206 protein-coding genes, 7 tRNA genes, 3 rRNA genes, 1 other RNA gene and 1 pseudogene (2 of these 218 only partly in view) are annotated in these 230,686 nt (G+C 68.8%); 78 read left to right on the top strand and 140 right to left on the bottom strand.

Features of this window, described 5'->3' with window-relative positions; genetic code table 11:
• Together BJY20_RS11300 and BJY20_RS11295 are read left to right on the top strand one after the other, a co-directional pair.
• On the top strand, positions 1-57 hold the 3' portion of the coding sequence (locus BJY20_RS11300; protein ID WP_185991621.1) for a hypothetical protein. Its footprint begins 246 nt before the window's first position; 57 of the gene's 303 nt are visible here — the last part of the coding sequence; its start codon lies off the left edge, out of view; its stop codon occupies positions 55-57.
• Entirely contained in the window at positions 54-941 is an 888-nt protein-coding gene (locus BJY20_RS11295) for an A/G-specific adenine glycosylase (protein WP_185991620.1), read from the top strand. Before BJY20_RS11300 ends, BJY20_RS11295 begins: the two co-directional genes overlap by 4 nt.
• Here BJY20_RS11295 and BJY20_RS11290 read toward each other — a convergent pair.
• Complete coding sequence (locus tag BJY20_RS11290) at positions 923-1,441, bottom strand: amino-acid N-acetyltransferase (RefSeq protein WP_185991619.1); 519 nt, start codon at positions 1,439-1,441, stop codon at positions 923-925. The two genes, BJY20_RS11295 and BJY20_RS11290, sit on opposite strands and share 19 nt — an antisense overlap.
• A gap of 211 nt (positions 1,442-1,652) precedes the next feature.
• On the opposite strand from BJY20_RS11290, the gene BJY20_RS11285 reads away from it, so the two are divergent.
• From BJY20_RS11285 to BJY20_RS11275, 3 genes are read left to right on the top strand one after another with little or no spacing between them, the layout of a single operon-like run.
• Positions 1,653-2,009: an ArsR/SmtB family transcription factor gene (locus tag BJY20_RS11285; protein WP_185991618.1), complete on the top strand. Its 357-nt coding sequence runs from the start codon at positions 1,653-1,655 to the stop codon at positions 2,007-2,009.
• Positions 2,006-2,506 (top strand): SRPBCC domain-containing protein, encoded by a 501-nt coding sequence (locus BJY20_RS11280; protein ID WP_185991617.1) that lies wholly within the window; start codon positions 2,006-2,008, stop codon positions 2,504-2,506. Before BJY20_RS11285 ends, BJY20_RS11280 begins: the two co-directional genes overlap by 4 nt.
• Entirely contained in the window at positions 2,503-3,084 is a 582-nt protein-coding gene (locus tag BJY20_RS11275) for a TIGR03086 family metal-binding protein (protein ID WP_185991616.1), read from the top strand. Before BJY20_RS11280 ends, BJY20_RS11275 begins: the two co-directional genes overlap by 4 nt.
• A 215-nt stretch (positions 3,085-3,299) precedes the next feature.
• Here the strand turns inward: BJY20_RS11275 and BJY20_RS11270 are convergent, their stop codons facing one another.
• Both BJY20_RS11270 and BJY20_RS11265 read right to left on the bottom strand, forming a co-directional pair.
• A complete protein-coding gene (locus BJY20_RS11270; RefSeq protein ID WP_185991615.1) occupies positions 3,300-5,825 on the bottom strand; it encodes an ATP-dependent Clp protease ATP-binding subunit in 2,526 nt (841 codons plus the stop codon).
• Positions 5,826-5,982: 157 nt separating this feature from the next.
• Entirely contained in the window at positions 5,983-6,297 is a 315-nt protein-coding gene (locus tag BJY20_RS11265) for an antibiotic biosynthesis monooxygenase family protein (RefSeq protein WP_185991614.1), read from the bottom strand.
• 237 nt (positions 6,298-6,534) lie between these two features.
• On the opposite strand from BJY20_RS11265, the gene BJY20_RS11260 reads away from it, so the two are divergent.
• Positions 6,535-8,136 (top strand): alpha/beta hydrolase, encoded by a 1,602-nt coding sequence (locus BJY20_RS11260; RefSeq protein ID WP_185991613.1) that lies wholly within the window; start codon positions 6,535-6,537, stop codon positions 8,134-8,136.
• Between the two features lie 45 nt (positions 8,137-8,181).
• Here the strand turns inward: BJY20_RS11260 and BJY20_RS11255 are convergent, their stop codons facing one another.
• From BJY20_RS11255 to BJY20_RS11230, 6 genes are all read right to left on the bottom strand, one after another.
• Positions 8,182-9,006: an Fpg/Nei family DNA glycosylase gene (locus BJY20_RS11255; RefSeq protein ID WP_185991612.1), complete on the bottom strand. Its 825-nt coding sequence runs from the start codon at positions 9,004-9,006 to the stop codon at positions 8,182-8,184.
• Between the two features lie 12 nt (positions 9,007-9,018).
• Complete coding sequence (ku, locus tag BJY20_RS11250) at positions 9,019-10,002, bottom strand: non-homologous end joining protein Ku (protein ID WP_185991611.1); 984 nt, start codon at positions 10,000-10,002, stop codon at positions 9,019-9,021.
• A gap of 106 nt (positions 10,003-10,108) precedes the next feature.
• Positions 10,109-11,029, bottom strand: coding sequence for a formylglycine-generating enzyme family protein (locus BJY20_RS11245; protein ID WP_185991610.1), 921 nt, complete (start codon positions 11,027-11,029; stop codon positions 10,109-10,111).
• The gene (locus BJY20_RS11240) at positions 11,026-12,843 is read right to left on the bottom strand and encodes a sulfatase (protein ID WP_185991609.1); all 1,818 of its coding nucleotides are present in this window, start codon (positions 12,841-12,843) and stop codon (positions 11,026-11,028) included. Before BJY20_RS11240 ends, BJY20_RS11245 begins: the two co-directional genes overlap by 4 nt.
• A 41-nt stretch (positions 12,844-12,884) precedes the next feature.
• Entirely contained in the window at positions 12,885-14,093 is a 1,209-nt protein-coding gene (locus BJY20_RS11235; protein WP_221935310.1) for an MFS transporter, read from the bottom strand.
• Positions 14,090-15,433 (bottom strand): GH1 family beta-glucosidase, encoded by a 1,344-nt coding sequence (locus BJY20_RS11230; RefSeq protein WP_185991608.1) that lies wholly within the window; start codon positions 15,431-15,433, stop codon positions 14,090-14,092. The genes BJY20_RS11235 and BJY20_RS11230 overlap by 4 nt, the downstream gene beginning before the upstream one ends.
• 89 nt (positions 15,434-15,522) lie before the next feature.
• Between BJY20_RS11230 and BJY20_RS11225 the strand changes: the two genes are divergently transcribed.
• From BJY20_RS11225 to BJY20_RS11210, 4 genes are read left to right on the top strand one after another with little or no spacing between them, the layout of a single operon-like run.
• A complete protein-coding gene (locus BJY20_RS11225; RefSeq protein WP_185991607.1) occupies positions 15,523-16,158 on the top strand; it encodes a TetR/AcrR family transcriptional regulator in 636 nt (211 codons plus the stop codon).
• Positions 16,159-16,204: 46 nt separating this feature from the next.
• On the top strand, positions 16,205-17,137 hold the full coding sequence (ligD, locus tag BJY20_RS11220) for a non-homologous end-joining DNA ligase (protein ID WP_185991606.1): 933 nt from the start codon (positions 16,205-16,207) through the stop codon (positions 17,135-17,137).
• Complete coding sequence (ligD, locus tag BJY20_RS11215; RefSeq protein WP_185991605.1) at positions 17,130-18,020, top strand: non-homologous end-joining DNA ligase; 891 nt, start codon at positions 17,130-17,132, stop codon at positions 18,018-18,020. Before ligD (BJY20_RS11220) ends, ligD (BJY20_RS11215) begins: the two co-directional genes overlap by 8 nt.
• A 53-nt stretch (positions 18,021-18,073) precedes the next feature.
• Positions 18,074-18,448 (top strand): VOC family protein, encoded by a 375-nt coding sequence (locus tag BJY20_RS11210; protein WP_185991604.1) that lies wholly within the window; start codon positions 18,074-18,076, stop codon positions 18,446-18,448.
• A gap of 22 nt (positions 18,449-18,470) precedes the next feature.
• On the opposite strand, the gene BJY20_RS16480 is transcribed toward BJY20_RS11210, so the two are convergent.
• From BJY20_RS16480 to panD, 9 genes are all read right to left on the bottom strand, one after another.
• On the bottom strand, positions 18,471-19,088 hold the full coding sequence (locus BJY20_RS16480; RefSeq protein ID WP_185991603.1) for a (2Fe-2S)-binding protein: 618 nt from the start codon (positions 19,086-19,088) through the stop codon (positions 18,471-18,473).
• A gap of 5 nt (positions 19,089-19,093) precedes the next feature.
• Positions 19,094-19,420: a histone-like nucleoid-structuring protein Lsr2 gene (locus BJY20_RS11200; protein ID WP_185991602.1), complete on the bottom strand. Its 327-nt coding sequence runs from the start codon at positions 19,418-19,420 to the stop codon at positions 19,094-19,096.
• Between the two features lie 50 nt (positions 19,421-19,470).
• On the bottom strand, positions 19,471-19,707 hold the full coding sequence (locus BJY20_RS11195; protein WP_185992663.1) for a hypothetical protein: 237 nt from the start codon (positions 19,705-19,707) through the stop codon (positions 19,471-19,473).
• Between the two features lie 2 nt (positions 19,708-19,709).
• The gene (lysS, locus tag BJY20_RS11190; RefSeq protein WP_185992575.1) at positions 19,710-21,167 is read right to left on the bottom strand and encodes a lysine--tRNA ligase; all 1,458 of its coding nucleotides are present in this window, start codon (positions 21,165-21,167) and stop codon (positions 19,710-19,712) included.
• Positions 21,168-21,261: 94 nt separating this feature from the next.
• Positions 21,262-22,596 (bottom strand): hypothetical protein, encoded by a 1,335-nt coding sequence (locus tag BJY20_RS11185; RefSeq protein ID WP_185991601.1) that lies wholly within the window; start codon positions 22,594-22,596, stop codon positions 21,262-21,264.
• Positions 22,589-23,212 carry an ATP-binding cassette domain-containing protein gene (locus BJY20_RS11180; RefSeq protein ID WP_185991600.1) on the bottom strand — a complete coding sequence of 208 codons (624 nt, stop codon included), beginning with the start codon at positions 23,210-23,212 and terminating at the stop codon, positions 22,589-22,591. The genes BJY20_RS11185 and BJY20_RS11180 overlap by 8 nt, the downstream gene beginning before the upstream one ends.
• A 2-nt stretch (positions 23,213-23,214) precedes the next feature.
• Entirely contained in the window at positions 23,215-24,117 is a 903-nt protein-coding gene (gene nadC, locus BJY20_RS11175) for a carboxylating nicotinate-nucleotide diphosphorylase (protein ID WP_185992574.1), read from the bottom strand.
• Between the two features lie 34 nt (positions 24,118-24,151).
• Positions 24,152-25,861 carry an L-aspartate oxidase gene (locus tag BJY20_RS11170; RefSeq protein WP_343062862.1) on the bottom strand — a complete coding sequence of 570 codons (1,710 nt, stop codon included), beginning with the start codon at positions 25,859-25,861 and terminating at the stop codon, positions 24,152-24,154.
• Positions 25,854-26,300 (bottom strand): aspartate 1-decarboxylase, encoded by a 447-nt coding sequence (panD, locus tag BJY20_RS11165; protein WP_185991599.1) that lies wholly within the window; start codon positions 26,298-26,300, stop codon positions 25,854-25,856. Before panD ends, BJY20_RS11170 begins: the two co-directional genes overlap by 8 nt.
• A 266-nt stretch (positions 26,301-26,566) precedes the next feature.
• Here panD and BJY20_RS11160 point away from each other — a divergent pair, with 266 nt between their 5' ends.
• Complete coding sequence (locus BJY20_RS11160) at positions 26,567-26,962, top strand: VOC family protein (RefSeq protein WP_185991598.1); 396 nt, start codon at positions 26,567-26,569, stop codon at positions 26,960-26,962.
• Positions 26,963-27,179: 217 nt separating this feature from the next.
• The gene (locus BJY20_RS11155) at positions 27,180-27,833 is read left to right on the top strand and encodes a GPP34 family phosphoprotein (protein WP_185991597.1); all 654 of its coding nucleotides are present in this window, start codon (positions 27,180-27,182) and stop codon (positions 27,831-27,833) included.
• A 444-nt stretch (positions 27,834-28,277) separates the two neighbouring features.
• Here the strand turns inward: BJY20_RS11155 and BJY20_RS11150 are convergent, their stop codons facing one another.
• Entirely contained in the window at positions 28,278-30,548 is a 2,271-nt protein-coding gene (locus BJY20_RS11150) for an alpha-glucosidase (RefSeq protein ID WP_185991596.1), read from the bottom strand.
• A gap of 307 nt (positions 30,549-30,855) precedes the next feature.
• Between BJY20_RS11150 and BJY20_RS11145 the strand changes: the two genes are divergently transcribed.
• Positions 30,856-31,473: a histidine phosphatase family protein gene (locus BJY20_RS11145; RefSeq protein ID WP_185991595.1), complete on the top strand. Its 618-nt coding sequence runs from the start codon at positions 30,856-30,858 to the stop codon at positions 31,471-31,473.
• Positions 31,474-31,676: 203 nt separating this feature from the next.
• Here the strand turns inward: BJY20_RS11145 and BJY20_RS16080 are convergent, their stop codons facing one another.
• On the bottom strand, positions 31,677-31,919 hold the full coding sequence (locus BJY20_RS16080; RefSeq protein WP_185991594.1) for a toxin: 243 nt from the start codon (positions 31,917-31,919) through the stop codon (positions 31,677-31,679).
• Positions 31,916-32,149 carry a ribbon-helix-helix protein, CopG family gene (locus tag BJY20_RS11135; RefSeq protein WP_185991593.1) on the bottom strand — a complete coding sequence of 78 codons (234 nt, stop codon included), beginning with the start codon at positions 32,147-32,149 and terminating at the stop codon, positions 31,916-31,918. The genes BJY20_RS16080 and BJY20_RS11135 overlap by 4 nt, the downstream gene beginning before the upstream one ends.
• Before the next feature lie 345 nt (positions 32,150-32,494).
• On the opposite strand from BJY20_RS11135, the gene BJY20_RS11130 reads away from it, so the two are divergent.
• Positions 32,495-33,109, top strand: coding sequence for a recombinase family protein (locus tag BJY20_RS11130; protein ID WP_185991592.1), 615 nt, complete (start codon positions 32,495-32,497; stop codon positions 33,107-33,109).
• A 153-nt stretch (positions 33,110-33,262) separates the two neighbouring features.
• Positions 33,263-33,550 carry a type II toxin-antitoxin system ParD family antitoxin gene (locus BJY20_RS11125; RefSeq protein WP_185991591.1) on the top strand — a complete coding sequence of 96 codons (288 nt, stop codon included), beginning with the start codon at positions 33,263-33,265 and terminating at the stop codon, positions 33,548-33,550.
• Positions 33,551-33,609: 59 nt separating this feature from the next.
• On the opposite strand, the gene BJY20_RS16075 is transcribed toward BJY20_RS11125, so the two are convergent.
• The 3 genes from BJY20_RS16075 to BJY20_RS11110 form a co-directional block, all read right to left on the bottom strand.
• A complete protein-coding gene (locus BJY20_RS16075; protein WP_246297144.1) occupies positions 33,610-33,858 on the bottom strand; it encodes a hypothetical protein in 249 nt (82 codons plus the stop codon).
• Positions 33,859-33,927: 69 nt separating this feature from the next.
• Positions 33,928-34,122, bottom strand: coding sequence for a DUF4177 domain-containing protein (locus tag BJY20_RS11115; RefSeq protein ID WP_185991589.1), 195 nt, complete (start codon positions 34,120-34,122; stop codon positions 33,928-33,930).
• Positions 34,123-34,358: 236 nt separating this feature from the next.
• Complete coding sequence (locus BJY20_RS11110) at positions 34,359-34,694, bottom strand: VOC family protein (RefSeq protein WP_343062861.1); 336 nt, start codon at positions 34,692-34,694, stop codon at positions 34,359-34,361.
• A gap of 340 nt (positions 34,695-35,034) precedes the next feature.
• Here BJY20_RS11110 and BJY20_RS11105 point away from each other — a divergent pair, with 340 nt between their 5' ends.
• Together BJY20_RS11105 and BJY20_RS11100 are read left to right on the top strand one after the other, a co-directional pair.
• Complete coding sequence (locus BJY20_RS11105) at positions 35,035-35,529, top strand: DinB family protein (RefSeq protein WP_185991587.1); 495 nt, start codon at positions 35,035-35,037, stop codon at positions 35,527-35,529.
• Between the two features lie 78 nt (positions 35,530-35,607).
• Entirely contained in the window at positions 35,608-36,114 is a 507-nt protein-coding gene (locus BJY20_RS11100; RefSeq protein ID WP_185991586.1) for an SRPBCC domain-containing protein, read from the top strand.
• Between the two features lie 100 nt (positions 36,115-36,214).
• On the opposite strand, the gene BJY20_RS11095 is transcribed toward BJY20_RS11100, so the two are convergent.
• From BJY20_RS11095 to BJY20_RS11080, 4 genes are all read right to left on the bottom strand, one after another.
• Positions 36,215-36,514 carry a putative quinol monooxygenase gene (locus tag BJY20_RS11095; protein ID WP_185991585.1) on the bottom strand — a complete coding sequence of 100 codons (300 nt, stop codon included), beginning with the start codon at positions 36,512-36,514 and terminating at the stop codon, positions 36,215-36,217.
• A 265-nt stretch (positions 36,515-36,779) separates the two neighbouring features.
• Complete coding sequence (locus tag BJY20_RS11090) at positions 36,780-37,241, bottom strand: GNAT family N-acetyltransferase (protein ID WP_185991584.1); 462 nt, start codon at positions 37,239-37,241, stop codon at positions 36,780-36,782.
• Positions 37,242-37,955: 714 nt separating this feature from the next.
• The gene (panC, locus tag BJY20_RS11085) at positions 37,956-38,864 is read right to left on the bottom strand and encodes a pantoate--beta-alanine ligase (protein ID WP_185991583.1); all 909 of its coding nucleotides are present in this window, start codon (positions 38,862-38,864) and stop codon (positions 37,956-37,958) included.
• Complete coding sequence (locus BJY20_RS11080; RefSeq protein WP_343062860.1) at positions 38,861-39,754, bottom strand: Rossmann-like and DUF2520 domain-containing protein; 894 nt, start codon at positions 39,752-39,754, stop codon at positions 38,861-38,863. Before BJY20_RS11080 ends, panC begins: the two co-directional genes overlap by 4 nt.
• Between BJY20_RS11080 and BJY20_RS11075 the strand changes: the two genes are divergently transcribed.
• Positions 39,747-40,763 (top strand): SAM-dependent methyltransferase, encoded by a 1,017-nt coding sequence (locus tag BJY20_RS11075; RefSeq protein WP_185991581.1) that lies wholly within the window; start codon positions 39,747-39,749, stop codon positions 40,761-40,763. The two genes, BJY20_RS11080 and BJY20_RS11075, sit on opposite strands and share 8 nt — an antisense overlap.
• Here BJY20_RS11075 and BJY20_RS11070 read toward each other — a convergent pair whose 3' ends face one another.
• Positions 40,764-42,026 carry a GDSL-type esterase/lipase family protein gene (locus tag BJY20_RS11070; protein ID WP_185991580.1) on the bottom strand — a complete coding sequence of 421 codons (1,263 nt, stop codon included), beginning with the start codon at positions 42,024-42,026 and terminating at the stop codon, positions 40,764-40,766.
• A 32-nt stretch (positions 42,027-42,058) separates the two neighbouring features.
• Here BJY20_RS11070 and BJY20_RS11065 point away from each other — a divergent pair, with 32 nt between their 5' ends.
• The 4 genes from BJY20_RS11065 (at position 42,059) to BJY20_RS11050 (ending at position 46,667) form a co-directional block, all read left to right on the top strand.
• Positions 42,059-43,237 (top strand): NADH-quinone oxidoreductase subunit D, encoded by a 1,179-nt coding sequence (locus tag BJY20_RS11065; protein ID WP_185991579.1) that lies wholly within the window; start codon positions 42,059-42,061, stop codon positions 43,235-43,237.
• A gap of 150 nt (positions 43,238-43,387) precedes the next feature.
• Positions 43,388-44,644 carry a DUF6801 domain-containing protein gene (locus BJY20_RS11060; protein WP_185991578.1) on the top strand — a complete coding sequence of 419 codons (1,257 nt, stop codon included), beginning with the start codon at positions 43,388-43,390 and terminating at the stop codon, positions 44,642-44,644.
• 247 nt (positions 44,645-44,891) lie between these two features.
• Entirely contained in the window at positions 44,892-45,743 is an 852-nt protein-coding gene (locus BJY20_RS11055; protein WP_185991577.1) for a hypothetical protein, read from the top strand.
• Positions 45,744-45,899: 156 nt separating this feature from the next.
• On the top strand, positions 45,900-46,667 hold the full coding sequence (locus BJY20_RS11050) for a sortase domain-containing protein (RefSeq protein WP_185991576.1): 768 nt from the start codon (positions 45,900-45,902) through the stop codon (positions 46,665-46,667).
• Positions 46,668-46,670: 3 nt separating this feature from the next.
• Here BJY20_RS11050 and BJY20_RS11045 read toward each other — a convergent pair whose 3' ends face one another.
• The 9 genes from BJY20_RS11045 to dacB all read right to left on the bottom strand — a co-directional run bounded on the left by BJY20_RS11045 (position 46,671) and on the right by dacB (position 55,762).
• Positions 46,671-47,135 carry a DUF3180 family protein gene (locus BJY20_RS11045; RefSeq protein ID WP_185991575.1) on the bottom strand — a complete coding sequence of 155 codons (465 nt, stop codon included), beginning with the start codon at positions 47,133-47,135 and terminating at the stop codon, positions 46,671-46,673.
• Positions 47,129-48,007 carry a 2-amino-4-hydroxy-6-hydroxymethyldihydropteridine diphosphokinase gene (gene folK, locus BJY20_RS11040; RefSeq protein WP_185991574.1) on the bottom strand — a complete coding sequence of 293 codons (879 nt, stop codon included), beginning with the start codon at positions 48,005-48,007 and terminating at the stop codon, positions 47,129-47,131. Before folK ends, BJY20_RS11045 begins: the two co-directional genes overlap by 7 nt.
• Positions 48,004-48,861, bottom strand: coding sequence for a dihydropteroate synthase (gene folP, locus BJY20_RS11035; protein ID WP_343062859.1), 858 nt, complete (start codon positions 48,859-48,861; stop codon positions 48,004-48,006). The genes folK and folP overlap by 4 nt, the downstream gene beginning before the upstream one ends.
• On the bottom strand, positions 48,858-49,436 hold the full coding sequence (gene folE, locus BJY20_RS11030; protein ID WP_185991573.1) for a GTP cyclohydrolase I FolE: 579 nt from the start codon (positions 49,434-49,436) through the stop codon (positions 48,858-48,860). The genes folP and folE overlap by 4 nt, the downstream gene beginning before the upstream one ends.
• Positions 49,437-49,439: 3 nt before the next feature.
• Entirely contained in the window at positions 49,440-51,563 is a 2,124-nt protein-coding gene (gene ftsH / locus BJY20_RS11025; protein ID WP_185991572.1) for an ATP-dependent zinc metalloprotease FtsH, read from the bottom strand.
• Between the two features lie 160 nt (positions 51,564-51,723).
• Positions 51,724-52,275 carry a hypoxanthine phosphoribosyltransferase gene (gene hpt / locus BJY20_RS11020; protein WP_185991571.1) on the bottom strand — a complete coding sequence of 184 codons (552 nt, stop codon included), beginning with the start codon at positions 52,273-52,275 and terminating at the stop codon, positions 51,724-51,726.
• A gap of 24 nt (positions 52,276-52,299) precedes the next feature.
• Positions 52,300-53,304 (bottom strand): tRNA lysidine(34) synthetase TilS, encoded by a 1,005-nt coding sequence (gene tilS, locus BJY20_RS11015; protein ID WP_185991570.1) that lies wholly within the window; start codon positions 53,302-53,304, stop codon positions 52,300-52,302.
• Positions 53,304-54,347 (bottom strand): zinc-dependent metalloprotease, encoded by a 1,044-nt coding sequence (locus BJY20_RS11010; RefSeq protein ID WP_185991569.1) that lies wholly within the window; start codon positions 54,345-54,347, stop codon positions 53,304-53,306. Before BJY20_RS11010 ends, tilS begins: the two co-directional genes overlap by 1 nt.
• A gap of 35 nt (positions 54,348-54,382) precedes the next feature.
• Positions 54,383-55,762, bottom strand: a complete 1,380-nt coding sequence (gene dacB / locus BJY20_RS11005) for a D-alanyl-D-alanine carboxypeptidase/D-alanyl-D-alanine endopeptidase (protein WP_185991568.1) — start codon at positions 55,760-55,762, stop codon at positions 54,383-54,385.
• A 120-nt stretch (positions 55,763-55,882) separates the two neighbouring features.
• Between dacB and BJY20_RS11000 the strand changes: the two genes are divergently transcribed.
• Positions 55,883-56,515: an inorganic diphosphatase gene (locus tag BJY20_RS11000; protein ID WP_185991567.1), complete on the top strand. Its 633-nt coding sequence runs from the start codon at positions 55,883-55,885 to the stop codon at positions 56,513-56,515.
• Here the strand turns inward: BJY20_RS11000 and BJY20_RS10995 are convergent.
• On the bottom strand, positions 56,499-56,942 hold the full coding sequence (locus tag BJY20_RS10995; protein WP_185991566.1) for an SRPBCC family protein: 444 nt from the start codon (positions 56,940-56,942) through the stop codon (positions 56,499-56,501). The genes BJY20_RS11000 and BJY20_RS10995 overlap by 17 nt on opposite strands.
• A 122-nt stretch (positions 56,943-57,064) precedes the next feature.
• Here BJY20_RS10995 and BJY20_RS10990 point away from each other — a divergent pair, with 122 nt between their 5' ends.
• Entirely contained in the window at positions 57,065-57,961 is an 897-nt protein-coding gene (locus tag BJY20_RS10990; protein WP_185991565.1) for an alpha/beta fold hydrolase, read from the top strand.
• Positions 57,962-58,000: 39 nt separating this feature from the next.
• Here BJY20_RS10990 and BJY20_RS10985 read toward each other — a convergent pair whose 3' ends face one another.
• From BJY20_RS10985 to BJY20_RS10890, 20 genes are all read right to left on the bottom strand, one after another.
• On the bottom strand, positions 58,001-58,384 hold the full coding sequence (locus BJY20_RS10985) for a homing endonuclease associated repeat-containing protein (RefSeq protein WP_185991564.1): 384 nt from the start codon (positions 58,382-58,384) through the stop codon (positions 58,001-58,003).
• 359 nt (positions 58,385-58,743) lie between these two features.
• Positions 58,744-59,379 carry a protein TPRXL gene (locus BJY20_RS10980; RefSeq protein ID WP_185991563.1) on the bottom strand — a complete coding sequence of 212 codons (636 nt, stop codon included), beginning with the start codon at positions 59,377-59,379 and terminating at the stop codon, positions 58,744-58,746.
• Positions 59,366-60,133: a hypothetical protein gene (locus BJY20_RS10975; protein ID WP_185991562.1), complete on the bottom strand. Its 768-nt coding sequence runs from the start codon at positions 60,131-60,133 to the stop codon at positions 59,366-59,368. The genes BJY20_RS10980 and BJY20_RS10975 overlap by 14 nt, the downstream gene beginning before the upstream one ends.
• Entirely contained in the window at positions 60,123-60,746 is a 624-nt protein-coding gene (locus BJY20_RS10970; protein ID WP_185991561.1) for a hypothetical protein, read from the bottom strand. Before BJY20_RS10970 ends, BJY20_RS10975 begins: the two co-directional genes overlap by 11 nt.
• Positions 60,747-60,764: 18 nt before the next feature.
• Positions 60,765-62,135 carry a hypothetical protein gene (locus tag BJY20_RS10965; RefSeq protein ID WP_185991560.1) on the bottom strand — a complete coding sequence of 457 codons (1,371 nt, stop codon included), beginning with the start codon at positions 62,133-62,135 and terminating at the stop codon, positions 60,765-60,767.
• A gap of 12 nt (positions 62,136-62,147) precedes the next feature.
• Entirely contained in the window at positions 62,148-62,495 is a 348-nt protein-coding gene (locus tag BJY20_RS10960; RefSeq protein ID WP_185991559.1) for a flagellar protein FlgN, read from the bottom strand.
• Between the two features lie 115 nt (positions 62,496-62,610).
• Positions 62,611-62,898: a WXG100 family type VII secretion target gene (locus BJY20_RS10955; protein WP_185991558.1), complete on the bottom strand. Its 288-nt coding sequence runs from the start codon at positions 62,896-62,898 to the stop codon at positions 62,611-62,613.
• 101 nt (positions 62,899-62,999) lie between these two features.
• Positions 63,000-67,496 (bottom strand): type VII secretion EssC family protein, encoded by a 4,497-nt coding sequence (locus tag BJY20_RS10950; RefSeq protein ID WP_185991557.1) that lies wholly within the window; start codon positions 67,494-67,496, stop codon positions 63,000-63,002.
• 31 nt (positions 67,497-67,527) lie between these two features.
• On the bottom strand, positions 67,528-68,868 hold the full coding sequence (locus tag BJY20_RS10945; protein ID WP_185991556.1) for an RDD family protein: 1,341 nt from the start codon (positions 68,866-68,868) through the stop codon (positions 67,528-67,530).
• Entirely contained in the window at positions 68,865-69,965 is a 1,101-nt protein-coding gene (locus BJY20_RS10940; protein ID WP_185991555.1) for an RDD family protein, read from the bottom strand. The genes BJY20_RS10945 and BJY20_RS10940 overlap by 4 nt, the downstream gene beginning before the upstream one ends.
• A gap of 28 nt (positions 69,966-69,993) precedes the next feature.
• Entirely contained in the window at positions 69,994-72,288 is a 2,295-nt protein-coding gene (locus tag BJY20_RS10935) for a transglutaminase TgpA family protein (protein WP_185991554.1), read from the bottom strand.
• Positions 72,281-73,573, bottom strand: coding sequence for a DUF58 domain-containing protein (locus BJY20_RS10930; protein WP_185991553.1), 1,293 nt, complete (start codon positions 73,571-73,573; stop codon positions 72,281-72,283). Before BJY20_RS10930 ends, BJY20_RS10935 begins: the two co-directional genes overlap by 8 nt.
• Complete coding sequence (locus BJY20_RS10925) at positions 73,570-74,541, bottom strand: AAA family ATPase (RefSeq protein WP_185991552.1); 972 nt, start codon at positions 74,539-74,541, stop codon at positions 73,570-73,572. The genes BJY20_RS10930 and BJY20_RS10925 overlap by 4 nt, the downstream gene beginning before the upstream one ends.
• 28 nt (positions 74,542-74,569) lie before the next feature.
• Positions 74,570-80,779 (bottom strand): Ig-like domain-containing protein, encoded by a 6,210-nt coding sequence (locus BJY20_RS10920; protein ID WP_185991551.1) that lies wholly within the window; start codon positions 80,777-80,779, stop codon positions 74,570-74,572.
• A gap of 80 nt (positions 80,780-80,859) precedes the next feature.
• Complete coding sequence (locus BJY20_RS10915) at positions 80,860-81,567, bottom strand: FHA domain-containing protein (RefSeq protein ID WP_343062858.1); 708 nt, start codon at positions 81,565-81,567, stop codon at positions 80,860-80,862.
• Positions 81,568-81,693: 126 nt separating this feature from the next.
• Positions 81,694-83,238 carry a protein kinase domain-containing protein gene (locus BJY20_RS10910; RefSeq protein WP_185991549.1) on the bottom strand — a complete coding sequence of 515 codons (1,545 nt, stop codon included), beginning with the start codon at positions 83,236-83,238 and terminating at the stop codon, positions 81,694-81,696.
• The gene (locus tag BJY20_RS10905; protein ID WP_185991548.1) at positions 83,235-84,281 is read right to left on the bottom strand and encodes an FHA domain-containing protein; all 1,047 of its coding nucleotides are present in this window, start codon (positions 84,279-84,281) and stop codon (positions 83,235-83,237) included. The genes BJY20_RS10910 and BJY20_RS10905 overlap by 4 nt, the downstream gene beginning before the upstream one ends.
• Positions 84,278-85,102: a PP2C family protein-serine/threonine phosphatase gene (locus tag BJY20_RS10900; RefSeq protein WP_185991547.1), complete on the bottom strand. Its 825-nt coding sequence runs from the start codon at positions 85,100-85,102 to the stop codon at positions 84,278-84,280. The genes BJY20_RS10905 and BJY20_RS10900 overlap by 4 nt, the downstream gene beginning before the upstream one ends.
• A gap of 59 nt (positions 85,103-85,161) precedes the next feature.
• Positions 85,162-86,085, bottom strand: coding sequence for a spermidine synthase (locus tag BJY20_RS10895; protein ID WP_185991546.1), 924 nt, complete (start codon positions 86,083-86,085; stop codon positions 85,162-85,164).
• A complete protein-coding gene (locus tag BJY20_RS10890; protein WP_185991545.1) occupies positions 86,078-87,706 on the bottom strand; it encodes an ABC transporter substrate-binding protein in 1,629 nt (542 codons plus the stop codon). Before BJY20_RS10890 ends, BJY20_RS10895 begins: the two co-directional genes overlap by 8 nt.
• Before the next feature lie 501 nt (positions 87,707-88,207).
• Here BJY20_RS10890 and BJY20_RS10885 point away from each other — a divergent pair.
• Positions 88,208-88,603: a hypothetical protein gene (locus tag BJY20_RS10885; protein ID WP_185991544.1), complete on the top strand. Its 396-nt coding sequence runs from the start codon at positions 88,208-88,210 to the stop codon at positions 88,601-88,603.
• A 261-nt stretch (positions 88,604-88,864) separates the two neighbouring features.
• On the opposite strand, the gene BJY20_RS10880 is transcribed toward BJY20_RS10885, so the two are convergent.
• The 8 genes from BJY20_RS10880 to tmk all read right to left on the bottom strand — a co-directional run bounded on the left by BJY20_RS10880 (position 88,865) and on the right by tmk (position 98,490).
• Positions 88,865-88,938, bottom strand: a tRNA-Thr gene (locus BJY20_RS10880).
• A 102-nt stretch (positions 88,939-89,040) separates the two neighbouring features.
• On the bottom strand, positions 89,041-90,669 hold the full coding sequence (locus tag BJY20_RS10875) for a helix-turn-helix transcriptional regulator (RefSeq protein WP_185991543.1): 1,629 nt from the start codon (positions 90,667-90,669) through the stop codon (positions 89,041-89,043).
• 80 nt (positions 90,670-90,749) lie between these two features.
• Positions 90,750-91,856, bottom strand: coding sequence for a flavin-containing monooxygenase (locus tag BJY20_RS10870; protein ID WP_185991542.1), 1,107 nt, complete (start codon positions 91,854-91,856; stop codon positions 90,750-90,752).
• Between the two features lie 258 nt (positions 91,857-92,114).
• On the bottom strand, positions 92,115-93,383 hold the full coding sequence (locus tag BJY20_RS10865; protein WP_185991541.1) for a cation:proton antiporter: 1,269 nt from the start codon (positions 93,381-93,383) through the stop codon (positions 92,115-92,117).
• Positions 93,384-93,479: 96 nt separating this feature from the next.
• Positions 93,480-94,949 carry a DUF1254 domain-containing protein gene (locus tag BJY20_RS10860; RefSeq protein ID WP_185991540.1) on the bottom strand — a complete coding sequence of 490 codons (1,470 nt, stop codon included), beginning with the start codon at positions 94,947-94,949 and terminating at the stop codon, positions 93,480-93,482.
• A 163-nt stretch (positions 94,950-95,112) separates the two neighbouring features.
• Complete coding sequence (locus BJY20_RS10855) at positions 95,113-96,702, bottom strand: alpha/beta hydrolase (protein ID WP_185991539.1); 1,590 nt, start codon at positions 96,700-96,702, stop codon at positions 95,113-95,115.
• Between the two features lie 10 nt (positions 96,703-96,712).
• Positions 96,713-97,873 (bottom strand): DNA polymerase III subunit delta', encoded by a 1,161-nt coding sequence (locus BJY20_RS10850; protein ID WP_185991538.1) that lies wholly within the window; start codon positions 97,871-97,873, stop codon positions 96,713-96,715.
• A complete protein-coding gene (tmk, locus tag BJY20_RS10845; protein WP_185991537.1) occupies positions 97,870-98,490 on the bottom strand; it encodes a dTMP kinase in 621 nt (206 codons plus the stop codon). The genes BJY20_RS10850 and tmk overlap by 4 nt, the downstream gene beginning before the upstream one ends.
• Positions 98,491-98,652: 162 nt before the next feature.
• Here tmk and BJY20_RS10840 point away from each other — a divergent pair, with 162 nt between their 5' ends.
• The 5 genes from BJY20_RS10840 to BJY20_RS10820 are packed head-to-tail and all read left to right on the top strand — an operon-like array spanning position 98,653 to position 103,677.
• Positions 98,653-99,294, top strand: a complete 642-nt coding sequence (locus tag BJY20_RS10840) for an ABC transporter permease (RefSeq protein ID WP_185991536.1) — start codon at positions 98,653-98,655, stop codon at positions 99,292-99,294.
• Positions 99,294-100,484, top strand: a complete 1,191-nt coding sequence (locus BJY20_RS10835; RefSeq protein WP_185991535.1) for an ABC transporter ATP-binding protein — start codon at positions 99,294-99,296, stop codon at positions 100,482-100,484. Before BJY20_RS10840 ends, BJY20_RS10835 begins: the two co-directional genes overlap by 1 nt.
• Complete coding sequence (locus tag BJY20_RS10830) at positions 100,481-101,272, top strand: ABC transporter permease (RefSeq protein ID WP_185991534.1); 792 nt, start codon at positions 100,481-100,483, stop codon at positions 101,270-101,272. The genes BJY20_RS10835 and BJY20_RS10830 overlap by 4 nt, the downstream gene beginning before the upstream one ends.
• Positions 101,269-102,282 carry a glycine betaine ABC transporter substrate-binding protein gene (locus BJY20_RS10825; protein WP_185991533.1) on the top strand — a complete coding sequence of 338 codons (1,014 nt, stop codon included), beginning with the start codon at positions 101,269-101,271 and terminating at the stop codon, positions 102,280-102,282. Before BJY20_RS10830 ends, BJY20_RS10825 begins: the two co-directional genes overlap by 4 nt.
• Positions 102,283-102,336: 54 nt before the next feature.
• Complete coding sequence (locus BJY20_RS10820) at positions 102,337-103,677, top strand: serine hydrolase domain-containing protein (protein WP_185991532.1); 1,341 nt, start codon at positions 102,337-102,339, stop codon at positions 103,675-103,677.
• A 6-nt stretch (positions 103,678-103,683) separates the two neighbouring features.
• Here BJY20_RS10820 and BJY20_RS10815 read toward each other — a convergent pair whose 3' ends face one another.
• Together BJY20_RS10815 and BJY20_RS10810 are read right to left on the bottom strand one after the other, a co-directional pair.
• Complete coding sequence (locus BJY20_RS10815) at positions 103,684-104,118, bottom strand: pyrimidine dimer DNA glycosylase/endonuclease V (RefSeq protein WP_185991531.1); 435 nt, start codon at positions 104,116-104,118, stop codon at positions 103,684-103,686.
• A 25-nt stretch (positions 104,119-104,143) separates the two neighbouring features.
• Positions 104,144-105,721 (bottom strand): AMP-binding protein, encoded by a 1,578-nt coding sequence (locus BJY20_RS10810; RefSeq protein WP_185991530.1) that lies wholly within the window; start codon positions 105,719-105,721, stop codon positions 104,144-104,146.
• Positions 105,722-105,934: 213 nt separating this feature from the next.
• Here BJY20_RS10810 and BJY20_RS10805 point away from each other — a divergent pair, with 213 nt between their 5' ends.
• Complete coding sequence (locus BJY20_RS10805; protein WP_185991529.1) at positions 105,935-106,768, top strand: SDR family oxidoreductase; 834 nt, start codon at positions 105,935-105,937, stop codon at positions 106,766-106,768.
• Here the strand turns inward: BJY20_RS10805 and BJY20_RS10800 are convergent.
• The 3 genes from BJY20_RS10800 to topA all read right to left on the bottom strand — a co-directional run bounded on the left by BJY20_RS10800 (position 106,710) and on the right by topA (position 111,087).
• The gene (locus BJY20_RS10800; protein ID WP_185991528.1) at positions 106,710-107,423 is read right to left on the bottom strand and encodes a hypothetical protein; all 714 of its coding nucleotides are present in this window, start codon (positions 107,421-107,423) and stop codon (positions 106,710-106,712) included. The two genes, BJY20_RS10805 and BJY20_RS10800, sit on opposite strands and share 59 nt — an antisense overlap.
• Before the next feature lie 7 nt (positions 107,424-107,430).
• Entirely contained in the window at positions 107,431-108,201 is a 771-nt protein-coding gene (locus tag BJY20_RS10795; RefSeq protein WP_185991527.1) for a hypothetical protein, read from the bottom strand.
• 102 nt (positions 108,202-108,303) lie between these two features.
• Positions 108,304-111,087 carry a type I DNA topoisomerase gene (gene topA / locus BJY20_RS10790; RefSeq protein WP_185991526.1) on the bottom strand — a complete coding sequence of 928 codons (2,784 nt, stop codon included), beginning with the start codon at positions 111,085-111,087 and terminating at the stop codon, positions 108,304-108,306.
• Positions 111,088-111,265: 178 nt separating this feature from the next.
• On the opposite strand from topA, the gene BJY20_RS10785 reads away from it, so the two are divergent.
• Positions 111,266-111,682: a DUF4878 domain-containing protein gene (locus BJY20_RS10785; protein ID WP_185991525.1), complete on the top strand. Its 417-nt coding sequence runs from the start codon at positions 111,266-111,268 to the stop codon at positions 111,680-111,682.
• An 11-nt stretch (positions 111,683-111,693) separates the two neighbouring features.
• Here the strand turns inward: BJY20_RS10785 and BJY20_RS10780 are convergent, their stop codons facing one another.
• The 6 genes from BJY20_RS10780 to BJY20_RS10755 form a co-directional block, all read right to left on the bottom strand.
• Complete coding sequence (locus BJY20_RS10780; protein WP_185991524.1) at positions 111,694-113,709, bottom strand: ABC transporter ATP-binding protein; 2,016 nt, start codon at positions 113,707-113,709, stop codon at positions 111,694-111,696.
• Positions 113,706-115,433: an ABC transporter transmembrane domain-containing protein gene (locus BJY20_RS10775; protein ID WP_185991523.1), complete on the bottom strand. Its 1,728-nt coding sequence runs from the start codon at positions 115,431-115,433 to the stop codon at positions 113,706-113,708. The genes BJY20_RS10780 and BJY20_RS10775 overlap by 4 nt, the downstream gene beginning before the upstream one ends.
• Complete coding sequence (locus BJY20_RS10770) at positions 115,427-116,038, bottom strand: TetR family transcriptional regulator (protein WP_185991522.1); 612 nt, start codon at positions 116,036-116,038, stop codon at positions 115,427-115,429. Before BJY20_RS10770 ends, BJY20_RS10775 begins: the two co-directional genes overlap by 7 nt.
• 149 nt (positions 116,039-116,187) lie before the next feature.
• On the bottom strand, positions 116,188-117,699 hold the full coding sequence (locus BJY20_RS10765) for a DUF7059 domain-containing protein (RefSeq protein ID WP_185991521.1): 1,512 nt from the start codon (positions 117,697-117,699) through the stop codon (positions 116,188-116,190).
• A gap of 9 nt (positions 117,700-117,708) precedes the next feature.
• A complete protein-coding gene (locus BJY20_RS10760; protein WP_185991520.1) occupies positions 117,709-120,045 on the bottom strand; it encodes a sodium-translocating pyrophosphatase in 2,337 nt (778 codons plus the stop codon).
• Between the two features lie 178 nt (positions 120,046-120,223).
• Positions 120,224-120,577, bottom strand: a complete 354-nt coding sequence (locus BJY20_RS10755; RefSeq protein ID WP_185991519.1) for an anti-sigma factor antagonist — start codon at positions 120,575-120,577, stop codon at positions 120,224-120,226.
• A gap of 18 nt (positions 120,578-120,595) precedes the next feature.
• Here BJY20_RS10755 and BJY20_RS10750 point away from each other — a divergent pair, with 18 nt between their 5' ends.
• Both BJY20_RS10750 and BJY20_RS10745 read left to right on the top strand, forming a co-directional pair.
• Positions 120,596-122,941, top strand: a complete 2,346-nt coding sequence (locus tag BJY20_RS10750) for a DEAD/DEAH box helicase (RefSeq protein ID WP_185991518.1) — start codon at positions 120,596-120,598, stop codon at positions 122,939-122,941.
• Positions 122,941-123,504: a hypothetical protein gene (locus BJY20_RS10745; RefSeq protein ID WP_185991517.1), complete on the top strand. Its 564-nt coding sequence runs from the start codon at positions 122,941-122,943 to the stop codon at positions 123,502-123,504. Before BJY20_RS10750 ends, BJY20_RS10745 begins: the two co-directional genes overlap by 1 nt.
• A 13-nt stretch (positions 123,505-123,517) precedes the next feature.
• Here the strand turns inward: BJY20_RS10745 and BJY20_RS10740 are convergent, their stop codons facing one another.
• From BJY20_RS10740 to BJY20_RS10730, 3 genes are read right to left on the bottom strand one after another with little or no spacing between them, the layout of a single operon-like run.
• On the bottom strand, positions 123,518-123,895 hold the full coding sequence (locus BJY20_RS10740) for an Rv3654c family TadE-like protein (protein ID WP_185991516.1): 378 nt from the start codon (positions 123,893-123,895) through the stop codon (positions 123,518-123,520).
• A gap of 16 nt (positions 123,896-123,911) precedes the next feature.
• The gene (locus tag BJY20_RS10735; RefSeq protein WP_185991515.1) at positions 123,912-124,244 is read right to left on the bottom strand and encodes a TadE family type IV pilus minor pilin; all 333 of its coding nucleotides are present in this window, start codon (positions 124,242-124,244) and stop codon (positions 123,912-123,914) included.
• Positions 124,245-124,263: 19 nt separating this feature from the next.
• On the bottom strand, positions 124,264-124,455 hold the full coding sequence (locus BJY20_RS10730) for a DUF4244 domain-containing protein (RefSeq protein ID WP_185991514.1): 192 nt from the start codon (positions 124,453-124,455) through the stop codon (positions 124,264-124,266).
• A 177-nt stretch (positions 124,456-124,632) separates the two neighbouring features.
• On the opposite strand from BJY20_RS10730, the gene BJY20_RS10725 reads away from it, so the two are divergent.
• On the top strand, positions 124,633-126,084 hold the full coding sequence (locus BJY20_RS10725; protein WP_185991513.1) for an alanine/glycine:cation symporter family protein: 1,452 nt from the start codon (positions 124,633-124,635) through the stop codon (positions 126,082-126,084).
• A gap of 21 nt (positions 126,085-126,105) precedes the next feature.
• Here the strand turns inward: BJY20_RS10725 and BJY20_RS10720 are convergent, their stop codons facing one another.
• The 5 genes from BJY20_RS10720 to BJY20_RS10700 all read right to left on the bottom strand — a co-directional run bounded on the left by BJY20_RS10720 (position 126,106) and on the right by BJY20_RS10700 (position 130,284).
• Positions 126,106-126,657 (bottom strand): type II secretion system F family protein, encoded by a 552-nt coding sequence (locus tag BJY20_RS10720; RefSeq protein WP_185991512.1) that lies wholly within the window; start codon positions 126,655-126,657, stop codon positions 126,106-126,108.
• On the bottom strand, positions 126,654-127,331 hold the full coding sequence (locus tag BJY20_RS10715) for a type II secretion system F family protein (RefSeq protein WP_185991511.1): 678 nt from the start codon (positions 127,329-127,331) through the stop codon (positions 126,654-126,656). Before BJY20_RS10715 ends, BJY20_RS10720 begins: the two co-directional genes overlap by 4 nt.
• Positions 127,328-128,368: a TadA family conjugal transfer-associated ATPase gene (locus BJY20_RS10710; protein WP_185991510.1), complete on the bottom strand. Its 1,041-nt coding sequence runs from the start codon at positions 128,366-128,368 to the stop codon at positions 127,328-127,330. Before BJY20_RS10710 ends, BJY20_RS10715 begins: the two co-directional genes overlap by 4 nt.
• Positions 128,365-129,090: a CpaE-like family protein gene (locus BJY20_RS10705; RefSeq protein ID WP_185991509.1), complete on the bottom strand. Its 726-nt coding sequence runs from the start codon at positions 129,088-129,090 to the stop codon at positions 128,365-128,367. Before BJY20_RS10705 ends, BJY20_RS10710 begins: the two co-directional genes overlap by 4 nt.
• A gap of 339 nt (positions 129,091-129,429) precedes the next feature.
• Positions 129,430-130,284, bottom strand: coding sequence for a Fic family protein (locus BJY20_RS10700; RefSeq protein ID WP_185991508.1), 855 nt, complete (start codon positions 130,282-130,284; stop codon positions 129,430-129,432).
• A 32-nt stretch (positions 130,285-130,316) separates the two neighbouring features.
• Here BJY20_RS10700 and BJY20_RS10695 point away from each other — a divergent pair, with 32 nt between their 5' ends.
• The 6 genes from BJY20_RS10695 to BJY20_RS10670 all read left to right on the top strand — a co-directional run bounded on the left by BJY20_RS10695 (position 130,317) and on the right by BJY20_RS10670 (position 136,315).
• Positions 130,317-131,516 carry a sensor histidine kinase gene (locus tag BJY20_RS10695; RefSeq protein WP_185991507.1) on the top strand — a complete coding sequence of 400 codons (1,200 nt, stop codon included), beginning with the start codon at positions 130,317-130,319 and terminating at the stop codon, positions 131,514-131,516.
• A gap of 10 nt (positions 131,517-131,526) precedes the next feature.
• Positions 131,527-132,288 carry a LytR/AlgR family response regulator transcription factor gene (locus tag BJY20_RS10690; protein WP_185991506.1) on the top strand — a complete coding sequence of 254 codons (762 nt, stop codon included), beginning with the start codon at positions 131,527-131,529 and terminating at the stop codon, positions 132,286-132,288.
• Complete coding sequence (locus BJY20_RS10685; protein ID WP_185991505.1) at positions 132,285-132,656, top strand: hypothetical protein; 372 nt, start codon at positions 132,285-132,287, stop codon at positions 132,654-132,656. Before BJY20_RS10690 ends, BJY20_RS10685 begins: the two co-directional genes overlap by 4 nt.
• On the top strand, positions 132,653-134,176 hold the full coding sequence (locus BJY20_RS10680; RefSeq protein ID WP_185991504.1) for a sodium:solute symporter family transporter: 1,524 nt from the start codon (positions 132,653-132,655) through the stop codon (positions 134,174-134,176). The genes BJY20_RS10685 and BJY20_RS10680 overlap by 4 nt, the downstream gene beginning before the upstream one ends.
• 175 nt (positions 134,177-134,351) lie before the next feature.
• A complete protein-coding gene (locus tag BJY20_RS10675; RefSeq protein WP_185991503.1) occupies positions 134,352-134,699 on the top strand; it encodes a DUF485 domain-containing protein in 348 nt (115 codons plus the stop codon).
• The gene (locus tag BJY20_RS10670; RefSeq protein ID WP_185991502.1) at positions 134,699-136,315 is read left to right on the top strand and encodes a solute symporter family protein; all 1,617 of its coding nucleotides are present in this window, start codon (positions 134,699-134,701) and stop codon (positions 136,313-136,315) included. The genes BJY20_RS10675 and BJY20_RS10670 overlap by 1 nt, the downstream gene beginning before the upstream one ends.
• A gap of 83 nt (positions 136,316-136,398) precedes the next feature.
• Here the strand turns inward: BJY20_RS10670 and bioB are convergent.
• Positions 136,399-137,148, bottom strand: a pseudogene (bioB, locus tag BJY20_RS10665) (biotin synthase BioB); the annotation flags it as partial.
• A 196-nt stretch (positions 137,149-137,344) separates the two neighbouring features.
• Here bioB and BJY20_RS10660 point away from each other — a divergent pair.
• Positions 137,345-137,947 (top strand): TetR/AcrR family transcriptional regulator C-terminal domain-containing protein, encoded by a 603-nt coding sequence (locus BJY20_RS10660; protein WP_185991500.1) that lies wholly within the window; start codon positions 137,345-137,347, stop codon positions 137,945-137,947.
• 27 nt (positions 137,948-137,974) lie between these two features.
• Here the strand turns inward: BJY20_RS10660 and BJY20_RS10655 are convergent, their stop codons facing one another.
• Positions 137,975-138,901 carry a phenylalanine 4-monooxygenase gene (locus BJY20_RS10655; protein ID WP_221935308.1) on the bottom strand — a complete coding sequence of 309 codons (927 nt, stop codon included), beginning with the start codon at positions 138,899-138,901 and terminating at the stop codon, positions 137,975-137,977.
• 261 nt (positions 138,902-139,162) lie between these two features.
• On the opposite strand from BJY20_RS10655, the gene acs reads away from it, so the two are divergent.
• A complete protein-coding gene (gene acs, locus BJY20_RS10650; protein WP_185991499.1) occupies positions 139,163-141,109 on the top strand; it encodes an acetate--CoA ligase in 1,947 nt (648 codons plus the stop codon).
• A gap of 183 nt (positions 141,110-141,292) precedes the next feature.
• On the opposite strand, the gene rrf is transcribed toward acs, so the two are convergent.
• From rrf to BJY20_RS10635, 3 genes are all read right to left on the bottom strand, one after another.
• Positions 141,293-141,409 (bottom strand): 5S ribosomal RNA (gene rrf, locus BJY20_RS10645).
• Between the two features lie 120 nt (positions 141,410-141,529).
• Positions 141,530-144,642, bottom strand: a 23S ribosomal RNA gene (locus BJY20_RS10640).
• Positions 144,643-145,062: 420 nt separating this feature from the next.
• Positions 145,063-146,587, bottom strand: a 16S ribosomal RNA gene (locus BJY20_RS10635).
• Together the 16S, 23S and 5S rRNA genes form the textbook arrangement of a ribosomal RNA operon.
• Before the next feature lie 820 nt (positions 146,588-147,407).
• Between BJY20_RS10635 and BJY20_RS10630 the strand changes: the two genes are divergently transcribed.
• Entirely contained in the window at positions 147,408-147,866 is a 459-nt protein-coding gene (locus BJY20_RS10630; RefSeq protein ID WP_185991498.1) for a phage holin family protein, read from the top strand.
• A gap of 89 nt (positions 147,867-147,955) precedes the next feature.
• Positions 147,956-148,774, top strand: a complete 819-nt coding sequence (locus BJY20_RS10625; RefSeq protein WP_185991497.1) for an alpha/beta fold hydrolase — start codon at positions 147,956-147,958, stop codon at positions 148,772-148,774.
• On the opposite strand, the gene BJY20_RS10620 is transcribed toward BJY20_RS10625, so the two are convergent.
• Together BJY20_RS10620 and nth are read right to left on the bottom strand one after the other, a co-directional pair.
• The gene (locus BJY20_RS10620; RefSeq protein WP_185991496.1) at positions 148,737-149,426 is read right to left on the bottom strand and encodes an NUDIX hydrolase; all 690 of its coding nucleotides are present in this window, start codon (positions 149,424-149,426) and stop codon (positions 148,737-148,739) included. The genes BJY20_RS10625 and BJY20_RS10620 overlap by 38 nt on opposite strands.
• Entirely contained in the window at positions 149,423-150,100 is a 678-nt protein-coding gene (gene nth / locus BJY20_RS10615) for an endonuclease III (RefSeq protein WP_185992570.1), read from the bottom strand. Before nth ends, BJY20_RS10620 begins: the two co-directional genes overlap by 4 nt.
• 104 nt (positions 150,101-150,204) lie before the next feature.
• On the opposite strand from nth, the gene BJY20_RS10610 reads away from it, so the two are divergent.
• Positions 150,205-150,882, top strand: coding sequence for a cyclic nucleotide-binding domain-containing protein (locus tag BJY20_RS10610; protein ID WP_185991495.1), 678 nt, complete (start codon positions 150,205-150,207; stop codon positions 150,880-150,882).
• A gap of 238 nt (positions 150,883-151,120) precedes the next feature.
• Here BJY20_RS10610 and BJY20_RS10605 read toward each other — a convergent pair whose 3' ends face one another.
• From BJY20_RS10605 to sp36, 4 genes are read right to left on the bottom strand one after another with little or no spacing between them, the layout of a single operon-like run.
• The gene (locus tag BJY20_RS10605; RefSeq protein WP_343062855.1) at positions 151,121-151,951 is read right to left on the bottom strand and encodes an MBL fold metallo-hydrolase; all 831 of its coding nucleotides are present in this window, start codon (positions 151,949-151,951) and stop codon (positions 151,121-151,123) included.
• Positions 151,948-152,781 carry an NUDIX hydrolase gene (locus BJY20_RS10600; protein ID WP_185991494.1) on the bottom strand — a complete coding sequence of 278 codons (834 nt, stop codon included), beginning with the start codon at positions 152,779-152,781 and terminating at the stop codon, positions 151,948-151,950. Before BJY20_RS10600 ends, BJY20_RS10605 begins: the two co-directional genes overlap by 4 nt.
• Positions 152,781-153,245, bottom strand: coding sequence for a RidA family protein (locus tag BJY20_RS10595; RefSeq protein WP_185991493.1), 465 nt, complete (start codon positions 153,243-153,245; stop codon positions 152,781-152,783). Before BJY20_RS10595 ends, BJY20_RS10600 begins: the two co-directional genes overlap by 1 nt.
• Positions 153,245-153,403, bottom strand: a complete 159-nt coding sequence (gene sp36 / locus BJY20_RS10590) for a Sp36 family protein (RefSeq protein ID WP_185991492.1) — start codon at positions 153,401-153,403, stop codon at positions 153,245-153,247. The genes BJY20_RS10595 and sp36 overlap by 1 nt, the downstream gene beginning before the upstream one ends.
• A 29-nt stretch (positions 153,404-153,432) precedes the next feature.
• Here sp36 and bagA point away from each other — a divergent pair, with 29 nt between their 5' ends.
• The 3 genes from bagA to BJY20_RS10575 all read left to right on the top strand — a co-directional run bounded on the left by bagA (position 153,433) and on the right by BJY20_RS10575 (position 158,166).
• The gene (gene bagA, locus BJY20_RS10585; RefSeq protein ID WP_343062854.1) at positions 153,433-154,428 is read left to right on the top strand and encodes an ATPase BagA; all 996 of its coding nucleotides are present in this window, start codon (positions 153,433-153,435) and stop codon (positions 154,426-154,428) included.
• The gene (gene bagB / locus BJY20_RS10580; RefSeq protein WP_185991491.1) at positions 154,428-155,585 is read left to right on the top strand and encodes an ArsA family ATPase; all 1,158 of its coding nucleotides are present in this window, start codon (positions 154,428-154,430) and stop codon (positions 155,583-155,585) included. The genes bagA and bagB overlap by 1 nt, the downstream gene beginning before the upstream one ends.
• Before the next feature lie 64 nt (positions 155,586-155,649).
• Entirely contained in the window at positions 155,650-158,166 is a 2,517-nt protein-coding gene (locus BJY20_RS10575; RefSeq protein ID WP_185991490.1) for a penicillin-binding protein, read from the top strand.
• A 100-nt stretch (positions 158,167-158,266) separates the two neighbouring features.
• Here BJY20_RS10575 and BJY20_RS10570 read toward each other — a convergent pair whose 3' ends face one another.
• A complete protein-coding gene (locus BJY20_RS10570; RefSeq protein ID WP_185991489.1) occupies positions 158,267-158,725 on the bottom strand; it encodes a GatB/YqeY domain-containing protein in 459 nt (152 codons plus the stop codon).
• A gap of 56 nt (positions 158,726-158,781) precedes the next feature.
• Here BJY20_RS10570 and BJY20_RS10565 point away from each other — a divergent pair, with 56 nt between their 5' ends.
• From BJY20_RS10565 to BJY20_RS10540, 6 genes are all read left to right on the top strand, one after another.
• Positions 158,782-159,723 carry a metallophosphoesterase gene (locus BJY20_RS10565; RefSeq protein WP_343062853.1) on the top strand — a complete coding sequence of 314 codons (942 nt, stop codon included), beginning with the start codon at positions 158,782-158,784 and terminating at the stop codon, positions 159,721-159,723.
• A gap of 96 nt (positions 159,724-159,819) precedes the next feature.
• Positions 159,820-159,896: transfer RNA gene (locus tag BJY20_RS10560), tRNA-Pro, on the top strand.
• A 118-nt stretch (positions 159,897-160,014) separates the two neighbouring features.
• The gene (locus BJY20_RS10555) at positions 160,015-160,440 is read left to right on the top strand and encodes a VOC family protein (protein WP_185991488.1); all 426 of its coding nucleotides are present in this window, start codon (positions 160,015-160,017) and stop codon (positions 160,438-160,440) included.
• Positions 160,441-160,447: 7 nt separating this feature from the next.
• A complete protein-coding gene (locus BJY20_RS10550) occupies positions 160,448-161,215 on the top strand; it encodes a YoaK family protein (RefSeq protein WP_185991487.1) in 768 nt (255 codons plus the stop codon).
• Between the two features lie 13 nt (positions 161,216-161,228).
• The gene (locus BJY20_RS10545) at positions 161,229-161,591 is read left to right on the top strand and encodes a YchJ family protein (protein ID WP_185991486.1); all 363 of its coding nucleotides are present in this window, start codon (positions 161,229-161,231) and stop codon (positions 161,589-161,591) included.
• Positions 161,591-162,328, top strand: coding sequence for an enoyl-CoA hydratase-related protein (locus BJY20_RS10540; RefSeq protein ID WP_185991485.1), 738 nt, complete (start codon positions 161,591-161,593; stop codon positions 162,326-162,328). The genes BJY20_RS10545 and BJY20_RS10540 overlap by 1 nt, the downstream gene beginning before the upstream one ends.
• 11 nt (positions 162,329-162,339) lie before the next feature.
• Here the strand turns inward: BJY20_RS10540 and BJY20_RS10535 are convergent, their stop codons facing one another.
• The 10 genes from BJY20_RS10535 to BJY20_RS10490 form a co-directional block, all read right to left on the bottom strand.
• Complete coding sequence (locus BJY20_RS10535) at positions 162,340-163,539, bottom strand: pyrophosphate--fructose-6-phosphate 1-phosphotransferase (RefSeq protein ID WP_185991484.1); 1,200 nt, start codon at positions 163,537-163,539, stop codon at positions 162,340-162,342.
• Positions 163,536-164,414, bottom strand: coding sequence for a LytR C-terminal domain-containing protein (locus BJY20_RS10530; protein ID WP_185991483.1), 879 nt, complete (start codon positions 164,412-164,414; stop codon positions 163,536-163,538). Before BJY20_RS10530 ends, BJY20_RS10535 begins: the two co-directional genes overlap by 4 nt.
• Positions 164,415-164,641: 227 nt before the next feature.
• The gene (locus BJY20_RS10525) at positions 164,642-165,739 is read right to left on the bottom strand and encodes an aspartate-semialdehyde dehydrogenase (protein ID WP_185991482.1); all 1,098 of its coding nucleotides are present in this window, start codon (positions 165,737-165,739) and stop codon (positions 164,642-164,644) included.
• Positions 165,736-167,010 (bottom strand): aspartate kinase, encoded by a 1,275-nt coding sequence (locus BJY20_RS10520; RefSeq protein WP_185991481.1) that lies wholly within the window; start codon positions 167,008-167,010, stop codon positions 165,736-165,738. Before BJY20_RS10520 ends, BJY20_RS10525 begins: the two co-directional genes overlap by 4 nt.
• Before the next feature lie 201 nt (positions 167,011-167,211).
• Complete coding sequence (locus BJY20_RS10515) at positions 167,212-167,766, bottom strand: DUF5063 domain-containing protein (protein ID WP_185991480.1); 555 nt, start codon at positions 167,764-167,766, stop codon at positions 167,212-167,214.
• Complete coding sequence (gene recR / locus BJY20_RS10510; protein WP_185991479.1) at positions 167,759-168,358, bottom strand: recombination mediator RecR; 600 nt, start codon at positions 168,356-168,358, stop codon at positions 167,759-167,761. The genes BJY20_RS10515 and recR overlap by 8 nt, the downstream gene beginning before the upstream one ends.
• Positions 168,359-168,416: 58 nt before the next feature.
• Entirely contained in the window at positions 168,417-170,678 is a 2,262-nt protein-coding gene (locus BJY20_RS10505; protein ID WP_185991478.1) for a DNA polymerase III subunit gamma and tau, read from the bottom strand.
• Positions 170,679-170,967: 289 nt separating this feature from the next.
• Positions 170,968-171,855 carry a hypothetical protein gene (locus BJY20_RS10500; RefSeq protein WP_185991477.1) on the bottom strand — a complete coding sequence of 296 codons (888 nt, stop codon included), beginning with the start codon at positions 171,853-171,855 and terminating at the stop codon, positions 170,968-170,970.
• Positions 171,856-171,988: 133 nt separating this feature from the next.
• An RNA gene (ffs, locus tag BJY20_RS10495) (signal recognition particle sRNA small type) lies at positions 171,989-172,085 on the bottom strand.
• Positions 172,086-172,247: 162 nt separating this feature from the next.
• Positions 172,248-172,335: transfer RNA gene (locus tag BJY20_RS10490), tRNA-Ser, on the bottom strand.
• Positions 172,336-172,418: 83 nt separating this feature from the next.
• Here BJY20_RS10490 and BJY20_RS10485 point away from each other — a divergent pair.
• Entirely contained in the window at positions 172,419-172,883 is a 465-nt protein-coding gene (locus BJY20_RS10485) for a DUF3817 domain-containing protein (RefSeq protein WP_185991476.1), read from the top strand.
• Positions 172,884-173,093: 210 nt separating this feature from the next.
• Positions 173,094-173,594: a LytR C-terminal domain-containing protein gene (locus BJY20_RS10480; RefSeq protein ID WP_185991475.1), complete on the top strand. Its 501-nt coding sequence runs from the start codon at positions 173,094-173,096 to the stop codon at positions 173,592-173,594.
• A gap of 135 nt (positions 173,595-173,729) precedes the next feature.
• Here the strand turns inward: BJY20_RS10480 and BJY20_RS10475 are convergent.
• Both BJY20_RS10475 and BJY20_RS10470 read right to left on the bottom strand, forming a co-directional pair.
• Positions 173,730-173,816: transfer RNA gene (locus tag BJY20_RS10475), tRNA-Ser, on the bottom strand.
• Positions 173,817-173,872: 56 nt separating this feature from the next.
• Positions 173,873-176,188 (bottom strand): arylsulfatase, encoded by a 2,316-nt coding sequence (locus BJY20_RS10470; protein WP_221935307.1) that lies wholly within the window; start codon positions 176,186-176,188, stop codon positions 173,873-173,875.
• A gap of 241 nt (positions 176,189-176,429) precedes the next feature.
• Here BJY20_RS10470 and BJY20_RS10465 point away from each other — a divergent pair, with 241 nt between their 5' ends.
• On the top strand, positions 176,430-176,807 hold the full coding sequence (locus tag BJY20_RS10465) for an SHOCT domain-containing protein (protein WP_185991473.1): 378 nt from the start codon (positions 176,430-176,432) through the stop codon (positions 176,805-176,807).
• A gap of 80 nt (positions 176,808-176,887) precedes the next feature.
• On the opposite strand, the gene BJY20_RS10460 is transcribed toward BJY20_RS10465, so the two are convergent.
• On the bottom strand, positions 176,888-177,796 hold the full coding sequence (locus BJY20_RS10460) for a formylglycine-generating enzyme family protein (RefSeq protein ID WP_185991472.1): 909 nt from the start codon (positions 177,794-177,796) through the stop codon (positions 176,888-176,890).
• 117 nt (positions 177,797-177,913) lie between these two features.
• Positions 177,914-178,402, bottom strand: a complete 489-nt coding sequence (gene tadA, locus BJY20_RS10455) for a tRNA adenosine(34) deaminase TadA (RefSeq protein ID WP_343062852.1) — start codon at positions 178,400-178,402, stop codon at positions 177,914-177,916.
• 32 nt (positions 178,403-178,434) lie between these two features.
• On the opposite strand from tadA, the gene upp reads away from it, so the two are divergent.
• The 3 genes from upp (at position 178,435) to BJY20_RS10440 (ending at position 180,053) form a co-directional block, all read left to right on the top strand.
• The gene (gene upp, locus BJY20_RS10450) at positions 178,435-179,073 is read left to right on the top strand and encodes a uracil phosphoribosyltransferase (protein WP_185991471.1); all 639 of its coding nucleotides are present in this window, start codon (positions 178,435-178,437) and stop codon (positions 179,071-179,073) included.
• Positions 179,074-179,182: 109 nt separating this feature from the next.
• The gene (locus BJY20_RS10445) at positions 179,183-179,356 is read left to right on the top strand and encodes a hypothetical protein (protein WP_185991470.1); all 174 of its coding nucleotides are present in this window, start codon (positions 179,183-179,185) and stop codon (positions 179,354-179,356) included.
• Positions 179,357-179,360: 4 nt separating this feature from the next.
• Positions 179,361-180,053, top strand: coding sequence for a PH domain-containing protein (locus tag BJY20_RS10440; RefSeq protein WP_185991469.1), 693 nt, complete (start codon positions 179,361-179,363; stop codon positions 180,051-180,053).
• Here BJY20_RS10440 and BJY20_RS10435 read toward each other — a convergent pair.
• The 5 genes from BJY20_RS10435 to BJY20_RS10415 all read right to left on the bottom strand — a co-directional run bounded on the left by BJY20_RS10435 (position 180,047) and on the right by BJY20_RS10415 (position 184,913).
• On the bottom strand, positions 180,047-181,036 hold the full coding sequence (locus BJY20_RS10435) for a permease prefix domain 1-containing protein (RefSeq protein ID WP_185991468.1): 990 nt from the start codon (positions 181,034-181,036) through the stop codon (positions 180,047-180,049). The two genes, BJY20_RS10440 and BJY20_RS10435, sit on opposite strands and share 7 nt — an antisense overlap.
• Positions 181,033-181,368: a PadR family transcriptional regulator gene (locus BJY20_RS10430; RefSeq protein WP_185991467.1), complete on the bottom strand. Its 336-nt coding sequence runs from the start codon at positions 181,366-181,368 to the stop codon at positions 181,033-181,035. The genes BJY20_RS10435 and BJY20_RS10430 overlap by 4 nt, the downstream gene beginning before the upstream one ends.
• 171 nt (positions 181,369-181,539) lie before the next feature.
• Positions 181,540-182,991, bottom strand: a complete 1,452-nt coding sequence (gene pntB / locus BJY20_RS10425; RefSeq protein ID WP_185991466.1) for a Re/Si-specific NAD(P)(+) transhydrogenase subunit beta — start codon at positions 182,989-182,991, stop codon at positions 181,540-181,542.
• 3 nt (positions 182,992-182,994) lie between these two features.
• On the bottom strand, positions 182,995-184,527 hold the full coding sequence (locus BJY20_RS10420) for a Re/Si-specific NAD(P)(+) transhydrogenase subunit alpha (RefSeq protein WP_185992565.1): 1,533 nt from the start codon (positions 184,525-184,527) through the stop codon (positions 182,995-182,997).
• A 164-nt stretch (positions 184,528-184,691) separates the two neighbouring features.
• Positions 184,692-184,913 carry a hypothetical protein gene (locus tag BJY20_RS10415; RefSeq protein WP_185991465.1) on the bottom strand — a complete coding sequence of 74 codons (222 nt, stop codon included), beginning with the start codon at positions 184,911-184,913 and terminating at the stop codon, positions 184,692-184,694.
• Between the two features lie 105 nt (positions 184,914-185,018).
• Here BJY20_RS10415 and BJY20_RS10410 point away from each other — a divergent pair, with 105 nt between their 5' ends.
• Positions 185,019-185,546 carry a DUF421 domain-containing protein gene (locus BJY20_RS10410; protein WP_185991464.1) on the top strand — a complete coding sequence of 176 codons (528 nt, stop codon included), beginning with the start codon at positions 185,019-185,021 and terminating at the stop codon, positions 185,544-185,546.
• Between the two features lie 67 nt (positions 185,547-185,613).
• On the opposite strand, the gene BJY20_RS10405 is transcribed toward BJY20_RS10410, so the two are convergent.
• Positions 185,614-187,068 carry a pyridoxal phosphate-dependent decarboxylase family protein gene (locus BJY20_RS10405; RefSeq protein ID WP_185991463.1) on the bottom strand — a complete coding sequence of 485 codons (1,455 nt, stop codon included), beginning with the start codon at positions 187,066-187,068 and terminating at the stop codon, positions 185,614-185,616.
• A complete protein-coding gene (locus BJY20_RS10400) occupies positions 187,065-188,405 on the bottom strand; it encodes an MFS transporter (protein WP_185991462.1) in 1,341 nt (446 codons plus the stop codon). Before BJY20_RS10400 ends, BJY20_RS10405 begins: the two co-directional genes overlap by 4 nt.
• Before the next feature lie 79 nt (positions 188,406-188,484).
• Between BJY20_RS10400 and BJY20_RS10395 the strand changes: the two genes are divergently transcribed.
• From BJY20_RS10395 to BJY20_RS10360, 8 genes are all read left to right on the top strand, one after another.
• Positions 188,485-189,702 (top strand): pyridoxal phosphate-dependent aminotransferase, encoded by a 1,218-nt coding sequence (locus BJY20_RS10395; protein ID WP_185991461.1) that lies wholly within the window; start codon positions 188,485-188,487, stop codon positions 189,700-189,702.
• 18 nt (positions 189,703-189,720) lie between these two features.
• The gene (locus BJY20_RS10390; protein WP_185991460.1) at positions 189,721-190,155 is read left to right on the top strand and encodes a fluoride efflux transporter FluC; all 435 of its coding nucleotides are present in this window, start codon (positions 189,721-189,723) and stop codon (positions 190,153-190,155) included.
• A complete protein-coding gene (locus tag BJY20_RS10385; RefSeq protein ID WP_185991459.1) occupies positions 190,152-190,508 on the top strand; it encodes a CrcB family protein in 357 nt (118 codons plus the stop codon). The genes BJY20_RS10390 and BJY20_RS10385 overlap by 4 nt, the downstream gene beginning before the upstream one ends.
• A gap of 49 nt (positions 190,509-190,557) precedes the next feature.
• Complete coding sequence (locus BJY20_RS10380) at positions 190,558-191,103, top strand: MarR family winged helix-turn-helix transcriptional regulator (protein ID WP_185991458.1); 546 nt, start codon at positions 190,558-190,560, stop codon at positions 191,101-191,103.
• A 119-nt stretch (positions 191,104-191,222) separates the two neighbouring features.
• Positions 191,223-194,492: a fused isobutyryl-CoA mutase/GTPase IcmF gene (icmF, locus tag BJY20_RS10375; protein ID WP_185991457.1), complete on the top strand. Its 3,270-nt coding sequence runs from the start codon at positions 191,223-191,225 to the stop codon at positions 194,490-194,492.
• Between the two features lie 21 nt (positions 194,493-194,513).
• Entirely contained in the window at positions 194,514-194,879 is a 366-nt protein-coding gene (locus BJY20_RS10370; protein ID WP_185991456.1) for a DUF202 domain-containing protein, read from the top strand.
• A 16-nt stretch (positions 194,880-194,895) separates the two neighbouring features.
• Positions 194,896-195,222 carry a DUF202 domain-containing protein gene (locus tag BJY20_RS15720; protein ID WP_221935306.1) on the top strand — a complete coding sequence of 109 codons (327 nt, stop codon included), beginning with the start codon at positions 194,896-194,898 and terminating at the stop codon, positions 195,220-195,222.
• A 1-nt stretch (position 195,223) separates the two neighbouring features.
• Positions 195,224-195,982 (top strand): helical backbone metal receptor, encoded by a 759-nt coding sequence (locus BJY20_RS10360; protein WP_185991455.1) that lies wholly within the window; start codon positions 195,224-195,226, stop codon positions 195,980-195,982.
• A gap of 174 nt (positions 195,983-196,156) precedes the next feature.
• Here the strand turns inward: BJY20_RS10360 and BJY20_RS10355 are convergent, their stop codons facing one another.
• The 3 genes from BJY20_RS10355 to BJY20_RS10345 form a co-directional block, all read right to left on the bottom strand.
• Positions 196,157-197,947, bottom strand: a complete 1,791-nt coding sequence (locus tag BJY20_RS10355; RefSeq protein ID WP_221935305.1) for a S8 family serine peptidase — start codon at positions 197,945-197,947, stop codon at positions 196,157-196,159.
• A gap of 128 nt (positions 197,948-198,075) precedes the next feature.
• Positions 198,076-199,386 carry an acyl-CoA dehydrogenase family protein gene (locus tag BJY20_RS10350; protein WP_185991454.1) on the bottom strand — a complete coding sequence of 437 codons (1,311 nt, stop codon included), beginning with the start codon at positions 199,384-199,386 and terminating at the stop codon, positions 198,076-198,078.
• Between the two features lie 92 nt (positions 199,387-199,478).
• Positions 199,479-200,804, bottom strand: a complete 1,326-nt coding sequence (locus BJY20_RS10345; protein ID WP_185991453.1) for an acyl-CoA dehydrogenase family protein — start codon at positions 200,802-200,804, stop codon at positions 199,479-199,481.
• A 268-nt stretch (positions 200,805-201,072) separates the two neighbouring features.
• Between BJY20_RS10345 and BJY20_RS10340 the strand changes: the two genes are divergently transcribed.
• Positions 201,073-202,911 (top strand): phosphoenolpyruvate carboxykinase (GTP), encoded by a 1,839-nt coding sequence (locus tag BJY20_RS10340; protein ID WP_185991452.1) that lies wholly within the window; start codon positions 201,073-201,075, stop codon positions 202,909-202,911.
• 87 nt (positions 202,912-202,998) lie between these two features.
• Here BJY20_RS10340 and BJY20_RS10335 read toward each other — a convergent pair whose 3' ends face one another.
• The 3 genes from BJY20_RS10335 to BJY20_RS10325 form a co-directional block, all read right to left on the bottom strand.
• The gene (locus BJY20_RS10335; RefSeq protein WP_185991451.1) at positions 202,999-204,324 is read right to left on the bottom strand and encodes a glycosyltransferase; all 1,326 of its coding nucleotides are present in this window, start codon (positions 204,322-204,324) and stop codon (positions 202,999-203,001) included.
• Positions 204,321-205,619 carry a non-hydrolyzing UDP-N-acetylglucosamine 2-epimerase gene (wecB, locus tag BJY20_RS10330; protein ID WP_343062954.1) on the bottom strand — a complete coding sequence of 433 codons (1,299 nt, stop codon included), beginning with the start codon at positions 205,617-205,619 and terminating at the stop codon, positions 204,321-204,323. The genes BJY20_RS10335 and wecB overlap by 4 nt, the downstream gene beginning before the upstream one ends.
• Before the next feature lie 172 nt (positions 205,620-205,791).
• Positions 205,792-205,864, bottom strand: a tRNA-Arg gene (locus BJY20_RS10325).
• A gap of 680 nt (positions 205,865-206,544) precedes the next feature.
• Here BJY20_RS10325 and BJY20_RS10320 point away from each other — a divergent pair.
• The 4 genes from BJY20_RS10320 to BJY20_RS10305 all read left to right on the top strand — a co-directional run bounded on the left by BJY20_RS10320 (position 206,545) and on the right by BJY20_RS10305 (position 211,926).
• Positions 206,545-207,288, top strand: a complete 744-nt coding sequence (locus BJY20_RS10320; protein WP_185991450.1) for a response regulator transcription factor — start codon at positions 206,545-206,547, stop codon at positions 207,286-207,288.
• Positions 207,285-208,745: a sensor histidine kinase gene (locus BJY20_RS10315; protein ID WP_185991449.1), complete on the top strand. Its 1,461-nt coding sequence runs from the start codon at positions 207,285-207,287 to the stop codon at positions 208,743-208,745. Before BJY20_RS10320 ends, BJY20_RS10315 begins: the two co-directional genes overlap by 4 nt.
• Before the next feature lie 87 nt (positions 208,746-208,832).
• Positions 208,833-210,731: an ArnT family glycosyltransferase gene (locus tag BJY20_RS10310; protein WP_185991448.1), complete on the top strand. Its 1,899-nt coding sequence runs from the start codon at positions 208,833-208,835 to the stop codon at positions 210,729-210,731.
• On the top strand, positions 210,724-211,926 hold the full coding sequence (locus BJY20_RS10305; RefSeq protein ID WP_185991447.1) for a bifunctional glycosyltransferase family 2/GtrA family protein: 1,203 nt from the start codon (positions 210,724-210,726) through the stop codon (positions 211,924-211,926). The genes BJY20_RS10310 and BJY20_RS10305 overlap by 8 nt, the downstream gene beginning before the upstream one ends.
• Before the next feature lie 128 nt (positions 211,927-212,054).
• On the opposite strand, the gene BJY20_RS10300 is transcribed toward BJY20_RS10305, so the two are convergent.
• From BJY20_RS10300 to cysK, 7 genes are all read right to left on the bottom strand, one after another.
• Positions 212,055-212,143: transfer RNA gene (locus tag BJY20_RS10300), tRNA-Ser, on the bottom strand.
• A gap of 64 nt (positions 212,144-212,207) precedes the next feature.
• Positions 212,208-213,677, bottom strand: coding sequence for an LCP family protein (locus BJY20_RS10295; protein WP_185991446.1), 1,470 nt, complete (start codon positions 213,675-213,677; stop codon positions 212,208-212,210).
• 112 nt (positions 213,678-213,789) lie between these two features.
• Complete coding sequence (locus BJY20_RS10290) at positions 213,790-213,993, bottom strand: cold-shock protein (RefSeq protein WP_185991445.1); 204 nt, start codon at positions 213,991-213,993, stop codon at positions 213,790-213,792.
• Between the two features lie 201 nt (positions 213,994-214,194).
• Positions 214,195-214,629: a type II 3-dehydroquinate dehydratase gene (gene aroQ / locus BJY20_RS10285; RefSeq protein ID WP_185991444.1), complete on the bottom strand. Its 435-nt coding sequence runs from the start codon at positions 214,627-214,629 to the stop codon at positions 214,195-214,197.
• A gap of 38 nt (positions 214,630-214,667) precedes the next feature.
• Positions 214,668-214,754, bottom strand: a tRNA-Ser gene (locus tag BJY20_RS10280).
• 177 nt (positions 214,755-214,931) lie between these two features.
• Positions 214,932-215,531 (bottom strand): serine O-acetyltransferase, encoded by a 600-nt coding sequence (gene cysE, locus BJY20_RS10275; protein ID WP_185991443.1) that lies wholly within the window; start codon positions 215,529-215,531, stop codon positions 214,932-214,934.
• Between the two features lies 1 nt (position 215,532).
• Complete coding sequence (gene cysK, locus BJY20_RS10270) at positions 215,533-216,459, bottom strand: cysteine synthase A (RefSeq protein WP_185991442.1); 927 nt, start codon at positions 216,457-216,459, stop codon at positions 215,533-215,535.
• Positions 216,460-216,701: 242 nt separating this feature from the next.
• Between cysK and BJY20_RS16475 the strand changes: the two genes are divergently transcribed.
• From BJY20_RS16475 to BJY20_RS10255, 3 genes are all read left to right on the top strand, one after another.
• A complete protein-coding gene (locus BJY20_RS16475) occupies positions 216,702-220,769 on the top strand; it encodes a heterodisulfide reductase-related iron-sulfur binding cluster (RefSeq protein ID WP_185991441.1) in 4,068 nt (1,355 codons plus the stop codon).
• A gap of 253 nt (positions 220,770-221,022) precedes the next feature.
• Entirely contained in the window at positions 221,023-221,385 is a 363-nt protein-coding gene (locus BJY20_RS10260; RefSeq protein ID WP_185991440.1) for an SPW repeat protein, read from the top strand.
• A gap of 8 nt (positions 221,386-221,393) precedes the next feature.
• Positions 221,394-221,969, top strand: a complete 576-nt coding sequence (locus tag BJY20_RS10255) for a TetR family transcriptional regulator (protein ID WP_185991439.1) — start codon at positions 221,394-221,396, stop codon at positions 221,967-221,969.
• A 12-nt stretch (positions 221,970-221,981) separates the two neighbouring features.
• Here BJY20_RS10255 and BJY20_RS10250 read toward each other — a convergent pair whose 3' ends face one another.
• The 8 genes from BJY20_RS10250 to BJY20_RS10215 form a co-directional block, all read right to left on the bottom strand.
• A complete protein-coding gene (locus BJY20_RS10250; RefSeq protein ID WP_185991438.1) occupies positions 221,982-222,908 on the bottom strand; it encodes an ABC transporter substrate-binding protein in 927 nt (308 codons plus the stop codon).
• Positions 222,905-223,636, bottom strand: a complete 732-nt coding sequence (locus tag BJY20_RS10245) for an ABC transporter permease (RefSeq protein WP_185991437.1) — start codon at positions 223,634-223,636, stop codon at positions 222,905-222,907. The genes BJY20_RS10250 and BJY20_RS10245 overlap by 4 nt, the downstream gene beginning before the upstream one ends.
• On the bottom strand, positions 223,633-224,283 hold the full coding sequence (locus BJY20_RS10240; protein ID WP_185991436.1) for an ABC transporter permease: 651 nt from the start codon (positions 224,281-224,283) through the stop codon (positions 223,633-223,635). The genes BJY20_RS10245 and BJY20_RS10240 overlap by 4 nt, the downstream gene beginning before the upstream one ends.
• Positions 224,283-225,398, bottom strand: coding sequence for an ABC transporter ATP-binding protein (locus tag BJY20_RS10235; RefSeq protein ID WP_185991435.1), 1,116 nt, complete (start codon positions 225,396-225,398; stop codon positions 224,283-224,285). The genes BJY20_RS10240 and BJY20_RS10235 overlap by 1 nt, the downstream gene beginning before the upstream one ends.
• Positions 225,399-225,430: 32 nt before the next feature.
• Entirely contained in the window at positions 225,431-226,549 is a 1,119-nt protein-coding gene (locus BJY20_RS10230) for an enoyl-CoA hydratase/isomerase family protein (RefSeq protein ID WP_185991434.1), read from the bottom strand.
• A 113-nt stretch (positions 226,550-226,662) separates the two neighbouring features.
• Positions 226,663-228,138, bottom strand: coding sequence for an amidase (locus tag BJY20_RS10225; protein WP_185991433.1), 1,476 nt, complete (start codon positions 228,136-228,138; stop codon positions 226,663-226,665).
• A gap of 79 nt (positions 228,139-228,217) precedes the next feature.
• A complete protein-coding gene (locus tag BJY20_RS10220) occupies positions 228,218-229,849 on the bottom strand; it encodes an SLC13 family permease (protein ID WP_185991432.1) in 1,632 nt (543 codons plus the stop codon).
• Positions 229,850-229,880: 31 nt separating this feature from the next.
• Positions 229,881-230,686: the 3' portion of an MFS transporter gene (locus tag BJY20_RS10215; protein ID WP_343062850.1), read on the bottom strand. Its footprint extends 397 nt past the window's final position; only the last 806 of its 1,203 coding nucleotides appear in the window; the start codon falls outside the window, past its right edge — the gene reads right to left on this strand; its stop codon occupies positions 229,881-229,883.

Raw genomic sequence — 230,686 nt, 5'->3', positions numbered from 1 at the left:
TACTACACCAACCCGGAGATGTACCGCCCGCAGTTCGACGAGATCACGTTGCCATGACCGAAGCCGCCGGACCGCTGCTCCACCACGCCGTCGCGTCCTGGTACGCGGACCACGGTCGCGACCTGCCGTGGCGCGAGCCCGAGTGCCCTGCGTGGGGTGTCTACCTGTCCGAGGTGATGTCCCAGCAGACCCCCATCGCGCGGGTGCTGCCCATCTGGCAGCGCTGGATGGAACGCTGGCCGACCCCCTTCGACCTGGCCTCGGACACCCCGGGCGAGGCGGTGCGGATGTGGGACCGACTGGGCTACCCGCGCCGGGCGTTGCGCCTGTGGGAGTCGGCGACGGTGATGGTCGAACGGCACGACGGCGAGGTCCCGAGCGAGCACGCGGACCTGCTCGCGCTGCCGGGAGTGGGCGCCTACACGGCTGCGGCAGTCGCCTCCTTCGCCTTCGGGGACCCGCACACCGTCGTCGACACCAACGTCCGACGGGTCCTCGCCCGCACGATCACGGGTCAGCAGCACGCCGCGGCGTCGCTCACGGTCGCCGAGACCCGGCTCGCCGAGCGCTCGATGCCGGGTGAGGTGGGCGAGGCCAATGCGTGGAACGCCGCGGTCATGGAACTGGGCGCACTGGTGTGCACGGCCCGCTCCCCCGCGTGCGGCGAGTGCCCGGTCGCGCACTTGTGCGCCTGGCAGCTCGCCGGACGCCCCGAGCAGGAGGGACCACCGCGACGAGGCCAGACATGGCACGGCACGGACCGGCAGGTCCGCGGGCGGATCGTCCAGCTGTTGCGGGAGAGCGCGGACCCGGTGACGCGCACGGCGATCGCGGCCACGTGGCCCGACGACGAGTCGAAGGTCGAGCGCTGCCTCGCCGGGCTGCTCGAGGACGGGCTGGCCGAGCAGGGCACGGACGGGCGCTACTCGCTGCCCTCCTGAGCGGGCAGCTGCCGCAGCATGCGGGAGTTGCCGAGGGTGTTGGGCTTGACCCGCTCGAGGTCGAGGAACTCTGCCACACCCTCGTCGTAGGAGTGCAGCAGCTCGACGTAGACCTCGGGGTCGACGGCCTGCCCGTCGATCTCATCGAAGCCGTGGCGGGTGAAGAACTCGGTCTCGAAGGTCAGGCAGAACAGGCGCCGCACACCCAGGGCGATGGCGTCCTCGGTGAGGGCCTGCAGCAGCCGGCCCCCGACCCCACGGCCGAGGTGCGCGTCGGCGACGGCCAGAGTGCGGATCTCGGCGAGGTCCTCCCACATCACGTGCAGGGCGCCGCAGCCGACGACCTCGTCGTCGACCTCGGCCACGTGGAACTCCTGCAGCCCCTCGAAGTAGGCGACGGTGTCCTTGCTGACCAGGACCCGGCGCTCGGCCAGTGGGGCCACGAGGTCGCGGATGGCCCACACGTCCGTGGTGCGGGCTCGACGGATGGTGAGGCTCACTCGGCCCAACCTACGCCCCCGCCCACCGACGGGGGCGCAGGTCGACGCGAAAGGCGATCAGCGCGTCTCGTGCTTCGGCTGGCTCTGCACGTTCAGCGCACGGACCCCTGACGGCGGCCGCACCCTTACTCAACCTGATGGTTGACCACGGAGCCGCGCAGGTCCATTCTTGTATTCAACCTACTGGTTGATTACAGGATGGGAGGGCGACATGGACCAGAGCGCGGACGAGCTGTCCCGGGCGTTCGCCGCACTGGCCGACCCCGTCCGGCGGGACATCGTCGCCCGCCTCACCGTCGGTGACGCCACCGTCTCCGACCTCGCCGCCCCCTACGACATGAGCCTGCAGGCCGTCAGCAAGCACGTGATGGTCCTGCAGGACGCCGGGCTCGTCACCCGCCGTCGTGAGGCGCAACGCCGCCCGGTCCACCTCGAGAGCGAGGTACTGGCCACCATGACCACCTGGATCGAGCGATACCAGCGACAGGCCGAGCTCCGCATGGCCCGTCTCGAGGAGGTCCTGACCGACCTCCCTTCGCCAGACCGCACGAGTGGAGAAGACCAATGACCGAGCACATCACCACCGCCACCATCACAGCCGATCCCGAGCTGCCGGCGATCCGGATCACCCGCGACTTCCGGGCGACACCGGAGCAGCTCCTCCGCGCCCACACCGATCCCGACCTCTACGCCATGTGGGTCGGACCGCACGACCTGTCCACCCGCATCGATCACTGGGACGCGCGGACGGGTGGCAGCTGGCGTTTCACGAACCTTCGCGGCGCGGGGAGCGAGACCGAGGAGTTCCGCTTCTTCGGCAGCTTCCACGAGGTGCGACCCGACCGGATCGTGCAGACCTTCACCTTCGAGGGCTTCGGCGACGCCGTGTCGCTGGAGACCATGACCTTCGAGGACCTCGGCGACGGGTGGACGCGACTGCACGGGCACTCGCTCCTCGACTCCTTCGCCAGTCGCGAGGCGATGCTCGCCTCGGGCATGGACGTCGGCATCAACGAGGGCTACGCGGCCCTTGACTCGATGCTCGGTGCCGGGGAGGTCGCATGACCTCGCTGACCGAGATGTCGGTGGTCGAGCGCTACCGGTCCGCCGCCGCCAGCTTCACCGAACGAGTCCAGGGAACCAGCGACTGGGACGCCCCTTCGCCCGTCCCGGAGTGGCGGGCCCGCGATGTCGTCGGGCACCTGACCACGTGGTTCCCGGCCCTCGTGTCGTCAGGTAGCTCGGTACGCCTCGCCCCGGTCGCCTCGGCGGACGACGACCCGGTGGCCGCGTGGACCGGGACCGACGTCCAGGTACGGGCGCTGCTGGCGGACCCGGCGAGCGGGGAGGTGACGTTCTCGCACGAGTTCATCGGCGAGCTGCCGCTGCCGGCGATGATCGACCAGTTCTTCACCAGCGACGTCGTCTTCCACACCTGGGACCTCGCCCGGGCCACCGGTCAGGACGACCGGCTCGACGAGGAGTTCATCGCGGGGGCGCTGGAAGGGATGTCCGCGCAGGCGGAGCTCATCCGCGGCTCGGGGCAGTTCGGGCAGCAGCAGCCGGTGCCGCCGGATGCGACCATCCAGGACCGGTTCTTCGCCTTCATCGGGCGGGACCCCCGCTGGGCCCCGCCTGCCTGACCGGGACACATCGCCCTGACCTGCTCCGTCGGGCACGGCCGGGACACAACGCGGCCCCGGACAGATATCCCGGCCATTCGCGACCATCCCGGGCATGACGAAGGGGGCCGGTCACCCGATGGTGACCGGCCCCCCGTCGCGCTTGGAGGTGTGCGGTGATGTGGCCTCGAGGCTCAGCCGCGAACGGCCTTGCACCTCGACCACCGTGAGGGCCCTCAGTCGGAGGAAGAGCCGCCGTCGCCCGCCTCGATGAGCGGGATGTCGAGCTCGCCGACGTTGGGCGCGCCGTGGAAGATGAACTTCGCGGACTTGCCCTCGCCCTCGACGTCCACCGCGACGATCTCACCGGCGGACAGCTCGCCGAAGAGGATCTTCTCGGAGAGCACGTCCTCGATCTCGCGCTGGATGGTCCGCTTGAGCGGACGGGCACCCAGCACCGGGTCGTAGCCGCGCTTGGCCAGCAGCTCCTTCGCCGCAGTCGTGAGCTCCATGCCCATGTCCTTGTCCTTCAGGCGCTTGTCGAGCTTGGCGACCTCGAGGTCGACGATCTGGACCAGCTCGTCCTGGCTCAGCTGCGGGAAGACGATCGTGTCGTCGACGCGGTTGAGGAACTCCGGACGGAAGTGGTTCTTCAGCTCGTCGATGACCTTGCCCTTCATCCGCTCGTAGTCGGTGCGGTCGTCCTTGTTGGCGACGAAGCCCATCGACCCCTTGGAGATGTCCCGGGTACCCAGGTTCGTCGTCATCAGGATGATGGTGTTCTTGAAGTCGACCATCCGACCCTGCGAGTCGGTCAGACGGCCGTCCTCGAGCACCTGGAGCAGCGAGTTGAAGATCTCCGGGTGGGCCTTCTCCACCTCGTCGAAGAGGACCACCGAGAAGGGCTTGCGGCGCACCTTCTCCGTCAGCTGGCCACCCTCGTCGTACCCGACGTAGCCGGGAGGCGAGCCGAAGAGACGGCTGACCGTGTGCTTCTCGGAGTACTCCGACATGTCGAGGGTGATCAGGCTGTCCTCGTCGCCGAAGAGGAACTCCGCCAGGGCCTTGGCCAGCTCGGTCTTACCGACACCGGTCGGACCGGCGAAGATGAACGAGCCACCCGGGCGGTGCGGGTCCTTCAGACCGGCACGGGTGCGGCGGATCGCTGCCGAGAGGCCGTTGATCGCGTCGTCGTTGCCGATGACCCGCTTGTGCAGCTCGGCCTCCATGTTGAGCAGTCGCGTCGACTCCTCCTCGGAGAGCTTGAAGACCGGGATACCGGTCGAGGCGGCGAGCACCTCGGCGATCAGCTCCTCGTCGACCTCGGCCACGACGTCCATGTCGCCGGCCTTCCACTCCTCCTCGCGCTTGGCCTTGTCCGCGAGCAGGTGCTTCTCGTCGTCGCGCAGGCTGGCGGCCTTCTCGAAGTCCTGGCCGTCGATGGCCGACTCCTTCTCCAGACGGACCTGGGCGATCTTGTCGTCGAACTCCTTCAGCTCCGGCGGAGCCGTCATCCGGCGGATGCGCAGGCGTGCGCCGGCCTCGTCGATGAGGTCGATCGCCTTGTCCGGCAGGAAGCGGTCGTTGACGTAGCGGTCGGCCATCGTCACCGCGGCGACGATCGCCGGGTCGGTGATGGTCACCTTGTGGTGCGCCTCGTAACGGTCACGCAGGCCCTTGAGCATCTCGATGGCGTGCGCCAGCGAGGGCTCGTCGACCTGGATCGGCTGGAAGCGGCGCTCCAGCGCGGAGTCCTTCTCGATGTGCTTGCGGTACTCCTCGAGCGTGGTCGCACCGATCGTCTGCAGCTCACCGCGGGCGAGCATCGGCTTGAGGATGCTGGCGGCATCTATGGCGCCCTCGGCCGCTCCCGCACCGACGAGGGTGTGGATCTCGTCGATGAAGAGGATGATGTCGCCGCGGGTCTTGATCTCCTTGAGCACCTTCTTCAGACGCTCCTCGAAGTCACCGCGGTAGCGGCTGCCGGCGACGAGCGAGCCGAGGTCGAGCGTGTAGAGCTGCTTGTCCTTCAACGGCTCGGGGACGTTCTCGTCGACGATGTCCTGGGCGAGACCCTCGACGACGGCGGACTTGCCGACGCCGGGCTCACCGATGAGGACCGGGTTGTTCTTCGTGCGGCGCGAGAGGACCTGCATGATGCGCTCGATCTCCTTGGTCCGCCCGATGACCGGGTCGACCTGGCCATCACGCGCGGCCTGGGTGAGATTTCGACCGAACTGGTCGAGCACCAGCGAGCCCGCGGGCTGGCCCTCCTGCGGACCGGAGCCCGCACCGACACCAGCAGCCTGGCCCTCCTTGCCACCCTGGTAGCCGGAGATGAGCTGGATGACGGTCTGGCGCACCCGGCCGAGGTCCGCGCCGAGCTTGACGAGGACCTGGGCGGCCACCCCTTCGCCCTCGCGGATGAGGCCGAGCAGGATGTGCTCGGTGCCGATGTAGTTGTGGCCGAGCTGCAGCGCCTCGCGCAGGGACAGCTCGAGCACCTTCTTGGCGCGCGGGGTGAAGGGGATGTGCCCCGACGGCGCCTGCTGGCCCGGACCGATGATGTCCTGGACCTGCTCACGGACGGCATCGAGGGAGACGCCCAGGGACTCGAGCGCCTTGCTCGCCACCCCTTCGCCCTCGTGGATGAGGCCGAGCAGGATGTGCTCGGTCCCGATGTAGTTGTGGTTGAGGAGGCGCGCCTCCTCCTGGGCCAGGACCACGACCCGGCGGGCCCGGTCGGTAAACCGTTCGAACATGGGATCTACCCCTTCATGTGTCGCTCAGACCACGATGCTACGTGCCCGCCCCGGGTTCTCGAGGTCGAGCCTTCTCATCCGGTGCCAACGCCGCACCCGGCTCGGCTGTTCCACGGCCTCGACGCCGTGTGGAATGTTCGCTCTCAGCGCACAGGCGTCAGCCCGCGGCGGGCTTCGGGACGTCGATGACGACGTCGAAACCCATGAGGTCAGCACCGGATGCGACCGGTTTCTTCCCCTCGCCCGAGTGCGCGTTCCGAGCATCGCCGTCGCGCCACGCCACGAACGACTCCTCGTCCGCCCACCAGGTGATGACGAAGTAACGGTCCTCACCATCTGTGGGCCGCAGCAGTTGGAACCCCTCGAATCCCGGCGATGAGTCCACGGTGCCCTTGCGCTCGGCGAAACGACGCTCGAGCTCCTCGCGCGCCTGCTCGGGGACACTGATGGCGTTGATCTTGACGATGCTCATGAGGCGACCCTAACCCCGGAATCATCCACCGAGGCACGCTCGCAAGCCCATCGCCCGTGCCCGACTCGTGCGTTCCCCACCGATAGACTCCGGAGCGTGTCCGGCGGGGCTACGGCGGGTCTCGGTGGTCATTGCACGAGCCCCTGTCGTATCCCTCGTTGGGCGGTGGCCATGAATCCGAGCGCTTCGCGCGTCGTACGGCAGGTCCGGGCGCCATACGCCCCAACCGTCGGCGCGATGGTGTTCTTCTGGCTGGCCTTCACCCCGGCCCTGCTCCCCCGCAGTGCGATCTTCCAGGCCCTCGTGGCCGCGGTGGCTGCCCTCGGGGGCTACGGTCTCGGCGCCCTGCTGGGGTGGGTGGTACGCAGTTGCGGCGGGCGCCTGACCGGTCATCCGCGCCGTGTGGCGTGGCAGGTCACCGGCCTCATCGCGGTCATCGGGACCGTGCTGACGCTGTGGGCGTACCTGCGCTGGGAGAACCACCTGCGTGACCTCGTCGGCGTGCCCCACCTCGGGGTGGGGGCGGCGCTGCTCACGCTCGTCCTGGCGGCCCTGCTCTTCGTCGTGTTCCTGGCGATCGCTCGCGTCATCAAGACCGCCGGACGCGCGCTCTCACGCGCGCTCTCCCGGGTGCTGCCGGCTCGGGTGGCAGTGGTCGTGGGCGGCGTGGTCGTCGCGCTGCTCGTCAACGTGCTCGTCACTGATGTGGCCGGCAACCGCCTCCTGCGCAGCCTCGACTCCACCTTCATGGTCATCAACGACGAGTTCAGCGCCGACATCGCCGCGCCGACGAGCCGACACCTGTCGGGCGGGCCCCGCTCGACGGAGGCCTGGGACGACCTGGGACGTCAGGGGCGGGTCTTCATCACCAACGCCCCGAGCCGTGAGCAGATCGCGGGGTTCACCGACGGTCCGGCCCGGCAGCCCGTGCGCGCCTATGTCGGGGTCGGCGCCGACCACGAGGTCGACCTGCGGCAGGAGGCCACCCGGGCCGTGCGGGAACTCGAGCTCGCCGGTGGCTTCGACCGAGCGGTCATCAACGTCGCCACGGGTACCGGGCGGGGGTGGATCAACGAGAACCAGACCCAGGCCCTGGAGTACATGTGGGGCGGGGACACGGCGACCGTGAGCATGCAGTACTCCTACCTACCCAGCTGGCTGTCGTTCCTCGTCGACGAGGACAGGTCCCGCGAGGCAGGCCGTCTGCTCTTCAACGCCGTGTACGCGCGCTGGTCCGAGCTCCCTGCCGGAGAACGTCCGAAGCTCGTCGTGAGCGGTGAGAGCCTGGGCTCCTTCGGCGGAGAGTCGGCCTTCAGCGGCCACCAGGACCTGGCCCTGCGCACCGACGGCGCACTGTTCGTCGGCCCGACGAATAACAACACCCTGTGGCGCCGGTACACCGCGGCACGAGATGCCGGCACCCCGGAAGTGCTCCCGGTCTTCGACCGCGGCGAAATGGTGCGGTTCGCCGACCGTCCCGAGGACTGGGACGTCCCGACCGCTGCGTGGCCCGATACCCGGATCGGCTACCTCCAGCACGCCAACGACCCCATCACCTGGTGGGACTGGTCCTTGGCCTGGCACAAGCCCGACTGGCTGCGCGAGCCGCGCGGACGTGCAGTGTCACCATCGATCCGCTGGATCCCCGGCATCACGATGCTGCAGCTGGGTGCGGATCAGATGGTCGCCAACGACGTCCCGCCCGGGCAGGGACACCAGTTCGGGCAGGAGCCGGTGTACGCCTGGGCCAAGATACTGCCTCCGCCCGGGTGGACCACTGCCGACACCACGCGCTTGGCGCCCGTGGTGGAGACATCGGTGGGGTCCAGCCTCGAGTGACCTTCCGAGGCCAGTCATCGAACCCTCTCTACCTCCGCCAACTCATCAGCTGCGCCGCTGGCAGTTCCCGCACCAGTAGAGGTTGCGGCCGGCGACGTCCTTCGCCTTGATGATCGAGCCGCACCGGTCGCAGTCCTGGCCGGTCCGCTTGTACACGTAGCTCGTCCGCTCGTCGAGGTGCACGTCCTCCCCCTTCGCCAGGGCGGACTCGATCTGCGCCACCTCGTCCGCGACGGTCACGATCCGACTCGTCGCGACGCCGAGGGGCAGCAGGCGCCGCAGGTCTGCCCAGATGAGGTCCCACGAGCTGCGCTTGAGCCGCTCACCGGGGGTCATCGGGTTGATCCGGTGCCGGAAGAGGACCTCGCAGCGGTAGACGTTGCCGACGCCGGCAAGCACCTGCTGCTCCATGAGCAGTGCGGCCACCGACTTCCTCGACCGGTGGATCCGCTCCCACGCCGGTTCGCCATCGCTGTCCCGCAGGGGATCCGGGCCGAGCTTGTGGTGCACGGCCGCTTCCTCGTCCGGGGTGATGACCCGGCAGGTCATGGGGCCACGCAGGTCAGCGACGTGCCGGTCGCCGGCGATGCGGCAGCGGACCTGCCCGATGACCGGCCGCTCCCCCACGTATGCCGTCGCGTCGATGGTGAAGCTGCCGATGAGACCGAGATGGACGTGCAGGACCCGCTCGCCGGCGAACTCGACGAAGAGGTGCTTGCCGTGGGCGCGTGCCTCCACGACCTCGTGGTCGGTCAGCAGCGCGGCACCGGCGGCAAACCGCCCCTGTGGGGACGACACGGACACGACCCGACCGGCAAAGGCGGCGCGCAGGTCCCGGGCGATCCGGTGGAGAGTGTGGCCTTCAGGCATGGCGAAGGGAGGTCAGCTCGCCTTCTTCTTGGTTGGCGACTTCTTCGCCGTTGCCTTCTTCGCCGTTGCCTTCTTCGCCGTTGCCTTCTTCGTCGTCGCCTTCTTGGTGGTCGACTTCTTCGCCGGGGACTTCTTGGCGGTGGCCTTCTTCGTTGGGCTCTTCTTGGCGGCGGCCTTCTGCGCCGGGGCCTCATCCGGGGAAGAGTCCGTGCTCTCCCCGCGGGACTTCTTGGCCTTGTCGACCGACTTCGCCAGCGCCGCGAGCAGGTCGACGACCTCGCCGCCCTCGTCCTCCTCCGCCTCGGGGGCGCTGACCTCGCCCCCTTCGATCTTGGCCTTGACGAGGTCCTCCACGGCGATGGCGTAGTCGTCCTCGAACTCGTCGGCGTCGTAGTCTCCGGCGAGCTCGTCGATGAGCAGACGAGCCATCGCCATCTCCTTCTCGCTGGCCTCCCCCGCCTCGTCCACCGCGGCGAAGTCCGCGCTGCGGATCTCGTCGGGCCACAGCATCGTCTGCATGACGATGACGCCCTCACGCACGCGCAGCACCGCCATGGTCATCCGGGTACGGATGGAGACGGTGACGATCGCCATCCGTCCCTGGGCCTCGAGAGCCTCACGCAGCAGGACATAGGGCTTGGTCGCCGACTTGTCCGGCTCGAGGTAGTAGCTCTTGTCCAGCAGCATGGGATCGATCTGGTCCTCGGGGACGAACTTCTCGACGCTGATCTCCTTGCTCGAACGCGTCGGCAGGCCGGCCATGTCCTCATCGGTGAGCACGACCATCTCGCCGTCCTGCGTCTCGTAGCCCTTGGCGATGTCGTCGTAGGCGACCTCCTCGCCGTCGATGCTGCAGAAGCGCTTGTACCGGATCCGACCGCCGTCGGTGCGGTGGACCTGGCGGAACTGCACGTCGTGGTTCTCCGTCGCGGAGTACAGGCGGACGGGGACGTTGACGAGGCCGAAGGAGACGGCCCCCTTCCAGATGGCGCGCATGGACCCAGCATGCCTGCTTCGCACGTCCACGTCAGCCCTGCGTCGCCGAGTGCGGCAACCGGAAGGTCACCCCCTCGAGCGCTGTGGGATGGTCGTCAGCCATCGGTCACCCGGTGGCGTCGGGCGAGGAGGTGGTGGTCCATGCCAGTCGGAATCCACAGTGCCCGCTGCTGGAGTCGCGACCGCTGGCGGTCCGGGCAGCGACGCGGTACCGGTTGCAGTAGGAGTCGTGGCACAGGTAGGAGCCGCCGCGGATGACCTTGCCCCCGCGCCAGTCGTCAGAACACCACTCCCAGACGTTGCCGCTCGTGCAGAACAGACCGAACCCGTTCGGCTCGAAGCTGTCGACCGGCATGGTGCCCACCCAGTCGTCGGCGACATCCGGTCGCTCCGGGAAGTCGCCGCGGAAGATGTTGCACCGGGCCACGGCGTCGTCGTCATCACCCCAGGGGTAGCGCGCCCCGACGAGGCCACCGCGGGCCGCGCACTCCCACTCGGCCTCGGTGGGCAGACGTGCACCGGCCCACCGCGCGAAGACCTCGGCATCCCGGTGCGAGACATGGGTGACCGGGTGCTCGGCCCGCCCGTGCAGCTGACTGCCCGGACCTTCCGGCTGGCGCCAGGTCGCGCCGGTCACGGCGCACCACCAGGGTGCGCTGACCGGCCGGGGGCCGGAGTCGGCGAGCGCTGGGGGCAGGAGCCCGGCGAAGACGTGGCTCCAGCCGAAGAGCTCTGCATCGGTGGTGTGTCCGGTGTCCGCGACGAACAGCGCGAAGTCCGCTGTCGTGACGGCGCACGGATCGATGGCAAAGGCGTCGAGGGCCACCCACCGCTGCGGGCCCTCCCGGTCCGCGGCGAACCCGACCGTCTCGTCCGTGCCCATCAAGAACGTCCGGGCCGGGATCGTGATGCCGCGTCCCCGCAGCCGGTCCACGGTCTCCGGGCGAGCCCGTCGGGTCGCACCGGCGTCTGCGTGGGAGGCGCCACCGGTCTCGCGTCCGGGCACGCAGCACGGGTGACCGGTCATTTCTCCTCCGAAGACTGCAACGGCGCGAGCGCGGCAAGGTCGTCGGCGATGGCGCGCAGCTGGGTGGGGCTGATGACGCCCACCGCGACGGTCGCGAGGTCGAGCAAACTCATCGAGAGAGCCTCGTCGGGGAGTTCCATGTCGGCCAGCTCGCCGAGATGGAGGCGCATCACGTCCGTGCACCGAGCGTCACTTCTGAGTACGCCGACAGCGGTGGTCACCGGTACCCCACCGGAGGGGAAGTCCTCGGGTCGCAGCACCGTCATCCGGGACCTGTCGACCTGGGGCGCGTGCTCACGGCAGGTCAGGTGGCTCTCGTCCAACGGCCCCTCGACGGGTAGGCCCATCCGTGCGAACTGCGAGGCCGGGGCATCGTTGGAGACCATCAGGTCCCGCATCAGGGTGGCCATCCGCAGCTCGGCCGCGTCGTCGATCATCGGGTCCACCTGCTGTGGGTCCGCGGTCAGATCAAAGAGCATGCTGCCGAAGGCGTAGGGGTCGGAGTAGGTGGCCCCGGGCAGCTCGAGCACGGGGACACCCTTGGTGAAGTTGAAAGGAGAGACGAGTCGCGCCTCACGCAGCGTGCTCACCGGCATCCGGCCGCGCATCAGCGTGGGCATCAGGGTGTACTCCTCCAGCCCCGGGTTGCCGGGCCCGACAGGAGCACGCATGTAGACCCACCGACCGTCGGTGACGTTGACGTGTCCGCCAAAGATCCCGAACAGGGCAGCAGGTCGTCTCCTCTCGTCGGCGCGGATGACCTCGCGCAGCGGCCGGCCCTCCATGTCCTCGGTCGGGGCCACGCCGAAGAAGTCGAGCAGCGTCGGGGCCAGGTCGATCGTCTGCACCAGCGCCTCTCGGCGCTCGCCCGCAACCCGGTCGCGGGGGTCCCAGGCGAACATCGGCAGGTGGATCGTCTCGTTGTAGTAGGGAGGCGTGTTCTTCCCCCACCAGTCGTGCTCTCCCAGCAGGAAGCCGTGGTCGGTGCACACAATCAGCATCGTGTCGTCCCACATGTCGTGGCGGTCCATGACCGCCAGGACCCGACCCAGGCTGGCGTCGCACATGGACAGCAGCGATGAATAGAGGCTGCGCACGTGCTCGACGTCCTCGTCGGACTCGGTCACCGGGACGTAGTCGGGCCAGTCGAGGTCCGGCCCCTCACGCCACGCGTGCCGGTCGGCGTAGAGCTTGCGGTAGTCCTCGGGCGCGAAGAAGGGCTCGTGCGGATCGAAGGTCTCGATCTGCACCAGCCAGTTGTCCGCACCGGCGTTGGTCTCGATGAACTCCAGACCGAGGTCGAAGACCCGGGTCTGCGGATGCGTCTCCTCGGTCGCCGTGTAGGCGCGGTTGACCCGGTCCTGTCGCCGCAAGGCGTGGTTGGTGGCCGCCTCGAACCACGGCTGGTCGGCCCACTCCTCGGGGTCGTCGACCACCCCCTTCCACTCGTCACCCTCCTGCCCGCGGACGAACTCGAAGGTGTTGAAACGGGCGTGGTATGTGGCCCCGCCATCACCCCAGTAGTGCTGGTGATCGGTGATCAGGTGCGTGTGGACGCCGGCGTGCTTGAGCATCTCGGGCGCGGAGTCGTCGAAGGGCTCCAGCGGCCCCCACGCGCGGTGCAGGAAGTTGTATCGACCGGTGTGCATCTCCCGGCGAGCCGGCATGCACGGCATCGAACCGCCGTAGGCGTTGTCGAAGGTGACCGCTCGCCGGGCCAGGTCGGTGAAGTTCGGCGCATGGACCCCGGTGGCGCCGTACGGCGGGAGATACCGCCGGTTGAGGGTGTCATACATGACCACGATCGCGCGCATGGCGACCCCTTTCTGTGGACCGATTGCCTGCCGTGTGCCGACTAGGGAACGCCGCGCACCTTCCACACGACCAGTCCGCCCACCATCGTCAGCGCTGCCGCGACGCTGTACAACCCGAAGTAGCCCCCCGCATACATCACCAGCAGCGCGGCCAGGGCCGGAGCTGCGGTGTTCGGGATGTGCACGGCGAGGTTGACGATGCCGATGTGGGCGGCGCGGTCGTCGGCGGAGGGCAGCACATGGTTGATCAGTGCCTGGTCGATGGCCTGGAAGACCCCCCAACTGACTCCGAGCAGGCCCGCGGCCGCCATCACGACGGTGAAGTCGGTGGCGACGGCCATGACCAGGCAGGCGATCGCCACACCGAAGGACGAGAGCGAGACGAACCTGCGCCTCTTGCCGCTGCGGTCACTGGCGCGCCCCGACCAGATCGCGCTGATGATCACGAATACCGCGTAGATCGCCGACAGGATGAGCACTCCGGTCTCCGGGTCCGAGTAGTGCACCTGGTCGCGGAGGAAGTAGAGCAGGTAGAACAAGGCGATGGACTGCGCCAAGGTGACCAGCAGCCGGGCGAGGAAGACCCACCAGAAGTCGCGTGCCTCGTCCAACCGCGGCAGCGCGAACCCCGCTCGGCGTTCGACGCGGGGCGCCTCGGGCTCACGGTAGGTGAACGCGAAGGGCACCAGGCTGACGAGCATCACCGCACCGACGGCGAGGTACGCCGCCCGCGTCGGCAGAGCAGCCCCCAGCGCGGAACCCACGACGACGGCAGCAGTGTAGGTCAGGCCCATCACGCCGGAGACCCTGCCGTACTGGTGCTGCGGCACCCGGTCGGGCGGGATCGACTGGGCACTGGTCTGGCTCGCGGCCAGGGCGACCTGGAAGACGACCCACACGATGAGCAGCGCCACGTAGTCCTGGGTGAGCCCCGCCACGGCGAGCATGCCGGCGGCAACGAGGCTTCCGCCGATCATCCACGGCAACCGACGGCCGAGACGGGTACGCGTCGCATCAGCGAGGTGACCGGCCACCGGCCCTGCGATGACGGCGGCGAGGCCGCCGGCGGCCATCAGCAGCGCCAGCATGCGCTCCTTGTCCTGCGGATAGAGCTCCAGCACCTGGACGGCCAGCAGGATCTGGACCGGCGCTGCCCACGAGAGGTGCTGGCCGAAGTACATCAGCCCGTACCCGGCGACCCACCCCCGGCTGACCGGCGCGCGCTGGTTCGTCTCGACTGCAGTGGTCACTGGTGCGCCCGGATGTGCTCGGCGAACCAGTGGAAGGAGTCGCGTCGCGTGCGGGCCAGGGTGTCGTAGTCGACGTGCACGAGCCCGAATCGCTGGCGGAAGCCCTCCGCCCACTCGAAGTTGTCCAGCAGTGACCAGGTGAAGTAGCCACGCACGTCGACCCCTTGGCAGATCGCCTCACGCAGCGCCGTCAGGTGGGAGTCGAGGTAGTCGATGCGCCGCTCGTCGGCGATCCGGCCGTCGGCGGCGATCGGGTCGTCGTAGGAGCAGCCGTTCTCGGTGATCATCACGGGAGGCATGGCCTCGCCGTACCTGTGCCTCATCGTCATCAGGATCTGGGTGAGCCCCTCCGGCACGACCGGCCAGCCGAAGTCCGTCTGGGGCACGTCCGTGATCGGGGTGAAGGAGAACGGGAGCCCGTCGGGTGTGGACACCCCGTCGACCTCGCTCGACCCGCTGCCGGGAGCACCGACCCGGGTGGGGTTGTAGTAGTTGACCCCGTACCAGTCCAGCGGCTGGCTGATGATCGACATGTCGCCGTCCTGGACGGGCAGCAGTTCATTCCACCCCTCGCCGTAGTCACCACGCACGAGGGCATCGGCGAAGAGCCAGTTGTTGAGGTGGTCGAACAGCTCGGCCGCCTCCCGGTCGGCCGTGCTCTCGCCGGCACTCCAGGTGGGATTGTGGCTGGCCGCGACCCCGATGCTCCTCGCGCCGGTCGCCCGCAGGGACTGCACGGCCAGACCGTGTCCGAGCAGCAGGTGGTGGGCCACCGGCAGCGCCTCGAAGAGACCTGTGCGCCCGGGGGCGTGCACGCCGAGGCCGTAGCCGAGCATGGTCACTTCTCGGGGCTCGTTGATCGTGATCCAGTGCGGCACACGGTCGCCCAGTCGGTCGGCGACCACAGCGGCGTACTCCGCGAACCGGTGGGCGGTGTCCCGCGCCAGCCAGCCCCCTTCGTCCTCCACGGCTTGGGGGGTGTCCCAGTGGAAGAGCGTGGGCACTGGGGCGATGCCTGCCGCGCACAGCTCGTCCACCAGCCGGTCGTAGAAGTCGAGACCCGCCGCGTTGACCGCGCCGCTTCCCGTCGGCAGGACGCGCGGCCAGGCGATCGAGAAGCGATATCCCCCCACCCCCAGCTCGCGCATGAGGGCGACGTCCTCGGCGTAGCGGTGGTAGTGGTCGCAGGCCACCGCGCCGCTGCTGCCGTCGGCGATCACGCCGGGCTGCTCGCAGAAGGTGTCCCAGACCGAACGGCCCCGGCCGTCCTCGTCGACCGCACCCTCGATCTGGTACGCCGCCGTGGAGACTCCCCACAGGAAGCCATCGGGATAGCTCACTGACTCATCACCTCAACCTCGAAGAGAGCCCGACCGTAACACCAAAACCAAACGTGCACTAGGTTTTGGGCGCACCTAGACTCCCGACCATGATCACCCGACCCGGACGACGAGGGGCCTACTCCAAGACGCCTCGCCAGCGCGAGAAGATCCTCGACGCGGCGATGGCGGTCTTCGGCCAGCGGGGCAACCGGGGCTCGAGCCTTCGCGAGATCGCGGAGCGGGTGGGGATGAGCCAGGCCGGGCTGCTGCACCACTTCGGTTCCAAGAACCAGCTGCTGCTCGCCGTCCTGGAGCGCTTCGACCAGGAGGAGCAGCCTGATTCCCCGCCGCGGAGCGTGGCGGAGGGGATCGCCTACGTCCGCGAGGAGCTCATCCGGGGGCTCGACCGGCCCGGCCTCTTCCAGCTCCAGGTCACCATGTCCGCCGAGGCGACCGACCCCGCCCACCCCGCTCACGACCACTTCGTCGCCCACTACCGGAGGGTCAGCACGCAGTTCTGCGAAGCGATCGACGGGGCCGTCCATGCGGGACAGATCCGTGGGGACGTCGACGTCCCCGCGATGGCTCGTCTGATCATGGCCGTCCTCGACGGCCTGCAGCTGCAGAAGCTGCTCAACGAGGACGTCGACGTGCTCACCTCCATCGACCTGATGTTCGACGGGCTCCTCGCCGCCTACGGGGCCGACGATGCGGGGGTGACCGAACGGCCGGCGCACACCTGAGGCGCCAGGACGCAGCAAACCGTGCCCGTGCGGGCACGATGGAGGCATGCGCCCGATGCTCGCCACGCTCACCGAGACCGTCCCGGCGGGACCGGAGTGGGTCCACGAGGTCAAGTGGGACGGCATGCGCGTCCTCGTCGAGGCGAAGGGGGGCGCCCTGACCGTGACGAGTCGCACCGGCCGCGACGTCACGGTCGCCTACCCCGAGCTCGCGCCACTGGCGGACCTGTACGACGACATGGTGCTCGACGGTGAGCTCGTCGCCATGGTCGAGGGGCGGCCCTCCTTCGCCGGGTTGACCGAGCGGATGCACGTCAGCAGCCCCCGCCGCGCGGCGACCCTCGCCGTGAGCCGACCGGTGACGCTCATGGCGTTCGACCTGCTGCGCCTGCTCGGGCAGGACCTCACCTCCCAGCCGTGGTCGGCGCGACGGCAGCTCCTCGAGCAGCTCGAGATCGACGCTCCACGCTGGCAGGTCCCTCCGACCTACGACGACGGCGAGGGCCTGCTCGCCGCGACCGCGGACCAGGGCCTGGAGGGCATCGTCGCCAAGCGCCGCTCCTCTTCCTACGCCGCCGGGCGCCGCTCCCCCGACTGGCTCAAGCTGCCGCACCGCGCGACCGAGTCCGTGGCAATCGGTGGCTGGCGTCCCGAGGTGGGCGGACAGTTGCTCGGTGCCGTCCTCGTCGGTGTGCCCGGACCCGATGGCTGGGACTTCGTCGGCCGGGTGGGGTCCGGCCTCGCCGGCCGTGCGGGAGCCGCCATGCTCCAACGGCTGGGGCCCCTCGAGCGGGGGGACTCCCCCTTCGCCGCCGAGGTGCCCCGCGAAGATGCCCGAGGGACGACCTGGGTCGAGCCGGAGATCGTCATCGACGTGGCCAGCCTCGGCCGGGCCAGTGGCCGGCTGCGCCAACCCTCCTTCGTCCGGGTGCGCTCCGAACTCACGCCGACCGACCTGCAGGAGACGAGCGATGGCTGAGTCGACAGGATCCGTGACGCGGGTGCGGGTCGGGGACCGGACGATGCGCCTGACCTCGTTGGAGAAGGTCATGTACCCCGCGACCGAGACGACAAAAGGGGAGGTCCTCAGCTACTACGCGCGAGCCGGGGAGACGATCCTCGCCCACCTGTCCGGTCGGCCGGTGACCCGCGTGCGCTTTCCCCACGGCGTCGAGGACATGAGCTTCTTCGAGAAGAACCTGCCCTCCGGGGCCCCCAGTTGGCTGCCGCGGGTGCAGGTCGACGACGTCACCTACCCGCTCGTGGAGGACATGGCCCAGCTGACGTACCTGGTCAACCTCAACAGCATCGAGCTGCACGTGCCGCAGTGGCGGGTCGACGACGGCGCGCGACGCAACCCCGACCGGCTCGTCATCGACCTCGACCCGGGCAAGCCGGCCGGGCTGCACGAGTGCGCCACCGTCGCGCTGCTGCTGCGCGAGCGGCTCGGGGGGCTCGGGCTCGACCTGTACCCGGTGACCTCCGGCAGCAAGGGCATGCAGCTCTACGCACCGCTGGGCGGCGACCTCACGAGCGACCAGGTCCGCGACCTCGCCCAGCAGCTCGCGCAGGAGATGACGAAGAAGCACCCCGGCCTCGTGCTGTGGAGGATGACGAAGTCGCTGCGACCGGGCAAGGTCTTCCTCGACTGGAGTCAGAACGTCGCAGCCAAGACGACCGTGTGCCCCTACTCGATGCGCGGTCGTGACGACCCGTGGGTGGCGGCCCCGCGCACCTGGCACGAGGTCGAGGCGGGTGCCGAGGACCCGGAGGCGCTGCGGCAGCTGGACGTCGAGGAGGTGCTCGCCCGGCTGGAGGAGCACGGGGACCTGCTCGCCCCGCTGCTGTCCGCCAATCGCTGACCGCCTCCGAAACGTCCAAGACACCGCTGACGACCGAGGAACACACTGGTGCCATGAACGACATCCAGGTCTCCCCCAAACTCGTCGTGCGCGACGCCACGGCCGCCATCGCCTTCATGGTCGACGTCCTCGACGCCACCGAAGGACCGGTGCACCGCCACGCCGGGACGGTCCAGCACGCCACCGTGCACGTCGCCGGACGCGCGCTCAGCCTCAAGGACGCCGACGAGCACGACCCCGTCCCGTCACCGGGCGCCATCATCGAGGTCGTCTGCGCCGACCCGGACGCCGTCGCCGAGCGTGCGCTCGCCCAGGGGGCCGACGTCGTCTTCCCCGTGGACGACCAGCCCTACGGGGCCCGCGCCGGACGTCTGGTCGACCCGTGGGGCACACAGTGGCTGGTCACGACCCCGGTGGCTCCGACCTGAGCGACGTCCACGCGTGCGCCGCTCACGCCTGCCGCGGGCACCCGGCGCACGCGGTCAGTCCGGGCAGTGCGTACATCAGGCAGCACGACCTGCGGGCCGGTGGCGCAGCACCCAGGATCCGGGACAGGGCGATCTCCCACATGTCCTCGACCATGCCCAAGCGCTGCCGGCTGCTCATCTTCGTGGGCGTCGGCAGGTCCGTCGCGAGTGCGGTACCCGTGGCGCTGTAGCCCGAGAAGGCGGCGTCGTGCCGGTCCACATCGTCGGCGATCCGTCGGTGGTCACCGTGTCGAAGCTGCACCGCCACCGGGTAGAGGTAGGTCGGATCGAGATCGAGCGACCACAGCGCCGGGTCGGCGTCGAGGGCGAAGGGGGTGTGCACCGCCGCGGTCGCGATGACCGTCGCCAGCGGGTCGAGCAGGTACTGCAGGACGAACGCCGCGGGCATCCCGGCCGGCGCGGTGCCGGACTGGGCGATCGTCACCTCGCGGTAGGCCTCGATCCACGGCGGTGCGATCTGTGATGCACGCGCCAGGGGAATGCCACGGTCCGGGTCGCCGTCGTCGACGACCCGGACCGTGAGGAAGGCAAGATGCCGGTCGAGCTCCGCGACGACGGCGCGCAGCTCCTCAGCAGGCACCTCGCTCAGCCGTTGGCCTTGGCGTAGGCCTCGCGGACCTTCTTGCTGATCCGGCCGCGGTCGGACACGTCGTAGCCGTTGGACCGCGCCCACTGGCGGATCTTGGCCAGCTCCCCGCTGTTGGACCGCGAGGAGGAGGAACCACTGCTGCGACGACCGGCCACCCGACGACCGGCCCCGACGTAGCCGGCGAGGGCGTCGCGCAGTGCGGCGGCGTTGCTGTCGTTGAGGTCGATCTCGTAGGTCACGCCGTCGAGGCCGAAGGTGACGGTCTCGGTCGCGTCACCCCCGTCGATGTCGTCCTCGAGGATGATTTCAACTCGCTGGGCCATGGCTGACTCCGTTTCATGAAGAATGTTTTGCTGACCACATTCCACAATAGTCATGAGTCCCGCGAATCACCCAATGAGTTGTCCACAGGACCGTCTTTGGGCGGCAGGGGCTGACGATTACCCTTCACGTTGTCGCCGTGCTCGGCATTCCATTTCGCAATGGCTTTTCGCTCACTTCGGTCTGCCTCGATCATGTACCGGATGACCCAGTAGAAGAGATAAGCGACCCCGACGGTGGGCAGCAACGCCGCCAAATATGGCCAGAAGTCGTTGATGAAGGCACCCATGGTCAGGCTTCGGGCTTGGTGTGCGGGAAGAGAATGGTCTCGCGGATACCGGCACCGGTGAAGAGCATGATCAGGCGATCAATGCCCAGACCCAGACCACCCATCGGCGGGGCACCGAACTCCAGCGCCCGCAGGAAGTCCTCGTCCAGCTGCATTGCCTCGTCGTCACCTGCAGCCGCTCGACGGGACTGGTCCACAAGGACCTCGCGCTGGATCACCGGGTCGATCAGCTCGGAGAACGCCGTGCCGCGCTCGACGCCACCGATGAAGAGGTCCCAGGCCTCGATGAGGCCCTCCTTCCCCTTCTCCCGGTGCGGACGGGCCAGTGGCTGGGCGATGGCCGGGTAGTCGCAGATGAAGGTCGGCTGGACGCAGCTCGGCTCGACGAGCTCGGCGACCAACTCCATGGCGGCCTTGCCGGCGTCCCACGAGGGGTCGAGGTCGACCCCCTTCGCCCGGGCGATCGCACGCAGACGCTCGATCGGGGTGGTGACGTCGACGTCCTCGCCCACGGCCGCGCTCAGTGCCGGGTAGAAGGAGAGCCACTGCCACTGGCCGTCGAGGTCGACATCACCGGCAGCCGTGGTCACCTGTCGGGTCCCGGCGACATCTGCGGCGGCAAGAATGAGCGACTTGATCAGCTCGGCCATCGTGAACTGGTCGCCCCAGGCCTCGTAGACCTCGAGCGAGGTGAATTCCGGGGAGTGCGTGGAGTCCACACCCTCGTTACGGAAAAGGCGGCCCATCTCGTAGACGCGGTCCACGCCACCGACGACGGCCTTCTTCAGCGGCAGCTCGAGGGCAATGCGCAGCGACATCCCCTGGTCGAAGGCATTCATGTGCGTCTGGAAAGGACGTGCCGCGGCACCACCGTGAATGAGCTGCAACACCGGCGTCTCGATCTCGATGAACTCCCGCGCGTGCAACGTCTCCCGAATGGCGCGCACGATCTGAGCGCGCAGGCGGACCATGTCACGGGCCTCCTGGCGCACCACGAGGTCGGCATAGCGCTGGCGCACGCGTGCCTCCTCCGACAGCTCCTTGTGCAGGACGGGAAGGGGGCGCAGCGCCTTCGAGGCCATCGTCCAGGAGGTCGCCATGACCGACAGCTCCCCGCGACGGGAGCGGATCACCCGGCCGGTGACCGCGACGTGGTCGCCCAGGTCGACTTCGTGCTTCCACGCGTCGAGAGCCTCCTGGCCGACCTCGGCGAGGGAGAGCATGATCTGCAGACGTGTGCCGACCCCCTCCTGCAGCGCAGCGAAGGCGAGCTTGCCGGTGTTGCGCACGAACATCACGCGCCCCGCGACGGTGACGACGTCCTGGGTCTCCTCACCGGTCTCGAGGTGGCCCCAGGTGTCGTTGACCTGTGCGAGTGTGTGGGTGCGGGAGGCACCGACCGGGTAGGCCTGCCTGCCGTCGGCGAGGATGCGGTCGCGCTTCTCGCGCCGGATGCGCATCTGCTCCGGGAGCTCGTCGTCGACAGGGGGCTCGTTGGGGGTGTCACTCACGGGTCACCACGATATCCACGAACCTCCTGCCCCCCGAATCCGCTCAGTCCCGCGAGCGCAGGACCTGCCAGGCGAGCAGAGCGACCCCGAGGACGAGAACGAGCGGCCCGGCATCCACGGCATCCGCGATGAGCACGGCGGCGGCACTCGCCAGGGCCAGGTCGGTCCCCAGCACCAGTCCCGCGACGAGCCCCGTCTGCACGGCACCCGCCGGTGTGGACACGACCACCCCAAGGCCGGGAGGCGGGTCCTGGGACCGCAGCGTTCCGGCCGTCGCCCCCAGGGCGAGCAGGACCGGCGCGTACCAAGCCAGCCCCAGACCGAGGAGGGCGATGACGGAGCCGATGAGCGCGACCGCGAAGGGAGGTACGACCAGCACCGCAGTGACCGCGGCGGGATGCGCCGGCAGCGAGCGGCGTAGTCCCGGGCTCCCCACCCACATCCCCACGCCGCCGCCACTCGTGCGCGCGGCGACGAAGACGGCCAGCGCGGCCACGATGACTCCCGCCAGACGTCCCATGAGCAGGCCGACGGCGAGCGCCCCGAGGCACGCAGCGAGCATGACGAGCACCCGTCCGGCCCGCCGGCGCAACGCCCGCAGCTCGTGGACGAGGAGTCCGGACAGGCATCCCCCGGCTCCCGGGCCACTGACATAGCGACCTCGGCGAGCCAAGCGCCGACGCGCCGCGAGGACCTGCAGCGCGGTCCCGCTGAGCATGAGCGTCGACGCGCTCACCGCCTGCACCACCTGACCGGCGCGGGCCAGCTCGGCATCGCCGACCGCGCGGGCGGATCGAGCGGGTAGGACGGAGCCGCCCTGGCCGTGGAGCGAGGCGATGATCAGGACGAGCGTCGCGAGCAGACCGCCACCAGCGACCGACAGCACCACGGGCAGCGCACCGCCCGCGTGACCCGACCCACCGGCGAGAGCGATGCCGACCAAGGCACCCCACAATGACCCGACGACGACGGCGACGAAGGCCGTGGACGTGATGGCACCGCGCAACAGCACTCCGCGATCGGCGGGCGTCGACAGCAGCCAGGTGGCCCGGCCGGGATCGCTCGAGGCCGGGCCGGCGGATCGCAGGCCGGCCCACACCCCGATCACGCCGGCCACGGCCAACCCGGTCGCCAACGCCCGGTACCCGGACCTGCTGAGGCAGGTCACCGTGTCGCAGTCCGGGCTGAGGATGGCCGGGCCGGTCGCGGCGAAAACCATCGTCAGCAGGGTGGCCGCGATGAAGATCCCGACGTACCAGTCCTGGACGATCTGCCCCCAGCTGGCGGCGTCGACCGCGTTCCGCCGGCCACGGAGCACGGCCCGCGCAGCAGCCACGTCACCGACGAAGTGCCCCGAGTCGAGGGACCGCTCAGTCATGTGAATCGAGATGGACGACGCTGGCACCGCTGCGCCGCACCACTTCCGGGTCGTGGCAGGCCACGAGTACGGCCCGGTCGGACGCGGCCTGCTCTGCCAGCCAGTCCCCCAACCACTCCCGGCCGGCGTCGTCGAGACGCTGCTCCGGTTCGTCGGCGATGAGCAGCTCCCACGGCCGGACCATCGCGGTCGCGAGCGCGAAGCGCTGTGCCTGACCCGAGGAGAGCGTGCTGGGCACCTGGTCGGCGACGTGGTCGATGCGTGCCTCCTCGAGCGCCGCCACCACCACCGCTGACGGCGCACCGGCACCGTGTCCGCGGGCGAGGATGTCGAGGTGCTCGGCGACGGTCAGCTCGGGCAGCACGCCGAAGTCACCGAGGACGGCGCACACCTCCCGTCGGGTCTGCGGCACCCGGGTGTCCAGCCGGCGCCCACCGAGAAGGACCTCCCCCGCGTCCGTGCTCTCTCCGCCGAGGATGCACCGCAGTGCCGTGGACTTACCGATGCCGTTCGGCCCGACGAGAGCCACGACCTCACTCGCGCCGACCTCGAGGTCGAGTCCAGCGAGGACGGTCCGCCCGCCGAAGGCCTTGGTCAGTCCCCGTACCGTCAGCACGATCAGTCCAGATCGAGCGCGAGGTCGATGATCGGCGAGGAGTGGGTGAGCCCGCCGACGCTCATGTAGTCGATCCCGGTCGCTGCGTACGCGGCGGCGACGTCGAGGGTCAGTCCACCGGTCGCCTCGATCTCGACGCCCTCACCTCGCTCGGCGACCCAGGACCGGGCGGCGGCGACCGTCGCGCGCAGCAGGTCGATGGACATGTTGTCGCACATGAGGAATCGCGCCCCGGCCTCGAGCGCCTCCAGTGCCTGCTGGGTCGACTCGACCTCCACCTCGATCGCGACATCGGGATGGCGCGTCCGGATCGCGGCGTAGGCGGCAGCCACTCCCCCGGCGGCAACGACGTGGTTGTCCTTGACCATCGCCACGTCGAAGAGACCCATTCGCTTGTTGGTGCCTCCTCCGGCTCGCACGGCGTACTTCTCCAGCTCGCGCAGGCCCGGCGTCGTCTTGCGGGTGTCGAGCACCGTGCATCGGGTCCCGGCGAGGGCATCGGCCCAGCGGCGGGTGTGCGAGGCGACGCCGGACAGGCGAGAGAGGATGTTGAGCATCATGCGCTCGGCCATGAGCACCTGCCGGACGGGACCGTGAAGGACCGCGATGACGTCACCGGCTTCCAGTCGGGTTCCGTCGGCGATCCGCACCTCGAGCGAAGGGGGCGTCCCTCCCGTCATCGAGGCCACGCCGTCGAGGACGGGGGCGATGATCGGCGCGCCGGCGAGGACGCCGGGCTCGCGGGCGACGACGTGACCGGTCGCCGTCTGGTCGGCGGGGATCGTCGCGGAGCTCGTGACGTCGAGACCGTCGGGGCCGAGGTCCTCGGTCAGGGCGGTGCCTACGAGACGCCGCGCTGCCCCGAGTGGGAAGTAGCTCGTGGACGGATCCTTCTCTGACGCGATCACGTGCTGAGGGTACGGCAGCGCCGAAGACCGCTCAGGAACTACTGCGCGGCATCGGCCGGGTCGGATCGACGTCGAGCTTGATGACGACCAGTTCGCCGTCGTCCGGGTCGCGCACGTGGACGAGGTGGGCGGACCAGTCCTCGTCGTCGCTGTCCGGGTGGTCACGACGCACGTGGCCCCCGCGCGTCTCCTCGCGCAGGTGCGCGGCGGTGGCCAACGCCTGCCCGAGGTGGAGCAGGTTGGTGCCCTCCCAGCTGCGCGGTCCCGGCTCGGCGTCGGACAAGGTCCCGGCCAGCTCGTGCAAGGAGGCCAGCACCGAGGACGTGGACTCACCGGAGCGAAGGGGGCCCACCCCCTTCGTCATCATCGCCTGCAGGGCATCACGGTGACCGGCGTCGAGCAGGCTGGTGCTCCCCTCGTCGGATGCGTCGACGAGGGGCAGCTCGCCCCCGGCCAGCCGCGCCACGAGGTCCTCGGCGATGCGGTGGGCGAAGACCAGTCCCTCCAGGAGCGAGTTGCTCGCGAGCCGGTTGGCGCCGTGCACGCCGGTGCAGGAGACCTCGCCGCAGGCGTAGAGGCCCGGCAGGTTGGTGCGCCCGCGCAGGTCGGTGCGCACGCCACCGGAGGCGTAGTGCTGCGCCGGGGCAACGGGGATGGGCTCGGTGACCGGATCGATCCCCAGCTCGCGGCACCGGGCGACGATGGTCGGGAAGCGCCGCTGAAGGAACTCGCCCCCCAGCGCCCGGGCGTCGAGGAACACGTGGTCGGTGCCGGTCACCTCCATCCGGGCCAGGATCGCGCGGGCGACGACGTCACGGGGCGCGAGATCGGCCATCGGGTGCACGTCGGCCATGAAGGCCTCGCCGGTGGAGTCGACGAGCACCGCGCCCTCGCCACGCACCGCCTCGGAGACCAGTGGCTGCTGCCCGCTGGCCCCGGGCCCGAGGTGCATCACGGTCGGATGGAACTGCACGAACTCCAGGTCCGCGAGCGCAGCCCCTGCCCGCAACGCGGCCGCCATGCCGTCGCCAGTGGTCACGGGAGGGTTGGTCGTCGAGGAATAGATCTGGCCCAGACCTCCGGTCGCGAGCACGACGGCCCGGGCGCGGGCCGCCCCGACGCCGTCGATCTCTCCCTCGCCGATGACGTGCACAGTCGCGCCGCACACGCTGCCCTCGGCGGAGGTGAGCAGGTCGACGACGAGGGCGTTCTCGATGATCTCGATGCCGGGATCGGCACGCACGACCTCCAGCTGTGCGATGAGTGCGCGGGAGATCTCGGCGCCGGTGGCGTCGCCACCGGCGTGGGCGATGCGGTCGCGGTGGTGGCCGCCCTCTCGGGTCAGGGTGATCGCGCCGGACTCGTCGGTGTCGAAGCGCGCCCCGAGGGAGATGAGTTCGCGCACCCGCGCCGGCCCCTCGGTGACAAGCACCTCGACGGCCGACTCGTCGCACAGGCCTCCGCCGGCGACGAGGGTGTCGTCGAGGTGCTCCTGCGGTGAGTCCTCGGGGGCGAGTGCCGCGGCGATCCCACCCTGGGCCCATGTGGTCGACCCGGCGGACAGCTCGGTCTTGGTCACCAGCAGAACCCGGTCGACGTGCTCGCGCAGTCGCAGGGCGCAGGTCAGGCCGGCGATGCCGGAGCCGACGACGAGGACGTCGGCCTGCGCCGTCCACCCGGGCGGTGGGGAGGAGAGGAAGCGCGGCAGGACGACCGCAGCCGCCCCCGCCGGGTCAGGCACCGGCCGTTCCGCCACCCGGGTGCTCGCGGTGGGTGACCGCCGAGGTCATCAGGCCGTATCCCTCGGGCACGTCACCGGCGTCGTGGTACTGCTGCACGATCCGGTTGTCCTCGTCGACGAAGACGACCTGCGGCTCGAAGGTCCGTGCCTCGTGGTCGTCCATGGACGCGTAGGCGATGATGATGATCGTGTCGCCGGGCTGCACCAGACGCGCTGCGGCACCGTTGATGCAGATGATCCCGGAGCCGCGCTCGCCCTCGATGGCGTACGTGGTCAACCGGTTGCCGTTGTCGACGTCGACGATGTCGACCTGCTGGCCGGGGAGCATGTCCGCGGCGTCCATGAGGTCGAGGTCGATCGTCAGCGACCCGACGTAGTGCAGATCTGCCTGGGTGACCGTGGCCCGGTGGATCTTGCTGTGGAGCATGTAGCGCTGCACGACCGTTGTCCTTCATCTCGGCGGTTGACCGCCGTCCAGTCTCGCAGAGGCTCCAGCGCACCGTCACCACGCCTACGGCGAGATCTCGCGCACTGTTCTGCCTACTCGTGCGTCACCACCAGCAAGGGCGAAGGGGGTGGCCCCGCGCGAGGAACCACCACCGGCTTCAGCGCCGCAGCCCGCGGCTGACCGGTAGAGGATCGCTCATCGGAGTACCTGCCCATGCTGCATAGAGTGTTTGTGTCGACGATTGGCAAGGAGAATCCATGAGACTGCACCACGTACAGGTTGCGTGCCCTCCGGGGACGGAGGGCACGGCGCGGCGGTTCTACGCAGACGGCCTTGGGCTGAGCGAGGTGGAGAAGCCAGAAGACCTGAAGCCGAAAGGTGGAGTGTGGTTTCGGGCATACGACGAAGGCGGGAGCGTGAGCGCTGAAATTCATGTCGGGGTAGAGGATCCGTTCTATCCCGCACTCAAAGCGCACCCCGCTCTGCAGTTCGCCAGTGTGACTGAACTCGAGGCCGTCGCCGAACGACTGGTCGACTTAGGGTTCGGCGTCGACTGGAGTCAACGGCACAACTTCCCCGGAAACGAGCGCTGCCATACGGCCGATGGACAGGGGAACCGTGTCGAGCTCCTCGCGCCGGTTGCGTCTGGGTGAACGATCCTACTTTCCCGAGCATTGAGGGGCTGCGCGCTGCACATGGTTGCCGTGCCGTGGAAGGATCGACATCTGGAACAAGGGGATCCGAGCTGCGCTCATCTACATCCCAGGGTGTGGGCGGCTGCCTTGAGACTGCTGGTGCAGGTGTAGAAGCGCTGTGATTGCTGATTTGTACCTCTGGAGGGGCTCGTATCGTGGAGCCATGGACACTGCCGTGGAGATCTTCCTGTTGCTGACGACCGACGAGGGGGGCGCGGAGAGTTGGGGCACCCAGACTGGCTGGGCGTTGAGCGCCGCGACGATCGCCGACCTGTTGATCGAGGAGCGCGTGGCTCTGAGCGAGGACAAGGACCCCCGGGTGAGCATCGTCGACGCGTTGCCGACGGGTCGTACGGTGCTGGACAAGGTCCTCTCCCGCGTCGTCGAGAAGGACGGTACGAAGCTCTCGACGCTGGTGCAGGACTCGAAACTCAATCCCGAAGCAGAGGTCGTCGACGTGCTGGTAGGTGATGGCGTCGTCGATGTCGTGCCCAAGAAGTTCCTCGGTCTCATTCCCGAGAAGCGCCCTACTTTGAATCCGGTGCCTGAGCGCGAGATCCGCGAGCGTCTGCGCAACGTCATCGCCGGGGGGCGTCCCACGGCGACGGACGCCACGTTGCTGGCGATCCTCCAGGGCCTTGGTGTCGCCAAGAAGGTTCTTTCCGATGAGGCCGACGGCATGTCGGCACGAGAGCTCAAGCAGCGCGTGGAGCAGGTATCCGACGAGGTCAGCGTTGGCGTGGCCATCAAACGGGCCCTCGATAGCTTGAACTCCGCGATCCTCACCGCGGCCATCGTGCCCGTTGTCATCGGTAGCGGAAGCAACTGAGAGGGCCCTCGTCTCGAGTTCAGCCACATGTCACATCAGCAACCATTGACGCTGCGTGCAGTGCCTCTCACCCTGAGCTCGTCATCCCCGAGGCGATCCACATGCGGCACGCGGACGCGGGGTGCAGAGGACTTCAGACAGTTGTGCACCCGGAGCAGACACGCAGATCCCATCATGCTGCTGTGAACGGATGTCTCAAGAATCCTCTTTGACCATTTCACCTTGATGAGACATCTCGGCGGCCGGATCGCCGCGACCTGCGCCAGTACCTGCAACGTCTCGCTTAGGTGAGGTGCACTGAACCCGATTCCACCAACTGGGCGTGATCGTTTGATCAGATCCCAGTGGCAGCACCACCCACGCGGCTTGCCCGTGCACCACGCCGTCAGCGCATGGGACTACTGTGCGGTACCTGCCAGTGGTGTCGTGCTCGCGTGTATGGCGTCAGCGTGCGAACATGGCATCACGTAGGGGGTCGGCCCAAGAACTGTCGGCGCGGACAAACGCTGCCGGTGTGCCCAAGGGTGCATCGACCGTGCGTGTTGCCTGGCCGCGGTACTCGACGCCGGTCAACAGATGGATCCAGGTGCCGGGTGGGAACGTCACTTCGACGGTGTCCGCCCCCTCCGACAGGACCGGAGCGACCAGGACGTCCGCGCCGAGGAAGAACTGCGAATCCACGGTCGCGGCCGCGCTCTTGGGGGCCACCAGCCAGCCGTGCCGCAGTGCGGGCACACCGGTCTCGACCGCTTCGGCGATCACGTGGCGACGGTAGGGGGCAAGGGCGGCGTAGACGCGTGTCATGGCCGCAAACGCCTCCGCGATGTCCGGCGATTCGTAGACCTGCGTGTTCTGGGCGGGACGGTTTCCCTCGTGGGTACGCATCAGCACCCCGAAGGCTTCCAGTTCGCTCCAGCGTTGCAGCAACTCCGGGGACCGGGTGTAGTCCTTGACGACGGCGTCAATCGAGGTGTACCCGCCGACGTCGGAATGTACGAGTGGCCAGCCGGACACCCCGGCCGACAGCATCGCGGACAGGGCTGACGCCAGTCCGTCCTCCTTCCCCCAGGACGTGAGCTGGTCACCGGCCCAGTACAGCGAGGCATGCTCTTGCTGTCCGAGCGCTCCGCTGCGAAACCAGGTCACGCAATCCGGCTTGCCGGCCCGATGGCAGGCAGTCTCCACGGTCTCTGCCCACAGCCGCGGCCACTCGTTGTGCCGTAGTTCAGCGGGTCCGTGGGCCAGGGCCGCGTCGAATGGCAGACCTTCGCCGAAGTCGGCCATGAAACCCTCGACGCCGTCGGTCAACACCTCCTCGGCGATGACGTCGGCGAACCAGGACCGGGCCTGCGGGTCACTCAGGTCCACCAAAGACGCCTCGTAGCCGCCCTGGTCGAGGAGATACGGCTGCCCGGAGGAGTCGGTGACCAGATACCCGGCTCCTCGTGCCTCGGCCCACAGGTTGCGGATCGTGTCGTCGTTCTTGGCGTCGGCGTCGACGAGGAATGGATTGACGTAGGTCGTGACAGCGAGGTCGCGGGCAGCGAGCTCGGCGACCAACTGGTTCCAGTCCGGGTAGCGTTGCTGATCCAGTTGCCACGTCCACCAGAGCCGCTGACCGAACGAGGTGGTTCGTTGTCCCGTCCAATCCTGCAGCCAGACGCCCGCGATCCTGGCGCCAGCGGTCAGGAGGGTGTCAAGCTTGCGCCGCACCTGCTCGCTACCGCCCTGCAGCCCGACGATGACACCCGCACTGGTCCACCCAGCGATCTCGGGCCGTTCGACTCCGGCTGACTGCTCGGTGATCAGGTCGAGCGGGGTCGCGCCGGAGGTCAGTTCGATGCGCATCGAGGGCGCCCACGACTGCACCGTCACCCGGTCGTCGGCCCGAAGGTCGGCGACGGCGAACGCATGCGACGCCGGTTGGTCAGGATCCAGACGGAACCCGCGTAGGTCCTCGGTCACGAAGGAGGCACGCGCGGCATAAGTGCTGTACTCGCTTCCGGCAGCAGACCGGTTCGTCAGATCGGCCAGCAACGACAGTGGCTGTTCGCCACGCCCCACGCCCTGTTCGCGAACGACGAGTGGGATCAGGTCACCGCCCAAGTCGAATGAGGTGAACTGTGCACCGAGGCCGTGGACGGCGCTGCCGGCGCCGCGCCCCGTGACCCATGCGATCGAGTCGACCGCGTCCGCGGACAGTTCCGCGATCGCTCCGCCCTCGCCCCGCGGGATGATGCGGAGACGGTAGCGCACGCTGCGTCCATCACGGCCGGGATCGCCGGCACTGAGCCGGCCGGTGATCCTCAATGCCTCGCCATCGCGTCGGATGGTCTCGACGCTCTGATTCTCGAACTGAGTCCCGATCTCTACATCAGGCCAGAAGTACCCTCGGTGCTCCTCCCAGGTCGTCTCGCCCGTTGTCGCCATGATGAAGGCCCTACCGGGTGAGGACGACCAGACGGTACGGCCCGCCTCCTGGATTCGCACCCGGGCATCGTCGGCAACGACGGTCAACGCACCGACCGTCCAGGACCCGGTGACCTCGGCGTCCACGTCGAGCGCACCCGGTGAGACGACCTCGAGATGATCATGAGGAAGGCTCGCCTGCCACCCCGCCCCGCCAATGGTGAGCAACACGATCACCGCGAGGGCGGCGATCGCCACCTGGCGTACGAGTCGCCCCGCGCGGCCCCGCTTCTGCGACTTCCCCACCCCCAGAGGCTAGACCACGGGTCGTGCACCAGTCCTTCTCATCGTCGGCGAGCGGCCAGCCAAACGTGTCCCGGGAGAAGTCCGCCACAACTGGCACGTCAGGCACGTTGAGCACAATGCCAACCCAACCAGTCAATCCAGTGATCCCAGCGGTCACTCCCAGGCTGTCATGTGACCGACCTCGCCGAGGCTCTCACGCGGGCAGAAGTCCATCAGCCGGGCTGGGTCTGCAACGGTCACCGTACGTCGATCCACTTGCGAGACAAGGTGACCCTGCCCCACCTTCCGATGCTGAGAGGCTGGGCTCATGCGGGAGATCTACTTGGTGACACACCCCGAGGCGACCCACGTCGTCGAGAAATTGGTCGGCGGGTGGTACGACGCCGACCTCACTGCGAGAGGAACCGAGCAAGCCGAACGGATCGCCACCTCGATTGCTGCCCGTACTCCTCCCCGGGGAACAGCACTTTTCTCCTCAGACGTGCGTCGTACCCGTCACACGGCCGAGGCAATAGCTGCCCACCTCGACGTGGACCCGGTCTTGGATAGCGGATTACGGGAGCAGTCATACGGCGCCGCCGAAGGGCTGCCGGTGGGCATCATCGGCTTCGAGCCCCTGCCGGTAGCGGGCGATCGTCTTCGACATCACGACGGGGTAGAGGGATCCGAGACCAGACTCGACCTCGCCACCAGGGTCTACGCCGCCTTGGAACGTGTCATCGACCACGGCGCGGAGCACTCCGTGGTGGTGGCCCACGGAGGAAGCGCAACATTCGTGATCGCAGCGTGGATCGGAATGCCGCTGGAGTCACTCGGCTCTGTGAAGTTCAAGCTTGCCCCGGGAAGCATCAGCGTCCTGCGTCAACACGACGTTGCCAGCGACCGGCAGGTCATATCGCTCAACGAGGTCGAGCACCTCAACTGACACACGCTGCCACAACCGGCGCGTCCGTTGAGACGAATCCGCTTCCGATCCATGGCCGGTCAGCGATCCCGAGTCGGTGACGGCGACCACCTCGACTGCGACGGAGTCGGAACACCGGGCCGTGACCACGAGCCGTTCCGCGCCTGGTGAGCCTCCGCAACTCGCGTCAGCTTCCCTGACGGCCCTGGCCTGGGCGCCGGGCGTCAGGGCAGGAGCTGCCAGTACTGCTTGCGCGCTGGCATGGCGTGGATCACCAGCTCCTCACCGCCCTCGAAGATCAGCACGACGGTCTCCAGAAACCGCGCTTGCGTGTCGAAGCCGAGCCGCAGCTCACGATGCGGCCAGTCGTCGCCCTGAAGCGGCTCGATCCACTGCGACCAGTCAGCGGCCTGCACCGCGTCCTCGCTCGACACCCCATGTTTGAGCGCGCTGTGGTGAACCTTCACGCGGCGAAGTTACCCAGCGCCCGCCGGATCGCCTCAGAACGTGACAGATGCTCCCGCTCGGCGACCGCATCCAGCGCAGCGACCTCCTCGGCCGTCAGGCGCACCGCCACAACCTGCATCGGCTCGGCGCCACGCCCGGGACGTCCGCGCCCACGACGCTTCAACTCTTCGACGTCGTACCCGGCCTCGGCCTCGTCGGCCCACTGCTGGATCTGCTCCTCGCTCACCATACGAATATCGTATAACGTAAATCAGGATAGGGGTAGACCACTGTTCGGAATCCGACACGACCGCTCGTCTCCGCGGGAACAGGACCCCCCGAAGACGCAGGACGACGTGCGGCAACGCGAGCGTAGGTCCCGGACGACTCCGCGGAGCAGCCTGCGTCACCACGTGCCGACCTGCAGCGGCTCACCGCTTCAGCAGCCGACGCCCATAGGAGGATCGGCTATTGGGGGCGGGTGATCTTGCGGGTGACGGGATCGAGGTGCCTGCTGGTGAGGTCGGGCGTTGTCCGATGTCGGAGTCGGCTGCGTCCTGTGGTCTGGCCTGATCCATCTCATTGGAGGTGCGCCATGAGCGCACTGCTTGTCGGGTACGCCCGATGCTCCACCGATCAACAAGATCTCACCGCTCAACGTGAGGCCCTGGGCAATCTCGGGGTCCAGACCGAGCGGATCTACGTCGACCATGGCCTGACCGGTACCAACCGAGAGCGCCCTGGGCTCCGTGAAGCACTCGCTGCGTGTCGAGCCGGCGATACCTTGGTCGTCACCAAGCTCGACCGCTTGGCCAGGTCCTTACCGGATGCCGGGGCGATCGCTGATGAGCTCACCTCCCGGCAGATCAGCCTTTCGCTTGGTGGGTCGGTCTATGACCCCACCGATGCTGTCGGGCGGCTGCTGTTCAACGTTCTCGCGATGGTCGCTGAGTTCGAGTCCGACCTCATCAGGCTTCGCACCGTCGAGGGCATGAAGGTCGCCAAGGCCAAAGGACGGCTGCGTGGAAAGCAACCGAAGCTCACCCGAAAACAGGAAGCCCACCTGGTGTCCTTGGTGCGCAGCGGCGAGTACAGCACCGCCGAGGTCGCCGACCTGTTCAACGTGGGTCGCTCCACCGTCTACCGGGCCATCGAACGCCAACGGATCGCAGCCAAGGCTCAGATCACGAAGGCGTCTTCGAGGCGTTGAGCCGGCCGTAGCGCCGGTCGTCCCGTATCCGACACCCCACCGGGACGCCGGCGCTGCGGACGTTCCCACCGACTAAGGACCTCCGGCCTGGGTTGCACTATTGGAGGCCGACCGGCGCCCTGATGGCATATACTGCCAACGGAGGTGGTCGCTGTGGCGACAAGAAACGTTGTTCTGAGTCAGCACCAGCACGAGCTCGTTGAGTTGCTGGTGAAATCTGGGCGCTACCAGAACGCTAGCGAGGTACTGCGCGAAGGTCTTCGGCTCGTAGAGCGTGAGCAGGCCGAAGAGTCAGCCAAGATCGCCGTCCTGCGCCAAGCCGCCGAGCTGGGTTGGTCGGATCTCGCCTCGGGACAGTTCGATGATGTCGATGACGAGTCTCTCGACGACTTCGTCGGGCAACTCGGCCTCCGCGCAGCCAAGACTCAGTCAGCGGGCTGATGGCGAGGTACCGCCTCACGCATGCCGCCCAGGCCGACATCGTCTCGATCCTCGCCTGGTCACAGCACCAGTTCGGGGAGGAAGCGCGCCAGCGCTACGAGGCATTGATCGCCGCAGGTATTCGAGACGCGGCCGCGCACGGTGATGATGTAGGGCGGACGGTGCGCCCAGAGTTGGGCGATGGGGTCTTCTCCTGGCATCTGGCACAGAGTCGCAACCACTCGCGCGGTGGAAGTGTCCGCCGTCCGCGGCACTTCTTGATTTGCCGTCGCGACGGCGGCGTCCTGATCGTCGGCCGAGTCCTTCACGACGCAATGGAACTACAACGACACCTCGACCCCCAACAGCCCTGGGAGTAGTCGTCATACGTCGATAGCTCAGCGGTCAGGGGCGGAGCGTTCCAGGACGAACATGATCTCGCTTCCGAACTTCTTGAGGTTCACAGTGCTGAAGCTGTTCACGAGACGCCAACCCTCCGAGGCATGCTCATTGAGGGCGCTTTCGACCGCCTCGGGGTCGAACTTGCCGGCGAACGTGCTGTCCTTCTCGCTGATGACCTTGTACTCGTGCATGGCCGGGAGGCTTCGCGCCGCACACCTGGGCCGCCAGAGTTCCGCCCAGTTGTTGACTTCAGTGCCTGGCATAGGCGTGACGGACGGATCGGGCCGTCACGCAAGAGGATCCCGATATGGCACGCTCCGGACAACCCGCTACACCTCAGCACGCCCGATGGAACGTGCGACACCCATGCTGGTCAAGTTCTCGCGAGCCAGCGAGACCGGACCAACCTCGAGCGTGCGAGGGTGGATCAGAAGAACTGGTCGATGAGCACCGCGTTGCCGTCGGGGTCCGTCAGCGTGATCGACCCCGGGCCGGCCTCCCCCTCGGTGCAGGTCTGCAGCACAGCGCCCTCGGCCTCCAGAGTCGCTTGGATGCTGCGGACGTCCGTGTACGTCTCCAGTCGCTCCATCCGGTTGGTGAGGCCCGGGTTGAAGGTGAGGATGTTGCCCTCGAACATCCCGTGGAACAGGCCGATCGTGGTCTCACCGTTCTTGAGGATCAGGTAGTTGTGCTCGGCCGCACCGCCAGTCACCTCGAAGCCCAGCCTCTCGTAGAACCCACGTGACGAGTCGAGATCAGCCACGCTCAAGGAGACTGAGAAGGCACCGATTTCAAGACGTCCGGGGAGACCGGTGGGGGCGGCAGGCACTGCGGGCAAATCTTCGCTCTCTGACATCCCGATACTGTGTCGACCGCGGTCCGCGCATGTCAACGGCGCCCCGAGTCCTGGTGCGCTCGATCCTGGCCGCGATGAGCGTCCACCCAGGGAACCGCTACCGGATTCGAGCTTCGACCGGTTGGTGGAGGCCGTCGGCATCGCCGCGGGGTTTCCGCAAGGGATGGTCTCGCGGGCAGAATGCGAGTTGGAAGAGTGCCCGGTGTTGGCTAAGTACGTGAGAGGCCCTTCCCCTAGCGTGAGCCACATGGACATTTTCACCGCCGGCGAGAGCGAAATGCTGCACGCGCTGGTCGATGAGCAACGGGCCGCCGTTGCAGCGCTGCTCGACGAGGTGACCGAGGAAGAGGCACGAGTCAGGTTGGTGCCATCCCTCACGACCGTTCTCGGGCTGGTCAAGCACGTGACGTTCGTTGAGCAGGTTTGGTTCGATCACCGAATCGGGGGGCGTACGCGCATGGAGGTCGGCCTCCCCGAGACGGTCGACGAGAGTTTCGTTCTTGAGCCGCAAGACACACTGGAATCGGTTCGATCGAGCCATCGTGCCGCCTGGGCCCGCTCTTGTGAACTCGCTGCTGCGTGTGACCTGGACAGGCTTCTCGACTGGCGCGGGACGCCTGTCACCGTGCGCTGGGTCCTGATGCACATGGTCCGAGAGTTGGCCCGTCACGCTGGGCACGGCGACATCCTTGTCGAGCAGCTGCACGCGCGCCGAGACTCCTGGTCTCGCCGACACGGGTGAGTCTTGGCTTGGCCCAGAGGCTGCGTCCCATTCACCGATCCCTGGCCGGTCCCCGTTCCCCACTGCGACACTGGTCGCATGCCCCTTTCCAGCATCTCTGTCGACGATGACGCAGTTGCCGTTGCTTGGTCTCTCTCCGTTCCGGTTCACGCTGCCTGGGCAGGTCTCAGCGACCCGGCCGTGCTGTCTCTTTGGCTGGGCCAGTGCATCGAGTGTGACGTCAGGTCAGACGGAAGGCTCGTAGTCGACCATGGTGACGGCTACGTGTGCCGCAGCGTCGTGACCGAGGCCGACGAGCCGCATCGGTTGGCCATGACGTGGGAGTTCCCCGATGAGCCTGAGTCTCGGATCGGCATCGAGTTGCGACCTTCGGCTGCCGGGACCGTAGTAGAACTCGCACATCACGGCCTGGGCGATCTCGTCGGCCCCTACGGCCCCGGCTGGATCACGCACCTGACGTTTCTTGAGGCTGCTCTCGCGGACGTGCCGATCCCCGCGCCACAATTCTGGAACCTGCATACCACCTTTGAGTCGTTGCACGCCGGACGCAACAGCGGATCTTCGCCCGCGACGGTATCCCGCTGACTGATCCCGTACCGGACGTGCTCTCCAGGCGGGCGGGCCACGCTGGTCCTACGAGGTGATTCGAGCAGCGTTACGCAGCCGCGCGAGGGATCCGGCGCGGTCAGCCGACGTCGACCGGCTGCAGCGGGTGGATGGCGACCTCGCCGGCGAGCAGGGGCTCGGCCGCGGCGAATGCGGCGGCGAGGTGCGGCGAGGCCATGTGCTCGTCCAGCGCCGCTTGGTCCCTGTAGCGCTCGACCATGACGAAGGTGCCCGGCGTCGAGGCGGACTCGAACAGGTCGTACGACACGACGCCCGCCTCTCGGCGGCTGGCGGCTATGAGGGTGTCGAGCACGGAGCGGGCGTCGTTGACGGCCTCAGGCTTGACGGGGATGGTGGCCACAACGTGCATCTCGCTCATGGATCTGGTCCTCTCGGGTCGGGAGACCACTTTAGGACCGATACACGGAACGGCGCGAGAATCCCGCCGTTGAGACAACGGCAACCCGCGGCCCCTGAGGAGCTGGTAGCACTGCCAGCCTCGCACCAGCGGCCTTCCGGCGAGGGAACTACCACCGGTCACCGATGGGCTCGCGGAGCGAGCCAGTAGCCAATCCTCGATCGAGGCGATGCGGGGGTTTATGCCACGGATTGCGAGGTGTCGATCGGCTATCCCCGGCGTTCGACTATTCGACGTCGAAGCGGTGCGGGATGGCGTCGTTGCCCTCCCGGTACGGCGTGAATCCCATAGCTGCGTAATAGGCCAGGGCAGGCGAGTTGTCGGCGCCGATGGTGGCGTCGATATGTCTCAGTCCGGCGGCTTTGGCCGCTGCCAATGACGTCGTGAAGAGGCGACGACCCAGTCCGCTTCGACCTGTGTCAGGGCTGATGTGCGTCCCGATGATCCCCCACCCTTCAGCCACGTCGTACGGGTTCCCTGGCCACGCCCGCTTGAGCGACTGGAAACCAACAACCTTGCCGTCTTGCTCGGCGACGGTACACACGACTCTGTGTTCCAGGTCGAGGTAACGCTCGCGAACGAGTGCGACGTCGACCGGGTTCGCCCGCAGGCCCGCGCGGTAGATCGCGTTTTGTACCTCGGCCATGTCCTCAGCATCAGTAGGCCGTGCTGGTCGAATCTCGGTCATGCGTCCCATCTTGTCGCACGCCGGAGTCCGGGAAGAGCTCAACCGGCCGTCAGAGTGGAAGTGTGTCGACACGCGGCTATCCGGGAGGCGACCTGCCCAGACCATCTGCTGCCGTGTCGATAGACGAACCCCTTGGGGTGACGGTGCAGGTCAGCGCACCTACGCATCTTCGGGCGTCCCGTAAGACCAGTCCGTGAAAATGTCCGGTGACGACGCCCTGTACGGAACAGTCTCCACCCGGTCTGCTGGGACTCTCAGTGACGGCATGGACCATCAGTTGACGATCGACCGATTCGTTCGAACCAGCCCGCGCCCCGGGGAACCCCTCCTTGGGTAACTCGAACAGAGCACGTGGCACGGAGCCACGGGACTGTCCGGAGCCACGGCAGACGGTCCATCTGTGCGACGTAGGCCGCGTGTCGCGCGCAGTCTTCGCTGCACCTCGACGGCGTCAGCGAGCAGTTACGGGGCGTGTTTGCCCCCGTGTGACCGGGAACGTCGCCGGTGGCCGGTAAAGCCGCGGATGACCGGGTCGTGGTGCGGTCGTTCCAGGGTTTCCCGGCCATATCGAGGTTCCTCGGTCATTCCAGCAGGGGCGAAGGGGGTCCGGACGGGACAGGGATGGTGGCCCGGCTCAGGGAGTGGGGAACGAACGACCAAGGGCCGCCGTGCCTGTTCCTTCCGGGAAACCGAACTCGTCCACTAGCGGGCTGCTCAGCCGTGCAGGGCGGCGTGCGGGACATCGGAGAAGACCTCCAGCCCGCCGCCGCCCGGACCGACGAGGACCGGGAAATTGTCGATGAGGCGGGTGGTGCCGACTCGGGCGGCGACGGCCAGCAGTGCCTCGCCGCGGTACCACTCGGGCACCTCCTCCAGACTCGAGGGGTGGACGAGCACGAGGTAGTCCGAGAGCGCGAGCGGCTCGGTGATGAGCACCTCCCGGGCGGCCCGGCGGATCGCCGAGGGCCCCTCCTCCGCGCGGTCCGCGCCGGCCTGCAGTGCCCGGGAGAGCACCAGCGCGGCCTCCCGGTCGCTCCCGGACAGGTAGGTGTTGCGGCTGCTCATGGCCAGGCCGTCCTCCTCGCGCACCGTCGGCACGGAGACGACCGTCGCGGGGAAGTCGATGTCACGCACCATCCGCCGGATGAGCAGCAGCTGCTGGGCGTCCTTCTGCCCGTAGTAGAAGAAGTCACCGCGGGTGAGGTGCATCAGCTTGGCGACGACGGTGAGCATCCCGTCGAAGTGCCCCGGGCGCGACTGGCCCTCGAGGACGTCCCCGAGCGGGCCGGCCGAGATGCGCACGCCGGGGTCGCCGTCCGGGTAGATCACGTCCGGGGTGGGCGCGAAGACGAGGTCGACCCCCTCTCGCGTGCAGATGTCCACATCGTCGTCGAAGGTGCGCGGGTACTTCGACAGGTCCTCCTTCGGCCCGAACTGCAGCGGGTTGAGGAAGATCGTCACGAGCACGTACCGGGCCCGTGTCCGGGCGGTGCGGATGAGTCGGGCGTGCCCCTCGTGGAGGGCACCCATGGTCATCACGACGGCCACATCGCCGTCGGCGAGCTCGACGCGAGCGGCGGCGAGCTCCTCGCGGCTGCGGGTGACGAGGGGGGTGGCGGTCATCGGGTCTCCTCCCCGAGGGTCGTCAGGATCGTCTCGGCCACGTCCCCGCGCAGTCGACCGGCCCGGGTGGCGCGCAGGGCGGTGGCCCTGGCCTGGGCGCGATAGGCGGGGCGGATGTCCTGCGGAAGGTCTGCCAGCTCGTCCAGGTGCGCGGCAACGGTACCGGCATCGCCGCGGGCGACGGGCCCGGTCAGGGCCGCGTCACCGGAGGCCAGCGCGTTGTCCAGACTGGCCTGCAGCAGTGGGCGCAGCACCCGGTCCGCGGGGTCGATGTCCGCCGAGCGCAGGATCTCCATGGCCTGGGCGACCAGGGTGACCAGGTGGTTGCTGCCGTGCGCCAGGGCCGCGTGGTAGCGACCGCGGGACTCCTCCGGCACCCACACCGGCTCGCCCCCCATCTCGACGACGAGGGTCTCGGCGACGGGACGCATCGCCTCCGGCGCGGTGATCCCGAAGCAGCACTCGTGCAGTCGCGTCAGGTCGAGGCTGGTCCCGGTGAAGGTCATCGCGGGGTGGATCGCTATCGGCAGGACCTCCTCGGCGATCGGGCCGAAGGGGGCCAGCCCGTGCCTGCCCGAGGTGTGGGCGACAAGCTGCCCGGGGCGCCAGGTACCGGTGGCGTGCAGGCCGGCGACGAGGTCGGTCAGGGCGTCATCGGGCACGGCCAGGACCACCAGTTGGGCGGAGGAGACGACCTCCGGCACGGGAACGACCGGGACGCCGGGCAGGAGCAACTCGGCACGGTCACGACTGGCCTGCGACACCGCGGAGACGGCGACGACCTCGTGGCCGGCGCCGCGCAGGGCAGCACCGAGGACGGCACCGACGCGGCCGGATCCGACAACCCCGACGCGCAGGGTGGGCCGCACGGGCACGTGTGGGATGTTCACCGGCCCGACGGTACCCGGGCAGGCTCCCCCTTCGTCCATCTGCCTCACCGGCGACAATGCGGGGGTGCGGACGTGGCAACAGGCGTGGTCGGAGGCCCTCTACGGCGAAGGGGGGTTCTACCGTCGCGTGGAAGGGCCCGCCGGGCACTTCGCGACCTCGACGCACGGCAGAGCCGGCGAACTCCTCGCGGACGCGCTGCTGCGACTGGTGGACCGGGAAGGTCTGCGGCAGGTCGTCGACGTCGGCTGCGGCCGGGGTGAGCTGCTGACCGCCCTCGCTGCGTCGTCCCGGCACACCCACCCCGACCTGGGTCTCCTCGGCGTCGACGTCGTGGACCGCCCCGCCCACCTCGTCCCGCGCATCGACTGGCTGGTCTCCCCCGGCGGCCCCGACCTGCCCGACCTGGGCACCCCGACCGACACCCTGGTCCTCGCGCACGAGTGGCTCGACGTCGTGCCGTGCGGCATCGCCCGCGCGGACGGGACCGGAGTGCTGCGCACGGTCTGCGTCGACGAGGACGGCGGCGAGCACCTCGGCGAGCCGCTCGCGGACGCGGACAGCGCCTGGGTGGCGCGGTGGTGGCCCGGGCCGCACCCTCCGGGCGCGGTGGTCGAGGTCGGCCGCCCCCGTGACGAGGCCTTCGACCGCCTCGTGGCACGGACGGGTTCGGGCCTGGTCGTCGCCGTCGACTACGGCCACCGGGCGGGTACGCGACCGCTGCACGGGACGCTCATGGGCTATCGCACCGGGAGCGCCTGCCCACCGCTGCCGGACGGGTCGTGCGACCTGACCGCCCACGTGGCGATGGACTCCCTTCGCTCCGATGCCGTGCGCACCCAGCGGGAGATGCTGCGGGGCCTGGGTGTCGACGGAGCCCGCCCACCGGTCGAGCAGGCACACGGCGACCCCGCCGGCTACTTGGCCGCCCTGTCCGGCGCCTCCCACGCCGCAGCGCTCACCGGGTCCGGCCCCGGCGACTTCCTGTGGGCGACCCGTCGTGTCCCCTGATCACGGGGTCTCCGGCGCATTCGTCCCCTCCAGGTCGGACCGCGGGGCGAGCGCCTCGATGAGGCTGTCGGCGATGAGCACCTGCCCCCGCGGACCCGGGTGCAGGCGGTCCATGTACACCCCGTCCGGGGCGGTGGCGACCGCAGGCAGCACCGCGGACAGGTCGATGAAGCTGACCCCCTCGTGGTCGGTCCGCTCGGCCATCTGGTCGAGGTACTGGCTCCAGGGCGGGATCTCATCGGTCCAGTCCGGCACGTACCAGCCCACGAGCAGCACCGGGCCGGAGTACCCCTGACCGCGCGTCTGCTCGATGAGCGAGTCGAGGACACGGCCGAACTCCGCCGGCCCCACACCGCGCAACGCGTCGTTGAAGCCGAGCGGCACGAGCAGCAGGTCCGGATCGAGCGAGAGGCTGTCGGCGAGGTAGGTCGGTGTCTGCGAGATGAAGCGCGCCTCGACCCCGGCGCGGGAGGCGTCGAGGACGTGGACGCACCGATCGCGGTCACCGCGGTAGGGCGTGATGTCCGTGACGGTCACGGGCGCCTGGCTGCCCGTCTCGCTGGCATTCGTCACGGTGACCGCGTGCCGCCCCGATCCGAGCCCCTCGGAGGACCACACCCTGCGCTCGCCCGGGCCGCGCGGGAGGGCGCCCTCGGTGGCCGGGGCGCTGGGTCCGCTCGTCCTCGTCCCCGTGGGGATGGCCAGGGCCGGCGTGGAGGCGACGCCGTCGACCTCGACACGCAGGGTGCCGCCGTCGGGGCGGGTGCGGTAGCCGACGTCGACGGAACGGGCGTCGACCTGCCAGGTGATGCTGGCGCCGGGGCCGAGCTGGAGGGCACGCCCCCCGGGGCCGACCTCCGTCAGCGGCGTGACCTCGCCCTGGGTGACCGGGTCGGGCAGGCTGGCGGCGCGGTAGTCGGCGGGCACGACGGACGAGGTGCCGTGGTACCCGGCGGGCCTCGTCGGGCAGTCCGGCGTCCCGACCCGCGTACGCAGGCCGCGCTGCAGTCGGTCGACCCAGCGGTTCTCCACGTGGTCGGCCACGCCCGTGCCCTCGCTGACCGAGTCGCCGAGGACGACGATGTTCGCCGCGTCCTCGCCGGCACCGTGCATGGCCTGCGTCCACGGGTCGAGGACGGGGTAGCCGTCGAAGGTGCGGGTCGAGGTGGGCGGCGGGTCGGTGGGCGCGCAGCCGGCCACCCCCAGCAGGGTGAGACCGACGGCGGCGAGGCAGGCTGCTCTCCAGCGGGTCCGGATCGGCACCGTCCCATGGTGCCTGACGCATACTGGCGGGCATGACGAGCACACCGGGACCGGGCACCCGGACGCTGGACGTCGGCGTCGGGGACGCGACCCTCGCGAGCGCCGACATGGTGCTCAACATCGGTCCCCAGCACCCCGCGACCCACGGCGTCCTGCGCCTGCGGGTGGTCCTCGACGGTGAACGGGTGGTCTCGGCCGACCCGATCGTCGGGTACATGCACCGCGGCGCCGAGAAGCTCTTCGAGGTGCGCGACTACCGGCAGATCACGATGCTGGCCAATCGTCACGACTGGCTCTCGGCCTTCGGCAACGAGCTCGGGGTCGTCCTCGGGGTCGAGGCGATGCTCGGCATGGAGGTCCCGGAGCGCGCGACGTGGGCGCGCACCCTCCTCGCGGAGCTGAACCGGGTGCTCAACCACCTGATGTTCCTGGGTTCCTACCCGCTCGAGCTCGGTGCGATCACGCCGATCTTCTACTCCTTCCGCGAACGTGAGGACATCCAGGCGGTCATGGAGGAGATCTCCGGCGGCCGGATGCACTTCATGTTCAACCGCGTCGGCGGCCTCAAGGAGGACCTGCCGGCGGGGTGGCTGGACCGCGTCGCGCAGGCCGTGGCCGACGTGCGCGCCCGGATGCCACAGCTGGAGGCGCTGATCGTCGGCAACGAGATCCTCGAGGCGAGGACGAAGGGGGTCGGTCCCCTCTCCCACGACCTCGCCTGCGCCTACGGCGTCTCCGGGCCGATCGCCCGGGCCTCGGGGGTCGACGTGGACCTGCGTCGCGACGATCCCTACCTCGCGTACGGGGAGCTCTTCGGCGAAGCGGGGCCCGGCCGGGTAGTCACCCGCACGGCCGGCGACAGCCTGGCGCGGCTGGAGGTGCTGCTGGAGCAGACCCACGTCAGCCTCGACCTCGCCGACGCGTGCGTGGAGCGGATGCGCTCACTGGAGCCTGGTCCGGTCAACCAGCGCCTGCCCAAGGTGCTCAAGGTACCCGAGGGCGACCGGTACACCGCGACGGAGAACCCGCTGGGCTTCAACGGCTACCACCTGGTCTCGCGCGGGGAGAAGACGCCGTGGCGCCTGAAGCTGCGCTCGGCCTCCTTCGGCAACGTCCAGGTGCTCTCGCAGGTGCTGCCCGGGTGTCTCGTGTCGGACCTCGTCGCGGTCTTGGGGTCGATGTTCTTCGTCGTGGGGGACGTCGACAAGTAGGGGCCACCTCGGTCCCGTGACCGATGTCACTTCAGCAGATGCGAGACGGATCTGGGAATCTGTTGAGAACTCGTTCAGGCCCCGGTACGTTTCATGCTGGTGCCTACCGGCCGGTAGGCACCAGAACCGGAACCAAGGGGAGTCACACACATGGCCAAGCGCCTCACGTCCCGCCTGTCCGCGGGCGCCGCCCTCGTCACGGGCCTCGGCATGATGGGCATCGCCACCGCTGTCCCGGCCCAGGCCGACGTGGGCACGACGCTCAACTACACCTGCTCGGTGACAGACCTGGGCATCGACTTCGAGGACCCGTGGTCCGTCAACCTCACCGTGGGCGTCGACGAGCAGTACGACCAGGGCGCCGAGATCGCCGCACCGGAAATCACCGCTGAGGTCACCCCGGGCGAGGACGCTCAGCAGCGACTGCGCGACCTGAGCATCAAAACGCTCGAGGGCACGGCCGACACCACGTACTCCTTCGGCGGCACCGAGCGCACCGCCCAGCTGACCGTTCCGGAGACTGCTGTCTCTGACGACCCGACTGACTTCGTCACCACGAGTGCCACCGGCACGGGCTCCGCAGAGACCGCGCCGAACGAAGACACCACTGTCGGCATCACCGCTGGTGACTTCACCGCGGCGCTCACGACCGACACCGGCTTCGTCCTCAACCTCGGTTGCACCGCCCCTGCTGAGAACGCGATCGGTACGATCACCATCGGCGAGAGCGCACCCGAGCCGGAGGTCGACGACTGGTTCAACGAGCCGGGCAGTCTGCCGCTCGTCGACAACGTCTTCACGGTCTCGGGCAATGCCACGCGCGACGGAGTCCTGTCGATCGAGGTCCTCGCCGGCGCTCAGGACGCGGACGGCAACGCTGTCCCCGGGCACGTCCTGACGAGCTACACGATGGACGCCACCGAAGGCGCCAACGAGCAGGACTTCGACCTCGTCGAGGGCGCCGACTACGTCCGCGTCATCTCCCAGGACTGCATCGATGCCGATGGCAATGACGGGACCGTCGCCGGTGGGTGCAACGTCGTCTACCAGGCACCGTGGGCCGCCGACACCGGCAACGGCGACGACCAGGGCGGCGACACCGGCAACGGCGACGACCAGGGCGGCGACACCGGCAACGGCGACGACCAGGGCGGCGACACCGGCAACGGCGACGACCAGGGCGGCGACACCGGCAACGGCGACGACCAGGGCGGCGACACCGGCAACGGCGACGACCAGGACGCCGGCTCTCCCGAGGTCCCGGCGGTCGTCCAGACCGACGGCCTCACCCCGGCGATGACCTCGCAGGAGGACAACTCCGCCGCGCTCGCGCTCGGCGGCCTGCTCCTCGCGGGTGCCGGCGCCGGCAGCGTCCTGGTGATGCGTCGCCGCGGGCAGCAGCACTGAGATAGCTCCACGCCACCGACCACCCGTCGGTGAGCAGGCCACGGGCCGTCGACCACTCGGTCGGCGGCCCGTCGTCATGTGCCCGGGGCCGGGGCCCGCAGCTCCGAGGCCATTCGCGCCCGGTCACAGCCCATGACGATTCGGTCCCGAGACGGCACCCGGTGTTGAGCGTGTCCACCCACACCGCTATCTTCCTCTGAAGGCATCCGCGGCCAGCGGCTGCCATCCAGATCTGGGGAGATTGACCATGGCTGCACGCCTGAAGGCCCGCATTTCCGCGGGTGCCGCACTCGTCACCGGCCTCGGCATGATGGGCGTCGCCACCGCCCTGCCGGCACAGGCCGCGACGACAGTTACCTACACATGCACGGTCAGTCTCAACGGCGACCCGCTGGCCCAGGGTCCGGCAACCGTCACGATGGACACCAACGCGCCGGAGACGGTGGCTCCCGGGGACACCCTGACGGTCGACTCCGTCACCGCGGACATCACGATCCCCGTGACGGGCATCGACCCGACACAGGTCGACGGCAACGACGTCTCCATGGCGTTCCCCGTCGAGGCCCCCGTGCGCACGAGCACGGGCACCACCGGGACGGTCAGCACCGAGCTGACGTCCGGTGCCGTGCAGGTCGGCGACGGCCAGGTTCAGACATCCGTCTCCAGCACCGAGGCCCACTCGATCATGGTGCCGGTGGAGGCCGCAGGCATGACCCTCGAGGTGCTGGTTCCACCGACACTCGACGGCACACTGTCCCTCCCTCTGGACGAGGTCATCATGGACACCGAGGTGACCTGTGAGACCACCGAGACGGACAACGTCATCGACACGGTCGTCGTCACCTCCCCGGAGATGAACGAGGGTCCCGACGACGCCGAGGACACCGCCGAGGTCCACGACCCGGCCGACGAGCAGCCGCCCGCCGGAGAGGCTCCCGCCGAGGAGCCCGCCGTCCCGCAGGTCGTGCAGACCGACGGCCTGACTCCGCAGATGGTTCCGCAGGAGGACAACTCCCTCGGATACGCCGTCGGTGGCCTGCTCCTGGCCGGAGCCGGCGTCGGGACGGTCCTCGTGGCCCGCCGTCGGGCCCAGAACTGACACCACCCCACCAGTTGACTCATTCAGTGAGCGACGGCACGGGCCGCCGGCACCGGGAGCACCCCCGGCGACGGCGGCCCGTAGTCTTACCCGTGGGGAACTCCAGGACGAGGACATCCGTTCTCCCAGTGACGTCGAGGCGAGCAGGAGGAGCACGTGACGACACCCCCCACGCGTCGGGAGAGGCGCCGCAAGGGCAATCGCTACCGTCGCACGACCGCGATCATGGCGGTCTGCGCCGCGCTTCTCGTCGGCGCCGGTACTGCCGGTATCTGGTGGACGCAGCGTGACGAGACGGCGATGAACGTCGACGTGGACGCCTACGTGCCTCCGAGCGAGATCATGCCGTCGACGCAGAGTCCGTCACCGTCGACGAGCGAGTCGACCACGAAAAAGAAGACGCCGGAGAAGAAGGACAAGCCCACCTCCTCGACGAAGTCCTCTCCCAAGGGCAACGTCGTCCAGGGCAACCCCGCCGGCAACCCGACCCGCGTCCAGGTGACCTCCGGTGGCCGCTCCATCGTCGACGCCACGCTCCAGGCGACGAAGCTCGACTCCGAGAACGTCCTGGCTCCCCCCTTCGGCACTGCCGGCTGGTACGCCGAGCCGGGTTGGCCCAAGCCCGGGTTCCAGGGTGCGAGCATCCTCGTCGGGCACATCAACCACGGCAGCAACCCGGACGTCTTCTGGAACCTCCCACAGGTCGACATCGGTGACGTCGTCACCGTCACCTACAGCTCCGGCGAGCAGACGGAGTTCACCATCACCAAGTCCGAGCCCGCCACGAAGGACGGCGTACCCCAGGACGACTCGATCTGGGACTACGACAACCCCGACCCGGTGCTGCGCCTGATCACCTGCGACCCCCAGACCTCGTTCAGCAACGGGCACTACGACGGCAACTGGGTGGTCTGGGCCGACTGACGCTCAGTCCGACTCGTCGTCGTCCTCGTCGTCGCGGTCGATGCGGCACCAGGACTGCACGAGCAGGCCCGCGACGGCCATCAGCAGGCCACCGAGCGCCGCCAGGCCGTGCTGGAGGGCCAGGACGCCCCGACCACCGAAGTCGTGGTCCGGCAGCAGGACAAGCGCCTGCCCGAGGTAGAACCCACCTGTGATCGCACCGGTGAGGGCGCTGGCCTGGGCCAGGCCGAGCAGGCGGGCGGCGACGACGGGCTCGACGTGGGTGCGACCACGCCGCATCCGCCACATCCGCGAGCCGGCCACGACGACCACGACGGCCATGGCGACGAGCAGCGCACCGGCGATCCAGCCGATCCGCAGGGCGCCGTGACCACCGGTGAGCCACCACCGCCCGAAGGCGCCGCTGGCAACCATCACGACGGCGGCGACGAGGACCACCGTCGATACCCTCAGGCCGGTCCTCAGCACGGGCCGGCCTCGCTGTCGCGCATGTCGGAGGTGTCGATGCCGCCGAGCAGATCGGCCACGGCGACCACCGCGCCCTCGACGCGCAGGAGCGCTTCCGGGTCGATCCGGGCCCACGGGGCGAGCACGAAGCCGCGCTCGTGCGCCCGCGGATGCGGCAGCGTCAGGTGTGGGTCGTTGCTGACGACGTCGCTCGCGGTGGTCGGGTCTCCGTACTGGATGAGGTCGAGGTCGAGGCTGCGCGCACCCCAACGCACCTCGCGCACCCTCCCGTGGCGCGCCTCGACCGCGTGCAGCCGCGCAAGCAGCGCAGCCGGCGAGAGCGCCGTCGTGGCCAGCAGGACGGTGTTGGTGTAGCGCGGCTGGTCGGGGCCACCGACAGGGTCCGTCGTGACGAAGGGGGCTCGACGCACCTGGTCGAGGTCACCGGCGAGGTCGTCGATCGCGGCGTCGAGGCGCCGCTCGGGCTCACCGAGGTTGGCACCCAGCGCGATGACCACGGGCACTGCCCGACGACGCTCGATGGTCACGGCGACGTCCCCGAAGGCAACCCCGACGGGCGCGGCGGGCTTGTGGACGGTCACCTGGACCGTGTGCACGGCCGGGCGAGCGAGTGCGTCGCCGGCGACCTGCTCGGCGAGCGACTCGATGAGGTCGAGCGAGGGCCCCTCGATCCGGGCGACGACATCCGTCCCGATCTCGGCGTAGTTGATCGTGCGGGCGAGGTCGTCGGTGGTCCCGGCCGGCGCCAGGTCGAGGTGCAGGACGACGTCGACGACGAACTCCTGGCCGTCGTGCTTCTCCTGCGCCAGCACTCCGTGGTGGCCACGGGCACGTACGCCCAGCAGGCTGATCCGGTCGCGCGGCACGGTCATGCCGGTAGCTCCCCCATCGCCGCGGTCACGTCGATCGCGTCGACCGTGGCGGTGACGTCGTGGACGCGCACGCTCCACACGCTGGCCCGGGCGGCTCGGGCGCTGGTGATGGCCGTGGCCACGGCCCGGGCGTCGAGCGAGCGCTCGTCACCCTCCCTTCGCCCGACCCTGCCGAGGAATCCCTTGCGGGAGGTCCCGAGCAGTACCGGGTAGCCGAGGTCGACGACCCCTTCCAGTCCTGCGAGGAGCTCCCAGTTGTGCTCGGCGGTCTTGCTGAAGCCGATGCCCGGGTCGAGGACCAGCTGCTCGGCAGTGGCGCCGGCCTCGCGGAGTGCGCTGACGCGCTCCCGCAGCTCGGCGCACACCTCGGCGACGACGTCGTCGTAGACGGCCTTGGACTGCATGTCGTGCGAGTGCCCGCGCCAGTGCATCACGACGAAGGGGGCACCGCTCTCGGCGACGAGGGCCGGCATCTGCGGGTCGGCCAGCCCCCCGCTCACGTCGTTGATGATGGCGCCGCCGGCCTCGAGGGCGGCGCGCGCCACGTCGGTGCGCATCGTGTCGACGGAGACGACGACGCCCTCCTGTGCGAGGGCCGCGACGACGGGCACGACTCGGCGACGCTCCTCCTGCGCCGAGGGGCGCTCGGCGCCGGGGCGGGTGGACTCACCGCCGACGTCGATGACGTCGGCGCCGGCAGCGACGAGTTCGCGGCCGTGGTCGATCGCCGCTTCGGTCTCGATCCACCGTCCACCGTCGCTGAAGGAGTCGGGCGTGACGTTGACGACACCCATGACGAGCGGTCCGGGCCGGGTCGCCCGGGTCGCCAGACGCTCGAGGACGGCGTGGGTCACCGAGCGGCTCCGGACATCAGCGACATGGCCTCGGCGCGCGTGGTCGCGTCCCGCAGCTGGCCACGCACGGCGGAGGTGATGGTCTTGGCACCCGGCTTGCGCACCCCGCGCATCGACATGCACAGGTGCTCCGCCTCGACGACGACGATGGCGCCAGCGACGTCGAGGTGCTCGACGAGGGCGTCGGCGATCTGGCTGGTCAGACGCTCCTGGACCTGCGGGCGCTTGGCGAAGATGTCGACGAGCCGGGCGAGCTTCGACAGGCCGGTGACCTTGCCGCTCCGGCCCGGCAGGTAGCCCAGGTGCGCAACCCCGTGGAAGGGCACGAGGTGGTGCTCGCAGGTGGAGTACAGCTCGATGTCGCGCACGATCACCAGCTCGTCGTGGTCGATGTCGAAGGTCGTCGCGAGCAACTCCTCGGGCTCCGCGTGCAGCCCGGCGAAGAACTCCTCGTAGGAGCGGGCGACGCGGGCAGGGGTATCGATGAGCCCGTCCCGGTCGGGGTCCTCCCCGACCGCGAGCAGGATCTCGCGCACGGCCGCCTCGATGCGATCCAGATCGACGTCGCCGGCCATGGATCAGGCGTGTCCGTCGCCGTCGACGGGCTCGTCCGGCGAGACCTCACGGACCTCACTGGGCGGGTTCTCCTGCGGGTAGCTCGCACCCTCCTCGGCGGCCCGGTCGATCTGCTCGGTGACCGTGGGCTCGTGCTGCCCCTCGGGGGCAGCCGGTGGGGTGTGCGGCTGCTGCTGGGCCGTCTGCTCGCGCTGCTGCCTCGCGGTCTCCTCGGCCGGGGTGAGCACGGGCGGGATGTGGGAGATCGGGCGGTCCTCGCTACTCAGCCACGTCGGTCGGACCGGACGGCGCTGCACGTCGGCGAAGACCACCGCGAGCTCCTTGGTGTTGAGCGTCTCGTGCTCGAGCAGCTCGAGGACCAGGCGGTCCAGGACGTCCCGGTTGTCGTTGAGGGCGTACCAGGCCTCGTCGTGGGCCTCCTCGATGAAGCGGCGCACCTCCCGGTCGACCACGCCCGCGAGGTCCTCGGAGTAGTCCCGCTGGTGACCCATGTCCCGACCGAGGAAGGGCTCGCCCTGCGACTGGCCGAGCTTGACTGCACCGATCTTCTCGCTCATGCCGTACTCGGTGACCATCTTGCGGGCCATCGACGTGGCCTTCTCGATGTCGTTGGCGGCGCCGGTGGAGGGGTCGTGGAAGATGATCTCCTCCGCGACACGACCACCGAGGGCGTAGGCGAGCTGGTCGAGGATCTCGTTGCGCGTGGTCGAGTACTTGTCGTCGGTCGGCATGACCATCGTGTAGCCCAGGGCGCGACCGCGCGGCAGGATCGTGATCTTGGTGACCGGGTCGGTGTGGTTCATCGCCGCAGCGACCAGTGCGTGCCCACCCTCGTGGTACGCGGTGATCTTGCGCTCCTGGGCGCTCATGATCCGGGTGCGCTTCTGCGGTCCGGCGATCACCCGGTCGATGGCCTCGTCGAGGATCGAGTCGTCGATGAACTGCTTGTCCAGACGCGCGGTGAGCAGCGCCGCCTCGTTGAGCACATTGGCCAGGTCGGCACCCGTCATGCCGGGGGTGCGACGGGCGACCGCGAGCAGGTCGACGCCGGGGGCCATCGGCTTGCCGGTGGCGTGCACCTCGAGGATGCGGTGGCGGCCGATCATGTCGGGGTTCTCGACTGAGATCTGCCGGTCGAAGCGGCCGGGGCGCAGCAGCGCCGGGTCGAGGATGTCGGGGCGGTTGGTCGCGGCGATGAGGATGACGTTGGTCTTGACGTCGAAGCCGTCCATCTCGACGAGCAGCTGGTTGAGCGTCTGCTCGCGCTCGTCGTGGCCGCCGCCCATGCCGGCGCCGCGGTGGCGACCGACGGCGTCGATCTCGTCGACGAAGATGATGGCCGGCGCGTTGGTCTTGGCCTGCTCGAAGAGATCCCGGACCCGGGAGGCGCCGACACCGACGAACATCTCGACGAAGTCCGAACCCGAGATCGAGAAGAAGGGCACTCCGGCCTCGCCGGCGACGGCGCGGGCAAGCAGGGTCTTACCGGTACCGGGTTGGCCGTACAGCAGCACACCCTTGGGGATCTTGGCGCCAACCGCGAGGAACTTGCTCGGCTCGCGGAGGAAGTCGACGATCTCGTGGAGCTCGTCGACGGCCTCGTCGGCCCCGGCCACGTCGGTGAAGGTCACCGTCGGGGTGTCCTTCGTCGCGAGCTTCGCCTTGGACTTGCCGAACTTCATCACCTGGGAGCCGCCACCCTGGGCGCGAGAGAGGATGAACCAGAAGAGGGCAACGAGCAGGATCAGCGGCAGGATCGACAGGAGGATGTTGCTCCACACGCTGGGCCGCTCGACCGTGTCGTTCTGCACGCCGCCCACGTTCTTGTCGACGATCGTGACCATGTGGTCGGCGCGGGCGTCGATGAACTCGGTCTCGACCTTGTCCGCGTCCTTGACGTCCTCACCGTCGGAGTAGGTCTCGCCCTTATTCAGCTCCAGCTGCAGGACGTTGTCGGTCGTGAAGTGGGCGCTGTCGACCTTCTTGTCCGTGATCAGCTTCTCGGCTGCCGATGTGTCGACCCGGGCGTACTCCTCGTCGCCCTGCGTGAGGAACATCAGCCCGAAGACCGTGATCAGCAGCAGCGCCCAGAAGGCTGGGGAACGGAAAAACTTCGTGGCGTTCATACGGGTACGGGGCTTCCCGCGCTTCCTGACTCGACGACGTGACGGCCTCCGGGGCAACCCGGGGCGAACAGGACGAAACTACCTGAACACGGGTCGACCACGGCTATGAGGCCAACGAGCATCCTGTCACGGGTGTTCCCGCGCCCGGCAATCGTGGCAGTCAGGAGTACACGTGCGGCGCGAGCGTGGCGACGTCACGCAGGTTGCGGTAGCCCTCGTCGTAGTCGAGGCCGTAGCCGACGACGAACTCGTTGGCGATGTCGAAGCCGACCCAGCGGGTGTCGATCTCGACCTTGGCAGCCTCGGGCTTGCGCAGCAGGGTGAGGATCTCGACGGACGCGGGCGAGCGGGAGTCGAGGTTGGCGCGGATCCACGACAGCGTCAGGCCGGAGTCGATGATGTCCTCGACGATCAGCACGTGCTTGTCGGTGATGTCGGTGTCGAGGTCCTTGAGGATGCGTACGACACCGGAGGACTTGGTGCCGGAGCCGTAGGAGCTGACCGCCATCCAGTCCATCGGGGCGGAGCCGGGCAGGTGGCGCATGAAGTCGGCCATGACCATGACCGCTCCCTTCAGGACGCCGACGAGCAGCACGTCCTTGCCCTCGTAGTGCTCCCAGACCTCGGCGGCCAGCTCGGCCAGCCGAGTCTGGATCTGCTCCTCGGTGATGAGCACCTCGACGAGGTCATCCTGGATGTGGGTGGTGTCCACGGCTCTCCTTGGGGTCGGCGTCAATCATTGTCCACGAACTGCGGGGATCAGGTGCACACGAGCGTCGGCCCGGCTCACGCGCAGGTCGCCCGGCAGATGCAGCGGTCCCTGCCCGTGCCAGTCGGTGACGAGGGCGTCGCAGGCGGCGACGTGGCCGGCGGTCAGGGCCCCGGCCGGCGCGCCGGCGGCCAGGAGCAGTCGGCGCCAGACCCGGGAGCGAAGGGCGGGTGCCAGATCCACCAGGTCCGCCACCAGGACGCCGTCGGGGCCGTGGTCGGGTACCGCGTCGTCGGCGAGTGCGTCGAGGAGGTCGGCGTCGTCGCGCAGCAGGTCCGCGGTGCGGGTGAGCGCCTCATCGATCCCGGGCCCGAGGGCGCTCTCCAGCTCGGCCAGCGCGGTGCGGGCCCGCACCCGGGCGAAGGCCGCGTCATCGTTCATCGGGTCGGCCCACGGTGTCAGGCCCCAGGCGACGCAGGCGTCATGGGTGGTCTGCCGCGGCAGGTGGAGCAGCGGCCGGGCGAAGGGGGTCCCCTCCCGGACGGTGAGCACCGGCATCCCGGCGAGGGATCGGGCGCCGGAGCCGCGGGCGAGCCCGAGGAGGACCTGCTCGGCCTGGTCGTTGCGGGTGTGACCCAGCAGGACCAGGTGCATCGGGTGCTCTTCCGCCATCGCGCCGGCGGTGTTCGCCAGGGCGGTGTAGCGGGCCTCGCGGGCTGCTGCCTCGAGTCCCTCCCCCGTCGCGACGACCTCGGCGGGGACGACCGCCACCGGGGCGAGGCCGACGTCGGCGCACTGCTGGGCGGCCAGCAGTGCGACGTCCGTGGACTCCTCCTGCAGGCCGTGGTCGACGATGATCGCGCCGGCCGTGACGTCGTGGGTCGCTGCCTCGGCGGCCAGGGCGGCCGCGAGCGCGAGGGAGTCCCCGCCACCGCTCACCGCGGCGAGCGCCAGCGAGCCGGCCGGCAATCCCGCCAGGGCTGCGCGGACCCCCCTTCGGCAGTCCGCCTGTGCTGGGTGACCTGCTCCCATCAGCCGTGCACCCGGCGCACCCACGCAGCCGGGTCGGTGATCTCCAGCGGCGTGGGCAGCGTGTCCGGGGAGGTCCACACCGCGTTGAACCCCTCGACGCCGACGCTCTCCTGGACGGCGCGGACGAAGACCGCGCCGTCGCGGTACTGGCGCATCTTCGCCTCGAGGCCGAGCAGACGGCGCAGGAGACGGTCGACGGCACCGGCGCCCTTCCGCCGCTGGGTGAAGCGACGCCGGATCGAGCGGACGGTCGGGACGTGCGCGGGGCCCACGTCGTCCATGACGACGTCCGCGTGCCCCTCCAGCAGGGACATCACCGCGGTGACCTTGGCCATCTGCTCGCGCTGCTCCGGCGTGATGACGAGCTCGGCCAGGCCCTGGCTGTCACCGCTGAAGACCTTCGGCAGCTGCGCAGCGACCTGCTCGACGCGCTCGCGCAGGTCGGTCGTGTCGGGCACGAGGTCGACGGCGAGGGTGCGGGCGGAGTCGATGATGTGCTCACGCAGCCACGGCACGGCGGTGAACTGCACGCGATGGGTCTCCTCGTGCAGGCACACCCACAGGCGGAAGTCGCGTGGGACGGCCGTGATCTGGCGCTCGGTGTGCACGATGTTGGGCGCGACGAGCAGCAACGCCGGGGTACCACCGGGGGCGATGTCGTACTGGCCGAGGACCTTGGTGGACAGGAAGGCGAGCATCCCGCCGGCCTCGGTGCCGGTGATCTTGCTGCCGACCGCCTGGGCCAGACCCGACGGCTCCTTCTCGCGTCGCTTGGCGACGGCCTCGAGCGCCGGGTCGAGCATCGCGGACATCGAGTCGGCGTTGACGTCGATCCAGGTGGGGCGGTCGACGACGAGTGGGGGTGGCGCGTCACCGGGGGCGGTCAGACGGGAGGTGGCCGCGACGGGCTCGACGGCCATGGCCGCCAGCTCGCGGATCTCCTCGACGATCTGGGTGGCCTCCTCCGGCGACACATCGGGTCCGGGGGGCACGAGGCGGGTCCCGGCGCTCTTGGCGAATGTCCAGTCGACGTAGTTCGGCACGCCCCCACCATACGAACTGCTGGCCCTGGCTCGTGTCAGCGGCAGCCGCAGTCGGTGAGGTCGGCGACCATGCGGTCGAGCACCGCGCGGGCGCCGAGCGTGCCGGTGGTCGAGGGCACCCGGTCGGCGAGGAGCACGAAGGTGAGCAGCCTCCCGTCGGCGGTCGTCGTCGTGCCGGCGAGCGCGGAGGTGCCCGTCAGGGTGCCCGTCTTGGCGCGGGCGAGCCCGGCAGCGCTGCGGCTGTCGTCGGTGTCGAAGCGGTCGTGCAGCGTGCCGGTCAGTCCCGCGACGGGAAGCTCGGCCAGGATCGAGGTCATCTCCTTCGCCGAGCCGGTGATGCCCAGCTGCATGACGTCCGAGATCACCCGCGCCGGTACCTTCTGCCCGCTGCTGAGCCCGCTGTTGTCCTTGAGCTTCACGCCGGTGAGATCGATGCCGGCTTCTTCAAGCGTCTGGTGGACCCAGTCCGCGACCTGAGCGGTGGAGGTCCCGGCACCGTGGGTGGCGGCGACCTGACGGGCGACGTTCTCGGTCAGGGCGTTGTCGCTGTCGTCGAGGGCCAGGGCGAGCACGTCCCCGAGCGGTGCGGAGTCGACGGCCCCGAGCACCTCGGCGTCCTCGGGCGCGGGCGTGAGCCACTGCTTCCTGGAGGTGTCGACCTCGGCCTCCACCCCGACTGTCTTCAGCTCCTTGTCGAGTGCCTTGAGCACCTGCCGCTCGGGGAACTTCGGCGAGGCGTCGAAGGGCTTGGGGCGCTGCCCCGCCAGGCCGATCATCGTCACGCCCTGGGTGTAGCCGGCCGCGACGTCCGCCATGTCCCACGTCGGCGGGTACCGCTCACCATGGGCATAGGTCATGTCGAGGCGAAGGGAGTAGTCCCCCTCCCCCTTCGCCTCAAGGGAGGTGGCCACCTGGCGGGCGAGGTCCGCGAGCCCGGCACGGCCCTCGACGGCCTGCGGGTCGCCGTCGCCGCGGGCGAGCATCGTGTCGCCGGCCGCGACGAGGACCAGCTCGTCGGGGTGGTCGCCGGCGGCCACGACCTTCGTCGTCATCACGCGGCTGAGGTCGGCGGTCTCGGCCACCGCAGCGGCGGTGAGCAGCTTCGCGTTCGAAGCCGGGGTGATCGGTGTGTCGCTGTCGTGGGCGTAGAGGGTCTCACCGGTGAGGGCGTCGCGGACGACGACGCCGACACGCTTGCCGAGGGCCTTGGCCTCCGCGTCCTCCTCGAGGGCAGCAGTCAGACCGGTCGTCGTCGGTAGGGGCGCCTGTGTCGACGCTGCGGGCAGGACGGGGTGCGTCGCAGGGGCATCCGGGACCTGCTGGGTGGTCTCCTCGTCGATCGTCAGCACGCCCGGGACACGGTCGTAGGCGTCCGCGGTGCCGTACCCGATGAGCAGTGCTGCGACGGATGTCACGGCGATGAGTGTGCGGCGCACGCGCTGCCCCCTGCGTGAAATGGTCGACGGTGGTGGAACACTGTGGCCGAGACTAGATCACGGTCATCACATCACCGTCACCGAACAAAGGGGCACCTAGTGGAGTTCGACGTCACCATCGAGATCCCGAAGGGTCAGAAGAACAAGTACGAGGTCGACCACGAGACCGGCCGGATCCGCCTGGACCGGATGCTCTTCACGTCCATGGCCTACCCGAGCGACTACGGGTACGTCGAGGACAGCCTCGGCGAGGACGGGGACCCGCTGGACGCGCTCGTCCTGCTCGACGAGCCGACCTGGCCCGGCTGCCTCGTGCGCGCCCGGCCGATCGGCATGTTCCGGATGCGCGACGAGGCCGGCGGGGACGACAAGATCCTGTGCGTGCCGGCCGGCGACCCCCGCAAGGAGGGCATCAAGGAGCTGGAGGACATCAGCGAGTTCTGGCGCCTGGAGATCCAGCACTTCTTCGAGACCTACAAGGACCTCGAGCCTGGTAAGTCCGTCGAGGGAGCCCACTGGGTCGACCGTGAGGAGGCCGAGCAGACCGTGCTCGAGGCTCTCGAGCGCGCGAAGGCCAACGGCATGAGCACCGCTCGTTGGACGATGCCCTCCTCCGGCCACATCCCCGAGCCCGAGGACGTGACGCACTCCGAGGAGGACATCAAGGCGGCGGCCTCCCGTGCCCGTGAGCTGCTGGCCACCGAGGAGAGCCCCCTCAGCGACGACGAGTGAGTTCGCGGGCCAACCCGCGGCAGCCCTGCCGCATCATCCACGCATGGTTGGCCCGCAGCACCACCGAGGCGAGGGTCGCGGCACGTTCCAGACGTGGCGCGACCCTCGCTTGTTGTTCGAAGACGGCCACGGCACCGCCCTCGTGCGGCCGCACCGTCCACCGTGCCCACCCGACGAGGTCGCCGGACAGGCCGACCTGCAGCACGCCCCCTTCGCGATCCTCGACCTCCGGCGCGAGGACGACGTGCAGGGTGAGTGGGATCAGGCTGCGGATCCTCGCCCGGCCGCTCGTGGCGTCGAGCCGCTCCACCGACCGCACCTGGGGCCACCACCGCGGGTAGCCCTCGACGTCGGCGAGCACGCGGATCACCTCCTGCGGTGACTGCGCGAGCATCCAGCGGTGATGGAAGACGAAGACGCGGGGCACTCCCCCATCCAACCCCACACGCCGCTGGTTGAGGCCTCGGCACCACCGCTGGTTGAGGTGTGAGTCCGCTCTGCGGGCGAGCCTCGAAACCACCCGCGACCCACGACGGATACCGTGACACCGTGCGCTACTACTCCCGTGACGGGCTGACCTTCGACGTCGACGACAGCGGACCCCGGGACGGGGAGGTCGTCGTCCTGCTCCACGGCTGGCCCCAGGACCGGACTGCGTGGGACAAGGTGTCCCCGCGGCTCGAGGCCGCCGGGCTGCGCGTGCTCGCCCCGGACCTGCGGGGCTACTCACCCGGCGCCCGCCCGCCGCACCACCTCGACTACGAGATCTCCGAGCTCGTCGGCGACGTCGTCGCCCTGCTCGACGAGGCCGACGCCGCGCAGGCCCACATCGTCGGGCACGACTGGGGCGGCGCCCTCGCCTGGGCCGTGGCCGCCCGCCACCCCGGCCGCGTGCAGACCCTGACCGTCCTGTCGACCCCGAGCCCGTCCGGGATGGCGCACGGCTTCCGTCAGGGCGGCCAGCTCAAGGCCAGCTGGTACATGGCCTTCTTCGCGCTGCCGGTCCTGCCGGTGCTGTTCTTCCGCCTCTTCGCACTGCAGGTCCTGGCGAAGGTCGGGATGCCGACGGAGCGCGCCGCGTACGATGCGAAGCGGCTGAAGGAGAAGAGCTCCGCCCAGGGTTCGCTCAACTGGTACCGCGCGGCACTGTCGCCAACCCTGTTGTGGCGCAAGCGATCCCGCCCGGGACGGCCCCGACGCAGCAAGCACCGGGAGATGCTCCCGACGGCCTTCGTCTGGGGAGCGAAGGACCCGGCCTTCGCGGACGCGTCGACCCGGCACACGGTCAACCGGCTGCGCGAGCGCGCCGGCGAGCAGGTCGACCTCGTCCACACCCTCGAGCTGGACACCGGCCACTGGCTGATGGAGACCCACCCCGAGACGATCGCCGACGTCATCATCGAGCGAGCCGGTCGGGGGGCTCCCGGCGAGCAGCGCGCCGGCTGAGCAGGGCGAAGGGGGTGTCCCCGTCTCCCCTTCGCATCGTCAACTGCCCGCCGCCTCGCGGACAGCCGACCACCCACCGAAGGTGTTGCGCACGGTGTTGGCCGACGGTGCGTCCTCCTGGCCTCGCAGCCACCGGCTGAAGTCCGCGTAGGAGGGCTTCTCTGCCTCCACGAGGTAGCGCCTGACCCAGTCGAGGAGGTCCTGCTCGCTCCACCTGTGGCGATAGGAGGCACGGGAGGGCTTGTTGGACTCGACACCCGCCGCCGCACAGGCTCCACGCCAGGAACCGAGACGTTGGATGATCCGGGCAGACGTCAGCGCGTCGGCGCGTCGGTGCCTGTCGTAGAAGGCCACCGACAGCGGCGACCCTCCGGGCATCGCCGCCACCCGATACATCTCAGCCGCCACCATCGCCTCGTCCACGTCACCCTCCTATCGGCACGTCAGGTAGTGGCCGGAGCCACGGCCGAGCATGCCAGCTTCGATCTCACCCCACCGCAGGGGCGTGGAGAACTGAGCCGGCCTGGCCCACTCCTCCACCGACTGATCTGACTGCATACCTGCCCTTCCCTACGTCGCCCGGCAATGCACCCTCGGTGCTTCACCACTACTCGCCACGAGCACACGTCCAAGGGTTGCGCTGGAAGTTCCGCTGGGCAGTCTCGCTCCACTCATGCCACCAGGCTCACCAGATCGACCCAGTCGTGCAGGGAGACGCCCCGCACCCAATCGATGACGCCGCCCTTTCACTCACCACGCCTACCGACGGTGGAGCGGCACAGTCACGCGTCACTGGTGGGTGGGTGCCAACGCAACGTTGAGACCATGAGGTCGAACAAGGACGTGTACGCCCTACCCCGCTCATCATCGGTCGGAGCCTCGACCGGGCGACCGAACGATGCAGTGAACTGCAGCGCCCGCCGACGTTTCGAACCCGGGATCGGCGTCAGGTAGACGATCGTGGTCTGGGCGATCGTGCCGCCCTCGACCGTGACCTTTTTCTGCTGCTCGAATCGCACGAAACGCGTGTCCCCGAACAATGGCGCCGCGCCGTACTCACGGATCGCGTGCTTGACCAGACCATCAAGGGTCTCCCCGGTCGGTGGACGCCGCAACGACACCACCAACGAACCCGGAACCCACGCCGTGTCCTGCGACTCCCCCGTCGCGGTGTAGAACGCGATCGCCCCCTCACGCCGCATCCCGTCATACGACTCCCGCAACATCTCCCGCACCTGGGCAAACAGGTCCGGACGCTGCATCCTCATGAAGCGCTGCTTCAGCCCCGCCTCGAAGCGCTCACGGTCCGCATCGTCCGGGGACCGCCGCTCCCAGCCAGTCGGCAACTTGATCTCGAAGTCAGGATCCGGAGTCCCACCGAGCTGCTCACGTAACGTCGACCCCTCACCGCTGTGCATGAGCATCCTCCGGCGCAACGTGCAGCTCGCCGAGCGGTCGGTCGGACAACTCTTCCACCGAGCCGCCTTCCAGCAGGCCCCGGTCGGCCAGCACCTGCAACGCTTCACGGCGCACGCCCACCAGCATCGCTCGGTCCTCCTCCGCCAGGAGTGCAACCTTGACCCGGGAACCCACCCTCACCCCTCCGGGGCTCCTGTACTGATACACCAGCGTCGCGACCGACGCGACCAACAGCGCCCACATCGGCGCCACGTACAGCCCGATGCTCCCAGCGAACGACTCAGCATTACCATAGGCCAGTGGCAGGGTCAGCCCCGCGCACACCAGATAGATCCAAGCAAACGTCGTCGCGACCGGATAGCGGACGTGATCCTTGCGCCACACCCAGTAGCAGTACCCGAGCACGACCAAGCCATAGGTGAAGCACAAAGCCGACACCGGATAGGCCCCACTGGCACTGAACTCGCGCTCCATCCCCCGATACGACCCATTGGTGAACCCGACCGGACCGTAGATCGGCGCGATGGCAGCCAACCACAACAGGGGCACCAGAAGCATGAACACCAGCTTGACCAAAGCCCACGGCAGCGGCCCCGCGTTGCGTCTCCAGTTGCTCCGCGTCGCCTCGCTCCACTCGTACCTGTCGTCCGCTGCCGGGGTCAGCAGCTCATCCTCCAGCTCGATCAGACCGTGCGGATCCTCCCGAGAGACCTCCCCCGCCCAACCGAGAACGTCGCCCTTCTCATGCTCCATTAGTCCTCGCAAACCTGTCGTCATCGGACAATGTGTATCCCGAAACCGGCCGCGGGACGAATGGCCGACCGTCCTCCCGGTCCACCTCCACGCTGCATACCACGCTCAACAGCGCCGGCCACACCTGCGCATACAACTCCAGCAGCATGGGTTCGACGGTCAATTGGAGTGTGCGCTCTCCGTCGTCGAAGACGAAATGGACAGTGATCAACGGGTGTCGCGCCTCGTCCCGGGTTTCACCCATCGCGATGCACCGAACCCCGGGGCCGATCTTGGCGCTGTCGAAGGCATCGACCTCGAAGCCGGCGTCGCGCCACGCACTCAGTGGAGTCGACCGGCCCAGGAGCACGCTCATCCGCACCACAAACGGTCGTGGGAAGGGCCAGTACAACAGGTCCAGTACCGCGGCTGGTGCACGCGCCACGGCCGCTGACACCAGTAGCTGACGGACCTCAGCGGCGGACTCATCGTGCCACTGCGAGGCCCACTCCTGACGCAGCCTGCCCATCGCGTCATCAACCCACGCATCAAGGTGTCCGCCAGTCAGTCCAACAGGCACGTCGATCCATCCGGGGTGCCCGGGCATGACCGTCACGCTCCACTCATCGTCCATGAGTGTTCGAGCCTCCCACTACCTGTATTCGTTGACCCAGTCACGTCCGGTGGTGTAACTCTGCCAGACGTCGACGGCGTGCTTCCCCTGGGCGCCGACGATGTCCAGTTGCGAGGCCAGCAAGGCCTTCCCGGGGCTCAACTCATCCAGGTACTTGGCGGCCTGGGTGAAATCGTCGAGTGACTGGCCATGCATGGCCCGCAAGAGGCCATCAGCCACGCTCTTCGGTCTCCCTTCGATGAGCGTCGATCCAGCCTTCGCGGCCGTAGCCCCCCAGTCAACTTTGCCGAACTTCTCCATCCCCTTGTTGACGAACTTTCCGCCATCGTCGAGGAACCCCTTGAAGGCCTTCCCCCCATCGTCGAGGAACCCCTTGAAGGCCTTCCCCCCGTCATCGGCGAAGCCCTTGATGGCCTTCCCGCCATCGTTGATGAACCCCTTGATGGCCTTCCCACTATCGTCGGCGAAGCCCTTGATGGCCTTCCCACTATCGTCGACGAAGCCCTTGATGGCCTTCCCGCCCTTCCCGAGAACGTCATCCATAGCCAAGTACTTGCCGAACTTGCCGAACGGGACGACGCCGAGGGCGGCAAGGCTGACATTGCCGAGGTCGTTCCACCCGAGTTTGCCGTCCTCAAACGTCTGCACCACCGCTACCGCGAGGGCAGCAGCTGCCAAGGCGAGGGCAATTGCAGTGAACGGGCCACCCAGGATCAGCGCCGCAATACCGACGACCAAACCGATCTTACCGAGAATGTCTCCGATGTCGCCTAGCACTTCCCAGAAGCCGTCTTTGATCGAGTCGGACATCTCGTCGCCGATACCATCCGCGGCAGTGGTGAATGCCTCGTCCCACGATTCCCAGTAGTCGTCGAAGTCCTCGGCGCGGGCCTTCCAGTCGTCGTAGGCATCCTTCGCGGCCTTGTTTTCGTCGGCCTCCGCCTGGGCCTCCGGGCTGTCCGCGTCATGACCGCCCCACCCGAGGAAGCCACCGTCTTCGACGGGGATGGTGCTCCCGTCCTTGTCGCCGGGCAGGCTGTCGTAGTGGGACCACAGATCCTCACAATCGTCGACAGCGCTCCTGATCTTCGGCTGAAGATCCTCGAGTGCCTCACCGTAGGTCTTGATGATGGGACCGACCGGCTTGTACAACTCACCCGCCTGCTCGAGCACCCTGTAGGAATCGCCGATGGACTCCCGCAGCACATCGATCGATTTTCCCTGCATGCCATCCATGTCAAACGCCTGCGTCTTGATGCTCTCCAGCACATTGGCACTGTTGAGCATCTGCTCACCGAGGGTCTTGATGCGATCGCCCCGATCGATGATGTCCGACGGCGATCCCTCGACGTACTCGATGACCTGGTTGTTCTTTGGGGACGACTCCATTGCGTTCGTTCCTTACACCCTCGTCGGGCTCGGACCGCTGGACGGCTGAGCCGGGGTCTGCGCCTTTGACGCTTCGATATCGGTTGCGATTTCCGTGTCGAGACTCTTGAAGTTCTCCAGCACGTCGCCGACGTGAGTACGGATCTTGTCGAGTCCCTCCTTGAGCTCGTCGCGCTTGTCGTCCCAGCGCTCCTCGAATTCCTGAGCCTTCTCGCGCAGCCGGCCCCTCCCGAAGGGATCACCGATGTCGGCCTCAAGTGTCTCCGAGTTCGACGTCGCGTTCTCGAACTCAGTGACGATCTCGCCCAACTGGGAATGCACCTTCTCGAGCTCCCCAATGTCGATGTAGACGTCAGGCATGGCTCAGACTCCTGGTTCTCGCGCGGAAGTTGTGTTGGCGGTGTCGCGACGCCACAAGGCGCCTCACGACCTGATGGGGCCGGTCAGAGCCGGCCCCACCATCGAACGTCCTGAATCAGCCGCCTGCGAGCTGGTCGTCCAGGTCGCGGATGGCCTGCGCCATGTCGCGCAGCCCCTGCGCCATCTCCGAGACACCCTCCGCGGCGTCCTTGAGACCCTTGGTCATGTCTTCGTAACCTTCTTGGTACTTGCCCGATGCCTTCTCGGTCTTGAAACCGTCCTGCACCAGGTCGTCGACGTACCCCTGGCACTCCTCCAGGGCGTCCGTGATCGACTCCTTGCCGTCATCCAGCTTGGTCGCGGTGGTTTCCATCTCGTCATAAGTTGCGCCGAAATCGCTCATCGATCCCAACCCTTTCCTGTTCGCTTCTACTTGTCCCTGGAAGTCCAGCAACCAGAAGGTTAGATGAGCAGCCCCTACGCCTCAATGGGGACCACTCCCCATCAGTCCGCCATCGGCATCTGCATGGTCACTGCGCGGCCCGCCTGCACGAAGATCCCCCGGCCCTCGGGGAAGTCTGTGCGCTTGACCCGGCCGAAGGGCACCTTGAAGAGCGTGTCACCATCATGGGCATCGGGCTTGAGCGCTATCCCCTGCCGGCTGGATTTCCACGCGCCCAGTACGCCCGAGCTACTTCCCGCCCGGCTGACATCCGCCTCACCGACCAGCATGTGCTCGCTGTCGGCAATGGCCCCGAGAAGAGCGCGCATCGCGCGGTCTGCCGCACCGTCCGCCAGATGCGGCACGTCCTCGACGACGATCATGAGCCGGTCCGACGTGGATTCCTCGGCCACGATCTCCGCGAGCTCGGCCGCGAGCTCCTTCTCGTCATCAGGACGAGTCGCGCTGCGCACCCAGTCACGGAAGTCGCCGAGCTGGGCCCGCCTGCTGCCGAAGTGGAAGAGCTTGACGTCCGGGTCGTAGCGCTCCACCGCCATGACCAGTGCGCGGAGCGCATTGGTCTTGCCCGACTGCGGCGGCCCGGTGACCACGAACGAACCCGCCGGGTCGAATCCTCGGGGGGCGAGTGTGTCCTCGGCGATGCCGAAGACGGGGAGCCCGCCGACCTGGTCGGGGAGCTCGGCACAGTCGAAGCGCCTGGGCAGGGACCCGACCTCCGGGACCTCGGGCACCCCGCGCTCCAGGAGATCCTTGGTCAGGTCGTCGAGCGCCTTGGACTGGTCGGCAACATTCGCCGTGCCACCCAGCACCGCCACTTGGACCTCGTGCTTGTCCACGACAGCGCGGCCGGGCCCGGACTGATCATCCAGCACGTCCTTGGGAGCGCCGAGCAGGGTGTACTGGTTGACGTCGGCCAAGCGCAGCACGACACGGCGGGAGATGTTTGCCGCTACCGCCGTCGGCACTGCACCGCTGCGATCGGCAGTGATCACTGCGTGCACGCCCAGCGGACGTCCCTCCCCCAGCATGCGCATGAACACCTGGTAGAACGGCGCGCGAGCGGAGCTGATCTCCCACTCCTTCTTGAACTCCGGGTAGTTGTCGATCAGCAGGATGATGCGCGGCATCGTGGCGTCGACCAGCTCCCGGTACTCGGTCAGGTTCGCCGCACTCGCCCCTGCGAATGCCTCGGCCCGCTCGTCCATCTCACGGCCCAGGGTGCGCAACAGGCGTTGCACACGCTCGGCGTCATCGCCATCAATGATCGAACCCACCTGCGGCAGCCGCTCGATCGCGCCGAGCGCGCTCGAGGCGAAGTCGAGGCCGTACACCTGAGTGGTGCCAAGGTCCGGGCGCATCCCGGCCGCGGTCGCCACGGTCTTCAGCAGGGTCGACTTGCCCGAGCCCGACGTGCCGAAGACGAGCAGTGAGCCGTCCCGGTCGGGCACGAAGTACGTCGCGTTCTGCTGCTGGCGTTCCGGGACGTCAGCGAGGCCGAGCAGGATTTGGCCATCGCCTTCCCCCGGGAGGTCCCGCAGGTCCACCACGGTCGAGAGGTCATCGAGCCAAGGCCGCCGGGGCGGTGGCAGTTGGGCGGCGTCGGAGGCTCGAATCAGGGTGGTGACCACGCGCTTCTGGTCGTTCGGCCCCAGATCTCCCTCGTGGGAGTCCGACTCCGGTGGACGCTCCGGCTCCCACTGAACCGTCGAGCCGAAGCGCAACTCGGCGGCCTTCACCTCGGCGGTGACGACCTCGTCGTCGCGGGTCCAGCCACCGGCATAAGCCGACTGGAACGGCGTCAGACGGCCGGGTCCGGTCTTGGCGATCCCTCGCCCGGGGATCGTGGCCGGGAAGGTCGCGGCAACCGGGTCGTCGACGACGTCCTTGGAGTCGGACTCATCAGCCATCCGGAGGGCGACCCGCAGGTTGGTGTTGGCGCGCAGGTTGTCCTTGATGACACCGGCGGGACGTTGGGTGGCCATGATGAGGTGGATGCCCAGGGAACGGCCACGTTGGGCGATGTCCACGACACCGTCGACGAACTCCGGCACCTCACCGGCCAGAGCGGCGAACTCGTCGATCACCAGAACCAGCGCCGGCGGACACTCGGGGTCCTGGCGCTTCTCCAACTCGAGCAGGTCCTTGGCCTTCTTCCGGTTGAACAGGTGCTCGCGGTGGTGCAGCTCAGCGCGGAGGCTGGTGAGCGCACGCCGCACCAGGTGCTGGCTCAGGTCGGTGACCAGCCCGACGCAGTGGGGAAGCTCGACGCAGTCTGCGAAGGCCGACCCACCCTTGTAATCGACGAAGAGGAACGTCACACGATCCGGGCTGTGCGCCGAGGCCATCCCCAGCACCCAGGCCTGGAGGAACTCCGACTTGCCCGCACCCGTCGTCCCGCCCACGAGTGCGTGCGGCCCTTGGGTCCGTAGGTCCAGGGTCATCGCGTCACTGGCGCCCTGGCCGATGATCGCCCGCAGGTTGCCGGCCTTCTTCAGCTGCGGCCGCTCGGCGCTGCTTCGGTCAATGATGGTGTTGTTCTGCCGCCACCGTTCCACCACGCTGTCTGGGTCCTCGGCGACCTCGTTGCCGACCAGGGACAAGAACCCCACGGAGTTCGGGATGTCGGAGGCGTCGTGCACCACGATGCTCGCATCGACCACCGGGGCCATGCGCTTGGCGAAGGTGTGCATGTACGCGTTGGAGACCCCCTCGACCCGGACCTGCTCGTAGAGGTCGCCGTTGCGCACCATGCCCACCGTGGACGCATCCAGGCCGGCGGTGACGTCAACGAAGCTGCGGCACGCCGCGGGAAGCGACTCGACGGTGGGTGACAGGAAGACTGCGTGTACCCCCACGTCTGCGCCTCGTTCGAGCACTTGGGTCAACCGTGCTCGGTCGACCGGCGCATCGTTGCTGATGAGCACGACGACCGAGATCTGCTCGCGCGAGGAGATCTCCGCGCCTGCCTTGTGCACATCGGTGCCGTATCGCATCGGATTCCACGTCTCCGAGAACGGGCCACGGGGCTCTGGAGCCGACCTGGCTCGCAGGACGTACTCCTCCAGAGCGCTCAACAGCGCATTCGCCGCTGGAGCAGAGTCTGCCAAGGGCAGGTCCTTGAAGGGGCTGGTCTCACTCGTGGTGTGCGGGAGCCACTTCATCCACTCCAGCTCACCGGCCCAGTCGTCGTCGGCGAAGGCCACGGTGACCACCTCGTTCGGCGCGTGCAGGCCGAACAGCTGCACCCCCAGGCCCCGCATGGCATCGGACGCCGAGCTCGTGGGGCCGGCGACTCCCACCGAACCGACCGCCCGCAGCGACTCCAGGAGTGGGACGTCGTCGACGTACCGGTAGCGCAGACGAAGGCGGTCCAGCCGCTCGATGTACTCCGGCAGACTGTCCTGGGTGTCCTGCTCCTGGATGGAGTTGCGCGACACCGCCCGGGTAGTACCCAGTCGCAGGGCGAGGTAGTTCCAGTGCTCCGGCCGCCGGGTCCACAGCAGCGGCCCAAGTCGCATGGCGTGCTCGTAGACCTCCGCCACCGGTGGGACCTCGTCGTTGCGTGCCTGCTCCTCCTCCGGTTTGGAGCGGAACAGGGTCTCCTCGAGGTGCTCGAACTGCCGCTCGAAGAGCTCGACCTCGTGGTTCTTCTTGTTCGTGGTCTGGCTGCGCTGGTTGATGAAGTTGCCCATCGCCATCAGCGGCGTCATGAAGATCAGCAGCAGTGCACGCTCACGCCCGGTGATGGCGTAGATGGCGCCCGCCATGATGATGGGGGCCACGAGCATGGTCCACGGGAAGAGCTTGTCGATCATCTCGCTGGGCATGCGGGGCCCCGGATGGGCGATCCCGGGATACCGCACATCAACCCGAGGGCTGCGGTTGAAGTGCAGGCCGCCGCCGCGTTCGAGCACGGGGTCCTCGACACCGTCGAAGTCCCGGGCCAGGTAGAGCACCAGGGTCGTGCCACCGATGACGAAGGGCTTGCCCGGCACGAGGCGGACCCGCTGAACCTGGGCACCGTCGACGGAGACACCGTTGGCGGAGTTGAGGTCCACCAACTCGACGTAGTTGCTGACCTCCAACCGGGCGTGCGTCTTGGAGACCATCGGGTCGTCGAGCACGATGTCGTTGGTGTCGAGGCGTCCGACCGTCGCGTGGCCGGTGGTCAGTGCGAACTCTTGGCCCTGCAAGGGACCTTCGGCGGCCCGCAGCACGCCCACGGTGTCGCCGTGCGCACTGCCCACCGGGGCCGCGTCCCGCCCGGGTGGCCCCAGATTGACCACGGACGCGGCGAAGCCCGATCCGATGGGCGCCTCACCGATGTGGACACCCGGCGCGAGTGGCTCGAGGCGGTCGTCGGTGGGCGGGGCGACGGCCAGGGTCAGCACGTCGTCGGTGTCGGCGATGATCGTGCGCGCCGGATCCGCATCGGCAACGTGCCGAGCGACGTCGGCGGCCGTGGCGGTGGAGTCGGCCGTCACGATCACATCGGCCGGCTCGAAGCCGTCACGGAGCAACGTCAACTTGACCTTCATCGTTCACCTCGTGCGAGAGTCGTCAACTGGATCATGCGGGGACCACTACTGCGCTGCGGTCCCCGAAGCGGATGGTGTCGCCGGGCGCCGCCACGGCTGGTTCGCCGGGGTCCAGCTCTCGTTCGCTACCGCGGTGGACAATCGTGGTGCCGTTCGTCGACCCCTGGTCGGTGACCTCCACGCCGTCCCTGACCGGCCGCAGGGCCGCATGGGTCTTCGACACGGAGAAGGCCTGGTCGGTGATCTGCACGGCGCGTGCTCCCTCGACCGAACCCGGCATCCTGCCGATGACGACGGCGGCGCTGACCTCCACGCGCTCACCGGTGTCCAGCTTCACGATGAACTCCGGGGGCCGCTCAACAGCGTCGCCACCACCGGTCCCGGCGGAGTTGCGTGGGCTCTGTCCGGTCGGCGCGACCTGATCCATGCGCGGCGCTCGTGCCCCACCCGACTCCGGTCGGCCCTCCGCGACGGCTCGCTGCGGCTCGTCACGCGAGGCGAGGTATCCGCCCATCACCGGACGCCCGGGCCCTGCCTCGTCCTCGCCGGCCTCCGGGGTCGCGGACAGCTCGAGACCGCTCAGGCCGATCACGGGACGCGGCCCGGCGCCGTGGGGTCGGGCGACCCCGAGCACGCCGGCACTGGTCCGGGCGGCCGGTCGGTACTCTCCCCGCGGGTCCTCGCCCGGCTTGGTGGCCAGCGACGGCAGCGCCTTCGCCTGGGGTGCCGGGGCGGCGGTCACGGTCTTGCGCGCGATGCGCAGCCGCTTCTTGTCGTAGGGCTGGAGACCGTGGCGGACGTCGATCATCCACGTCCGGGCCATCATGTCGTGCCAGCCCCGGCCGCGCTTCTGCGGATCGAACAGCGGCGAGAGGAAGAACAGGAGCGGACCGATGGCGATCACCGCGGAGCCCCACACCAGCAGCGCCCGTGTCGTGACGCGCCAGAACCCGGGTTTCTCCAGGGTCTTGACGTTCACCGACCGGAGGCCGGTGATGCCCTTGCCCAGCGTGAGCCCGGACCGGCCGTGCATGACCAGCTGGACGATGCAGTACACGAGTGACAGCACGGCGGTGACCGCGACGATCACGATCGCCAGGATGAAGTGGGGGTGGTTGATCAGGCCGTACGAGGTGATGCGTCCTGTCGCGAAGCTGATCAGCAGGGGGAGCGCGAAGATCCAGTAGGGAACCTGCAGCAGGCAGTACACCGCGATGTCGATCACGGCCGCCAAGGCACGGCGACCCAGCGGCGCGGGGACGATGCCGAGTGCCGCTGCGTAGGCCGGGTCGGGTTCGCCGTACTCGTCGAGTCCCTCGATCGGGGCGTCCTCGTCGGGGAGCTCCCAGATCGGTGTGTCCCGTGCGGTCACTCTCCTGCCTCCACGCTCACCAAGCAGGCACCGAGCTCGATGACGTCACCATCGCGCAGCGGGGTGCGTGCGTGTGGTTCGAGCACCAGCTGCGCCTCGCCACGGTGCAACGCGACTCCGTTGGTGGATGCCCAGTCCTCCACCCAGGCCACGCCCTCCTCGATCCCCAGGAGCGCGTGGGTCTTGGACATCGTCAGCTGCGGGTCGTCGATCGACCACACGCGTGCGTCGTGCACCAGCGTCGGATCGGGGTCGCGGCCGAGGAGAACCGGCCCGTCGATCACGTGACGCGCGCCGTCGGGGGCGATGACCGTCCAACCGCGGCCCGCGGACTCGGCCGCGGCGCGCTTCTGCGCCACGGGTCGCATGACGGTCTCCTCGACCGGGCCGGTGTCCGTCTGCGGCTGCGGCGTCGACGACGCCTGCTGCACCGGCGGGGGCGTCACGCCCGGCGGGGGTGCGACCATGCCGGACGGCGGAGGCGCCGTGGTGCCGGAAGTCGTCGCCGCCGACGGCTCGTCGACACTCGGCTCCGGCGCGGGCGGGGCCGAGACGCCGGGCGGCGGCGGGATGGTCGGGGCGTACGGCGTCGATGGGCTCGCCCCGGTGGCTGGCGAAGGGGGTGACGCGGCCTGCCGACCGGACTCACCCCCTTCGCTCCGCTGCTCTCCCGCGCGAACGACCAGTGAGGCGGCTGCCTTGTCGTGCCAGCCCTGCCGGCGTGGGTCCTTGGCCGCCACGACGAGGTTGACGAGCGCGGGGACCAGGCAGATGCCCGCCAACAGCCCGAGGACGAGCTCGCGCGCCAGGGCTCGGCCGATCCCGATGGGCTCCCGGGTCCGCTCGTCCACGACTCGGACCGAGAGCACCATCTTGCCGAGGCTGCCGCCCTGCCTCCCGACCCGGACGACCTGGTTGTACAGGGTGAAGCCGACCGCGAACGCGTAGAGCAGCAGACCGATGGTGGTCCCGACGGCGCCGTCGACGAGGACACTGACCGCCTGCGCGGCCGCGATGATCACCAGCACACAGAGCCAGTCGATGACGCGGGCCACCAACCGCTGGCCCAGGCCAGCCGTCGTCGCCTCGGCGTTCATGGGTGCTCCTTCCATCGGTCTGCGGTGGTCACGTCGAATTGCGTCGGCGGGGTAAGCGGACCTTGCGGACCGTCCCCGCCAGTGCGGAGCCGAGCATACGGGCGCGAGAGCGGATGCGGCGCCCCGTGGCCCGCCACGGCAGCGAGACCGGGGAGAGCGCGGCCCACCAACGCCGCCACCACGGCACCTGCCCACGCATGCGCTTCAGTGCCGAGTCCACGTCCTCCCAGTACGCCGCGACCTCCTCGTCCGTGATGGCCCCCGGCCCGAAGATGTGCCGGTCCGCGGCCACCGCAAGCGCTGTCGGCGCGCTCTCGCCGAAGCGACCGGTCAGCACCGCGCTGTTCTCACTGCGCGTGTGCCCGACCGGAAGCCTCGTGCCGAGGTCACGCGCTCGGTCGGTGACTTCACGCCAACCGCCACTGACCCGGTCCAGCGGATCCGTGGCGCGACGGCGCCGTCGACGGCGGAAGCGCTTGACCAGCAGGATCAGCCACAGCGGCGAGAGCAGCAGCAGGATCTGCACCACGATCCACAGCACGCCAAGGATCATGAAGAACAGGTCCCACGGCCCGTCGGTGAGGTCCTGGCCCGCACCCTCGGGTGGGACGCCCTGGACGTCCTCGGGCTCCTCGGGCAGCACCGGTGGCTGCACCACGTAGGGCTGCGGCACGGGGTTGTTGCTCTCGTCCAGCGGTGGCGGCGTCCGGTCCTCCGGGGGCGTGGGGTCGAACGGCACCCAGCCCCAGTCCTCGAACGGGATCTCGACCCAGGCGGCGATGTCGTCCCCGGTCACCGTGCCGTTGGCGCCGATGTCCTCGAACCCGAGGACGACCCGTGCCGGCATCCCCTGCCGCTGTGCGGCGTAGGCCATGGCTGCTGCGTACTGCTCGTCGTTGCCGACCATCCGCTCGGGTGACTGCACCAGGTCCGCGAGCCGTTTGGTCCCGTGGCCGGACCTGGAGAACCCGAAACGCTTGGGCTCCAGTCCGTCGTTGAAGTAGCCCTTGTCGCGAAAGCCCTTCTCCAGTGCCACGGCCTGCTCGAAGTCAGAGGAAGCCCCGGTCTGGGTGACCCACTTCTGGGCCAGCTGGTCCAGCTGCTCGATCGGCGGTGAGGTCATCTCGGGGGCGGTGACACTGGTGTCGACCTCCCGGGAGAGGAGCGCGTTGGTGCGCTTGGGTCGTGGAGACCAGTCGATGAGGAACTCGTCGCCGGGACGCACCTGGCCGGCGACGGCGAGCCCACCGGTGGCGGTGTTGATCAACAGGTCCCGTGGCTCGTCGGGGGCAGCGTCGTGCTCGAAGGTGGCGGCGGTCGCGGTACCCACCGACGGCAGCCAGGTGCCGGTGTACTTCTCCGACGTCACGCGCAGGGTCCCCCCGCTGTGCGCGTCGGGTGCCGGTCGGTAGGCGCTGCTACCCGAGGACACGTCGGTGGTCGAGACGTTCCAGACCAGTCCGTCGAAGGTGTCCATGGTCGCCAGGCGGACGAGGGGTTGACCGCTCGGCACGTTGTCGAAGGTGAACAGCACATCCGACTCGTGCGCCTTGTAGTAGTACCGGTAGCGCGACAGCGGGCTCTTCAGGTCGAGCTGCGCGAGCGGCGGCTCGACGTGGTCGCGCAGCACCTGACGCTCGGGTCCGGTCGCGGCGGCGGCCAGGCCCCAGCCGGCCAGTCCGGCCACCAGCACGACCGCGGTACCCAGGCCCACTCGTCGCGTCCACGAGGTGCGCAGGTGTCGCAGGGAACGCCACCGGTTCCACAGCACCAGCACCACCACGAGCACCATGCCCCGCACCAGCGGCAACGACGCGTCGTGGGAACCGAAGGCCGCGGCGGCGAGGAAGCACCCGGCGACCGTCACGGGGGCCATCCCGGCGAATCGGGTGCGCCACAGGAAGGTCGTCGCGAGCACACCACCGACGAGCGCGATGACGAACGGCACCACCAGTTCCCCGCGCGTCACGCCCAGGGGGACCGGCAGCGTGATGACCGACCGCCACGACTCGACCAGGCCGACGACGAGCGTGCGTTCGGCATCCAACGTCGGGACGACCCGTGCCAGGGTCTGCGTCGGCGCGGCAGCGGCGGGTCCCACCACGAGGTAGCCGGCTGCGAGCAGCAGGACGCTCAGCAGCGGGCCCAGTCGCAGCCGTTGCGCGAGCAGGGTGACACCGATCGCGAGGGCAAGTCCGAGCGCCACGGTGAGCATCCAGGTGCGATCCACCCAGACGTCGGCGAAGGGGGTGACCGCCACGGCCATGGCGAGTACCAGGCATGCGCTGTCGACGACGCGCAGGCGGAGGCCGGGTTCAGCCATCGGCGAGCCCTCGCATCAGGATCGGCAACTCGTCGAGCGAACCCAGGGTCGCGCTGTCCACGTCGGCCATGCTGCGCAGCTCGATCTCGGCTCCCGGATCGACCCGCACGACGATGGTGCGCACATCCAGTGACAGGTGCCGGCGGGCGCGGCGCAGGTCTGCGTCGGACGCGAGGGAGCCGACCACGATCATGGCGATGCTGGCCCCGGAGATCTCCGACCCGAGGCGGCGCACCGTCTCGGACAGTCGCGGCGCCATCCCCTCGTAGTCGATACCAGCGAGCTGGTCCAGCAGCACCACGGGGTGCTCGGAACGCAGGTGCGTGGTGGAGGTCATCTGCGAGAGCGTGTGGTCGTCCCGCAGCGTCTGCGTACCCAGTGACCCGGCGATGGAGACGGCCAGCTCGAACTCGTCATCGGTGGCGTAGTCGTCCAGGCGTGTGCTCAGGACGAGCATCAGGTGGGCGCGCCGGGTCTCCTCGAACTGGCGCACCATGAGCGTGCCGGTGCGGGCGCTGGTCTTCCAGTGGATGAATCGGCGGTCGTCCCCGGGGACATACTCGCGCAGCGCGTGGAAGGCGACGTCGTGGTCGGAGATCTTGCGGATCGTCTTGCCTTCGAGGTCCCGGATGAACCCCGATGACGAGCTGCCGATCGGGACGGTGCGCGGGTGGACGTGCAGCAGGTCCGCTTCGGTGAGTGTCTGGTCGCGGCGCAACAGCCACAGGGGGTCGGCACGCACTGCCAGTACCGGGCCGAGGTCCAGGACCGCCCGCTTGTTGGTGGGGATCGCGAAGAGCTCCTCGTGGCGTTGCTTGCCGTGCAGGGACGGCAGATCGAAATCGGCCGTCGTGGGACCGACCGGCAGCTGGATCGTCAGCGGGAGGATCCGTTGGCTCGAGGTGTTGGTCACCACCAGGCTGCCGTGGGCCCGTGCTCCCACGACGACGCGGTTGCGGCCCAGGTGGAGCTCGGCTGCGACATGGTGGCCGCCGAGGACGAAGGGAATGGCCAGGAGCAGCACCAGCGCCAGGAAGCCTCCCGCGAACCACACCTCGCCCCACTGCCACAGGACCGCGGCCCACACGCAGAGCACCACGAGACACGCCAGCACCCATGCGGTCGGGGAGATGACCGAGGTGACGGGGCGGACGGCTGCACGCTGCGTCTCGGTGCGTTCCGCCAGCCGGTCCCGGGCCTCGAGGAGCCGTCCCCCCGCGCGCCGTCGAAGACTCGTGGCACGCCGGCGCCACGAGTCCCCGGGCACGCGAAGGGCCAGTTTCATGCCGACACTCGCTCCTGGGGAGCCGCGACGGAGTCGAGGATGCGCCGGATGACCTTCTCGTTGGTCAGTCCCCGGAACTCCTCCTCGGGGTCGAGGACCATGCGGTGGGCGAGTACCGGCTGGGCCAACAGCTTGATGTCATCAGGCAGCACGTAGTTGCGTCCGCACGCGGCCGCCCACACCCTCGCCGCCCGCATCAGTCCCAGCCCCGCGCGGATGCTGCACCCCAGGACCACGTCACCGGCGTCGCGGGTCTCGGCACAGATCGTGGCGACGTACTCCAGCACCGACTCGTCGGCATGCACCTCCTCGGCCAGACCGACCATGCTCACCACGTGCTCGGTGCTGATGATCCCCTCCAGTCCGCGGCCGTGCCGCCCCGCCTTGGGGTTCGACAGGATCGAGACCGAGCTGGCGTGGTCCGGGTACCCGATCGAGGACTTCATCAGGAACCGGTCCAGCTGCGCCTCCGGCAACCGATACGTCCCGGCCTGCTCGATCGGGTTCTGGGTCGCGATCACGATGAAGGGCTGACCCACCTTGTGGGTGACACCGTCGACGGTCACCTGGTGCTCCTCCATCACCTCCAGCAACGCCGACTGCGTCTTGGGCGAGGCGCGGTTGATCTCGTCGGCCAGCACCACGTTCGCGAACACCGGACCGCGACGGAACTCGAAGCGCTGCGAGGCCTGGTCGAAGATGGTCACACCCGTCACGTCGCTGGGCAGCAGGTCCGGTGTGAACTGGATCCGGTGCTGCTCCCCCTGCAGGGTGTCGGCCATCGCGCGCGCCAGGGAGGTCTTTCCCGTGCCCGGGAAGTCCTCCAGCAGCAGGTGCCCCTCGGCGACCAGGCACGTGAAAGCCAACTGCACCACCTCGTGCTTACCCACCACCGCCCGTTCGACGTTCGCCACCAGCTGGGCGAACGTCTGCGAGAACCACTGGGTCTGTTCGGGCGACAAGGTCATGGCCACTCCTCGTGGTCGTCGATGATCATCAGGGAACCTTCACGGAATCGGAGAACGTTCGGGTGCCGCCGCCCCCGGGATAGTTGATGTCGTACTTGACGGTCAGTTTCGTTCCGGAGCAGTACTTGCCGGTGATGACCCACGTCCGCGAGTCGGTCACCCGCCCGTCGGATCCCACTCGCAAGCCCTTGGGCCGGTCGAAGGGACCGGGACAGCCACCTCCCGTGCCGACGCCACTGACGGTGTAGGGGTTGTCCTTGGCCACAAGACCGTCGAGCGAGATCTGGACGCGGTAGCAGGGGTCCTTGCAGTCGCCCGTAGCGCTCCGCTTGTGCACGGAGGCGTTGATCGTCGGGTCGTCGACCCGGACGGAGCCCGAGTCGTGCGATGCCTTGGCGCCCGCAGTGGTGGTGAACGTCGCCTTGGTGCCGATGCGCGAACCGCCCTGGATGGGATCGGGGTTACCCCAGTGCACGACCGCGGACCCGTTGTTGCAGTCCGGCTTCTTCTGTGTGCCGGTGTCGGAGCGGGTGGCCACAAAACTCTTGATGGCTCGGCCGTTGCCTTCGCAGACGTAGGAGAACACCGCATCGCGGTAACCGGCATTCTTGCTGGTGCTCCTGAAGTACGGCTTCGCGTAGGGGTTGAAGGTACCGCCGGCGCTGGAGGCGCCACTGGTGGAACCCTGGCCCTCTGGGTTGGTGACCGGGGTGATCGTCACCGACTGGCCCTGCCCCTTGGAATTGAAGGGAAGGGTGGCGGTGACCCGGACTCCTTCACCGCGATCCAGGCCGGTCCAGGTCCCGGTGGTGCCGTCCGACGTCTTGTAGCGGTATTCGGTCACGGGATAGCCGCCGTTGTCGCTGGGAGTGGTGAACTGCACCTTGCCGCGATAGGAGCTCTTCGACTCCAAGCACTTCACGCAGTCGTCGGCCTTGCTGATGCTGGTCGGTTTCGACGCACGGTCCCACGTCGTCACGGCACCGGACCGGCCCGACCAGCCCGACTTCCCCGCACGGTTGGTGCCGCGTACCACGGCCGTGTAGGAGTGCCCGTTGGGCACGGTGAAACTGGTGCTGTTCCCGGTGACGGGCTTGGCTGCGACCGGCTCCTTGCCTCCACCCCGGTAGACGCGGACCTCGAAGCCCGTGACGTCGTCATGGCCGTCGGCCGGCGACTGTGGCGTGGGCCAGGAGACCTCGAGGTACCCGTCGCCGTCGCCGTCGTCATTGCCGGCCGCACTCAGGCTGGGCGGTGGCATCTGGTTGGGCTTGGTGAACGGTGTCTGCGTATCCGACCACGGCGACCACACACCGGGGCCACGGTCATTGACCGCCCTGACCCGGAATCGGTACGACGTACCGTTGGCCAGACCGTCCCAGACCATCTCCTGTTGCTCCGGCCCCACCGACCTCACGCTGCTGCTCGGGCTCGACTGCAGTTCGTACTTGGTGATGTCCGATCCCTCGTTGGACGCGGTCCCCCAGGACAGCCGCAACTTGCCGTCACGGTTGGTCAGGTCATCACCTTGGACAACCGGCGCGACCATCGTGCCGGGGACCGTGTCGGGCGTGACCGGGGACGAAGGGGGGCTCGGCTCCCCTTCGCCGAGACCGTTGACCGCGGTGACGGTGAACCGGTACTCCTTGCCCGCGTCCAGCCCCTGGATGGTGCACTGCGTCGCCACGCACCGCGTGGAGTCGTCGGAGCCGGCGCGTCGCACGAGGTAGTGCTGGATCGGGCTGCCCTGGTCGTCGGGTGCCCGCCAGGTCAGCTGCACCGAGTCCGGTCCCCCCTCGACCGCCGTCGGAGGCGGAGGTGCCGCGGGCACGTCGGCGACCACGATCACCACCCGACCCTCGGCCTCCCGGGAGGGCTCACCGGAACCGTCATCGAGGCGGTAGGTCACCACGACCTTGCCCGCGCCGGTCGGGGTGACGATGATGTTCGACCCGGATGTGGACGTGTCACCGGCGGGACCCGTGGCCGAGGCGAAGGTCACCTTCTTGCTCTTGCCCGGGAACGGGTCGAACGCGACCGCGTCACTCACGTCCACGGTCACCGGCTCGCCGGCCTCCGCGTCGGCGATCCGCAGTGGAGTCAGTTCCATCGGCGGCGCCACCGTGTCGACCTCGTCCTCGCCCTCGTCGTCCTCGGGAAGTCCGATGACCGTCACCGTCACCTGACCGCTCTGGGGGTCGGCCGATCCGTCCGACGCCGACACCTCCAGGTCGACCTGGCCGCTGGGCGCGCTCTTGTCGGCGGAGACCGCGAGCACGTTGTCCTCGATGTCGACCTCGACGCCGTCGCGAGCACCCTTGACGTCGAAGCTCAACTCGTCCTCGTTGACGTCGGTGGCCAACCGGTCCAGGTCCACGGTCCGCGCCTGGCCACCGGCACGTACGACCACACTGGTCGAACGCACCTGCGGAGGCAGGTTGCCCGAGGGCAGCACCGTGATCGGGATCGTGATCTGCGAGGACAGGCCGGTCGGGTCGTTCAGGTCCTCCCCGTCGATGACATCCAGCGTCACGGAGGCAGGACCGTGGTACGCGGGAGGCGCGCGGAAGGTCAGGTCCTCCAGACCGTCGGACGTGGTGTCACCGTTGCTGGAGGTGATGCGGTCGGTGCGAGCCACCTTCGGCGTACGGCCGTCCCGCACGATCACCACGTCAGCCAACGAGATCGCCGTGTCCTCACCGGCGATGGCCTCGACCGGCACCGCAGCCGTGTTCAGCTGTGGCGGCATCTTCTCCGTACCCGCCACGTAGACGAACCCGAACGAGTACTGATCGGTCTTGTCGGTCACCTTGTACGGGACGGTGCGGCCCTCGGGTCGCAACGTGACCTGCAACTTTCGTCCGTCGACCTGCGCCCCCTTCCCCACCGCCTCCAACTGCAGCTCATCGACCGAACCGTCGAGGTCTCCGTCATTGGCCAACACGTCGACCGTGACGGTGTCCCCGGCCGTCTTGCCGGCCATCTGCTCACTGGTCACCACGTCATCAGACGCCAGCGGCGCGTGATCGGGGGCATCCTCGCGAGCGGTCACCGTGAACAGTGCCGAGGACGAGGTCCCCAAGCCGTCGGTGATCGAGTAGAAGGCTCCCTTGTTCACCTCCGACTGATCTCTCAGCTCCGGAACCTCCATCTCCACGAACTGGTCCACCACGCGTGCCTCGACACCGTCAGGAGCACTGAAGCGGTCCTCCTCGAGGATCAGGGGGTCGCCATCGGGGTCGGAGTCGTTGGCCGTCACCGGGTACTGGACCGTCAGCCCCGGCTTGACGAGCAGGTGGTCGTCCAGCGCCGCCGGCGCCTGGTTGACCGGACTGCGCGGCGCCACCCCGATGCGCACCTCAGCAATCCCCGAGGCCCCGTACGGGTCACTGACCCGGATCTTGAAAGTATCCGTACCGGTGTTCTTCTCCCCCTTGAACGGCTCGTACTCGAACCACCCGGCGCCCGACTTCACGATCCGTCCGAACCGGGGCGGCTCCACCAGGCCCGTGTACACCACCGGATCACCGTCAGGGTCGGCGCCGAAGATGTCCACCGGGACCCGGATCCGCTGACCGGACACGGTCCGGTCCTCGATCGGCCGCGGCTCGGGAGGACGGTTCGTCTCGGGGTCGTCCGGCGTGATGTTGAGCACGAGCCGTGCATCTGCACGCGCCTGCTCCCGGTCACGCACTCCGTACCCGATCTGCATCTGCGTGGTGCCGTCATCAGGCACCATCACCCGGATGCCCTCACCCGTCGCGACGATCGGCACCTCGCCCTCGCCGACCCAGTCGGTGTGCGAGTCGACATCGAACAGATCCTGTTGGTAGACCGAGAGCGAGTCCCCATCCGGGTCCTCGTCGTTGTCCAGCACCGGGATGGTCACCAGGGTCCCGGCCCGCACCGTCACGACATCCTCACGTGCCACCGGTGGACGGTTCTCCAGGGTGTCGGCGAGCACCACCGACACCTCACCCGAGACCTGCTCGCTGCGGCCATCGGAGAGCAGGTATTCGAACGACGGGTTCGTGTCGGCATCCTTCAGATCACCCGACACCTCCACTCGGACGAAGCGCTTGTCGATCAACGACGCCGTCACGGAGTCCTGCCACTTCGGCGGGATCTCGATCCCCTGGACGACCATGACGTCACCATCGGGGTCCACGTCGTTGGCCAACACGTCGACCAGCACGGACCCGTCCGACTGCACCGCCGCCACATCACGGGTCGCGACCGGTGGCCGGTTCTTCGCCGTCCGCGGAACCACGTCGACCCGGATCAGCGCTGTGTCCGAGGCCTGGCCGTTCGCGCTCGCGGCTTCGTACTCGAGGTAGTACGTCCCGTGCCGGTCGGCCTGGAAGGTGACCGTCCCCCGGTCAGGGTCCTCGGACACCTTCGCAGCTCCCCCGGCCACGACCTGCAGCCGCGGCACCGTCATCTGCCCACCCAGCGGGTCGGTGTCGTTGGCCAAGGGCTCCAGCAGGATCGATGAGCCGACCTGCCCTGAGAATCGATCCGCCACCGCCTGCGGTTGTGCCTTCTCCGGATCCACGACCGTGACCGCCACGGTCCCCTTGGCCGTCGCCTCGCCCCCCTGCACCACGAAGTCGATCTTCTTGCGGCCCTCGCTCCCGCCCTTGTCCAGGAAGTCAATCGTCCCGTCGGGGCGGAAGCCGACATCGCCACCGTCGCTGTTGGCATCGACGAGGGCCAACGAGTCGCCCTCCGGGTCGATCCACGCCGGCAGGACGTTCAACGATGCCTCGTGGCCTGCCGCCACCACCAGCTCGTTGTCCTGCCCCTCGATCAGCACCGGCTTCTTGTCGACCTCGTCATCGAAGATCTTCAGCGTCACCGTCGCCTCTGACGGTGGATTCTCCGGCCGACCGTCCGAGATCTCGTACTTGAAGGAGAGGGACCCCTCCACGTCGGGGGCGAGCTGCGCCTGGACCTGTGTGCCGCCACCCGTGACGCTGAAACTGGCCTGCTCGTTCGATGCGGGCGGTTGGGTCAACGTCAGGATGTCCCCGTCGGGGTCGATGTCGTTGAGCGTCACCGGCAACACCACCGTCGTCCCGGGCCTCGCCCCGAACTCGTCATCCACGGCCTGCGGCGGCTTGTTCCGCTTCGTGTCCGCCTTCTCGTCGGAGGCCTCGGCCACCTGCGGGTCCCGAGCATTCGGGTTCACCGACGGCCAGTTGTCGACCTGCGTCAAGCCGTTCTGCTCCACCAGCCATGCACTGCCGGTGGCCACGTCATTGATGACGACCACGTCGCGGTTGGCCCGGAAGACCAGATCGGCAGTCGCGCCCAGCGGCTCGATCTCGGCGACGAAGGGGGCGTCACCGTCCGCGCACGTGCGCTGGTAGTTGTCCTCACCCGGCGCTGCCCAGGCCGCGTGGACGCACTCGGCCACGTTCACCGGTGGCGCAGGCGCGCCGCCGGCCTCGACCACCGACTCCTGGGTCAGGTCGCCGCCGGACAGGTCGGTGCGCCACAGCCCCTCGTCCGAGGCGACCCACACGGTCGGCGACGCAGGGCCCACTGCCTGCAGCACCGGATCCTGACCGCTGACCGCCACCGGATCCGCGCCGGGCCGCAGCAGCTTCCCCTCCTGGAGGGCCACCGGAACGTCCCCGACCGCCGAGAACTCCGCGTCGTCGGTGAACTCCGTCTCGAAGTCGATCGTGTCCTGCTCCACCGGCGTCCCCGAGACGTCCAGTCGGTACTCGGTCACCACACCGGAGCGGCGGTCCGCCACCAAGGCCGTCCCGTCACGGGAGACCACCACGCCACTGCGCGGTGAGATCGTGAAGTCGTGCGGCGAGTCCGTGGTGAACCCCGGCAGCTGGTCGACCCGCCGGATCCACACCCGACCGGACTCGCGGTCGACGAGGCCGACGACACCGCCACCGACCGACACGTCGAACGACCCCGGCACGTCGATGCCCTCGGCGGACCCCGTCACCGGGTCCGCCACCCGCAGCGTCTGCTCCCCGTTGCCGCCCCCGGGGTCGAGGGTCTGAACGCTCGCACCTTGCTGGAAGATCACGTCGCTCGTCGCAGAGGTCAGGATCCCCATCTCGAGTTCCTTGGACTGCGAGTTCAACCGCGCCATCATCTGCAGGTCCTGGTTGGAGACCCACACCCCGCCGGAGTTCAGCTCGACGTCATTGATCGGCGACCCGTCATGGCGGATCGCCAGCACCGCGAGGAGACCGACCACCAGGCTCACGATGACGCCCTGCGCCACCCCTCGTTGCAGCCCTGCGCGCCCCTGGCGACGCGACGACCGCACCGCCGATCGACCCGACCTCACGACGCGCGCTCTCCATCTTCCAGCAGCGGCAGGTGCTCGGGGCGCACGAGGCGCGCCGTGACCGCGTACTCCACCAGTCGTCCCCGACGCTGGGTGGCGTTGTTGCCCCGGCCGCCACGCAGACCCTTCACGCCGGCCCGGTCGAACTTGTCGCAGACGTTGTCCAGCTTGCGGTTGAACTTCGTCAGCGGCCATCCCAGCCGTTCGGCGGCCTGCGCATTCGTGGGTACATCGCTCGGGCCGGTCCCCACCCGACGCAGGACGACCTCCGACAGCGCGAGCACGAGGAGGAACTGGCTCGACGTCAGGGTGACGCCGCCCAGCGTCAGGTCATTCTCGTCCTCTGCTTGTGGTGGCACCACGGCACTGAACTCGGGCGCGTCGCAGCAGACGGTGACCTCGTACGTGGTCTGCCCGGCAGTGAAGAGGAGCGCGATCGAGGGAAGGACGACCGGCACCCGTGCCCCCGGGCCCACCAAAGCGTGCAAGGTGCCGGCATCGCCGCTGACGGTGAGAGAGAGCCGGGAGCCGATGTTGGTCACCCACCAGAGGCCGTCGACGTGGGAGATCTCGACGAGTCGTCGGTGCAGGTAGGCATTGTCGGCATCGACGACAAGGTCCGCTTCGCGTCCGATGGTGAATACGCGGTCCCCCGCCAACGGGTACTCCACCCCGCAGTACTCGACCGTCAGCTCGGCAGCCACCAAGTCCCCTCTCCAAGAAGTGCCTCCGCGGATCATACGCACCTTCAGCGACAAGGGCAGGGCGGGGTGATTCCTCTACGGCCGCAACGCTTCCCCAGGCCCTCACGGCCGGTGGACCCGCCCGGTTCAGGACTGGCTGCCCTTGCCGGACACCACGACGCACTCGGTCAACGGGTCCGACATCGACCCGCTGCGGATGACCGAGATCGCGACGCACTGCTGGCCGCCCGACGGGACAGCCGTCTTCACGCGGCTGCGCTCTCCCCGGTACTCCTCGACCATCTCGCCCAAGGACTGCCCGACCCTGACTCGAAAGGTGTCGCCCGGCTCGGGGTCGGGGTTGCGCCAGGAGAACGTCACGGAGCCCCCCTTCACCCGGTGGTCCAGGTCCACCGGAGTCGAAGGGCCACCCACTGCCACGGCGGGCGAAGGGGGTGGGGTGGACGTCGTCTCGTCCGACGCGGACTCGGAACCGAACACCAAGGCGGCGCCGACGGACACCGCGAGGGCCGTCCCGAGGCCCACTCCCCACAGGGTCCGCGTGCGCGACGGCGTCCGCTGGGTGGCTTCGTCAGGCACGACCCCGGGCCCCACGTCGGGCGCGCCGACGGTCTCGGGCGGACGGCGACGGATCGTGTTCTCGGCCGGCTCGCGGCGACGGGGTGCGCGCGTCCGGTCCTCGACCTGGGACACTTCACGGGGCCGCAGCAACGTGCCCTTCTCGGCGATGTCATCGGGCACGATCACCTGCACGGGCCGCACGAGCGTCCGTTCGTCGGACACCTGCTGCCCGGCGGTCGCCGCCTCGGGTGAGGCATCCATCACCTCCAGCCGCGTGGGCGCGAGCTGCAGCTCGATCTGCACCTCCTGCAGGCCGCGCGCCAGAGCCATCGCCGAGGCCGGACGCTCATCCAGACGTCGGGACAAGGACCGGGCAAGGAGCCCGCCCAGCGAGTCCGGCACGTCGGCCCGCATGATCCGACTCGGGTCCTTGTTCTCGATGCGGTGGATCAACGTCGGAGTGTCGTTGGTGCCACCGGGCACCTCGAAGGGCGATCGTCCTGCCAGCAACGAGTAGATCGTGGCGGCGAGGGCGTACACGTCGCTGCGTGCGTCGAGCGGCGGGTCCTCCCCCAGCACTTCGGGCGGCGACCACGGCACCGACATCCCACCGCTGGCCTGGGTGTCCTCGTTGGCGACGGCCGCGATACCGAAGTCGGTCAGCAGCGGGACACCGAACGGACTGGTGAGGATGTTGTGTGGCTTGATGTCACGGTGCAGGATCCCCACGCGGTGCGCCGTCTCGACGGCGCTGGCGATCCTGACCCCGATGTCGAGGACCTCGGGCAGGGGGACCCGTTCCGTGCGGTACCGCTGCGCGATGTGCGGCGGCGGGCAGTACTCCATCACCAGGAAGGCCCGCCCGTCGACACTGACGTCGGCCTGGTGGATCGAGACGATCGAGGGATGGCTGGAGAGCTGGGCCATCACGTTCGCCTCGGCGTGGAACTGCTCCCGGCCGACCTTGCTGGCCGACTCGCGCAGCACCTTCACCGCCACCTGCCGCGCCGGGAGGCGCTGCCGGTAGAGGAAGACATCGGCGAAGCCGCCGGTGCCGATGGGCTCGACGAAGGTGAAGTCCGGAATCTCCGGGGGTGGAGCAGCGCTCACCCGACCGCCCCGTGCATCATGACCGTGGCGACGACGTCGTCGGACAACCTCAGCACACAGCCGTCGTCGACCACTGTCGGTTCATCCGTCGACAGCCTTTCCGGTTCGCCACCGGGGCGGGTGAGCATCGTGCCGTTCGTGGAGCGGTCGGTGACGACCACGGCGCCGTCCTCGACGGCGACCTCGAGGTGCGTGCCGGACACGTACGGATCATCGACGACCATCATGCGTGGCAGTTGCGCGCCGCTCTTGCGCTCCGCACGCGGCGAGCGCCCGATGATCACCGGCTTGGCCAGGTCGACCGTCTCACCACCCGACACCGCCAGGGTCGCCGTCACCTGCGACGTCGCCGCCGGCGTCTCGGGTTCCTCGCGGGCACGCAGCGCTCGCATCTGCTCCGCGGTGATGGTGCGACCGTCGTGGTCTCCTTCGGCGGGGTCCGGGGCCTGGTCCGGGACCGGGATCTGGGCGGGGTCCGGGACCCGCTGCCCCTGGATGGTGGCACCGACGGTCTCGTCGAACCCGTCATCGACCTCGGCATCGTGATCCGGCACTGCTTCCGGGGCGTCCTCCACCTCGGCCACGGTGATGCCAGGGTCCTGGGTGGCCCGCGGCGGGCACTCGTCCTCCTCCGGCGCCTCCCCCGGGCGCCAGCTGGCCCGGGCCGCCAACACGACTCCCGCGGTCAGCGGCAGCTCCAGGTCGCCCTCTCCCTCATCGTGGTCGATGGACACGTCATCACCTGCCGGCACACGGTGCTCACGCCACGTGGCCACATCGCGGCCCGACCACTGCTGGCCCCCGCAGCGAACCGTGTAGGGGCCACGCACCAGCACGACGAGGTCCGTGCCGTCGAGCACGGCCGCGGCGAAGTCCGGTAGCCGGGCGACATCGCCACCCGACAGGGCTGAGATGACCCCCAGAGGAGTTGGCGCCCCGTCCACCAGCGCGGACACCTCGGCCACTCGATCGGGTGCGGCCATGACCACAGCGCGGCCCGTCAGTGCCACCACACGGTCTCCGGGGACGTACCTGGCGTTCATCGGCTCCTCCGGCCATTGGGAATGGTGTCTTCGGGAATGGTGTCCTCGACAGCTTCCACCTGGGTGGGGGCACCGATGAGATCGGGGTCGAGAGTGTCCTCGACGGCGCGATCACCGACGGACACGACGTCAACGATCACCACGGTGATGTTGTCATGACCGCCGGCCTCCACGGCGCGACGGACCAGCAGGTCCGCCGCTCTGGCAGATCGAACCTCGTCGGCGAGTATCCGGCTGATCGACTTCTCGCTGAGCTCCCCGGTGAGGCCGTCACTGCACAACAGCAGTCGGGCGCCCTCCTCCACCGGCACGAGCGAGAAGTCGGGTCCAGAGCTGGCCGAGCCACCGAGCGCGCGGGTGATGATGTGGCGCTCCGGGTGGGCCTGCGCCTCCTCCTCGGTGATCTGTCCCTCGTCGACGAGCTCCTGCACGATCGAGTGGTCCTTGGTGATCCGCGCCAGGTTCCCGTCGTGCCACTGATAGGCGCGGGAGTCCCCCTCGTGTGCAATCGCCCAGTAGCCACGACCGGATTGCTCGACGTACGCGGCCGCCAGAACCGTTGATCCCGGCGCGGCCTTCTGAGTGGCGAGGTCTTGGATCCGCAACCGCGCGCGCGATATGCAGCTCTCCAGGTCGGAGGGCTCGACAGCGGCGCAGTCCCGGATCGACTCGAACTCCTCGACCACGATGGCCGAGGCGACGTCGCCACGCTCGTAGCCACCCATGCCGTCAGCCACGACGAAGACCGGTGGAGCGGCAAGGAAGGAGTCCTCGTTCACCGACCGCACCTGCCCGACGTCGGTGGCGGCCGAGTACCTCATCTGCGTGAAAGTGCCATCGGCAGAAGGGGACCAGCGCAGATCGGGCATTCGATCGACGGTCACTGTGCAGCGTCCTTCCCGTGCTCCCCCGCCTGTGCGCGCCCCATCGTAGGCGGTCGGTCGGGGCGCAGGGCAGCGCGCACGGACTCGCTCGTGGTACGCACACGGTCCAGCGCCCGGAGCGCGTGGTCGATGTCGGGCAGGTCCGGCGTCGGAGACCACAGCTCGTCCACGTCGTGCACCGGCGGTGCACCGTCGATGATCGGCTCGATGTCGGTCACCAGCGCTCCACGGGAGGGGTCGCCGTCGAGGGCGGCGCGGATTTCCGCGACGTCCAGGCGTGAGTGGGATCCGACGAGGACGGCATTGCCGAAACGCAGCCCCTTCAACGCCGACCCCTGCACAACCATCGCGACGTGGGCGAAGACGGTGCGCAACGTCGCCAGCTCTCGGCGGGTGAAGGTCAGGTCGGGTCCCGCGACGGAGTTCAGCACCAGGATCCCGTCCTCCTGCAACGCTGCACCGGCTCGCTCGAAGCACTCACGTGAGGTGAAGGCGGGCGGGATCCGTCCCCCGGCGAACACGTCGATCACCACGGCGTCCCAGACCGGCCCGGGTCGAGACGCGTCGAGCCAGGCACGCGCGTCACCGACCTCGAGCGTGACTCCGGGCGGTAGCCCGAATCGGGTCCGCGCCACCTCGGCCAGGGCCGGCTCGGACTCCACGACCAGCTGCCGCATGCCGGGCTCGGCTTCGGCGAGTGCTCGGGGGAGTGTGAGCAGACCGCCCCCGAGGTGAGCGCAGGCCCCTCGGTCTCTGCCCACGCAGGCCTGCATCCACCGCACCGTCGCCAGCGCGGGCGGCGCCCCGGACGGGCCGATGTGGGACTGGCGGACGTCGTCGATCTCCAGGAACCATCCGTCGTCTCGTTCGACCAGGTGTGCCGGTGTGCCGTCAGCGAGGGAGATGATGTCGTCACTCATCGGGACTCCAGTCACCGGTTCCGGACAGCAGCGTGGCGGAGGCCCCGGACTCCGGTTGGACGCTTTCGACGGCTCGTGCCGCGACGGTCACGACCGGGTTCACGGCCAGAGGCACGGCGACCGCCTCATCCACGATCTGGGCCTCCAGGGCCACCCGCGACTCGCGCGCGTCGTATTTGTCCGCCGTCCGCGCGTACTTGTCGACGAGCGGGTCGCGCTTCGTGCTCGTGGACCCGCTCAGCAACGGATCTCCCTGGCTCCCCCACTGGGTGGCGAGGTCACGAGCGGTCTCGGGCAGCGGGATCCTGGTCAGGACGGCCTGCCAGCCGGTCCCCTCGCGCACGCTGCGCTGCACGTTGCGGGTGCCGCAGTCACGGACCTGCCACCCGGTCTCGTCCTCGGCCATCGCTGACTGCAACGTGGCGAACGCACCGGCAGCGAACGGCTCGTCGGTGTCGTAGAGGACGCAGATCGGCGTCCCGGTCGGGACCCCTGCCCGCTTGCGTTCGAACGCCGCATCGGCGGCGCCGCCACCGAAGGTCTCGCGCAGGCCGACGTCCTCCACCGCCACGGAATAACCCTCCGCGGTGGGATCGAAGAGCAACGAGTCCGTCGCCTTGAAGGCCTCGCGCCACGGGCCGGACCCGGCCGTGACGAGGTCCGAGCGCGGCACCGCGCGCAGGAAGGCGAGCCGGGCCTCGTGTGCGCTGAACACACCCCGGTCCACTCGCACGACCAGCGCCCACACCGTGCCGTCACCCGAGGTGGAGACCTGGTGGTCCCTGCGCTCGAGGTCTCGCGTCAGCTCACGGTTCTGCGCTGTCGGCAGGAACTGCGCCACCCCGAGGTCATCGCCGATCTCGGCGAGCTGGTCCAGAGGCGTGCCGGTCTCGAGCTCGATGTGCTCGTACGACGGAGGTGGCGTCCCGAGGTACTCGCGGTTCACCACGAGTCGGACCCGATCACCGTCCGAGTCGCCCGGCTCAATGCTCTCCACGCGGTACGGACCGCTGGAGACGAGGAGCTCGTCCGGGATGTCGTCACCATCCGACTCGAGGTCGAAGCCGCCGTTCCACACCTCGGCGATCGCGGCGAGGGCCTCGGGGTCCCCGTCGTCGATGGCGGTGACCACGGCCTGCTTGGCCTCCATCGGGTCCTCGACGCCCAGTGCCAGCATCCCCACCACGTGTGCCGGGACGGCCACATCCAGCGCGGTGTGCCAGTCCCGGACGGGGCGGGTGTACTCGACGTCGATGCGCCGATCGAACTCGTCGAACTCGGGCACCTTCCCGCTGTGCACGAGCGGGCTGGGTACGGAGGCGAACTCACTCCCGGCCACGGCATTCGACCCTGCGGCCCAGGCGAGCAACAGGTCAGCAGCATCGACCGGGATCCCGTCCGACCAACTCGGCTCGGCCAGGTCGTAACGCACAGTGAAGGACGTCGCAGCGGTGTCTGTGATCTCCACCGAGCCGAAACTCTCGTCGACCTCCACGTCACCGCCGGCGACCCGGGCGAACTGCCCACGAGTTGCTGCTGCGATCTCACGGTTGCCCGGCGTGGCTCCGTCAAGGGTGGCTGCGTTGAGGCTGGTGACCGACTTCGACCAGCCGACCGACACGCTCGACCCCTCAACCACCGAGGGAGGCAGGCCGGCTCCACAGCCTGCCACTGTCAGGGCGAGTGCCACGCCGGCCGACACCAACAGGGGGCGCCCGGGCGACGGTCGCGGCACGGTGGACTCCTCGTGTCGTGGCAGTGGAGGCCGTCGACTCAGGCCCACACCTTGATTTCTACCCCTGCCGGGGCGCCGATCATGCTCTCACGCGGAGCCGAGCGCGGCGGTCACCCTCTCGGCCATCCGTGACGACCCTGCGGTGCCGAGGGCCGTTCGAGCCAGAGATGGCATGGCGCAGACGCTAGCACCGTCGGGCCACGCCCGCCGGGCTGCCGCGGTCGGGAGCCACAGGAGGGAAGTTCTCGACAGCCATTGTCCGACAATCAAAATCGCCCCGACCGGAGCCGCTGCCGCCCGTGCCGGAGGTCTCGTCCTGCTGCTCCGCATGCCGCTCGAGCGCACGACCTGATCAGTCGTGGAGCGTGCGTCTCCTACGATCGCGCCATGACTTCGCCCCTCGCCTCCACGACCTACTCGACCGCGCTTGCGCGCAATGAGTTGTACGCCTCTTTCGCCTTGCGGCGCGAAGTGCCCACACTGCTGGATCCGGAGGAGGAAGTGCTGCTGGTCCTTCCCGGGGTCGCCGGGCAGTTCCCCGATGTGTTGATCGTGATCCGACAGCGAGCACTGCTCGCGAAGGTGACCGGCTGGTTCTCCAGGGTGAAGATCAAGCGCGAGGCCCCTCTCGGCCGCATCCGCGGGATCGCCTACAGCGGTTGGCTGTTCGCCCGGGTCAAGCTCGAAGTCGATGGGGGACGCGACCTCACCCTCGTGCCGAATCGGCGCGCCGACGCCTGGCGATTCGTGGAATCCTTCGAGCACCTTCTGCAGACCGGGTGACTGCCGGACTGAGCGGTGCGCGGCATTGAGGGTGATCATGTGGTCGCGGAAGGTGCTGGAGGCCAGGACCGCAGGTCGTGGCCTGCGGGGAGCCAGCCGTGAGCCTTCGTCGCGAACTGATGTACCCAACGTGTGCCCATTCGGGGTCCGGCGACCTGCTCCTCGCAGTATTCGACAGCCCTCTCGCCACGGCTCTTGACTCGGCAGAAGCCGCCCCTGACCAGCAAAAACGCCCCCGACCGTGTCGAGGGCGTTCCGCTGAGCCGCCTATCGGAATCGAACCGATGACCTATTCATTACGAGTGAATCGCTCTAGCCGTCTGAGCTAAGGCGGCGTGCGCCGAGGCGCGGGGCAAGAGTATACGTAAGCGGTGGGGCGGGGTGAAATCGCGGGCGAGCGCGCCAGCCGCGTCGCAACCGGCCGGTGGTCGTGCGACTCAACACAGGCCGTGCCGGTAGGCGAAGGCAGCCGCCTCTGTCCGGGAACCGACGTCGAGCTTGGTGAAGATGTTGGACAGGTGCCGGGCGACGGTCTTGACCGACAGGTGCAGGTCGTGCGCGACCTGGGCGTTGCTGCGGCCTGCCGCCACGAGACACAGCACCTCGACCTCCCGCGCCGTGAGCCCACCGGGGCCGTCGGCATGCCCCAGCTGCGCGGCTGCATCGCGAGCATCCGGAGCCGCACCCTGCGCCACGAAGGCCTCTCGAGCGGCCACCAGCTCGAGTACGGCACCGTCCTGGTCACCCAGCAGCCGCAGCGCCCGCCCGACGAGCACCCGAGCGCGCGCCACCTCGTGCCCGGCGTCCAGTGAGGACCAACGACCCAGTGCCGACCTCGCCGCCGGCAGCGCGGACTCGGGGTCCTCGTGGGCCAGAGCCACCCGCGCGGCGACCGCCTCCGAGCCGGCGTGCACGGCCGTGCAGCCGAAGTCCTCGGCGATCCCGGCGAGCTCGTCGGCGAGGACGGCGGACTCCTCGACGAGTCCCCCGGCAAGGAGAACCTCGACGCAGCCCGGGATGACCCGGTGGCGGAAGATCGCACCGTAGGTCCCGGCCAGGGTCCGTCGGACGGCAGCAACGGCCTGGTCGAGGTCCCCCTTCGCCGCAGCCAGCAGGGCCCGACCGGGCTGCGCGTCACCGCCGTGCTGCAGGGCCATCCCATACGCTCGCTCCGCCCCGTCGAGATCGCCGAGCAGACGCAGGACGTCGCCGCGCTCGTGGTGGGCGAGTGCGACCGCCGGGTGCCCGCCGGCCAGCTCGTACCTCGCCGCGGACCGCTCCAGCTCGGTCACCGCGTCCCGGAGAGCGCCGTGGAGGCGCATCAGCTGCGCCCGGTGCACCGCGCACTGGCCGGTGAAGGCCACGAGCGCGGGCTGGGCATCGCACCACTGGGAGAGCGCGCGCGTCCACTGCGCCGCCCGGCCCAGGTCGCCGACCCACTGGCAGGCCTCGATCATCGAGCAGTAGACCTCGCCCGCGACCAGCGGGTCGACCTCGCCGGCGACGACACCGACCATCGCCTCGTCCAGCAGCCGCAGACCCTCCGACACCTGCCCGAACACGGTCAGCACGCGCCCTTCCTGGTTGAGCCCGAGGGCCACCAGGTTGGGATCCGCGTGTCGACGGCCGCACGCCGTGATCTGCTCCGGCAGTGGGCGCGCGCCCTCCAGGTCGCCGACGCCGACCTTCTCCAACATGCGCCCGACGAGTAGGTACCCCCGCTCCACGACGTCGTCCTCGACGTCCTCGAGCACCCGCTCGCCGCGGGCGAGCCAGCCTCCCGCGACCGCGCTCTCCCCTCTCAGGGCCAACATCGCCCCGAGGCGCGCCGCCGCGCGGGCGGCGAGCAGGGGGTCCGCGGCACCGAGCGCGGCGTGGTGCGCCCTTTGCAGGGCCTGAACCGCGTCGTCCGGACGGCCGAGGAGCTCCGCCGCGTCGGCCAGGGACAGGAAGTCCGAGGCTGCGAGCACCGCGTCGTCGAGCTCCGACAGCGTGCGGTAGGCCGCGAGCCACTCCCGGCGCTCGTACGCGTCACGTGCTCGGTGCAGATCCTCAATCACGCCCATGGTGACTCCCTCACCACTGATGCTATCGGGACGGGCGGCAGCCCGGGATGTCGTCACGGCCCGGGCTGCTTGTCGCGCCGTCAGGCAGCCCGCATGCGGCTCACCTGCCGACGCGCGATGCGATCAGCGACGTAGGCGGCGTCGCGACCGACGCCGATCATCTCCCCGGAGCTGAACGCGTACTGGAAGGCCAGCCCGCAGAAGTACAGACCCGCAACGTCCTCGACGACACCTCGGTACTCGACCGGCCAGCCGTCCTCGGTGGTCACCGGGAGGTCGATCCACGAGTGGTCGTGGTGCCAGCCGGTGGCCCAGACGACACCGGCGACGTCGAAGGTTCGCCCGTCCGCCAGCTGCGGTAGGCCGCCCGCCGAGGCCCCGACGACGTGGTCGTCGACCCACTCGACCCCGGCCTCGGCCAGGTGGTGCGCCTTGATCCGCAACTGCGGTGCACCGTGGTGGCGCATGACACCGAGCATCTTGCGTCCCATCGGCGTCCGTCTGGTCAGCACGTGCTGGAAGGCGAACTCGAGGACGGGGAAGGCTCGCCGCATCCGCCACGTCCCCCACTCGAGCGGGACGTTTCCGTGGACCGGGCCGACCAGCGTCGTGTCACGTCCTGCCCCCAGCTCGAGGGCGATGTCCAGCCCGCTGTGGGAGGCGCCGACAACGAGGACCGGCCCCTCCGGCAGGTGACCGGGACCGTGGTACGCGCTCGAGTGCACCTGGTGGATGGACCGGGCGAGCTCGGTGGCGAAGGGAGGCAGGTTGGGTCGCTCGCCGAAGGTCCCCGTGGCGACGACGACGGCGTCACAGGTGATCGAGCGTTCGGCAGTCTCGTCCAGATCGACGCGGAACCCATCGCCCTCCGCCGCCAGCCGGCGTACCCGGCTGAGCAGGCGCACCGGCAGCTGGTGGGTGAGCGCATACAGCTCGAGGTAGTCGGCCATCTCGTCCTTGGTCGGGAAGGCCCATGGGTCTCCGGGGAAGGGCAGTCCGTCCAGGCCGCTCCTCCCGGCGGGGGTGAACAGGCGGAGGCTGTCGTAGCGTCGTCGCCACTCGTCACCGATCCGGGCGTTCCCGTCCAGGACCAGGCACTCCACCCCCTTGCGCCCCAAGTGGTAGGCGGCCGACAAACCTGCTTGGCCTGCGCCGATGATCACTGTCTCCACGTGTTGTGTCTGCATGATGTCCTCCTGGGTCTCGGTCCGTACCCATCACGCTATGGACGTCGGGACACCGCGGCATCGGCCGCAGTGCCCATTCGCCGGCGGCGGCCTGTGGGTGGTTGTACCCACGGGCTGCGCTCTACTCCTCGCAGGTGAGCTCCCCACCCTCGGGCAGGCTGCCGTGAGCCGGTACCTCTCCACGTCGGAGTCCACGCAGACGAGTCTCGTGGGACCGGCATGACGTGCACGGGGCTGATGGATCCGCTGGCACAGACATCACGCATCGCTGCGCCGGATGTGACCGCGCCGGGTGGGCAGCTCCGGTGCCCATCCCAGTTCGGGTTGGGCCTCGTGGGCGGAGTCCAGCCGTGATGCCAGCCGACCCGCCCACGTCGACGCCGTCAGACCGTGCGCGAAGACGCTGAGGAGCACGGTTGATGTCGCCACCGCGAAGATCGTCTCTCCTGCCTCTCCCCCGACCTCCTCCAGGACGAGGAGTGCGAAGAGGATCGACGCCAGCCCCCGGGGGCCGAACCAGCCGAAGAACATCTGGGTCTCAAGAAGTGTCCTCGACCCGAGCATCGCCGCGAGAACCGGCAGCATCCGCACGACGGTCAGCGAGAGGATCGCGTACAGGGCGATCTGCCAATCCAGATTCCCGAGCAGCGGGCCGACCAGCACGGCCCCGAACACGACGAAAGTCACCGCTGCGAGGAGCTCACCCTCCTCCTCGGCGAACTCCTGGACCCCCGCACAGTGGTCCCGAGCCACGTGCCCGAAGGCGATACCGGCGATGAACGCGGCGATGAAACCGTTGCCGCCGATGAGGGAGGCGGCGCTGTAGGCGAGCACCGCCACCGACAGGGTGGCGAGCTGACGGTAGGTCCCCTGGATCCGTCCGGTCACGACCGCCGAGTCGAGCAATCTGCCGCCCACGATCCCGGCGATCAAGCCCGCCGCAAGGCCGAACCCGACCTCCCGGGCGGCCAAGGACACCCAGTCCCCGGGACTACCGGCCTCCTCGGCGACCACGACGGCGATGAGCACCGTGACCGCAGGCACGGCAATGCCATCATTGAGGCCGCTCTCGACGTTGAGCGTCTGCCGCACCCTGGGCGGCAGACGTGGGTCTCCGACGACGGCCTGGCCGAGCGCCGCGTCGGTAGGAGCCAGCACGGCGGCCAGCAGCGCTGCGCCGGCCCAGCCGAGGTCCGGGAAGGTCCACGCGCCGACCAGAGTCCCGGCGATGACGGTCAGGGGAAGGCCGATGCCCAGCAGCCGCACCGGCAGTGTCAGCTCACGCCGCAACTCCCGCAGGTCGATGCGGACGGCGTCGCTGAACAGCACCAGCACCAGCGTCGCCTCGACGAGGACTGTCACGGCCTCGCCCTCGATGGCCAGATCAAACCACCCCACGCCACCCGTGCCGACGAGCAGACCCACGCTGGTGAAGAACATCGCGGAGGTGAACGCCGACATGGCCAATCGCCTGGAGACCAACGCGTAACCCAGCACCGCAACCGCGACGAGAAGCAACTCCAGCATCGCCTCACCCCGTCACCGTCTCGTGGAGAACCGTCGCACCCGTCGACCGTCGCCATTGTTTCACCATCGCCGCCGACTCCAACGGCCCACGAAGACCTACGTCACGGGCTCGATGTCACCCGGCTTCCACTCTCCGTCGAACCAGGACTCGAGCGGGCCGTAGAGCCTCAAGAGGACCCACCACGACTTGCCGGTCAGGGTCTGGATCCAGTTCTCCGGATGGGACCCGGGTGCCTCGGGGCCGAAGAACAGGTCGACGGAGCCATCCTCGTTGTAGGTCAGGTCGTCGCGCTTGTTGTTGCGGCTCGGGAACGCCTGATCTGTTTGCAGCTCCGAACGACTCTGGGTGTCGTAGACCACCACGGACCAGAAGTCCGCCGCCGGGACATCGGCCGGCACGTTCAGACGGTAGGCGCGTCCGCCGTCCAGCACATCGCCGCGAGCGTCCAGGGCCGCGTACGCGTACTGGGACCCACGCCCCACGAGCTTCATCGCCATCGCGGGAGTGTTGACGGTGGCGACATAGAAGAAGGTGGTGCGGGCGTCACGGTCTCGCCCACCTCGACCGTCTTCATTCAGCCAGCGATGGTCGCCACCGGGAAAGGTATTCATCCACTGCCGGTCCGCGAAGTAGGGAGCACGCGGATCACGATTGCGATAGATGAGGGTGCGGGCCGTGGCGTTTCCGACCGCGGCGGCCTCGGTGAGGATTCTCGTCATGCGCGCATCGGGGGCGAAGGGCTTGTCCTTGTGGATCCCGATGGCGGCGAGCGCGCCACGGGTCTCGAGGTCGATCACGTCCACCGGCTCGCGGGCAATGACTCGAGCGACCTCGTCGTAGAACTCGGCGTCGCTGGCGTGGATGGTGTTCATCACCGCCTCGGAGAAGGAGAGGAACTCCATCTCGGGCGGGCGATCAGCAGCCTGGAGGGGGTACACACGCAGACCGGAGCGAAAGTTCTCCACCGCCGCGTCCGGCTTGCCTTCGACGAGAAAGCCCCGGAGGATGAGCCAGTTGACCAGACTGGGCGACCTCGCCACGTGGTAACCGTCCGGGACGGGTCCGTCGTGGTCCGGGGGCAGGATCAGGTATGAGCCGCCCGCCCCACGGTCCGGGCCCGGGGCACCCATGTCGACCACGAAGCGGAACCACGCATCGTTCACGGTCCCGGGACCGCAGCCGGGCGGGATCTCGACGACGGTCGGCCCGTCCCGACCGAGGTCCAGCACGACCGAGGCGTACACGGTGTCGGTGTTGCCGGTGAGGAAGAGCGGGTTGGCGTCCAGCAGTCGCTCGGTGATCGCGACCTTGTGGCAGGAATCCAGTCCCACGGAGACCATGCCGCTGGTCAGCGCCTCGAGGGAGGCCGCCGGGATGCAGTTGAGGTAGACGTCAACGCCGCGGAGGAAATCGAGGTGGTCGTACACCGTGGCGGCCGTCTCCTCGGTGGGCACGCCATCGAAGAAGTCGAAGGTTCCGACCCGGGTCTCGACGTGGTCCGGCGTGGTGATGTTGGCCGGCACCGCGGTGCGGCCCGTCGGCAGTGCTGTGCTTTCGCGGCTCATCTGGATGCTCCTCGCGGCAGAATCGGGGTCTCGCCAAGGATGTCCCGGCCGCAACGATCAACACATCACTCTCTTCGAACGAGCTTCACCTGCGCCGCGCAGCACCACCGACCGTCCTCGTCTTCTCCCGGCCCGGCGTCCCGTCGTCGACGGCGCCGACCGTTCAGTCGCAGGTCAGCTCCCCGTCTTCGGGCAGCTCACCCGTGAGCCAGTACTCCTCCACGGCGGAGTCCACGCAGTCGTTGCTGCGCATGTACGCCGTGTGCCCGTCGCCCTCGTGGGTGATCATCGCCGAGTTGTCCATCTGCTCGTGCAGCCGCACGGCCCACTCGTAGGGCGTGGCCGGGTCGCGTGTGGTGCCGACGATGAGGACCGGATCGGCTCCCTTCGCCTCGATGCGGCCGAGACCGTCGACCGGTGGGACGGGCCAGGTGGCGCAGACAAGGCCCTCCCAGGCGAGGAAGGTGCCCCAGATGGGCGCCTTCGCCTCGACCTCATCGGCGACCTGCTGCCACTGCTGCGGGTCGGTGTCGACACCGTCGTCGAGGCAACTGACCGCGGGCAGCGCCTCCATGATGTTCGAGGTGTAGGTCCCTGATGGGTCACGTCCGGCGTACGTCATCCCCAGTTGCATCAGCGCACTGCCGTCTCCCTGCTCGACTGCGACGAGTGCGTCGGTGAGCATCGACCACATGCCCTGGTCGTACATCGCCTGGGCGATGCCGACGGACGCCCACCCCTCGGTCAGCTCGGGGCCACTGCTGGTGGGCACCGGGTCCTGGTCCAGGTCCTTCAGCAGTCCCTCGACCGAGGCGAGGACCTGCTCCTGCGTCGTCCCGAGGGGGCAGTCGTTCGCGACGCAGTCTTGCGCCCACCCACGGGTGGCGGTGTCGAAGCCCCTCGCCTGCCCGATCGCGGCCTCCATGCCGGTCAGGTCGGTCGGGAAGACCCCGTCGAGGACCATCCGGCCGACTCGCTCGGGGAAGAGCTGCGCGTAGGTCGCCCCGATGGTGGTCCCGTAGGACTTGCCGAGGTAGGTCAGCTTCCCGTCGTCGAGGGTGGAGCGCAGCACGTCGAGGTCCTTGGCGACGTCCTGGGTGGACACGTGCTCGATGAGCTCACCCGTTCCCTCCTTGCACGCCCGGCCGAAGTCGATCGACCGCTCGACGGCAGCCGCCCGCTCCGCCGCGTCGTCCGGCGACGGATCGCTGCCCATCCACTCGTCGAGCCCGGCGTCGCTGACGCAGTCAACCGGCTCCGAGCGCTGCACACCCCGGGGGTCGAAGCCCACGACGTCGAAGTGCTCCCGGATCGACGATCCGACGATCTGGTCCGCCGCGGCCGCGTAGTCCACCCCCGAGCCACCCGGACCGCCCGGGTTGACCACGAGCGACCCCGAGGCCACCCCCTTCGCCGGGACGCGGTTGACCGCGATCTCGATGGTCCTGTCCTCAGGCGCGGACCAGTCGAGGGGCACCTCGAGGCCGGCGCACTCCCCTGCCGCGCAGTCGCTCCAGGCCAGCTCCTGCTCGTAGAAGCGCTCCAGCCCGTCGGTACCGGGCGGGGGTGACTGGTCCCCACCCGCCAGGCCGGTCGGCTCCGGGCCCGGCGTCAGGAGCGAGCATCCGGTGACCGGCAGCACGAGGGCGGCGAGCGCCGCGGCGAGGCGAAGGCGGTGTCTTGAGGTGCGACGGAGTGGGTCCCACGCACCGCGTGGGCGCCTCGAAAGGGGGGCGCGGCCGGGCGAGAGCATGTCGCCGACGCTATCGCGGTAGTTGCAGCCCGACGGCCATGGCCTCCAGGGCGAGCAGCGGCGCGCCGTTGGCGCCGATGCGCTCTCGTGCAGTGGCGATCTCCTCGATCGCCAGGAGCAGGCCCTCGGCACTGAAGGCACGGGCGACCTCCTCGATGATCGGGCGGGCATCCTCGTTGACCAACGCCACCGGTGTGCCGGCATGCAGGACGAGCGCGTCGCGGTAGACCGACATCAGGTCGACGAGGGCGCGGTCGATCATGTCGCGGGTGAAGCGGGTGGCGCGGGTCTTCTGCTCCTTCTCCAAGGAGTTGATCTGCGCCCGGATGTGCGGCGGTTGGGTGCGTGCGCTCGGGTCGGCGCCGAGCGTCTCCAGCAGGCGCGCCTTCTCTTTCGTTGCCCGGGACTCCAGCGTGCGGTCGCGCTCCTGCTCGGCGATCTGCAGCAGGTCGGCCGCAGCACCCACGGCATCGGAGACGCCACGGATGCGCGAGGCCATCGTGATGGTGTCGCGGCGGCGGATGCGGGCGCCCTCGTCCGTGGCCAGACGCTTGGCCAGGCCGATGTGGCTCTGCGCAGCCCGGGCCGCGTAGGTCGCCATCCCCGGGTCGATGCCGTCCCTGCGCTGCAGCAGCGCGGCGACCTCTGCCACGGGTGGAGTGCGCAGACGCACGTGCCGCGAGCGCGAGCGGACGGTGATCAGCACGTCCTCCAGACTCGGAGCGCACAACAGCCACACTGTGCGCGGGGTGGGCTCCTCGAGGGCCTTGAGCAGGGCGTTGCCGGACTGCTCGGTCAGTCGGTCGGCGTCCTCGACGAGGATCACCCGGTAGCGGCCCACGCTCGGCGCGCGTCCGGCGAGCTGGACGAGCGCCCGGGTCTCGGCGACACCGATGGACAGCGCCTCGGTCGCGAGCACGTCGACGTCGGTGTGCGTGCCGTCCAGGGCGGTGCGGCACTCGCGGCACTGACCGCACCCACCTCTCGGGCACAGCAGCGCGCCGGCGAAGGCCCGTGCCGCAACCGAACGGCCCGACCCGGGCGGCCCGGTGAAGAGCCACGCGTGCGTCATCGACGCGGGCTCGCTCACGGCCCGCTGGAGGGCGGCAACCGTCTGCGGCTGGCCGATGACGTCCCGCCAGATACCGGGGGTGGTGGCGGTGGCCGTCACGCCAGACCCTCCTGTGTCACGCGCTCCCACACCAGCCGGGCGACCTCGTCCGGGGTGGCGGTGCCGTCGACGACGAGGTAGCGGTCGGGCGCCGACTCAGCCAGGGCGAGGAAGTGCCCCCGCACCGCAGCGTGGAAACCGTCTGCCTCCGACTCCATCCGGTCGTGGACAACGCCGCGGCGGCGCCTCCCTTCGCCCGGGTCGATGTCGACCAGCACGGTCAGGTGCGGGACGAGCCCGTCCACCGCCCAGTCCTGCAGCTGCGTGACCTCGGTCGCGCCGAGGTCACGGCCGGCGCCCTGGTAGGCGATGGCGGAGTCGGTGTAGCGATCGGTGATGACCACCGCGCCGTCCTCGAGCGAAGGGAGGATGACCTCCTCGACGTGCTGGGCCTTGTCGGCTGCGAAGATCAGCGCCTCGGCCCGCGGGGTGACCGCCTCGCCGTGCAGGACGAGGTCGCGCAGCGAACCTCCGAGAGCGGTGCCGCCCGGCTGGCGGGTGACCACGACCTCGCGACCGACCCCCTGGAAGGCCTGCGCCAGTCGCCTGGCCTGCGTGGACTTGCCGGCTCCGTCGCCCCCTTCGAAGGCGATGAAGGTCCCCTCCCGTGCAGCCACCCTGCGAGCCTATGACACGGCGAGGACAGCGCACATCGAACCTCCGGGCAGCCACCCGACCAAGATCACGATCGGATCTCGATCCGCGAGTGTGCTTGGACGGGCAGCGTGGATGCGCATATGTGTGGGGCGACCCGGAACGCCCCGGGATGAAAGGACCGCATGGGAGACTTCGTCGCCGATCGTTGGCAGGACATCCTCTACCGAGCTTTCCAACACCTCTCCCTCGTCGTCCAGTCGGTTGCCCTGGCAGCGATCATCGCGATCCTGCTGGCGGTGCTGGTCACGCGCGTGCCGGCCCTGAAGCCGCTCGCGAACTCGATCAGTGCGATCGGGTTGACCATCCCGTCCTTCGCCCTCCTCGGCCTGCTGCTGCCGCTGGTCGGTATCGGCGCGCTCCCCTCGATCATCGCGGTCGCCTTCTACGCGACCCTGCCGATCCTGCGCAATGCGGTCGTCGGTCTCTCCGAGGTCAGCCCCACCCTGCTGGAATCGGCCCGGGGCATGGGAATGAGCTCGATGACGCGCTTCGCCCGGGTCCAGCTGCCCCTGGCGTGGCCGGTGATCATGACCGGCCTGCGAGTCTCTGCGCAGATGTCGATGGGCGTAGCCGCCATCGCCGCCTACGCCCTCGGCCCCGGCCTGGGCGGATACATCTTCACCGGCCTGGCGCAGATCGGGGGCGCCAACGCCCTCAACTACGCGCTCGTCGGGACGCTCGGGGTCGTCGTCCTGGCGCTGGTTCTCGACGCAGCGTTGCTCGTCGTCAGCAAGCTCACCACCTCGAAGGGGATCCGCGCCTGATGTCCACCACCACCAGCGACCACGCCGCACCCCGCGACGACGAGTCCTCGTCCACCGTCAGCGGGGCCGAGATCGTCTTCACCGACGTCGTCAAGACCTACCCCGGAGGCGACGCTCCCGCCGTCGACCACCTCAGCCTGACCGTGCCGGCCGGCGAGATCGCCATGTTCGTCGGCCCCTCCGGGTGTGGCAAGACGACGACCCTGAAGATGATCAACAGGCTCTACGAGCCGACTTCGGGCACGATCACCATCGGCGGCGAGGACATCCGCTCGAAGAACGCCACCGAACTGCGCCGCACCATCGGTTACGTCATCCAGGGTGGGTCCCTCTTCCCGCACATGACCGTTCAGCAGAACATTGCGCTCGTGCCGGGTCTGCTGAAGTGGGACAAGCAGCGCATCGCTCGGCGCGTCGATGACCTGCTCGAGCTGGTCGGACTCGATCCCGATCGCTACCGGGACCGCTTCCCCCGCGAGCTGTCGGGGGGACAGCAACAGCGTGTGGGTGTCGCACGGGGGCTCGCCGCGGACCCGCCGGTGCTGCTCATGGACGAACCCTTCGGGGCGGTCGACCCGATCACCCGTCAGCGTCTTCAGGACGAGCTGATGAGCATCCAGGAGGAGGTGCAGAAGACGATCGTCTTCGTCACCCACGACATCGACGAGGCGATCAAGCTCGGCGACCGGGTCCTCGTGCTGCAGGAGGGGGCGCAGATCGCCCAGTACGACACCCCGACGAACATCCTCTCCGCGCCGGCGAACGAGTTCGTCGAGGACTTCGTCGGCTCGGGCTCCTCGCTCAAACAGCTCAGCCTCGCCCGGGTCGATGAGCTCGAGCTGCTCCACCCGGTGACCGCCTCCGTCGGCGACGACGGAGGCACCGCCGCCGAGGCGGCCCGAGCCGCCGGCCAGAGGGACGTCATCGTGCTCGACTCCCGGCGCCGTCCTGCCGGCTGGTACACCCTCGGTGAGGCCACGCGCCTGGGTCGCCTACCCGCACAGTCCCCACGCGAGGAGCCCACACCCGTCGACCGCCGAGCGACGATCAACGACGCTCTCGACACCATGCTCGCGAGCACCCACGGCGGCGTGCTCGTCACCGGACGCCGTGATGAGTTCGTCGGCGTCCTGACCTTCGGGGCGGTCACCGAGTACATCCAGGCGACCGCGCAGGACGCATCCTCATGAGCCAGGCAGCGGAGGAGACCACGGGTGGGGCACCTGCCCCGGACACTGGTGTCGAGGACCGACGGACGACCATCGGGCTGATCATCGGACTGCCACTCCTGTGCGCCGTCGTCCTGGGCGGCTGGGCGATCTGGCGCTCGACTGCCGACCTGGACGACATCGAGGCACGCCAGCTCGCGTGGGGCACGATCCTCGACCTGACCCGTGAGCACATCGTCCTGACCCTCATCTCCACGGTCGTCGTCCTCGTCACCGCGATCCCGACGGGCATCCTGCTCACCCGCCCCCGACTGCGCCGCTTCGCCAGCCCGATCACCGCCTTCGCCAATGCCGGTCAGGCAGCCCCGGTCATCGGAGTCATCGTCCTCCTGGCGATCTGGCTGGGGTTCGGCACGAGCACCGCAGTACTCGCCCTGGCCATCTACGCCTTCCTCCCGGTACTGCGCAACACCATCGTCGGCCTGGAGCAGGTGGACCAGACCCTCGTCGAGGCTGCTCGAGGGATGGGCATGTCGGGGTTCGACGTGCTGCGCCGGGTCGAGCTGCCTCTGGCGCTGCCGGTGATCATGGTCGGGGCGCGCACCGCTCTGGTGCTCCTCGTCGGGGCCGCGAGCTTCGCCACCTTCATCAACGCCGGTGGGCTCGGCGCCCTCATCGTCACCGGCATCTCACTCTTTCGCTACCCCGTGCTCGTCAGCGGCGCGCTGATCATCGCCGTGCTCGCCCTCCTCATTGACTGGGCCGGCCGCGTGCTCGAGCTCCTGCTCACCCCGAAGGGCACCTCATGACTCCCCGCCCTCCGCGGACACCCGAGCCGAGCCGACCGACACGGCGCGCCCTGCTCCTGACCGGCGCCGGCATCCTCGGCCTCGGTCTGACCGGTTGCGGGCTCGGCACGAGCGGTGGCTTCGTCCCCTCCGGGCAGGCCGCCGGACCCATCGCGGACGTCGACCTGTCCGGAGCGAAGATCGCCGTGGGGTCGAAGGAGTACACGGAGCAGCTCATCCTCGGCAAGCTCGCCGTCATCCTGCTCAGTGCCGCAGGTGCCGACGTCACCGACCTGACGAACATCCCCGGCTCCTCCAGCGCGCGCCAGGCAATGCTCGAGGGGCAGGTGCAGATGCAGTGGGAGTACACGGGCACGGCCTGGATCGCCTACATGGGCGAGAGCGAGCCGATCCCGGACGAGCAGAAGCAGTACGAGGCGGTCCGGGACCGGGATCTGAAGGACAATGACCTCGTCTGGTTGCCCCCCGCTCCGATGAACAACACCTACGGCTTCGCCGGCCCCCGCGAGAAGCTCGAGGAGCTCGGCGTCACCAAGCTCTCCGACCTGGGCAAGGTGCCCAAGGATGAGCTGACCTTCTGCGTGGAGTCGGAGTTCAACAACCGCAACGACGGCTTCGTCCCGATGCTCAAGACCTATGGCCTGACGAAGGGCAAGGACTTTCCCGAGAACAACGTCAAGGTCCTCGGCCAGGGTGCGATCTACCAGGCCACCGACGACGGCCTGTGCACCTTCGGTGAGGTCTTCACCACCGACGGGCGAATCAAGGCCCTCGACCTCCTCGTCCTCAAGGACGACAAGGGTTACTTCCCGAAGTACAACGTCGCGCCGGTGCTGGCGAAGTCGGTTGTCGACCAGTTCCCTCAGGTGGCCGACCTCTTCGCGCCCGTGACCGACAAGCTCACCAGCGACGTGATGATCGATCTCAACGCCAGCGTGGACGTCGACGGCGAGGACGCGGCTGACGTGGCCTTCGCCTGGCTCGAGGACCAGGGTTTCATCACGGGCTGACCTCTCCTCCCTGTCGGCGCAGCTCGAAGTCGCGCCGGGGATAGGTTGGCTGGCATGGCTTTCACCGACGAGACCGCCCGCGCCCTGACCACACGTGCCCTCACGGCACAGACCGACGGGCGGGTGCCCGGACTCGCTGCCGGCGTGGCGCGCAGGGGACGGCTGGAGTGGTTCCGCGGGATCGGAACCATCGACCTCGCCTCCCCCGACGACGCCCCTGACGAGGACACCCAGTACGCCGTCGCGAGCAACTCCAAGACGTTCACCGCCGTCGCGATCATGGCGCTGCGTGACGAGGGGAGGCTCGGTCTCGACGACACCGTCGAGGAGCACCTCGGCGACAGCTCGCACGCGGGCGTGAGGATCCGGCAGCTGCTCTCGCACACCTCCGGGATGCAGCGCGAGCCCGTCGGTGACGTCTTCGACACGATGGTGATGCCCACCCGGGAGGAACTGCTCGCCGGCTGGTCGGGCGCAGAGCGCGTCGGCCGTCCCCACGATCGTTGGCACTACTCGAACCTCGGCTTCGCCCTCCTCGGCGAGATCATCGCGCGCCTCGACGGAGGCACCTGGGAGGAGTCGATCCGTCGCCGCATCCTCGACCCGCTCGAGATGACCCGCACCGGCACCGTCCCCAGCGGCCGTCGGGCGAAGGGGTACTACGTCCCGCCCTTCGCCGACGTCCCGATCGAGGAGCCGGTCTTTCAGGCCCGCGCCATGGACCCCGCCGGTGGCCTGCGTTCCACCCCCGGCGACATGGCCCGCTGGGGCGGCTTCATCGCCGACCCCATCGAGGAGGTCCTCTCCCCCGACACCCTCGAGGAGATGTGCCAGCCGCAGGTCATGGCGGACCCGATCAACTGGGTCAGCGCGTGGGGCCTGGGGCTGCAGCTGGTTCGGCACGAGGGCCGCTTCTGGATCGGTCACACCGGTGGCTGGCCGGGCTCGATCACCGGCGTCTTCACCGAGCGGTCCTCGGCGACGACGGGCCTGATCATGATGAACAACTCCGCCCCCGTCCCGCCGGCCGCCGCTGCCGTCGAGATGGGCACCATCGCGATCGAGCGCGAGCCGGTCGAGCCCGAGCCGTGGGAGCCCGGCACCGAGCTGCCCGCCGACCTCGTCCCGCTCCTGGGCCACTGGTACTCCGAGGGCACCCACTTCGTCCTCTCGGTCAGGCAGGGCGCCCTGGCGGCCCACGTCGCCGGCCAGCCGAAGGAACAGCCGCCGTCGGTCTTCGAGCGCGAGGGTGCCGATCGCTTCCGCACCGTCTCCGGTCGGGAGCAGGGCGAGGTGATGCGCGTGCAGCGGGATGCGAAGAGGGAGGTGAGCCACTTCAACTGGGCCACCTACCGATTCGACCGCCGGCCGATGGCCTTCGGCCAGTGGCTGTGAGCGCACTCAGCTCGCGGCGCGCTCCCAGTCCGCGACCGGTCCGCTGACGACCGCGAAGATCGGGTGGGCGCGTGGGTCCTGTGTCTTCAGGTCCACCGCCCAGCCCGGTGAGCGTCGCTCGCACTTGGCGATCAGGTGTCGCCACTCGAGCTGCAGCTGGTCCTCGGCGACGGTCATCCGCAGGGTGGTGTCAGCCTGCGGAACCACTCGGGAACGGTCGAAGCGGTAGCCGCGCCGGTCGGCCTCGTCGGCGAGCCCGAGGAGCCAGGTGGCCACGCCGACGGCCGGGTCGTCCAGCTCCCGAAAGCGCACGAGCTGGGGGTGCCGGGTGTACCCCTTCGTCCGGCCGAGCAGGACGGCCTGCGCGAGCAGTCCCTCCCGCCATCCGGAGACCAGGGCGGCCCGGTCCAGCTGAGCAGGATCAAGACTCCACAGCCGCATGAAGTGAGCGTAACCGGAGCGCGACTCACGCGAAGTGCTTGCGCAGCTCCCGGTTGAGGATCTTGCCGGTCGCGTTGCGCGGCAGCTCGTCCATGAAGACCACCTCGCGCGGGATGCAGTGGCGGGCCCGGTGGGTGCGCACCTGCTCCTTGACCGCGTCCTCGTCGAGGCACTGTCCTTCGACGAGGGCGATGAAGGCGACCAGCCGCTGCCCGAAGTCGGGATCCGGGACACCGATCACGGACACCTCGCGCACTGCGGGGTGCTCGGCGAGCAGCGATTCGACCTCGTTCGGATACACGTTCTCGCCACCGCTGACGATCATGTCGTCGTCACGGCCGTCGACGAAGTACAGGTCGCCGGCGACGTGGCCCACGTCGCCGGTGGAGACCAGACCGTTGATGAAGTCCTTGGACTTGCCCTCGTTGGTGTACCCGTCGAAGACGAGCTCGTTCCCCGCGAAGATGCGCCCCGTCTGCCCGGCAGGGACCTCGCGGCCGTCGTCGTCGAGGATCTTCACGACCGTGCCGAGCGGCGGGGTGCCGGCGGTGTTGGAGTCGCGGCGCATGTTCTCCGGCGTCGCGATGCACACCCAGGAGGCCTCGGTCGAGCCGTAGAGGTTGTAGAGCACGTCGCCGTAGGCGTCCATGAACTTCGTGGTGAAGCCGGAGGGGTAGGCCGACCCCGATGTCGCGACGACCCGCAGGTTCCGGCGGACCCTGGCCCCCGGGTCCTCCGGCAACTCCATCATCCGCTGGAGCATCACCGGGATGGCGAACATCGCCTGCGGTTGCTGCTCCTCCAGTGCCGTGCGGGCGGCCTCGGGCCGGAAGCGGCGCTGCAGGATGATCGTGGCGCGCAACGCCATCGACAGCTGCATCGCCGCGTAACCCCACGTGTGGAAGATCGGCGCGGAGATCAGGATCCGGTCGCCGGCGTGCAGGGGGATCCGGTCGATGACCGAGATCAGCGGGCCGAAACCGCCCGGGGTCTTGCGGGCAGCACCCTTGGGCGTGCCCGTCGTGCCGGAGGTGAGGATGATCGTCCTACCGCCGCGTGCGGGGACCCTCAGGTCGTCGGGGCGGGGCGCTTCCTCGACCCGGCGGGCCAGCTCCCCCTCAGTGACCTTCGCTACCGACTCAGGCAGGTGACCCACGATCTCGGCGAACTCGTCGTCGTGGATGAGCGCCTTGATCCCCTGCTGCTCGCAGACCTCGGCGAACTGCGGCCCGGACAGGCCCGTGTTGCCCAGGACGAGGTCGATACCGATCGCCGAGGTGGCGCACATGACCTCGATCGCCTGCACGTGGTTGCGCGCGAGCAGACCGACGCGGTCACCCGGCCTGAAGCCCAGCTCGGTGAGGATGACGCAGATCCTCTCGGAGTTGGCCAGCAGCTCGGCGTAGGTGGTGGCACCACGGGTCTCGTCGATGACGGCGACGGCCTTCGGCGAGCGGTTGGCTGCTTGGCGGAGCTCGCCGGCCAGGCCGAACCCCCACTTCTTCAGTGCGGCCAGCTGCTTGACCTGGTTGGTGGGCGGCCCCGGGGCGAGCATGCCCCGCTTGGCCATGGTCTTGGCGGCGGTCAGGGGACTTATGGACATGTCAGGCCTTCTGGGTATCGAACATGGAGAGGAAGGGCGAACTCCTCGGGACTCATGTCCTCGACGCTCGAGGGGTCCAGATCCATCCGGGCAGCTCCTTCGGTGCAGTGTGTCGCGACCATACCCGCGGGTAAATGAACCCCGCCATTGGTCAGGGCCGCACCGGCACGTGTGGCTGGTCACAGGCTCACGGGAGGACGTAACGTCAAGAACATGGCTGGATCGGAGCGCAGGCAGCGGGTGGCGGTCGCGGGGGCGAGCGGGCTCATCGGGTCGCAAGTGGTCGAGTTGGCGAGGTCCGCAGGCCACGAGGTGGTGCCACTCAGCCGGAGCCACGACGTGGACCTGACGCGACCGCAGGACCTCGCCGGAGCCCTGACGGGTGTTGATGCGATCGTCGACGTCACCCGTCCGTCGACCATGGACGAAGGGGAGGCCACCGAATTCTTCACCACGGTCGCCGTGAACCTCGGTCGGGCCGCGAGGGAGGCAGGCGTCCCGCGCACCGTGGTTCTCTCGATCGTCGGGATCGAGGAGGGTCAGGACTTCCCGTGGTACCGCGTCACCCTCGCCCACGAGCGTGCGGTGCGCGAGCACGCCCCGGGGGTACGGGTGCTGCGTGCGACGCAGTTCCACGAGTTCCCCGAGCAGGTCCTGGCGCGCTCCCGGGACGACGACGTCGCGCCGATCATGGACATGCCGACCCAGCCGGTCGCCTCGGTCGAGGTGGCCACCGTCCTGCTCGAGATGACCACCTCGGACGAAGGGGGCGACCACCAGATCGCCGGCCCCGCACCCGAGCGGCTGGTCGACCTCGTCACTCGGTTGTGCGAGCTGCGTGGCGACGACGTGCAGGTCGTGGCGGCTGCGGCGACGCCACAGGTGGCCGGGGGCTCGGCCCTTCCCGGCCCTGACGCCGAGTTGCGCGGCCCGGACTGGTGGACCTGGGCACAGGCCACCCACGGCCCACCTCCACCGGGCGCTGCCACTACTCGCCGCGAGCATCCTCGGTCGCAACGTGCAGCTCACCCAACGCACGAGCGCTGAGTGACGCAAGATCGTGCCCGGTCACCATCCCACGATCGGACAACACCCGCAGCGCCGCGTCACGCTCCCCCAGGAGCAACGCCCGGGACTCATCAGCCAAACCCTTGGTCGCAAGACGCGCCCGTCGCGACTCTGCCGGACTGGCAACGTGGGCGAGCGCGACAACGACACCCACCGCGATGACGATCCACACCGGGATGAGGAGAAGAGTCGCGTTACCCCTGAACTCATCGGTGTAGTCGTTCGCCAGCAACAGGGTGACCAGACCACACACGACGGCCAGCACCGCAAACACCAGGACAGCCGTACTGCGGCTCCGCTCTCGCCACCACTGAACCAGCATCCCCACCAAGAAAACCACGCCCACAATGAACGCGACCGCAGTCAGCGGGAAAGCCGAATCCACGTCGACCTCACCATCGCCCAGAATGCCGCGATACGTCGCACCACTGAACACAGCAGGACCGACGACAGGTGCGCAGGCCGCAAAACCGTAGGCAACGACGAACACCCCGTACAGCCCAAGGCCGCGGTCCTCATCCCACTTCAGCCGTGCCCCGTTGTCGGGGTGCTTCCACAGCACCACGTCCTCGAGGTCACGCAGACCGTGCTCGTCCTCGCTACCGACAGTGCGCGCCCACTCGACCGCATCCACGTACGACTCACCGCCGTGCGGCATGAGCATCCTCCGGCGCAACGTGCAGCTCGCCCAAGGGGCGAGCAGACAGCTCCTCCACCGAGCCGCCCTCCAGCAGGCCACGATCAGCCAACACCTGCAGCGCCTCGCGACGCACGTCCAGCAACATCGCCCGGTCCTCGCCTTCCAGTAGCGCAGTCTTGAGCCGAGGGCCGACTCGTACCCCGCGTGGACTCCTGTACTGATACACCAACGTCACCACCGACGCGACCAACACCGTCCACATCGGCGCCACATACAGCCCGATGCCCCCACTGAGCGAGTCCGCATTGCCGTAAGCCAGTGGCAGCGTCAGCACCGCGCACACCACATAGATCCAGCCAAGTGTCGTCGCACCCGAAACTCGATCATGATCCTCGCGCCATCTGACGTACAGATACCCAAGCACGAGCAGACCGTAGGCGAAGCACAGCGCCGTTACCGGATAAGCCCCACTGGCACTGAACTCGCGCTCCATCCCACGGTAAGACCCATTGGTGAAGGCAACCGGACCATAAATCGGGGCAACAGAAGCCAACCACAACAGGGGCACGAGGAGCATGAACCCGGCCTTGGCCAAAACCCACGGCAACGGCCCCCCGTTCCGCCTGAAACTGCTCCGCGTCGCCTCGCCCCAGTCGTACCTGTCGAAAGCTGCCGGAATCAGCAGCTCATCCTCCAGCTCGACCAAACCGTGCGAGTCCTCCCGAGAGACCTCCCCCGCCCAACCGAGAACGTCGCCCTTCTCATGCTCCATTGGTCCTCCCAAACCTGTCGGCAGCGGACAACAGGTAACTCACAACCGGCCACGGGACGAACGATGGACCGTTCTGCTGACACGAACTGACGGCGCAGGACCCTAGGACTTCTTCGCAGCAGCCTTCTTCGTCGCGGTCTTCTTGGCGGTTGTCTTCTTCGCCGTCGACTTCTTGGCGGTCTTCTTCGTCGACTTCTTGGCGCTCTTCTTGCGGGTGCTCGGACCCTTGGCGCGCTTGTCGGCGAGCAGCTCGAAGGCCCGTTCCTGGGTGATCGTCTCCGGGTCGTCCTCACGACGCAGCGTCGCGTTGGTCTCGCCGTCGGTGACGTAGGGACCGAAGCGGCCGTCCTTGACGATGACCTTCTTGCCGCTGGCCGGGTCCTCGTCGAATTCCTTCAGCGGGGGCTTGGCTGCGCGTCCGCGTCGCTTCGGCTGCGCGTAGAGGGCCTGCGCCTCCTCGAGGGTGATCGTGAAGATCTGCTCCTCGGTCTCCATCGAGCGGGAGTCCGTGCCCTTCTTCAGGTACGGGCCGTAGCGACCGTTCTGCGCGGTGACGTCGACCTCGACCCGGGTCTCGGTGCCGTCCTCGGCGGTCTTGGTCTCGGTGACGGTACCGACGACGCGGGGCAGCGAGAGCAGCTCCAGCGCGGTCGGCAGCTCGACGGTCGCCGGGTCCATCGTCTTGAAGAGCGAGGCCGTGCGGGGCTTGACCTTGGCCTTGCCCTTCTTGGGCGTGGCCTCGCTCTCCTCGAGCACTTCGGTGACGAAGGGCCCGTAGCGGCCGGTCTTGACGATGATGTCGCGCCCGGTCTCGGGGTCCTGCCCGAGGACGCGACCGTCGTCGGCTGCCTGGGCGAGCAGCTCGCGGGCCATCGCGGGTGTCATCTCGTCGGGGGCGACGTCGTCGTTGATGGTGGCGCGCTTGGGCTTCTTCTCGACCGCCGTGTCCTCGGAGACCTCGCCGGTCTTCGGGTCGACACCGGTGGGGATGGTCTCTTCGACGTAGGGGCCGTAGCGGCCGACGCGCACGACGACCCCGTCGCCGATGTCGATCGTCGAGATCGCGCGGGCATCGATGTCACCCAGGTCGGAGACGAGCGAGGCCAGACCCTCGGTGCCGCTGGCGTCGCCGTAGTAGAAGCGCTGCAGCCAGGCAGCGCGCTGCGCGGAGCCGGAAGCGATCTCGTCGAGGTCCTCCTCCATCGAGGCGGTGAAGTCGTAGTCGACCAGGCGGGTGAAGTGCACCTCCATCAGCCGGGTGACGGCGAAGGCGAGCCACGTCGGGACGAGCGCGGAGCCCTTCTTGCGCACGTACCCGCGGTCCTGGATCGTGCTGATCGTCGAGGCGTAGGTCGACGGGCGGCCGATCCCCTTCTCCTCCATGATCTTCACGAGCGAGGCCTCGGTGTAGCGGGCCGGCGGGGAGGTCTCGTGACCGGAGGCGGTGGCGTCGACGACGTCGAGGTTCGCACCCTCGGCGACCTTCGGCAGTCGGGCCTCGCCCCCCTTCGCTCCCTTGGTCTCCGGCTCGTCGGTGCCTTCCTCGTACGCGGCGAGGAAGCCCTTGAAGGTGATGACGGTGCCCGAGGCGGAGTACTCGGCGGTCTTGGCGACCTCGCAACCGCCGAGGTCGGCGGAGACCTTGATCGTCGCGGTCGAGCCCTTGGCGTCGGCCATCTGTGAGGCGATGGTGCGCTTCCAGATCAGCTCGTAGAGACGGAACTCGTCGCCGCGCAGCTCACCGGCGACCTGCGCCGGCGTACGGAACCTGTCGCCCGCGGGACGGATCGCCTCGTGCGCCTCCTGGGCGTTCTTGGCCTTCTTGCCGTACATCCGCGGCGACTCGGGCACGAAGTCCGCGCCGTACATGTCGCGGGCCTGTCCCCGGGCGGCGGAGACGGCCGCGCCCGACAGGTTGGTGCTGTCGGTACGCATGTAGGTGATGTACCCGTTCTCGTACAGCCGCTGGGCCACGCGCATGGCGTCCCGGGAGCCGAGGCCGAGCTTGCGTCCGGCCTCCTGCTGCAGCGTCGAGGTGGTGAAGGGGGCGTACGGGCGGCGGGTGTAGGGCTTCTCGGCCACCGAGCTGACCGTGGCGGTGGCGGCGATGGTCGCCTCGGCGACGGCCGTGGCCGCCCGCTCGTCGAGGTGGCGGGCCTTGCCCTTCAGGGCGCCGGTGTCGTCGAAGTCGCGGCCGGCGGCGACCTTCGTCCCGTCCAGCGACGACAGCCGGGCGGCGAAGGGAGCGGTGCCGGCAGAGAACTTCCCCTCGACGTCCCAGTAGGAGGCGACCCTGAAGGCCATCCGCTCACGCTCGCGCTCGACGACGATGCGGGTGGCGACGGACTGGACGCGGCCGGCGGACAGGCCCGCCTTGACCTTGCGCCACAGGACCGGAGAGACCTCGTAGCCGTAGAGGCGGTCGAGGATCCGGCGCGACTCCTGCGCGTCGACGAGGTGCAGGTCGAGCTCACGGGTGTCCTCGACGGCCCGCTGGATCGCTTCCTTGGTGATCTCGTGGAAGACCATCCGCTTGACCGGGACCTTGGGCTTGAGGGTCTCCAGGAGGTGCCAGGCGATCGCCTCGCCCTCGCGGTCCTCATCCGTGGCGAGGTAGAGGGTGTCGGCCTCCTTGAGCAGGCGCTTGAGCTCGGTGACCTTCTTCTTCTTGTCGGGGTCGACGACGTAGTAGGGCTCAAAGCCCTCCTCGATGTTGACCCCGAAGCGACCGAAGGGCCCCTTCTTCATCTCCGCGGGCATCTCCGACGGGGTCGGGATGTCGCGGATGTGCCCCACCGATGCCTCGACGACGAAGTCACCGCCGAGGTACCCCGCGATCGTCTTGGCCTTGGCTGGCGACTCGACGATGACGAGCTTGCTGGCCATGTGCGCCTCTTCTCCCGACCGCACGTGCAGCGGATTCGTCGCTGCCTCGACGTGCGGTCACTCTCGCGCAGACCGTACTACGCCCAGCCGACCGGGCTCGCCGCTCCCTGTGAGGACGGGGGTCGTTAGGCTCGGGTGCCAACCCGCTGGCCGGGCCATCCACCGGGGAGGACCCACGATGAAAAAACTGGCCACTGCCGTGTCGATCGGCGTCCTCACCCTCGGCCTGGGCGCATGCGGCGACGACAACGGCCCGGAGCAGACGGTCAAGACCTTCCACCAGGCCCTCCAGGAGGAGGACTACCCGGTCTTCTGCGACACCCTCGCCCCGGACCTGATCGAGCCGCTCGAGCAGGCGGCCGACGGTGCGAGCTGCGCGGAGGTCCTGGAGCAGAACAGCGACGACCTCTTCGACGATCTCGACCAGGACGCGGAGCTGGAGATCATCGAGACCACGGTCTCCCAGGACGGCACCGCCGCGACCGTCTCCTTCACCGTCGGGGACAACCCGCAGGAGGAGCTGTCGCTGGTGCAGGTCGACGACGAGTGGAAGATCGGCTCGCTGGATCCGGCGCAGGAGCCCGAGGGCTCCTGACCGGCCCGACGTCACTCGCTCGCTGCGAGCGCACGCGGGTCGAGCGGATCACTCTCGTCGTCCATCGGGGCGACGAACTGCGCCCGGAACAGGCGCGCATAGGCACCGTCGCGCTCGAGCAGGTAATCGTGCGATCCCTGCTCGACGATCCGACCGGACTCCATGACGAGGATCACGTCCGCGTCGCGGATCGTGGAGAGCCGGTGCGCGATGACGAAGGACGTGCGCTGCCCGCGCAGCGCCCGCATCGCGTCCTGGACGAGCTTCTCCGTGCGGGTGTCGACCGAGCTCGTGGCCTCGTCGAGGATGAGCAGGTCCGGGTCGGAGAGGAAGGCTCGCGCGATCGTGATCAGTTGCTTCTCCCCCGCGCTGATGTTGCTCGCTCCGTCGGTCAGGACGGTGTCGTAGCCGTCGGGAAGGGAGTGGACGAAGCGATCGACGAAGGTCGCCTCGGCCGCGGCGCGCACGTCCTTCCGGCCGGCACCCGGCCGGCCGTAGGCGATGTTCTCCCCGATCGTCCCGCCGAAGAGCCACGTGTCCTGCAGGACCATGCCGACGCGTGAGCGCAGGCCGGCCCGCGACATCTGGGTGATGTCGACGCCGTCGAGGGTGATGCGTCCGCCGTCGAGCTCGTAGAAGCGCAGCACGAGGTTGACCAGCGTTGTCTTGCCCGCACCGGTCGGGCCGACGATCGCCACCGTCTGGCCCGGCTCGACGTGCAGGTCGAGGTTCTCGATCAGCGGGGCGTGCGGTGAGTAGGAGAAGGAGACGTCCTCGAACTCCACGCGCCCGTCGGAGCGATCCGGCACGGCCGGCACCTGCGGGTCGGGTCGCTGCTCCGGAGCGTCGAGCACCTCGAAGACCCGCTCGGCCGAGGCCACCCCGGACTGGACGAGGTTGGCCATCGAGGCGAGCTGGGTGATCGGCATGGTGAACTGCCGCGAGTACTGGATGAAGGCGGTGACGCTGCCCAGGGTGAGCGCCCCGTCGGCCACTCGCAGGCCACCGACGACGGCGACGACCACATAGGTGATGTTCCCGACGAACATCATCACCGGCATGATCACGCCCGAGACGAACTGCGCACCGAAGGTCGCCCGCTGCAGCGCCTGGTTGCGCTCCTCGAACGTGGCGCCGACCTCCTCCTGCCGGCCGAAGACCTTGACCAGCTCGTGCCCGCTGAAGGTCTCCTCGACGATCGAGTTCACCTGGCCGGTGGTGGCCCACTGCTCCTTGAAGTGGCGCTGGCTGCGGGTACCGATGACCTTCGTCAGCCAGATCGAGACGGGGATGGTGACCAGGACGATGACCGCGAGCAGCGGCGAGATCGAGAACATCATCGCGAGCATCGCCACGACCATGACGATGTTGGTGAGCATCTGCCCCAGGGTCTGCTGCACCGACTGGGCGAGGTTGTCGATGTCATTGGTCACGCGGCTGAGCAACTCGCCGCGAGGCTGGGAGTCCAGGTAGGGCAACGGGAGCACGTGCAGCTTGTCCTCCACGGCCCGGCGCAGGTCCATGATGACCCGGTTCACGGCGACGACGACCAAGCGGTTCTGCACGAAGGACAGCAGGCCGGCCCCGGCGTACAGCGCGACGGCGATCAGGAGCACCCGGGCGATGGCGTCCATGTCCATCCCCTGGCCGGGAACGAGGTCGGGGATGCCGCTGACCATGTCGGCCATCTGGCCGTGCCCCGACTGCCGCAGCCCTTCGACCGCCTGCTCCTTCGTCGTCCCGGCCGGCAGGCGCTGGCCGACGACGCCGGCGAAGACGAGGTCGGTCGCCCGACCGAGGACGCGCGGGCCGATGGCCGTGAGCACGACACCGACGACGGCGAAGCCTGTCGCGAGCAGGATGACCGCCCGTTGCGGTCGCAGCAGCCCGATGAGTCGGCGGGCCGAGGCACCGAAGTTCGCAGCACTCTCGGTGGGCATCCCCAGGCCGGCGCCCGGGGGGCCGCCTCGGGGGCCGGGCTGTCGACGCGCGGCAGCGGCCTTCTCCTCCTCGGTGACCTCACTCATGCCGCGTCCTCGGTGGCCTGGGACTCGACGATCTCGAGGTACGTGTCGCAGTCGTCCATCAGCTCGCGGTGGGTGCCGTGCCCGACGACCCTCCCGTCCTCGAGGACGACGATCTGGTCGGCGTCCATGATCGAGGCGACCCGTTGGGCGACGACGATCACCGCCGCCTGTCGGGTCCATGGGCGAAGAGCGGCGCGCAGCCGGGCGTCGGTGGCGGCGTCGAGCGCGGAGAAGGAGTCGTCGAAGAGGTACACATCCGGTCGCCGCACGATCGCCCGGGCCATGGCCAGCCGCTGGCGCTGCCCCCCGGAGAGGTTGCCGCCGCCCTGGCCGACGGTGGTCTCCAGCCCTCCCTGGTCACGGACGAAGTCGGCGGCCTGGGCCACCGCAAGTGCGGCCCACAACTCCTCGTCGCTCGCCTCCGGTGCGCCGTGGCGCAGATTGCTCGCGATCGTGCCCGAGAAGAGGAAGGCCTGCTGCGGCACCAGGCCGATGCGCGCCCACACGTCGTCGAGGGCGACGTCGCGCACGTCGACCCCACCGAGCCGCACGACGCCGGAGGTGACGTCGTAGAGGCGGGGGACGAGTCCGACGAGGGTCGTCTTGCCGGCACCGGTCGAGCCGATGACGGCCGTGGTCGTCCCGGGACGGGCGAGCAGGTCGACCTCGTGCAGGACCGGCACCTCCGCCCCCGGGTAGGTGAAGGTGACCCGCTCGAGGCGCACGTCGAGCGGCCCCTCGGGCAGCCGGACCGCTTCACCCGGCTCGGCGACGCTGGAGCGGGTGTCGAGGACCTCGCCGATGCGACCCGAGGCCACGGCGGCGCGCGGGATCATCATCGTCATCATCGTGGCCATGACCACCGACATCAGGATCTGGGTCAGGTAGGCCATGAAGGCGGTGAGCGAGCCGACGCTCATCTGGCCGGCGTCGATGCGGTGCGCACCGAACCACACGACCGCGACCATCGAGAGGTTGAGCACCACCATCGCGAGGGGAAAGACGACAGCGAAGAGGTTGCCCACCCGCACTGCGGATGCGGTGTACCGGCGGTTGGCCACGGCGAACCGCTCCCGCTCCTGCCTCTCCCGGACGAAGGCGCGCACCACCCGCACTCCGGTGATCTGCTCGCGCAGGATGCGGTTGACCGCGTCGACACTGGCCTGCATCGTGCGGAACCCCGGAACCATGCGGGTGACGAGGAGCCCGACGCCGATGCCGAGGACCGGGACGGCGACGGCGACGAGCCACGCCAGTCCGCTGTCCTCCTGCAGCGCCATGATGATGCCGCCGACCATCATGATCGGCGCGCTGAGCATCGTCGCCAGAGAGAGGTTGGTCACCAGCTGGACCTGCTGCACGTCGTTGGTGCTGCGCGAGATCAGGGTCGGGGCACCGAACCGGCCCATCTCCTGGGCGCTGAACCTCCCGACGCGCGCGAAGAGGTCGGAGCGCACCTGCGCTGCCAACCCCGAGGAGCAGCGGGAGGCGATCCATGCGACCCCGATGGTTGCGAAGATCTGGACGAGGGAGACGCCGAGCATCACCGCACCGGCACGCAGGATGAATCCGGTGTCGCCGACCGCCACGCCCTCGTCGATGATCCGGCCGTTGAGGCTCGGCAGGGTCAAGGCGGCCAGGGTCGCGAGCAGCTGGAGGGTCATCAGGCCGACGAGCAGACCCCGCCGACGACCCAGGTGGGTGCGCCACAGTCGAATCAGCACGGTCGGTCCACCTCCAGCACGCCGTGGAGCACGACGTCGACGATCTGCCGGGGGGCCAACGGTGCACCGGCTGCGATGTGCGGGTGCACCCCCGAGAAGCAAAGCAGGCGCAGGTACTGCGCCACCTGCTCCGGCGGCACGGTGAGTCGATCCGCATCGGGCCCGATGATCTCGACGACGAGCCGGCCGACCTCGCTCCGCCAGTCCTGGTGCGGCGGGCGCACTCCCCGCTTCGGCCACTGTCCCCGGGCACCCTCGGGCGGCCGGCCGAGGCCGACCGCCGTCATCAGCTCGAAGGCACCACGGAAGCGCTCGAGAAAGGCCTCGACGACGACGAGAATGCGTTCCTCGAGAGGGGCATTCGGGTCGACCTCCTCGAGACGGCGCAGGAAGGGGGCCGGGTCGAAGGCGTCGGCGACGACGGCGTCGATGAGGGCGTCCTTGGTCGCGAAGACCCGGAAGAGTGTCCCCTCGGCGATCTCGGCTGCTGCGGCGACGTCCTTGGTCCGCACCGTCCGACCGTGCTCGACGACCAGCGGCCGCGCGGCGTCGAGCACGACACGGCGGCGTTCGTCAGGAGGGAGCGGTCTCGCACGTGGAGTCACGAATGACCATTCTAAGTGAGTGAGCACTCACTCACAATGTCGAGATATGTCGCGCGGCAACCGGGCTCCGGTCGAACGAGAAACAGCGGTTCCCGGGCCCCGCCAGCGCGAACTGCCGCACGACACACCCGGTCCGGGCGGCGCGTGACTCAGTCCGCGAGGAGGAGCCCGTCGGCGGCCAGCCCGCGCACGAGGGCGGCGCCCGACTCGAGTGCTTCCGGGGTCGGCTGGTCGAGCAGCCCGGAGATCGCGACGAGCGACTGACGCGCGGTCAGCTCGCCGTCGCACACCGAGACCAGGGCAGCGTCGAGCGTGTCGAGCCGCACGACGCGGCCCAGGCCTCCGCCCTGACGCAGCAGGATGACGTTCGGATCGGTGGCGCCGGGCTGCGCGTACGTCTCCGTCGTGACGTCCTCGGCGCACCGCCAAGCCGTGTCGAGCACCTCGTCGTCGGACATGCCGGCGAGCCGGTCGCGGATGGCCAGGCCCGCGGCGACGGCGGGGCCCATCGGCGATGCCACCGGGCCGGTCGCCTCCACGAGGTCGACGAAGGGGGCGCGCTCGCTCGTCGGTCGGTGCAGCGTGATGATCCCGAAGCCGATCTCGCTCACTCCCCGGTCCGCGAAATCGTCCAGCCACGCCCCCACGAGCGCCTCGTGCTCGGGGGTACCGGGGCGGTGGCCGCCGTCGCGTGCCCACAGCTCGGCATATTCCGCGGGGTCCTGCACGTCGCGTTGGACCACCCAGACATCCAGGCCGCTCTGCTCGACCCACTGGCCGACCCGCTCGCGCCAGTCCTGCCCGGCGACGGTCTCCCAGTTGCCGAGCAGCTGCGCGACCCCGCCCGGCGCGAGGTGGGCGCCGATCCCCTTCGTCAGGGCAGCGACGACACCGTCACCCGCGGCACCGCCGTCCCGGTACTCGTAGAGCGGCACGCCCTCGGCCCGCGGCGTGATGACGAAGGGGGGATTGCTGACGATGAGGTCGAAGGTCTCACCGGCCACGGGGTCGAGGAAGGAACCCGGGCGCAGGTCCCACTCGACGCCGTTGAGGACGGCGTTGAACTCGGCATAGCGCAGCGCGCGCTGCGACAGGTCGGTGGCGACGACCGTCTCGGCGTGCCCGGACAGGTGCAGCGCCTGCACGCCCGAGCCGGTGCCCAGGTCGAGCGCCCGGGCCACGGGAGTCCGGGGCGTCCACGAGGCCAGCGTCGTCGAGGCCCCGCCGATGCCCAGGACGTGGTCGACGGGCAGCGGCTCGCTGCGGGCGTGCTCGGTCGGGTCGGAGGCGACCCACCAGCAGTTGCCGAGATCGTCGCCGTAGGGGCGCAGGTCACAGGTGGCCACCAGGTGGGCGCCGTGCGGCTCGACGATCCGCAGCGCGATCGCACCGGTCACGCCCGTCCGCGGCAGCGCTGCCCCGAGTGTGTCGGCGGGGATGGGCAGTCCCAGCCCGAAGCAGCCGATGAGCACGCCGAGCGAGTCGTTCGCGCCGGCGACGGCCCGTCGCGCCGGCAGCGACTGCTCCCGACCGAGCGCGTCCGCCGCGAGGGCACCGAGGCGCTCCCGCACGGCGTCGACACGGAAGTCGGCCTCGGCCAGATCCTCCCGGAGGTGCTCGAGGAGGGCTGGGTCGATACGCAGGTTCGCCGAAGAGGTCACAGCACGAGCCTAGGCCCGCTCGCCCACAGGCTCCTCCTGCGTGTCGGAGATCGCGACATCATCACGCTTGGCGACCACGAGGGCGATGACCAGGACGAGGAGCGCGACCAGGGCGATCGTCCACCGGATCATCTGTGAGCCCGAGTCACCGAGGTAGAGGGTGACGATGGCCGGTGCGATGAGCACGGCAACGAGGTTCATCACCTTGATCAGCGGGTTGATCGCCGGTCCGGCGGTGTCCTTGAAGGGGTCGCCGACCGTGTCGCCGATGACTGCCGCCTCGTGCGCCGGCGAACCCTTGCCGCCGTGGCGCCCGTCCTCGACGATCTTCTTCGCGTTGTCCCAGGCACCACCGGAGTTGGCGAGGAAGACGGCCATGAGGGCGCCACAGGCGATCGCGCCGGCGAGGAACCCGGCGAGGGCGCCGATGCCCAGGCCGAACCCGACGACGACGGGGGTCAGTGCCGCGAGCAGACCGGGAGTCGCCAGCTTGGTCAACGAGTCGCGGGTGCAGATGTCGACGACGCTGGCGTAGTCCGGCTTCTCGGTGCCGGCCATGATCCCGGGTTGGTCGCGGAACTGGCGACGCACCTCGTGGACGATCGAGCCCGCCGCGACGGTCACCGCGTTGATCGCGAGCCCGGAGAAGAGGAAGACGACCGCGGCGCCGAGGAGCAGGCCGACGAGGACGCTCGGGGTGACGATCTGCGTGTTGACCATCTGCTCGAAGCCGGAGATCCGGTCCTGCGAGACCGCGCCCTCCTCGATCGTCTGGACGGTGGAGGTCCAGGCGTCGGTGTAGCTGCCGAAGAGCGCCGTGGCCGCGAGGACCGCAGTCGCGATGGCGATGCCCTTGGTGATCGCCTTGGTCGTGTTGCCGACGGCGTCGAGCTCGGTGAGGATCTGCGCGGCCTCCTCGTCGACATCGCCGGACATCTCGGCGATGCCCTGGGCGTTGTCGGAGACCGGGCCGAAGGTGTCCATCGCGACGATGACCCCGACCGTGGTCAGCAGGCCACAACCGGCGAGGGCGATGAAGAACAGCCCGAGGGTCACCGAGGAGCCACCGAGCAGGAAGGCCAGGTAGATGACGACGGCGATCGTGGTCACCTTGTAGACCGCGGACTCCAGGCCAAGGCTGATGCCGGAGAGGATGAAGGTCGCCGCGCCGGTCTCGGTCGTGCGGGCGACGTCCTCGGTCGGGCGCTTGTCGGTGCCGGTGTAGTGACCGGTCATGCGCAGGATGACGGCGGCCAGGACGATGCCGAGGATGACGGCCAGGAGCGCGGCCCGGCGGGGATCACCGATGAGGGCGTCGATGTCCTGGTCGGACGTGCCCAGCTGCGCGTAGCTGCCCGGGAGGTAGAGGTAGGCGGCAGCGGTGCAGAGCACGGCGGAGATGACCGCCGAGATGTAGAAGCCGCGGTTGATCGCGTCCAGGGCCGACTCGTCGGCCCGCGCCCGGGTGATGAAGATGCCGATCATGGCGGTCACGGCGCCGATGGCCGGGATGAGCAGCGGGAAGACCAGGCCGTAGGCACCGAAGGCCGCCGAGCCGAGGATCAGCGCGGCGACGAGCATGACGGCGTAGGACTCGAAGAGGTCGGCGGCCATGCCGGCGCAGTCGCCGACGTTGTCCCCGACGTTGTCGGCGATCGTCGCGGCGTTGCGCGGGTCGTCCTCGGGGATGCCGGCCTCGACCTTGCCGACGAGGTCGGCGCCGACGTCGGCGGCCTTGGTGAAGATCCCGCCGCCGACACGCATGAACATCGCGAGCAGCGCGGCACCGAAGCCGAAGCCCTCGAGAACGCGGGGCGCGTCACCGTGGTAGGCGAGGACGACGATCGCAACGCCGAGCAGGCCGAGTCCGACGGTGAACATCCCGACCGTGCCACCGGTGCGGAAAGCGATCCGGACGCCGTCGTCACGGCCCGTCGTGCGGGCCGCCTCGGCGACGCGGACGTTGGCCTTGACCGCCAGACTCATGCCCAGGTACCCGATGGCCGCGGAGAACACGGCGCCGAGGACGAAGAAGCCCGAGCGGCCCCAGCGCACGCCCGCCGAGTCGGCGGGGAGGAAGAGCAGCAGGATGAAGACGAGGACGACGAAGATCACGAGCGTCCTGAACTGCCGTCGCAGGTAGGCGTGGGCTCCCTCCTCGATCGCACCGGCGATCTCCTGCATGCGCTCGGTGCCGGCTCCCGCCGCGATCACCTGGCGCCGCAGGACGACACCCAGGACGAGGGCGATCAGCCCGATGACTGCGACACCGCTGATCAGGGTCAGGTTGGCACCGTCGAGATCGAGCGACGACGCTGCGGTCAGGGACACCTGCGTACCGGCCATGCCATCCTCCTTGATGGACGAGGGTCACGGCCGGGGCCACGTGTGACGGCGACCACAGCCGTGGCCACACCCTAGCTCCGGAAACCTTCTCGCGTGGGGACGTGCGACGAGAGGATCCTTCCCCTTCGCCTTCCCCGGCAGGCGGGGGCACCGGCGAGGCTGCGTCAGGACAGTCGGTTCAGGACACGGGCGCCTGCGCCGCGCATACGGCGGAGTCCAGGTCGGACCGGATCTCCAGAAGCCGGTCGAGCCCCGTGATGGTGAAGACGCGCATCACCCGGGCGTGCGATACGGCGACGGTCATGGTCCCGCCGTGGCGCGCCAGCCGCTTCAGGCGTCCGACGACGATCCCCAGCCCGGTGGAGTCGAGGAAGGTGACGTCGGTCAGGTCGAGGGTCAGCCGACGACGTCCGTCGGCGATGAGAGCCTCCAGGGCGTCGCGCAGCACGGCGGCGGAGGTCACATCGATCTCACCGGCAACATGGACGATGTGCACCTCCCCGGCTTCGCTGGTCGTGACGGAGATGGACACCGGCCTACCGTAGAGCACATGTCCACCCCCCGCCCAGAGGCCGACGAGCTGCTCGACCTGCTGACCGACGGGCGCGAAGGGCGGCTGCGGCACGTCGAGCGCATCCCGGCCCGACCGGCCATCGATGTGGAGCTGCCCGACTGGGTCGCACCACCCCTTCGACAGTCGTTGGCGGGCGCCGGCATCGACCGGCTGTGGTCGCACCAGGCGAGCGCGGCGCAGGCGGCCCGGGACGGACAGCACGTCGCCCTCTCGACGGGCACGGCCTCGGGCAAGTCGCTCGGCTACCTCCTCCCTTCGCTCACCTCGGTACTCGAGGGCCGGTCCGCGGCCAACGGCAGGGGGGCGACCGCCCTCTACCTCTCCCCCACCAAAGCGCTGGCCGCCGACCAGCTCGCCCGGCTGCAGTCCTGGGCGGTGCCCGGGATCCGCGCGGCGACGTACGACGGGGACACCCCCACCGACGAGCGCCGCTGGATCCGCGACCACGCCGACATCATCCTCACCAACCCCGACCTGGTGCACCACTCGCTGCTGCCGGGGCACCGCAGCTGGGCCCACGTCCTGCGGCGGCTGCGCTACGTCGTCATCGACGAGTGCCACGTCTATCGGGGGATCTTCGGCTCGCACGTCGCGCTGCTGTTGCGCCGGCTGCGGCGGGTGGCGCGACGCTACGGCGCGGACCCGACCTTCGTCCTGGCCTCGGCGACCGTGGGCGACCCCGGCGGGCACGCCTCCCGGCTCATCGGTGACGAGGTGCTCGCCGTGACGCAGGACGGGTCCCCCCGGGGAGCGCTGACCTTCGGCCTGTGGCAGCCACCGGAGGACGACGAGGGCGCCCGCCGCTCCCCCACCACCGAGGCCGCCGAGCTCATGGCGCAGCTGGTCGGCCGGGACGTGCAGACACTCGCCTTCGCCCGGTCGCGGGCCGGCGTGGAGGCGCTGGCCTCGTCGGCGTCACGCCAGGTCAGCATGGCCGACGAAGGGAGGATCGCGGCCTACCGCGGCGGGTACCTCCCCGAGGAGAGACGGGTCATCGAGCGTCGACTGCGCGAGCGGGAGCTGCTCGGCCTCGCAGCGACCAACGCGCTCGAGCTGGGCATCGACATCGCCGGGCTCGACGTCGTCCTCATGGCCGGGTGGCCGGGACGACTCGCCTCCGTGTGGCAGCAGGCGGGGCGCGCCGGGCGCGACGGACAGGACGCCCTCGCCGTGCTGCTGGCCGCCGACGACCCCCTCGACTCCTGGGTCGTCGACCACCCGGAGGCGGTCTTCGACGCACCGGTCGAGGCGAGCGTCCTCGACCCGCTGAACCTGCGCGTCCTCGTGCCGCACGTGGCCTGCGCCGCCGCCGAGGCGCCGGTGACGCTCGCCGACGAGCAGTGGTTCGGCGAGCCCCTCGAGGCCGTGCTGGCGATGCTCGTGGAGCGCGGCATCCTGCGATCCCGGCCGGGCGGGTGGTTCTGGACGCGACCGGACCGGCCGGGTGAGCACGTCTCCCTGCGCGGTATCGGCGATGTCGTGAGCATCGTCGAAGCCAGGTCCGGCCGGGTCGTCGGGACCATCGACGAGGCCGCGGCGCACGCCCAGGTGCACACCGGCGCGGTCCACGTGCACCAGGGCCGGACGTGGGTGGTCACCGACCTCGACCTCGAGGGGGCGACCGCGACCGTGGTGCGCGGTGACCCCGGCTGGACGACTCAGTCGCAGTCGGTGTCGGCCTTCGACATCGTCGCCGAGGAGAGCGGCGTCGATCTGGGCCCGGTGCGGGTCAGCTTCGGCAGGGTCGACGTGCGGCGGCAGGTGACCGGCTTCCTGCGGCGGTTGCCCGGTGGCGAGGTCATCGGGACCCACCCGCTGGACCTGCCCGAGCGCACCCTGTCGACCCGGGCGGTGTGGTGGACGATGACGCCGCAGTCGTTGGCCGACGTCGGGGTCGCCGAGCCCGACGTCCCGGGTGCGGCGCATGCGGCGGAGCACGCCGCCATCGGGATGCTGCCGTTGCTCGCGCCCTGCGACCGGTGGGACATCGGTGGGGTGTCCACCGACTGCCACCCGGACACCGGGCTGCCGACGATCATGGTCTACGACGGCCACCCCGGGGGTGCCGGCTTCGCGGCGCGGGCCCACGAGCGGATCGAGCAGTGGCTGACGATGACCCGCGAGACGATCGCGGGCTGCGGGTGCGAGCGCGCCGGCTGTCCCGCCTGCGTCGTCTCCCCGAAGTGCGGCAACGGCAACGAGCCCCTGGACGCGCGCGCAGCGGTGGCGCTCCTTGACCTCGTGATCGGCGCCCTGCGCCCTACAGTTGACGAGGACGCCCACCCGGGCACCACCACCCGACCAGCGGAAAGGACCTCGTGATGGTCGTCCTCGGACTCGTGCTCGTGCTCCTCGCCCTCCTGCTGGGGGCCGCCCTGCTCATGGGTGCCTCCGCACCCGAAACCATGGGGCAGGACGTCGACATCCACGTCCTCGACGCCCTCACGCTCACCCTCAACCCGCTGACGCTCGTCATCGCCGGCATGGTCGTGATGTTCCTCCTGTGGCTCGGGCTGGTCCTGATCAAGACCACGCTGGCGCGCAAGGCCCGCCTGCGCCGGGAGCACAAGGCCGCCGAGTTGGAGGCCCGTGAGCGCCGGGAGCGCGAGGAGGCCGAGGCCGCCGAGCGGGCACGGCAGGAGGAGGGTGAGCGCCAGCTGGAGGAGCGCCGCGTCGCGGAGGAACGCCTCCTCGCGCAGGAACGCCGCCGCGCCGAGGAGACCGCCGCAACCCGGCCCACCGGGAATCCCGCCCCGGCCGCACCCAGTGACCCGACCCGCCCGGTACCCCGACAGGGCGCCGCCGACGAGACCACCGCCATCCCCCGCGAGGGCACCCGTCCGATCGACCGGGAGCCCGGCGGGCCCGGGACCACTGGGAACTGAGCCACAGCGACGCTCACCCCGGCCCCGCGAGGGCCTGCCCCTCGGCGACCTCCGGACCTACTCCGGCCAGCCGGTGGGAGATCGGTACCGACGTGGTCACGCTCGCGATTCCCCCGACGTCGACCGAGCATCCGACGAGCCGCGCGGCCTGACCACGGGCGACCCTGCGGGCCCGGGCACAGGCCCTGACCGGGTCGGCGTGCTGCTGGAAGTCTCCGGCCGCGGCGAGCGCCGCCAGGTCTGCGGACGAGCGAGCCACGTGCGCGGCGCGGAGCACGCCGAGGACCGCCAGCCCGCCGATCGTCACCGTGAGCACGGCGACGATCACGCCCAGGGCCAGGACGGTGGCGGACCCGGACTCGTCCCGACATCGGCGGACTCGTCGGCCCACTCGCGGGCCCTGCGGCTCAGGGTGCACGATCGAGCGACTCCATCCGCGCCGTGGAGGAGCAGCGCGTGCCCTGCCCGATCCAGGCCAACCCGACCGGCGCGGGTGCCGCCACGGCGACGCTCACATCGGCACCCGCACGGGACACCTCGATGGTCGCCGACTCCGGGGCCGTCTGCTGCGCGTCCCGCACGGCACGCACCGTCGACTCACCCCTGGCCACCTCGCGCACGGCGACCCTCGCCGCATCGACGCACCGCACCTGGTCGACACCCCAGGCGAGGGCCGACAAGCAGATCACGAGGACCACGATGACCGCGGGGAAGGTGAGGGCGAGCTCCGCCGTCACCATCCCCGCGTCATCGCCTCCCCTACCGGATACCGAGCGCCTCGACGATGACACCGGTCAGTCCCGACTCGATCGAACCCGACTTCACGACCGCCAGCAGGACGATCGCGAAGGTGCAGGCCGCCAGCGTGCCCACCGCGTACTCGGCAGTGGTCATGCCGGCCTCGCAGGCCAGTCGTGCCCGGTGACGCCATCGCACGATGCTTCTCCTCATGGGGTGCTCCTCACCTCGGGCGGCGCGGGGTGCGCCGCGGTGAGGTCCACCCTTCGCCCTTGAGCCGGTGCGCAGGATGTTGCCGGAGAAGGTGTGCACGGTGGGTGCGCATTGCGCCCGGTTGTGGACGAGTTCCGCCTGTCGCCCACGCCGGCCGCGGCGTCCTAGAGTGTCCAGATGGACACCGTGGTCGATGCAGTCGTCGGGATCAACGACATCTACTGGTACCTCGTGATCGTCTTGCTCGTCGTCGCCGGGCTGACGTTCACGATCTGGTCGGTGGTGGTCCAGATCCGCTTCCTGCCGGAGATGTTCCGTGCGATCACCGAGAGGCCGTCCGGCACGAAGGACGAGCACGGTATCTCCGCCTTCCGTGCCTTCACGATCTCTGCGGCCTCCCGCGTGGGCACGGGCAACGTCGCCGGTGTCGCGGTCGCCATCACGCTCGGTGGCCCCGGCGCGGTGTTCTGGATGTGGATGCTCGCCCTCATCGGCGGCGCGACGGCCTTCGTCGAGTCCACGCTCGCCCAGCTGTACAAGGTCCGCGGCAGCGACAGCTACGTCGGCGGTCCGGCCTACTACATCCGTGACGGGCTGCGGCTGCCGTGGCTCGCCGGCATCTTCGCCGTGCTCATCACGGTCACCTACGGTTTCGTCTTCAACTCCGTACAGGCCAACTCGATCTCCGCGTCCGTCCAGGGCAACATCGGCGGCAACGAGACCCTGATCGCCTGGGTCGTGGGCATCGCCCTCGCCGGGATCACGGCTGCGGTGATCTTCGGCGGTGTCCGCCGGGTCTCCGCGGTCACCGAGGTGGTCGTGCCGGTCATGGCCGTTGCCTACATCGCCATCGCGCTGTTCGTCGTCGCGATCAACATCGAGCACGTCCCCGCGATGTTCGCCCTGATCGTCGAGCACGCCCTCGGGTTCCGCGAGATCGCCGGCGCCGCCTTCGGTGCGGCCCTGATGCAGGGCATGCGGCGTGGCCTCTTCTCCAACGAGGCCGGCATGGGCTCGGTCCCCAACGCCGCTGCGACCGCGTCCGTCTCGCACCCGGTCAAGCAGGGGCTCGTGCAGACGCTCGGCGTCTACTTCGACACGATCGTCGTCTGCTCCGCGACCGCCTTCATCATCCTGCTGAGCAACCCCTCCTTCGGGATGGACCAGCCCCAAGGCATCCAGCTGACCCAGAACGCTCTGCAGGGTCAGGTCGGGACCTGGGCCGGGCCGTTCCTGTCCGTCGTGATCTTCTTCCTCGCCTGGTCCTCGGTGCTGGGCAACACGTACTACGGGGAGGCCAACATCCGCTTCCTCAGCGGCTCCGAGCGCGCGCTGACCGCCTTCCGGGTCCTGGTCGTCCTCTGTGTCATCGGCGGGTCGCTCGGCTCGGTGGCTCTCGTGTGGAGCCTGGCCGACCTCTTCATGGGTTTCATGGCCACGATCAACCTCATCGCCATCCTGCCCCTGGCCGGCCTGACGATGGCGCTGCTGCGCGACTACAGCGAGCAGAAGGCACAAGGGCGCAACCCGGTCTTCCACCGCAAGGACCTGCCGCAGGCACGGGGGGTGTCGCTCTGGGACGACGAGGACATCGAGGTCTGGACCAAGGACGAGGAACCCGTCCGGTGAGCGGTCACCGTCGCCGGCCTCTCACGACAACTGGGACCCGACGAGCACGGCCACGAGCGGGATGACTGCGGTGGCGATGAAGGCCGGCAGAAAGCACAACCCCAAGGGGAGCACGAGCATGACCGCAGCCGAGCCGCCGGCCTGCTCGAGTCGTCGCGCCTCCGTCTCACGCAGGGTCGTGGCCGCATCGAGCAGGACCCGCGCGGAGGGGGCGCCGACGGCATCGGCGACGACGAAGGCCGTCGCCGTCGGCGCCCAGACGTCCCGGGCGTAACCCCAGGCCTCGCTCATCGGACGACCCCAGCGAAGGGCGGCTGCCACCCTGATCAGGTCCTCCGCCGCTCCCGGTGCGGCCACCTCCGCCACCTCTTCGAGGGCTTGGTCCAAACCACGCCCGGACTGCAGGGCGAGGGCGAGCAGGACGCTGGCGTCGGCCACGTCCTCGACAGTGACACCGTCCCGAGCAGGAGGTGGCTGCAGATCCGCAGGACGCGACCACCACCCACACCGCGAGGCCGCTGAGGGCCAGGCCACGACGGCGGTGAGCACCAGGGCCACGACCACTGCGCTCACCGGTGCACCTCGGCGGCCACGGCCCGGGAGAGCACCCAGCGGCAGACGATCCAGCCGATGGCGGTCAGGCCCAGCCCGACGCACGCACTGACCATCGTCACCGGGCTGTGGCCATAGACCTCCCAAGGAGCGAGCCCGAAGGTCAGGCCGGCGAGCAGTCCGGCGAGTGGGAGCAGCGTGAGCATCCGCATCGTGGCCCGCGCTCCGGACGTCGAGGCGTCCAGACGACGTCGCGCCTGGACCTGTGCGCGCAGCACCTGCGCGCTCGTCGTCATCGAGGGCGCCAGCGCCACGCCCAGGGCCTCGCTGAGCGCCCACGCCCCGGCCAGCGCGCCCAGCTCCGGACGCTGCTGCGCGTGCGCGCGCCACACCTGGCCGGCGGGACCGCCCGAGGAGAGCTGCTCGTGCACCTCGGCGAGCACATCCGCCCACGGCTGCGGGGCCTCGCGCGCCACCACCTCCACGGCCGTCACCGGGGTTGCCCCCGACCGCAGCGTCATCGCGATCAGGTCGGCCACCCGAGCCAGGCCCTCGAGGTCGTCCAGCGGGGAGGCGCGGGCTCGCCACCACGACGGTCCGGGCCGCGTCGTGCCCACTGGAACGCCGGTGGCGACGCGCCGTCCCGGCCAGCACAGCACCGCGGCGAGGACGAGGGAGATGACGGGCAGGCTCACGACGCACCATCGGGGAGCATGCCGATGGAGTCCACGACCCGTCGACCGCCGACCCGGCGAAGGTGGATGACCACGTCGATGGCGCTGGCCACCTGCGCGCGTACCGCATCACGGTTCATGCCGGCCAGGGCACCGAGCGCTTCCAGGCGGCTCATCACGTCCTCGGCGCGGTTGGCGTGGAGGGTGCCGCAGCCCCCTTCGTGTCCGGTGTTGAGGGCGAGGAGCAGGTCGCGTACCTCGGCCCCGCGGACCTCTCCGACAACCAACCGATCCGGCCTCATCCGCAGCGCCTGGCGTACGAGATCGACCATCGTCACCTCCCCGGCGCCCTCGGTGTTGGCCGAGCGCGCCTGCAGGAGCACGACGTGCCGGTGGTCCACCTGGATCTCACCGACGTCCTCGACGACCACCAGTCGCTCGTCCTGCGGCACCTCTGCCAGCAGCGCGGCCAGCAGTGTCGTCTTGCCCGTGCCCGTCCCTCCGGTGATGACGTGGGCACGCCGCTGGCCGACGACCTCGCGCAGCTGCTCGGCCTGCGCGGGGGTCGCCATCCCGAGGTCGACCAAGTGGTCCAACCCACCGCCGCGGTGCCGTGGGATGCGCAGGCTCACGTGGGGGCCGCCGCTGACGAGCGGTGGCAGGACGGCATGCAGGCGGATCCCACGAGGCAGCAACCCGTCGACCCAAGGCTGGGCATCATCCAGCCGCCGTGCGGCCATCGCCGCCAGTCGGGTCGCGAGCCTGCGGACGGCAGCGGCGTCCCCGACCTCGACGCCTAAGGCCGGTGCGACACCCGCGCCACGGTCGACCCACACGGACCCGTCGCCGTTGACGAGGACGTCCGTCACGCTCTCATCGGCCACCAACGGCTCGAGCACCCCCAGCCCCATCAGCTCTGCCTGCAGCTCGTCGGTGCGCCGTCGAGCTCCCCCGGCGCCCAGCCGCACCGCCTCGGAGTGGGCCACGTCGGCGATGGCCGAGCCGTCCGGCGCCCGTCCCGCCCGCACCTGTGCATCGATGGCACTCGACCACCTCACGAGACCAGCCCCAGCGCACGCTCGTGATGCGTGCCGCTGACGACCCCACCCGCTGCGGGCAGGACCTCCACCAGGGCGCGAGCCACCTCGCCGACCGACCCGCGGGGGCGGGGCGCTCGACCGCGGGCCTCGTCACGCGGCACCCCCGGATCGTCGGCGAGGTGCTCCAGCAGCGGCAGCCCGAGGTGGTCTGCGGCTTGCGCCGACACCCGCTCGGCCCGACGTGGACCGCGGGTGACCACCAGGGCCCGCTCGGACAGCTCACCGAGCCCGACGACCCACTGCTCCCCGTCCCGCAGCCATCGCGGGCGCAGCCCCACAAGGACGATGATGATGTCCGCGCACGCGGCCAGCTCCCCGGGCAGTGGCCCGGCAGGCACGTCGAGGACGACCGGCCCGATGTGGGCCAGGGCCTCGACGACCGCCGTGGTCGTCGAGACGCTCGGCGCCTGCCCTCGCGCCGCGAGAACCGGCACCGATCCCGTGGGCAGTCGTCGACGCAGCCCCTCCGCATCGACGTGCCCCTCGTGCTCGGCAAGATCGCCCCACCGCAGCCCGTCGAGGTGCTCGATCGCCACGGTGGCGTCCAGGCCGCCACCCGAGAAGTCCGCGTCGACGAGCGTCGGCGCACGACCCCGAGCAAGTGCGGTGCCGGTGACCGCAGTGAGGGTCGAGGCGCCCAACCCACCGGAGGCGCCGGTGACGAGAATCATGGGATGCATGCCCCGGAGTCTGCCGACGTGTCGGCCCTGGGGGGCCCGCTCTCGAGCTGCTGTGGACCGCCACGACGGGCGATGAGCGCGTGTGGACATCCGCGTGGGGACAAAGGACGGCCCCGGCGGGGGAGCGCCGGGGCCGTCAACGCTCGGACTCCGGGGGGAGGGAGCCGCGCGTTGCCGCTCAACCCGTGGGGAGCGGCTGCATCCAACTTTAACGGTCTGTGGACACAACGCAATTCCTAACAACTGTCACATTTGCGACGGGTGTTCACATGCGCCGAAGACCGTATCCGAGGGGTCAGGACAACCCCTGGGAACCCTCCAGAAATCGTCAGGGCGGTCTCAGCCGATACGACCCGCCCGGACCGAGTCGGCGATCCGCCAGCCCTCCTCGGCGCCCGCCACGAGCGAGTCACCACAGTGCTGGAGCCACAGGACCAGACCCGGCTGGCCGCCGTGGACGTAGCCGTTCAACGAGCCGAGGTACGCGGGTCCCCCTTCGTGCCCGTGCCCCGCCTCGGGCACCGCGACACGTGTCGGGTCGAGCCCGGTCTCGGCTATCAGAGCGCGCTCCACCGCGCGGGCGACCAGTCCATTGCCCACGACGAAGGGACGCACAGTGGCGATCTCCGCGTGGACGACCGACGCGACGACGAGCGCCGGGGCCCCACTCGCGCCCTGCATGAGCTCGATGATGCCGTTCAGCCGGTCACGCAGCTCGAGTCCGGTGGGGGCGACCCCGAGATCAGCGAACTCCTCGCAGCCCTCCCCCCCACGACGCGGCCGGCCCAGCTGGTCCGCATCGTCGACGAGCTGGGCCGCGGCGACGGTGTGCAGCCGCGCCAAGGCCTGACCGGGCGAGCGGGTGACCAGCTGACCCAGGTGCTCGGTCTCGGACGTCGCTGAGATCGCACCGTGGATGACCCGCTCCGCGGGGTCGGGCTCCGGGTTGCGCTCACGGGCACCGCGCATGAGGTCGCGCACGATGGATGCGGTCGACCGGGCCCCGTCGAGCTCGGCACTCGCCCAGGCACCGCGCACCCGGGACTCCGCGGCAGCCTCGGGGATGCGCCGTCGCAAGGCCTCGTGCCACCGCAGCTGCGTACACACCTCCCGGACGTGCTCGGACGCCGCTGACACCTCAGGAAGGTCAGCGATCGTGGTCAGGGCGGTCAGGAGGGGACTGGGATTGGCCACCAGCACAGCGTAGGCCGCACTAGTCTGCGGCCATGACCGCCGGCCTGCACCTACCCACTGTGGTGGTCGTCTCGGGCGCGTTCATCGCCTGCGGTCTGCTCGTCGCGTTCCTGCGTTGGAGACGCCACAGCCCCGGCTTCATCTCGGTCACCGACCAGGCGACCTACGAGACCCTGCACACGGCGTCCGTCGCGGCACGCCACCTCGCCGACGGATTCACCGACGAGGGGTGCGAGCGAGCAGCCCCCTTCCTGCGGGCGATGCTCGCCACGCCCGCCCTGGCGATCTGCGACCGCAGCAGCGTGCTCGTCTGGGATGGCGAAGGGAGGCACCACCTGCCCGCCGTCATGGACCAGGGGCAGACTGTGCTCTCCTCGGGACGAACCCTCGTCCTCGGGCCGGAGTCGGTCACCTGCAGCTCGCTGGAGTGCCCGTTGCGCGCGGCCGTCCTCGCCCCGGTGTCCGTCGAGGGACGGGTGATCGGACTGATCGCCGGGTTCGGGCCCGCCGCGTCCGCCGGCCTCGCGCGCGCTGCCGAGGAGGTCGCCTCCTGGGTGGCCACCCAGGTCGAGCTGGCCGAGCTCTCGCACCAGCGCACCCGCGCCATGGAGGCCGAGCTGCGCGCCCTGCGCGCCCAGATCTCCCCGCACTTCATCTACAACAGCCTCGCGGCGATCGCCTCGTTCGTGCGGACGGACCCGGCCCGGGCCCGCGAGTTGCTGCTCGAGTTCGCCGACTTCACTCGCTACGCCCTACGACGCGACGGTGCCTTCACGACCGTCAGCGAGGAGCTGCGCAATGTCGAGCGCTACCTCGTCCTCGAGCAGGCCCGCTTCGGCGAGCGACTGGGCATCACACTGAAGATCGCTCCCGAGGTGTTGCCGGTGCGGGTGCCGTATCTGTCCATCCAGCCCCTCGTGGAGAACGCCGTGCGCCACGGTCTGGCCCCGAAGGAGGGACCCGGTCAGATCACGCTGAGCGCGATCGACCACGGCACCGACGCCGAATTCGCAGTCGATGACGACGGCGTCGGAGCCGACCCGGAGGCCATCCGCAAGGTTCTCGACGGGCAGTCACGGGCCGACTCCGTCGGCCTCGGCAACGTCGACGCCCGACTGCGCCAGGTCTATGGTGAGGAGTTCGGCCTCGTCGTCGACACGGCACCGGACGCGGGGATGCGGGTCTCCTTCCGGGTACCCAAGTATTCCCCGGCCCTGGAGGAACCCGCCTAGTGTGGCCCCCATGACGCGCCCGTCGCTCCCCGCGTTGACCGTCCTCGTCGTCGATGACGAGGCCCCGGCTCGCAACGAGGTCGCCTGGCTCCTCGACCAGGACGACCGGGTCAGTCGTGTCCTGACCGCTTCGAGCGGCACGGCGGCCCTCGCCGCCCTCGAACGCGAGCAGATCGACGTCGTCTTCAGCGACATCGCCATGCCGGGTCTGGACGGCATGCAGCTCGCTCGCGTCATCCGACGCTTCGCGGAGCGACCCCAGATCGTCTTCGTCACCGCCTACGACACCCACGCCGTCGACGCCTTCGACCTGGATGCCGTCGACTACCTGATGAAGCCGGTTCGCCCGGAGCGGATCGGCGAGGCGGTGCGGCGCTGCCTCGCCTCGGCCGACCGGGAGACCCGCGCGCCCGAGACCGACGAGGGAGACGAGACCATCCCGGTCGAGCTCGGCGGGGTGACCCGCTTCATCCCCCGCAGCGAGATCAGGTGGGTGCAGGCCCAGGGTGACTACGCCCGGCTGCACACCCCGTCAGGGTCGCACCTGGTGCGCATCCCGCTGGCGACCCTCGAGGACCGGTGGGCCGAGGCGGGTTTCGTCCGGATCCACCGCTCCACGCTGGTCGCGACCCGCCACATCAGTGAGGTCCACAACGACGGCGGACGCTGCACCGTGGTCGTCGACGGCAACGAGCTGCAGGTGAGTCGGCGGCACACCAGGGCGTTGCGCACCACGCTGCTGCGGCCCCGCACCGACACCGTCGACGGGTGAGCCCGCCACCGGAGCGGGTCCGCGTCACCCGGACCCGTAGGAACACCCAGAGCGAGCACCCGCGCACCGTCCGCGAGGAGATCGCCGGCGAGTCCCGGCTCGGCGCGACCTACGTCTCCTCCCTCATGCGCGCCCAGCTGCAGCTGACCCTCGGGGTCCTGGCCGCCGGCCTGCTGACCCTCGGCGCGCTGCCCCTGATCTACGCGCTCGTCCCGCCCGTCCGGTCACTGTCCGCCCTCGGGCTTCCGATCGCGTGGGCCGTCCTCGGCGTAGTGGTCTACCCCGTCATCGTGCTCGTCGCCCGGTGGTACACCCGGTCCGCTGAGCGTCTCGAGGCAGAGTTCAACGACCTCGTGAGGCGCCGGTGAGTGACCCGCTGAGCGTCGCCGCGATCGCGCTCGTCTGCGTGACCACCCTCGCCCTGGGCGCCCTGGGGTTGCGGCTGGCCACGGGCACGAGCGACTTCTACGTCGCCGGCCGAGCCGTCACCCCGTGGCGCAACGCGAGCGCGATCGGGGGCGAGTACCTCTCCGCCGCAAGCTATCTGGGTGTCGCCGGGCTGGTCTACGAGAACGGCGTCGACATGCTGTGGATGCCCGTCGGGTACACGGTCGGCTACCTCGTCCTGCTCATCCTCATCGCCGCTCCCCTGCGCCGGTCCGGCGCATACACCCTCCCCGACTTCGCCGAGTCCCGCTTGGAGTCCTCGACCCTGCGGCGCGGCTGCGCCCTCCTCGTGGTCGGCATCGGGTGGCTCTACCTCCTGCCGCAGATGCAGGGCGCCGGCCTCGCGCTGCGGCACGTCTCGGGGCTGCCCACCTGGGTGGGGGCCACCGTCCTCACCGTCATCGTCACCCTCAACGTCGCCTCCGGCGGCATGCGGGCGGTCACACTCGTGCAGTCCGTCCAGTACTGGATCAAGCTGTCCGCCATCGCCATCCCTGCCTTCGTCCTGCTCGCCGTCTGGGCCCAGTCCGGCGCGCCGGCGCCGCAGGCCGACAGCTCCTGGTGGCAGCCCCTCACCTCGAGCGAACCGGTGACTCGCTCCCTCTTCACCACCTACAGCACGCTCGCTGCCCTGTGCCTGGGGACCATGGGCCTGCCGCACATCGCCGTACGCTTCTACACCAACCCCGATGGGGTGGCAGCCCGGCGCACGACGGTCGCGGTGCTGGCGCTGCTCGGCCTGTTCTACCTCTTCCCACCCGTCTACGGCTTCCTCGGTCGCGCGTACCTCGATGCCCCGGACCTGCTCAACGACCCCGGTCGCACGGTCGTGCTCGCCCTGCCGGGCGCGATCCTGCCCGGTCTCGACGGACGACTGCTGACGGCGCTCGTCGCCGGCGGCGCCTTCGCCGCCTTTCTCTCCACTGCCTCGGGTGTGACCATGTCCGTGGCAGGCGCGATCGACCAGGACGTCATCCGACCCCTCCTGAGCCGGATGACCAAGGGTGATGCCAGCCCGGCCGGCTCCTTCCGCCTCGCTGCCGGGATCGGGGTCCTCGCCCCCTTCACCGTTGCCGTCTCGTCCGCGCCGGTGGGCATCTCCTCGGCTGTCGGACACGCCTTCGCCATCGCCGCGGCCACCTTCGCGCCCTTGCTGATCCTCGGCGTGTGGTGGCCCGGGCTGACGGCGAAGGGGGCGGCCGCGGGCGTGTTCGTCGGTGGCCTGACCACGGGTGCTGCCGCATTGGCCTCCGTCCTCGGGCTCGCCCCTCACGGCTGGGTGGGAGCGCTCGTGGCAGCGCCGACCGCGTGGGCGACCCCGCTCGCCTTCGCCGTGACGGTGCTGGTCTCGCTGGCGACCCCCGCCTCGCGTCCGCGCCGCTGGGCGCGCACCATGGCTCGGCTGCACACGCCGGAGGACGTCTACGCCGACGCGGTCTGACCGCTCATCGCGGCCCGTCGACCGCTCGTCGCGGGCCCCTCGCCCGCACGGCGACGCAGCGCGCGCGTCGGCCGCGGGGCACGACGCAAGTGCGGACGGGAAGCCCCCTCCTGCGTGAGTGTTGGGTGCGTCCGGCCGACGCCGTCCGGATCCACCCACTACCCGGAGGTGAGCTGTGAGCAACGAAGCTCCCACGCTCGGCGAGCGCTACATCGCCGTCCAGGAGTCCGAGGAGTTCGGCGAGCTGCGCCGCAAGTTCCGCGGATTCGTCTTCCCCGTCACCGCGTTCTTCCTGGCGTGGTACTTCCTCTACGTCCTGCTGTCGATCTTCGCATCCGACTTCATGGGCACCGAGGTCTTCGGCAACATCAACATCGGCCTGCTGCTCGGCCTGGGCCAGTTCGTGACGACGTTCGCGATCACGATCATCTACGTCCGCTGGGCCAACCGGGTCTTCGACCCGCGCGCTGAGGCCCTGGCCTCCAGCATCGGCAGCGACGAGACCCCGGAGGTGGACGGCTGATGAGCACTCTGAGCACCCTGGCCGCCGAGACCACGACCGGCTCGCCCGCACTGAACATCACCATCTTCGTCGTCTTCGTCGTCGCGACGCTGGCGATCGTCATCAAGGTCGCCTCCGGTCACAAGACGGCCAGCCAGATGTACACCGGGGGCGCGTCCTTCTCCGGCAGGCAGAACGGCCTGGCCATCGCCGGCGACTACCTCTCCGCCGCGAGCTTCCTCGGCATCGCCGGGGCGATCGCTCTGCAGGGCTACGACGGCTTCCTCTACTCCATCGGCTTCCTCGTGGCCTGGCTCGTCGCCCTGCTCCTCGTGGCCGAGCTCTTCCGCAACACGGGCCGCTTCACCCTGGCCGATGTGCTGTCCTACCGACTGCGCCAACGTCCGATGCGCATCGCCACGGCCAGCTCGGTCCTCGCGGTCTCCTTCTTCTACCTGCTGGCCCAGATGGCCGGCGCCGGTTCGCTCGTCTCCCTGCTCCTGGGCGTCGACGGCGCCGCAGCGCAGAACATCGTCATCGCCGTCGTCGGCATCGTCATGGTCAGCTACGTGATGATCGGTGGCATGAAGGGCACCACCTGGGTGCAGATGATCAAGGCCGTACTGCTGATCCTCGCCGTGGCAGTGATGACCGTGTGGGTCCTGGGAACCTTCGGCTTCAGCCTCTCGGGGGTGATGCAGGCCGCGGTCGACGAGAACCCCGCCGCCGGCGACAAGCTGCTCGAGCCGGGTCTGAAGTACGGCGGCAGCCTGACGACGAAGATCGACTTCATCTCGCTCTCGCTGGCGCTCGTCCTCGGCACCGCCGGACTCCCCCACGTCCTGCAGCGCTTCTACACCGTCCCGACGAGCAAGCAGGCCCGCAAGTCCGTCGAGTGGGCCATCTGGCTCATCGGCGGCTTCTACCTGCTGACCCTGGTCATCGGCTACGGCGCCGGCGCCCTCGTCGGCGCGGACCGGATCAACGAGGCACCCGGCAAGGCGAACGCAGCCGCGCCGCTGCTCGCCTTCGAGCTGGGTGGGTCGTGGTTGCTCGGCATCGTCTCGGGCATCGCCTTCGCGACGATCCTCGCGGTCGTCGCCGGGCTGACGATCACCGCCAGCGCGAGCTTCGCGCACGACCTGTACAACCAGGTCTTCAAGAATGGCCAGGCCAGCCAGGAGCAGGAGGTGAAGGTCTCGCGGTACGCCGTGATCGGCATCGGCATCGTCGCAATCCTCGGTGGCATGCTCGCCAAGAACCAGAACATCGCCTTCCTCGTGGCCCTCGCCTTCGCCGTCGCGGCGAGCGCCAACCTCCCGACGATCCTCTACAGCCTCTTCTGGAAGCGGTTCAACACCCGTGGGGCGCTGTGGTCGATGTACGGCGGCCTCGGCGCGGCGATCGTGCTCATCGCCTTCTCCCCCGTGGTCTCCGGATCGGAGACGGCGATGATCCCGGGTGCTGACTTCAGCATCTTCCCGCTGGCCAACCCCGGACTGATCTCGATCCCGCTCGGCTTCTTCCTCGGCTGGCTGGGCTCGGTGACCAGCACGGAGTTCAACCGCGCGAAGTACGCCGAGATGGAGGTGCGCAGCCTCACCGGTCACGGCGTGGCCGAGGTGGTCGAGCACTGACCCACCACATCACGACAGGCGAAGGGGGGAGAGCCGCGGCTCTCCCCCCTTCGCCTGTCCGTCAGCACCCCGCCTGCAGGGGCTCAGGCGTTGGCCGGAGCCTGCGTGCCCGCTCCGCGCCGACGGATGACCGGGTCCCCGCCCGGCGTCGGGTCGCCCGCCGGAGCCCCCGCCCCGAGGATGACGAATCCGTTGTCGGCCAGGAGATCGAGGTCGTCCTGCGCCGCCTGCCCCTCGGCCGTGAGGTAGTCCCCGAGGAAGATCGAGTTGGCCACGTGCAGGGCCTGCGCCTGCAGGCTGCGCAGGTGCATCTCGCGGCCGGCTGCGATGCGGATTTCCGTAGAGGGAGCCAGGACCCGGGCGGTGGCCAGGATCTTCAGACAGCGCAGCGGCGACAGCTCCCACGTCTGCTGCTTCGGGGTCCCGTCGAAGGGGATGAGGAAGTTGACCGGGATCGACTCGGACCCCATCTCGCGCAGCGCGACGAGCGCCTCGACGAGCTGCTCGTCACTCTCGCCCAGCCCAGCGATGAGGCCACTGCACGCAGACAGCCCGGCACCTTGTGCCTTCGCCACCGTGCGGACCCGATCGTCGTAGGTGTGCGTCGTGACGATCTGCTCGTGGTGCGACTCGGCAGTGTTGATGTTGTGGTTGTAGGCGTCGGCCCCGGCGTCACGCAGCTGCTCGGCCTGCCCGTCCCGGAGCGGACCGAGGCAGGCGCAGACCTCGACGTCTGGGTGCTCCTCCTTGATCGCGCCGACCATGCCGGCGACCCGCTCGACGTCGCGGCTGCTCGGCCCGCGGCCGCTGAGAGCACGTCGAGCACCTCCTCGTCGGGTGTGCGCAGGACGGCCAGCGCGTCCTGCCGCGTCGCCTCCGCTCCGTCGAGGATGCGGGTGACGAGCTCGTGTGCCTTCATCTGTCCACCTCCGGCGGGTACATGGCTCAACGTGCTGACACTGAACGCCGTTCACCCACGGTGAACGGCGTTCATATTAGGGGCGTGGACCGGTAGGGTCAAGTTGTTCCATGGACAACCACGACGAAGGGAGGGCCGTGCCGGCCCCACGCCGCGCCCCCACGCAGCGCCTCACCCGGGCGCATGTCGTGGACACTGCCCTGACCATCCTCGCCGGGGTGGGCCTGCCCGACCTGACGATGCGCGCGATCGGGACCGAGCTCGGGGTGCAGCAGAGCGCCCTGTACCACCATTTCGAGAACAAGCAGGCGCTGCTCGGTGCCGTCGCGGACGAGATCATCGCGCGTGGCCCGCGCACCGTCTCCCCGCCGGGCGGCTGGCAGGACCAGGCGCGCCAACAGTGCTGCGACGTCCGCGACGCAGTGACCGCCTACCCGGACGGCGCCGACCTCGTCATGAGCATGTGGGCCTTCGGTATGGGGGGGCACGCACCCTTCGTCGGGCTGTGCGACCTGCTGGTCGAGGCGGGCCTGACCCACAAGGTGGCCCCCACAGCGGCCCGCACCCTCCTGCACTTCGTCTACGGGCACGCCTACGACGAGCAGTCCCACGACCACGCGGCCCGGTCGGGCATCACCTTCGGCGAGCGCGCACCGACCGACTTCGACACCGGCGTGAACATCGTGCTCGCCGGCATCAACGCATTGCTCTGACCGGCATTGCTCTGACCGGCGCCCGTCTCAGCTGGCCGCGGCCGCCCCGGCCCGCAGCGATGCGGCGGACTCATCAGTGACCGTGGCGAAGAAGCCGCCGACGACGTCCTCGAGGTGCCCCAGGCTCTGGGCCGCGAAGAGCACCGGCTGGTACTTCGTGATGTCGTAGTTGAGCGTGCCCATGTCCGCGAGATCGAGGTCGCGGATCTCCATCGATGAGTACTCCTGGATCTCCCCGAAGCTGGAGAGGATCCCGGCCCCGTAGGCCTTGAGGTCGTCACCGTCGTAGGCCACGCCGAACTCGATCGAGAACCAGAAGACATCGGCCACGAACTGCATGGCCTCGTCCGTCTCCAGCCGCAGGGACGCCGCGCCTGCGGCCTCGGTGATCGCGGCCAGACGTGGGCTGGCCAGCTGGTTCCCGTGCCCGATCACCTCGTGGATGATGTCCGGCTCCGGCGTGTAGAGCGGCTCGGCGCCGTGGCGCAGGTACTGGGTGGAATTAAAGGTCTGGCCGCCAAGATCGGCGTAGAAGTCCCGCAACGGGACCAGACCCGGCGCGCACACGTACCGCCATCCGGTCAGCGGGAGCAGATGCTCGCTGACCTCGTGCAACTGCGGGACGTGGTCGACGGGGAGAGCGAGTCGCTCCTTGGCGGCGAGGTACTCAGGGTGCGCGTGGAGCTCGTGCAGGGGTGCGAGCTCGTCGCTGACCCGGCGCCACACCTCGTGCTCGTCCTCGGTGTACGTCACGGTCGGGACGGGCTCGCGGCCCCGGTCCCATCGCAGTGCGATCCCTGCGATCTCGCCCCGGCGACGCAGGTACTCCTGATCGTCCCGGCCCGGGTGGGTGTCCGCGAGGTGGACCTCCACGGAGCCGTCCTCGTGCTCGGTCACGGGTGAGTACAACTGTCCCTCGGTGAACACATCCACCACCTCCTTGTGGTCAGTCAAGAGTGACAGATGACGCCCGACCCGGCTACGGAAGCGCAGATCACTGGTCAGGATGTGCAGTGCGCCTCGAGCCCACTCCCGCGACCTCTGCGCACAGTGCCCACCCCGGACCCCATGCCGTGCGGTGGCTGCCGTTCGTCGCCCCGAGACCGACGCCCGGCGACGGTGAACGGACACCGATTGTGCTCGTGACCACATCGGGGGAAGGTAGGAGAGGTATCCACCGTGCGGTGACGCACGGCCACTCGACGAGGAGGACACGTGTCGGATTTCGCCCCGAGCACCGAGTTCGCCGACCAGGCGGTCGGCAAGGCAGCCCTGTACGACGAGGCTGCGGCAGACCATGAGGGATTCTGGGCCGCACGTGCCCGCGAGTACGTCACGTGGAGCAAGGACTTCGACACCACGCTCGACTGGAGCGACGCACCCTTCGCGAAGTGGTTCGTCGGGGGTGAGCTCAACGTCGCCTACAACTGCGTCGACCGCCATGTCGAGGCAGGCAACGGCGACCGCGTCGCCATCCACTTCGTCTCCGCCAACGGCGACGACGACCGTGCGATCACCTACGCGGACATGCAGCGCGAGGTCGCCAAGGCCGCCAACGGTCTGGCGTCCCTCGGCGTCGAGAAGGGCGACCGCGTCGCCATCTACATGCAGATGATCCCGGAGACGATCTTCACGATGCTGGCCTGCGCCCGTATCGGCGCTCCGCACTCGCTCGTCTTCGCCGGCTTCTCCGCCGACGCGCTGCGGGCCCGCATCGACGACGCCGATGCAAAGGTTGTCGTCACCAGCGACGGCCAGTTCCGCAAGGGGAAGGCCATGCCGCTGAAGAAGGCCGTCGACGATGCCGTCGAGGGCACCTCCGCGCAGAAGGTCCTCGTCGTCAAGCGCACCGGCATCGATGTCGCCTGGGACGAGGACCGGGACGTCTGGTGGGACGATGTCGTCACCCCGGCTGCGGACACCCACGAGGCCCCCGCCCACGACAGCGAACACCCCCTCTTCCTCCTGTACACCTCCGGCACGACGGGCAAGCCCAAGGGCATCCTGCACACCACCGGTGGGTACCTCGTCCAGACCGCCTACACCAACGCCGTCGTCCACGACCTGCACCCCGAGACCGACGTCTACTGGTGCACCGCCGACATCGGCTGGGTGACGGGCCACAGCTACATCGTCTACGGCCCGATGGCCAACGGTGCCACGCAGATCGTCTTCGAGGGCACCCCGGACAGCCCACACAAGGGCGTCTTCTGGGAGATCGTGCAGAAGTACGGCGTCTCCATCCTCTACACCGCTCCCACCGCGATCCGCACCTTCATGAAGTGGGGCCACGACATCCCCCAGCAGTACGACCTCTCCTCCCTGCGCGTTCTCGGCTCGGTCGGTGAGCCGATCAACCCCGAGGCCTGGCGCTGGTACCGCGAGCACATCGGCGGCGGGACCGCCCCGATCGTGGACACGTGGTGGCAGACCGAGACCGGGGCGATCATGAACTCCCCGCTGCCCGGGGTGACCGAGCTCGAGCCGGGTAGTTCGCAGGCCCCGGTTCCCGGCATCCACGCAGAGGTACTTGACGACGAGGGCAACCGCCTCACCGACACCGACGCGGTCGGCTACCTCGTCCTGACGAAACCCTGGCCGGCAATGCTTCGCGGCGTCTGGGGCGACCCTCAGCGCTACAAGGACACCTACTGGAGCCGCTTCGGCCCCGACCTCTACTTCGCCGGCGATGGCGCGAAGTACGACGAGAAGGGCAACATCTGGATCCTCGGCCGCGTCGACGACGTCATGAACGTCTCGGGCCACCGGATGTCGACTGCGGAGATCGAGTCCGCCCTCGTCTCCCACGACAAGGTGGCCGAGGCGGCCGTGGTCGGCGCCTCGGATCCGACCACGGGTCAGGCCATCGAGGCCTTCGTCATCCTGCGCCAGGACACGACGACCGAGGCCGATTCGGCCGACCGTGGCGGCGAGCTGGTCACCGAGCTGCGTAACCACGTTGCGAAACAGATCGGCCCGATCGCCAAGCCGCGCTCGATCATGATCGTCTCGGAGCTGCCCAAGACCCGCTCCGGCAAGATCATGCGCCGTCTGCTGAAGGACGTCGCGGAGAACCGCGAGGTCGGTGACGTCACCACGTTGGCCGACTCCTCGGTCATGGCGCTGATCCAGGACGGCATGTCCAAGACCGCCGACGACTGATCCCCCAGGACGACGAAGGGGCCGGCCCGCCGATGATCGGCGGGCCGGCCCCTTCGCGTGCCCCAACACACTTGCCCGAGAATCCACGGCTCTGACGCACGCGGTGGACTCGCAGGGCCTTGGTCGTTGGGACGTACGAAAGCCCCCGACGACTCGTCGGGGGCTTTCGCTTTTCTAATGGTTGTCCGGCTGCGTCCTACTCTCCCACACCGTCTCCAGTGCAGTACCATCGGCGCTGAAAGGCTTAGCTTCCGGGTTCGGAATGGGACCGGGCGTTTCCCTTTCGCTGTGACAGCCGTAACTCTATGGAAATACGATTTGCCGTGCCCCCTTGGTGGGTCAAAGGGGGGGTCTGACCGTATCTCGGGAACTGCACAGTGGACGCGGAGCACTACTTCTTTACGCAACAAGTGTTGTGTGTGTATCAAGTCATCGGCTTATTAGTACCAGTCAGCTCCATGCATTGCTGCACTTCCACATCTGGCCTATCAACCCAGTCGTCTACTGGGAGCCTCTCGAACCGTAGTTCATGGAAACCTCATCTTGAGACATGCTTCCCGCTTAGATGCTTTCAGCGGTTATCACTCCCGAACGTAGCTAATGAGCGGTGCCCTTGGCAGAACAACTCACACACCAGAGGTTCGTCCAACCCGGTCCTCTCGTACTAGGGTCAGCCTCTCTCAAGTTTCCTACGCGCACAGCGGATAGGGACCGAACTGTCTCACGACGTTCTAAACCCAGCTCGCGTGCCGCTTTAATGGGCGAACAGCCCAACCCTTGGGAGATACTCCACCCCCAGGATGCGACGAGCCGACATCGAGGTGCCAAACCATCCCGTCGATATGGACTCTTGGGGAAGATCAGCCTGTTATCCCCGGGGTACCTTTTATCCGTTGAGCGACGGCGCTTCCACAAGCCACCGTCGGGTCACTAGTTCCGACTTTCGTCCCTGCTTGACATGTCTGTCTCGCAGTCAAGCTCCCTTGTACACTTGCACTCGCCACCTGATTGCCAACCAGGCTGAGGGAACCTTTGAGCGCCTCCGTTACATTTTAGGAGGCAACCGCCCCAGTTAAACTACCCACCAGGCAATGTCCCTGATCCGGATCACGGACCGAGGTTAGATAACCAGAACGACCAGAGTGGTATTTCAACGATGACTCCACACACACTGGCGTGCATGCTTCAACGTCTCCCACCTATCCTACACAAGCCGTCCCGATCACCAATACCAAGCTATAGTGAAGGTCCCGGGGTCTTTCCGTCCTGCTGCGCGTAACGAGCATCTTTACTCGTAATGCAATTTCGCCGAGTTCGTGGTTGAGACAGTGGAGAAGTCGTTACGCCATTCGTGCAGGTCGGAACTTACCCGACAAGGAATTTCGCTACCTTAGGATGGTTATAGTTACCACCGCCGTTTACTGGGGCTTAAATTCTCAGCTTCGCCCTCAAAGAGAGCTAACCGGTCCTCTTAACCTTCCAGCACCGGGCAGGCGTCAGTCCGTATACATCGTCTTGCGACTTCGCACGGACCTGTGTTTTTAGTAAACAGTCGCTTCTCCCTGGTCTCTGCGGCCCTTTCCCCTAGCCCGTAAAGAGCTTCAGGGTCCGGGCCCCCCTTCTCCCGAAGTTACGGGGGCATTTTGCCGAATTCCTTAACCACGATTCACTCGATCGCCTTGGTATTCTCTACCCAACCACCTGAGTCGGTTTGGGGTACGGGCGGCTAGAACCTCGCTAGAGGATTTTCTCGACAGCATAGGATCACCCTGCTTCCCGCAAAAGCGGTCACCATCAGGCCTTGGGCACATGAGTCGCGGATTTACCTACGACTCGCCCTACACCCTTGGACGTGGACTACCATCGCCACGCGGAGGCTACCTTCCTGCGTCTCCCCATCGCTTGACTACTACCAGATCGGGTCACGCGTTCCACCCACCGGCGACATCCGAAGATGCCTGTGGTGAGCTTCAGGCGCTTAGCATCACTGGATTCATCAGGGGCGGTTCTTCGCCGGTTCCGGAATATCAACCGGATGTCCATCGACTACGCCTGTCGGCCTCGCCTTAGGTCCCGACTTACCCAGGGCAGATTAACTTGACCCTGGAACCCTTGGTTATTCGGCGGACGGGTTTCTCACCCGTCATTCGCTACTCATGCCTGCATTCTCACTCGTGTGGCATCCACGACTGGATCACTCCGCCGCTTCACTCGCCACACGACGCTCCCCTACCCATCAACACGCCTGGACACACAAAGTGCGTCAAGCAATGCGTCAATGCCACAGCTTCGGTGGTGTGCTTGAGCCCCGCTACATTGTCGGCGCGGAATCACTTGACCAGTGAGCTATTACGCACTCTTTCAAGGATGGCTGCTTCTAAGCCAACCTCCTGGTTGTCACTGCAACTCCACATCCTTTTCCACTTAGCACACGCTTAGGGACCTTAGCTGGTGATCTGGGCTGTTTCCCTCTCGACTACGGAGCTTATCCCCCGCAGTCTCACTGCCACGCTCTCACTTACCGGCATTCGGAGTTTGGCTAACGTCAGTAACCTGGTGAGGCCCATCAGCTATCCAGTAGCTCTACCTCCGGTAAGAAACACGTGACGCTGCACCTAAATGCATTTCGGGGAGAACCAGCTATCACGGAGTTTGATTGGCCTTTCACCCCTACCCACAGCTCATCCCCTCAGTTTTCAACCTAAGTGGGTTCGGTCCTCCACGACGTCTTACCGTCGCTTCAACCTGGCCATGGGTAGATCACTCCGCTTCGGGTCTAGACCCAGCGACTATGACGCCCTCTTCGGACTCGCTTTCGCTACGGCTTCCCCACACGGGTTAACCTTGCCACTGAGCACTAACTCGCAGGCTCATTCTTCAAAAGGCACGCCGTCACCCCACAAGGAGGCTCCGACGGATTGTAGGCACACGGTTTCAGGATCTATTTCACTCCCCTCCCGGGGTACTTTTCACCTTTCCCTCACGGTACTTGTCCGCTATCGGTCACCAGGGAATATTTAGGCTTATCGGGTGGTCCCGACAGATTCACACGGGATTTCTCGAGCCCCGTGCTACTTGGGAACACAACACAAGAGTCTGCATCATTTCGTCTACGGGGGTCGCACCCTCTATGCCGAGCCATTCAAGACTCTTCGACTATGACGCAGATTTATCACTCCCGCCCGGGATGTCAGTCCCGAGACGTCATGTCCCACAACCCCGCACCTGCAACGCCTGACAGCTATCACACAGGTGCGGTTTGGCCTGATCCGATTTCGCTCGCCACTACTCACGGAATCACAATTGTTTTCTCTTCCTGCGGGTACTGAGATGTTTCACTTCCCCACGTTCCCTCTACCCGACCTATATATTCAGCCGGGAGTGACTGGACTTGCCTCCAGCCGGGTTTCCCCATTCGGAAATCCTCGAATCACAGTCTGGTTATCGACTCCCCGAGGCTTATCGCAGATTCCTACGTCCTTCTTCGGTTCCTGGTGCCAAGGCATCCACCGTGCGCCCTTAAAAACTTGAGCCACAAAGATGCTCGCGTCCACTGTGTAGTTCTCAACATACGGGCAGCACCCTGCAACTGAAACGCACACGCCCACCACCACACCCGAAGATGCACGTAGCAGTTCGCCTGCCAGGCAGGGCCCACAACCAACAACCCACCACCACAACAGCAGCGAGCCTTCTCGTTGGCCATCAGGAACAAGCTCACGCCCGAACCCTCAGGACCCAACAACGTGTCCGACACCCACACCACACCCAACACGCCCGCTCCACCACACCCCCACACAACATGAGACTGCAGGTACTAGAACGGCCAGGCACGGCCACGATGTCATGATCGATGTTCCACCCAGAGCACCCGGCTGCCGGACACTCGCCGACACAACCGAGCATTAACCACCCACCACACACGTGGCAGACAGCAATTCAAAGCTCCTTAGAAAGGAGGTGATCCAGCCGCACCTTCCGGTACGGCTACCTTGTTACGACTTAGTCCCAATCGCCAGTCCCACCTTCGACGGCTCCCCCCACAAGGGTTGGGCCACCGGCTTCGGGTGTTACCGACTTTCGTGACTTGACGGGCGGTGTGTACAAGGCCCGGGAACGTATTCACCGCAGCGTTGCTGATCTGCGATTACTAGCGACTCCGACTTCATGGGGTCGAGTTGCAGACCCCAATCCGAACTGAGACCGGTTTTTTGGGATTCGCTCCACCTTACGGATTCGCAGCCCATTGTACCGGCCATTGTAGCATGCGTGAAGCCCAAGACATAAGGGGCATGATGATTTGACGTCATCCCCACCTTCCTCCGAGTTGACCCCGGCAGTCTTCCATGAGTCCCCACCATTACGTGCTGGCAACATAGAACGAGGGTTGCGCTCGTTGCGGGACTTAACCCAACATCTCACGACACGAGCTGACGACAACCATGCACCACCTGTATACCGACCAAAAAGGGGCACCCATCTCTGGATGTTTCCGGTATATGTCAAGCCTTGGTAAGGTTCTTCGCGTTGCATCGAATTAATCCGCATGCTCCGCCGCTTGTGCGGGCCCCCGTCAATTCCTTTGAGTTTTAGCCTTGCGGCCGTACTCCCCAGGCGGGGCGCTTAATGCGTTAGCTGCGGCACGGAACTCGTGGAATGAGTCCCACACCTAGCGCCCAACGTTTACGGCATGGACTACCAGGGTATCTAATCCTGTTCGCTCCCCATGCTTTCGCTTCTCAGCGTCAGTAGTGGCCCAGAGACCTGCCTTCGCCATCGGTGTTCCTCCTGATATCTGCGCATTTCACCGCTACACCAGGAATTCCAGTCTCCCCTACCACACTCTAGTCTGCCCGTACCCACTGCAAGTCCGAGGTTGAGCCTCGGATTTTCACAGCAGACGCGACAAACCGCCTACAAGCCCTTTACGCCCAATAATTCCGGACAACGCTCGCACCCTACGTATTACCGCGGCTGCTGGCACGTAGTTAGCCGGTGCTTCTTCTGCAGGTACCGTCACTTTCGCTTCTTCCCTGCTGAAAGAGGTTTACAACCCGAAGGCCGTCATCCCTCACGCGGCGTCGCTGCATCAGGCTTTCGCCCATTGTGCAATATTCCCCACTGCTGCCTCCCGTAGGAGTCTGGGCCGTGTCTCAGTCCCAGTGTGGCCGGTCGCCCTCTCAGGCCGGCTACCCGTCGTCGCCTTGGTGAGCCATTACCTCACCAACAAGCTGATAGGCCGCGAGCCCATCCCAAACCGAAAAACTTTCCAGACACTACCCATGCGGGCGTATCTCATATCCAGTATTAGACGCCGTTTCCAGCGCTTATTCCAGAGTCTGGGGCAGGTTGCTCACGTGTTACTCACCCGTTCGCCACTGATCCACCCCAAGCAAGCTTGGAGCTTCACCGTTCGACTTGCATGTGTTAAGCACGCCGCCAGCGTTCGTCCTGAGCCAGGATCAAACTCTCCGTTGATGATAAAAACCCCCAACCCCACACAAAATGCAGGACCAAGAGCCAATCAATAACCCAACAAAGGGCTCACAATCCCAGCTGAGCAAGAACAACTAGCAAAAACTGCTAATCATCTCAATCAACCAAAGAAAATATGCTCCCCAACCAACCATCACCAACCACAAAAGTAGCCAGCAACAATCAGCCAAGAAACGAGGTATTGGCATCGATCATTTGACACGCTGTTGAGTTCTCAAGATTCACACGCACACCCCACACAACCCACCAACCAGTGAACCGCACAAGGGGCAACTTCTTTATCCTGCCGCTGTCCACTCTTGGGCGTCAAATCCGTGACCCGCTCTCATGAGCGGCCGGACTGCTTGATCGCGCTTGGATCTTCAGCGGCGGAAACCCACCGTAGCAGCGAGGCTGTGCGGCTCCAAATCGTCGGTTCCGTGGTCGTGATGACCAAGAATCCGTCAACGTGGACGAGGGGCTGTCAACCCTGGGGACCGGCCTACTTGGTGCGACCCGGCAAGGGCCGCTACTTGGTGTCCGTTCCTCCCTCTCGGGCTGACAGGAAGAACACTAGAACACGGATCTCTCGCATGCCAAATCGCCCTCCAGGGGGCCCGCGGAGCAAGCACCTGTGGCGAGCGTTTCCACGCCGCGACGAAGGAGGTTCCCTGCGCGAGGTTGTCGCGCCACAGGAGTGTGGACGTGTTCGCAGCGACGTCTCGCGCCACGGTTCCCTCGTTTCCACGGACTGGTGGGTAGGCTTGCGGTTGCACAAGGCCCGGCCCATCCGTGGTGGGTCACCGTCGCGACCAGGAGCACCATGAGCAACGACAGCGCCACCAGCACCCCCGCCGAGCGAGCCGCCCGCCGCGTCGTCGGTCAGCCGGCACCTGGGGAGACGGAGCGGACCGTCGGCCAGCTCGTCGCCGATGCCTCGCACGACCTCTCGGCTCTCGTCCAGAACGAGATCCAGCTTGCCAAGACCGAGATCTCCCGAGGGGTCTCCTTCGGTGGCAAGGGGGTCGCCTTCCTCGGGGTCGCGGCGTTCCTCGCCCTGCTCGGGCTGATCTTCCTCTTCCACACCCTCGCCCAGGTGGTCGCGGTGTGGCTGCCGGTGTGGGCCGGGTACCTGATCGTCACGCTCGTCCTCTTCCTCATTGCGGCAGTGCTCGGGCTCCTCGGCATCAAGGCGGTCAAGAAGGCCAAGGCCAATGCGGTGCCGCAGAAGGCCATCCGCAACGCCCAGGAGTCCATGACGGCGATCAAGCCGGGCCGCTGAATCCTCCCGATGCCGCCACGGCCCTGATCCAAGGACCGTGGGAGCACCGATTCGTATCTGCGAACGGCGCTCGCTTCCACGTCGCATCCATGGGCCGCGGCCCCCTGGTCCTCTTCGTCCACGGCTACCCGCAGTTCTGGTGGTCCTGGCGGCTTCAGTTGCCCGCGGTGGCCGCGGCGGGGTACCGCGCCGTCGCGCTCGACCTGCGCGGATTCGGTGCCAGCGACAAGCCACCGCACGGCCATGACGCCTCGACTGCCTGTGACGACCTCGCCGCGATCGTGCGCAGCCTCGGCGCCGAGCGTGCGGTCTTCGTCGGGCACGGACTCGGAGCGGGGTTCGCCTGGAGCATGCCGAGCCTCCATCCCGACATGACGGCCGCCGTCGCGGCGGTGTCCGCCCCCCACCCGGCAGTCTTCCACCGGGCGATGTGGCGTCATCCCTTCCAGTGGCGCTCCAACAGTTACCTCCGGGCGATGCAGACCCCCTTCGCCCCCGAGCGGCAGGCCATGAGCGTGGCTCGCCGTCTGCGCGCCTGGTCCGGACCGGATCTCGGGTGGCTGACCCCGCAGGTGGTCGACCGGTACACGGAGGCGATGTCCGTCCCCTTCGCCGGACAAGCCGCTGCGGAGTACCACCGGTGGGTCCACCGCTGCCGCTTCACCCCATCGGGAGCCCGATACCTGCACCGGGTCCGCGAGGAGATCTCCGTGCCGGTCCTCCACGTGCACGGAGAGCACGATCCGTCCTCACTACCGATCCTGTCTGCAGAGAGTCGTCGGCACACGAGCGGGCCGCTGCAGGTCAGCCAGATCCCGGACGTCGGTCACTTCGTGCCGGAGGAGGCTCCCGAGCAGATGAGCTCGCTGCTCATCGACTGGCTCGACGCCGTCCAGCACGCGCGCTGAGGTACTGGCGCACGAAGCGCCACGGCAGCCGGCGTTGGGTTGATTCGTCCCACGGTTGCGCCATGCCCGCAGCCTCGAGGAGCACCGTGAGCAGCTGTGCGGTGAAACCCCAGACGAAGAGGTCCGCCACATCGAAGCCCGGCCCGACATAACCCGACGGGCCCTTGACCGTGAACCGGTGGGTCGGGTCGACCAGGTCTGCGACCGAAACCCATTCGACGCGGGCCACCTCTCCCCGGTCAATGACGCGAAGGGGGTGCGGCTCACGCACCCAGCCCAGCACCGGAGTGACCGCGTTGCTGCTCGGCCCGAGCCACAGTTCGGGGAATGATCCCATGACCTCGACGGCGGAGGGGTCGACTCCGACCTCCTCCCACGTCTCCCGCAGCGCTGCCTGGACCGGGGTCTCCCCCGGATCGAGCTTGCCGCCCGGGAAGGAGACCTGGCTGGCATGGCTACGCAACGTCTCCGACCGCTGCGTCAGCACGACGCGCGGGCCGTCCTCGCCCGGTCCGAAGAGCATGAGGACCGCAGAGCGTCGCGGCGGGTCCTCCGGTGGCTCGAAACGGGTGAACCAGTCCGGAAGGTCGGCGTGGAGGTTCGCCGCGCACCTGACCAACCACCCGGGTGGCGGCGACTCGACGTGGTTCATACCCTCTTCGCCTCCGCTCCGGGCGCCAGTTCGTACTTCAGGAGCGCGGCCGCCGCCTCGGGGTCGGTCTCGCCCACCCCGTACGACGGACACCACCGGGCCACGGGGCAGGCGCCGCACGCCGGTCGTCGCGCGTGGCAGGTCCGGCGGCCGTGGAAGATCACGACGTGGCTGAGCATCGTCCACTCCTTGCGCGGGATGAGCCCACCGACCGCGTGCTCGACCTTGACGGGGTCCTCCTCGTCCGTCCACCCCATGCGCCGTGACAACCGGCCGAAGTGCGTGTCGACCGTGATCCCCGGGATACCGAAGGCATTGCCCAGGACCACGTTCGCCGTCTTGCGGCCCACCCCCGGCAACTTCACCAGATCCTTCAGGCGCGGTGGTACCTGCCCGTCGTGGTCCTCCACGAGGGCCGCGCCCAGCTTGAGCACGGAGTTGGTCTTGGCCCGGAAGAAGCCGGTCGGGCGCAGCACCTCCTCCATCTCACTCCGATCGGCCGACGCGAGGTCGGCCGCAGTGGGCCATCGGGAGAACAGAGCAGGAGTGACCCGGTTGACCGTGACATCCGTCGTCTGCGCCGAGAGCACTGTCGCGACGAGCAGCTGCAACGGGTTGTCGAAGTCGAGCTCGCAGTGCGCGTACGGGTACTGCCCGTGCAACGTGCGGTACATGCGGCGAGCTCGACGAGTCAGGGCGAGCGGGGACTCGACGCGATCAGCAGACACCCCCGCAGCCTAGGCCCCACGAGAATCTCTCTCGTGGCACACTGCGCTGTGTGAACCTCGATGTCGTACGCCGCGCCCCGCTCTTCGCGACTCTTGACGACGCCGACGCCGCTGAGGTGATGGCGACGATGACCCCTGTGCGCATGGAGCGCGGGGACGTCCTCTTCAACGAGGGCGACCAGGGTGATCGTCTCTATGTCATCACCGAGGGCAAGATCAAGCTCGGCCGCTCCTCCACGGACGGCCGGGAGAATCTGCTGGCGATCCTCGGCCCGTCCGAGATGTTGGGGGAGCTCAGCCTCTTCGACCCCGGTCCGCGTACGGCCACGGCGACCGCCGTGGCCGAGACGCAGCTCATCGGCCTGGGTCACGAGCAGTTGGTCACCCTCTTGGGGAGCCACTCGCACATCGCAGGCACGCTGCTGGCCGCCTTGGCCCGCCGTCTGCGCCGCACCAACGAGAACCTCGCCGACCTCGTCTTCACGGACGTCCCCGGGCGCGTGGCCAAGGCTCTGCTCGAGCTGAGCCAGCGATTCGGTCGCCCCGTCGAGGAGGGTGTCATGGTCGGCCACGACCTCACCCAGGAGGAGCTCGCCCAGCTCGTCGGCGCCTCCCGGGAGACGGTCAACAAGGCGCTCGCCGACTTCGCCGGGCGTGGCTGGCTGCGCCTCGAGGCCCGGGCCGTGCTGCTCACCGACGTCGAGCGCCTCACCCGCCGCGCGCGCTGACGCATACCACGACACGACGAAGGCCGCGCGCTCCTGGTGAGCACGCGGCCTTCTGTCTGGCGCAGGGGCGCGTTGAAGCGGGCACACGGACGGGGTCGGCACGGCCCAGGCCGGAGTCCGGCCTGTCAAACCTGGTCGACGGAGATGGACACGGTGGGCCGGACTTCGCGCCAAGTGCGTCCCGTCCCTGCGCCCGTGGACCCCGGACCGGCCAATCACTTCGCCCGACGCTCGACGGTCAGGCCTCGAGGTAGGCCATCTGCGCGAGAACGTAGGCCATCTGCGCGAGAACCGACATCTTCGCGGCGGGCCAGACAGACCGATCGACGTCCGCGTAGACCGTCGCCACGACGTCGTCGGCGGTGTGCGCACCATCGGAGAGCGCAGCACGGACCTGGTCGAGGCGCTCGCGCCGGTGCATGCGGTAGAAGTCGACCATCGACGCAGCATCGGGGACCGTCGGTCCGTGGCCGGGAAGGATCGAGGTGACCTCTCCCCCACCGGTGAGCGCCTTGATGCGCTCGAGCGAGTCGAGGTAGGCCGCCAGCTCCCCGTCAGGGTGGGCGACGACCGTGGTCCCGCGCCCGAGGACGGTGTCACCGGTCAGCAGCGCGTTGTCGGACTCGAGCGCGAAGGAGATCGAATCGGCGGTGTGCCCCGGGGTGGTCACGACGCGGATCTCCAGGTCCCCGGCCCGCAGCACATCGCCGTCGGACAGGTCGTCGTGCCCGCGGCCGACCGCCTGGACGGGCGCTCCGGTGAGCCGCGCCAACCGTGGGGCTCCCTCGCTGTGGTCGTAGTGGCCGTGCGTGAGCACGATCCGGCCAACGCGAGCCCCGTGCGCTGCGACGTGGTCGACGACACGCTGCTGGTGCTCAGCCTCGTCCTCACCCGGGTCGATCACGATCGCCTCGGTCCCACCGGGCGACATCAGCACCCAGGTGTTGGTCCCGTCGAGCGTCATGGGGCCGGGGTTGCCCTGGAGGAGGCAGTGGGCGTTCGGGGTGACCTGACCGCCACTCCACTCCCCGAAGGGGGCGGAGGGCTCGGGTGCGATGGCGGGGCTCACGGCAGGCTCGCTCGCACGGCCGGGCCCGCGTCGGAGATGACGAACTCGGGCAGCACCGGCGCGATCGCCAGATCCTGCTCCAGGCCTGCGCGCACCGTGCTCACCTCGGCGAGCTGCTCGAGGCAGACGATCGTCGGGGGCATCAGCATGACCTGACCGTCGGCAAAGGCGTCGAGCAGCGCTTGCGGTCGGGTCCAGCCCGACTGGTCCGCCTCGCTGGTGTCACCGTCTGGGTCCTGCCCGGCAGGGACGGCGGCGACGAAGAACCGGGTGTCATAGCGCCGCGACTCGATGACGGGGGTGATCCAGTGTGCCCGGTAGCGCAGCAGGTCACTTCGCAGGACCAGCTGACGCTCAAGCAGCACCTGACCGAAGCCGACCTCACGGGCCACCAGGGCCCGGCGCAACTCACGCGCATCGTCGAGGTCGAGCTGCGGGGGCCCGTCCTCCGCCTCGACGGGGGAGGCCAGCAGGACGCCGGTCTCCTCGAAGACCTCGCGCACGGCAGCGGCGACGAGCATCCGCGCAGAGGCCTCATCGGTGCCGAGCAGCTCGGCCCACTCCTCCACTGCCGGTCCGGCCCACGGCAGCTCGTCCTCGGCGTCGCGCTGGTCGGCCCCGCCCCCGGGGAAGACGTGCATGGACGCGGCGAACTCCATCTGGGCGACCCGACGGAGCATGAAGACCTCGAGCGGGCCCTCGTCGTCGCGCAGCAACATGACGGTCGACGCCAGCCGCGGCGTGACCGGATCGGCGGGAGCCCGGTTGCCCTGCGCCACCCCGAGCGTCCGCTGGGCGTCGACGTCGACCAGGAAGTCCCGCTGGACCATCAGTCGCGCAGCCTCACGGTCACCTCGACCTCAACCGGCGAGCCGAGAGGGAGCGCGGCGACGCCCACGGCAGACCGGGCGTGCGTGCCCCCTTCGCCGAAGACCTCGCCCAAGAACTCGCTCGCGCCGTTGATGACGCCGGGCTGGCCCGTGAAGTCAGGCGCGCTGGAGACGAAACCGACGACCTTGGTGACCTGCTCGACGCGATCGAGGTCACCGATGGCGGACTTGATCGCCGCGAGCGCGTTGATCGCGCACGTCCTCGCGAGCTCCTTGGCCCGGTCCGGGTCGACCTCGCTGCCGACGTGACCGACCGCGGGCAGCTGCCCGTCGACCATCGGCAGCTGCCCGGAGGTGAGGACGTGGTTGCCGTCCACGAGGGCCGGCACATAGGCGCCCGCCGGAGCTGCCGGCTCGGCAAGCGTGATGGACAGCTCGGCCAGACGGTCGTCGATGCGTCCCATCAGGCGCTCTTGGCTCGCTTGAGGTAGGCCACCAGGTTGGTCCCGTCCGGGCCGGGGACGACCTGGACGAGCTCCCACCCGTCCTCGCCCCACTGGTCGAGGATCTGCTTGGTGGCATGGACGATGAGCGGCACTGTTGCGTACTCCCACTGGGTCATGTGGGCACCCTACTCGTAGGCTGACGAGTGTGAACTCCCCCTCGGACCCCCGTGTGCGACTACATGTCGTCACCGGCAAGGGCGGGACGGGCAAGACGACCGTCGCCGCCGCGATGGCACTGGCCCTGACCGCTCGCGGACAGCGGGTGCTGCTCGCCGAGGTCGAGGGCCGTCAGGGGATCTCCCAGGTGCTCGACGTCGCTCCGCTCGGTTCGAGCGAGCGTCACCTCGTGGGGGATCCGTCCGGCGGGGAGCTCTTCGGGCTGTCCGTGGACGCCAAGAGCGCACTGCTGGAGTACCTGCAGAAGTTCTACAGGCTCGGCCGCGCCGGTTCGGTCCTGGAGAAGGTCGGGGCGGTGGACTTCGCCACGACGATCGCGCCGGGTGTGCGGGACGTGCTGCTCATCGGCAAGATCTACGAGGCCGTCGGCCGGCAGACGAAGGGGGCCCGCAAGCGCCCCGTGTACGACGCCGTGGTCCTCGACGCCCCACCCACCGGACGGATCGGTCGGTTCCTCGCGGTCAACGAGGAGGTCTCGGAGGTGGCCCGGATGGGTCCGATCCACAGCCAGGCCGAGTCGATCACCCGGGTGCTGCAGAGCCCGACCACCTCGGTACACGTCGTCACCCTCCTGGAGGAGATGCCGGTCCAGGAGACGCGGGACGCCATCGCCGAGCTCGGCGGCCTGTCCCTGCGGGTCGGCTCGGTCATCGCCAACGGAGTCCGCCAGCCACTTGTCGCGGACGAGCACGCCGCTGCAGTCGCGCAGGAGGCGCCCGAGGTGCGCGACGCAGTCAGCGAGGCACTCGGCGCTGTCGGCATCAAGGCCGGGCCAGCGATGATCTCCGGCCTGCTCCGCGAGGGCAGGGACCACGTGCTGCGGGCCGAGCTCCAGGTCGAGCAGCGGCAGGTGCTGGGTGACCTGCCGGTGCCCGTGCGCACGCTGCCGCACCTGGCCGACGGCGTGGAGTCGGGGGGCCTGCGGCTGCTTTCCGAGTCCCTCGCCGACCAGGGGGGCGTGTGATGGCTGCCCGCCCCGAGACCGGCCTCGACCTCGACGCAGTCATCGCCGACCCCGCCCGTCGGATCATCGTGTGCTGCGGCTCCGGTGGCGTCGGCAAGACGACGACCGCTGCCGCGCTCGCCGTGCGTGCCGCCGAGCAGGGACGTCGAGTCGTCGTCCTGACCATCGACCCGGCCCGACGGCTGGCCCAGTCCCTCGGACTCGACGAGCTGGACAACACGCCACGCCCCGTGACGGGCCTGGACACCTCGGGTGGTGGCTCGCTGGACGCGATGATGCTCGACATGAAGCGGACCTTCGACGAGGTGGTCGAAGCCCATGCCGCACCGGACAAGGCCGCCCAGATCTTGGCCAACCCCTTCTACATCGCGGTATCCAGCTCTTTCGCCGGGACCCAGGAGTACATGGCGATGGAGAAGCTCGGGCAACTGCGCGGCCAGGTCACGGACGGCTCACGCGACTGGGACCTGATCATCGTCGACACCCCGCCGTCACGGTCGGCTCTGGACTTCCTCGACGCGCCCAAGCGCTTGGGGTCCTTCCTCGACGGACGCTTCATCCGGCTGCTCACTGCGCCGGCAAAGGTGGGAGGCCGCGCCTCCCTTCGCGTCTTCGGTGCCGGCGTCTCTCTGGCGAGCGGGATCATGGCGAAGCTGCTCGGCGGGGAGATGCTGCGCGACGTGCAGACCTTCGTCGCCGCCATGGACACCATGTTCGGAGGCTTCCGCCAACGGGCGGACCAGACCTACGCGCTGCTCGCCCACCCGGAGACGGCCTTCCTCGTCGTCGCCGCACCGGAGCGCGACGCGATGCGTGAGGCCGGCTTCTTCATCGAGCGGCTGGCCAGCGAGCAGATGCCGTTGGCCGGGCTCCTGGTCAACCGGGTACGCGTCACCGCCGCCAAGCAGCTCAGTGCCGGGCGCGCCGAGGACGCCGCCGACCGGCTCCAGGCCCTGGGCGGCCACGCGCTCGCCGTCTCACTGCTGCGGGTGCACGCCGAGGCCGCCGAGAGCGCCGCTCGCCACCGGGCGGTCATCACCCGGTTCCGCACGTCCCACCCCGGCGTGCCGGTGGGCACGGTCCCGGCGCACCCGGTCGACATCCACGACCTCGCCGGGCTGCGTGACATCGGGAAGGCGCTCGCCGGCCGACCGTAACGGCCTGTCGAACCGCCGCGGAGGTTGCCGGATCCGCTCAGGTTCGAGCGCTACCCTTTTGCCCATGTCTGCCTCCCGGATGCCACATCTTGCCCGGCTGCTCGGTGCCTTCGTCGCCGTGGCGGTCGGCATGGGCCTCGTCGGTGCCGGACTCGTCATCCCGTTCGCCGCCGCCTCCGGCAATGCCGCCAAGGCCACTGCGCAGGGGTTCAACAACCTCGATGACGAATTCACGGCCAACCCCCTTGCCCAGCAGTCGAAGATCTTCTCCGCGGACGACAAGCTGCTTGCCACCCCCTACGACGCGAACCGCATCGTCGTACCCCTGAACCAGATCGCGCCGGTGATGCGCAAGGCGCAGCTGGCCATCGAGGACAGCCGCTTCTACGAGCACGGCGGGATCGACATCCGCGGCACCAGCCGCGCCCTCGTGTCGAACCTGACCTCCCAGGCGACGCAGGGTGGATCGTCGATCACCCAGCAATACGTGAAGATGATGCTGGTGGAGCAGGCCGCCCGCAACGACAACCGCGAGGGCGTCGCGGCGGCGACGGAGCAGACGTACGCCCGAAAGCTCCAAGAGCTGAAGTACGCGCTCAACGTCGAGAAGACACACACCAAGAAGCAGATCCTGGGCAGTTACCTGAACCTCGCGTACTACGGCGACCAGGCCTATGGCGTGGAGGCCGCGTCGTTGCACTTCTTCAGCAAGCACGCGAAGGACCTCGAGCTGGCCGAGGCTGCCTCGCTCGCCGGGGTCGTCCAGTCACCCAGCCGCCTCAACCTGCGCACGAACACCAAAGAGGTCCAGGAGCGGCGCGACGTCGTCATCGACCGAATGGTCGAGTTGGGCTGGGCCACTCAGGAGGAGGGCAAGGAGGCCAAGGCCAAGGACCTGGCGGACCTGCTCACCATCCGCCAGAACGAAGGGGGCACCTGCTCCAAGGCGGCCGACCCGTACTTCTGCAACTACGTCATCTCCTACCTGAAGCAGATGCCGGAGCTGGGCCCGAACCCGGACGCTCGCATGCAGACGGTCAACACCGCCGGCCTGAGGATCGAGACGACCCTGCGCCGCGACTGGCAGAAGTCACTCAAGGACGACCTGACGGACAAGGTGCCCAACGGGAACGACAGGTTCGGTGCAGCCGGTGCCGTCGTCGAGCCCGGTACCGGCAAGGTCCGTGCCGTCGCGCAGACCTCCAAGTACAAGGTCGGGATGGAGGAGGCGACGACGCAGTACTCCGAGCAGGCGTGGAGCGTCCCGGCGCAGTACGGCGGGACCAACGGTTTCGCCATCGGGTCGACCGCCAAGATGTACGCGCTCGTCGCGGCCCTGGAGAAGGGTATGCCGATGAGGGCGACGGTCGATGCACCCTCTGCCGGCATCAAGAACCCGCACCACTTCGACCCGGATGACTTCCAGGACGGCTGCAGCACCAGCGCCCCGACGTGGGCCGTATCCAACGACTACCAGGTCGGCGGGACACTGACCCTGGCCGAGATCACCAAGAAGTCCATCAACACCGGCTTCGCCCAGCTCGCGGCCGACATCGGCTCGTGCAAGATCCCGAAGGTCATGGCGAAGATGGGCCTCACCGACGGCTACGGGCTCCCCTACGGCCTGGCTCGCGCCGGCGGCGAGAAGATCAAGGGCAAGTACGCGATCTCCAACCTCGTGCTCGGGTCCGACTCGACGTCACCGCTGCAGCTCGCCTCCTCCTACGCCACCCTCGCCGCGGACGGCAAGTACTGCCCGCCGACACCGATCGAGTCCATCACCCGCGCCGACGGCTCCAAGATGAAGATCAAGCCGCCGAAGTGCAAGCAGGTCATCGACAAGGGCATCGCCCGCGGCGTCACCCAGCTGCTGCGTGGGCCCCTCGAGGCGGGCGGCACCGCAGCGGGGCAGGACCTCGACGGTGGCCGTCAGGCCGCCGGCAAGACGGGGACCACGGACAACCACAAGCAGTCCTGGTTCGCCGGGTACACCCCGCAGCTGTCGACCGCCATCTGGGTCGGCTCCCCGATCACCGAGTACGCAATGGACAACGTCTCCATCGGTGGTCAGTTCTACGGCAGCGTCTTCGGCAGCACCATCGCCGCTCCGGTCTGGAACAACATCATGAACACCGCATCCAAGGGCATGAAGGAGAAGGACTTCAAGAAGCCCGGCAAGAAGATCGTCAAGGGCGACCTGCGGGACATCCCGGATGTCGTGGGCGAGGGCCCCACCCAGGCGAAGGAGGCCCTCGAGGACGCCGGCTTCAAGGCGAAGGAGGGTGGTAGCTACGTCAACAGCAACCAGCAAGCCGGAGCAGTCGCCTACACCGACCCACGGGACGAGGCGCTCAAGGGGTCGACGGTGACCATGTACATCTCCAGCGGGGTTCCGCCGTACACGCCGCCCCCGCCCCCACCGCCGGAGCCGACGACCCAGGCGCCACCCCCACCGCCGTCGACGAGCTCGGCCTCGACCCCGTCGTCGACCTCGTCCGCGAGCGCGACGACCAACGGGAACTCGAACAAGAACGAGGACGAGGACGAGCCCAGCTCGACCGCGTCGTCCTCCGAGGACTGACAGCAGGCGGAAGGGGACTGGTCACCACCACGGCGACCAGTCCCCTTCGCGGCTCCTGCGTCGTGCCTCAGGGCACCGTCTTCGTCCTGCGTCAGACGGGTCAGCCGGCGAGGCGGGTCCTGACCATGGCGGCGACGGCGCCACCCTCTGCGCGGCCGGCGACCGTGGTCTGGACGAGCTTCATCACCTGCCCCATCTGGGCCATGGAGGTCGCACCCACCTCGCCGATCGCCCGGTCGACGATCCCGGCCAGCTCGTCGTCGCCGAGCTGCTCGGGCAGGTATGCCTGCAGGACCTCCAGCTCGGCCTCCTCGCGCGCAGCGAGGTCGGGACGGCCGGCGTCACGATAGGCACTGACCGACTCCTTGCGCTTCTTGGCCTCCTTGACCACGACCTTGAGGGTCTCCGCCTCGCTGAGCTCGTGGGCCTGCGTGCCGGAGACCTCCGCATTGCTGATGCCGGTGAGGACCATCCGCAGGGTGTCCACACGGACTTGCTCGCGGGCTCGCATCGCGGCGTGCAGGTCGGTGCGCAGGATTGCCTTCAAGGAGTCGCTCATGGACCTGATTGTCGCAGGGCCCCACCTCGCCGGAGACGTTTTGGGATGATGCTCGGGTGAGTACTCCTCTGCCCGTCCGCCTCGCGGCCTACGGCGCCACCACCGGCGCGGCCGCCCTGGCCTGGGCCACCCTCGTCGAGCCGCGCGCGTTCGCCCTGCGCCGGTACGCTCTGCCCCTCCTCCCACGGGGCTCACGGCCCCTGCGGGTGCTCCAGATCAGCGACATCCACATGGTTCCGGGTCAGCGGGCCAAGCAGCAGTGGATCCGTTCCCTCACCGCCCTCGAGCCCGACCTCGTGGTCAACACCGGCGACAACCTGAGCCACATGGATGCCGTGCCCGCGGCGCTGGAGGCGATGGCTCCGCTGCTCGAGCGGCCCGGGGTCTTCGTCCTGGGGTCCAACGACTACTACGCGCCGACGCTGAAGAACCCGGCGCGGTACCTCACCCGAGACTATGCCGCCGCGCCGCTCGGGCGCACCACACTGCCGACCGGGGAGCTGCGCGCCGGGATGACTGACCGGGGCTGGGTCGATCTCGACAACGCCCGCACCACGGTGGCGATGGAGGCCGGCCGGATCGACCTCGTCGGCGTGGACGACCCGCACATCGCGCGCGACGACTACGCGTCCGTGAGCGCGCCCGCGGACCCCGATGCCGCCCTGACGATCGGGGTCCTGCACGCGCCCTACCAACGCGTCCTGGATGCCATGACCGCTGACGGAGCCGGACTGCTTCTGGCCGGCCACACCCACGGCGGGCAGCTGTGCGTGCCCGGCTTCGGGGCGATCGTCACCAACTGCGACCTCGACCGCGGTCGGGCGAAGGGAGTCTCCCGCTGGTGGCCGGGCGCGGGCTCCGGTCAGCAACAGCCCTCGGACGCGGCCTGGTTGCACGTCTCCGCCGGGCTGGGCGCTTCGCGATTCGCACCAGTTCGCTTCGCCTGCCGGCCCGAGGCGACCCTGATGACGTTGACGGCATCAGGAGACCCTCGATGAGGGACCACGAGGGCGCAGACCGCCCCCCGATTACGGGTCGAAGCAGTCTCTGGGTTATTCTTCCTTGTCGTTGCCCACCGCGGTGACGACACACCTCGGGGTGTGGCGCAGCTTGGTAGCGCGCGTCGTTCGGGACGACGAGGTCGCAGGTTCAAATCCTGTCACCCCGACCACCTGACACCGGCTCTGGTCCACGGATCGGAGCCGGTGTTCTCGTCTCTGGTCGTCCCGCTCATGAGCTACGTCGGCAGGTGCGGTCTACTGGGAGGACCCGCCCCGAAGGAGATGCCCATGACCCATCGCCCGTGCTTCCACCTGGCCATCCCGGTCGACGACATCGATGCCGCTCGGAAGTTCTACGGCGAGGTCCTCGGGCTCGGGCAGGGTCGTTCGGACACCCTGTGGGTCGACTGGGACTTCTACGGCCACCAACTCGTCACCCACGAGACCCACGACGGCTCGCCCGGTCCGGCGGGGCACAACCGGGTCGATGACCACCAGGTACCGGTCCCCCACTTCGGGCTCGTGCTCGACCACGACGACTTTCACGATCTCGCCGCGAGGTTGAAGGCGGCACAGTTCGAGTTCGTCATCGAGCCCTACGTGCGGTTCGAGGGGCAGCCGGGCGAGCAGTGGACGATGTTCCTGCTCGACCCTGCCGGCAACGCCCTGGAGTTCAAGTCCTTCGCGGACGAGTCCCAGATCTTCGCCACGTGACCTGCACATGAAGCGATCATCCCGGGCAGCGGGGGCATCCGGCTACCTGCTGCGGATGGCCGGACCGGAGCGCACGCCCATCCTGAACCACCAGCTCGCCTGCCTCTTGGCACTCGTGGCCGGCGTCCTCAACTCGGTGGGCTTCGTCGCGGTTGCCTTCTACACCTCGCACATGACCGGCGTCACGGCCCTCATCGCCGACCAGATCGTCGTCGGCGAGTGGTACATCGTCGCGGTTGGCGTGCTGTCCGTGGTCTCCTTCGTCGCTGGTGCGATGACGTGCGCGATCGTCTTCAACTGGGGGCGTCGACGGGAACTACGCAGCCGCTACGCCAACGTTCTGCTCCTCGAGGGCGCCTTGATGCTCGTCTTCGGGCTGCTCGCCGAGGAGCTGACCGGCGATGGCCGCGAGCTGGTCTTCGTGCCGGTCCTGTGCTTCACGATGGGGCTGCAGAACGCCGTCATCACCAAGATCTCCGGCGCCCGGATCCGGACCACCCACGTGACCGGGATGGTCACCGACATCGGGATCGAGCTGGGCAAGCTCTTCTACCGCAACCGACACCCCGAGATGGACCGGGTGCGCGGCAACCGCAGGCAGATCGCACTGCACTGCATGCTCATCTCACTCTTCATCGTGGGCGGCGTCATCGGCGCAACCGGCTATCTGTCCATCGGCTTCGCCATCCTGGTCCCCGGTGCCTTGCTCCTGCTGATCGTCTCCTACCAACCGTTGCTGGCCGACCTCGGCGCCAGGGCGGAAGGCCTTCTCTGACTACGCTGGGCCCATGAGTGACGAGCCCTGCCCCTGCGGCACCGGCCGGGTACTGTCCCAGTGCTGCGGACCGCTGCTGACGACCGAGCGTCTGGCCACAACGGCCGAGGAGCTCATGCGCAGCCGGTACACGGCGCACGTCTTCGGCAATGCGGAGCACCTGTGGCGCACGTGGGACGGCCGCACCCGACCGACGGTGGTCAACCCCGGCGAGGCGCAATGGACTGGCTTGGAGGTCACGGAGGTCGTCGGCGGGGGGCCCGAGGACATGACCGGGACGGTGTCCTTCACCGCCCGACACGTCGGGGGCGAGCTGAACGAGCGCAGCGAATTCACCCGGCGCGCAGGACGCTGGTTCTACACGGAGGGAAGCTGATGACCGAGGTCCGCTACGAGGTCACCGAAGGCATCGCGACGATCACCCTGGCCGCGCCGGAGCGGCGCAATGCTCTGTCGGTGGAGATGTCGCGCGAGCTCATGGACGCTGCTCGCACGGCCGAGTCGGACGCCGGCGTGGGCGCGGTCGTCGTCACCGGGGGCGAGCACTTCTGCGCCGGAGCCGTCCGCTCCGTCCTCACCGAGACCGGCAAGGACCCGGTCGAGGACACCGCATACCGCGACCTCGAGACCGTCTACGCGGCGTTCACGACGATCGGGTCCATCGACGTGCCGACGATCGCGGCGGTGCGGGGCGCGGCTGTGGGAGCGGGACTCAACCTGGCCCTGTCCACCGACCTTCGAGTCGTCTCACGCTCGGCCCGGTTCCTGCCCGGCTTCGCGCAGATCGGCATCCATCCCGGCGGCGGCCACTTGCACCTGCTGCACCGGGTCGCGGGCCGGGAAGCCACGGCTGCCATGGGCCTCTTCGGCGAGGAGGTCGACGGCACCAGTGCCGTCGACCTCGGGATCGCGTGGTCCGCCCACGAGGACGCCGATGTGGAGGACGCGGCCCGGGCGGTAGCTGCCCGTGCCGCGGCCGACCCGGACCTGGCCCGTCGGGTGCTGCGCAGCTTCCGTCGAGAGACCGCTCCCGGCGGCTTGGCGTGGGACGCCGCGGTCGAGGTCGAGCACTCTCCGCAGATGTGGTCCTTGCGCCGCAAGCACGGCGCCTGATTCTGCTTCGGTCAGATCTGGCCGATGGCTCCACGCAGATCGACGAACCAGTCGACGGTCGGGTCGAAGGCGCCACCACCGGCGATGCGGTCCAGTTCGATCGCGCGCAGCTCGTCGCCGCGTTCCACGTCCTGGCCGATGACACCCGAGCCCCCGTCGAGCGCGGTCTCGACCGCCAGGTCGGTGCAGCGGGCAATCAGCTCCCGGTCCCGGGCGTTCGGAGCGGAGGAGCGGGCGAAGTACCCCGACTTCCACACCTTGGCCTTGTGCGCACCGAGCCGCTCGGCGAAGTTCTCCGCGAAGTACGCGCCGGGGTTGACCTCGTCGAGGGCGACGTGGCCGAACGCGTCGCGCGGTACCTGCTGCCCGGAGGCCTCGAGCGAGGCGACGATGTCGTCGACACCGGCACCTTCCGCGATGAAGACATTGACGCACCCGATGGCATCCATGACCTCCCTGAGCCGGTCTCCCTCGGCGTCGAGATCGACAGGCACCTCCGGGACGTAGACCGCGTGCACGTCCCACCGGCGCGGGTCGTTGCCGATACCGGGCACGAACTCGCGCTCGAGCAGCTGCTCGCGGTACCGACGCGCGGTCTCGGCCGTGAGCCAGCCGCTGTGGCGGCCCATGACCTCGTGGACGATGAGCATCCGGGGGTTCGATGAGTGCTCCCCGATGATGTTGCGGGCGAAGACCGCTCCCTGCTCCGCTGCGGTCCACGCCCCCAGGCTCTGCCGGATCGGGACGATGTCGTTGTCGATCGTCTTGGGTAGTCCGATCACCCTCAGATCATGGCCGTGCTCCGCGAGGTGGCGCGCGAGGTCGGCGGCCGTGGTGTTGGTGTCATCGCCGCCGATCGTGTGCAGGACGTCGACGCCATCCTTGACCAGCTGCTCCGCTGCGATGCGAAGGGGGTCCGCCCCCTCGGCCACGAGACCGCGTCGGGCGAGGTCCTGGGCATTGGTCAGCTTGACCCGGGAGTTGCCGAGCGGGGAGCCACCGAAAGAGTGCAGTCGGTCGGCGGTGGCCCGCACCTCGTCGGTGACCTCGATGCTGCGGCCCTCGAGCAGCCCGGCGTAGCCGTCGAGGTAGCCGATGAGACGCGCCTGCGGGGCGCGCCGGGTGTAGCCCTCGATGAGGCCGCCGACCGCGGACGAGAGGCACGGGGCGATGCCCCCGGCCGTCAGCATCGCAACTGTGCGAACGCTCACTCGCTCTCGCAGGGCAACTGGATCGTCTCTGGCGGACGCTCGTAGGGCTCGACCTGCGGGACCTTGGTCTGCGGCTTCAGCCCATCCCACTTGTTGCCGAGGACCAGGTCGAGCGTGGTGCCGCTGCGGTCGTCCTTCTGCATCTGGACGTCCTCGACCTGCTCGGCCAGCCGTTTGGCGGCTCGCTCTCCCTCGGGACCGAAGCGGATGACCCCGACCTCCTTCTCGAGGAAGGACATCTGCGGATCGTTGCCCGTCTTCTTGACCGTGAATTCGCGCTGCTCGAGAGTCTTGCTCACGTCAGCGGCCAGCCCCACGTGCCACGTCGTGTTGTAGACGTTGAGGGCGATCTCCGAGGGAGCCGGCAGCGGCGGGTCGGGCTCGCCGACGAGCTTTTCGAAGCCGTATCCGAGCACGAGCTGGACGCTGTCCCCGGACCGGGCGTCGTTCCACAACTGGGAGCCGGGGATCTGCTTCTGCACCAGCAGGGCGTTCTCCAGGCCCTCGTCACCGAAGTAGATCGTGGCGGGCCCCTCGACATAGACGGAACTGTCCGCGTTCCCGATCGAGGCGACCTTGAAGTCACGCAACTCCAACTCGCGCCCGACCTCGCTCGCCAGACCGGCGGTGTCGGCGCTGTTGAGGAGCTTGATCTTGAAGGACTCGCGCTCAGGTGCCTCAGCGGAGACCGGAGCACACGCCACGGTCTCCTTCATGCCGAGCAGACCGGTGCTGTAGGCCGCAGCGACTGTCGCTGTGCCCAGCACGAGGCCGGGCAGGGTGACGAAGAGGATGAGTCGGCGGCGACGCTGCCGACGGAAGTGCCTGGCTGCGGCACCCTCGAGCTCGTCGAAGCCCACAACGCGATACGACACGGGCCCCTCGTCGTGCGGGTCCGTACCCTGATTCTGATCGGTCATCTACGTCCCTCCCCTGCGTCCATTGTAGGTGATCCCCATCCCCTCATGAGTCACACGAGTCACACAAGCAACACAAGTCCATCGTTCCCGTACCGATACCGATGCCGAGCGACGCACCCTCATTATCGACGTCCGAGCTGGTGAACCGGTTGCACGATGGTCAGGATCCGCTGGCGATACGGTCAGGTCCACTGCGCAGACATGCCCTCACGTCGTTCGTGCCCGATCAACTCCGCGACGGCGAGCATCGCGGTCGCCCCCCTACGGGTGGTGTCTGCGCTGACGAACATGTCGATGTGGTGCCCAGCTCCCTTCGGCTGCCGGATCCGGCCCACGAAGCGCGGGTCGATGCCCACGCTGTCGACCGGCGTGGGCACCTCTCCGGTCCGCTCGTCGAGGTGGACCAGGGACGGTGCGGCCACACATGCCGCTCGGATCTTGTCCGTGGACACCGGTCGCGCGCACCGCGCGTGCAACGCCATCGAGTGCGCCAGGACGACCGGCACCTGGACGAGGGTGACCACGACGGGGACCGTGTCCGCGAGGTCGAGGACCTTGCGCACCTCCTGGTCGACCGCCCGCTCGGCCGAGGTGAAGCCGTCGTCCGTCGGCTGCCCCACCCACGGGATGACGTTGAGCGCCAACGGCGCCGGGAAGGGAGAAGCGACTGGCAGGTCCGACACGGCCCCTCGCACGTCCCCCGGGTGCTGCCCGATCGTCGGCTCGGAGGCGACGGTGTGCAGCTCCTCGCGCAGTCGGGCCACGCCACGGTCGGACGCTGACACCGCAGCGATGAGCCCGGTGACGACGAGATGCTGCAGCTCCCAGCCCTGGTGCAGGACGTGCGCCGCGTCGATGAGTCCCCACGTGACTGGCCCGGGCAGGGCCACGATGCCGCGGGGACGGTGGGCCACCAACTCGGAGTTGATGCCCGGGACGACCAACGGGACGTCGTCATCCCCGCGGTGCGTCGAGCTCGCATCGACGACGACCGCACCGGCGGCAACCGCCCGAGGTGCCCATTCCCTGGTCTGGTCCGACGAGAGGTTGAACAGCGCGACGTCAACACCGCCGAAAGAGTCCTCCCGAAGGGTCTCCACCGGCTGCTCGCGACCGCGCACGGTCAGGGTGCGGGTGGACACCCCCGGCGTGTAGAGCCGGATCTCGCCCCACGAGTCATCCCGCAGGGCGAGCGCAGCGGCAATGGCCTGCGCGAAGCGCCCCGTCGCCCCCACCAGGGCCAGAGTCGGCCCGGTGGTCGGCGACGGGGACGCGGTCACCGCCCGGTGCCCGCGTAGACAACGGCCTCGCCGTCATCGGAGTCCAGGCCGAAGGCCGTGTGCAGCGCTTGGAGCGCGCCGTCGAGCTGGTCGGCGCGCGTGACCACGGAGATGCGGATCTCGGAGGTCGAGATCATCTCGATGTTGATGTCCGCCTCGGCAAGTGCCTTGAAGAAAGTCGCGGAGACACCCGGGTTGGTGCGCATGCCGGCACCGATCAACGACAGCTTGCCGATCTGGTCGTCGTACTGGATCGACTCGAAGCCGACCTCGTCCTTCGTCTCCATCAACGCCTCGACGGCGACCTGCCCGTCTGCCATCGGCAGCGTGAAGGAGATGTCGGTGCGGGCGGTCTCCGACTCGGAGACGTTCTGCACGATCATGTCGATGTTGACCTGGGCGTCGGCCACGGTCCTGAAGATCTGCGCGGCACGGCCCGGCTCGTCCGGCACGCCGACGACGGTGATCTTGGCTTCACTGGCGTCGTGCGCGACGCCGGCGATGATGGGCTCTTCCATGTCCTGGTTTCCTTCGGTCTCGGGGGGCAGGACCCACGTGCCCTCCTTCGGGGAGAAGGACGAACGCACGTGGATGGGCATCTCGGAGCGACGCGCGTACTCCACGCACCGCAGGTGGAGGATCTTGGCGCCACTGGCGGCCATCTCCAGCATCTCGTCGTGGGAGATGCGGTCGATCTTGTGCGCCTTGGAGACGATGCGCGGATCGGCGGTGAAAATTCCGTCGACGTCGGTGTAGATCTCGCACACGTCGGCCTCGAGCGCGGCCGCGAGCGCCACCGCGGTCGTGTCGGAGCCACCTCGGCCGAGGGTCGTGATCTCCTTCGTCCCCTGGCTGACTCCCTGGAACCCGGCGACGATGACGATGTGCTTCTTGCCCAGCGCCTCGGTGATGCGGCCGGGCGTGACGTCGATGATCTTCGCCTTGCCGTGCGAGGTGTCGGTGATGACCCCCGCCTGGCTCCCGGTGAAGGAGCGCACGCTGTGGCCGAGGTCGGCGATGGCCATAGCGACGAGCGCCATCGAGATCCGCTCGCCGGCGGTCAGCAGCATGTCCATCTCGCGTGGTGGAGGAACCGGACTGACCTGCTCGGCGAGATCCAGCAACTCATCGGTGCTGTCACCCATGGCGGAGACGACGACACATACGTCGTTGCCCGCCTTCTTCGTCTCGACGATGCGGTGTGCGACTCGCTTGATGCTCTCGGCATCACCGAGCGAGGAACCGCCGTACTTCTGGACAACCAGACTCAAAGGAGAACTCCGTGATCTGCGGGTCCGGCCCGGGCACGGGCCGGCGCGTCACCCCGAAGGATAACGACCCGGCGGGTCGGGCGCCGCATCCGTCCACCAGACCGTTACCATCCGAGACCCGCGTGGACGCTCAGCAGGCAGGCCCCAGGCCCGGTCGTGAGGCTGGTCACCCACCACGCGAGGGGCCGACCGGCCATCGGGTCAGGAGTGCAGCGCGTCGAACTCGGCCTCACCGACGATGTCATCGTCGGCGTCCAGCCGCAGGTGCGCGAGCAGCGTCTGCAGCACCCGCACGGCCATCGCCGCGCGGTCGCCCCAGTCGGCGAGGTAGCTGTACTGCCACCACCACAGCGCCTCTGTCGTCCGTCCGGCCCCGTGATGGGCCAGCCCGTGCGTGAGCGCGCCGGCGATGATCGCCAGGTCATTGCTCAACGAGCCGGTCGTCGGCTCCGGCGAGGTGACCGGGTCGGCGACGTCGCCGTACTCGTCGACCTCGGACAGCAACTGGGCCAGTCCGGTACGCAAAGGGTCGAGGTCGGTGTCGGGGCCCGCGTCGTCCTCGAAGCGCTGCTCGAGCACGATGTCGTTGATCGCTCCGAGCCGGGCGCCCACGAGCTGGATCTGGCTCGTCGTGAGCAGCAGGAGCGGGATGGCGCTCTCGGGAGCGGCACCCGAGGCGATCTCGGCGACGGTGGCCAGCCAAGCGCTCGCCTCCGCGGCGCACTCGTCGGCCAGCAGGGTGGTCTCGTCAGGCATCGAGCAACTTCCTCCCTTCGAACGCGCGACCGAGGGTCACCTCGTCGGCGTACTCGAGGTCACCGCCCACGGGCAGCCCGGAGGCCAGACGGGTGACCTTGATCCCGAAGGGAGAGAGCAGCCGGGCCGTGTAGGACGCGGTGGCCTCCCCCTCGAGGTTCGGGTCGGTCGCGATGATCACCTCGGCGACGCTGCCGTCGGACAGCCGCGACATCAGCTCGGTGAACCGCAGGTCGTCCGGGCCCACACCGTCCATCGGGGAGATCGCCCCGCCGAGGACGTGGTAGCGGCCGCGGAACTCGCGGGTGCGCTCGATCGCGATGACGTCCTTGGGCTCCTCGACCACACAGATGGCGCTGGGATCCCGACGGGTGTCGGCACAGATGCGGCACTGCGGGCCCTCGGCGACGTTGCCGCACGTCTCGCAGAAGGAGACCTTGTCCTTGACCTCGCTGAGGGTCTGGACCAGCCGTTGGACGTCCTGCGGGTCGGCCTGCAGGAGGTGGAAGGCGATCCTCTGGGCACTCTTGGGACCGACCCCGGGCAGTCGGCCGAGCTCGTCGATCAGGTCCTGGACCACACCTTCATACACGTCTCGACTCTACGCCCCACCGGTGACCACGCGGGTCATCGCGGAGCCGTGGGCGGGTTCACTCCTCACGGATGACGGTCCCGCCGAGGATCCGCTCGACGACCGCCGGTCCGGCGGCACCGGCATCGACGATGTCCTCGTCGTCGTCGCTGACGGACGCGTCGTCCGGCTCGCGTGGTGGCTGCGGCTCCGGGACGGATGGCGAACGGGAGCCGGCCGTCTGCTCGATCCCACTCGCCGCGTCCGTCCTGTCGGCCGTGGCCCACGAGGGAGGGGACGAGGCCGCTGCTGGGGCCGAACCCCAGTCCGCGCCGGTCGGGCCCGGAGCCGAGGCCGGGACGCCCACGTCACTCGCCGGGGGCGAGGTCCGTGCGCCACCGGGAGCTGCGGGGGCACCCCCTTCGCCGGAGGCAGGGGTCGCGGGCACGGCCTGCGGCGGTGGCGAGTACGTCGCCTGGGCTCCGCCACCGGCCGGTGGTTGGCCGCTCTGCTCGTAGTGGGGCACACCCTCGACGCGGGCATCGACACCGAGGGCGTCGATCAGGGCCTGACGGACCACCTCGGCGTGGGAGCCGTTGCGGAAGGCGTTGGCCAGCCCGGTCGTCGCGATCCCGAGGACGAGCCGCTGCCCGTCGTAGGAGAGCACCTGCGCGTGCTCGGACAGGAAGGTCCACGTCGCCCGACGCATCTGGTAAATCCGCCCGAGGACGTCCGGCCAGGCCCGACGCAAGGCCTCGACATCGATGTGGCTGCTTGACGCGTCCGGGGCCGCTTCGGCGGCTGCGGGCTGCTCCGGTCCAGGGGCTGCGGCTGCCGGCGTCCGGGCCGCCGGGGACGGCCCTCGGGGCGGTTCCGGGGATGGCTGGTGGGCTGGCCCTCGGGCTGCTGCGGGGTCTCCTTGTGCCTGACCCGGGCGGTCTGCGGGCTGCTCACTCCGGTCCGGCGCCGATGCCTCCGTCACGGCTGCGGATCGCGCCGGCTCAGGTGTCGACTGCACAGCGGGCTCGTGCGGGGTGGATGCGCGCGCCGGCGCCGCAGGCGCTGCCTGCTGCGGGACGGACGCGGGCCGCTGGCGCGCAGTGGCTTGAGGCGGGGCGGCGCCCCCTCTCGAGGCTCCTTCGTCGCGCCTCAGGACACCGCCTTCGCCCGTGGGCACTCCCCCGACGTCGAGGCGACGCTCGAGACGGTCCAGGCGGGCCGCGTGGCCGGACTCTCCGGCCGCGGCCGGGAGGAGCACTCGAGCGGCGATGATCTCCAGCTGGACCCGCGGCGAGGTGGCCCCGGTCATCTCCGTCAGGCCGGCGTTGATGATGTCGGCGGCACGGGAGAGCGACGCGGGGCCGAAGACGCCGGACTGCTGACGCATCCGCTCGATCTGGTCACCGGGCAGTCCCCGCAGGATCGCCGCGGCGCCCTCGGGTGCGGCCGCGATGACGATGAGGTCGCGGAAGCGCTCGAGCAGGTCCTCGACGAAACGGCGCGGGTCCAGGCCGGTCTCGATGACCGAGTCGATGACGGTGAAGACGCCTCCGGCATCACCGGCACCGAAGGCCGTGACCGCACGGTCGAGCAACTCGTCGTCGGTAAACCCCAGGAGCGAGGCGGCTCCCTCGTAGGTCAGGCCGCGCTCGTCGCTACCGGAGATGAGCTGGTCGAGGACGGACAGCGAATCTCGGACCGACCCACCTCCGGCCCGGACGACGAAGGAGAGCACGCCGGGCTCCAGGGCCACGTCCTCGGCCGCGCAGAGCTGCTCCATGTAGTCCTGCAGTCGTGCTGGCGGGACGAGACGGAAGGGGTAGTGGTGGGTGCGCGATCGGATCGTGCCGATGACCTTCTCCGGCTCGGTCGTCGCGAAGACGAACTTCACGTGCTCCGGCGGCTCCTCGACGATCTTCAGCAGGGCGTTGAAACCCTGCGGCGTGACCATGTGCGCCTCGTCGATGATGTAGATCTTGTAGCGGCTCTGCGCCGGACCGAAGGAGGCCCGCTCGCGCAGGTCACGCGCATCGTCGACGCCACCGTGGCTGGCCGCGTCGATCTCGATGACGTCGACGGAGCCGGCACCCCCACGGGCCAGCGCCACGCACGAGTCGCACTCGCCGCACGGCGTGGGGGTCGGCCCCTGCTCGCAGTTGAGGCAGCGGGCGAGGATGCGCGCGCTCGTGGTCTTGCCGCAGCCGCGCGGGCCGGAGAAGAGGTAGGCGTGGTTGACCCGCCCGGAGCGCAGCGCCTGCATCAGCGGCTCGGTGACGTGCTCCTGGCCGATGACGTCGGCGAAGGTCTCTGGCCGGTAGCGGCGGTACAGGGCGGTGCTCACGGCACGACCCTACTTGCGGTCCCCGACAGCCGGCCCCTTGAGCCGGGGCCGGCTGTGGACGGCCAGGTCAGGGACGAAGGGAGTCGGTCGCCTCGGTGACCTTCCTCAGCTGGGCGAGCAGGTTGCGCATCTCGTTGGGGCGGCGCCCGCACTCCGGGAAGAGCACGTCCGAACCGGCCGGGACGGGTGCCGCCGAGGATGATGGCGATCTTCACGAAACCCCTTCGCGGTTGCGGACCGAACCGGGCCCGCCACCCCGGGCGGGGCGGCGGGCCCGCTCGTGGACGTGTCAGACGCGTGGGTCGTCGTCACGACCACGCGCCTCGTCGACCTTGTCGCGGACCTTGTCCATCAGACCCTCGCGCTTCGCGTGCTGCGGGCCGTCCGGCCGCGACTCTGCGGCGAGGTGATCTCGACCCGCTTCGCCGGGGTCGGCGCCGAGGCCACGATCGCGCTCGAGGCCGTCACCACCCACGGTGCCGGGCTGGTCGACGGGACGATCAGAACCGACGCCCTCGTCAGGGCCCGGCTGGCCGTCCGAGCCGAGACCGTCGTCCCGACCCAACGGCCGGTCCGAGCCGAGGCCGTCCTCCTGACCGACGGCCCCCTCGGATGCGAAGTCCTCGCGCTGCTCGACCGGACGATCGGCGAAGCCGCCCTCCGACGATGCGTGTGCGCCGCCACCCGCGCCGACGGCTCCCGCGCCGCCCGCGACCGTCCCGGCACCGTGGACGCGTTGGTCCGTACGGCCACCGTCCACCGGGGCGCCGTCCTGCGTCCGGGTGTCGGGGTCCTTGGCGGCCGCAGCCCGCAGCTGCTCCTCGTGAGCGAACTTCTCACGGTCGGCGTCCTCTGCCTTCAGCCGAGCATCGTCCTCGAGGCGCTCGGCGTCCACGCGACGGCGCTCGGCGTCGGCCGCCTGCTGGTCTGCCTCCGCGGCGCTGAGCTCTGCGTCCGCCCGCGCGGCGCGGGCATCGGCGTCACTCGCCCGGGCGTCGGCCTCCCTACTACGCACGTCCCGCTCCCGCTCGACCGCCTCGGCACGCATCCGATCGGCCTCGGCGCGGTCGTGTTCGATCTTCTTCTGCTTGGCGCCCTTGACGAGCATGCCCACCAGGGCGACGAGCACCAAGACGACGATGACAGCGACGATGATCCAGATCCACTGGTTGTCCATGGAGCTCCTCCTTCGCGGAGGCGACCGCGGTCACGGTCGCTCTGGAGTCAACGCTAAGCGGATCTGGGCCACGCGCCAGTCGAGACGAGGGGGCAAGTTTGCGCCGGCCCGGATTGCCGGTCCCGCAGGGCACAAAAAGGACACCCCGCGCACCTGGAAGAGCTCGCCTACCCTTGCTGCATTCCTGCCCTGGGGGAGTTCGGTGAGGTACCACCACGCGGGGTGCCGATCGCAAAGTCTACACACTCGGGGGATCACCGTCGCAGAGCGACCTGCGCCCCCGAGCACCCCCGGCACAGCCCGCCTTCCGACTCGAGGGACGCGTGCCCTCCCTCGAAGCCTTCGCCCCGGACAACGAACACGGCCCCGATCCGTGGACCGGGGCCGTGCAGTGGCGGAGGATAGGGGATTCGAACCCCTGAGAGCTTTCACTCAACGCGCTTTCCAAGCGCGCGCACTAGGCCACTATGCGAATCCTCCGCGGGAGAGATTACCCGAGCGAACCGCGTGCCCGAAATCGGGACGATTACCCACCTTCGCCACCTGTCGGCGACCATGGAAGCATGCCCCTCCCTTCCCCCCGCCGCCTGTTCGTGACGGTCGCGACCGCCGAGGCCGTGACCTGGTCCCTGCTGCTCATCGGCATGTTCCTGAAGTACGTCACCCAGACCACCCAGATGGGTGTGCGTATCGGCGGGATGCTGCACGGGGTGGTCTTCATCGCGTACGTGCTCGTGACGGTCATCGTGTGGGTCGACCAGCGGTGGGCTGCCAAGCGCGGCCTCATCGCCCTGGCCACAGCCGTCCCGCCGCTGGCGACACTGTGGACCGAGCGCTGGCTCGATCGCGACGGCCACCTCGGCACCACATGGCGCCTTCGGACGAAGGGGGCGGCCGCCACCGCCCTCGAGAAGCTCGTCTCCGGCGCGCTGGTCCGCCCAGGCTTGGCCGCCCTCGTCCTCGTCGCAGCAGTCGCGGTCCTCACCGGCGCGGCCCTCTTCATCGGCCCACCCGTCCCGACCTCCTGATACCAGCACTCTTCGTCGTGATCGAGGCGAGCTGCGTGGGGACCACGGCCAGGTCCCGAAGGAGTGACGAGTCGATCACAAGCACGGGGCCGGTGCGGCCAACCCACACCACCCCTCATATCGTGTCCGGGTGATCTTCCAGACCGTCGGCGACAGCCGCCCCTGCCCGGGCCACGGTCGGAACACTCCCCGCGATCGGGAAGACGGACCATGACCGACAAGCACCACTACGGAGAGTCCAGCGAGACCCGCGCGAGAAGCCGCCGGTCGATCATCACCTTCAGCCTCGTCATCCTGATGCTCTTCTTCGCAGCGTGGTACGCGTTGTCCTACCTCCGGGTCGACGACACTCGCAGCGCCTCCCCCACCACGAGTTCCACCACGACCTCGTGCGACCTCGCCCCCAAAGACGTGGAGGTCAACGTCTACAACGCGACCAACCGGGCCGGGCTGGCCGCGCAGGTTGCCAAGGGGCTGCGCCAGCGAGGTTTCGTCGTCAAGACCGTCGCCAACGATCCCAAGCGTGCCGAGCTGACCGGTCGGGGCGAGCTGCGCTACGGGGAGCAGGGCAAGAGCGGCGCCGATCTCGTCGACGACACCGTCGGCAGCTTCGCCCGGAAGGTCGACGAGCGCACCCGAACGAGTGTCGATGTCGTCCTCGGCCCGCAGTTCGATGGCCTCGTGGACAAGGCCGCAGTCCCCGACTGCTGATCCTGACCGATCCCTCGGGGAACCCTATGGAACCGACACCCCACGGATTTCGCCCCTCCTGCACAGAGGGTCCCTTCTGGGCACGCCCAGACATGCGGAGGGCCCCGCCCGGATCAACCGGGCGGGGCCTTCGGGCGGTGGCGGTGGGATTTGAACCCACGGTCGGCGTCAACCGACAAACGCTTTCGAGGCGTTCTCCTTAGGCCGCTCGGACACGCCACCGCGAAGCACGATACAAGAGAGCCGCCCTCATCCCGAATCGCAGGCCGCACCCCATCTCATTGCTGCGCCATCGCGATCCGGAATCGCTCGTCCGGGTCAATGTAGTGATCGTGGTCATCGAGGCCCAGATCGATCTGCACCCAGTGGAGCTTGCCGGTGAAGTGACTCGTCCGGCTGGTGTAGTCGTCGGCGACAGTGGTCCCGGACTCGTACCCGATGTCCGTGGTCTCGTCCGCGGAGAAGACCATCGGCTGCGTCATCTCCACCCGACCGGATCCCACCGCAGTGCCGTCGTGGTACAGGGTCACATCACCGCCCTTGGCGAGGCCCCCACCGTCGTAGGCGAACTCCATGCGGACCTGGTGCGTGCCCGAAGGAATGAGCACCTCGGCCTCCACGGCAAAGGAGTGGATCCCCAAGACGTTGTAGACGAACTTCACCTTCCCTTCCCGCGCGTAGAGCGCCCATCCTCCGAACCGGCCCCCCTGGGCGATGAGCACGCCGTGTGCGGCCTTCCCCTCGGGCACGCTGATCTCCGCGGTCACCGAGAAGGACTTGTTCTTGATGCTCATGACGCTGTTCTCCGACAGGCGTCCCATTCCGGGGTAGAACAACTGTGAGGTTCCATGGACCAACGTCGGTCGCCCTGCGCTCTCAGGCACGAGCCGCTCCGCGGTGCGGTCGTCCATCGGCAGGACGTTGTACTTCACCGCCTCGATGAGCCAGAGTCGTTGCAGCTTGGCCAGCATCTGCGGATGCTCGGCCGCCAGGTTGCGCGCTTGGCTGTAGTCGTCGTTGCCGTCGTACAGCTCCCAGACGTCATCGTCGAAGGCCGGCAGATCGCCGCCCACCATCACCCACGGGGTGCGGTGCTTGGTGACCGCGCTCCACCCCTTGTGGTAGACGCCCCGGTTGGCGAACATCTCGAAGTACTGCAGGTCGTGGCGCTCCGGCTCGTCCTGACCGCGGAAGCTGTAGAGCATGCTCGTGCCCTCCATGGGCGACTGCTGCACGCCGTTGACATTCGTCGGCTCGGGCAACCCGGCCGCCTCCAGGATCGTGGGCGCGATATCGATGACGTGGGCGAATTGGGAGCGCAACCCACCCGGGTCGTCGATCCCCTCCGGCCAGTGCACGATCGTCCCGTTGCGGGTGCCGCCCCAGTGCGACGCGACCTGCTTGGTCCATTGGAAGGGTGAGTTCAGCGCCCAGGCCCAGCCGACCGCGTAGTGGTTGTAGGAACTCGGCGTGCCGAACTCGTTCATCTTGGCGACCATGAACTCCGGAGTCTCCAGGGCGGCCATGCCGTTGAAGTTGGCCATCTCGTTGAAGGCGCCCTGCGTCGTGCCCTCGGCCGATGCGCCGTTGTCGCCGACGATGTAGTAGATGATCGTGTTGTCCAGGACCCCGAGATCGTCGATCGCGTCGACGACCCGGCCCACGTGGTGGTCGGTGTGCTCCAGGAACCCTGCGTACACCTCCATCTGTCGCTCCAGGACGGGCCTGAGCTCGTCCGGCATGTCGTCCCACGCCGGGATCTCGTCGTGCCGCGGCGTGAGCACTGCGTCCTGGGGGACCACACCGAGCTCCTTCTGGCGAGCGAGCGTCTGCTCCCGCAGGGCGTCCCATCCCTGCGCGAACTGACCGGCGTACTTGTCGGCCCACTCCAGCGGAACATGGTGCGGGGCGTGGGTGGCCCCGGGAGCGAAGTACATGAAGAAGGGCCGGTCCGGCATCAACGCCTTTTGTTGGCGCACCCAGGCGCAGGCCCGGTCCGCCAGGTCCTCGGTGAGGTGGTACCCCTCCTCTGCCGTGGCGGGTGGTTCCACAGGCGTGGTGCCGTTGTACAGAGCCGGGTCGTACTGGTTGTTCTCGCCGCCGATGAAACCGTAGAAGGTCTCGAAACCACCGCCCGCTGATGGCCACGCATCGAACGGGCCCATCGGCGATGACTGCCACACGGGAACCTCGTGGCACTTGCCGAACTGCGCTGTGGAGTAACCGTTGAGCTTCAACGTCATCGCCAGCGGGGCCTTCGTGTTCGGACGAACAGAGCTGTTGCCGGGTGCCGAGGTCGCCGTCTCCGTGATGCTCCCCATCCCCACCGAGTGGTGATTGCGTCCAGTGAGAAGCGCCTGGCGCGTGGGTGCGCACAATGCCGTGGTGTGGAAGCGGTTGAAACGCAGGCCGGCGCTGGCGAGCCGTTCGGCGACGGGCGTGTGGCAGGGCCCGCCGAAAGCGCTGGACGCACCGAATCCGACGTCGTCCAGCAGCACCACAAGGACGTTGGGAGCGCCCACCGGCGGTAGCAGCGGTTCGATCGGCGGGTATGAGGTCTCAGGGTCCTTGGCGTCGTACGTCGTGTGCCTCATCGGCGGACGATCCGGGATCGGCAAGGTGGATCGCGCGTGTTGGTCGGCTGGGTTCGTCATGGTGGTCCTCTCGGCGTCGATCCCGTGACGATGGCACCGCGCCCACAACACGTCATCACCCTTCTTGGACGAAGCCGGGACCACTCCTCGAACCTTCACTCGATCTGCGCGATGCCTCGACGTCGACGCTGCTCCTATGTTTCCCGCACGGGGCACGTTCGTGCCCTCTCACCGACGGGAAATGGACACGACCATGGACTTCTGGGACTTCTTCTTCTGGTTTCTGTTCGCTTGGGTCGCGGTGGCCAGCATCTGGGTCTTCGTAGCAGTCGTCTTCGACCTCTTCCGCGACCATGACCTCAGCGGTGTGGCAAAGGCCGTGTGGCTGATCTTCCTCGTTCTGTTGCCTCTCCTGGGAGTGCTCTTCTACCTGATCACCCGTGGCGACGCCATGGCTGCCCGGAACGCGCAGGTCATGCCGGACCCTGCTCGTGCGAGCAGCACCGGAGACGCATCCGCGTCCAAGGCAGAGGAGATCGAGCGAGCCCAGTCCCTACTCTCCTCCGGCGCGATCACCCGCGATGAATTCGACGCCCTCAAGGCGTCCGCTCTCACCTGACGCTCTCGCAGCGGTCTCCCGCCGCAGGGGGACCGGAGACCGCTGCGGGTCCACTCAGCCGGTAGGTCCGAGGCAGTGCCTCAGCGCGCACACCGAAAGCCGATGTTCACCGTGGCCGTGTCCTCGCTCTGCGGCGAGCGCGCTGCCGGCCTGAAGCGAAAGCAGTACTCGGGGGTGCACAGGAATGAGCCCCCCTTGATCGTCCGCAGCGCGGCAACGGGCGAGATGGGCGGTGCGCCGCCGCCACAGCACGTGGCGCCGCCCGTTGTGGGGTCATGGCTCGGGCCCCGGCCGTCCGCGGCATGGCGAGCGGTGTAGACACCACTCGTCCACTCCCACACATTGCCGATCATGTCCACCAGTCCGTAACTGTTCGGGGGGTAGGAACCCACCGGCGCCGTCCGACCACCGTGGTCGCCGACCCGCTCGTACGGAAACCGACCCAGCCAGGTGTTAGCGCGGGGGACCCCACCCGGGTACGGATCATCCCCCCACGCGAAGCGCTGGTCGTCACGCCCACCCTGCGCGGCGTACTCGAACTCCGCCTCCGTGGGCAGCCTCTTGCCCACCCAGGTGGCGTAGGAGACCGCGTCCTCGAATGCCACCTGCACCACCGGATGACGCGATCTGCCCTCCACCGTCGAGCCGGGCCCCTCGGGGGCCCGCCACGAGGCTCCCGGCACCCACCGCCACCACTGGCGCCAGTCGTTGAGATCCACCGGTCCCGCGGTCGGCGTGAAGACGAGACCGCCCGGGGCGAGGTCCTCCACCGCACCGGGAAAGTCATTGGGATCGATGTCGCGCTCGGCGACGGTGACGTAGCCGGTGTCCGCCACGAAGGCGGCGAAGTCAGCGTTGGTCACGGCATGACGGTCGATGGCGAAGGCGGCCACCGTGTGCTCATGCACCGGCCCCTCTTCGGGGTAGAACTCCTGAGAGCCCATCCGGAAAGTACCGCCGTCGAGGCGAACCATGTCCTCCGTGCCCATGCGAGACACCACCTTCTCGCCACGAGGGCGTAGCCTGCTGCCGCATCGACAGGACTTCCAGCGTGGTGGAACACCGTGGACCCGTCAACAGGTGGACTGTGAAGGACCGTGCGAGGGTCAGCCGGCCCCGCGCTGTCGAGCGAAGAACTCGAGCAGCATCGCGGCACACTCCGCCTCATGGACACCCCCGACGACCTCGACCCGGTGGGTCGAGCGTCGGTCGCGCACGATGTCCCACACCGAGCCGCAGGCGCCCATCTTCGGGTCCCAGGCTCCGAGAACAATCCTGTCGACCCGGGCGAGGGCGCTCGCGCCGGCGCACATCGGGCACGGCTCCAGCGTGACGACGAGGGTGCACCCCGTCAGGCGCCACTCCCCCTTCGCCGCCGCCGCCGAGCGAAGGGCGACCACCTCGGCGTGGCCCGTGGGGTCACCATCACGCTCGCGGGTGTTCCTCCCTTCGCCGATGATCACGCCGTCCGCGTCGACGACGACCGCGCCCACGGGGATATCTCCGTCGGCGGCAGCCTGCCTCGCCAGGTGCAGGGCGCGCTCCATCCACGCCTCCTCGGCAGGGCGTTGCGGACGGGTCGGGTCATGGCTCACCCCCACAGTCTCCCGCACGGTAGGTTCGGCTCATGCGCGTCACCGTCCCGGACCACCCACTCATCGCCCACAAGTTGACCTACCTGCGGAAGAAGGACACGGACAGCCCGACCTTCCGTCGGCTCGCCGAAGAACTGGTCACGCTCCTGGCGTACGAGGCAACCCGGGAGGTGCGGTGCGAGCCCTTCGACATCACCACACCCGTCGGTCCGACGACCGGACTGAAGTTGTCGACGCCCAAGCCGCTCGTCGTGCCGATCCTGCGTGCGGGGCTCGGGATGCTGGAGGGCATGGTCCGCCTGCTGCCGACCGCCGAGGTCGGCTTCCTCGGGATGCTGCGCAACGAGGAGACGCTCGAGGCCGTCACCTACGCCAACCGACTGCCCGATGACCTCTCCGGCCGACAGTGCTACGTCATCGACCCGATGCTTGCCACCGGCGGCACCCTGGCGATGTCGATCCGATACCTCGTCGAGCGGGGCGCCGACGACATCACCGCCGTCACGTTGATCGCGGCACCAGAGGGCATCGACGCACTCGAGCGGGACCTGGGGGGGCTGGACGTGCCGATCCGACTGGTCACCGGCGCCATCGACGAGAAGCTCGACGCGAACGGCTACATCGTCCCCGGACTCGGCGATGCCGGAGACCGCCTCTACGGCATCGTCTGACGCGCCTGCGGATGCAGGGTCGCCAGTCCCACTGGTCACATCTGCAACACTGGGGCGTCCCACTGCGCCCTCACGGGCCCAGCCGCCCGAAGACGGAGAAGAACGACCCATGAACACGCCGCCGATCAAGAAGATCGTCCTCTGGCTGGTCACGATCTTCCTCCTCTACGCGATCCTGACCTCCCCCTCGGACGCCGCCGACATGGTCGGCACCGCCTGGGAGATCCTCGCCAACGGCGTGGAGAACATCGGTCGCTTCTTCGACTCACTGATCAGCAGGTGACGCCGTGTCGGCGCGCGTCGACCACGGCGGTGTCCAGCGGTACCTGCTCCCCGGTGAGACACCGGCCGCGGAGATCCACTACCACCCGATCGTCCTGCTCAAGCCGGCCCTGATCGTCCTCGCCGCCACAGCGATCGCGCTGTGGCTGGACCTGTCCGTCAGCATCGCCCACAGCGGGATCCTGAAGTACGTCTGGATCCTGTGGATCATCGCCTGCCTCTGGGCCGCCTGGCAGTGGATCGAGTGGCGCCACACCCAGGTCGTGGCCACCGACAAGCGGATCGTCCTCTTCGAGGGGTGGATCAACCACAAGGTCTCGATGATGCCGCTGAAGAAGGTCACGGACATGGGGTACAAGCGATCCCTGCTCGGCCGCGTCCTCGGCTACGGCACCTTCATCCTCGAGAGCGCCGGTCAGGACCAGGCCCTGTCGCAGATCTCCTTCGTCCCGAACCCGGACGACAACTACCGGGCGATCTGCGCCGTCGTCTTCGGTCTGACCGACCCGACCCTCGACGATGACGACGACCCGGCGTGGGAGACCTCGCGCCACGACGGCGCCGACGACACGGACGAGGACTCCTGGGCCGATGAGCGGCGGGATCACGCCTCGATCTACCGCAGCAGCGACCTCGTACGGCGCGACCGCGACGCCGACACCGGCGAGTTGCCGCCGTACGACCCGTACGGCTACTGACCCACCCCCCGGTGGCGCCGCATCCGCGCGCTACGGACCAACCGGGTCAACGAGGTGACCACGTCCCAGCCGCACACGACGACGACGCCGAGCACCACCGCCGGCGTCGAGACACTCCAGTCGACGTCCCAGCCGAACTTCTCGCCGAGGACCTGCGGCAGATCGGTGAGCAGACGTCCATCGAGGACGAGGTGGATGAGCACGACGGCCAGTGCGACGTTGGTGGCGGCATGGGCGAGCGAGAACACCACCCGCCACCGACCGGCCATCCAGACCAGCAGGGTGGCTGCGACCTCGGCCAGGAGAAGGCCCACGACTGTGGCCTGCCAACCGAGCGAGAGGTCGGGGTCGAGCACCTGGATCCCGCGCCCACCGACACCGGCGAACTGCCAGACGACGAGGAGCGTGACGATCACGCCGAAGAGCACATCGCCGAACACCTCGAGGGTGCCGGGGCGGCGCCACAGGACATCGGGGTCGGCGAGGTCAGCCGGGTCCCATTCGGAGACGAAGCGCTCGCCCTCACCACCGCTGCCGTAGCGCTCGACGAGAGCGAAGGCGAGCGTCGTCCAGAAGACGAGGTGGAGGGCGACCTGTACCGCGAGCCCGATCCCTGTGCCGATGAGGGCTCCGACGCCCTTGTCGGTCGCCAGCACCTGGACGCCGACGGTGACGAGAACGATCACGGGCAGGACGAACGACAGGAGAAAGGTCAGCACCCGGACCCACTCTGCGTAGAAGCGTGGGCCGATGAGGTGGCTGGGCCGCCCCAGGTACTCACGGGCGAGCACGTCCGGGTCCCCGAGCTCGCGCACGGCAGCCAGCTCGGCCTCCCTCGGGTCAGTACCGGCGGCGACCTTGGCCTCGATGGTCTCGGTGAGGGCGCCGCGCAGCTCTCGGGCCACGTCAGGGCCGATCTCGTCGGGCAGCTGGCGCGACACGGTCCACACGTAGCGGTCGGTCAGGCTCGTCGTCGTGGTCACGACTGGTCTCCGTCCAGCGCCTCGATCGCCGAGTCCAGCGATCGCCAGTGGGTCTGCAGATGCGCGAGCAGCTCGTCCCCCGCCGGGCTGGTCCGGTAGAACTTCCGCGGGCGCGCCTCGTCGGTGTTCCACTCGCTGGTCAGCAGACCCTGCTTCTCCAGGCGTCGCAGCAGCGGGTAGAGCGTGTTGCCGTCGACCGGGAAGCCCGCGCGATCGAGCGTCTCGAGCAGGGCGTAGCCGTACCTCGGGGTCGTCAGGGTCGCCAAGGCGGCGAGCACGACGGTGCCGCGCCGCAGCTCCTGAAGGTGTCCCCCCAGCACGCCCTCGTCCATGCTCGACACAATAGTGTGCGTCGCACACTATTGTCCATGGCACTCCCTTCGCCCTCCGCACCCGCCCACGCGGCTGCGAGAGCTGGGTACGGCGGAGGTGGCGGGCGGACATGACGAAGGGCGATGCTCACCCGATCGGGTGAGCACCGCCCTTCGTGTGGCGTGAGCTGATCAGATCGACTTGAGGATCTCCCCGACCCGCTCCTTGGCGTCACCGAAGAGCATCTGGGTGTTGTCCTTGAAGAACAGCGGGTTCTGCACCCCGGCGTAGCCGGTGGCCATCGACCGCTTGAAGACGATGACGTCCTTGGCGTTCCAGACCTCCAGGACCGGCATCCCGGCGATCGGGCTGCTCGGGTCCTCTGCCGCGGCCGGGTTGACCGTGTCGTTGGCGCCGATGACCAGGACGACGTCCGTGGCCGGGAAGTCGTCGTTGATCTCGTCCATCTCGAGCACGACGTCGTAGGGCACCTTCGCCTCCGCGAGGAGGACGTTCATGTGGCCGGGCAGGCGACCGGCCACCGGGTGGATGCCGAACCGGACGTCCACGCCCTTCGCCCGCAGCTGCTCCGTGAGGTCGGCGACCGGGTACTGCGCCTGGGCCACGGCCATGCCGTACCCGGGGGTGATGACGACCGAGGAAGCATCCCCGAGCATCTCGGCGACTGCCTCGGCGTTGGTCTCACGGTGCTCGCCGTAGTCCTCGTCTCCGCTGGCGGCCGGCGCGTCGGCACCGAACCCACCGGCGATGACGGAGATGAACGAGCGGTTCATCGCCTTGCACATGATGTAGGAGAGGAAGGCACCGGAGGAACCGACGAGCGCACCGGTGACGATGAGCAGGTCGTTGGAGAGCATGAAGCCCGCCGCGGCCGCGGCCCAGCCCGAGTAGCTGTTGAGCATCGAGATGACGACCGGCATGTCACCGCCACCGATGGAGGCGACCAGGTGCCACCCGAAGGCCAGCGCGATGACGGTCATGATCGCCAGCGGCAGCAGCGACGGCGAGACCACGAACCACACGCCGAGCGCGAACGAGACCAGTACGGCCAGCAGATTGAGCCAGTGGCGCATCGGCAGTACCAGCGGCGCGGACTTCATCTTCGCGCTGAGCTTGAGGTAGGCCACGATCGAGCCGGTGAAGGTCAGGGCACCGATGAAGACGCCGACGAAGACCTCCCCGTTGTGGATCCCGACCATGTCGATGGCCTCGAGCGCCCGGTGCGCCGCGACCGCCTCGGCGGAGTCCCCGTGCGCGCCGAGGAAGGAGTTGTAACCGACGAGCACGGCGGCCAGACCGACGAAGGAGTGCATCATCGCGATGAGCTCCGGCATACCGGTCATCTCGACGCGACGGGCGATCCGCACACCGATGGCCCCACCGAGGGCCATGGTGACCACGAGCACGCCCAGGCCCCACTTGCCGGCGTCGAGGGCCGCACCGGGCCCGTCGTAGACGCCCTTGACGACCAGCGCGATGGTGGCCACGAGGGCGATGACCATGCCGGCGATGCCGAACCAGTTGCCGTGCTTGGCGGACTCGTGCTTGCTCAGCCCGGCGAGGCTGAGGATGAACAACAGGGCCGCGACGATGTACGCGGCGGTGACGACTGTGGAAAGCACGACTCAGCCCTTCCGGAACATGTTGAGCATCCGCTGCGTGACGGTGAAGCCACCGAAGACGTTGATGCTGGCAAAGAAGATCGCTGCTGCCGCGACCACCTGGATGGCAAGGTTCGACGACGTCACCTGGAGCAGGGCGCCGACGACGATGATCCCGGAGATCGCATTGGTCACCGACATCAGCGGCGTGTGCAGGGCATGGGCCACGTTGCCGATGACGTAGAAACCGATGACGACGGCCAGCGCGAAGACAATGAAGTGCGACAGGAAGGCCGCCGGCATGAATGCGGCCGCGACGAGGAACAGCGCGGCGGCGCCGCCGATGAGCCAGAACTTGCGATTCGGGTCGACCGGCTTCTTCGGCTCAGGCTCCGGCGCGGGCTCCTTGGCCGCGGGCGCTGCCGGTGCGGCCGAGACCTGCACCGGTGGCGGTGGCCAGAGCGTCTCCTTCTCCCTCGTCACGGTCATGCCACGCACGACGGTGTCCTCCATGTCGAGGGCGGCCTGCCCGTCCTTCTCCGGAGTGACCAGCTTCAGGAGGTTGACGATGTTGGTGCCGTACAGCTGGCTGGCCTGCGTGGGCAGGCGGCCGGCCAGGTCGGTGTAGCCGATGATGCGCACACCGTTGTCGGTGACGACCCGCTCGTCCGCGACGGAGCCGGCGACGTTGCCACCGGTACCGGCAGCCATGTCGATGATGACCGACCCCGGCTTCATCGAGGCGACCATCTCCTCGGTGATCAGCCGCGGAGCGGGCTTGCCGGGGATCAGGGCCGTGGTGATGATGATGTCGACGTCCTGCGCCTGCTGCGCATACAGCTCGGCGGCCTTGGCGTTGAAGTCCTCGGAGGCCTCCTTCGCGTAGCCATCCGAGGAGATCTCCTGCTGGACGTCGATCTCGAGGAAGTCGGCGCCCATCGACTCGACCTGCTCGGCGACCTCCGGGCGCACGTCGAATGCGCGCACGATCGCGCCGAGGGAACCGGCGGCGCCGATCGCCGCGAGACCGGCCACGCCGGCGCCGCAGACGAGGACCTTGGCCGGCGGGACCTTGCCCGCGGCCGTGACCTGCCCGGTGAACAGACCACCGAACTCGTGCGCGGACTCGACCACGGCTCGGTATCCCGCGATGTTGGCCATCGAGGAGAGCACGTCGAGGGACTGCGCCCGCGAGATCCGCGGCACGGCGTCCATCGCCATCGCGGTCACGCCCTGCTCGCGCAGCGCCTCGACCTTCTCCGGGTTCAGGGCAGGCGCCAGCAGGGAGGCCAAGACCGTCCCCGAACGCAACTGCGGCACCTCGCCGTCGGTGGGGGCGTTGATCTTGGCGACGATGTCGCTGGCCCACACCTCCGCGCTCTCACCGAGGCTCGCTCCGGCATCGACGTACCCCTGGTCGGGGTAGGCCGAGGCCTCTCCTGCGCCGGGCTCGACGATCACGTCGTAGCCCAGCTTGATCATCTGCGCGACGGTCTTGGGAGTCGCGGCAACACGGGTTTCCCCGGCCTTCGACTCCTTGGGTACGCCAATTCGCATCGTCACTCCAGTACTGGGGTGTGGTGGGTGTGGGTCGATGCGCAACCTACGACAGTGCACAGCAAAACCCACGACTTTGTGATGGGGATGATGATCACAGGGCCACGTGGTGAGACGGCGGTGCGTCTCACGGAGCGGCACAGGCGGGCCACGCGCCGCAGGACTCACTCCTGGGGCGGTGCGCTCCCGGTATCGTCGTCCTCCGCTGCCTCCGCTGCCTCCGCGGCATCAAAGGCTGCCTCGCGAGCCTCGTCCTCGTCATCCCAGACGGTGTGCTCAGCGGGCTCGCGGCCACCGGCTGCGGACATCAGCAGCAGCGGTATGAGCAGCCGGACCATCGTGACCTCCGAGGCGAAGGGGCGTACCCGCGGCTGCGGGCAGGTCACCAGACTAGGCCAGCCAAAGGGCTGCTGCGAGGTACGACGGTCCTGTGCAAACGCTCAGGCACTCCTGGCATGCAGACGCCCAGCGGGGTGTGCCACTGTGCCGGGATGACATCCCCTCTGTTCTGGAACGGCTGGACGCCCTTGATCCAGGTGACGCTCATGGCGAGCGTCGGCTACCTCGCCCTGGTGCTGCTGCTGCGCACCACCGGGCCACGCACCATGTCCAAGATGAGCCCGCTGGACTTCGTCCTCGCAGTGACTCTCGGGTCGGCCTTCGGCCGCGTCCTCACGGCAGAGAAGTCGACGGTCAGTCAGCTGCTCTGGCTGCTGGTCTTCCTCATCGCCCTGCAGTGGCTCCTGGCGTGGCTGCGGTCCCGGTCGACATTCTTCCGCCGACTCCTGGACCACCCGCCCGTGGTGCTCTACGAGGACGGCCGGATGCGCGATCGCGCCCTTCGTCGCCACCGACTCATCGACGACGACGTGCACGAAGCCGTGCGCGGTGCAGGCAAGGGCTCCCTCGAGGAGGTGCACACCGTGCTGCTCCTGCGCGACGGAAGCCTCGGAGTCATCGGCCGCGACGACATCGGGGACTCCTCCAGCGTGACCCCCTTCGTGGCTCGCGAGAACTGACAGGGGCCGCGTCGCCTCCCCAGGGCCTCACCGCACACGCGGCTGAGCCATGTCGGGCCCGACGGTGTCAGGGTCGTGTCCGGGTGAGCCGATCGAGGACTGCGGTCAGCAGCGCCTCGCGCAGCGGCGGTGGGGCGATGTCCAGCAGGGCGTTGACCTCGGCCATGCGCTCGGGCACCTCCACGCCACCACCGTCGCCGACCAGCCCCGCGATGGCGAGGAGCCCGTCGAGGGCTGCGTCATCGAGCCCGGCGGGGTCGAGGGCCTCGGCCGCTGCGGCAAGCTGCGGATCGACCCGGACCGGCCCCCTTCGCACCGCCTCGGCCGACGCCTGCGTCAGTGCCGAGACCAGTTCCTCCACCCGGGTGGCGGTGGCCGCGCACAGGGAGAGGTGCAGCGTCGCCGGGTGTCCGGCGAAGGACATCTGCGGTTGGACCAGCCAGCCGCGCGAGCCCATCTCGTCCGCGATGGTGAAGACGTCACAGCGCTCGTCCGTCGCGAGGGCGAGCAGCGTGGAGTCGGGTGCGACGACCACGCGCAGCCCATCGATCTCGTCCACGACGGCGGCCACCTGCAGGGTCGCGTCCCGGACGCTGCGGGCGAGCTCGCCGTAGCCGTCGCGCCCGATCGCGTGCACGACCGCCCAGGCCGCGGCGAGGGGGCCGCCGGACTTCGTCGACTGGAGGGTCGTGTTGAGCACCGTGTAGCCGGGCCAGTCCGCGCAGGCAAAGAAGTGGCCGCGACGAAGCGCAGGGTCCCGGTGCAGCAGCAGCGAGATCCCCTTGGGCGTGTAGGCGTACTTGTGCAGGTCGACGGAGATGCTCGTGACGCCCTCCACGGCGAAGGTCCACGGCGGCAGGCCCTCGAGGAAGGGCAGCACCCAGCCACCGATGCACGCGTCGACGTGGCAGCGGATGCCCCGCGCAGCAGCAACCGCCGCGATCTCCTCGACCGGGTCGATCACCCCGTGCGCGTACGACGGCGCCGAGGCCAGGAGCAGGACCGTCGAGTCCGTGACGGCCGCAGCCATGTCGTCGGGGTCGGGTCGGAAGGTGTGCGGGTCCACCGGCACGGTCACCACCTCGACTCCCAGGAGGTGGCCGGCCTTGTGCACGGCCGCGTGCACGGTCTCGGGGGCAACGACCTGCGGGCGGGTGATCTGCGGGTTGCCGTCCCGGGCGGCGAGCACGGCCAGGACGAGCGACTCGGTCCCGCCCGAGGTGGCCACACCGACCGTGCTCGCGGGCCCGTCGAGCAGGTCACGGGCGAGACCCACGAGGTCGGTCTCCATGCTGGCCAGTGACGGGAAGGCGGTCGGGTCCAGGCCGTTGGACGCGGCGAAGGCGGTGAGTGCCTCGCGTCCGATCTCGTCGACCGCGGCCATCCCCGAGTCGTAGACATAGCTGAGGGTCCGGCCGCCGTGGGTGGGCAGGTCCCCCGCGCGCAGGTCCGCGAGCGCGGCCCGCACTTCGTCGGCTCCCGCCGCACGGCTCCAGTCGAGGGGCGTGGCTCTCGGGTTCATGGCAGGTCCTTCCCGGCCGCCAGCACGGCGGCCTCGTCGATCCGGTAGTGGCGCAGGAGGAGCAGGGAGGCGACGAAGAGCAGTGCCGGCAGCACGCTGAAGCCGAGGACGATCGCGGTCAGGGCCGAGTCGGGCTGGTCCACGACGCCTCCGGTCGAGGAGACGTAGCCACCGACCACGAGCACGAGCGCGTAGACCCCGGGGCCGAAGGCCAGCCCGAGGGTCTCGACCGCCGTCCACACCCCCGTGTAGACCCCGACACGGTTCTCCCCCGTGCGGTCGGCATCGACGGCCGCCGCGTCGGGAAGCATCGCCAGCGGGAACATCTGCGCGCCCGCATAACCGACGCCGACGAGCGCGATCGCCCCGGCGATCGCACCGATCCCGTGGTCGCGCAGGACCCACACCAGCAGGGCACCCACGGCGAAGCACACCGTGGCGGCGACGAATCCCGGCCGCTTGCCCGTACGCATCCCCACTCGCTCCCACAACGGAGTGACGACCAACGCCGGCGCGACGAAGGCCACGAAGAGGTAGGTGGAGGCCCCCGGGCTCCCGAGGACCCAGCGCGCGGTGTAGTCGACGCCGGCGAGCATGACGCCGGTCGCGAGCGCCTGCACGGAGTAGGTCAGCAGCAGCGCGCGGAAGTCCCGTGCCCGGGCGACGATCCGCAGCTGGTCCCGCAGGGACCCGCTGGCGGTGACGTGGACGACCGGCGCGGCCCCCTTCGTCGCCCACCACGCGCCCACGGCGCCACCGAGGATGAGCAGGCCCACGAAGACCCCCACTGCGGGGTACCCCCAGTGCGGGCCCAGCGCGTCCCGCAGTGCCGGGGACAACCCTCCGGAGACGAGGATCGCCAGGGAGAGCACGACCACCCGCCAGGTCATCAGGCGGGTGCGCTCGCCGTAGTCCCTCGTCAGCTCGGATGGCATCGCGACGTACGGCACCTGGAAGAACGCGTAGGCGCTCGCGCAGGCGAGGAAGAGCAGCACCACCCAGGTCGCGGCGAGCCCCTGTGGCGAGGTCGGTCCGGCGAAGAGGAGGGCGAAGAGCACCGCGAGGGCGATGCCGCCGCGCAGGAGAAACGGACGCCGGCGCCCGTCCGGGTGGGTGCTGCGGTCGGAGATGCGCCCGGCGATGGGGTTGAGCAGGACGTCCCAGGCCTTGGGCAGCAGGACGATCAGGCCGGCCAGTCCGGCGGCGATCCCCAGACGGTCGGTGAGGTAGGGCAGCAGCAGCAGTCCCGGCACGGTCGGGAAGGCGCCCGTGACCACCGAGCCCAGACCGTAGCCGCGCCGCACCCGCGCCGGCAGCGCTGCCGAAGATGCCTCCATGGCGCGATGCTACTCACCAGTCATCCACATGGGGTGGATCCTGCGCGACCCGTCCGGAGGGAGTGAGAGGATCACGCACATGCGCCAGATCCGCCAGAGCCTAAAGCTGAAGGACGTACGCTACGACGTACGCGGCCCGATCCTCGTCGAGGCCCAGCGCCTCGAGGCCGAGGGCCACAAGATCCTGAAGCTGAACATCGGCAACACCGCGCCCTTCGGCTTCGAGGCCCCCGAGGCGATCGTCGCCGACATGACCCGGCACCTGTCCGGCTCGCAAGGGTACGTCGACAGCAAGGGGATCTACTCGGCGCGGACCGCGGTGGCGCAGTACTACCAGTCCAAGGGGCTGAAGGACACGACCGTCGAGGACGTCTACATCGGCAACGGCGTCTCCGAGCTGATCTCGATGGTGTTGCAGGCCTTCGTGGACGACGGCAACGAGATCCTCATCCCCGCCCCGGACTACCCGCTGTGGACCGGCGCGGTCTCGCTCGCGGGAGGCACCCCGGTGCACTACCGCTGCGACGAGAGCAACGGGTGGAACCCCGACCTGGCCGACATCGAGTCGAAGATCACCGAGAACACCCACGCCCTGGTGATCATCAACCCCAACAACCCGACCGGCGCCGTCTACTCGCCCCAGATCGTGCGCGGCCTCGTCGACATCGCGCGGCGGCACGATCTCGTGGTCATGGCGGACGAGATCTACGAGAAGATCATCTTCGACGATGCCGTCCACCATCACGCCGCGAAGTACGCCGGCGACGACGTCCTCTGCCTCACCTTCTCCGGCCTGTCCAAGGCCTACCGTGTGTGCGGCTACCGTGCCGGCTGGGTGATGATCTCCGGACCGAAGCACCTGGCGCAGGACTACCTCGAGGGCCTGACCCTGCTGGCCAACATGCGGATGTGCTCCAACGTCCCGGCGCAGCACACGATCCAGACCGCCCTGGGCGGATACCAGTCGATCGACGAGCTCATCGTGCCCGGCGGGCGCTACCACGACCAGATCAAGCTCGCTTCCCGGCTGCTCAACGAGATACCCGGCGTCTCGTGCGTCGAGCCGCGCGGCGCGCTCTACTGCTTCCCTCGCCTCGACCCGGAGGTGTACCCGATCGAGGACGACGAGGCCTTCGTCATCGATCTGCTGCGGGCGAAGAAGATCCTGGTCACCCACGGGAGCGGCTTCAACTGGCCCGAACCGGACCACTTCCGCCTGGTGACCCTTCCCGACGAGGACGTCCTCACCGAGGCCATCGGCCGGATCGCGGACTTCCTGGAGACCAAGCGGTCGTGAGCAGGTGACCATGAGCACATGCCCATGAAAGAGGAGGGGACCCGCCTCGCCGTGCTGGCTGGCGGTGCTCTCGGCACGCTCGGTCGGTGGTGGGTCGGGGCATCCCTGCCCGCAGCCGGACCCGGGTGGGGCTGGGCGACGCTGACGGTGAACGTCACCGGGGCCCTTGCCATGGGGTTGCTCGTGGCCTGGCTGTCGGCACGGATGGGCCACCCACTGGTGCGACCCTTCGCTGCCGTCGGCCTGCTCGGCGGGTGGACGACGTACTCGACCTTCGCGCTGGACGCGCACACGGTCATGGACGACCAGGGTGTGGTGTCCGCACTCGGCTACGTCGTGACCACGATCGTCCTCGGCGTCGGTGCGAGCTTGGCCGGGTTGCTCATCGGAGAGCGCTGGTTCGTGTTCCTGCCCGAATTGACCGAGCACATCGCGGACGAGGACGAGCTGTGACCTGGCTCTTCGTGAGCATCGGCGGCGCCCTCGGCGCGCTGGGCCGTCACGAGGTAACCACCGCGGCCCGACGCCGGGGCGCCACCGCATCCGGGGCAACGATGCTGGTCAATCTCCCCGGGTCGCTCCTGCTCGGGCTCGTCGCCGGGGTCGTCACCTCCGGTGGCCCCGACTGGCTCCTCCCGCTCCTCGGGGTCGGGTTCTGCGGCGGCTTCACGACCTTCGCCAGTCACGCGCTCCACATCACGGCGGCCGTGCGGGAGCAGCGGGTCGGCCATGCCGTGACCGACCTCGTTGTCAGCCTCGTGCTCGGGGTGGCGCTCGCCTCGCTCGGCTGGTGGCTGACGACCTGAGGTCCGACACCACTCGGCGACCGATGCGTGGACGTCCTAGGATCAGGCCATGACCGACCGGGACCCGATCGCCGAGGCGCGCCAGCAGTGGGTGTCCCACGGCTGGGCGGACGCCGCGGACGGCATGGCCCTGATCACCTCGATCACGCGGGCCCAGCAGCTCCTCGTCGAGCGGGTCGAGGACGTGCTGCGCCCCCACGGGTTGACCTTCGCCCGATACGAGATCCTGCGCCTGCTCGCCTTCAGCCGCCGACGGTCGATGCCGATGAGCCGTCTCGGCTCGCTGCTGCAGGTCCACGCGACAAGCGTCACGAGCGCCGTCGACCGCCTGGAGAAGCAGGGCCTTGCCGAGCGCCTGCGCCTCGAGCGTGACCGGCGGGTCGTCCTCGCCTCCCTCACGACGAAGGGGGCCGAGGTCGTCGAGGCGGCCACGGCGGACCTGAACGCGCGCGTCTTCACCTCCCCCGGCCTGGACCCGGACCAGGTCGCGGCAGCGACCGAGCTGCTCACCTCCCTTCGCGCCACCCACGGGGACACGGTGGCGCAGGTGACCGCGGTGCACGCCAAAGGGGATGCGGCCCGACTCAGGGAGTGAGGAACGAACGACCAAGGGCCGTATGCCTTTTGGATTGCACCGCAGAGCGGGGTCGCACAGAAATGCTTGGATGTCCTAGTATTGGTCGGGTACCGACTACTCGATGACGAGGTTCCCTCATGTCTGCGCCCGCCAAGCCCGCCAAGCCAGAGCTGCACTCCCCGACCAACCCGGTGCGATTCGTGACCGCGTCCGCGCTCTTCGACGGACATGACGCCTCGATCAACATCATGCGGCGGATCATGCAGAGCCAGGGCGCCGAGGTGATCCACCTCGGGCACAACCGCTCCGTCCAGGAGGTCGTCGATGCGGCGATCGACGAGGACGTGCAGGGAGTCGCCGTCTCGTCCTACCAGGGCGGGCACGTGGAGTACTTCGAGTACCTCACCCAACTACTGCGCGAGCAGGGCGCCGGGCACGTGCAGGTCTTCGGCGGGGGCGGCGGCGTCATCGTGCCGGAGGAGATCGACCGGCTCCGCAAGGCCGGCGTGACGATCTTCTCTCCCGAGGACGGCCAACGTCTCGGCCTGCCCGGCATGATCAACACCCTCATCGCCGACTGCGACACCAACGTCTGGCAGATCGGTCCGACGACGCTCGACCAGGTCCTCGCCGGTGAGCGCGCTGCCGTCGCGCGCGCGATCTCCGGCGCCGAGCTCGACGCGCTCGACAGTGCCTTCCTCGACGGGGTCACCAAGGCCGCCGAGAAGTCCAGCGCGCCCGTCCTCGGCCTCACCGGCACCGGCGGCTCGGGAAAGTCCTCGCTCACCGACGAGCTGGTGCGTCGCTTCCGTGTGGACCAGCAGGACAAGCTGCGCGTCGCGGTCATCGCCGTCGACCCCACCCGCCGCAAAGGCGGTGGAGCGCTGCTCGGTGACCGCATCCGGATGAACTCCCTCGGCGAGAGCAGCGCAGGATCCTCTCCGGTGCTCTTCAGGTCGCTCGCCACCCGCGGCGAGCGCGAGATCCCCGACTCGCTGCAGACCGTCATCAACATCACCAAGGCCGCGGGCTACGACCTCGTCGTCGTCGAGACCCCGGGCATCGGTCAGGGCGACGCCGCGATCATCCCCTACGTCGACGTGCCGATGTACGTCATGACGCCGGAGTTCGGCGCGGCCAGCCAGCTGGAGAAGATCGACATGCTCGACTTCGCGGAGGTCGTCGCGATCAACAAGTTCGAGCGCCGCGGCGCTGCCGACGCATTGCGCGATGTCGCCCGCCAGCTGGTGCGCAACCGGGAGGCCTTCGGCGTCAAGCCCGAGGAGATGCCGGTCTTCGGCACCTCCGCCGCGACCTTCAACGACGACGGTGTCACCGGTCTCTACCACCACCTGCGCGACCTTCTCGCCGAGAAGGGCCTCTCGGTCGACGAGGGCCAGCTCCAGCGTGTCGACACGAAGTACTCCACCCGATTCGGGCAGGTCGTACCGACCACTCGCGTGCGCTACCTCGCGGAGATCACCGAGACCGTCCGCGGGTACCACGAGCAGACCCAGCAGCTTGCCGACAACGCCCGCCGGGTGCAGCGTCTGGCCCTCGTCGATGACGAGCTGACTGCTGCCGGCAAGGACGGGCACGGCGTCGACGAGCTGCTCGATGCCGCCCGCGCGGAGATGCCCACCGAGATCACTGACCAGATCGAGGGGTGGCCCTCGGTCGTGAAGTCCTACGAGGGCGACGAGCAGGTGGTGACGATCCGGGGCAAGGAACTGCACACCAAGCTGACCAAGGAGTCCCTCTCCGGCAACAAGATCTCCCGGGTCGCCCTGCCGAAGACCAGCGATCACGGCGAGCTCGTCACCTACTGGCGCTCGGAGAACCTGCCCGGGGTGTTTCCCTTCACCGCCGGCGTCTTCCCGTTCAAGCGGGACAACGAGGACCCGGCGCGCATGTTCGCCGGCGAGGGTGACCCCTTCCGCACCAACCGTCGCTTCAAGATGCTCTCCCAGGGGCAGCCGGCGACCCGCCTGTCCACGGCCTTCGACTCGGTCACCCTCTACGGGCGCGACCCGGGTGAGCGCCCCGACATCTATGGCAAGGTCGGTACGTCCGGCGTCTCCGTCGCCACCCTCGACGACATGAAGGCCCTGTACTCCGGCTTCGACCTCGTCTCGCCGACGACGAGCGTGTCGATGACGATCAACGGGCCGGCGCCGACGGTCCTCGCCTTCTTCCTCAACACGGCGATGGACCAGCAGGTCGACCTCTTCCGTGAGCGCGAGGGCCGCGAGCCGTCGGGCGCGGAGGCCGAGGAGCTGCGCACCCACGCGCTGCAGACCGTCCGCGGCACCGTCCAGGCGGACATCCTCAAGGAGGACCAGGGGCAGAACACCTGCCTGTTCTCCACAGAGTTCTCGCTGCGGATGATGGCCGACATCCAGGAGTGGTTCATCGAGCAGGGCGTGCGCAACTTCTACTCGGTGAGCATCTCCGGCTACCACATCGCCGAGGCCGGGGCGAACCCCATCAGCCAGCTCGCGTTCACCCTCGCCAATGGCTTCACGTACGTCGAGGCGTACCTCGCCCGCGGGATGGACATCAACGACTTCGCACCGAACCTGTCCTTCTTCTTCTCCTCCGGCATGGATCCGGAGTACTCGGTCCTCGGCCGGGTCGCGCGCCGCATCTGGGCGGTGGCGATGAAGGAGAAGTACGGCGCGAACGAGCGCAGCCAGAAGCTGAAGTACCACATCCAGACCTCCGGCCGGTCGCTGCACGCCCAGGAGATGGACTTCAACGACATCCGCACGACGCTGCAGGCCCTCAACGCGCTCTACGACAACGCCAACAGCCTGCACACCAACGCCTACGACGAGGCCGTGACGACCCCGTCGACGGAGTCGGTGCGTCGGGCCCTGGCCATCCAGCTGATCATCAGCCGCGAGTGGGGCCTGTCCTACAACGAGAATCCGCTGCAGGGCAGCTACATCATCGACGAGCTGACCGAGCTGGTCGAGGAGGCCGTGCTGCTGGAGTTCGACCGGATCAATGACCGGGGCGGCGTCCTCGGCGCGATGGAGACGGGCTACCAGCGCGGTCGCATCCAGGACGAGTCCCTCGTCTACGAGCACGGCAAGCACGACGGCTCGGTCCCGATCGTCGGCGTCAACACCTTCCTCCGTGAGGACGGGGAGAAGGGGGAGCCTGATGAGATCGAGCTGGCTCGCGCCACCGAGAAGGAAAAGGTCTCGCAGCTGGAGCGCGTGCACTCCTTCCAGGAGACCCACCGTGACGAGGCGGCCGCAGCACTCGAGCGCCTGAAGGAGGCCGCCACGAGCGATGCGAACGTCTTCGCGGTGCTCATGGACGCGGCACGGGTGTGCTCCCTCCAACAGGTGACCGAGGCCTTCTTCGATGTCGGCGGGCAGTACCGGCGCAACGTGTGAGGCATCGGTAGCGTGAGGGGCGTGAGCACCGACCGCTGGCCCGCGTGGGTCTACGCCGAGGGTGATGAGCCCGACTTCCGCTTCTCGCTGGCCAACGAGCGCACCTTCCTGGCGTGGCTGCGCACGACCCTCGCGCTGATCGCCGCCGGCGTCGCCGTGAACGTCATCGACTTCGGCATCTCCGAGGGGGTGGTGCACGGACTGTCGGCGCTGCTGCTCGGACTGGGAGTGATCACGCCGGCCACAGCATTCGTGCGGTGGGCCAGGGCCGAGCGGGCCATGCGGCACGAGACACCGTTGCCGTCCATGGGAGCCCTGGCCGTGGTGCTCACCTGCGTCGTGCTGCTCGTCGCCGCGATCCTCGCGGTCGTCGTGGTGGTGCTCTGATGCAGGAGCTGCACCCATGAGTGAGTTCACGACCGCGTCCCCTCGCGGCGCCCAGCCCGAGCGGACGGCCCTGTCCTGGCAGCGCACCGCCCTCGCCAGCATCGCCGGCGCCGCAGTCATCGCACGGCACTCCTCCGAGACACTCGGCGTGGTCGCCCTGCTGCTCTTCCTGGGGACCGCGGGGCTCGCGGTTGCGGCGTTCGTCCTCGGGTGGCACCGCTACGACCTCTCACCCGGCGAGACGGCCCGACGACGCGACGGTCGCGCCCCCTTCGCCCTCGCCCTGGCCATCGTCGCGATGGCCCTGACCGAGTTGCTTGCCCTCGTCACTCCAGGAGACTGAGATGCCCACCGACGACCTCGGAGCCACCCTCGAGCCGGGACCTCCCCCGCAGCGGGTCGTCTCCCTCGTGCCGAGCCTGACCGAGGCGATCGCCGCCTCCTGCCCGGGGGTGCTCGTCGGCGCCACCGACTGGTGCACCCACCCCGGGGACCTCGACGTCACGCGGGCGCGCGGAACGAAGAACCCGAATCTGAAGGTGATCGCCGGCCTCGAGCCCGACCTCGTCGTGGTCAACAAGGAGGAGAACCGCGAGCTCGACGTGCGACGGATGCGCGACCGCGGGATCCCGGTCTGGGTGACCGACATCGAGGACGTCCCCTCGGCCCTGACGTCGATGCGCCGGCTCTTCGTCGAGGCCCTGCAGCAGCCGGTCCCCGACTGGCTCGAACATGCAGAGGAGCTCTGGGGCACCCCACCACCCACTCCGCGCGGTCGCCTCGTCGTCCCCATCTGGCGTGACCCGTGGATGGTCGTCGGGCCGCGGACCTACACCACCGACCTGCTGTCCCGGCTCGGGTGGAGCAATGCCTACGCGGGGCCGGATGCCGACCCCGACAAGCGGTACCCACACGTGGACCTCGCCGACATCGATCGGGATGACGTCGACCTCGTGCTCCTGCCGGACGAGCCGTACGAGTTCACCGTGGATGACGGTCCGGAGGCCTTCGTGCAGGCTCCGACCCGGCTGGTCAGCGGTCGACTGCTGACGTGGTACGGCCCGGCGATGGTCGAGGCGTACGAGACGCTCGCCAGGGAGTAGCGGCCCGTGGTTTCGAGGCGTCAGCCGCGGACGGCTTCCGCGCCTCAACCACCGAGCGACGGCGAAGGGAGCCGGTCACCGTGCGGTGACCGGCTCCCTTCGCCGCCTCGGGTGGAGGCATACGCGCAGACGAATCCTCGGGGCGTATACCTCCACTCCGCGGTGGGCTCCCGGTCAGCGTCTCCTCGGGGCGATCGCGGCGGCGGCATCGATGATGCCGTCGCCGTAGAAGCCGTTGAAGTCCGCGTCACCGGTGCACTGCGCGTTGTACGAGTCCGGAATCGGAGCCGGGTAGTCGAACAGGCGCGGCTCAGGACACGACGTGTTCTGGGCGGAGCTCCTCAGGATGCTCTCCGTCCGGTCCGGGTCGAGACCGTAGCCGGCCCTGCCGTGCATCTTGCCGTAGCGGGAGACGATGAGCGCCGCGACACCCGTCGCGTGCGGGGCGGCCATCGACGTCCCCTGGTAGTACTCGTAGTACCCGCACAACTCGCCACGGTGACTGCCCCGACGTGAGCGCTTCAGGCAGTCCTTGAAGACCGAGCCCTCGCCGGCCTCCGTGATGTTGCCGTCCTCGTCGACCGTGCCCTCGGCCTTGACGACGTTCTCCGGGACCGAGGAGAGGATCATGCTCTCCTGGTTCGGGCCCGTGGCGTTCGGCCAGTCGTAGGCGTCGCCGCCGGGGGCAGCCACCTCGATCTGGTCGGAGTCGATGTCCGTCGTGTAGTTCGAGTAGTAGGCCTTGCGCTCCGACGGACCGACCGCGGAGACGCCGATGACGTCCTCGTGCTGCGTCGGCAGGTCGAGGCAGTTGGCCGGGTCGATGGTGCGCTCGTGCTCGTTGCCCTCCGGGTAGTTCGGGCTCGAGGTGTCGGTCAGCGGCTGACCCAGGTCGTTGGCCGCGTTGCCGAGGGCGCCCACGAGCGTGACGTCCTTGTCGTGTGCGTAGCTGAGGGCTCGCGAGACCGACTCGATGATCATGTCCTGCTCGGCTGCCTCCTCCGGGCTGTCCTCGGGTGCGCCGCCGTGGCAGTAGTAGGCCCACGGGTCGACGTAGAAGCTCATGTTGACCACGTCGAGGCCGGCATCAGCAGAGTAGGTGAGAGCGTTGACGACCGGGCCGACGAAGAAGTACCCGGCGTCCTGGCCCGCGCGCACGTTGACGATGCCCACGCCCGGCGCTACGCCGGAGACACCCATCCCGTTCTTCACGGCGGCGACCGTGCCGGCTACGTGGGTGCCGTGGCCGCCGTTGTCGACGTCCGCGGGGTCGACACAGCCTTCGTACTCGCACGGCCCGTCGATCGCCGGGATGTCCGTGACGAAGTTGCGCGAGAGCTTGTGGTCGAAGTTCTCCCCGATGTCCGGGTGGCTGGCGTCCACACCGGTGTCCATGATGCCGACCTTGACCCGCCGGTCACCGGAGTCGATCCTCTGCGCCTCTGGCGCGTTGATCATGTCCATGCCCCACAGCTTGTCGTCCAACGGATCGGGGGCGAACTTACCGGCCCGGTGACCCTTGTGGTGCCCATGGCCCGTGCCGTTGCCGGGGCTCTTGCCGTTGCCTTCGCCGAAGCCCGGTCCCCGATTCGGGCGCTCGACCGCGTCCTTCTTGTGGTCCCGTGGCGAGCGTCCCACGACACCCTCCGACGCGGCCCCGAAGACGTTCTTCATCGACCGGGCCTTCTTGGCGAAGTTGGCGTCCGTCGAGGTCACGATCACCATGCCGACTTGATCGTTGACAGAGGTGACGGTCGCCCCCTTCGCCTCGAGCTGCTCGGCAAGGTCGGCCGCGCTCCCGCCCCGCTCCGCGAGCACCACATAGTGCTCCGGACCGTTGGACGCGGATGAGGCGGTCGAGCCGGTGCTGTCAGTTGGTGCTGCGGTGGCGCTGGTGGTCGCCGCTATTCCGGTCAGTCCGAGCGACAGCGCGCCCAGGACCGAGACCATACGTTGGTGTCGCATGCACATTCCTCCCAGTCTCGGGGATGGCTCCGTTGCCATCACCGACTCGACGAGTATGACCTCGATCGACCGGGAATGCGCGTCGAACGGCGGACGAGCCACTCAGCGAGTGTGCGCCCCCGAGCGTCCTACTTCAGTTCCTTGCTGGAGTACCCGAGGACACGACGTGCGATGACGAGCAACTGGATCTGCTGCGTGCCCTCGAAGATGTCGAGGATCTTGGAGTCGCGCGCCCACTTCTCCAGCAGCTCGGTCTCGGCGTAGCCGGTGGCTCCGGCCAGCTCGACGCAGGCGAGGGAGACGTCGACGCAGGTGCGCCCCGCCTTGGCCTTGGCCATCGAGGCCTCCATCGAGTTCGGCTTGCCATTGTCGGCCATCCAGGCGGCCCTCAGTGTCAGGAGGTAGGCGTTCTGGTAGTCCGCTTCCATCGCGATCAGCCGGGCGGCCGCGGCGGACTGGACGTGCGCGGGACGGTCCCAGTCGACGACGACACCGGCGTCGGCCAACAGCGCCGTCGTCCTGTCGAGCGACGCGCGGGTGAGGCCCAGGGCCATCGACGCGACGAGCGGACGGGTGTTGTCGAAGGTCTGCATGGCACCACCGAAGCCACCCGCCCCAGACCCGCTGGCTCCTCCGTCGCCACCGGTTCCGTGGGCCCAGATCCGGATCTCCGGGTCACCCAGGAGGTCCTCGGCGGGCACGCGGCAGTCGTCGAGCACGAAGGCCGCCGTGTCGGAGGCGCGGATGCCGAGCTTGTGCTCCAGACGCACCAGCTGCAGGCCGGGGTTGTCACGGCGCACGACGAAGGACTTGATGGCCTGCTTGCCCAGGCTGCGGTCGAGGGTCGCCCACACGACGACCAGCTCGGCGCGCTCGCCGGAGGTGACGAAGATCTTCTCGCCGTTGAGGACGTAGTGGTCGCCGTCCTTGGTGGCGGTGGTGCGGATGGCGCCGGAGTCGGACCCGGTGTCGGGCTCGGTGATCGCCATCGCGGCCCACTTGCCGGCGTAGCGCTCCTTCTGCTCGTCGCTGGCGACGGCGGCGATGGCCGCGTTGCCCAGGCCCTGGCGCGGGATCGACAGGGTCAGGCCCACGTCACCGCGGCAGGTCTCCAGGATCGAGAGCACCGAGGAGAGGTTGGAGCCGTTCTTGTTCTCCTTCTCCCCCTTCGCGCTCCTACGACCGGAGCCGACGGCCGCGACGTCGCCCTCCTGTGCACCGTCGTCCTTGGCGCGGGTGGTGTTGGCGGCCCCCGCCCCCTGGCCGGCGCCGCCGTCGGCCATGCCGTCGATGACGGCCGAGACGAGGTCGAGCTCGGCGGGGTACTCGTGCTCGGCACGGTCGTACTTGCGCGAGATGGGCCAGAAGACCTCCTCGGCCATACCGCGGGCCTGGGAGATGAGCGGACGGAACTTCTTCGGAACCTCGAGATCGATCATTGTCGTGTCCTTCGTGTAAGTCGGTGGCTCCGGGCTCGGCCGTGGACGCTCTGCACCTCGGCCACCGGGAAGAGTGAGTGGGTGGGTGCCGATCAGACGAGCAGCATGCCCTCGAGGACTCCGGCGCCCCGCAGATCGCGGTACCAGCGCTCGTTGTCGAACTCCTTGACGAAACCGTGGCCGCCGAGCAACTGGACGCCGCTCGAGCCGATCCACATGGCGTGCCGCGAGGCGAGGCTGCGAGCCTGGGCGATCTCGGCGCTGGCGTCCTCACCGCGGTCGAGGAGGGATGCGGCCTTCCACACCACCAGGCGCAACCCGGCGAGCTCGATGGCGATGTCGGAGATGGTGAAGGCGACGGCCTGGCGGTAGCCGATCGGCTCGCCGAAGGCCTTGCGCTCCTTGACGTACTCGCTGACCTGGTCGAGAACGGCCTGCGAGGTGCCGACAGCGGCCGCGGCCCAGGCCAAGCGGGCGCGACGGACGGCGTCGCGGTGGTCGTCAGCGGCGCCGAGCAGGTCGTCCTCCTGCACGCGCACACCCTCGAGGTGCAGACGCGCGGTCCGGGAGGCGCGCACGCCCATGGCGGGGTCGTCCTCGGTCTGCAGGCCCTCGAGGCCCGCCGTGACGATGACCAGACGGGACTCACCGTCGACCTCGGCGGAGACGATGAAGAGCTCGGCCTCCTGGGCGCCGGGCACGAGTGCCTTGACGCCGTCGAGGACGATCTCGCCACCCTCGCGTCGGCCCGTGGTCCGCAGGGCGAAGGGGTCGAAGAGCACCTGCGACTCCTGCAACGCCAGGGCGGCGACCGGTGGGTTCTCGCCGGTGAACTCGGCCAGGTACGTGGCCTGCTGCTCCGCGCTGCCGTAGCTCGCGAGCGCGGTGGCAACGGCCGAGCGGGCCATGATCGCGGTGGCGATGCCCATGTCGCCGCGGGCCAGCTCCTCCAGGACGAGGGCGCCGGTGACGGCGGAGCGCTCCTCGGCGATGCCGTCCAGCTCGGCCGGCACACCGATCAGGTGCAGGCCCATGTCGGCGGCGGCCGCACGGACCTCGTCCGGCACGGTGCGCTCGCCATCGGCCGTCGCCGCGGCGGGGCGGATGACCTCCTCGGCGAGCTCGCGCGCCACGCCCTGGATCATCTGCTGGTCCTCGGTGGGCGTGAGGTCGAAGGTCTTCTTGGGCTTCGTCGGGGCCGGTCGGGCCGGGTCGCCGGAGGCCTTCTTCCTGGCGAAGCTGCGGCCGGCGGCGGTCTGGGCCTTGAAGCCGGTCACGGCGCCCTTGTACAGGTACTTCTCGACCCGGGCGCGTACGTCCTTGTCCTTCAGACCGGGCAGCCCCCCGGCCTTGGCGATGAGGCGCAGGCCGATGCGCTGGCCCTTGTCGGCCAGGGTCATCGTTTCACTGGAAGCCATGGGACTACCCCTTCGTGTGCGGCAAACCGAAAGTGTTCGGTACAGACAGTACCTGCTACAGCGAGTACCGGTAAACCGGTGAGTCACTACGATCCCGGGTGATCCGCGGCACAGCGGATCATCACCGCTCAATCCAATGCCGCGGGTGATCTCAGGCACAGCAGGCACGTCGCACCCGACACCACCCCTTCTACTGGCGGTAACCTGCCCGCAACGGGAGTCCGAGTGGGAGCACCCGACACCAGAGCACGTGAGAGGGATACAGAGCATGGTCGACGTCGACGCCGCGCTGGATGCGTCAGGCCTCACTAACGAGGCGGTCCGCGAGTACGTGAAGCACTGGGCGCAGATCACCCAGCCGGACCGGATCGAGGTGATCGGCGCCGAGGACGACGACCGCCTCATCCAGGAGTGCCTCGAGTCCGGCGAGTTCCAGCCCGCCGGTGAGGGTCGCTACTACTCCCGCTCCTACTCCAAGGACACGGCTCGCTCGGAGGAGCGCACCATCGTCGCGACCAACGACGAGAAGGACAAGGGCGTCTACAACAACTGGCGTCCGGCCTCCGAGATGAAGGAGAAGCTGACCGAGCTCATGCGCGGTCAGTCCAAGGGCAAGACGATGTACGTCCTGCCGTACCTGATGTCCCCCAGGAAGAACGAGCTGTCCCAGTGGGCCGCAGGTGTCGAGCTGACCGACAGCCGCCCGGTCGTGCTGCACATGATGCGTATGTCCCGGGTGGGCGTGGAGCACGTCAATGACCTGCCGCAGCAGGGCAACTTCGTGCGCGCCGTGCACGTCACCGGCGACTTGGAGAACCTCGGTCAGGGCACCCCCGACGACAAGCGCTACTTCGTCACCGTCGCCGACGAGCGGATGATCCTGCACTTCGGCTCCTCCTACGGCGGCAACGCACTGCTCGGCAAGATCGCCCACGGCCTGCGCCAGGGCGCCTACGACGGCTGGGACACCAAGAAGTTCCTCGCCGAGCAGTACATGCTCATCGGCATCACCGACAAGGAGACCGGCAAGCGGTACCACATCACCGGTGGCTTCCCGAGCGCCTCGGGCAAGACGAACCTCGCGATGATGCTGCCGCCGGATGCCATGGGCGACCGCTACCAAGTCGACTTCTACGGTGACGACATCGCATGGCTCTGGGTCGACGAGTCCACCGGCAAGCTCATGGGCATGAACCCGGAGTTCGGGGTCTTCGGCGTCGCGAAGGATACCAACGAGAAGACCAACCCGACCGCTCTGCACTCCATGGACCCGGGCACGAAGGTCATCTTCACCAACGTCGCCTACAACCCGAAGCTCGAGGACGTCTGGTGGGAGGGCCGCACGCCCGAGCCGCCGGCCGACCTGGACGGGTGGCTGGACTGGAAGGGCGAGCCGATCGCCGACCGCGAGCCGGGCGACACCTCTCCCTGGGCGCACCCGAACAGCCGCTTCACCACGACCCTGGCCAACGTCCCGAACGCCGCCGAGGACTTCGACGAGGCAGCCGGCGTGCCGATCGACGCGATCATCTTCGGTGGTCGCACCCGCGACCGCGAGCCGCTGATCCGTGCGATCCACGACGTCGCCGAGGGCGTCTACGACGGCCTGACCCTGGGCGCCGAGGCGACCTTCGCCGCCGAGGGCGTCGAGGGTCAGCTGCGCTACGACCCGATGTCCAACCGGCCGTTCATGGCCTACGGCGAGGGTGACTACGCGCGCCACTACCTGGACCTGCTGGCCCAGGTGAAGGACAAGCCGCTCTTCGCGCACGTCAACTGGTTCCAGAAGGACCCGGAGGACGGGCACTACGTGTGGCCGGGTTTCCGTGAGAACCTGCGCCCGCTCCTGTGGCTGATGCGCCTGAAGGACGGGGAGGTCACCGGCCGCAAGACGGCCGTCGGCATCATCCCGACCGAGGACGAGCTGGACCTCGAGGGCCTCGACCTGCCGCAGGCCGACCTCGACCGGATCCTGTCCATCGACGTGCCGCGCTGGCAGCAGGAGATGGGCTTCCGTGAGGAGCACCTGAACCAGTTCGACCGGTTGCCGGAGGAGATCTGGGAGGCGCACCGCCGAGTGACGAAGGCCCTCGACGAGCAGAGCTGACCTGTCGTTCGACGAAAGCGGCCCCGGTCCATCAGGACCGGGGCCGCTTTCGTCGTGTCGTGAGCCCACCAGTGGAGCAGATGGGTCTCACGGGTCGGGCTCGACCTCAGCGTGCAGGCCGGCCTCCAACGGCTCACGTGCGGTCTTTGCCCAACTCGATCGACCCATAAGCGTCCGGATGAGTGCACGGACCACGACCGGGAAGATCAGCCACGAGTAAATGGTGTAGGGCACGAGCAGGACGACAGCGAGCAGCTTCGCCGCAAGGCCTCGGGCTCTGCCCAGGAGGCCGATGACGCCGGACAAGAAGGACAGTGAGAGGAAGAACACGGCGATCTGCCACGAGGTCCCCCACAGCGGGAGATCGCTGATTACCGCCAGAAGCACAGCGGCGGCAAAGCCCATGCCCACGACCATCTGAACCACAGGTGTCATGAGGTAGAACCAGATGTCGACCCGGGCCAGCCTTCGGCAATCCACCTGTTGCAGACCGCGAAGCAGCGAGATTGACTCCCATGCCCCTTGCGACCAGCGGGTCCGCTGCCGGTAGAGACGACGCAAGGACGACAATCCCTGCTGCGAGACCGTCGCCTCCAGATCCTGAGCACCCTTCCACCCGCTCCCAAGCAACCGGACACCGACATCTTGGTCCTCGGTGAGCCGGTGCCGCCATGGACCGTCCCCCTCGACGACCGTGTCCAGCGCGGCCAGACGGTTCGCTTGACCGTTACCCCCCATGTTGGCTGTGCCCCACCACGATCGTCCGGACTGATACAACCGGCCGAATACAGCGAACTCAACATCCTGTGCCCACGTCAACCACCCGCGCCGGTTGTATATGCGCACTAGGGACTGGACACCACCCATATGTGGGTCGCCGAAATGCCGAGCCAGGCACTGCGGTGCGTCCGGGGAAAGGCGACCGTCGGCGTCAACCACGACCACGAGGACCTCGTGTGGCCGCCACTGATGATAGGCCGGTTCGCTGAGGAGTTGGTGCACTCGTCTCCACGCGGCATTGAGCGCCGCGGCCTTCCCCCGACGGGCGTCCGGCAAGTCACGTCGCAGCACGGTCAGGCCGTCGCTGGTCAGATCCGCCAGGATCTCCGGGGTCGCGTCATCAGAGCCGTCGTCGATGACAAGAATTACCTTGTGCGTGGCCCGCGCTTCGTCCAGTCGCGCAACGCTGTCGGCAATGGTGACCTGCTCATTGAGTGCCGGCACCAGGAAGACCCATAGGTAGTCGCTCTCTGGCACCTCAGGCAGTTCCCGGCGGCGCTCACGCCCAGCCACCACGGCCAGCATCACCGTGTCACCGACGGTTGCGATGATGAGAACCAGCGCAAACAGGTAGACCAGCTGGATGCCCAACGGCAGCCCCGGGTACAACCAGAGCCAGTCCGGAAGCGTCACTGCTGGAGGGTTTTGGTCACGACGGCCTCTGAGGACTCCCCTTCGACGTCCGCAGCGATGTCGTCAGATTGCCTGACCTCGTCCCAGCCGCCGAGGCGCCGCAACGCCTGCCGACTGAAACCCGCACCGTAGGGAGCCGGTGCCGCAGTGCCGTACGCGATGTGCTCGAACGCCGCAACGATCCGTTCCGAGGCGTGACCATCACCGTAGGGGTTTTCCCGCGACGTCATCGCCTCGCGAGCCGTGGCCGAGCCCAACAACGCACTGGCCTCGGCCACGATTCGCTGTACGTTCGTGCCCACCAACTTCAACGTGCCGGCGTCCACCCCCTCCTGCCGTTCGGTGGATTCTCGCAAAACCAGGACTGGAGTGCCCACAGCCGGCGCTTCCTCCTGGATGCCGCCGGAGTCGGTGATGACCAAACATGCGCGCTTCAGTAGGCGCGCGAAGGGCACGTACGCCAGCGACGCCACCATGATCACGTTCGGAAGGTCGTCCAGCTTGCTACGTAGGATCGACGCGACAGCCGGGTTCGGGTGCAGTGGAAGCACGAACTTGACTGTCTCGAATCGATGCGCGAGCTCAGCGATCGCCGCACCGATCCGTTCCAGACCTCCCCCCCAGTTCTCTCTGCGGTGCGCTGTGACGACGACGACGGGTACAGCAGGGTCGGCCTCGAGCTGGTCGAGCTCGGCGACACCGTAGGAGCCCTCCATGTCCGCGGCGTCCTGGAGCGCATCGATTGCGGTGTTGCCCGCGACGAAGATTCGTTCGGACGGCACATTCTCCCGGATGAGGTTCTCCTGGTTGGTGCTCGTCGGAGCCAGGTGGAAGAAGGCGAGCCGAGAGATCATCGCGCGATTCGACTCCTCCGGGAAGGGAGAGCGAATGTCACCGGTGCGCAGGCCGGCCTCCACATGGGCAACCGGTAGTCCAAGGTGGAAAGCTGCAAGGGCAACCGCGGCCGCGCTGGTTGTGTCGCCGTGAACGAGGCAGGCCACCGGGAATCGTCGGTAGTCACGGTCTGCGGGACGGTCTTCCAAAAGCCCGAACTCTTCGAAGAAGAACTGCTGGAACCCGGTGAGGATGTGGGCGAACAATTCATTAAGGGTCAGGCCGGGACGCCCCGCCCCCAGGTCCGCATCGACAGTGAGTCCTACACGCTCAAAAACCACGTCGACGATTCCCGGATGCTGCCCAGTGGCGACGATGTACGGCTGCACCAGATGACTGTCGGCCATGGCGCGGGCCAAAGGCGCCATCTTGATCGCCTCAGGCCGTGTTCCGACAACCACCAGAATTTTCCGTCGGGGCCGCTGAACGTGATCGTGGTGCACCTTTTCCCCAATACCTCGTATGTCAAGAGCGTGGTTAGCCTAGCCGCCGGTGGATCAGGAACCTTGGGACCGAATCAGGCCCCGCCGCGTTCCCGCTGGCAGGGCCTGTTCCGTCTGTCTCAACACAGAGTGCGCCCGTAGGGATTCGAACCCCAAACCTTCTGATCCGTAGTCAGATGCTCTATCCGTTGAGCTACGGGCGCCCGCTGCCGAACTCGTCGACAACACGAAGGGACAATACCCCTACTGCCCCCCACCAGCGAAATCGGCGTCCGCCCGAACAGGGAGCGGGCTGACTGCCGGGGACGAAGCCGAAGACGATGGGCTCGACCCCTCGCCGCAGGTGCGATCAGGTCGGGCCTTGGGCATCCTGACCGTCCTGCTGAGTGCCGCCTCCCCCGGGCCCCCGGCCATCCTGCTGCTGTTGGTCGAGGCCTGGCGCCTGTTGGCCGGGGCCAGGCGCTTGGCCCCCCGGACCCTGCCCTCCTCCCGGGGGCTGCCCCCCACCCTGGTCCCCGGTGGAGACGCCTTGTTCCAAGGTAGCCGCCGCGGTGACTGCACCTGCCGAGCCCAGGCCGATCGCCAGGGCGGCGGCGACGGCTGTCTTGCGTCCACGCCATCGGGGCGGGTTCGCCGCCGGGGCGGTGGGCGAAGAGACCGAGGCAGGCAGCGGGGCGGTCGACTCGTCGAGGGTGGGGTCGGATGGGTTCGGCTGGGTCACGATGACTCCTGGGTTGATTGGCATGATCGGTCAACGACTACGCTCGGGCGCTCACCTGTGCCGAACCTGTGATCGGCCCGTCACCACCCTTCGCGTCCCGTCCACAGCAAACACACAGCCCACGCACGGCTCCCACCGGCCCCAACGCGCTTGAATGGAGCCATGCCATCGCGTCCAAGCACCCAGCCGCAGACTCTGACCCGTGTCGACGGGTCGCCCGTGCGGGTCCTGGTCGTCGACGACGAAACCAACCTCACCGAGCTGCTCGCCATGGCCCTGCGCTACGAAGGGTGGGACCTGCGCACCGCCGGCACCGGCGCCGAGGCCGTGCGCATCGCCAGGGAGTTTCGCCCCGACGCGGTCGTGCTCGACGTGATGCTCCCGGACTTCGACGGGATGGAGGTGCTGCGCCGGATGCGGGCTGACTCACCCGATGTTCCGGTCCTCTTCCTCACGGCCCGGGACGCCGTCGAGGACCGAATTTCCGGGTTGACCGCCGGCGGTGACGACTATGTGACCAAACCCTTCTCACTGGAGGAGGTCGTGGCTCGGGTCCGCGCGCTCATGCGACGGAGCGTCGTTGTGGCCGGCGAAGGGAGCCCCCTGCTCGTCGTCGGCGACCTCACGCTCGACGAGGACAGCCACGAGGTGACCCGTGGCGGGCAGGAGATCTTCCTGACGGCCACGGAGTTCGAGCTGCTGCGCTATCTCATGCGTAACCCACGGCGGGTGCTGTCCAAGCCACAGATCCTCGACCGAGTCTGGCACTACGACTTCGGCGGCGAGGCCAACGTCGTCGAGCTCTACGTCTCATACCTGCGCAAGAAGGTCGATGCCGGTCGCGACCCGATGATCCACACGATGCGCGGCGCCGGCTACGTCCTCAAGCCGGCAACGCGACCATGACGGGGCGCCTGCGCCGGCCCGCGTCGTGGACCCTGAGGGCCAAGCTCGTCGCCTCGGTGCTCCTGCTCTTCCTCGCCGTGACCATCCTCACCGGCACCCTGACGAGCATCTCGTCCCGCCAGTACCTGACACAGCAGGTTGACGATGACCTGCTCAGCGCCTCCCAACGATTCATCGGGACGCTCGACGACACTCCCGACCACGGGCGCGTCCGCGGAGGCCCTCCAGCCGGCAGCGGCAACGGCGTCCTCCATCTCGTGCTGCGCGACGGCACGGTCGCCGTCGATGATCACGGCCAGGAGATCAACTACGCCGTCAACGTCAGAGGTCAGAACGACCGCCTCGACAGCGACGAGATCACCGAGATCAACACCGCGGGGTTGGGCCGCGCACCGAGCACTGTCGACCTCGGCGAGGACATCGGGAGCTATCGACTCGTGTCGGCCCGCACCGCGGATGGGCTCACCGCGGTCACCGGCGTACCGATCGACCCCATCGACTCGACCGTCCGGGCAATCGCGGTCATCGTGGCCGGCTCAAGCGCCATCGGACTCGCCGGTGTGTGGCTCGGCAGCACCTACCTGGTCCGCCGCAGCCTCCAACCTCTCGACCGGGTGGCAGGCACGGCCCGCCGGGTCTCCCAGCTCGATCTGGACTCCGGGGACGTCCCGCTCGCCGAGCGCGTGCCGGACGTCGACCCCCGCACCGAAGTCGGGCAGGTCGGGCTCGCGCTCAACGGTCTGCTCGACAACGTCGACGGTGCGCTGCGGGCGCGCCACGAGTCAGAAACTCGAGTGCGACGCTTCGTCGCCGATGCCAGCCACGAACTGCGCACGCCCTTGGCCTCGATCCGTGGATACGCCGAGCTGTCGAAGCGAGAGCCCGAACCGATCCCGGACTCCGTCACCCACGCGCTCGCCCGAGTCGAGTCCGAGTCACTGCGCATGCAGACCCTCGTTGAGGACCTGCTGCTCCTCGCCCGGCTCGACACCGGACGACCGCTCGAACGCGTCCGCGTCGATCTCACGCTGCTGACGATGGACGTCACCAGCGACGCCCGAGCCGCCTCCCCGGATCACCGCTGGGAGCTTGACCTGCCACCCGAACCGGTCGACATCACCGGTGACCACGATCGCCTGCACCAAGTCGTCGCGAACCTCCTGGCCAACGCCCGCACACACACCCCACCAGGCACCCGGGTCCGAGCTTCCCTGCGCCACGAGGGGGACCTCGTGCAGCTGAGGGTCACGGACAACGGCCCGGGCATCCCAGAGGCCCTGCGGCCCGACGTTTTCGAGCGCTTCACCCGCGGGGACGACTCCCGCCAGCGCGCGTCGGGCAGCACCGGTCTCGGTTTGTCCATCGTCGCAGCGGTCACCCGGGCCCACGGCGGCCGTGTCGACGTATCCTCCCGGCCCGGGCAGACGACATTCACGGTCACCCTGCCCACAAGCTGACTCCCTTCGTCCGCGCGAAGTGAGGTCACCGCACCACCACAATCCGGCCACAGCCGTCGCACAGCAGCACTGTCGAACGTTGGTGCCATGGACACGACGACCTCGACAACACCACCCGCCCCTGCCTGGGCGAGGCCCGCCCTGTTCGCCCTACTCATGGCCACCGCCGTGCTCTACCTGTGGAACCTCTCCGCGAACGGCTGGGCGAACTCCTTCTACTCCGCCGCGGCCCAAGCAGGTTCGCAGAGTTGGACTGCACTCTTCTATGGCTCCTCGGACGCGGCGAATGCGATCACGGTGGACAAACCACCCGCCTCGTTGTGGATCATGGGACTGTCGGTCAGGCTCTTCGGCCTCAACTCGTTCGCGCTGCTCGCGCCGCAGGTACTCATGGGCGTGGCGAGCGTCGGAGTCGTCCACGCGAGCGTGCGCCGGCATTGGGGAGCAGCTGCTGGACTGATCGCGGGGGTGGTTCTGGCACTGACCCCTGTGGCCGCACTGATGTTTCGCTTCAACAACCCCGATGCGCTGCTCGTCCTGCTCATGACACTCGCGGCATGGGCCACGATGCGCTCTATCGAATCCGGCGCCATCCGATGGTTCGCCCTCGCCGGGCTCCTCCTCGGGCTGGGATTCCTCACCAAGACCCTGCAGGTGCTGCTCGTTGTCCCCTTCTTTGGCATCGCCTTCCTGGTGGCCGCCGACACCACCGTGCGACGACGGGTGGTCGGCGCGGTCGTCGGGACCGCCACGATGGTCCTGTCGGCCGGGTGGTGGGTCGCCGTGGTCGAGCTCGTCCCCGAGGGCATGCGTCCCTACATCGGAGGCAGTCAGACGAACTCCTTCCTCGAGCTGACCTTCGGCTACAACGGCCTCGGCCGGCTCAGCGGCGAGGAGGCCGGGTCCGTCGGCGGCGGCAACGGCTGGGGCGAGACCGGCCTCTTGCGAATGTTCGGCTCCACGGTCGGTGGACAAATCTCCTGGGCCATCCCCTCGGCTTTCATTCTGCTCGGCGTCGGTCTGTGGCTCCGCGGCCGCGCGCCACGCACCGACATCCGCCGTGCCGGCTACCTCGTATGGGGCGGCTGGCTCACCGTGACGATGGCGACGTTCTCCTTCATGGCGGGGATCTTCCACGAGTACTACACGGTGGCGCTGGCCCCGGCCGTCGCCGCCCTCGTCGGAATGGGCACGGCCGAGGCCTGGGAACGACGGACCGACGCCCTCGGCTCGATCACGCTGTCAGCCGCGACGGCAGCCGCCGCGACATGGGGGTTCATCCTGCTCAGTCGCACGGACGACTACGGGTGGCTTCGCGTGGCGGTCCTGGCCATCGGGATGGCGGCCGCCCTTCTTCTACTCGTGATCACGAGGGTGCACACCCGTGCGGTGTCGGTCATCATCGCCGCAGCGCTCTTCTCCGGGTTGGCCGGACCCGCCGCCTACAGCCTGACCACGGTCAGCCAGAGCCATTCCGGTTCGATCGTCACAGCCGGCCCATCGACGGGAGGGGACCCCGGTGGAGGCCGCCCGGGAGCCGGGCCCGATGGTGGCGGCGGCAGGCAAGGAGGAGGCCTCCTCGACGCCAGCACCCCGAGTACTGAGGTCATCGCAGCGCTGTCCGCGGACGCGGGCTCATACACCTGGGTCGCCGCTGCCGTCGGCTCGCAGAATGCCGCCGGACTGCAGTTGGGCACCCAGCTCCCCGTCATGTCCATCGGTGGGTTCAACGGTTCCGATCCATCCCCGACCCTCGAACAGTTCCAGCAGTACGTCGAGGACGGCCGGGTCCACTACTTCGCCGCTGGGGACGGCCGGGGAGCCGCTGCCGGAGGCAGTGGCTCGGGGTCTCGCATTTCCGCCTGGGTCAGTGAGCACTTCACCAAGGTGACGATCGACGGCTCCACCTTCTACGACCTCACATCGCCGGCCGACACATCAAGCCGGACAACCACGCCTGACGACGGGGGACAAACCGATGTCTGAGCAGTTCGCTCCCCCCGTCCTTGACGTCGTCATCCCGGTGTACAACGAGGAGGTCACCATCGCCGCGTGCGTGCACCGTCTCCACGCTCACCTCGTGGAGACCTTCCCCTACCCCTTCCGCATCACGGTCGTGGACAACGCGAGCACCGACGGGACCCTCGTCGTCGCCGAGCGGCTGTCCCTTCAGGTGCCGGGTGTCCACGTGCTGCATCTGTCCGAGAAGGGGCGCGGCCTCGCGCTGACGCAGGCATGGCTCACCTCAGAGGCTCTGATCCTCGCGTACATGGACGTTGATCTCTCCACCGACCTCGACGGCCTGTGGCCACTGCTGGCCCCCCTGATGTCCGGACACTCGGACCTCGCGATCGGCACTCGGCTGCACCGTGACTCCCGCGTCGTGAGGGGCGCGCAGCGAGAGTTCGTCTCCCGCTGCTACAACCTCGTCCTGCGCACGACCTTGGGGGCACGCTTCTCGGATGCACAGTGCGGATTCAAGGCAGTGCGCGCCGACGTGGCCAGAGAACTGCTCCCGCTCGTGAAGGACCGGACGTGGTTCTTCGACACCGAGTTGCTCGTCCTAGCGCAACGCTGCGGACTGCGCATCCACGAGGTGCCCGTCGACTGGTTCGACGACCCGGACAGCCGGGTCGACGTCGTCAACACGGCCAAGGACGACCTGCGCGGGGTGTGGCGGATGCAGAGAGCCTTTGCGTCCGGGGCCTTGCCGACCGAGACGATCCGCGACCGCATGGGCAGGGTCCCCCCTTCGTCCGGGGTCGGGGCGCACGTGGTGCGCTTCGGGGTCGTGGGCATCGCCTGCACCGTCCTTCACCTGGGGCTCTTCGCGATCATGGCTTCCGGCGTCGTCGGTGTCAGCACCCAAGTGGCGAACGCGGCAGCCCTGCTTCTGGCAACGGTCGTCAACACCTGGGCCAACCGTCGGTGGACCTTCGGCGTCCGCGGCAACGCAGGGGTGGCCCGTCACCATGCACAAGCACTCCTTGTCTTCGCGGGGACGTGGGCAGCGACTGCCGCCGCTCTTGCCGCACTGGACGACTCGTGGCCGGCTGCCCCGGTCACGGTCGCAACGATCGTCCTCGCGGTCGCCAACGTCGTTTCCACAGTCGTGAAGTTCGTGGCCATGCGCTCGTGGATCTTCGCCGGCGACCCAGATCCAGACCTGACGGCGTGGTGAGAGGATGCTCGCAGAGCGGTCGGCACCTCGAGACCAACCCGTGCTACTCGCTGCGGCGATGAAGGGCTGACCGCTGCCGGGCGAATGGGAAGAGCCCCCGGGCCATAGGCTCGGGGGCTCTTCGGCGCTGGCGGAGGCGGAGGGATTTGAACCCTCGACGGGGGTAACCCGAACCGCATTAGCAGTGCGGCGCCATAGGCCTCTAGGCGACGCCTCCAGACAACCCGGACAGACTATCTGGCGAGCCCGCCGCTCTCAAAGTCGGGTCCGGGCCTGGTCGCTCAGCCGCAGATGTCCTCATCGGCCGTGCGGGTCTCGATCTGCGTGGGCGCCGGCGGGGCCTGCACCGTCCCCTCCGGGAGCGGCGCGTCGCCTTCCCGGTTCGGCACCTCCTGCGCGTTCGGGGCACCCAGCCCCAGGGAGACCCGGACGGTCCCGACGGGCAACTCCTCGTCGACCTTCAGCTTGGCACCGTCGTACGCGGCGGCCACTGTCCTGGCTGCGGCCGCCTCCCCCTTCGCGTAGGTGACCGTGACGCCCTCGGTCTGTCCGGTCGGGGACTCGTTGACCACGGAAGCCTGGAAGCCCTGCACATCGAGCGACGACGCCTCCTGCGTGGCCAGCCCCGGCGAGCGCGTGTCGTTGTGGACCTTCACGACGATCTCCGAGGGCGCCACGGTCAACTCGGGTTCCGCCCCCGTGCCCTGCTTCTCCGCCTGGCCGGGCAGGAGGGTGTCGTCGCGCACGGCCGACCAGAGTGCGTCCGCCGCGGGCTGCTCCCACTGGACCCGGTTGGAGTCGGCCGGGTAGGGCTCGGTGGGCACGGTGACGAAGGTGAGCTCGTCCATGTCCAGACCCTTGACGCTCCTGGCGATCGAGAGCATCTTCCTCAGACCCAGGTCCTCGTCGGCGGTCATCGACGAGGTCGCCGCGTCGAGGAACGCGTACAACCTGTCGGGTCGCAGCAGCAACGAGCTGCGAGTGGCCTCCTGCGCCACCGATGACATGAAGGCCTGCTGCCGCTCGATGCGCTCCAGGTCCGAGCCGGTCCCGAGGGTCTTGCGCATCCGCACGTAGCCGAGTGCGTCATGGCCATCGAGCGTCTGCCGCCCGGCCGGCAGGCTGATCTGGGCGTCGGGGTCGTCCACGGGCTGCGGCAGGCAGACCTCGACCCCACCGAGGCCGTCGACCATCGACTGGAATCCGCTGAAGTCAACGACGGCGACGTGGTCGACGAAGATGCCCGTCAGGCCCTCGAGGGTCTTGACCACGCAGGCGGGGCCGCCCTTGTTGAAGTTGGCATTCCACTGACGCATCTCGCCGTTGACGACGGTCGAGCTCGGGTCGGCGCAGTCGCTGGGTGCCATGGTCATCGAGTCCCGCGGGATCGAGACGACCTGGGCAGACTCCCGGTCTGCGGAGATGTGCACCAGCAGGTTGGTGTCCGAGTTGGGCCCGTCCTCGATCTTGGTCCCGTACTCGTCGGTCCCGATGCCCTCACGGGTGTCGGACCCGATGACCAGGATGTTGAGGTCCTGGTCGATGTCCTCGGGACGGTCGTCGCTGCCGGAGGCGATGTCGAAGCGACCGATGTTGTCGTTGAGGTGCAGGCCCGTGAACACGGCAAGGGTGGCAACGAGGGCAATGACGAGCACGGCTCCGACGAGGCCCCGACGACGGGTGCGGGCACGCCTGCGCAGGCGTGCCTCACGTCTGTCCGACCGGCTCGTCCCACGTCTGTCGTCTCGCATCGAAGGGACACAGTAGTCCCTCGGTCTGCACGGGACGCACGAAGGCCCCCACCAGCGAGTGGTGGGGGCCTTCGTCGAAGCGGTGGAATCACCGCATCAGGTGAGCGTCGTCTCAGACGGGACGAACGCCCTCGGCCTGCGGACCCTTGGGGCCCTGGGTGATCTCGAACTCGACACGCTGCGCCTCGTCCAGGGTGCGGTAACCCGTGGTGTCGATGGCGGAGTAGTGAACGAACACGTCGGGGCCCCCGCCGTCCTGGGCGATGAAGCCAAAGCCCTTCTCAGCGTTGAACCACTTAACTGTGCCCTGTGCCATGGGGTGAATCTTCTTTCCTGTTGAACAATCCGGTCCCGCCGGTTGCGGTCCCTTGCGAGCTGCAACGCTCCCCTCGGCAGAGGAACACGCCTCCGGTAATACTCGGGACCCGACCGAGGTCGAGCCCATTCGCATCGTGCGAGAAGTTCTGTCATGCAACTACGGATACGACGCTACCAGCAATACCCCCTGCATGGCGCATCAGCGAACCAGGGTATCGATGGCCTCCACGTAGCCACGGACCCCGCGGCCGACGACCACCGTCTGCGCCACGTCGGTGATGTAGGAGAACCGGCGGAACTCCTCACGCGCGTGCACGTCCGAGATGTGCACCTCGACCACGGGTGCGGCGACCGCCGCGAGGGCGTCTCGGATGGCCACGGACGTGTGCGTCCAGCCGCCCGCGTTGACGACGATACCGGCGGCGGAGTGGCGCACCTCGTGGATCGCGTCGATGAAGACGCCCTCGTGGTTGGTCTGTCGGAAGTCCAGACCCATTCCGAGCTCGTCGGTCCGTGAACGACACAACGCCTCGACGTCGGCGAGGGTCTCTTGGCCGTAGATCTCCGGCTGGCGCTCACCCAGGAGGTTGAGGTTCGGGCCGTTGAGGACGACGACGGTGGCTCGGGAGGTCACCCGGGCAGCGTATCGAGGGCGGGGCGCGATGGAGCGAGCGGAGGGCGTGGGATTCGAACCCACGAGACGGTTGCCCGCCTAGCGGTTTTCAAGACCGCCGCACTAGGCCACTATGCGAGCCCTCCAGGCCGTCGCGGGGCGACAGCACGATCAACGGTATGTCATGGCGTGGCGCCGTCGCTGCGGCCCCACCGGATGACCACGCCGGACGAAGGCGGTGTCCTGAGGTGCGACGAAGGAGCCTCGAAGGGGGTGAGCTCTCCTCAAACTGGTGAGCGCACCCCTTCGTCCGGGCCGATGTCTCAGATGAAGAGGGCCGGGTCGGCGTAGAGCCGCTCCTCGGGAGTCATGGCGGGCATGTCGCCGAGCTGCGGGAAGCGGTACTGCGCCGGGATGCCCGTCGCGACCGCACCGGTCGGCACGTCCTTGACGACGACCGAGTTGGCGCCGACCTTGACCCGGTTGCCGACGTGCACGTCACCGAGGATCTTCGCCCCGGCGCCGACCATGACCTCGTCACCGAGCGTCGGGTGCCGCTTGACCCTCTTGCCGGAGGTTCCACCGAGAGTCACACCGTGGAAGAGCATCACGTCGTCGCCGACGACCGAGGTCTCACCGATGACGACCCCCATGCCGTGGTCGATGAAGAAGCGGCGGCCGATGTGCGCCCCGGGGTGGATCTCGATCCCGGTGGCGGACCGCGACAGATAGGCGAGCAGCCTGGCGGGCCAACGCAGGTGACCCTGCTGCCACCACCGGTGCGCGATGCGGTGCAACCAGATCGCGTGCAGACCGGCAGAGGTCAGGAGAACGACCCACCGCGAGGTCGCCGCGGGGTCGTGCTCCATGGCCGCGGTCAGGTCCTCACGGAACGTCTGGCGAATCAGCAGGTGAGAAGTCACTTCAGTCGGTCAAACCCTCGAAGAGCGGCGTGGACAGGTAGCGCTCACCGAAGCTGGGCACGATGACGACGATCGTCTTGCCGGCATTCTCCGGGCGCCGAGCGACCTGGTCGGCGGCTGCGAAGGCAGCACCCGAAGAGATGCCCACGAGCAACCCCTCGTCGGTGGCCGCACTGCGGGCCCACTCGAAGGACGTCGGCGCGTCGATGTCGATGACCTCGTCGTAGAGGTCGGTGTCGAGGATCTCGGGGACGAAGTTGGCGCCGAGCCCCTGGATCTTGTGCGGCCCCGGCTCGCCACCGTTGAGGATCGCCGACTCCTGGGGCTCGACGGCGATGAGCTGGACATCGGGGTTCTGCGAGCGGAGGTAGCGGCCGGCGCCGGTGATGGTGCCACCCGTGCCGATACCGGCGATGAGGATGTCGACCTTGCCGTCGGTGTCCTCCCAGATCTCCGGGCCGGTCGTCTTCTCGTGGATGTCCGGATTCGCCTCGTTGGCGAACTGCTTGGCCTGCACCGCACCGCGCTCGACGGCGACCTCGTCGGCCTTCTCGACGGCACCCTTCATGCCGCCCGCCCCCGGGGTCAGGATGAGCTCGGCGCCGAAGGCGCGCAGCAGCGCCCGGCGCTCCTTGGACATCGTCTCCGGCATGGTGAGGACGATCTTGTACCCGCGAGCAGCGCCGACCATGGCCAGCGCAATGCCGGTGTTGCCGGAGGTCGCCTCAACGACGGTGCCGCCCGGCTTCAGATCACCCGACGCCTCGGCGGCGTCGATGATCGCGGCACCGATGCGGTCCTTGACCGAGCTGGCCGGGTTGTAGAACTCCAGCTTCGCGGCGACGGTGGCATCGGACTCGATGATGCGGTTGATCCGCACCAGGGGGGTCCGGCCGACGAGCTTGGTGGCGTCTTCGTAGATGGGCAACGCGGGTCCTTCCATATCAGGGACGAGAAGATGCCGCGCCTGCGCGGCCATCTCGCCCGAGAACGAACGAGACGTTATGGATATTCCAACATTCCGTTATTCACGCTCGCAAGGGCGTCTCACCGCACATCACGGGAGAGGACGCCCCCTTCGCCGCAGACGCGGGCGTGACCCGCAGGAGGTGACGAGGGACGCACCACTACCGACCCCCACTGCGGCACATGCTCACTAGACTGCCCCGCATGTCTGCCCTCCAGATCGCCGCGATCATCATCGGGGTCGGGATCACCATCATCGGATGGGGCCTGCTCGCTCGAGCCGTCAAGCACTTCGTCACCCTTTTCAAGCTCGGCCAATCGACACCGAGTGGCGAGCGGACAGCGAACCCGGGGGCGCGCACAGCCACCCTGCTGCGCGAGTTCCTCGGTCACACCCGCATGTCCCGCCTGCCGGTCGTGGCCGTGGCCCACTGGGTGACGATGATCTCCTTCGGAGTTCTCTTCCTGACTCTCGTCCAGGCGACGGGGCAGCTGTTCGACCCGCACTTCGTCATCCCGTTCATCAGCACGTTCTTCCTCTACGAGTGGATCACCGAGCTGTTCGCGATGACCGGCATCATCACGATCCTCATGCTGATGGCCATCCGTCAGAAGCAGCACCCGCGCTCTGCCGCAGGCGAGGAGGGCCGCGGGTCCCGCTTCTTCGGCTCGACCTTCTGGCAGGCCTACTACGTCGAGCTGACGATCCTCGGCGTCGGCATCTGCATCGCCCTGCTGCGCGGCATGGAGTACGCGCTGATGAACAACATCGGCGACACCGACCACGCGTCGCTGTTCCACTTCCCGCTGACCGCTTGGCTCGGTTCGCTCTTCACCGGCATGTCCGTGGAGGCCCTGGAGACCGGGATCGTCGTCGTCGCACTGATCAAGTTGGTCATCTCCTACGCATGGATGATCACCATCGCGCTCACCCCGACGATGGGTGTCGCCTGGCACCGCTTCCTCGCGTTCTTCAACATCTACTTCAAGCGCCACGCCGACGGGCGCACCTCCTTGGGTGAGCTGCAGCCGATGATGGTGGACGGCAAGCCCTTCACCATGGAGTCCATGGAGGAGATGGACGAGGACTCCACCTTCGGCGTCGGCAAGGTCGAGGACTTCACGTGGAAGGGCCTGCTCGACTTCAGCACGTGCACCGAGTGCGGCCGCTGCCAGGACCAGTGCCCGGCGTGGAACACCGAGAAGCCGCTCTCACCGAAGATGGCGATGATGGCGCTGCGCGACCATGCGCACAGCAAGGCGCCGTACCTGGCCGCCGCCGAGGGCGTCTCCGGTGCGCTGGCGTCCGCCGGTGGAGCCCGCTCGCAGACCGCCCACGGGCCGGTCGCCCTGGCCGGCCCTCCGACGCAGGGCGGCGCCGACGCCGCCGTTGCCGTCGAGGAGCCGCCCGTCATCAACTGGGGCGAGATGGCCCTCATCGGTGAGACCGGGTACTCCCCGGACAACCCGCTGACGGCGTACAACCCGCACGGCCCGGACGTCGTCATCGACGAGGACGTTCTGTGGTCCTGCACCACCTGTGGCGCCTGCGTCGAGCAGTGCCCGGTGGACATCGAGCACGTCGACCACTTCGTCGACATGCGCCGCTACCAGACGCTCATCGCCTCGGCCTTCCCGAGCGAGCTCGGTGGCCTGTTCAAGAAGCTCGAGTCGAAGGGCAACCCCTGGGGCATGGGCGCCAAGGCGCGCATGGACTGGGCGAAGGACCTCCCCTTCTCCGTCAAGGTCTTCGGGGAGGACGTCGAGTCCGCCGACGAGGTCGACTACCTGTTCTGGGTCGGCTGCGCCGGCGCCTACGAGGACCGCGCGAAGAAGACCACCCGCGCCGTGGCCGAGCTCTTCGACCACGCCGGCGTGGACTTCGCGGTCCTGGGCAATGGCGAGACCTGCACCGGTGACTCCGCCCGTCGCGCGGGCAACGAGGTGCTCTACCAGATGCTCGCGGAGCAGAACGTCGAGACCCTCAACGACGTCGGCGCGACGAAGATCGTCGTCACCTGCGCGCACTGCTTCAACACGATCAAGAACGAGTACCCGCAGCTCGGCGGCAAGTACGAGGTGATGCACCACACGCAGCTGCTCAACCGCCTGGTCCGCGAGAAGAAGATCGCTCCGGTCAACCGTCCTGACGGCCCGCGCAAGTCCTCTCTCAAGGACGTCGCGTCGACCGGCCCGTCGGTCACCTACCACGACCCCTGCTACCTGGGTCGTCACAACAACGTCTACGCCCCGCCCCGTGAGCTGATCAGCGCCCTGCCGGGTGTCGAGCTGAAGGAGATGGAGCGGAGCAAGGAGAAGTCCTTCTGCTGTGGCGCCGGTGGTGCCCGCATGTGGATGGAGGAGAAGCTCGGTTCGCGGATCAACCTCAACCGCACCGAGGAGGCCATCGCGACCGGTGCCGACCGGATCGCCGTGGGCTGCCCCTTCTGCCGCGTCATGCTCACCGACGGCCTGACGGCCAAGCAGTCCGAGGGTGCATCCGAGGACATCGAGGTCGTCGACGTCGCGCAGATGCTGCTCGCCTCCGTCAAGGAGACCGAGGTCAAGACCGGCGACCGGACCGAGGCCGCGGAGCAGGCCGAGACCGCGACCGAGGTCGGCGAGGCGAAGGGGGCGGCCCCCACCGCGCTGAGCGAGACCGGGGCCGGGACCGGGACAGCCAAGGATGCTCCGGTCGAGGAGGCCGGCGGGGACCCGAAGGCCGTCGAGGGTCAGGAGACCGTCGCCGACAAGAAGTCGGCCCCGTCCTGGGAGACCGGCGCCGCGGCTGGCGGTGCCGCGGGTGCTGCTGCAGCCGCGTCCGCGGACGACGACAGCCCGGCGGCGAAGAACGCCGCCCCCTCCTGGGAAACCGGTGCTGCTGCTCCGGCTGCTGACGATGCTGCCTCGAAGAACGCGGCCCCGTCCTGGGAGACCGGCGCCGCCACCCCGGCTGCATCCGACGACTCGACCGCGTCGAAGAACGCAGCCCCCTCGTGGGAGACCGGCGCCGCCACCCCGGCGCCGGCCGCCGAGAGCTCGGCTGCATCCGAGGCTCCCGCGGACGACTCGGTCGCGTCCAAGAACGCAGCCCCCTCCTGGGAGACCGGCGCCGCCACCCCGGCTGCATCCGACGACTCGACCGCGTCGAAGAACGCAGCCCCCTCGTGGGAGACCGGCGCCGCCACCCCGGCGCCGGCCGCCGAGAGCTCGGCTGCATCCGAGGCTCCCGCGGACGACTCGGTCGCGTCCAAGAACGCAGCCCCCTCCTGGGAGACCGGCGCGGCTGCTCCGGCTGCTGACGATGCTGCCTCGAAGAACGCAGCCCCCTCGTGGGAGACGGGCGCCGCCACCCCGGCGCCGGCCGCCGAGAGCTCGGCTGCATCCGAGGCTCCCGCGGACGACTCGGTCGCGTCCAAGAACGCAGCCCCCTCCTGGGAGACCGGTACGGCCACCCCGGCTCCGGCCGCCGAGGCACCGTCCACTGAGGCAGCCGCCTCGTCCGAGGCACCCGCTGACGACACGGTGGCAGCCAAGAACGCCGCCCCCTCCTGGGAGACCGGGGCCGCCGTCGGTGGCGCTGCGGACGCGGACACGGGCGCCGATGCTGCTGCGTCCTCCGAGGACGAGGCTCCGGCCGAGGAGTCCGGTGCCCCGCAGCCCGAGGCCACCGTGGAACCTGCCGCTCCGGCCGCTACGGACGACGGCCTCGCCGCCAAGAACGCCGCTCCCTCCTGGGAAACCGGCGGTGCCACGGCAGCCCCGGCTGCACCCACCGAGACGGCAGCTCCCGCCGAGGAGTCCGAGGCCCCGCAGTCCGAAGTTACCGAGGCTGCTCCGGCCACGGAGACCACCGAGGCCGGCCCGTCGGCCGAGGCACCGGCCACCGAGCAGCCTGCCGCCCCGACGCCCCCGGCCGCCACGGACGACAGCGACCTCGCCGCCAAGAACGCCGCTCCCTCGTGGGAGATCGGCGCTCCGGCAGCTGCCGCTCCGGCAGACGAGGCTCCGGCAGACGAGGCCACGCAGGCTCCTGCTCAGGAGTCGGCACCGGAGGCGCCCGTCGATGAGGACGCACCCGTCGAGACGCCGCAGCAGGAGCAGGCCGCTCCCGAGGCGGAGGACCCGCAGGTCGAGGACGCCACGGCCGACCAGCCCGAGGCCGACGCACCGCAGGCGCAGGCCCCCTCGGCCGAGCCGGAGGCTCCCTCCTCGGACGACCCGCACCTGTCCGACCTGGCGAAGAAGAACGCCAAGCCGTCCTGGGAGTGATCCCGGACCACTGATGACGAAGGGGGCTGCGCACCACGGTGCGCAGCCCCCTTCGTCGCCCTCGGACGAACCTCTGCCGGGGCGAGATCATCGACCGGCGGAGTCCGTCCCTGTGATGTTACGAGTCGACGAAAGCAAATTGGGGCGACGGGGCACCCGAAGGCTTGACCGACCGGTCAAACAGGACGATTATGGAGGAACACGATCCGCCTCAGGCGCGACGGATCCCAACCGATGAAGGTGGGATGTTGTGATGCACAAGTGGACTCGATGGCAGGACTGGGTGGCTCTGGTCGCCGGCGCGATCGCGTTGCTGGCCCCTCTGGTCACCACGACGGACGCACGCGCGACGTGGACGATGGTCGTCCTCGGCGGACTGACCGTGCTCGCGTCGGCCTATTCCCTCTACACCCCCGGTGAGCAGGACACGATGAGCGAGGGCTCGCACGCCGTCCTCGGGGTGCTGCTCTTCATCGCCCCGTGGGTCATGGGCTTCGCCGACATGGGCGGTCTTGCGTGGACTGCATGGATCACCGGAGTAGTCACGTTCATCGTCGGCGCGATCACGCTGCCGCAGGTCAGCGCTCGCATGCACCGTCCGGCTGCTTCGCACTAGGCGACACGGTGGGTACCCCGGCCTCGCGCCGTGAACGCATCCTCGACGCGGCCGAAACGCGGTTCGCCGGTGACGGATTCGCCGCCACCGGTACCACCGCGATCGCGGACGGGGCCGCCGTGCCCAAGGGCCTGGTCTTCTACTACTTCCCGCGCAAGGTCGACATCCTCCGGGCACTGCTGGCCGAGCGACTCCCGTCCCATCCCCTCTGCGAGCCGACCGAGGTGGCTCGCCGCGGTGATCCCGGCGCCTCCCTCGTCGCGCTCGCCCACGCGCTGGGGTTGGCACAGCACGAGTCGGTCGTGCTGCGCACGATCATCTGGCGTGAGTCCGGGACCCACCCTGAGGTGCGTGAGCACCTGAAGGCCCTGCGCGAGAACGTCCTCGAGCTCACCGAACGGGTCCTCGACGCCGCGATCGAGCACACGATCGACCCGGTGATGCGTCGCCAGGCGTCCCAGACCTTCGTCGCCGTGGTGATGGACGAGGCCAACACACAACGCTTCGCGGGCGCGGGCCCCGACGTCGCCGGCGCGGCCCGGGTCATCAGCAGCGCCCTCACCTCCGACCCGGCCCGAGCCTGAAAGCGGCCTCGGTCAGTCGAGTCCCTCAGCCTCGAGGAAGTCCGCGGCCACCGCGTCCGGGTCCTTCTTCTCCACATCGGTCTGGCGCAGCATCTCCTGCAGCTTCTCGGTGGTCAGCTTCGAGGAGACCTCGTCGAGGGTGTCGGCGACCTGGTCCTCCACCTGCGTGCGCACGAGCGGCACGACGTTCTGGCTTCCGTACAGCATCTTCGGGTCGTCGAGGACCGCGAAGTCGTTCTCCACGATCGCCGGGTCGGTGCTGAAGATGTTGGCGGCGTCGATCTGCCCGTTGGCCAGCGCGCCGCTCATCGACTGCCCCGGCTTGAGCGCCCGGAAGTCACCGAAGGTCACTCCGTACGTCGTCTCCAGCCCGGGGATGCCCTGCGCACGCTCCTTGAACTCCGCCGGTGCGCCGAGGGTCATGTCATCGGCCACGTCCTCGAGGTCACCGATGCTCTGCAGGTCCTTCGACTCGGCGGTCTCCTGGGTGACGACGATCGAGTCCTTGTCCTCGGCCGCGGACTTCTCGAGCACGGCCATGCCCTCGGGCAGCAGGTCCTGCAGTGCCGCGTACGTCTTGTCCGGGTCGACCTCGTCGAAGTCCTTGTCGTAGTAAAGCGCGAGCGCGCCCGTGTACTCGGGCATGACGTCGACCGAACCCTCATCGAGGGCCTTGAGGTAGACCTCGCGGGAGCCGATGCCGGTCTTGGTCGAGGCGTTGACGTCGTCGGCCGTGAGTGCGCCGGCGTAGATGTTCGCCAGCAGGATCGACTCGGAGAAGTCCGCGGACCCGACGACGACCTCCCCACCGGATCCACCCCCTTCGTCGGAGGAGGACGAGGCGAGCGGATCGCTGTCGCCACCACAGGCGGACAGGCCGAGCGCGCCTGCGCAGGCGATCGCGATCAGTGCGGGGCGAAGGGAGCGGGACGGGGTCATGCGGTGCCTCCTGCTGGGGTGGGGTCGGTTCTGCGAAGTACACGACGGGGGGTGCGTCCCGTCAGTCCGGGCGAGACCATGAGCCTGCCCAGGAGCGCGAAGGGGGCATCCAGCGCCAGAGCGAGGACCGCCACGAGGACCGCGCCACCGGCCGTGCTCACGTAGTCGGAGATCGCCAGGCCGTCGATGAGGTAGCGGCCCAGTCCCCCGAGACCGACGTAGGCGGCGATCGTGGCGGTGGCGACGACCTGCAGGACCGCGGCACGGATCCCGGAGATCAGCAGTGGCAGCGCGATCGGGACCTCGACCGAGCGCAGCACCTGTCGGCCGGTCATGCCGATGCCGTGGGCGGCGTCGAGCGCGGCGGGGTCGACCGCTTCCACGCCGGAGTAGGTGCCCGACAGGATCGGCGGGATGGCCAGCAGCACCAGGACCGCGACGCTCGGCACGATGAAGGCAGAGGCCCCCGGCAGCAACGGCAGGAGCACGAGGGTGAGCGCGAAGAGAAGACCGAGGGTGGGGATGGCACGCAGGGCGTTGGCGACCGTGACCATCCAGCGGCCCCGGCCGGTGTGCCCGATCCACAGCCCGGCCGGGATGGCGATGAGACCGGCCACGACGATCACCAGAAGTGTGTACGCGATGTGTTCCAGGAGACGCGCGAGGATCCCGCCGTCGCCGGACCACTCCTCGCCGCTGAGCAGCCACTGCAGGATGTCGACGATCATGCGCTGCCCCCCTGGTGTGCGCGTCGCCACGGGGTGAGCGTGTGCTCCGCCACCCGGATCAGCAGGTCGAAGACGATCGCCAGCAGGACCGAGGCGAGGATGCCGGCGAGCAGCTCACCCGCGATCTTGCGGTTGAAGCCGTCGATGAGCAGGTCACCGAGCTGGTCGACGCCGATGAGCGAGGCGATCGAGACCATGCTGACGCTGCTCACCGCCGCCACCCGCAGGCCGGCGGCGATCACCGGGACGGCCAGCGGCAGGTCCACTCCGAAGAACCGGCGTACGGAGGTGTATCCCATCGCCGTGGCCGAGCGCGCGACCTCGTCCGGCACCGAGGTCAGCCCGTCGACGACCGAGCGTACGAGCAGGGCGATCGTGTAGATCGTCATCGCCACGACGACGTTGAGCGGATCGAGGATGCTGGTGCCCAGGACGAGCGGCATCAGCACGAAGAGCGCCAACGACGGGATCGTGTAGAGCAGTCCCGACCCGGTGATCAGGATGCCGCGCAGCCACCGGGTCCGGGTGGCCAGCCAGCCGACCGGGATCGCGATGACCAGCCCGAGCAGCACCGGCACCCCGGAGAGCCAGATGTGCTGCAGCCCCAGGGAGGTGATGTCGTCCAGGTGGTCGAGGATCCACTTCATCAGGGCCTCGCGCCGCTCGGTGCCTGCTGCCGGTCCCTGGACTCGATGACCTCCAGCACCTCGGTCGCCAGGCAGGTGCCCACGAGGAGGCCGTCGTCATCCACGACGACACCGCGCCGGCTGGGCGAGGACAGGGCCGCGTCGAGTGCCCCGCGCAGGGGCCCATCCACCGTGGCCAGGGTGCCACCCAGAGCGAGGTCCTCCCGGGTGACCGCGTCCTCGGCGTCGGCGGGACGGGCCCAGCCGAGCGGGTGACGCTCCTCGTCGGTGACGAGGACCCAGCCGTCGGAGTCCGCGCTGCCGCCCGCGGTTCCCACTGGAGTACCGATGACCACGGTCAGCTCCTCGTGCACGGGGTACTCCTCCGCGTCGAAGCCCAGCGCGCGGTAGCCGCGGTCCTTGCCGAGGAAGTCGGCGACGAAGCCGTCCGCCGGTGAGGCGAGCAGGTCGCGGGGGGTGGCCATCTGGGCGAGCACTCCCCCGGTCCGCAGTACGGCGACGTGGTCGCCGAGCTTGATCGCCTCGTCGATGTCGTGGGTGACCATGACGATGGTCTTGCCGAGCTCGCCCTGCAGCCGCAGGAACTCGTCCTGCAGTTGCTCACGCACGACCGGGTCGACGGCCGAGAAGGGCTCGTCCATGAGCATCACCGGCGGGTCCGCCGCGAGCGCGCGGGCGACGCCGACACGCTGCTGCTGCCCCCCGGAGAGCTGGCTGGGGTAGCGCCGACCGAGCGCGGGGTCCATGCCGACTCGCTCGAGGAGCTCACGCGCGCGGTCGAATGCCGTACGGCTCTTCTCACCGAGCAGCAGCGGCACTGCGGCGACGTTGCGCTCGACGGTGTGGTGCGGGAAGAGGCCCCCGTGCTGGATGACGTACCCGATGCCACGACGCAGCTGCGCCGGATCCATCTCGTGGATGTCGGTCCCGTCGATGCGGATGGTGCCGGAGGTGGGGTCGACCATCCGGTTGATCATCCGCAGGGTGGTCGTCTTGCCGCATCCGGAGGGGCCCACGAGCACGGTGATGGCCCGCTCCGGTGCGCTCAGGCTCAGGTCATCGACGGCCAGCGCTCCACCGGGGAACCGCTTGGTCACGCCCTCGAGCTCGATCATCCTCGGCTGCTTCCTGTCGGGTGCCCACCAACCTACTGGCTGAAGAGCTCCCGGACGGCGGAACGCGGCACCGACACCAGATCCGGGTGCTCCCACCGAGGCTGTTTGTCCTTGTCGACGAGCAGCGCGCGCACGCCCTCGCTGAAGTCTGGGCGGTGCAGCAGGTTGGCGCTGACGATCGTGTCCGTCCGCAGCACCTCGCGCACCGAGGTGGCGTCGGCAGCGCGGCGCAGCGCCTCGAGGGTGACGGCCACGGACAGCGGCGAGCGCATGGAGATCTCCTTGGCCGCCACCTGCGCCTGCGGGTTCGCGTGCCCGCGGAGTCGTTCGATGACCGCGGCCGGATCGTCGCCGGCGTAACACTCGTCTATCCACTCGCGGGCGCCTGCGAGGTCGCCCTCCGTCGCGGCGTCGGACACGCCCCCCTTCGAGGCTCGGGCCCGGGGGCCCTCACTCCGCCCACGCGGAACGTGGGACCCAAGGACGGCGCCTTCGCCACCTGTGCTCGGGGCGGTCTCGACCGGACCGCCGGCGGCAACTGCCGCGAGGAGGTCCGGGATGCTCGCGGAGTCGACGACGCTGTCTGCCAGCCCTACGTGGACCGCGTCGGCACCGGTGACCGTCGCGCCGGTCATCGCCATGTGCGTGCCGAGCTCGCCCGGCGCCCGGGAGAGCAGATAGGTCGCGCCGACGTCGGGGAAGAACCCGATGATCGTCTCGGGCATGGCGATCCGGGAACGCTCGGTCGCCCAGCGGGCGTCGGCGAACATCGAGATACCGAGGCCACCACCCATGACGACCCCGTCCATGACGGCGATGACCGGCTTGGGGTACTCCGCGATCTGCGCGTCGAGGGCGTACTCGTCGGCCCAGAAGTCCACCCCTCCGGGCCCCCCGGCCAGGTGCGCCTCGCGGACGGCGCGGACGTCACCGCCCGCACACAACCCCTTCTCCCCTGCTCCCTCGATCGCGATGGCGGTGATCGCGTCCTCGCCCTCCCAGGCCGTCAGCTGGGCCTGCATCGCCACGACCATGTCGCGGGTGAGCGAGTTGATCGCCCGGGGGCGGTTGAGCAGGACGCGGCCGAGCACGCCGTCACAGGCGAAGAGCACCTCTTCGGTGCCGGTGCTGCCGGGGGTGAAGTCAGGCATGGGCGTCACCTTCGCACATGGGTTGAGGCGGCGTGCACGAAGGGGACTCCTGGTGCACATCGACCCCGGTTCCGGGGGTGCCGGTCGCAGGGAGTCCCCTTTGGGCACACCTGTCAGCCGTCGATACGGGCGAAGGGGGCCGCGGCCTCCAGCTCGAAGGCCAGCTCGAGCAGCAGTCGCTCCTGCCCGCGCCGGGCGGAGAACATGACCCCGATCGGCCGCCCGTCGTCGGTGTGCCCGAGCGGCAGCGAGATCGACGGCTGGCCACTGGCGTTGTGCAGCGGGGTGAAGCCGACGTACTGCGTCAGGCGCTCCATGTGCGTGTCGAAGTCGAGGTCCCCGGAGAGGTAGCCGATCCGTGGCGTCGTGTGGCAGAGAGTCGGCGTGAGCAGCAGGTCGAGCCGTCCGGGAAAGAGCCTCTCCGCCCCGACCCGGGTCACGGCCAGCCGGGCCATCGCCAGCGGCAGGCGCGCCAACCGACGCCTGGCCTTCGCGGCGAGGCCATTGGTGAGGTTGTCCAGGCGTGCAGGGTCGAAGTCCGGGCCGTAGAGGCTCTTCCCCCCGACCTTGGAGGCGAAGGCCAGCAGCCCCCAGTAGTCCTCGAAGTCGGTCTTGAAGAAGTCCGGGACCGGCACGTCGACGTCGGCCTCGAGGTCGTGGCCCAGGCCGGCCAGGAGGGCTCCGACGGCTTCGACGGCGGCGCGGGTCTGCGGGTCGGAGGGGCCGATGAGCGGCGAGTCGAGCATCATCCCGATGCGCAGCCGGCGGGCGCCGGGTCCCTCGACGAGCCCGATGGGCGGCAGCTTGCCGGCTGGCTGGTAGCGCTCGGCGGCAGCGATGAAGTTCGCGGTGTCGCGCACGCTGCGGGTCAGGGCGCCGTTGACGACGATGTTGATCGGGGCCTGATCGGTCGTCGGGTCACCGAGGAGCCGGCCGCGACTGGCCTTGAGGCCGACGAGGCCGCATGCCGCGGCGGGGATGCGGATCGAGCCGCCGCCGTCGTTGCCGTGGGCGATCGGCAGCGCGCCGGAGGCGACGAGTGCCGCCGAGCCGCCGGAGGACCCACCCGAGGAGTACCCCGAGGCCCAGGGGTTGCGGGTCACGCGCCTCTCCGGCCGCTCGGTCGTCGCGGTCCAGCCGAAGGGAGGACAGGTCGTGGTCGTCACCGGCACCACCCCGGTGGAGAGGAACTGCTTGACGAAGGGCCCGTCGACTTCGACCGCACTCGTCGGGAGGGCGTCGGAGCCCATGGTCATCGGCAGGCCGGCCGCGTGGACGTTGTCCTTGATCGCGGTGGGCACCCCGGCGAAGGGAGCCGACGTCCCCGCCGGCACGTGGCCGGCCCGGCGGCGGGCCCGCTCGAAGTCGCGCACCATCGTGGCGCCGAGCGCGGGGTCGACGGCCCCGACCCGTGCAATGGCGGCGTCGACCGCCTCTTGGGCGCTGATCCGACCCGAGCGGATCTCCTCCGCGACGCCGGTGGCGTCGTGGGTCCCGAGTGCGTCGTCGGTGAAGGCCGAGACCCGGCGGGAGTCGTGCTCCTCCTGGATCTCGTCGTACGGGGCCGAGGCGGGGGTGTGGGGACTCATGACCGCAGGTTACCCACGGGTTACGGTTCTGTGCCCGGACGTCGCACCCCGGATGGGGACCGAAGCGGGCGAACCCGCCTCAGTAGGTGATCGAGAAGACCCACACGGCCAAGGTCATCACGGTCACGGTCACCAGCACGACGCCGATGAGGTTCAGCCAGATACCGCCCTTCATCATCTGCGGGATGGTCACGTACCCCGAGCCGAAGGCGATGGCATTCGGCGGGGTGGCGACCGGCAGCATGAAGGCGCTGGTGGCGGCCAGCGCGACGGGAATGGTCAGCAGCAACGGGCTCAGGTCCAGCCCGACCGCGACGCCTCCGGCCACCGGCAGGAAGGTCGCTGCCGTCGCCGTGTTGCTGGTCAGCTCGGTGAGGAAGATGATCGTCGCGCCGAAGACCACCACCAGCAGGATCACCGGGACCCCGTCGAGCCCCTTGGCCTGGCTACCGATCCACTTCGTCAGCCCGGAGGACTCGAACTGCCCGGAGAGAGCCAGCCCGCCGCCGAAGAGCAGCAGCACGCCCCACGGCAGCTGCACCGCGCTCTCCCAGTCCAGCAGCCGCACCCCCCGAGCGGCCCCGGCCGGCAGCAGGAAGAGGACCACCGCGACGACCATGGCGATGCCGGCGTCGCTGATCGGGGTGTTGTCCGGCCAGATCAACGGCACCCCGACCCAGGAGGCGGCCGCGAGCACGAAGATCGCCAGAACTCCCTTCTCCCCCGTCGACATGGGCCCGAGCTTGCCCAGCTCCCGGGACATCAGGGCCCGCCCGCCGGGGATCTCGTCGATCTCCGGCCGGAAGATCACCTTGGTCAGCAGGAACCAGCAGATGACCATGAAGACCACGGACAACGGCACGCCCACGAGCATCCACTGCCCGAACCCGATCTCGATGTCGTGGTTCTTGGAGAGGTAGCCCACGAGCAGGGTGTTGGGCGGGGTCCCGATGATCGTGCCGAGGGAACCGATGGACGCCGCGTAGGCGATGCCGAGCATGAGTGCGCTGCCGAAGTTGGTCTTCAGCACGCCCTGCTCCGGGGGGTCATCTCCCGTCGCCTCCCCGGTGTCGCCGGCCTCGGCCTCGGCGGCCTCAGCCAGGTCCGGCTCATCCTCCAGACCGACGACGAGCATCAGCACCGAGACACCGATCGGCAGCATCATCACAGCGGTGGCGGTGTTGGACACCCACATCGACAGGAAGCCGGTCGCGACCATGAACCCGGCGATGACCATCGCCGGATTGGTCCCCATCGCGCGGACCGTGACCAGGGCGATGCGTCGGTGCAGGTTCCACCGTTGCATCGCCAGGGCGAGGATGAAGCCGCCCATGAAGAGGAAGATGATGTCGCTGCCGTACGAGGCGCCCACGTCGGCGATGTCGGCCCCGCCGATCACGGGGAAGGCGACCAGGGGGATCAGCGCGGTCACGGGGATCGGGATGGCCTCGGTCATCCACCAGATGCCCATGAGCACAGCGATACCGGCAGTCACCCTCGCGGCGGTCGGCGCGTCGCCCGGCATCAGCCAGTAGACGATGAGCGCGCCGATCACTCCCGCCAGCAGGCCCACCCTACGCACGCGGATCGTGCGCTGCGGCTCGTCGCCGGCCCGCTCACCGGGCGAGCGCTGGTCGGGATCGTCCCAGTTGTCCGCCTCGGGGGCGTCGGTGTGCGTGCGGCCCTCCGGGACGGGTGGCGGCTGACTCATGGGCTTCCTCCAATCGACGTTCCACGGGTTCCTACCCGGATCGGCGGACGCAAACCTCCAACACGACCAGTGCGAGGAGGACGGCAGCGGCAACGAATCCGACGACGCCGCCCCAGCCGGCCGCTTCCCAGGCGAGACCACCCGCCCAACCCAGGACGCTGGACCCGCCGTAGTAGGCGAGGTTGTACAGGGCGGTGGACTGCGACCGCGAGTGGACCGCCCGAGCGCTGGCCCACCCGGAGGCGACCGAGTGCGCGCCGAAGAACCCGGCGGTGAGCACGACGAGCCCGAGCAGCACCAGCCACAGCGGCCCGGCGAGGGTGATGCCCACGCCCACGAGCATGACCAGCACCATCACGACGATCACCGGGTACCTGCCGTGGCGCGAGGCCACGACGCCGGCGCGAGGAGCGGAGACCGTACCCGCGAGGTAGGCGAGGAAGGCCAGCCCGACCAGCCACCCGGGCAGGAGGTACGGCGGTGCCACGAGCCGGAAGGAGAGGTAGTTGTACATCGCGACGAAGCCACCCATGAGGAGGAAGGCGATGAGGTACAGCCCCACGAGGGCCGGGTCACGCAGGTTGCCGGCCACCTTCCGCAGCGCCGCATGCGCTCCTCCCCCGCGGCCGGGAACAAACCCTCGCTCGGCCGGCGCGAGCAGCACGAAGGCGAAGGCGGCCACCGCCGCGATGATCGAGACCACGGTCAGGCCCAGCCGCCACGAGGTCTGCTCGGCCACTGGCGTCGCGACGATCCGGCCGGTGAGGCCACCGATCGTGGTGCCTCCCACGAACCACCCCGCGGCCACCACCGCGGCCCTGGTCTCCACCTCGTCGT

The organism is Janibacter cremeus, from assembly GCF_013409205.1.
Taxonomy (GTDB): Bacteria; Actinomycetota; Actinomycetes; order Actinomycetales; family Dermatophilaceae; genus Janibacter; species Janibacter cremeus.
The sequence above is the reverse complement of the archived record's forward strand: the minus strand, read 5'-3'. Positions and strand labels throughout refer to the sequence as shown.

Coding starts and splice junctions, on each gene's coding strand:
- BJY20_RS11295 (WP_185991620.1), top strand. CDS start 54: ATGACCGAAGCCGCCGGACCGCTGCTCCACCACGCCGTCGCGTCCTGG.
- BJY20_RS11285 (WP_185991618.1), top strand. CDS start 1,653: ATGGACCAGAGCGCGGACGAGCTGTCCCGGGCGTTCGCCGCACTGGCC.
- BJY20_RS11280 (WP_185991617.1), top strand. CDS start 2,006: ATGACCGAGCACATCACCACCGCCACCATCACAGCCGATCCCGAGCTG.
- BJY20_RS11275 (WP_185991616.1), top strand. CDS start 2,503: ATGACCTCGCTGACCGAGATGTCGGTGGTCGAGCGCTACCGGTCCGCC.
- BJY20_RS11270 (WP_185991615.1), bottom strand. CDS start 5,825: ATGTTCGAACGGTTTACCGACCGGGCCCGCCGGGTCGTGGTCCTGGCC.
- BJY20_RS11265 (WP_185991614.1), bottom strand. CDS start 6,297: ATGAGCATCGTCAAGATCAACGCCATCAGTGTCCCCGAGCAGGCGCGC.
- BJY20_RS11260 (WP_185991613.1), top strand. CDS start 6,535: ATGGTGTTCTTCTGGCTGGCCTTCACCCCGGCCCTGCTCCCCCGCAGT.
- BJY20_RS11255 (WP_185991612.1), bottom strand. CDS start 9,006: ATGCCTGAAGGCCACACTCTCCACCGGATCGCCCGGGACCTGCGCGCC.
- ku (WP_185991611.1), bottom strand. CDS start 10,002: ATGCGCGCCATCTGGAAGGGGGCCGTCTCCTTCGGCCTCGTCAACGTC.
- BJY20_RS11245 (WP_185991610.1), bottom strand. CDS start 11,029: ATGACCGGTCACCCGTGCTGCGTGCCCGGACGCGAGACCGGTGGCGCC.
- BJY20_RS11240 (WP_185991609.1), bottom strand. CDS start 12,843: ATGCGCGCGATCGTGGTCATGTATGACACCCTCAACCGGCGGTATCTC.
- BJY20_RS11225 (WP_185991607.1), top strand. CDS start 15,523: ATGATCACCCGACCCGGACGACGAGGGGCCTACTCCAAGACGCCTCGC.
- ligD (WP_185991606.1), top strand. CDS start 16,205: ATGCGCCCGATGCTCGCCACGCTCACCGAGACCGTCCCGGCGGGACCG.
- ligD (WP_185991605.1), top strand. CDS start 17,130: ATGGCTGAGTCGACAGGATCCGTGACGCGGGTGCGGGTCGGGGACCGG.
- BJY20_RS11210 (WP_185991604.1), top strand. CDS start 18,074: ATGAACGACATCCAGGTCTCCCCCAAACTCGTCGTGCGCGACGCCACG.
- BJY20_RS11200 (WP_185991602.1), bottom strand. CDS start 19,420: ATGGCCCAGCGAGTTGAAATCATCCTCGAGGACGACATCGACGGGGGT.
- BJY20_RS11195 (WP_185992663.1), bottom strand. CDS start 19,707: ATGGGTGCCTTCATCAACGACTTCTGGCCATATTTGGCGGCGTTGCTG.
- lysS (WP_185992575.1), bottom strand. CDS start 21,167: ATGCGCATCCGGCGCGAGAAGCGCGACCGCATCCTCGCCGACGGCAGG.
- BJY20_RS11185 (WP_185991601.1), bottom strand. CDS start 22,596: ATGACTGAGCGGTCCCTCGACTCGGGGCACTTCGTCGGTGACGTGGCT.
- BJY20_RS11160 (WP_185991598.1), top strand. CDS start 26,567: ATGAGACTGCACCACGTACAGGTTGCGTGCCCTCCGGGGACGGAGGGC.
- BJY20_RS11145 (WP_185991595.1), top strand. CDS start 30,856: ATGCGGGAGATCTACTTGGTGACACACCCCGAGGCGACCCACGTCGTC.
- BJY20_RS11135 (WP_185991593.1), bottom strand. CDS start 32,149: ATGGTGAGCGAGGAGCAGATCCAGCAGTGGGCCGACGAGGCCGAGGCC.
- BJY20_RS11130 (WP_185991592.1), top strand. CDS start 32,495: ATGAGCGCACTGCTTGTCGGGTACGCCCGATGCTCCACCGATCAACAA.
- BJY20_RS11115 (WP_185991589.1), bottom strand. CDS start 34,122: ATGCACGAGTACAAGGTCATCAGCGAGAAGGACAGCACGTTCGCCGGC.
- BJY20_RS11105 (WP_185991587.1), top strand. CDS start 35,035: ATGGACATTTTCACCGCCGGCGAGAGCGAAATGCTGCACGCGCTGGTC.
- BJY20_RS11100 (WP_185991586.1), top strand. CDS start 35,608: ATGCCCCTTTCCAGCATCTCTGTCGACGATGACGCAGTTGCCGTTGCT.
- BJY20_RS11095 (WP_185991585.1), bottom strand. CDS start 36,514: ATGAGCGAGATGCACGTTGTGGCCACCATCCCCGTCAAGCCTGAGGCC.
- BJY20_RS11090 (WP_185991584.1), bottom strand. CDS start 37,241: ATGACCGAGATTCGACCAGCACGGCCTACTGATGCTGAGGACATGGCC.
- panC (WP_185991583.1), bottom strand. CDS start 38,864: ATGACCGCCACCCCCCTCGTCACCCGCAGCCGCGAGGAGCTCGCCGCC.
- BJY20_RS11075 (WP_185991581.1), top strand. CDS start 39,747: ATGTTCACCGGCCCGACGGTACCCGGGCAGGCTCCCCCTTCGTCCATC.
- BJY20_RS11065 (WP_185991579.1), top strand. CDS start 42,059: ATGACGAGCACACCGGGACCGGGCACCCGGACGCTGGACGTCGGCGTC.
- BJY20_RS11060 (WP_185991578.1), top strand. CDS start 43,388: ATGGCCAAGCGCCTCACGTCCCGCCTGTCCGCGGGCGCCGCCCTCGTC.
- BJY20_RS11055 (WP_185991577.1), top strand. CDS start 44,892: ATGGCTGCACGCCTGAAGGCCCGCATTTCCGCGGGTGCCGCACTCGTC.
- folK (WP_185991574.1), bottom strand. CDS start 48,007: ATGACCGTGCCGCGCGACCGGATCAGCCTGCTGGGCGTACGTGCCCGT.
- folE (WP_185991573.1), bottom strand. CDS start 49,436: ATGGCCGGCGACGTCGATCTGGATCGCATCGAGGCGGCCGTGCGCGAG.
- ftsH (WP_185991572.1), bottom strand. CDS start 51,563: ATGAACGCCACGAAGTTTTTCCGTTCCCCAGCCTTCTGGGCGCTGCTG.
- tilS (WP_185991570.1), bottom strand. CDS start 53,304: ATGGGAGCAGGTCACCCAGCACAGGCGGACTGCCGAAGGGGGGTCCGC.
- BJY20_RS10980 (WP_185991563.1), bottom strand. CDS start 59,379: ATGCACAGCGGTGAGGGGTCGACGTTACGTGAGCAGCTCGGTGGGACT.
- BJY20_RS10975 (WP_185991562.1), bottom strand. CDS start 60,133: ATGGAGCATGAGAAGGGCGACGTTCTCGGTTGGGCGGGGGAGGTCTCT.
- BJY20_RS10970 (WP_185991561.1), bottom strand. CDS start 60,746: ATGGACGATGAGTGGAGCGTGACGGTCATGCCCGGGCACCCCGGATGG.
- BJY20_RS10965 (WP_185991560.1), bottom strand. CDS start 62,135: ATGGAGTCGTCCCCAAAGAACAACCAGGTCATCGAGTACGTCGAGGGA.
- BJY20_RS10960 (WP_185991559.1), bottom strand. CDS start 62,495: ATGCCTGACGTCTACATCGACATTGGGGAGCTCGAGAAGGTGCATTCC.
- BJY20_RS10955 (WP_185991558.1), bottom strand. CDS start 62,898: ATGAGCGATTTCGGCGCAACTTATGACGAGATGGAAACCACCGCGACC.
- BJY20_RS10950 (WP_185991557.1), bottom strand. CDS start 67,496: ATGAAGGTCAAGTTGACGTTGCTCCGTGACGGCTTCGAGCCGGCCGAT.
- BJY20_RS10940 (WP_185991555.1), bottom strand. CDS start 69,965: ATGAACGCCGAGGCGACGACGGCTGGCCTGGGCCAGCGGTTGGTGGCC.
- BJY20_RS10935 (WP_185991554.1), bottom strand. CDS start 72,288: ATGGCTGAACCCGGCCTCCGCCTGCGCGTCGTCGACAGCGCATGCCTG.
- BJY20_RS10930 (WP_185991553.1), bottom strand. CDS start 73,573: ATGAAACTGGCCCTTCGCGTGCCCGGGGACTCGTGGCGCCGGCGTGCC.
- BJY20_RS10925 (WP_185991552.1), bottom strand. CDS start 74,541: ATGACCTTGTCGCCCGAACAGACCCAGTGGTTCTCGCAGACGTTCGCC.
- BJY20_RS10905 (WP_185991548.1), bottom strand. CDS start 84,281: ATGAACGCCAGGTACGTCCCCGGAGACCGTGTGGTGGCACTGACGGGC.
- BJY20_RS10900 (WP_185991547.1), bottom strand. CDS start 85,102: ATGAGGTACTCGGCCGCCACCGACGTCGGGCAGGTGCGGTCGGTGAAC.
- BJY20_RS10895 (WP_185991546.1), bottom strand. CDS start 86,085: ATGAGTGACGACATCATCTCCCTCGCTGACGGCACACCGGCACACCTG.
- BJY20_RS10885 (WP_185991544.1), top strand. CDS start 88,208: ATGACTTCGCCCCTCGCCTCCACGACCTACTCGACCGCGCTTGCGCGC.
- BJY20_RS10875 (WP_185991543.1), bottom strand. CDS start 90,669: ATGGGCGTGATTGAGGATCTGCACCGAGCACGTGACGCGTACGAGCGC.
- BJY20_RS10870 (WP_185991542.1), bottom strand. CDS start 91,856: ATGCAGACACAACACGTGGAGACAGTGATCATCGGCGCAGGCCAAGCA.
- BJY20_RS10865 (WP_185991541.1), bottom strand. CDS start 93,383: ATGCTGGAGTTGCTTCTCGTCGCGGTTGCGGTGCTGGGTTACGCGTTG.
- BJY20_RS10860 (WP_185991540.1), bottom strand. CDS start 94,949: ATGAGCCGCGAAAGCACAGCACTGCCGACGGGCCGCACCGCGGTGCCG.
- BJY20_RS10855 (WP_185991539.1), bottom strand. CDS start 96,702: ATGCTCTCGCCCGGCCGCGCCCCCCTTTCGAGGCGCCCACGCGGTGCG.
- BJY20_RS10840 (WP_185991536.1), top strand. CDS start 98,653: ATGGGAGACTTCGTCGCCGATCGTTGGCAGGACATCCTCTACCGAGCT.
- BJY20_RS10835 (WP_185991535.1), top strand. CDS start 99,294: ATGTCCACCACCACCAGCGACCACGCCGCACCCCGCGACGACGAGTCC.
- BJY20_RS10830 (WP_185991534.1), top strand. CDS start 100,481: ATGAGCCAGGCAGCGGAGGAGACCACGGGTGGGGCACCTGCCCCGGAC.
- BJY20_RS10825 (WP_185991533.1), top strand. CDS start 101,269: ATGACTCCCCGCCCTCCGCGGACACCCGAGCCGAGCCGACCGACACGG.
- BJY20_RS10820 (WP_185991532.1), top strand. CDS start 102,337: ATGGCTTTCACCGACGAGACCGCCCGCGCCCTGACCACACGTGCCCTC.
- BJY20_RS10815 (WP_185991531.1), bottom strand. CDS start 104,118: ATGCGGCTGTGGAGTCTTGATCCTGCTCAGCTGGACCGGGCCGCCCTG.
- BJY20_RS10810 (WP_185991530.1), bottom strand. CDS start 105,721: ATGTCCATAAGTCCCCTGACCGCCGCCAAGACCATGGCCAAGCGGGGC.
- BJY20_RS10805 (WP_185991529.1), top strand. CDS start 105,935: ATGGCTGGATCGGAGCGCAGGCAGCGGGTGGCGGTCGCGGGGGCGAGC.
- BJY20_RS10795 (WP_185991527.1), bottom strand. CDS start 108,201: ATGGAGCATGAGAAGGGCGACGTTCTCGGTTGGGCGGGGGAGGTCTCT.
- topA (WP_185991526.1), bottom strand. CDS start 111,087: ATGGCCAGCAAGCTCGTCATCGTCGAGTCGCCAGCCAAGGCCAAGACG.
- BJY20_RS10785 (WP_185991525.1), top strand. CDS start 111,266: ATGAAAAAACTGGCCACTGCCGTGTCGATCGGCGTCCTCACCCTCGGC.
- BJY20_RS10780 (WP_185991524.1), bottom strand. CDS start 113,709: ATGAGTGAGGTCACCGAGGAGGAGAAGGCCGCTGCCGCGCGTCGACAG.
- BJY20_RS10760 (WP_185991520.1), bottom strand. CDS start 120,045: ATGGCCGGTACGCAGGTGTCCCTGACCGCAGCGTCGTCGCTCGATCTC.
- BJY20_RS10750 (WP_185991518.1), top strand. CDS start 120,596: ATGTCCACCCCCCGCCCAGAGGCCGACGAGCTGCTCGACCTGCTGACC.
- BJY20_RS10745 (WP_185991517.1), top strand. CDS start 122,941: ATGGTCGTCCTCGGACTCGTGCTCGTGCTCCTCGCCCTCCTGCTGGGG.
- BJY20_RS10735 (WP_185991515.1), bottom strand. CDS start 124,244: ATGGTGACGGCGGAGCTCGCCCTCACCTTCCCCGCGGTCATCGTGGTC.
- BJY20_RS10730 (WP_185991514.1), bottom strand. CDS start 124,455: ATGAGGAGAAGCATCGTGCGATGGCGTCACCGGGCACGACTGGCCTGC.
- BJY20_RS10725 (WP_185991513.1), top strand. CDS start 124,633: ATGGACACCGTGGTCGATGCAGTCGTCGGGATCAACGACATCTACTGG.
- BJY20_RS10705 (WP_185991509.1), bottom strand. CDS start 129,090: ATGCATCCCATGATTCTCGTCACCGGCGCCTCCGGTGGGTTGGGCGCC.
- BJY20_RS10695 (WP_185991507.1), top strand. CDS start 130,317: ATGACCGCCGGCCTGCACCTACCCACTGTGGTGGTCGTCTCGGGCGCG.
- BJY20_RS10690 (WP_185991506.1), top strand. CDS start 131,527: ATGACGCGCCCGTCGCTCCCCGCGTTGACCGTCCTCGTCGTCGATGAC.
- BJY20_RS10670 (WP_185991502.1), top strand. CDS start 134,699: ATGAGCACTCTGAGCACCCTGGCCGCCGAGACCACGACCGGCTCGCCC.
- BJY20_RS10660 (WP_185991500.1), top strand. CDS start 137,345: ATGGACAACCACGACGAAGGGAGGGCCGTGCCGGCCCCACGCCGCGCC.
- BJY20_RS10630 (WP_185991498.1), top strand. CDS start 147,408: ATGAGCAACGACAGCGCCACCAGCACCCCCGCCGAGCGAGCCGCCCGC.
- BJY20_RS10625 (WP_185991497.1), top strand. CDS start 147,956: ATGGGCCGCGGCCCCCTGGTCCTCTTCGTCCACGGCTACCCGCAGTTC.
- BJY20_RS10620 (WP_185991496.1), bottom strand. CDS start 149,426: ATGAACCACGTCGAGTCGCCGCCACCCGGGTGGTTGGTCAGGTGCGCG.
- nth (WP_185992570.1), bottom strand. CDS start 150,100: ATGTACCGCACGTTGCACGGGCAGTACCCGTACGCGCACTGCGAGCTC.
- BJY20_RS10600 (WP_185991494.1), bottom strand. CDS start 152,781: ATGGTCCAGCGGGACTTCCTGGTCGACGTCGACGCCCAGCGGACGCTC.
- BJY20_RS10595 (WP_185991493.1), bottom strand. CDS start 153,245: ATGGGACGCATCGACGACCGTCTGGCCGAGCTGTCCATCACGCTTGCC.
- sp36 (WP_185991492.1), bottom strand. CDS start 153,403: ATGACCCAGTGGGAGTACGCAACAGTGCCGCTCATCGTCCATGCCACC.
- bagB (WP_185991491.1), top strand. CDS start 154,428: ATGGCTGCCCGCCCCGAGACCGGCCTCGACCTCGACGCAGTCATCGCC.
- BJY20_RS10575 (WP_185991490.1), top strand. CDS start 155,650: ATGTCTGCCTCCCGGATGCCACATCTTGCCCGGCTGCTCGGTGCCTTC.
- BJY20_RS10570 (WP_185991489.1), bottom strand. CDS start 158,725: ATGAGCGACTCCTTGAAGGCAATCCTGCGCACCGACCTGCACGCCGCG.
- BJY20_RS10555 (WP_185991488.1), top strand. CDS start 160,015: ATGACCCATCGCCCGTGCTTCCACCTGGCCATCCCGGTCGACGACATC.
- BJY20_RS10550 (WP_185991487.1), top strand. CDS start 160,448: ATGAAGCGATCATCCCGGGCAGCGGGGGCATCCGGCTACCTGCTGCGG.
- BJY20_RS10545 (WP_185991486.1), top strand. CDS start 161,229: ATGAGTGACGAGCCCTGCCCCTGCGGCACCGGCCGGGTACTGTCCCAG.
- BJY20_RS10540 (WP_185991485.1), top strand. CDS start 161,591: ATGACCGAGGTCCGCTACGAGGTCACCGAAGGCATCGCGACGATCACC.
- BJY20_RS10515 (WP_185991480.1), bottom strand. CDS start 167,766: ATGCCTGACGAGACCACCCTGCTGGCCGACGAGTGCGCCGCGGAGGCG.
- BJY20_RS10500 (WP_185991477.1), bottom strand. CDS start 171,855: ATGGACAACCAGTGGATCTGGATCATCGTCGCTGTCATCGTCGTCTTG.
- BJY20_RS10485 (WP_185991476.1), top strand. CDS start 172,419: ATGCCCCTCCCTTCCCCCCGCCGCCTGTTCGTGACGGTCGCGACCGCC.
- BJY20_RS10480 (WP_185991475.1), top strand. CDS start 173,094: ATGACCGACAAGCACCACTACGGAGAGTCCAGCGAGACCCGCGCGAGA.
- BJY20_RS10470 (WP_221935307.1), bottom strand. CDS start 176,188: ATGAGGCACACGACGTACGACGCCAAGGACCCTGAGACCTCATACCCG.
- BJY20_RS10465 (WP_185991473.1), top strand. CDS start 176,430: ATGGACACGACCATGGACTTCTGGGACTTCTTCTTCTGGTTTCTGTTC.
- BJY20_RS10460 (WP_185991472.1), bottom strand. CDS start 177,796: ATGGGCACGGAGGACATGGTTCGCCTCGACGGCGGTACTTTCCGGATG.
- upp (WP_185991471.1), top strand. CDS start 178,435: ATGCGCGTCACCGTCCCGGACCACCCACTCATCGCCCACAAGTTGACC.
- BJY20_RS10445 (WP_185991470.1), top strand. CDS start 179,183: ATGAACACGCCGCCGATCAAGAAGATCGTCCTCTGGCTGGTCACGATC.
- BJY20_RS10430 (WP_185991467.1), bottom strand. CDS start 181,368: ATGGACGAGGGCGTGCTGGGGGGACACCTTCAGGAGCTGCGGCGCGGC.
- BJY20_RS10420 (WP_185992565.1), bottom strand. CDS start 184,527: ATGCGAATTGGCGTACCCAAGGAGTCGAAGGCCGGGGAAACCCGTGTT.
- BJY20_RS10410 (WP_185991464.1), top strand. CDS start 185,019: ATGACATCCCCTCTGTTCTGGAACGGCTGGACGCCCTTGATCCAGGTG.
- BJY20_RS10405 (WP_185991463.1), bottom strand. CDS start 187,068: ATGAACCCGAGAGCCACGCCCCTCGACTGGAGCCGTGCGGCGGGAGCC.
- BJY20_RS10400 (WP_185991462.1), bottom strand. CDS start 188,405: ATGGAGGCATCTTCGGCAGCGCTGCCGGCGCGGGTGCGGCGCGGCTAC.
- BJY20_RS10395 (WP_185991461.1), top strand. CDS start 188,485: ATGCGCCAGATCCGCCAGAGCCTAAAGCTGAAGGACGTACGCTACGAC.
- BJY20_RS10390 (WP_185991460.1), top strand. CDS start 189,721: ATGCCCATGAAAGAGGAGGGGACCCGCCTCGCCGTGCTGGCTGGCGGT.
- BJY20_RS10380 (WP_185991458.1), top strand. CDS start 190,558: ATGACCGACCGGGACCCGATCGCCGAGGCGCGCCAGCAGTGGGTGTCC.
- icmF (WP_185991457.1), top strand. CDS start 191,223: ATGTCTGCGCCCGCCAAGCCCGCCAAGCCAGAGCTGCACTCCCCGACC.
- BJY20_RS15720 (WP_221935306.1), top strand. CDS start 194,896: ATGAGTGAGTTCACGACCGCGTCCCCTCGCGGCGCCCAGCCCGAGCGG.
- BJY20_RS10360 (WP_185991455.1), top strand. CDS start 195,224: ATGCCCACCGACGACCTCGGAGCCACCCTCGAGCCGGGACCTCCCCCG.
- BJY20_RS10355 (WP_221935305.1), bottom strand. CDS start 197,947: ATGCGACACCAACGTATGGTCTCGGTCCTGGGCGCGCTGTCGCTCGGA.
- BJY20_RS10350 (WP_185991454.1), bottom strand. CDS start 199,386: ATGATCGATCTCGAGGTTCCGAAGAAGTTCCGTCCGCTCATCTCCCAG.
- BJY20_RS10345 (WP_185991453.1), bottom strand. CDS start 200,804: ATGGCTTCCAGTGAAACGATGACCCTGGCCGACAAGGGCCAGCGCATC.
- BJY20_RS10340 (WP_185991452.1), top strand. CDS start 201,073: ATGGTCGACGTCGACGCCGCGCTGGATGCGTCAGGCCTCACTAACGAG.
- BJY20_RS10320 (WP_185991450.1), top strand. CDS start 206,545: ATGCCATCGCGTCCAAGCACCCAGCCGCAGACTCTGACCCGTGTCGAC.
- BJY20_RS10315 (WP_185991449.1), top strand. CDS start 207,285: ATGACGGGGCGCCTGCGCCGGCCCGCGTCGTGGACCCTGAGGGCCAAG.
- BJY20_RS10310 (WP_185991448.1), top strand. CDS start 208,833: ATGGACACGACGACCTCGACAACACCACCCGCCCCTGCCTGGGCGAGG.
- BJY20_RS10305 (WP_185991447.1), top strand. CDS start 210,724: ATGTCTGAGCAGTTCGCTCCCCCCGTCCTTGACGTCGTCATCCCGGTG.
- BJY20_RS10295 (WP_185991446.1), bottom strand. CDS start 213,677: ATGCGAGACGACAGACGTGGGACGAGCCGGTCGGACAGACGTGAGGCA.
- BJY20_RS10290 (WP_185991445.1), bottom strand. CDS start 213,993: ATGGCACAGGGCACAGTTAAGTGGTTCAACGCTGAGAAGGGCTTTGGC.
- BJY20_RS16475 (WP_185991441.1), top strand. CDS start 216,702: ATGTCTGCCCTCCAGATCGCCGCGATCATCATCGGGGTCGGGATCACC.
- BJY20_RS10260 (WP_185991440.1), top strand. CDS start 221,023: ATGCACAAGTGGACTCGATGGCAGGACTGGGTGGCTCTGGTCGCCGGC.
- BJY20_RS10250 (WP_185991438.1), bottom strand. CDS start 222,908: ATGACCCCGTCCCGCTCCCTTCGCCCCGCACTGATCGCGATCGCCTGC.
- BJY20_RS10245 (WP_185991437.1), bottom strand. CDS start 223,636: ATGATCGTCGACATCCTGCAGTGGCTGCTCAGCGGCGAGGAGTGGTCC.
- BJY20_RS10240 (WP_185991436.1), bottom strand. CDS start 224,283: ATGAAGTGGATCCTCGACCACCTGGACGACATCACCTCCCTGGGGCTG.
- BJY20_RS10235 (WP_185991435.1), bottom strand. CDS start 225,398: ATGATCGAGCTCGAGGGCGTGACCAAGCGGTTCCCCGGTGGAGCGCTG.
- BJY20_RS10230 (WP_185991434.1), bottom strand. CDS start 226,549: ATGCCTGACTTCACCCCCGGCAGCACCGGCACCGAAGAGGTGCTCTTC.
- BJY20_RS10225 (WP_185991433.1), bottom strand. CDS start 228,138: ATGAGTCCCCACACCCCCGCCTCGGCCCCGTACGACGAGATCCAGGAG.
- BJY20_RS10220 (WP_185991432.1), bottom strand. CDS start 229,849: ATGAGTCAGCCGCCACCCGTCCCGGAGGGCCGCACGCACACCGACGCC.